Here is a 177309-nt window from a genome sequence, read left to right as displayed (position 1 = left end):
CTGGGATGCCGTCGGGCGCATCATCGACACTTACACGCCCGCAGAATCCTCAAACTACTTCACTGCCGCGGGATACTTGCAACCTGATCGGCTAACGCTCTAAGAGCCGCGAGCTACTCCCTCAGCTTGCGCTTTTCGATGAACATCTGAAGCTGCTGTTCGAGCTGAACTGTCTCGTCGCGATCACCCGTCATCACGGCTTGGTCGAGGAACAGTTTCTTCTGTTCCTTGGGAGAGTGCATCCCAATGCATGACGAGAGCGCTCCCGAGGCGGCGCACAAGGCCTTCATCGGATGGATCATACGTCAGGTGTCGAGCCGAAACTTTGCCCATTGGTTCACCCGTTGAATCCATTCGTCGTCCGAATTCCCTGACGGTACACAAGTATTTTTGTCAGATGGTTCATCCTGCTCACAGCACGAAAATCAAGTACCTGCAGGTCCAAATTGCCGTAAGGCGATAAGAAAAATTCGCGTTCGGCCGGGGTGAGATTATGTTGGACAGCAGCATCCCACTCTTCGAAGTGTTTCTCACTTCTAGGGAGATCGGAATCGTCGTGCATTTGCTTCCAAAGCAAGTACAGGGCTGAGTAGTTGATAGCGTGTGCGCGATCCGCCGGGGTGTTCTTAAACAGTTCATCGTACGTGATCATTACGCCTCCTCATCTCTTCGCCTTCAGCCCTAGTTCGACCAGCCGGCGCACAGCTTGAGCTCGCGTCATCGCTTCGCTCCCCTCGGCGATCCACGCATCGATAGCGGCAAGTTCGGCCTCGTGCCAACGCTCGCCGATCTGGACGCCTTTGCCTGTCGTCGGCGGCCGTCCGCGCTTCTTTTTAGTGGTAACACGAATTGACTTTCCCATAATTACTGTTACCATAAAAATAGGTCGAGGTGAAGGATGCAGCTTCAGCCTTCGGCCTAACCACAACACGAAGGGTACTTATCAAAATGATCGAGGCTGATCCGCGTGTTAGCACGCCACCCACGAACACGTCTGCAAGCAACGTCGTCGAACTGTCCGCGCTGCGAGCAGCACGCGCTCTGCCACCCCAAAACAATAGCCCTGTCGACTTCGCCGTCACCAAGAGCGAGCGCGGCTGGCGGGGGCGCAATCCGCTCAGGCGCCCCTGCAACAGGATTTCAAACGCCGTCACGGTGGCGGGCAAACTTCAACGGGGCGAGCCACTCCGGGTCGAGCGTTACCTCGACCAGCGCGCCATCCTTTGGGAGGGCGTAGAAGCGGCTCGGCTCCTCCTGGCGGAGCTTTTCGAACTTGCTTTGCAGCATGGCCGGAGCGTAGATCGATGAGTAATCCAGCCGATACCTCAAAGCGCGGGCAGGAAGCGGGCTCACGGGGCGTTGCTGCCTTGCCTGAGTCGGAACTCGCTAGCCTGGATCTTGTTTGTAAGGGGCTTAGGGCATGTAGCGTAGTGCCCTAGCATGTGGTGTCTTCGGCTCCGGGGCTAGCCCTGGGGCCGCTTTTTGCTTGCACTTCGTTGACGCGGTTGGCTCGCCGGCTGGGCCGATCGCCATCTTTCGATGCCCTATATGCAAGAAGTTATTCTGGGACCAACCGAAGCGAGATGGAGCGCGCTAAAGCGCACGCGCGTGGCGGTCTCGCTCATTCTGCCAGGAACGACTCTCGGGCTCGAAAGATTTAGATTTCGGTCTGTGGCGCGATCACTGGATTACTTCAGCTTCGCGACATCCACCCGGGACGGTCCATCGTTCGAACGCGCGTTTGGCGATGGGCCGGTTCTCGTGAGCACTCCTTCCTAGGAACCCATCGCGGAGCATGCCAAGGTACTTCTTCCACGTCCACAACGTCGCGCCTAACAAAGAGGAGGAAGGCGAAGACCTTCCAGACGACGAAGCCGCATGGCATGAAGCCACACGCTACGCAGGCGCCTTGCTAAACGATATCGACGGCAAATTCCGGCCCGGCCAGGAATGGACTTTAGAGGTGCAGAACGAGGCTGGGAAGCCGCTCTACTTCGTCAGCATCACATCGAAGCAAATGAGGTAAGGACCCTTCAGCCAGCGGAGTCTTGCTGCCGGTTGATAGGAACTAGCGGCAAGCGACCGGATTGGTCCTGTGCTCCGGCTCCGTAGCCCCCTGCATGTCGGAGCACTCCAAGCGGCCCCAGCCGCCGCCCAAGCTGGGGCCGCTTTCTTGCGACGAACGCTGGAACAGTAATCGCACGAGAGAATCTTAGTTGCAGCCTTCCTCACGCGAGAGGACTGCGATGCGATATGTTGCCTATGCGGTAGATTTAGACGGCGTTGCTCGAGCTTGTTACGAAATCGATTGCCCAACGGACAAAGAAGCTCAGGCCCGAGCCGGGAAGTTTCTAGAGGCTCATCCTGCGATCGAGGTATGGGACGGCCCCCGCAGAGTTGCGCGGTTGGTGCGCGAGCGAGGGCCGGGCGAACAACAATAAATGGGGAGCGGTCGGCGCCTTAGAAGGGTCTCCAGTCCGAGAACGAAAAGCTGCATCCTCTGATGGTCCGGATTCCTCGGCACAACGGGCCCGCTCCGCTTTGAGCAAATTGTCCCCCGGGACTAACGCTCGTTCCGCATATATGAGCTGTTTTCAGATACGTGGAGAACGGACCGGTCTTCCGCCTCGCTGCCGCGGTCAAGCGAAATCTTGGGCATTGCCAGGACACAGACCTCGGCGAGCAGGGCGAGGAGGCTTAAAACGCCGATCACAATCCAACGCTCTCTCTGCATGTGAGCATTCCTGTATCCAAGTGCCGCCCTCTTGCAGTTCGCACCCTTCGGCCAGACCACAAGAAGAACGACCCCAGGCCTGGATCAATGACCCAGGGCTGGGGCCGCTCCGGCTACGGATGAGATAGCCTGGCGCGCATGGGCGCACGGAGATCAAGATTCATCGATTGCAGCAGTTCCTATCGCGGGGACCGTGGACGAGCCACTGCGTGTCGGGGGGGGGGAGCAGGCTGCCGGTTCACGCTGGTGGGCGCTGCCCTTGTGTCACTCGTCGGCGTGCGGCGGGGGTGGGTACTTTCTGGCTAGACGGCCAAGCGTCTCACCAGCCTCAGTTTCGCTGAGCTCCCGCAGGCCGAGGATCTGTGCTGCCGATCGGCTCCGGTAAATGTCAATTTGATCTCGCCAAATCTGAGGCGTCGGACCGCGAGGGCCGCGAAGCCACGCCAAGTACGTCATGTCTCTAATCCGCTGGTACTCTCACCGCCCCGACGGATGCAATCTGCCTTCAGTTGACTGCCGAATACTGCTGCTGCTCACAGGCTTCTACAATTACAGACTGCCTTAAGTCCTTGTATACATCGTCGAAGAACACGGAATATATGAGGCGTGGTCTGTCGAGCGGCGGAGTCACCTCTCGCAAGCAAACAAAATAGCTGCCCGGGCCGTGGTCGACCTTTCGTAACGCGGAGATCTCAATCGGGAGGGTGAGCTTTGCTGTTTGTGCGGCGATATCGACGCCTTTTTGTAGCGCCTCTCTGCTTGGCTCCTGCACCGGCCTGGTCTCCGGCAATGGCGCTGGGGCATCGGCCCAAATCGAAGAGCAGGCGGTCAGGAGCAAGCATAGTAATGGGGTGTAACGCGTCACTGATCATTGCAGGTAGTTGAAGGTCAGACACGATATACGATCAGTTGCGGATCCTGGCTAGTATCCCGGGAGGGGGCTCCGCCGCTCTGGTCAATTCCTCCTAATCGCTCAGTTTCGCAAAGACGACCCTGTCGAGACCAAACGAATCTCGAGAACTTTCATGCTCGAGCACGACTTCGTGCCCCTCGTCAGAGGCGCGCTCTATCGCCTCCGTTGCAAGGCGCACGAAGCGCTGGCGACCGTCGCGACTGTCATCCGAGCACGCGATCTCGAAGCCACCGTCCGATAGCAGTCTCACTTCGTAAAAGCTCCGCCCAGACCTCAAATCGTCGAAGAAAGCGATTTGTCGGTCCTCATTTCTGCGGGTCGCGCCGGCTCTTACTTGCCGTCTCTCTGTTCGAAAGTCACCTTGTCGATGCCGCCAGCTTCGATGATCGCTTGGGCATGCTTCTCCAGGGCTTCACGGCTCTTCGGATTGGACAAGACTCGGGGATGGAGCTTGATGGTCACCTCTTGGGTGGCCGGGTCGTAGTCAGTAAAATGGAAGCCCTCGAGGGGGTCTTTCTTGGGGTCAGTCATCGCTCGTCCTTCTGGCTGTGACGAGGCTCATTTAGGTCTCCGGTCCGCCTTGCGCCAACATAAGTTCCGGAAATTTGCGTGTGACTCTTGACGGGCCTGTGCAGCCGGGAGTCTGATCTGCCGCATGGGGCGAGATCAGCACATGATCGACGAGCTCGAGCATTTCGAGCGGCTCTGCCTGGAGCTGGCCGGCGACAGCACCATGCCCGAGGAGCGCGCTGGCCTGCTTGAGATGGCGGCGAACTATCAGGCCGAGGCGGATCATCGCGCCGCGCGCTTCCCATTTGCTTCCCCGCTGAGAAAATCGGGAAGCAAGATGGCTGTAACTATCTGATTTTCCTAGGTAAAATCTTGGCTTGACCGATCTCCGGCTATCACATGGCGGTCGTCGCCGGTGTCGTGTTCTTCGCGGTGCGCGCCCTGCTGGCCTTGATCCCGGGGCTGGCGGCGGGCTTCGCTATCAAGAAATGGTCAGCGGCCGCCGCGCTGGTGACGGCTGCGTTCTACCTGCTGCTGTCAGGCGCGGAGGTCGCCACGCAACGCTCGTTCTTCATGACGGCAGTGGTGCTGATCGCGGTCATGGTCGATCGCCGCGCCATCACCTTCCGCACGTTGGCGGTGGTGGCACTGATCGTGCTCGCGGTCGCGCCGGAAGCGCTGGTGCATCCGAGCTTTCAAAACTCGAATGAGTCCATGGCGTAGACCGCGCTTCAACCGCTAAGGTCACTGAATTATCTAAGTTTTTTGGTGCGGCCGACCGTGGCCCCAGTGAACAAAAATCGCTCAAAACAGGGCAAAATCCGGGATTGTCGACGCAGAGTCCCGGAAAGAGTCCCGGAATGGCCTTGGGCGTTCCGTATGCGTTCGGGTGGTCGGCGGTGGTCTTGCTTGCTTTTGAGGAGGGTCTAGTCCGGGTCAGGCGCACCTCGACCAGCTCACCACTGCGTTCGGGATTGGCGCCATCAATGACTCGTTAGATCTGCACGGTAAGTCCTTCATGATAGCTCGCGACACGTTTGCGGCCTTACCCGAGGAGCAGGCGGCGTGACCGGGTAGGGGCCATCTCGATCCCTCCCGCGATCCGCCCCGCATACCGGCCGCCCACTCGCGCGCTAAATCCCGCAGATATCGAGGAAAATTTTCACCGGTGACGCGAACTGAAGACCTGCGGCGTCGCGTCCGCAAGTGCACATACCGGTGGGAGGCGTGGTGGGCTGAGAGTGTCAATCCACCCCCGTTCAGCATTCGATCCGGCGGCAACAGCCGGACGAAACCAAGAGCCGATAACGGCCAAGCAATATGCACTGTTACGTCGAGACCTTATGAAACACGCGAACGACAACGCACCGCTTCAGGCCAACGACTTCACCGACCTTGCCGCGCGTCGCGCCTGGCTAGCGACCGCCCCTGCAACGCACGCCGCACACCGTGAGCAGTCCCCGTGCATCACATGGTCCAAGCGTGAGGAAGACCAGCTCACATTCTTCGGCCTCAAGCTCTGGCGCACTTTGAATGCGCCGCCGTGCATGGCTGCAAACGATAACGAGCCAGATGACGAGGACGCAGAGAGCGGTGAGCGGCCCGTGACTCCGAATATGGACCGCGAAATGGTCGACGTCAGCGCCAAGCAGCTGATCTATGCCTACGAGCACGGCATGACACGCTGGGTGGGCAATCGGCTTGTGAAGGTTTGGTCTGGGCACCAGTGGACCGCCGCGGACGCGGAGTTCGGCAAGGTACGCCAACGGAAAAGCGACAAGGCAGATACTGAGAGCTGGGACGCTGAGATGCCCGACGCCCAGACGGAGTTGGCTCGGGCGCAGGATACTGAGAGGTTGCGCAAGGCGTTGGGACCCAAGACGGTACACGTCTTGGACATGACGGCCGACAGCACCTTGGCCGAGATCGGCGAGTATCTGGGATTCAGCGGGCAGTATGCGGCGCGTATGGCCGGCAAGGAGGTTCGGGCGGCGGTCGTCGCGCTGAACGCCGCGATAGCAGAGGGCGAGCGGGCCGCAGCTTGACGGGGCCTTAGTCTGTCGGCGGAAGGGGGGTTGCATTCAGCAGATTGGAAATGGCTGTAACCAACTGCGCCGGCGCGAATGGTTTGGCAATCAAGACACTGTTTGGGACGCCTTGAACTGGCCATTCGTGGGCGGCGGCGCCTGACATGTAGATGATCGGGAAGTTAGGGTCGATAGCTCTGGCACATCGTGCCACTTCCCATCCGTCCACCGTGCCAGCCAGGTTAATATCGGTGACGAGCGCGCGATATTTGCTGTTGGTACCCTGTAGCAGTGTAACTGCTTCCTCGCCCGTAGCGGCGACTTCGGCTTCATATCCGCCGTCAACCAGAGCGCCTTCAACAAGCTCCCAAATTAGTTGTTCGTCTTCGACGACGAGAACCGCAAGCGATAGCTCTGGCACTGATGGTCTCCCCGGCCGGGGTGTGGGTTCCCGAAACTCAAAAGCCCCGTCTTCGGATCTCGTCCTCGATTTCTTTAAGTAGCTTAAGGATTTCGGGAGCATCCATGTCTTCAAGCGCGGTGCGCTTCTTTGCGAAGGCCGATGGCAGAGTAGGATCAATCGGTTGGTGCTCGACGCCAAATGGACTGGCCATGACCGCTCCGCTGTTGGCAGGGGGAGCGACAGCTCTCAGTCACGGGCGCCTGCAGGACGAGCCTTGGCCGGTGATGTGGATCAACGGGCCATACTTTGGAAAGTTCCACCAAAGGGTGACTGCTCCCCTCAATTCGGCAGCTTCGTCCCGCCTTCCGCTTCAATCCCATAACCGGACTAGCACAGTGCTTGGGTGTGTACGCTCACAGGCCCCCAAACTCTTTAGTCTTTAGCGGCAGATTTTCTGCCCCGACGTGTTGTGCAACTCGCGTGGGTTCGATCCCCACGCACCTCTTTTTCGGCCTTGAGCCGCGAAGCCGCGCAGTCGGCTTTTTATTTAGCCCTCTAATCGAAATTCTTAACAATGGAGAATGGCCGCGTGGCCAGCTTGAACAACGCGCTCGACAGCATCGAGCGCCATCTTGATTTTCCGCGAAGTCGGAGCGCCGGCATTGCCAGACGCATGCAAGAATCCGGCATCCTGCCGATCGGCGCACCAGGCGTCGCGCCGGAATTGGACGAGGACAACGTGCTCGACCTCGTCATTGCGTTGGCATCCGACGTCACCTTGCATGAGGCACCGGACGCGGTTCGCGCTTTCCACGCGATGACGCCTGGTGGCGCGAGCTTAGCTGATGCGCCGTCATCGATTCCCAATGCGCCAATTGCGATCTCCCTCCTGATTGAGGATGCCCGTGTTGGCGTTGCTGGTGCGCGATCATCGCAAGTCGAGGTCTCGTGCAATTGGCGGGCAGTGGCGATCCATTCGCCGGCAGGAGGCGTTAAGCGCTTTTGTGAGGCCGGCGAGGCGGCAACGCACTGGCAGTCAAGCGGGCATCATCGATCAACCACGCTCAGTGCGGCAGCGCTTGCTGATGCCCTCGACGAACTCTTTGGAGAATGAAATTGGCACTTTTGAAAAAGACCACGGCAGAGCCGTATCGCATCCCTTCCTTGGCAGAGGCCGATCCGAAGCTCGCCGCGCTGCTGCAGAGGCAGAGTGATCTGTACGCGCTGCAATCGAAACTCAACAGCGAACTGCGCGATCTGCAGAAACAGATCGACGTGGCCGGCGATAAAGGCCCGCGCGTTTCGGCGAGTATCGCAGAATTGCTCGGTGACGAGGCCGATAGCGGACCCGTGCTGAGGAAACAGGCTGCGGACATTCGTGCAAAGCTGGACGACGTTGAAACCGCTATTGAAATCGTCCGTCGCCGGCTTAGCGACGCGAAAGGGCCTGCAAGCCTGGCCGTCTGTCAGATCGTCAAGCCGGAATACGGCCGGCGTGTTGCTGTCGTCGCGAAGGCACTTGAGACGCTTGCGGCCGCACGAGCGGATTACGACGATTTGCGCAATCAATTCGAGGCCGAAGACGTGCAATGGACTCACCTGGTTCCAATCTCGTTGGGCTTCCTCGGCGATCCACGTGACGGCCACATTCCGCGATTTATGCGCGAAGTGAAGGAGGCTGGGTATGTTTGAGAAGGCCGAGAAACGCGAGGCCAAAGCGGCCGTGAAAGTCACGCTTCGGGGCAGGGTGCTAAACGTCGACGATCCCAGTCCAGTCGCGATTGCGCGGGCGCTGCGGAAAAACAAGCAGGAGAGGCTCGATGCGAAGCGGGCACGGGAGGCAAAGCTTGCCGGCCGCTGATGTCGAGTTTCGTGACGCTCCAGCCGAGCAGGCCGGTTCGGTTATCCGAGGTTATGCTGCGCTGTATGACGTGACCACGACGATTGGCGGAGAGTACCTCGAAAAGATCGCGCCAGGCGCATTTACTAAGACCATCGCGAATGGCGATGTGGTGGCCTTGCTAGCCCATGATTGGGGCCGCGTACTCGGAAGGCAGTCGGCCGGATCGCTCCGCCTCAAGGATGGGCCAATCGGACTCAGCTTTGAATTGGACGCGGACATCAGTACACCAAGTGGGGCAGAGGCGATTGGCACGGTGCGTCAACGTGCGGTCAAAGGCTGCAGCTTTGGTTTTCGCGTGCTGTGGTCCGATTGGTCGGACGAGGACGAAATGCCGCTGCGCGTTATCAGAGAAATCGAACTGTACGAAATTTCTCTTTTAGCGAATCCCGCATACGAGGCAACCACCGCTTGGGTTAGTTCGCGTGCCAACACCAACAGTGCTGCCGCCCAACGTCGGATAGCGGCAAGGCGTGAAGCAATGCGCATCAGGGACATGTTGTAGGCGGTACGGTAGTGGGGTGTAGCAACTCCCTGGGCCGTTTGCCCGCGGAGACCGGCGCCCTCCCATTTCACGCGCATCTGCAATTGAAAAGATGGGGTATCAGAGGTTGCATTGGTTAATCATGCAGCCGACCACAAAATCCCAGAACGGAGATCTCAATGCCAATTTTTACGGCTATCGCGACCGCAGTTCTCGCGACTTTCAGCATCACTAGCACCTTCATCGACGAAGCTGAAATCGTGGTGATTGACGAAGGGTCTGATGATGACGAGGGCGTGGACAAATGACTGCGATTTCGGCTTTCAAGTCTTCAGACTCGATTCACGTCTTTTCCGATGGCGCCTGGCACGACCCGATGTCTGCTAAACTTTGCGGCGTGGGAACCAAAGTCCACACGATTCCGGAGCACAACGCAATTTTTGCGGTCACCGGAATGTCGACGGTGCCGCATCTGCTTTCGGGACTTCTGATGGAAAATCACTTCGCCGATTTTCGTTCGCTTGCAGATGCAATGCCGGATCTGGTTAAGGCGTGCTCCACTCGGGCGAAGGCAGTCGGCCTTAACATGACCGGCCGGTGCGACGTCGTCCTGGCGGGTTGGTCCGAAAATGTCGGTCCATCGATCTTCGTCACGGAATGCCATTTTGACCACGGCTTTTTCAAAGGAGCCGCAGTCGAGCTGTACATCAGGCCTAGCGTAGATGGTTCATCGGGAATGCATTTTCCTGATGATGGACTGCGGTTGCTAGAGAAGCAGCATGCCGCAAGATTTAACCGAGCCGCCGAAGGTACATTCGGCAGCGCGACGGTTGGCGGACTTGTCGGCGGCTTCGCGCAGCATACGCAAATCGATGCTGATGGTATCCAAATCAAAGTGCTGAAGTTGCCCCGGAAGATAGCGGTGGCCGGATGAGGTCAAATGATTGCATCAAAGCAGAGACGAGCACTCACCATGTGCGCATTGGCAGATGGACATCAACAACATCTTTCCGTCGATGAAGCCGTCGCGCCGACGCATGACCAACGCCACCACGCCGTTCTACCTCAATGCGCAATCCGTCTTTACCGGTACGGCGCCAACGGCCACTTGGTCGATCCGAGCAAGACGGATGTGCTAGCTAACGAGGCGCTTTCCACTCCTGATCGTCTGGGAATGAACGTGATTGCCGCGCCTTTGCTAGTATTTCGCCAGCGGCCGACTTGACCGTCACCTCATACTGGTAGACGCCGGGATTGCAAGGCGCGAACGTGCGAAGAGCGCCAGCGGGAAGGATGCCATTCTTAGGCAAGGGAACTTCCTGGCCGCCATATTCTCGATCGGCCTGGGAAAAGAGCACAAGGATTGAAGCCGCTCCTTGCGGAACATCTTTAAGCCGGAGTTCTGGATTGTCGAAGAGGCTAATGCAGCGCTCTGATCTGAGAAACGAGAAGCTCATTGTCATTCGTGCAGCAGCCGGCGGTGAGATCACCTCGTGCTGGACCTGTTGTCGCGCGGTTGTTTGGGCTGCGGCCGACGTGGCCCAGATCAGGACCAAACCCGTGACTACAATTGCTCTCATTGGCTTCGATAGCATAAACCGCGAGACGAGTCTGATCTATTCTCGATCGGTCGCTCCCTCAGGGACGGTCAGTGCGGCCGTCTGATCTTCTTTTTGCGCCTAGCAGTCGCCTTCTTAATCTGCTCTCGCAAGCGAAGGATTTCTGCCCATCGAGCCGCGATCTCCGGATCGAATGGTGCCCATGTCGGCTTGCCTTTTTGACGGTTGCGTTTCGCCATGTTTGCAGCCTAGCGACTGCAATCGGTGCTCGCGCGGTCATTCCGTCGTTAAGCTTGATGGGCGCGGCCCGAGTTAATTCTGGAACCGCACGCGCGGGCCTTGCCTCGCGCGATCAAGCGGCGAAAAGCAAGTAATAAAGAAGCGCGGCGGCGACCATGGCCAGCCAGACTAACGACGCTAAGAAATAAGCCTTGTGCCAATCCATGGGCAGGGAACGTAGCACCGGCGCTGCCAACTGGGATACTCTCCCGCTCGCTCAGGGCTTGTGAATCATCGCGTCCAGAGGATTCGCGGCGTTTTCTATGTCCGGCAGATTGCTAAAAGCCGCTTCGGCAAACCAGAGGCGCGTGGCTGACGATCAATCGTTGTCCACGCGCGATTCCCGAAACTCAGCTGGGCCATCTATGAGTCGGCTCTTGCGAGCCTTGGCGTCAGCGTCGCTCGCATCTTTATCGCGCAACCCATTAATCGCGTCTTCGGCCAATTCGTTGGCTCGCTCACCTTGTGACGGATACCCGTCCAGCCAGTCTTGCTCAGTCGCTAAGTCGGACCACGCCCGCGCCATCCGCTTGTAGCGGAGTGCCGCCTGCGCGTTGGTCGTTTCCTCGGCGAGTTGCAGGCAGTTCTCGGCGTTTTCGCGAAATTTATCGGACGTTTTGGCCATTAGAGGTAACGGGCTTCCCGTGAAGTGGTTCCGACTTTTAGACGGAGCGGCCCGGCGGACCTTCAGCGCATCTGCCTGCACTTCGCCTAGGGACGGGGCCTACCCTTTGTCTTTTGGATGGGAGGCATGCTGGGGTTTAGCTTGCTCCAAATGAGGTTCAGGACAGTATTGATAGCCCTATCGGTCTTGCTGGCCATTCGCGTTCGAAAGTCAGTTATTCTCTTCACGCGACTGCGTACACGGTTTTGAAGGCGTCTCATCATGCCGGCGCTCGCAGACCGGGCGACGAAACCCACTGATCGATGTGAATAGCCACCTCGGCCTGACGAACCTTCTGCAGCAAGGCGTCGCGGTCCTTGCCCGGCCGCAGTCTTTCGGCCTGATCGCGCCCGCGTTGCGCAAAATGAGAAAGCCGTTCTGAATGTGTTAGAATCCGAGATTGCATAGCGCTGCTCCCTGTCCGGTTGGGCGGGAGCACAATACTCTCAGTCACCGGTAGAAGCCGTGGGCCGAGCGGTGATGGACCGACTAGACACCCCTTTCGGTAGGGAGTCGACATAATTCGGTTAGCCCACTTCGAACTGTCAATTCGGTATACGAAGTAGATTGAACAGGGCGCCGTTTCCCTCAATCTGGGCCGTTTCACGCGAGGTTTCATGGCCCCTCATCAGCAGCAAGTCGCCTCCTGATCGTCAATATGCCAGTAGTCAATAGCCGCGCGGAGCGCGATCTGACTTGGAAGTGAATCAAGGGTGGCGCGCTAATTACCGCTGATGTCCGAGTCCGATTCCTAAGACGATTGCCTTCTGACGTAGGGCACCTTCGGTTCGCTTCAGTTCCTTCGCGATCTTTGCGACGGGAGTCCGATCCTTCGAATGCTTCTTCAGCGTGCGCAGGTCGGCGAGTGTCCACTCACGGCGAACAGGTTTCTTCGTCTTCTTGGCCAAGGCGGCGCTCCTTTGAGGTTGAGGAGCGCCGTTTAGCACACGACGCGGTGTACGCAATCCTTACATCGGGCCTCTCTGATCATTGCGGCGCACTAGCTAACGTCCTCGCTTTCCAGATGATGCGGGGTGGATGAAGCAATGCAGCACCTCTCGAACAAATCTAACGCAAACGGCGGCCGGCATAGAGACGGCGGAACGAAACCCGCCCCTGGCAAGTTAGTTGCGTTGTCTGCGACTAGGGTAACCACATGGCCGAATTCTCATCACAGCGCGCAGATGCTCGTCCGTCATCCGCGCTCCCGTTGCTCGTCGCTCTCCTCGCTTTGGCCGTCGCTGTTGGTGCGCTCTGGATGAGCTATGGCAACCCGGCAAGCCCAGCTGTCACGCAGGATCAGGCCGTCGTAGCGCCTCCTACAGACCCGTCGATAGATAAGATCAAACAGGACCTGGCGGCTCTTCAACAGGCGGTGCAAGAGATGCAAGCTAACCAGCAGAAGCAAGCTGGTGAGTCTCAACAGAAGATTGCGGCACAGCAGGGCGGACAAAAACTTCTATCTGACCAGCTGGGTTCGCTCAGTGCACGAGTTAACGCGCTGGAGTCGGCAAGGGCCGAAACTAACGCTCCTGCATCGCAGCCCTTTCCAGGCGCGCGTGCCAAACGTACGAAGCAATAGGACTTCAAGAACGCCGACATCTCAGTGTTTCACGTGCGTGTAGGGCCACGAGTTCACGAAAACAGTTGGCCGCTCGGAACGTTTGAGAAGATGGCTGCGTTGAAAATGGCGCGGTGCTTCTGCTCTGCAGAAATGCAATCGCTAATCGTCGCGTCAAGGTGCGTGATGGACAGGACGGCGATATTTGATGAACTCAGGCAGATTGAGCGCGAGGTAGTCGAAGGAGAGCGCCGGTTCGCGGAGCAAGAGGCTCTAATTGTTGATTTGAAGCGCCAACACCAAGATACAGCCAAAGCTGAAGCCGAACTCGCACGCATGCGTCAAGATCAGCGGTGCCGCGATCTTGATCGGCAACGTCTTCTCTCTCGACTGCAACCCTGAAATAATCGGCATCATTGGGCGATACTCTCTTTCTCCCTCTCTCTCAGGTGGCGCCGATGAAGTCGGCCTTGCGCGGGTGCAGGTGCAGCTTGCCCAGCTCAAGGCGGAGTTGTCGGCACGTGTCGTGGAGACTGTGAAGAGGGCTAAGGCTGGGAAAGTGTTGTAGTGGAAGGTGTCGACCCTGTCGCTTCTGGCAGGTGCGGGCCTCCCGAGCTGTGCGCATGATCGCCGCTAAAGAACGAGGGCCGCGGCTATGCAACGTTATTACTTCCCGATCATCCACAACGGACATTTACAGGCGGACGATGAGGGGGAGCTATTTGGCACTGCTGAGCTGGCAATCCAGTACGGCGCCCGGGTCGCTCGGGATATCGCCAGCGATCCCGAATATGACCGTGGTGCGGGCACGGTCGTATTCGTGGTTGAAGCATCCGGCGCTGAGATCGCGCGGTATAGGGTGGACGCGACAGAACCGCTGCGCGTGTTGTCAGGTGGGGGTGGGCTTAGGAGGTGAGGTCGTCAGGTTAACGAAATCTCACCACTTTCTTGTGATTCTATGTGCCTGAAAGGTGCTTTCCCATGGCAGAAACCTCCATCGAATGGACCGACGCGACGTGGAATCCGGTGGCGGGTTGCACCATCCTCTCGCCTGGATGCACCAATTGCTACGCAATGCGTATGGCGGCGCGCTTAGAGGCGATGGGCGTGGCGAAGTATAAAGGGCTGACGCGAAAAAGTGGCGGCCGAGCAAAGTGGACCGGTAAGCTCTATCTGGATCGGAAGGCGCTCGACACACCGAAAGGCTGGAGTAAGCCACGCCAGATTTTCGTGAATTCCATGTCTGATCTCTTCCATGAAGATGTGCCGGAGGATTTCGTCGCCGAAATGTGGTCGACGATGGCAGCGACGTCGCGGCACACCTACCAGATCCTCACAAAGCGACCTGATCGCATGGCTGAGATCACCTCAGGTCTGCCGTTGCTGCGCAACGTCTGGCTCGGCACGAGTGTGGAGAGCGCCGACTACTTGCATCGAATAGACGATTTGCGCCGCGTTCGCGCCGCGGTGCGATTCATCTCGTTTGAGCCGCTGCTGGGGTCCGTTGCCGCCGCCAACCTCAAAAAGATTCATTGGGCGATTGTGGGCGGCGAGAGTGGTCCGAAGGCTCGGCCGATGGATGCTGAGTGGGTTAGCGAAATCGAGGCCGCCTGTCGCCACTACGGGACCGCATTTTTCTTCAAACAGTGGGGCGGCAAGAACAAGAAAGCCGCTGGGCGCATGCTGAACGGCCGCACCTACGACGAAATGCCGGCTTTGAGTATGTGATTGCCGACGTTCCTCGCCAATTTGATCGCTGTCGGATTCTGACTGGAGATGCAGAAGAACAGAGAAAAACGCTGTGGCCCCTCGTGCAGCGGTAGTGGCAAAGGGTCAAGGACAGCTCCAAAGATGGTCTCTAGCCGCTTCTTAGCATAGGCCTCTAGGGCGACCAGATCGGCGTCGCGTCTTCGGGACACAGCGTCATCGCAGTCGAAAAGGTCGGACGTTGTGCTTGCAGAGTAAAGCTCGCGCTCCCATTCGTCCGTTCCGAGCATGCGCGTCAGAGCAGCTCTCTTATCATCATCCAAATCGGCGTGGTCGCGTGTTGCTTGACGGTAGAAGCCTGCTAGCGAAAACAAGTACCACACATCTATTGCTTGGGTCCTCGCAATAGCCACCAACGTCGACCAGTCAACCTCCATCCCATAAGGATCAAGAAACAGAACTGCACGCGTAGATCTCCAGCTGTTTGACGCGAGCAGAGACTTCAGTCCTTCGTTGGCATCATTTTTTACAACCGCGATGCGTCTGTCGGGGTGTCGCGCTCGCAAGTCTTCGAGTGCTCGAACATAAGAAGGCTTGTTCTCGATGAACACCAGAAAATCAAAGCGAGGCGTCACATCGATTGCGATTTTGGCGGAGCCGCGGCGTCGCTCTAGCCGTTCAGGTTCACCAGCGTCAATCAGGTTGGCTGGAACGGCCTCATGTCGGATTGTCCGATAGCCTGTACCTGCGAAGGCGTCGATGTACCAGAGTTGAGGGAACTTGTTGCGTAAAGCGGTGGTAAAGAAGTGCAGATACTTTTCTACGATCGAGAGCTTTAGTTCGGTGTGTTGGTCGCCAAACTCGTGATCCGTCATATGCTATCATTTTCCGCAGCTCTCAATCTTCGTATCTTTGTTCTGCACGCCGCAGCACGACATTTCCCTCTCTCAGCTCCAAGCTCAGAATGTTCATGTCGGGCTGGATTGAGAAGGCTTGCGATTGATCATACCAGCGCCATTGAAACCACAGTGTCTTTCCATCTTCATGCTTTTCCCAAATTGTTTTTTGAGAAGGTGCGCCGTCCCCTAGCCGGGTGAATCCGTTGTGATTTAAGGCCCGTTCAACGTTGCTTATGTTGCGGCCATTGGCTGCGGTCGTCATCGCGGAAGCGATTTCGTCAAATATCGCTTCAATCTTTCCCGACATTGGTCGTACCCCGCATGCGCGATAGGTGAATCTTTTAAACGAAAGTCGGCCCGGCGCGCCCTCTCTCCAATCTCAAGGAAGTTTCTTGCAGGCGAATGCAGCGATCATAGCTTTATAGGTTGCCAAAGCAGCCACGTCGCTACGTTCGGCAGGGTTGTCTTTTAGGTATTTCACCACGATGTCCATAATTTGCTGTTTGGTGCGGTGATTGTCGGGTCCGCAGTCGTAACCATTCGCCAGCAGCATGTCGTAGTGGCCGATAATCGTGCCTAGACAAATGGCATAGGTCCGTGGGTTCTGGCAGAATTCGTACAGCGAGTTACCAGTGTCAAAGTAAGGACGGGCGGGGCTCGTGGAGTACGCGAGCGCAACGACGGCGGTAAACCAACGAAGCATCATCTTCCCCTGGAAGGCGCAGAACCACTTCGCGCTAAGAAGGCGGTAGCTACCGACTTTACCGCAGCAGGCTGGCGACGCCGTAGTTGGGCCTGCAACGTGATCAATCGATATCGTCCCCGTCGTCGTCCTCATCCGCGCCCCGACTTGGGTCCTCGACGTACACTAAGCATCCTTCATAGAACGAGATTGCGTTGCCCCTCAGCGGACAACTGGATACGGACGTCACATTGTGCGCTTCCGCCCACCGATACCCTGCGGCGTGACCCGAACAATCGTCGGAGCATTCGTAACTGCCGAATTCGCGAGCCTGGGTATCGCAAGAGGAGGTCAGAACGCCGAATGCGACAAGAATAATCGCGGCGGATCGGATCGAGGTCATTTACGTACCCGGTGCGATTGTGGATTTAGAAGGGGGCTTTTTTTGCTTCGGCGCAGGCGCGGCAGCCGCCGCCTCTTGCTGTTTCTTCATCTCGGCGACCTTTGCCAATTCTGCACGCTTGGCGTCCGCCTCATCTTCTCTGAGGGAGGAGATAGCCCTTCTCTGCCATGCAACCTTGGCCGACAGTGTCGGCGGCGTTAGTTCGCTCTTGGGCTGCGATAGCTCCCGCCAATCCACCGCCAGCGACAGTGACGCCAGATAGGGCTGCCTTGTTACGCTCGCCAAGACAGGCGGTCCTGTCGACCTCGAACTGCGTTTGTAGAACCGGGTTTTCACGAGAGGACTGACCGTCCACGCGGACCCAGCCCATTTTCGGCGCGGCAGCGCAGCCGCCCAGCGCGGCGCAAAGCGCCGCAGTCGCAAGTATACGCATAGTAAAGCCCCCCGGCTAAAAAAGAGGCACATCCAACCTCAACCGGTGCGCGAGATCAATAGCTTGCGCGCGTGACCACTCTGCGAAAATGCAGGGCGCACTGCCTGGCGAGATCGAACACCGGGAAAAATACGGGTGTCGTGTCGCATCACAGGTGCAATCCGATAAGGAATCGAATGGCGATGTAGGCGCCGGCCCCCACAACGGCCGTCGCAATAAGCGCCAACAGGACCCGCCAAGTTTCGTCCATTGTGCCTCGCGGTGTGTGAGGGCGCAGGCCGGAGGCTTAGAAACGGCCTGCGAGAACGTATCGACAGGCACGTCCCAGAAGGTAGGGAATCAAGCCAGTGATAGCTATTCCGGCTCCCACGTAGGGGCGAGCGTTGATATCGTTCGGATTGCCAGTTTCATCGCTTGCGGCGCGGGATAATCTTGCCGACGTAGTTGCCCGTCATTGCGCCCAAAAGGGCAAAAATCACCACCATGGCCCAAGACGGCAGGCCTGTAGCGCTGCCGCGAACGGCTATTCCGACTCCACCGACGAAGAAGCCAGCAAGAACGCCAATTATAGCTCCGACGAGCCATCCCTTCACAACATCAACCCTTGGTCTTGCTGCGCAGCCCGATTTCCACCAGCCGCCGTATAGCCTCCGGCCTCGTTGGAGTGGCCTCCTGCTTAGCTCTCCAGTCATCAACGGCTGTGAGATCGTCAGGCTGCAGGCGAACGCCGACGAGCGTGCCTTTCCCGGTTGCAGGCGGTCCTCGCTTCTTCTGTGTTATCACGGTTTGACGCTTCATGGAATCTGTGTTAACACAGTTTCGGGGCCGGTCAAATGAGCCGGACGAAGTGGGGTTATAAATGACTAATCTAAATCTTAAGGCTAGCGCTGGTATCGATCCATCCACGTCTTTTTGCGCATACACGTACTATACGGGCCTACGTGCTCAAGGCAGCGATCCCATTGTGTGGAAGGGTGGTCTTTATTGGCATGTCGGGACGTCTTCGATTGGCAACCTCGGCGAATGGGCCGCGCGGCACGACCCTGACGGCAAGCTCCGGATGGAGTACGCGCGGATGATGTGGGCAGCGCGGGCCTCGGATGAGGAGGTCATCCCGCTTGGTGCCGCGCCCGAGATGGCCTGAGCGGTATGGTATAATCAGCCGCGGTGGTGAATCGCCGGCCACTGGATTGCTGAAACCCAGCAGCGAAAATGCCAGCGGTTCACCACCTACCATGTGTGCGTCGGACTTAGCCGGCGAGGTTCGCAGAGCAACTATTCAGACGGCACGCTCTTGCCCATTCCCTCAAACGATAACAACCGCTTGCTCACACCAGAGCAGGCGGCATCTCGGCTTAACATCACCCAGGACCACCTCAGCTCTCTCGTTAGCGAGGGGGCAATCGGATACATCAACGTCGGGCTCGGTAAGAAGCGGCCACGTCGGCGCTTTACTGAGGCAGATCTGAACGAGTTCATTGAGCGTCGGCGGGAGAGGGAAACACCGTGTCAGTCTATAAGGACAAGCGCTCGCCGTACTACTCGTATGACTTCTGGCACGGCGGTAATCGGTTTCATGGAAGCACGAAGTGCACGACGCGACGCGATGCTGAAAGGTTCGAGGCTGCAGAGCTAGAGAGGGCCAAGGCGCTAGTGAAAGCTACGGCGCGCGCCAAAGCGTCGCTGGCGATAAATGACGTCGCCCTGCGCCTCTGGAACGATAGTGCGCAATACGACTCGGAGCCGAAGGCCACCGAGACCAATCTGGCGCGGCTGATCGAATACTTTGGCAAGGAGAAGCCGCTCACAGAGATCGACCACAGGGCGGCCAAGGAACTCGTGGCATGGCGGCGAGGGCAGCGCGTCTCGCGACGCGGCAAGCGGACCAAGGAAGAAGAGCGGGCCCTGCCGTTGGTCTCAAACGCTACCGTCAACCGCTCGACCACTAAGGTGCTGCAGCGTCTCTTCACGTTTGCTAAGGATGAGGGCGCGGTGTTCGACAATGAACCGAAATGGGGTGAACTTTTGCTCCCCGAGCCGGTGGAGCGCGTACGCGAGCTAAAGACCGAGGAAGCTGACGCGCTTGATTCTGCAATGCGCGCCGACTACGAAGCGTTCTTCGACTTCGTGCGCGCCAGCGGTATGCGGTTTAAGGAGTGCGTGACCCTGCGCTGGTCTGAGGTGGATTTCGGCACTCGGCAAATTGTCCGCACCGGCAAGGGCGGTCGGCGAGTGGTGTTCCCGATCACGCCAGCCGTTCGCGAGATCCTATTCCCATTGCAGGGGCAGCACCCGGAATCCGTGTTTACCTACCTTGCAGTCTACGGCAACAAGCGGCTGGGTAGGGTGAGGGGGCAACGCTACCCTCTGACCTACACTGGCGCTAAGACGGCATGGCAGCGGCTCCGCGCTAATTCTGGCGTGGCTGACTTCCGATTCCACGATTTCCGTCACGACTTCGGGACCAAGCTTCTTCGCGACAGCGGTAACCTCAAGCTAGTGCAAAAGGCGCTCAATCATCGGGATATCAAGAGCAGGCTCCGCTACGCGCATGTGCTGGACGAGGATGTGGCTGTTGCCGTCGAGCGGCTCGCGGAGTCCCGGAAAAAGTCCCGGAGTAAGATCAAGAAGGTTAGTTAAGCATTTGACTTACCGAGAGAAATAGGAATTCGCGTCCCACATTTTCAAATGTCGTTCGCCGCAACGCTCGGGCTCGTGGCGCTGGTGCAGATCGGCATGCCGAACCTGTTTGCCTCGCCCGATCATTCCGCGACGGCGCGCATCGCGCTTTGGGGCGGCCGCGAGATCGCGATGCTATTCCTGGCCTCGCTGATCGCAGGACTTGCGACCACGCCCTATGCCGCCTTCCACTTCCATCGCGTCACGCCGTTCGGCGTGCTCGCCAATCTCGGCGCGATGCCGGTGGTCTCGGCACTGGTGATGCCGGCGGGCCTGTTCGGCCTGCTCGCGGCTCCCTTTGGGCTTGACGGTGTGTTCTGGTGGCTGATGGGGATCGGCATCGACTGGATGGTCGCGGTGTCGCGCTGGGTTGCGGCGCTGCCCGGTGCAGTCGGCCGGATCCCTGCGTTCGGCACCGCGCCGTTGATCGCGGCAAGCCTCGGGATCATCGTGATGGGTCTGTTGCGCACGCCCTTGCGCTGGTCCGGTGCCTTGGTGCTGCTGGCTTCCATCGCGTGGGGGCTGTCGGTGCGGCAGCCCGATATCCTGATTGCCGGGGACGGCGCCAGCGTCGCGGTGCGGGGCAGGGACGGGCAGTTGCATGTGATCCGGGCGAGCAAGGATGGCTTTCTGCTCAAACAGTGGTTAGCTGCCGACGCCGATCCGCGCGATGCCGGGAGTAGCTCGCTGGCTGACGGCGTGTCGTGCGATGAGTCCGGCTGTGTGACGCCGCTTGCCGACGGTCGGCTGGTCGCGCTTTCCCTGCGCATCGATGCGCTGGCTGAGGATTGCAGTCGTGCCGCGCTGGTGGTCACGACGCGCCCCGCGCCGCCCGATTGCGCGGCGATGGTGGTCGACCGGCAACGTCTCGCCAGCCAAGGCGCGCTGGCATTGACGCAGCGTGGTGACGGCTTTGCGATTCAGGCGGTGAGAGCAAGAGGCACAAGCCGTCCCTGGCTGCCGGCCGGCGCCGGCGAGGGTGATTTCGACGGCAGCCTTGTGCCGAGGACGGCCGCGGCCCGCAACCGGGATGCAACGCCGGCGGAGACCGACCTGCAGGTCGACGATTAGGCGCCGGACGATTAAAAACAAACGCGAAGAGTAGGTCCGGGTCCGACCGGACGTTCCGCAGCATTAAATCTTACCATCTCGCCGGCCTCGGCCGGCGATGGCAATTTCAATCCTGGCCCGACCCCGCGGGCGGGGACGGCTCAGCCAATCGGCAAGCGCGTGATCGTCGACCGGCTATCGGCGACGATCTGCGGCTTGTGCTCGCGCTCGCTGACCGGCTGCGTCACCGGCAATTGCAGCACGGTTGCGCGCTGGCCTTCGACGAGCTGCGTCACCAGCACGTATTTGCCGTCGGGGAATTCGATCGCGTCATGATGGCGGTCGGGTATGTGCGGATCGATCTTGCCGAACTTGCCGACGCGGGAGTTGATGGTGCGCGTCCAGATCCAGCGATTATCGTAACGGACGTTGTCGGCGAAGGCGAGCTCCGTTCCCGGCAGCAGGCAGACGGCCACGGTCGGATCGGCCGCGGAAGCAAAGCCGCGCGTTGAGGTGCCGCGGAACGTTGTCGACACGATCGTCTCGCCGACTTCGGCGGGGCGAGATGCAACGGCATGCAGGCTGTAGTCACACATCGGGTGCTCCTCATTCGAAGATAGCAACCCGCGCCTCCTTCGGAGGCGCAAGCCTCTATCAGAGTGGAAGCACGTAACGCTCTGCTCCGTTGTAGGCAAATCTGCGGCTGGCGTTGCCGGACGCGATCACATTATCTTTCCCGAAGCCATAGGAACAAAGCTCGCTTCAGTGCATTCGGCGGATGCGAGCGCCCGTGGCCTACGGGCGCCGACCAGGGGAATGTGGCCAGCTTCGCCGTGGCTGTCGGTCGATGGCAGTTCGGGCGTTGCGGAAATGCTCGCTCCCTGCGTGCGCCGACTTGCGTGCGTGGTGCTGCAATTGAGTTGCGAATGCTTGCGCGGCCGATCAAGCGATCAGCACGCTGCGAAGGCGCTTAAGGCGATCCTGCACATCGTAATCTCCTAAGATCTCTTCACAAGCGATGAGTGCTTGGGGCCGCATGCCGAGGATGGAGCGCCGGAGAGAGGGGCCGGATAATCTGCGCAAGACCAAAAGACTATCCAGCTGGAGCGGACCGTCGTCCGCTCCAATCGGAATCATTGGTATCGAATGACCGCTAGCTCGTCTCAGTACTTGCGGTACAGCCCGATCAGCTTGCCCTGAATCTTCACCCGGTTCGGCGGCAGGATGCGCACCTCATAGGCGGCATTGGCGGGCTCGAGCGCGATCGACGCCCCCCGGCGGCGGAAGCGCTTGAGCGTCGCTTCCTCGTCGTCGATCAGGGCCACCACGATGTCGCCGGTATCGGCGCTCTCGTTACGCTGGATCAGCGCCATGTCGCCATCGAGAATGCCAGCTTCGACCATCGAATCGCCGCGCACTTCGAGTGCGTAGTGCTCGCCTGAGCCGAGCATGTCGGGCGGCACGCTGATGGTGTGACTGCGGGTCTGCAACGCTTCGATCGGCGTGCCGGCCGCGATGCGACCCATCACGGGCACCGCAACGGGACGCTCGCCCTCGTCCGCGGAAGAACTGGAGCTCGCGCGCACCTTGCCGAGATTGCCCTCGATGACGCTCGGCGTGAAGCCGCGGCGGCTGCCGGCGGCGGCCTGGAGCTCGGGCAGCTTGATCACCTCGATGGCGCGGGCGCGGTTGGGCAGGCGGCGGATGAAGCCGCGCTCCTCGAGCGCAGTGATCAGGCGATGGATGCCCGATTTCGAGCGCAGGTCGAGCGCATCCTTCATCTCGTCGAAGGAGGGCGGCACGCCGCTTTCCTTCAGACGTTCGCTGATGAACCGCAGAAGCTCGTATTGTTTGCGCGTTAACATCTCGACCAAAGTCCCCCGGTTGATGTCGTTCGATTCCGAGACGCTGAATTGGAGCGGTAGACCGCTACATGCTCGAAACAAATCATGAACGGACACTATATGTTCCATATGTGTTCCGCAACTGCTTAATTTACCGTGAACGCGGCAAAGTTCGCGGAACGCGTGTAGTGGATGCGTTCAGACGGGCAGGCGCAGCACCTCGCAAGGCGAGCCGGCCTCTGCCTTCGGAGCGAACGGTGCGCGGACGAGAAGTGCCTGTGCTGCAGCGAGATTCGCAAGCAGCGAGGAATCCTGGTGATCGACGGGAAGGGCCACCAGCGTGCCGTCGTCGCGCGTCTCCAGATGTGCGCGCAGATAGTCCGCGCGCATATCGTTTGCGTCCACATCGCGGCCGAGCACGGCGCGCTCTTGTCGGTGATGAATCACGGATCGTCCCGACAAGGCGCGAATCAGCGGCACCAGGAACAGGAAGGCGCACACGTAGGATGACACGGGATTACCCGGCAGGCCGATCACGCGCATCGCGCCGAGCCGCCCATGCATCATCGGCTTGCCCGGGCGCATCGCGATCTTCCAGAACGCCATCGCGACGCCTTCGTCCCTCAGCGCCTGCTGGACCAGATCGTGGTCGCCGACCGACGCGCCGCCGCTCGTGACCAGGATCTCGGCGCCGCTCTCGCGGGCGCGGCGGATGCCGGCAGTGGTGGCCTCCAGCGTATCGGCGACAATGCCAAGGTCGATGGTATCGGCCCCCTCGCTGCGGGCGAGCGCGTGCAGGGCGTAGCCGTTGGAATAGACGATCTGGCCGCGACCGGGCGTGGTTCCCGGCATTACCAGTTCGTCGCCGGTGGCGAGGATCGCGACCTTCGGACGGCGGCAGACGGCAAGCTGCGGATGATTCATGGCGGCGGCGAGTGCGAGATCGCGCTCGGTGAGACGGGTTCCCTTGCGCAGGAGCAGGTCGCCTTCGGAGAAGTCGACGCCCGCGGGGCGGATGTGGCGGCCGGCAATGGCGGCTTCCTTGATCGTGATGCGCTTGCCGTCCGCAACCGTGTCCTCCTGGATCACGACTGCGTCGGCACCGTTGGGAATGACGCCGCCGGTGAAGATCCGCACGGCTTCGCCGGGGCCCAGCGTTCCCGCGAATGGACGACCCGCCGCCACCTCGCCAATCAAGGTGAGCGCACTATCGAGCTTTGTTGCATCGCTCGCGCGCACCGCGTAGCCGTCCATCGCCGACATTGCTTCCGGCGGCTGTGTGCGCAGCGCCGCGACATCGCGTGCGAGCACGCGATGATAGGCCTCGTTGAGGGAAACCATCGCTTCAGGCAGCGGCTCCGCACCTGCCAGCACCGCGGCAAGCGCGTCAGAAACCGGCATCAAGGCCAAGGGCGGAAACTCCTGCTGAGCATATCGGCAATGGGCGGCGAAAGTTCTAGCCGAGTGCAGGCGTGAGGCAAAGGCGCCGACAGGATGATTTATCCTGCGTGATCTCCGTCATGAAGAATCGTGCGCAGACCGGTCACGGCATGATCCGGAAGGCGAGACAGACCGGTACGAGGATAGCCATGGCGAGGACGACAAGGATGAGCGCCACGGCCAGCATCGGATCAACTCTGCGTCTGTTCGCCCGAACTGACGCCGGCTGTCACGTCCGGAGCTTTGGGGCTTTGATCCTTGTCCGGCAGCGGATCGGCCTGCGACTTTAGGTCGGCGGCCTTGCTGATCAGCTTGGCGGAGAGGCGCGAATCCGAGGTGGTCTTGGCGAATTCGAGCAGCAAGGAGGCTTGCTTTGTGAGGTAGGCTTTGCCCAGCACGAGAATAAGTCCGATGTAGACGTCCCAACGGACTCATAGAGTCCGGAGGGAGGTATTCCGTTCCCGGAACTCTGTACAAAAATGTACAAAGTGAATTGGTCCCTACCCGAGCGGATTTGGGTGCCCGGAACCCGACCCGATCCGGTCGGCATCGGTGGTCAAATTCCCAACGCTAGCAAGGCCTTGCCGACATCACCGGGCGAGGTGACATGCACCGCCGTCAGTCCACGCGCTCGCGCCCCCTCGATGTTCTCGGCAAGGTCGTCGAAGAAGACGATTCGGCTGGCTGGCAGGCCGATCGCCGCCACGACATGATCGAACGCCTCTGCATCCGGTTTGCGCAGGCCGATGCTGGACGACAGATAGAGCTCGCGGAAATGCCCGAGCACCCCGGCATATTCCTTCGAGAAATAGTCGACATGTGGCCGGTTGGTGTTGGAGAAGGCATATAGCGGCACCTGCTTCGCCGCGCGCGGCAAGAGCTCGGCGATCTCAGGCATCTCGCCGGCGAAGATCGCGTTCCATCCCTCCAGAAATTGCGCGTCGGAAATGCCGATCCCGAGCGATGAACGCAGCGATTGGAAATAATCCTCGTCGCTGATCTTGCCGACCTCGTGCAGCCGGTAGGCCTCGTCACGCACATAGCGTGCGACGATGGCCTCGGGCTGGCAGCCCGCATGCCCCGCCCAGCAGGCGATCGCCTTGGAGAAATCGATATCGAGCACCACGCGGCCGAGATCGAACAGGAGCGCATCGGCGCTACCGGGGGAGAGTGAGGTCATCGCGTTCTTTCACTTTTCAGTATCGGTAGGGCTCGTGGTCGAACAGCGGGAACGCGCTGAACACGCTCGGCGCATTCGTTGCGGTCGCCTGATGCAGGCAGGATTTGTCGACTTCGGCGAACGAGGTGGCACCCAGGAGGCCGAGGCAGCGCAGCACTTCGTCCTCCAGCAGTTCCAGCATTCGCATCACGCCTGCTTCGCCGGCCGCGGCCAGCGCCCAGCATTGCAGCCGGCCGATGCCGACGATGTCGGCGCCGGCCGCGATCGCCTTGACGATGTCGGTGCCGCGGCAGAAGCCGCCATCGACCATGATCTTGGCGCGGCCCTTCACCGCCTCGACGATTTCAGGCAGCACATGCATGGCGCCGCGGCCGTGATCGAGCTGACGGCCGCCATGGTTGGAGACGTAGATCCACTCGACACCGTGATCGATCGCGATCTGAGCGTCCTCGGCGGTGGCGATGCCCTTCAGGATCAGTGGGATCCTGAACTTGTCCTTGATCATCTTCACCGTCCGCCATTCCAGACCCTTCTGGAAATCGCCGCCGGTCGCGCGCAGGCGGCTTTCGCGAACGTAGCGCTTGGCGATGTCACGTTCGCGACGGCTGTAATGGGCGGTGTCGACAGTCAGGCAGAACGCGGCATAGCCGTTCTTCTCGCTCCGGCTGACGACATCGGCGACGAAGGCATCGTCGCCGCGGACATAGAGCTGATAGAGCCGCAGCGCGTCGGGCGCGGCCTCGCCGGTCTTCTCGAGCCCCGGCTCGGACACCGAGCTCAACATGTGCGCCGCACCGAAGGTGCCGGCGGCGCGCGCGACGCTTGCCGCGCCATCGGGATCGAAGATCTCCAGCGCACCGACGGGGGCGAGCACCACCGGCAGCCGCATCCTGCGGCCGAACTGCTCGACGGAGCCGTCGACCTTGCGAACGTCGCGCAGCACGCGCGGGCGGAAGGCGATCTCGTCCAGCGCCATGCGGTTGCGGCGCATCGTGGTCTCGGTCTCGGCAGCGCCGACGATGTAGTCCCAGGCATTCTGGTTGAGGTTGGCGCGCGCCTTCCGGATGAACTCGTGCAGGTTCTGGAACGGCTCGTTGCTGGCGCCGAGTTCGACGTTCCTGTCCGGCCGGATGCGGGGCGCGTCATTCATTGTTGTCCTCCCGAGAATTTGAAGTCTTGTCGCCATCGCCTAGCGTGTCCGGCCCTCCAAAACCATCCTAAAATCGCATAGCTGCGAGGCGTGGGCGGCCGACCGATGCCGCGTTGCGCGAAGCGGTTTCGGAACGTTGCCAAAAGTTTAAGCCGAAGCGAAGGGATTTCGCCGGCGTACCGCCGCCGGCCTTCCAGGCGGCCTTGAAGAAACCAGAATGGTGTTGTGAGAGGTGACCTGGATCGCCATTTGCATGGCGGCTTCCAAGCCCGAGAGATAAGCCCTCAACAGAACCGCTAAGCAAAAGGCCAGCCTATCCATGCGGAAAACCCTGCTGTTCCCCCTGGGCGCGCTCACGGGAGTGTGTCTGACCCTTCTGGTAGCCAGTCCCCACGGCAGCGTGTGGGCGGCACGGGCGGCGGCGAGCGCGGACGATGCCTATTCCCAGCTCAATCTGTTCGGCGCAGTGTTCGAGCGGGTCAAGGCGAACTATGTTGAGAAGCCCGACAATGCCAAGCTGATCGAAGGCGCGATCACGGGCATGGTGACCTCGCTCGATCCGCACTCGCGCTACATGAATGCCAAGGCCTGGACCGAGATGCAGGAGACCACCTCCGGCGAGTTTGGCGGGCTCGGCATCGAGGTCACGATGGAGGATGGCCTCGTCAAGGTCGTCTCGCCGATCGACGACACGCCGGCCTCGAAGGCCGGCATCATGTCCGGCGACCTCATCAGCAAGATCGACGGCGAGGCCGTGCAGGGCATGACGCTCGAGCAGGCCGTCAACAAGATGAAGGGGCCGGTCGCCACCAAGACCAAGCTCACCATCGTGCGCAAGGGTGCCGACGCGCCGCTCGACGTCGCGATCACCCGCGAGATCATCCATGTGCGCCCGGTGCGCTTCCACGTCGAGAATGGCGACATCGGCTATATCCGCATCACCTCGTTCAACGAGCAGACCACCGACGGCCTGAAGAAGGCGATCGCGTCGGTCTCCAAGGAGGTCCCTCCGGAGAAGCTCGCAGGCTATGTTGTGGACCTGCGCAACAATCCCGGCGGCCTGCTCGACCAGGCCGTCTCGGTGTCGAGCGCATTCCTCCAGCGTGGCGAGGTCGTCTCGACCCGCGGGCGCAATCCGGAAGAAACCCAGCGCTTCACCGCGCATGGCGGCGATCTCACCAAGGGCAAGCCGCTGGTGGTTCTGGTCAATGGCGGCTCGGCGTCGGCTTCCGAGATCGTGGCCGGCGCCCTGCACGATCACAAGCGCGCGACGATCATCGGCACGCGCTCGTTTGGCAAGGGCTCGGTGCAGACGATCATTCCGCTCGGCGCCGGCAACGGTGCGCTGGCGCTGACCACGGCGCGCTACTACACGCCGTCGGGCCGCTCGATCCAGGCCCAGGGGGTCGCGCCCGACGTCGAGATCCTCCAGGACGTGCCGCCCGAGCTGAAGGGCCGGATGGATACCATGGCGGAGTCCCAGATGCGCGGGCACCTGTCGGCCGCCGATGGCACTGAGCAGACCGGTTCCCAATCCTACGTCCCGCCGGAGGAGAAGGACGACAAGGCGCTGCATGCGGCCTATGACTTCCTTCACGGCGTCACCGCGAATGCCGTCGCCGCCAAGCGCGCGACGAAGGCTGCGGTGCCGAACTAGACCTGACGGCCTTCAGACATGGATCGCCCGGGAGCGGATGACCGCTTCTGGGCGATTTCGTTTGCGGCGCAGTCTTCGAAGCCTAACCGGCCTCGCGGCGTCGGCTCTCGCTGCCTTCGCGTCGGGCGAGACGGCTGCGATGCAGCGCGAACAGCTCCAGCATCTTGTCGGCCGGTTTTGCGGCGCTGAAAAGATAGCCCTGCATCTCCGAACAACCGAGCGCCCGGAGCAGACGCTGCTGCTCTTCGGTTTCGACGCCCTCGGCCGTGGTGGTCATGCGGCGGGCGCCCGCTAAGTTGACGACGGCCTGGACGATGCTGGCGGAGCCGTCGGGGCCGGCGATGTCTTCGACGAAGCAGCGGTCGATCTTGATCTTGTCGAAGGGGAAGCGGTGCAGATAGCTCAGCGACGAGTAGCCGGTGCCGAAATCGTCCAGCGCGATGCGCACGCCGATGGCGCGAAGCTGGTGCAGGATCGCCAGCGCTGCTTCGTCGTCGCGGATCAGCACGGCCTCGGTGATCTCGAGCTCGAGCCGGCTAGCCGGGAGGTTCGAGGCGGCCAGGGCCGCCATGATCTTGAGCGCCAGCGTGCCGCTCTTGAATTGCACTGGCGAGACGTTGACGGCGAGGCGGATGTCGTCGGGCCAGTTGGCTGCGTCCCGGCAGGCGGTCGCCAGCACCCACTCGCCGATCTCGTTGATCAGGCCGGTGTCTTCGGCAATCGGGATGAACTCGGCTGGCGAGACCATGCCGCGCTCGGGATGGCGCCAGCGCACGAGCGCCTCGCAGCCGGTGATGCGGTCATCCTTCAGGCCGAGGCAGGGCTGGTAATAGACCTCGAGGCCGCCATGGGCGATGGCGTGACGCAGGTCGATCTCGAGCTGCCGCCGCTCGCGAACCTTAGCGTCCATATCCGGCTCGAAGAAGCGATAGGTGCGGCGTCCGGCGGCTTTGGCGGCATACATCGCCATGTCCGCGTTCTTCAGGATCTGATCGAGCACCTCGCCGTGTTCCGGCGCCAGCGCAATGCCGATGCTGGCGTCCGCGGTGAGATGATGGCCCATGCAGTCGAAAGGGGTGCGGATGGCCTGGAAGACCCGTGCGACGAGATCGTTGACCTGGTCCGGCGAGGTCACCGCGCTCTGCACGATGGCGAATTCGTCGCCCCCGAGCCGGGCCACGAAATCCGCCGGGCCGGCACAGCGGCGCAGGCTCTGCGCGATCGACTTGAGCAGCTCGTCGCCGACGAGATGGCCAAGCGCGTCGTTAACGCCCTTGAACTCGTCAATATCGATATAGTGCACCGCGATCTGTTCGCCTTCAGTGATGGCGGCCAGCTCTTGCCGCAGATGCTCGTGGAACATGGTGCGGTTGGGCAGATCGGTCAGCGCGTCGTAATGGGCGAGGTGGGTGATGCGCGCCTCAATCCGGCGGCGCTCGGTGATATCCTCATGCGTCGCCACCCAACCGCCGTCCGCAAGCGGCTCGTTGACGATCTGGATCGAACGGCCGTCGGAGGTGTCGACGACCATGGCGTTGCGCACATGGACGCCGCTCAGTACGCGCGCAACGTAGTCGTCGACATCGCCGGTGAACGAGCCCGTCGCTTTGCGATGGGCGATGATGTCGTGGAAGCTGCAACCGGGCTTCACGGTCGCAGCCGACAGCCCGTACATGTCGATGTAGCGTTGGTTACAGATCACGAGCCGCCGCTCGGAATCGAACAGCAGAAGGCCCTGAGTCATGTTGTTGACGGCGCGGTCGAGACGCTGCATTTCCAGCATCAGCCGTTCCCGCGAGAGGCGGTGCTGCTCCAATAGCTTGCGCACGATCGCGATCAGCACGCCCGCGATGGCGAGCGCAGAAGACGCGGCGACCGAGATCAGGATCCTAATCTGCTCGCGCCAGTCCGTCAGGGCCGCCGCGCGCGTCATGGTGGCCATGATCAGGATCGGGAAGTGGGGCAGGGCACGGGAGGAGATCAGCCGGTCTTCTCCGTCGACGGGGCTCACGAAGCGGCCGGCGAAGTGATCGAGCCCGAAAACCCTCTGTTGCGAGAACGGGCCGGTTTTGAAATTCCGTCCCATCAATTCGCTGGAAAGCGGATAGCGGGCGAGCAGCGTGCCGTCTCGATGCAGCATCGAGATCGTCGCGCCTTCGCCGAGCACGACGGAAGCGAAGAATTTCTCGAAATTAGCGGGCTCGATACCGCGCCCGACGACGCCCAGGAACTCGGCGTTCGGTCCCGGGATCTTGCGCACGATCAGGATGGTCCAGGCACCCGAGATGCGACTGTGCAGCGGCTCGATCAGCACGTCAGGCGAATGCGGATCGTATTTGAAGGTGCGGAAATAGGCGCGATCGGCAACGTTCACTTTCGGGGCCGGCCATGCCGTCGACGAGTTGACCAGATTGCCGTCGGCGTCGATGACGTTGACCCCGCCCATGTAGGGCAACGCCTCGATCTTCGAGCGCAGCATCCGGTGGACGTCCTGCCCCGACAGGCGCCTGCGATAATCCTCCGCGTCACGGATGCCCGTCGCGCGGACGTGGTCGACGAAATCCCGTTGGATGACCGCAAAATCCTGCAATTGCTGGTCGAAATGATGGGCGAGCATCAGCACGGTGTTTTCCAGCTCGCGGCCGGAGTTGCGCAGCGCACGTTCGCGGAAATTCTGCGCCATCAGCGTCGCGCCGACGGCGATCGCCGCGATCAGCAGCGTGCCGCCCACCACCAGCCAGCGGATCGGTCCGCTGCGCACGAAGGCCTGGTCAAAGAGGCGACTGCCGAATCTCCTCATCATGCTGGATCATTGCCGTGCACACGCCAGGATCAATTCCTGACCTCGAAAACATCCGTTGGTTTACGGGAACGGTATGGAGGCGAAGTTAGGAAGCGCGGTTAACGCGATGTGAACGGCCGAGTGCAAAGGCAACCGATGTGCGCGACCCAGAAGGTAGATCGCTGAAGTCCGCGTGTCAGGCGCGGTAATGGCCGGACTTGCCGCCGAGCTTCTCGACGAGATGGATGCCCTCGATGCGTACGCCACGCTCCACCGCCTTGATCATGTCGTAGATCGTGAGGCAGGCGACCGAGACGGCGGTGAGCGCCTCCATCTCGACGCCGGTGGGACCGGTAACCTTCACGCTGGCGCGGACGAGGCAACCCGGCAGTTTCGCATCGGGCCCGATGTCGACCGTGACCTTCGACAACGCGAGCGGATGGCAGAGCGGGATCAGCTCGGAGGTGCGCTTGGCGGCCATGATTCCGGCAATACGCGCAGTCCCGAGCACGTCGCCCTTCTTGGCGTTGCCGGACAAGATCAGCTCGAGCGTCGCCTCGGTCATAATGACGCGGCCTTCCGCCACCGCAAGCCGCTCGGTCGCGGGCTTGTCCGAGACGTCCACCATCCGCGCTTCGCCGGACGCGCCGATATGGGTGAGGGCAGCGCCGGCCTTCGACCTGGCTGGGATTGTCTTGGATGGCTTGCGCGCCATGTCAGCGCGTACCCGTCGCGCGCGGCGCCGTCTCGCGCGCCAGCAGCGTGCGCGTGGCGGCGGTGACGTCGGCCTGCCGCATCAGGCTCTCGCCGACGAGGAAGGTCGACATGCCGACGCGCTCGAGCCGCGCAAGATCCGCGGCTGTGAAGAGGCCGCTCTCGCCGACCATCAGCCGGTCCCCGGGGATCAGCGGCGCCAGAGCCTCGCTGGTCGCAAGGGTGGTTTCGAAGGTACGCAAATTACGGTTGTTAACGCCGATCATCGGCGAACGAAGTTTCAGCGCGCGGTCGAGCTCGGTGCGGTCGTGGATCTCGATCAACACATCCATGCCGTAGGCGAAGGCGGCATCTTCGAGGTCTCTGGCAGCCGCATCGTCGAGCGCGGCCATGATGATCAGGATGCAATCGGCGCCATGCGCGCGAGCCTCCGCCACCTGATAGGTGTCGAACATGAAGTCCTTGCGCAGCACCGGCAGCGAGGTTGCCGCGCGCGCCGCGACCATGAAGTCGAGATGGCCCTGGAACGAAGGCGTGTCGGTCAGCACCGAGAGGCAGGCGGCGCCGCCGGCCTCATAGGCCTTGGCAAGCTGGGGCGGATCGAAATCGGCGCGGATCAGTCCCTTCGACGGCGAGGCCTTCTTGATCTCGGCGATCAGCGCGTAGTCGCCATTGGCGTGCTTCGCCTTGATCGCGCGCACGAAGCCGCGCGGGGCGGCTTGCGCCTTGGCCTTTGCCTCAACAATCGAGAGCGGCTGCGTGCGCTTGGCCGCGGCAATCTCCTCGCGCTTGTAGGCCTCAATCTTGGTCAGGATATCCGACATGTCAGGCTCAGCCGTTCGAGACCGCGATCAGATGTTTCAGCCGCGCGCTCGCGGCGCCGCTATCGAGCGATTTTGCGCCGATCGCCACCCCTTCCTTGAGGTCCTTGGCGCGTCCGGCCACGACGAGCGCGGCGGCGGCGTTGATCAGCGCGACGTCGCGGTACGGGCTCGGTCTGCCGTCGAGCACGCTTTTCAGCGCGATCGCGTTGGCATCGGCGTCGCCGCCTTTGAGTGCGCCCGTCTCGCAGCGCGATAGGTCGGCCTCCTCGGGCGTCACCTCGAAATTCCGGATCTCGCCATTGTGGAGCGCGGAGACGAAAGTCGGGCCGGTGAGGGTGATCTCGTCAAGGCCATCGGAGCCGTGCACCACCCAGGCAGACTCCGAGCCGAGGTTCTTGAGCACCTGCGCCAGCGGCTGCACCCATTGCCGCGAAAACACGCCGACCATCTGCCGCTTCACGCCGGCCGGATTGGAGAGCGGACCGAGCAGATTGAAGATCGTGCGCGTCGCGAGCTCGACCCGGGTCGGGCCGACGTTCTTCATCGCGGGATGGTGCGCGGGGGCGAACATGAAACCGATGCCGCATTCGCGCACGCAGTGTCCGACCTGCTCGGGCCTGAGGTCGATCTTCACGCCGAGCGAGGCCAGCACGTCGGCGGCGCCCGAGCGCGACGACAGCGCGCGGTTGCCATGCTTGGCCACCGGCACGCCGGCGCCGGAGACGATGAAGGAGGCGCATGTCGAGACATTGACGGAGCCGGAGCCGTCGCCGCCGGTGCCGACGATGTCGACCGCATCAGGCGGCGCCGTCACGGTCAGCATCTTGGAGCGCATCGCCGTCACAGCGCCGGTGATCTCGTCCACGGTCTCGCCGCGCACCCTGAGCGCCATCAACAGGCCGCCCATCTGCGAGGGCGTGGCCTCGCCGGACATCATGGCATCGAAGGCGGAGGCGGCTTCGTCACGCGACAGGCTGGCGCCGGTCGCCACTTTTCCTATGATCGATTTCAGGTCGTCCATCGCGTGCTTTCAACTCACTGGTTCGCGCCGGTCACCTGCGCGAAGGCGGCCTGATTAATGGTGGTCCCGATGTCGGTTTCAAGCTTGTTGACGTAGGAAGCGACCTGCTCCTCGGTCTGCGCACGGTCGAGACTGTCCTTCAGCTTCTTCACCGCCTCGGAGGCTGCGTCGACCGTGGGTTCGACGATGTCGGTGACGCGGAAGACGATCACTTCGTTGCCGCCGCTCACGGGCGTCTGCCCGACGCCGTCCTTGGCGGTACGGAAGGCCGCCGACACGACAGTTGCGGGAACGCCGGCAGGCGAATCGTCGCGCTTGAAGCCGGTTGCGGTCTCGACTTTGGCGCCGATCGCAGCGGCCTCATCGGCGAGCTTGCCGCCGGATTCGAGCTTCTGCACCATCTCGCTCGCCTTGGCCTTCAGCTTGGCCGCGACCTGGTCCTGGCGCCAGCGCGCCTCGACCTGGTCGCGGACCTCGTCGAGATTGCGGTCGCGCGAGGGCGTGATGGCGAGGACGTCGTACCAGACATAGCCGCCTTTGAACGAGATGGGGTCGTTGTCGACGCCGACGTCGGTGTTAAAGGCCTGCGACACCACGTCGAGACCCTGCGGAATGTTGGCGACCGGCTGGCCGTTCGGGGCGCGGCCGGAACGGTCGACGGCGTCGATGGTCACGGCCGTGAGCCCGAGCTTCTGCGCCGCGTCGACCACGCTGGAGCCGCCCCCACGCTCGTCCTCCATCTTGTCGCGGAGATCGGCGACCTTGACGCGCGCGCGCTCGGTCGCGATCTCGCGCTTGATATCGCCGGCAACGCTCGCGTAGTCCGCCTCCTTGCCCGGCTCGATCTTGTCGACCTTGACGATCGCGACGCCAAGCCCGCCCTGGATCGGCTGGCTGATCTCGCCGGCAGGAAGCGCGAAGGCGGCTTCGCCAACGGCGGGGTCGAGCGAAGACTTGGTCACGAGCCCGAGGTCGACGTCGGAGGCGCTCAGCCCGCGCTCCTTGCCGAGGTCCTCGAACGACGTCCCGCCGACGAGGCGCTCGCGTGCGGTCTGCGCGTCGGCGATGTTCGGAAACACGATCTGCTGGATCTGGCGCTTCTCCGGCGTGCCGAGCCGGTCCTTGCGCTGGTCGAACACTTTCCTGGCGTCCTCGTCCGAGACCTCGGTCCACTTGCCGATCTCCTCCGGCGAGACCACGACGAAGGCGATCTTGCGATATTCGGGCGCGCGGAACTGGACCTTGTGATCCTCGAAATAGGCGGCGAGCGTCTCGGGCGAGGGCGCATCGATGGCGCCTGCTTGCGCGGCGTCGAGCCTGACGAACTCGATGGCGCGCTGCTCGTTCTGGAAGCGCGTCAGTACGTCGAGCATGGTTTTCGGTGGCTCGAGGCCGGCGCCGATCGTGCCGGTGATCTGCCGGCGCAGCGACACCTTGCGCTGCTCGGCGACGTAGCGCTGCTCGGTGTAGCCGAAATTGCGGATCACGGCCTGGAAGCGGTTCGCATCGAAGTTGCCGCCGACGCCCTTGAAGTTCGGGTCGTTCATGATGACCTGGCGGATCTGCTCGTCGGACTGGCCGAGCCCGAGTCGACGCGCCTCCTCGTCGAGGGCGGCCTCCGCAATGGTCTGCTGCAGCACCTGACGGTCGACCCCGAAGGCGCGCGCCTGATCGGGCGTCAGCGGACGGCCGAACTGGCGACTGATCTGTTGCAGGCGGTCCGTGTAGATCTGGCGGAACTCGTTGAGCGAAATCTCGGTGCTGCCGATCTTGGCCACTGTGGACTGCCCGAAGCCGCGGAAGATGTCGGCGATGCCCCAAATGCCGAAACTGACAATCAACACGCCCATCACGACGGCCATAATGGTCTTGCCGAGCCAGTTTGATGAGGCCTTGCGCATTCCTCGAAGCATTTGGTCCAACTTGTTTGGCAGGAGGGGAACGGGAGCGCGTCTTAATGCAGATTCCGCAAAAGCGCGTCACCAAATTGATAGATCATCATAAAGTGGCGGCTTTCCCCCCGCAACCTCGCCTCAAGCGGCTACTCGAAGCTGCGGTTAAAAGCCCCGAGGTCTGGAACTGGCGCGACAGCTCTGCTAGCGCAGGCACAAACCTCATTTTGCTGGACATTGACATGACCGACGCCATCCGACCGCTGATCGCCGGCAACTGGAAGATGAACGGCCTGAAGGCCCAGGTTGCGGAATTCGACGCCATGCTCAACGGCGCGGCAGATGTGACTGGAAGGGCCGACCTGCTGGTCTGCCCACCGGCAACCCTGATCGCCGCCTTCGCCGACAGGGCGCGCGGCAAGAAAGTGACGGTGGGAGCCCAGGACTGCCATCCCAAGGCCCCCGGGGCCCATACCGGCGATGTCGCCGCCGAAATGCTGGTGGATGCGGGCGCGACCGCCATCATCGTAGGCCATTCCGAGCGCCGCGCCGATCACGGCGAGGGCGATGCCCTGGTCCGGCAGAAGGCCGAGGCAGCCTGGCGCGCCGGGGCGACCGCGATCGTCTGCATCGGCGAGACGCAGGGCCAGCGCGATGCCGGCCAGACCCTGGACATCCTGCGCGGCCAGCTCGACGGCTCGCTGCCGGACGGCTCCAGCGCGGCCAATTTGATCGTGGCCTATGAGCCGGTCTGGGCGATCGGCACCGGCCTCACCCCCACATCCCAGGATGTCGAGCAGATTCATGGCTTTATCCGGGAACTCCTGACGTCCCGGTTCAAAGCCGATGGTGCCAGGATGCGGATCCTTTACGGCGGCTCGGTCAAGCCCGCGAACGCAGCCGAGCTGATGGCGGTGAAGAACGTCAACGGCGCGCTGGTCGGCGGGGCCAGCCTGAAAGCAGCTGATTTCCTTGCGATCGCGAAGGGCTGTCCCTAGCTCATTCAAACGGTGGGTCCGGATCCGATCGGGGGTGGCAATACCCCCTCCGATCGTGTAACACCGCGCAACTTCAGGAAAACCCGCGAAGCGCGATCGGCCGCCGTCAGGCGCCGCCCGCTTATGACGGAAGGATACTATGCAGACCGTTGTCATCGTCATCCACCTCATGATCGTCGCCGTCATGATCGGCGCCGTCCTGCTCCAGAAGTCGGAAGGCGGCGGCCTCGGCATGGGCGGAGGCGCGGGCTTCATGTCGAGCCGCGGCACCGCAAACCTGTTGTCGCGCACGACCGCGATCCTGGCCGCGGGCTTCTTCCTGACCAGCCTGTTCCTGTCCTGGTACGCCGGTTATGACCGCAAGCCGTCGTCGATCATCGGCCAGCCTGGGCAGACTCAGCCGGCCGGCGGATCCCCGATCGCGCCGCCGACCTCGGGCGGTATCCTGGATTCGCTGAAGAAGGCCGACGAGCAGCAGCAGAACCAGGCGCCTGCCGGCCCGCAGGTGCCGCGCTCGCAATAAAGCAGGGGGGCCATGCAGGGCGGCTGCTACCGTCCTGCATCAAAAATCCCCATCAAGGCACTGTCACCACTCTCAGTTCTGGATCACCCACAGGCCCGCAGAATCTTTGGGGCGGAATGCGAATCGCTTTGGCGAATCGAATTTAGGGGATTAGAGGTTAAGTCCCATGGCGCGGTACATATTCATCACCGGCGGCGTGGTTTCTTCGCTCGGCAAGGGTCTGGCTTCAGCGGCACTCGGTGCGCTGTTGCAGGCCCGGGGCTACAAGGTCCGCCTCCGCAAGCTCGACCCCTATCTCAACCTCGATCCCGGAACGATGTCGCCGTATCAGCACGGCGAAGTGTTCGTCACCGATGACGGCGCAGAGACCGATCTCGATCTCGGTCATTATGAGCGCTTCACCGGCAGGCCTGCGACCAAGGCCGACAACATCACCACAGGGCGCATCTACCAGGACATCATTTCCAAGGAGCGCCGCGGCGATTATCTCGGCGCGACCATCCAGGTGGTTCCGCACGTCACCAACGCCATCAAGGAATTCGTCCTCGACGGCAATGACGATTACGATTTCGTGCTGGTCGAGATCGGTGGCACTGTCGGCGACATCGAGGGCCTGCCGTTCTTCGAGGCGATCCGCCAGCTCAAGAACGAGCTGCCGCGCGATCATGCCGTCTACATCCATCTCACGTTGCTGCCCTACATCCCAAGCGCCGGCGAGCTCAAGACCAAGCCGACGCAGCACTCCGTGAAGGAGTTGCGCTCGATCGGCATCCAGCCGGACATCCTGCTCTGCCGCACCGACCGCGAGATCCCGAAGGAGGAGCGGCGCAAGCTCGGACTGTTCTGCAACGTGCGCGAAAGCGCCGTGATCGAGGCGCGCGATGTCGATAACATCTACGCCGTGCCCGAGGCCTATCACAATGCGGGCCTCGATGACGAAGTGCTCGCCGCCTTTGGCATCGCCTCGCGGATTCCGCCCGAGCTGCGCAGCTGGCAAGAAATCAACGAACGCGTGCGCAATCCCGAGGGCAACGTCACCATTGCCATCGTCGGCAAGTACACCGGCATGAAGGATGCGTACAAATCGCTGATCGAGGCGCTCTCGCATGGCGGCATCGCCAACAAGGTGAAGGTCAATCTCGACTGGATCGAGAGTGAAATCTTCGAGAAGGAAGATCCCGCGCCGTTTCTCGAGCACGTCAATGGCATTTTGGTGCCCGGCGGCTTCGGCCAGCGCGGCGCGGAAGGAAAGATCAAGGCGGCGCAATTCGCACGCGAGCGCGACGTGCCGTATTTCGGCATCTGCTTCGGCATGCAGATGGCGGTGATCGAGGCAGCGCGAAATCTCGTCGGCATCGAGGATGCCAACTCCACCGAGTTTGGTCCGACCAAGGAGCCGCTGGTCGGCCTGATGACGGAATGGCTGCGCGGCAACGAGCTCGAGAAGCGCTCGCAGGCCGGCGATCTCGGCGGCACGATGCGGCTAGGGGCCTATCCGGCAACGCTCAATCGCGGCAGCCGCGTCTCAGAGGTCTATGGCGGCGCCACGGAAATCTCCGAGCGTCACCGCCACCGCTACGAGGTGAACACCGCCTACAAGGACCGCCTCGAGCAGCACGGCCTAAAATTCTCCGGCCTGTCGCCCGACGGCGTGCTGCCGGAGATCGTCGAGTACGAGGATCACCCCTGGTTCATCGGCGTCCAGTTCCACCCCGAGCTGAAGTCGCGCCCCTTCGAGCCGCACCCGCTGTTCGCCTCGTTCATTCAGGCGGCGATGGTGCAATCGCGGCTGGTCTAGACACCTCAGCTCGCTTTCTTGACGATCTTACGGAGAGCGGCATCGATCCTCGATTGCCAGCCAGATCAATCCGTCCCGGCAACATCGGCGCCGCAAGCTCGGGCGAAAGCAGTCCCGTGACTATTTTCATCTGCGGCCGCCGCGTCAGCCTGTAGACGGCCGCGGGTGGTACGTTCAGCATTGCCCGATCCACCAGCTTGGCGCGCAGGCCCAGCCGGTCGAGCACCGGGCGCGGCACCGGGCAGCTCATGCCGTAAGTGAACTGATAGAAGGCGCCGCCGGGGCGGATGTAGCTGAATGCGCCGCTGACAATCGAGACGACTTTGCGCATTGACATGTTGAGCAGCGGCAATCCGCTCACCACGGCGCCGACCGGGGCGCCCTCATAAAGGCGATGCGTGGTGAGCCGCGCCGCATCGATCCACAATATGCGCGCCCCGGGAAAGCGCACCTGCAGCAGCTTCATGAAATCGGAGCCGTATTCGACCAGCGTGAGGTCTTCCTGGCGCACGCCGCGTTTCAACAGCTTGTAGGTGAATGCGCCGGTGCCGGGACCGAGCTCGAGGATGGGGCCGGTCGATGCGTCGATCTCGCGCGTGATGAGATCCGCCAGTGCGGCGCTCGATGGCGCGATCGCACCGACCTGACGCGGTGCCGACATCCAGGCGAGGAAGAACGAGAGAAAATCGTTGGGCATGCGCACTCCGGCATTTTGCTTCGCGCCTCGCAAATCAGAGGCGGCTCACAATCTCACGGGAGTGCATTGCGGCAGCATTGCGTAGGTGATGCGGACCAAGATCACTTGCGGATCGGCGGCAATGGGATCCGGAAGCATGCGCCGCCGTTCGCTCCGTCCAGCACCGAGACGTCGCCGCCATGCAGCAGCACGATCTCGCGAACCATGTTGAGGCCGAGGCCGGCGCCGCGATCGAGCGGCGTGAGCCGATAAAACGGCTCGAAGATCATCTCGCGTTGCTCGGGCGGAATGCCCGCGCCCTCGTCGGTGACTTCGATGCATGCGGGCTTGCTGACGCGGACGCCGATCGTGCCGCGGCGCGGGCCGTGCTGGATGGCATTCTGCACCAGGTTGGTCAGGGCGCGTTCGAGCGCGATCGTGTCGCCGAGTGTCTCGATCGGTGTTTCCGGTGCGTCGAGCGCCAGCTCATAGCCCGCGGCGATGGCAAGCGGGGCCAGCTCGGCGGCGACGCCCTGGGCGATTGCGACGAGGTTGACCCGTGCGAAAGGGTGCCCGCAGCGGTCGAGCCGCTGGATATCGAGCAATTGCTCGGCGAGCGTGGCGAGCCGCGCGGCATCCTCGATCAGGCGGGTCTTGTCCGGTCCCGGCGGAAGCGACTCCAGGCGCGTGTTCAGGATCGCGATCGGCGTGCGCAGCTCGTGCGCGGCATCGGCGACGAAGCGCTTGTGCCGGGCATAGCCTTCGTCGAGCCGCGCCAGCGCGTCATTGACAGCGGTCACGAGCGGCACGACCTCGAGCGGAATCTGGTCCACCGACAGTCGCGCGCCGCGCTGATGAATGTCGATGCGGCGCGCCTGATCGGCCGTCGTGTCCAGCCCCCTGAAGGCGCGCCGCACGATCATCGGAGTAGCGATCAACGTCGCCGTTCCCATCAGGAGCAGACCTGGCAGGGCGATGCCGAGAAACATCAGCGAGGTCATGAGCACCGCCTTGGCGCCGGTTAGCGTGCCCTGCGTCGCCGTGATGACCTGCACGTTGCCGGCGTCGGCATCGACGCGCTTCAACCGCGCGGGGGCTTTGCGTGGATCGTCCTCGAAAAGCTGCCAGCCGAGCCGCGCCTGGCTGATGTGGTCGAGCGCCCCGCCGATCGTGGCGAATTCGGCCGGCACGGCGCCTTCGCTGAGCGAATGGCCCTCTCTGTCACGGACCAGGAACCACAGGTCGGGCGTCTCCGCGCGCAGCTGTTTCAGCTCCGGCGTCGCGCGCAGCATCAGGCCGCCCTGTGCGTCGCGGGTCAGCGCATGCTGCACGGCGTCGATGACACGGTCCTCGTCGCGCGCGGCGAGCACGAAACCGGAGGCGCATAGCGCCGTGATGATGACGGCCACCAGCGCGACGAGCAGCGCGGCCTGGAGCGACAGCAGGCGCCAGCTCAGCCGCGAGCGCAGGCAATAGGGATCGGCGTGCCTGCTCACGGCAGCTTCTTCAGGAGATAGCCGACGCCGCGAATGCCGTGGATCTCGACACCCGCATCCGCCTCGGCAAGCTTGCGGCGCAGCCGCGATACGTGGGTATCCAGCGCGTTCGACTGGATTTCGTCGTCGAAATTGTAGACGGCCTCTTCGAGTGCCGAGCGCAGGACGGTCCGGCCCATGCGGCGGATCAGCGCTTCGAGCACCAGCAGTTCGCGGCGCGGCAGCTCGAACGGGTGGCCGTCGATGCTCGCCTCGCGATGGCCGGCATCGAAGGCGAGGCGGCCGGCGCGGATGACATCCGGCGTGAGGCCGGCGGGCCGCCGCAACACCGCGCGCAGGCGCGCGAGCAATTCCTCGACCGCGAAAGGCTTTGCCAGATAGTCGTCCGCGCCGCTGTCGAGCCCGGCGACACGCTCGGCGAGCTCGCCGCGGGCCGTCAGGACGATGATGGGCACGCCGTCGGCGCGCGCCCTTAGCTTCGGGATCAGGGCAAGGCCGTCACCGTCCGGTAGCTGGCGGTCGAGCAGGACTGCGGCGTGGACTTCGGCGGAAAGCGCTTCCTCCGCTTCGCAGAGCGTCGGCACGTGGTCCACTACCATGTCGTAGCGCTTCAAGGCCGATGCCAGCGCGCCCGCCATCTCCGCCTCATCCTCGACGAGCAAAATTCGCATGATCTCGCACCTCAGCCTCAACAAGCCATTCTAGCCGCCGTATCATTGCGGCAGCATTGCGGGAACCGGCTGCGACGCAGTGGCAGTGAAGGGAGCACCAGCCATGCGCGGAACGCCGCCGGGGCGGTCGGGTGAGGCTCAAGACATCATCACGGCCAATCGCTATAACCGCTGCGCTTGATCAGGGAGGAACATGAATGATCTTCGAAATGCGCCAGTATCGCTGCGTGCCTGGCCGTTTGCCGGCGCTCTTGAAGCGGTTCGAGACGGTCACGCTGAAGCTCTGGGAGAAGCACGACATCAAGCAGGCCGGCTTCTTCACGACGCTGATCGGTGAGTCCAACCAGGAGCTGACCTATTTTCTGGCCTGGGAGACCCTCGCCGAGCGCGAGAAGAAGTGGGGCGCGTTCATGACCGATCCGGATTGGCTCGAGGCGCGGGCCAAGTCGGAAGCCGACGGCCAGATCGTCGCCAACATCGTCAGCCAGATACTGACGCCGACCGCTTTCTCGGCGGTGAAGTAGCGAGCTTGGCGCAGCGGGGAACCTTGGCGCAACCCTGATATTCGAACGGTCCCGGCCGAAGAGGGTTGATCCGACCCTCATCGCCGCTATGGTCGCGCCGAAATGAGGGATTTGCCTTGAGCTCTTCGAATTCAGCGGCGCCGGTCGTCACCATCGGCACGGTCAAATTCGGCAATGACCTGCCGATCTCGGTCATTGCCGGGCCGTGCCAGCTCGAGAGCCGCCAGCATGCGCTGGAGGTCGCCTCCGCGCTGAAGGAGATCGCCGCGCGGCTGAACATCGGCCTCGTCTACAAGACCTCGTTCGACAAGGCCAACCGCACCAGCGCGTCGGCTGCGCGCGGGCTGGGCCTCGCGCAATCGCTGCCGATCTTCGCGGAAATCCGCTCCTCGCTCGGCTTGCCGGTGCTAACCGACGTGCACGAAGCCACGCAATGCGCCGAGGTGGCGCAGGCCGTGGACATCCTCCAGATACCCGCCTTCCTGTGCCGGCAGACCGATCTGCTTCTTGCAGCGGCAGCGACCGGGAAGGTCGTGAACGTCAAGAAGGGCCAGTTCCTGGCGCCTTGGGACATGGCGAATGTCGTGACCAAGATCACGGGTGCGAACAATCCCAATGTGCTCGTTACCGAACGCGGCGCCTCGTTCGGCTACAACACGCTGGTTTCCGACATGCGCGCATTGCCGATCCTGGCGCGCACCACCGGCGCGCCTGTGATCTTCGATGCCACCCATTCGGTGCAGCAGCCGGGCGGGAAGGGGACTTCCTCGGGCGGCGAGCGCGAATTCGTGCCGGTGCTGGCACGCGCGGCTGTTGCCGTTGGCGTTGCCGGCGTCTTCATCGAGACCCATCCCGACCCCGACAGCGCGCCTTCCGATGGTCCCAACATGGTGCCGCTGCGCGAGTTCGAAGGGCTGATCGCCAAGCTGATCGCGTTCGACGCACTCGCAAAGAACCAGGGCTAATGCAGCGAGGCGAGGCGCGGCCGCAGGATCACGGCTTGCCGACAGCACTCTACGTCATATCGGGCGCAAGCTTCGCCGCAGCGCTGTCGGCACGCGCGCTTGATCCGGTGCTGCCGCATGTCGCCGAAGATTTTGGCGTCAGCATCGCGACCGCCGCGGGCTTTGCCGCGGTGTTCGCCTTCACCTTCTCGATCATCCAGCCCATCATCGGCGCCGCCGCCGATCTATTCGGCAAGACGCGGCTGATGATCGGCTGCCTCGCGCTGCTCGGCCTTGCCAACATCCTGGGCGCGCTCTCGACCTCGTTCTCGGTTCTGTTTGCGACCCGCATCCTCGCCGGTATCGGCTCGGGCGGCGTGTTTCCGGTGGCGCTGAGCCTGACCAGCGATCTCGTTGGACCGGAGAGACGCCAACTCGCGATCAGCCGCACGCTTGCAGGCGCGATGACCGGCAATCTGCTTGGCGCCTCGGCCTCCGGGCTGATTGGCGATTTCCTCGGTTGGCGCGGCGTGCTGGCGGTGCTCGGCGTGCTGGTGATCGCCGCCTCGATCGCGGTCGGGGCCGGCTTTCACGGCGCCAAGGTCAAGCATCCGCCGAAGACCAGCCTGTCGGCACTGAAGGCCGGCTATCGCACCATTTTCACCAATCCGAACGCCTATGTCTGCTACTCGGCCGTGTTCATCGAAGGCTGCTGCGTGCTCGGCCTGTTTCCCTACATCGCCTCGTTCCTGTTCGAGCTCGGGCAGACCTCGCTCTCGATCGCCGGCATCGTCATCGCGGGCTTTGCGGTCGGCGGCTTGTTCTACACGCTGACGGTGTCGCGCCTGCTGCCGCGGCTAGGGATGAAGGGCATGATGATCGCGGGCATGACGCTGGTTGCCTCTCAGCTCATGGCCGTCGCATTCGGCTCACGCTGGGAAGTGCAGGCACTGAATCTCGTCGTGATGGGATCGGGATTCTACATCGCCCATGGCTGTCTCCAAGTCTTCGCCAGCGAGCTCTCGGTCGAGGCGCGCGCAACCGCGCTGTCGCTGCATTCGTTCTTTTTCTTCATGGGGCAGACGGTCGGACCGCTCGCCTATGGCTTCGGGCTCCAGCATGCTGGCAAAATGCCGACGCTGGTCGCGAGCGCCGGGATCATGGTGGTGCTGGGCTTCGTCTGCGCCCGGCTGCTCAAGCCGCGTGCACCGGCGGATGCGCGGGCCTGAACAAGACGTTCAGGCCGCGCCAAGCTGGACAACAGGACGCTATCCCCGCCCGCGATAAGGCGCGACGCCTTGCTCGGGCACCCACAGGCCCTTGGGCACACGGCCGGTCTGCCAGAAAACATCGATCGGGATGCCGCCGCGCGGATACCAATAACCGCCGATGCGCAGCCATTTCGGCTTGATCTCGCTCGCGATGCGCTTGCCGATCATCACCGTGCAGTCCTCGTGGAAAGCGCCGTGATTGCGGAAGCTCGCAATGTAGAGCTTGAGCGACTTCGACTCCAGCAGCCATGGGCCCGGCGCGTAGTCGATCATCAGATGCGCGAAATCCGGCTGGCCCGTAACCGGGCACAGCGAGGTGAATTCCGGCACGGTGAAGCGCACCAGATAATCGGTCCCCCTCTGCGGATTGGGCACGCGATCGAGCTGGGCTTCGTCCGGTGTGTGCGGCCACTCGACCGCGCGGCCAAGCTGCAGGGATTTCTTCGCCATCGTCGTGACATCCTGTTTCGGATGCCGGGATGGACGCAAATGTCGCTGTCGTCAACCGGCCGCGATGGTGTGGATCATGACGATCCGGTCGTTGCCGGACTCACAGCCCCACAGCTCGCCCGGCCTGCCGTCGAGCTGTCGCACATTGGCATTGGCCTTATTGCTGGCGAAGACGTTGAACCGCTCGGTTGTGGGATCGAAACGGACGATGGCGTTGGCGGAGAAATCGCTCAGCCAGACCTTGTCGTTATCGTCGACATAGACTGCGTAGGGCCGGGGGCGCTCGCCCGGCAGCTTCCAGGTCTTCCAGGAGCCATCCGCGGGATTGTGCACCGAGACATGGCCGCTGTTCCACTCGCTGACCCAGATCCGGCTGTTCGAATCGGACCACACCCGCCGCGAGCCTTGGTTCGGCGTCGGCGGCTCGACCACGCTCGCCTTGCCGCTCGCGCGGTCAATCTTCGCGATGTAGCTCCCAGCGAGCGAGGCGTACCAGATGTCCCCGTCGGGGGTGACCGTGATGCCGTACGGGCCAACGCCCTTGGGGGCCTTGAACACATTCATCTCGCCAGACTTCGGCACGAGCCGGCCGTAATAGCCGGACTGGCCGGTGAACCAGTACGTGCCGTCCTTGTCGAACACGCCGGTGTTGAGATTGGCGGCGGCGAACTTTTCGGGCAGGCGGAACAACGCGACCTTGAGATCGCCGGGGTCGACCCGCGCAATTGCGTTCTGGCCGCCCTCGGTGATCCATGGCGCGCCGTCGGGGCCGATGGTCACCCCGTGCGGGGCAGCACCCTGGCCGAGGCTGACCGTCTTGAAGGTGCCATCCTTGGGGTCGAGCCTGCCGAGCATGCCCTTGCCCTGCGCGGTGAACCACACTGTGCCGTCAGGGGCGGGCGTCAGATCATGCAGGCCGATGCCGGCACTGATCGGGAAATACTTTGTCCGGAACGGGCCTTCCTGCGCGAAACCTGGGCGGATGGCAAGCAGGGCGGCGCTCGAGACAAGAAACTCGCGGCGATTCATGGCGTTACCCCGACTGTTTCAGATTGAGGTTGGACGCGCAGATCAGATGCCGTGGAGCATAATCTGAGGGGCTTCACGCGTCAGTCGAAGCCGGCTGTCCAAGCGTTCACATTTGCTTGCGCTCCGTGTAAGACCCGCGACACCGATCAGCCCTAACGAACGGAAGTGCACATCATGACCGCCATCATCGACATCATCGGCCGCGAAATTCTCGATAGCCGGGGCAATCCCACTGTCGAAGTCGATGTCGTGCTCGAAGACGGCGCACTGGGCCGCGCCGCGGTGCCGTCGGGGGCTTCCACCGGCGCCCATGAAGCGGTGGAACTGCGCGACGGCGACAAGGCCCGCTATCTTGGCAAGGGCGTCTCCAAGGCGGTCGGCGCCGTCAACGGCGAGATCTTCGAGGCCCTCAGCGGCCTCGATGTAGAGCAGCAGGCCCAGATTGACCAGATCATGATCGACCTCGACGGCACGCCGAACAAGAGTCGCCTCGGCGCAAACGCCATTCTCGGGGTGTCGCTGGCCTGTGCCAAGGCGGCCGCGAACTCGCTGGACATGCCGCTCTATCGTTATGTCGGCGGCACCTCGGCGCGCCTCTTGCCGGTGCCGATGATGAACATCATCAATGGCGGCGTGCACGCAGACAACCCGATCGACTTCCAGGAATTCATGATCCTGCCGGTCGGCGCATTGAGCTTTGCCGAGGGCTTGCGCTACGGCGCCGAAGTCTTCCATACGCTGAAGTCGGAGCTGAAGAAGGCCGGCCACAACACCAATGTCGGCGACGAGGGCGGCTTCGCGCCGAACCTGCCGTCGGCCGATGCCGCGCTCGACTTCATCATGAACGCGATCGGCAAGGCTGGCTTCAAGGCCGGCTCCGACATCGTGCTCGGCCTCGATTGCGCCTCGACCGAGTTCTTCAAGGACGGCAAATACGTCTATGAAGGTGAGGGCAAAACCCGCTCGATCTCCGAGCAGGCGAAGTACCTTGCCGACCTCGTCTCGCGCTATCCGATCGTGACCATCGAGGACGGCATGTCGGAAGACGACATGGACGGCTGGAAGGAGCTCACCGACCTCATCGGTAAGAAGTGCCAGCTGGTCGGCGACGATCTCTTCGTCACCAACGTCAAGCGCCTCGCCGAAGGCATCAAGGCGGGCAGGGCCAATTCGATCCTGATCAAAGTCAACCAGATCGGCACGCTGACCGAGACGCTTGCCGCGGTCGAGATGGCGCACAAGGCCGGCTACACCTCGGTGATGTCGCACCGCTCGGGCGAGACCGAGGATTCCACCATCGCCGATCTCGCGGTCGCCACCAATTGCGGTCAGATCAAGACCGGCTCCCTTGCGCGGTCCGACCGCACCGCCAAATACAACCAGCTCCTGCGCATCGAGCAGCAGCTCGGCAAGCAGGCGCTCTACGGCGGCAGGGCGGCACTGAAGGCGCTGGCTTAAAGCCGGCGCTTCGACCTGCAAAACCGAACAGGGGAGGATCGACATGAGCGACGGCAACACCGGACTGCAACTGCGTTCGCTGATCAAGGCGAGCGGCGAGCTGGAAATCTCGCTGGTCGACGTGCCGACCCCCGAGCCTGCCGCGGACGAGGTCGTCGTCCGCGTCGAGGCGGCGCCGATCAATCCGTCCGACCTGGGGCTTCTGATCGGCGCGGCCGACATCAGCACGGCGAAAGCTTCGGGCAGCAAGGACGCTCCCGTCATCACCGCGAAGGTGCCGGAGGGCGCGATGCGGGCGATGGCAGGCCGGCTCGACCAGTCGATGCCGGTCGGCAACGAGGGCGCCGGCGTCGTCGTCAGGACCGGCTCGTCGGATGCCGCCAAGGCGCTGATGGGCAAGACTGTCGCCATGATCGGCGGTGCGATGTATTCGCAATATCGAACGCTGAAGGTGAGGGAGTGCTTGCCGCTGCCTGAGGGCACGACGCCGGCCGAAGGCGCCTCTTGCTTCGTCAATCCGCTCACCGCGCTCGGCATGACCGAGACGATGCGGCGCGAAGGTCACAAGGCGCTGGTGCACACCGCGGCTGCCTCCAATCTCGGGCAGATGCTGAACAAGATCTGCATCAAGGACGGCATCCCGCTGGTCAACATCGTGCGCAGCAAGGAGCAGGCCAACATCCTGCACAAGATTGGCGCCAAATACGTGGTCGATTCCACCGCGCCGAGCTTCCTTGGCGATCTCACCGATGCGCTGGTCGAGACCGGCGCCACCATCGCCTTCGACGCCATCGGCGGGGGCAGGCTGGCCGGCGACATCCTCAACTGCATGGAAGCGGCAATCAACAAGACCGCGAAGGAGTACAGCCGTTACGGCTCCAACGTGCACAAGCAGGTGTACGTCTATGGCGCGCTCGACACGCGACCGATCGAGCTGCCGCGCGGCTTCGGCATGGCCTGGGGCGTCGGCGGCTGGCTGCTGTTTCCGTTCCTGATGAAGATCGGGCAGGCGGACGGCGCCAAGCTGCGCCAGCGCGTCCTCGACGAATTGAAGACCACCTTCGCCAGCCATTACACCAAGGTGGTCTCGCTTGCCGAGGCGCTCGATCCCGCCAACATTGCCGTGTACGCCAAACGCGCCACCGGCGAAAAATTCCTCATCAACCCGAATAAATTATCGTGATGTGCGACGGCACGTCACCGAAAGAAGGACTTGCCTTCTGAGCGAACCGGGGGATTATTCCCGCCGCCGTTGAAAGCGGAAAAACCGCAAGGCGTTCAGAAGGGGACCTCTGCATGACCGACCTCAATCGCCGTCACCTGCTCGCAGGCGCCGCCGCCCTCAATGCGGCTGCCGTTACCGGGCTTGGACCGACCGCCGCCGATGCCTCAGTGCCGCCGGCCGGGACGCAGGCGCCGGGCTTCTACCGCTATAAGGTCGGCAGCTTCGAGTGCACCTCGATCAATGACGGTGCGCGCACCTTCCCGATGCCGGACAAGTTCGTCGTCAACGTGCCGAAGGAGGAGGCACTGGCCGTAGGCGAGGCGGCCTACATGCCGAAGGGCATGGTCACAGTGCCCTTCAACCCGCAGCTCATCAATACCGGCTCCAAGCTGGTGCTGATCGATACCGGCAACGGCATCGCGAATTTCGAGCCGAGCAAGGGCGCCGTCGGTCGCACGCTGCAAAATCTCCAGGCCGCTGGCGTCGATCCCAAGAACATTGACGTCGTGCTGCTCTCGCATCTGCATCCCGACCACACCAACGGCATCCGCCTCGCCGACGGCGCGCTCGCCTTCCCGAATGCGGAGATCATGGTGCCGGGCAAGGACTGGGAGTTCTGGACCAGCGAGGACAACGCCGCCAAGGCCGAGTCCAACGCGATGATGAAGAATTATTTCGCCAACGTGAAGAAGACCTTTGCCGGCCTCGAGTCCAAGGTCACCAAGTACGAGTGGGGCAAGGAGGTCGCACCCGGCATCACCTCCATTGCGACGCCGGGTCACACGCCCGGCCACACCTCGTTCGCGGTCGCATCGGGCGATGCCAAGGTGCTGATCCAGTCCGATGTCACCAACATTCCGTAATTCTTCCTGCGCAATCCGGACTGGCACGTGATGTTCGACACCGATGCCGCGCTGGCGCAGGCGACCCGCCACAAATTCTACGACATGGCGGCGGCCGAGAAGGCGACCGTGGTCGGCTTCCACTTCTCCTTCCCCTCGATCGGCCATGTCGAGAAGGACGGCGCAAAATATCGCCTGATCCCATCGGCGTGGAATCCAACGATCTGATCTGGGCTAGTCTCGTCCAGACGTTCGCGCGAACGATCGGGCCGCCACTTGGCGGCCTGACTGTTTTGGCCAAAAGGTCAAAGGACGCGATTTCCCCAGATGAGCCGAGGCACTTTCACGAAACACAGCGTTTCCAAATCAAACCAGTTCATGCACTTGCATCCATCGGTCCGGATGGCTTAAGTGCCTTCCCGGCACTCTCGCTTAAAATCCCAAGGACACATCATGGCCTACAACATCGTCACGATCGCCGGCAGCCTGCGCAAGGACAGCTTTTCGCTCAAGATCGCCAATGCCCTCGCCAAGCTCGCACCTAGCTCGCTTAAGCTCGAGGTCGTCACGCCGGCGGGCATTTCCTTCTTCAACCAGGACCTCGAGGGCGCGCCGCCCGCCGACTGGCTGGCCTTCCGCGAGAAGCTTCAGAAATCCGACGGCGTCATCTTCGTCACGCCCGAATACAACCGCTCCATTCCCGGCGCGCTGAAGAACGCCATCGACGTCGCCTCGCGGCCCTATGGCAAGAGTTCGTTCAACGGCAAGCCGGTCGGCATCATCTCGAATTCACCGGGGCCGCTCGGCGGGGTCAGCGCGGCCAAGCATTTGCAGACCATCCTGCCTGGTATCAGCGGCCCAATCATGCAGCAGCCGGAGGCCTATCTGAACGCCGTCGGCGACGCCTTCGATGCCGAGGGCAATCTGACAAAGGAGTCGCTGAAGCCGGTGCTCCAGGCCTATCTCGACGCGTTCGCGGCGCACGTGGCGAAGCATCACGGCTAATCCAAGTCGCCGGCGGCCAGACAACAGGTCCTCATCCTGGGAGGAGGCGCGTCAGCGCCATCTCGAAGGATGGCCGCAGGGACAGCGGGGCCTTCATGGTTCGAGACGGCCGCTATGCGGCCTCCTCACCATGAAGGTCAGATCCTCGTCAGCTAGGGCCAATTAGCACTCCCTTAACCAACCTGTCCCATCTTCCCAAGATGGTCTCCCGCGCGCGCCTGAAATCGATCCTGACCGGCCTTGCCCTGTATGCGATGGCGGCGGCCATCGTCGGCTATTTCGGCGTCAACGCCTACACCGGCAAATACGGCCTCAATGCCCGCCAGGAGCTCGATCAGGAGATCATCGCCCTGACCAGCGAACTGGCGCAGCTCAAGCGCGAGCGCGCCCGGAGCGAGCAGCGCGTCTCTTTGCTGCGCACGTCGAGGATTGATCCTGACATGCTGGACGAGCGGGCGCGCTACCAACTCGACTATGTCAATCCGCATGATCTCGTTCGGATGATCCCGGCGAAATAGCGGTCTCGCTGCCGAGCGGCTCGTGACATGATCGGCCATGGTGTCTTGGTCGAAACGGTCGGGCGTCGGGCGTGAGTCCCAAAAGATGATGCTCGATCACGATCAGCAGACCAAGAAGCTCCCGAAGAGGGTCGGCTTCTTCTGATTGGGCGGACGGAGAGGGCGGCGTCATTTCGGCATCGCCCGTTCTGCCCATTTCTTGACGCGGTCACGAATCTGCGCGTGCGGCCGCCTTGCATCGATTTGTTGCCAGATCCGCGCCAAAGATTTTCCAATATTACGATCACGTTGCAGTGCGGCATAATGAAAGTCGTGCCATGTCGCCGCGGTGCTTTCCAATGGCGTTTGACTTGGGTTAGAGAGGGCGAAAGTTTTCTCTGACCCGGAATTCCCATGGCCGCACCCAAGAAAGCCGCCGCAAGCACTCCACAGGACAAGGCCGACGGCGGTTCGCCCCCGGAATTCACCAGGGAGCAGGAGGTCAAGGCGCTCCGCGACATGCTCCTGATTCGGCGCTTCGAGGAAAAGGCTGGCCAGCTCTACGGCATGGGCGCGATCGGCGGCTTCTGCCACCTCTATATCGGCCAGGAGGCCGTGGTGGTCGGCATGCAGATGGCCCTGAAAGAGGGCGATCAGGTCATCACCGGCTATCGCGATCACGGCCACATGCTCGCCACCGGCATGGACGCCAATGGCGTGATGGCCGAGCTCACGGGCCGCCGCGGCGGCTATTCCAAGGGCAAGGGCGGCTCCATGCACATGTTCAGCAAGGAGAAGCACTTTTACGGCGGCCACGGCATCGTCGGCGCGCAGGTCTCGCTGGGCACGGGTCTCGCCTTCGCCAATCACTATCGCGGCAACGACAATGTCAGCGTCACCTATTTCGGTGACGGCGCGGCCAACCAGGGTCAGGTCTATGAGAGCTTCAACATGGCGGAGCTCTGGAAGCTGCCGGTGATCTACGTCATCGAGAACAACCGCTACGCTATGGGCACCTCGGTCTCGCGCGCCTCGGCGCAGCAAGACTTCTCCAAGCGCGGCGCCTCCTTCAACATTCCCGGCAAGCAGGTCGACGGCATGGACGTCCGCGCCGTGAAGGCTGCGGGCGAGGAGGCGGCGGCCTGGTGCCGTGCCGGCAAGGGTCCCTACATCCTCGAGATGCAGACCTACCGCTATCGCGGCCACTCGATGTCCGACCCTGCAAAATATCGCACGCGCGAGGAGGTCGAGAAGATCCGCCACGACCAGGATCCGATCGAGCAGGTACGTAACCGCCTCCTGGCGGCCAAGGTCAGCGAGCAGGACCTGAAGGCGATCGACGCCGAGGTGCGCGATGTCGTCAACGCGTCCGCCGATTTCGCCCAACATGATCCCGAGCCGGATGGCGCCGAGCTCTGGACCGACGTTTACCGCTGAACGCGCGCAAGCTTTCTTTTGGAGTCGATATGCCAATTCAAGTGCTGATGCCCGCGTTGTCGCCCACCATGGAGAAGGGCAACCTCGCCAAATGGCTGAAGAAAGAGGGCGAGACGATCAAGTCCGGCGACGTCATCGCCGAGATCGAGACCGACAAGGCGACGATGGAGGTCGAGGCGACCGATGAGGGCACGCTCGGCAGGATCCTCATTCCCGAGGGCACCGCCGACGTTGCCGTCAATACGCCGATCGCGACCATCCTCGCCGATGGCGAGAGCGCCGCCGATCTCGCGAAGGCCCCAGCGCCGGCCAAGCAGGAGAAGGCTGCGGAGTCCGCGCCGCCCGCCGCCGCCAAGCCCGAGGCCCCCCAGCCCAAGGCGGCACCGTCCGCGCCGCAGCCCGTGGCCGAGCCCGATCCGGAAGTACCCGCCGGCACCGAGATGGTGACGCAGACCATCCGCGAAGCCTTGCGCGATGCCATGGCCGAAGAGATGCGCCGCGACGGCGATGTCTTCGTGATGGGCGAAGAGGTGGCCGAATATCAGGGTGCTTACAAAGTCACGCAAGGATTGCTTCAGGAGTTCGGCGCCAAGCGCGTGATCGACACGCCGATCACCGAGCACGGCTTTGCCGGTGTCGGCGTCGGTGCCGCGATGACGGGCCTCAAGCCGATCGTCGAGTTCATGACCTTCAACTTCGCCATGCAGGCGATCGATCAGATCATCAACTCCGCGGCCAAGACGCTGTACATGTCCGGCGGCCAGATGGGCTGCTCGATCGTATTCCGTGGGCCCAATGGTGCCGCTGCGCGCGTCGCCGCCCAGCACAGCCAGGATTACTCGGCCTGGTATTCGCACATTCCCGGCCTCAAGGTGGTCGCGCCGTATTCGGCCGCCGATGCCAAGGGGCTGCTCAAGGCCGCGATCCGCGATCCCAACCCGGTGATCTTCCTCGAGAACGAGGTGCTCTACGGTCACACCGGCCAAGTGCCCAAGCTCGACGATTTCGTGATTCCGATCGGCAAGGCGCGCATCGTGCGCCCCGGCGGCCACGTCACCATCATCTCCTGGTCGAACGGCATGACCTATGCGCTCAAGGCCGCCGACGAGCTCGCCAAGGATGGCATCGAGGCCGAGGTGATCGACCTACGCACGCTGCGCCCGATGGACACCGAGACCATCATCAACTCGGTCAAGAAGACCGGTCGTGCGGTGACGGTGGAGGAGGGCTGGGCTCAGAGCGGGGTCGGCGCCGAGATCGCCGCGCGCATCATGGAGAACGCCTTCGACTATCTGGACGCGCCGGTTACGCGCGTCTCGGGCAAGGACGTGCCGATGCCCTATGCCGCGAACCTGGAGAAGCTCGCGCTGCCCTCGGCAGCGGAAGTCGTCGAGGCCGCCAAAGCCGTCTGCTACAGGTAGACCATGGCGGGCCCCAAGGAGCAGCCACTGCCGCCCGACGTCATGACCCGCGAGGATGCGGTCGAGATCCTGCGTGTATTCGTGCTGGACGGTGGGCTGTCGATGGCGTTCCAGCGCGCCTTCGAGGAGCCCGACATGTGGGGCCTGCTGCTCGTCGATCTCGCGCGCCATGCCGCGCGCGCCTATGCGCGCGAGAGCGAATACACCGAGGAGGATGCCTTGAACCGGATTCTGGAGATGTTCCAGGCCGAGATCGAGCGTCCGACCGACACCGGCAGCACGACGCCACGCGGCAAAGGGCACTGACGTGGCGATCGAATCCTATCACTACGATTTCATGCTGGAGGCGATCCGCGAGGCGGAAACCTCGATCGCGCAGGGCGGCCTGCCGATCGGCGCGGTGCTGACGCGCGACAACAAGATCATCGCCCGCGGTCACAACAACCGCGTGCAGGAGAACAACGTGATCCTGCACGGCGAGATGAGCTGCCTGCGCGAAGCCGGCGCGATCACGTTTCATGACACCGTCATGTACACCACCCTGTCGCCATGCTCGATGTGCGCCGGCGCGCTGGCGCTGTTCAAGGTCAAGCTGGTGGTGATCGGGGAATCCGTCACCTTCGAGGGATCCAAGGACATCCTCGACAAGTTCGGCATCCCCTGGATCGACCTTGCTGACGACCGCTCTATCACCATGATGAAGAATTGGCGTTCCAATCCCGCCAATGAGCGTCTTTGGCAGGGCGACATCGGCAACTAAACCTGGTCTGTTCGTCTTCGCTTCCGGAGACGACGTTTTGAGAAGCTCTTCGTGAGGTCAGCATGCCCATCAACATCCTGATGCCCGCTCTTTCGCCGACGATGGAGAAGGGCAACCTCGCCAAGTGGCTGAAGAAGGAAGGCGACAAGGTCAAATCCGGCGACGTCATCGCCGAGATCGAGACCGACAAGGCGACCATGGAGGTCGAGGCGATCGACGAAGGCACGATCGCCAAGATCCTGGTGCCCGAGGGCACGCAGGACGTTCCGGTCAACGACGTGATCGCGGTGCTGGCCGGCGAGGGTGAGGATGTGAAAGCCGCGGGCGCCGCGAAGCCGACCGCCTCGGCCGCACCGCCCAAGACCGCTGAGCCACCTGCTGCCGCGCCGGCACCGGCACCTGCACCGGCCGCACCCAAGGCGGCGCCGGCTGCCGCCGCACCGGCTCCGCCGGCTGCAGCTCCCGCCGCGCAGGGCAACGGCCATGGCGGCCGCGTGTTCTCATCGCCGCTCGCGCGCCGTATCGCGAAGGAAGCCGGCATCGATGTGGCGATGGTCACGGGCACTGGCCCGCACGGCCGCGTGGTCGCGCGTGACGTCGAGCAGGCCAAGTCCGGCAAGGGCCTCAAGGCTCCCGCCGCAGCACCGTCTGGGGCGCCCTCGATCGCGCCGACCATGTCTGACAAGCAGATCCTGTCGCTGTTCGAGCCGGGCTCTTACGACATCGTCCCGCATGATGGCATGCGTCGCACCATCGCGCAGCGCCTGACCGCATCGATACAGAACGTCCCGCACTTCTATCTCACCATCGATTGCGACATCGGCAAGCTGCTCGCCGCGCGCGAGGAGATCAATGCGGCTGCTCCGAAGGACAAGGAGAAGAAGCCGCTCTACAAGATCTCGGTCAACGACTTCGTCATCAAGGCAATGGCGGTCGCACTCCAGAAGATCCCGAACTGCAACGTCAGCTGGACCGAAAGCGGAATGGTCAAGCACCACCATTCCGACGTCGGCGTTGCCGTCGCGATGCCAGGCGGCCTGATCACGCCTATCATCCGCAAGGCCGAGGCCAAGACGCTCTCGACCATCTCCAACGAGATGAAGGACTTTGCCGCGCGCGCCCGCTCGCGCAAGCTGAAGCCCGAGGAATACCAGGGCGGCACCACGGCTGTCTCCAACCTCGGCATGTACGGCATCAGTCACTTCACCGCGGTGATCAATCCGCCGCACGCGACTATCCTCGCGGTCGGCACCAGCGAAGAGCGTCCCGTCGTGCGCGGTGGCAAGATCGAGATCGCAAACATGATGAGCGTGACCCTGTCCTGCGATCACCGCGCCATTGACGGCGCGCTCGGCGCCGAGCTGATCGGCGCGTTCAAGCAGCTGATCGAAAATCCCGTCATGATGATGGTCTGACGCGGCGAATTTGCGTCGTCATTGCGAGCGAAGCGAAGCAATCCAGGACGTGACCGGCAGACTGGATTGCTCCGTCGCAAGAGCTCCTCGCAATGACGAGCCCTAACGTTCAAGCCGGTTCAACGATGGAACGAGCGTACAGCATGGCCGATACATCCTTCGACGTCATCATCATCGGCTCCGGGCCCGGCGGCTATGTTACCGCGATCCGCGCTGCTCAGCTCGGCTTCAAGACGGCGATCGTCGAGAAAGCGTATCTGGGCGGCATCTGCCTGAACTGGGGCTGTATTCCGACCAAGGCGCTGCTGCGTTCGGCCGAGATCTACCACTACATGCAGCACGCCAAGGATTACGGCCTGGCGGCGGAGAAAGTGTCTTTCGACCCGAAGGCTGTGGTGCAGCGCTCGCGCGGCGTCTCGAAACGACTCAACGACGGCGTCGGCTTCCTGATGAAGAAGAACAAGGTCAGCGTGATCTGGGGCGCGGCGTCGATCGACGCGGCCGGCAAGGTCACTGTGAGTAAATCGGACGTCGAGGCGCCGAAGGGCACGTTGGGCGAGGGGAGCTATCAGGCCAAGCACATCATCGTTGCCACCGGCGCGCGGCCGCGCGTGCTGCCCGGGCTGGAGCCGGACAAGAAGCTGGTCTGGACCTATTTCGAGGCGATGGTGCCGGAACGGATGCCGAAGTCGCTGCTGGTGGTCGGCTCCGGCGCGATCGGCATCGAGTTCGCCTCGTTCTTCCACACCATGGGCTCCGACGTCACGGTGGTCGAGGTGCTACCCCAGATCCTGCCCGTCGAGGACGCCGAGATCGCGGGCCTGGCGCGCAAGCGCCTGGAGAAGCAGGGCATCAAGATCATGTCCTCGACCAAGGTGACGAAGCTCGAGAAGAAGGCCGACAGCGTCGTCGCCACCATCGACGACGGCAAGGGCAAGCCTGTGACGACCGAGTTCGAGCGGGTGATCTCCGCTGTCGGCGTGGTCGGCAACACCGAGAATCTCGGCCTCGAAAAGCTTGGGGTGAAGACCGACCGCGGCATCATCGTGGTGGACGGCCACGGCAGGACCAACGTTCCTGGCATCTACGCCATCGGCGACGTCGCAGGTCCCCCGATGCTCGCGCACAAGGCCGAGCATGAGGGCGTGATCTGCGTCGAGGCAATCAAGGGCCTCAATCCGCATCCCATGGACAAGAACATGATCCCGGGCTGTACCTATTGCCAGCCGCAGGTCGCCTCTGTCGGCCTGACCGAAGCCAAGGCCAAGGAGAGCGGCCGCGAGATCCGCGTCGGCCGCTTCCCCTTCGTCGGCAACGGCAAGGCGATCGCGCTCGGCGAGGACCAGGGCCTCGTCAAGGTGATCTTCGACAAGAAGACCGGACAGCTTCTCGGCGCTCACATGGTCGGCGCTGAAGTTACCGAGCTGATCCAGGGCTACGTCGTCGCCATGAACCTGGAGACCACGGAAGAAGAGCTGATGCACACAGTGTTCCCGCATCCGACGCTGTCGGAGATGATGAAGGAAGCCGTGCTGGATGCTTATGGACGGGTGCTGAATATTTGAACGCTCGCCATAACGACCAAAGAGCTGTTCTCAGAATAAGAAGGAAACCACCCCATGCACGACAACGACAACCTCACCATCGAACGCCCGACCTTCGTCACGCATCTCGAATGCGCGATGGAAGGCGATCATTACGCGGCCGACCAGGTCCACAATCTCTCCAAGGCCGGCAAGCCGCTGCTGGTCCGCTACGACCTCACTGGGGTGAAGAAGGCGCTGACCAAGGACGCCTTGGCCCAGCGTCCCGCCGACATGTGGCGCTACCGCGAGCTGCTGCCGGTGCGCAAATGCAAGGATATCGTCTCACTCGGCGAAGTCACGACGCCGCTGATCCGGCTGCCGAAGCTCGGCGCCAAACTCGGCGGTGGCGAGATCATCGTGAAGGATGAGGGACGGCTGCCGACCGGCTCGTTCAAGGCGCGCGGCCTCGTGATGGCGGTGTCGATGGGCAAGGCGCTCGGCATCAAGCACATGGCGATGCCGACCAATGGCAACGCCGGCGCGGCGCTGGCGGCCTATGCGACCTCCTGCGGCATCAAGACAACGATCTTCTGCCCGGCCGATACGCCCGAGGTCAATGTCAGCGAAATCGAGCTCCAGGGCGCGACCGTCTATCGCGTCAACGGCTATATCGACGATTGCGGCAAGATCGTCGGCGAGGGGAAAGCAAAAGTCGGCTGGTTCGACACGTCGACACTGAAGGAGCCGTACCGCATCGAGGGCAAGAAGACGATGGGCCTCGAGCTTGCCGAGCAGCTCGGCTGGGACGTGCCGGACGTGATCTTCTATCCGACCGGCGGCGGCACCGGCCTGATCGGCATGTGGAAGGCGTTCGACGAGCTCGAGAAGATCGGCTTCATCGGGTCCAAGCGTCCCCGCATGGTCGCGGTGCAGGCCTCGGGCTGCGCGCCGATGGTGCGGGCCTATGATGCCGGCGCCGAGCATGCGACGCGCTGGGAGGATGCCCACACCATCGCCTCCGGCATTCGCGTGCCGCAGGCGATCGGCGATTTCCTGATCCTGCGCGCGGTGCGGCAGAGCAAGGGTTTTGCCATCGCGGTCGACGACGACAAGATCTCGTCGGCGCTGAGCGAGGTTGCGCGCGAGGAGGGGCTGCTGTTGTGCCCCGAGGGCGCCGCCACCTACGCTGCCTACAAGCAGAGCCTTGCCGATGGCCGGGTCAGCAAGACCGACCGCGTCATGCTGTTCAACTGTGCAACCGGCCTGAAATATCCATTGCCGCCGGTCACCCGCACGCTCGATCGCCACAAGCCGATCGACTACACGCAGTTCTAACGCGGCAATACGCCACGAATGATCCCTCTTCCCGTACGCGGGCAGAGGGTCAAAATGACAAAGACATCGGCTGGGGAGAGGACCATGAAGGCCGCTTGGGCTGCGCTGATTGCCATTCTCGCTGTTGCAGGCGCCGCGCGCGCTGAGGATTATCCCACGCGTCCCATCACCATCATCGTGCCATTCGCGGCCGGCGGGCCGTCGGATGCAATGGCGCGGGTGCTTGCGGAGCGCATGCGCGTATCGCTTGGCCAGCCCGTGGTGATCGAGAACGTCACCGGTGCGGGCGGCTCGATCGGCGTCGGCCGCGCCGTGCAATCACCGCCGGACGGCTACACCATCTCGTTCGGCCATCTCGGCACCCACGTCGCCAACGGTGCCGTCTACAAGCTCAAATACGACCTCGTCGCCGACCTCGAGCCGGTGGTGCTGTTGCCGAGCAATCCGATGATCGTGGTCAGCAAGAACGCGGTGCCGGCGACCTCGCTGAAGGAGCTCATTGAATGGCTGAAGTCGCGGCCATCGCCGCCCACGGCAGGCACGGCCGGCGCGGGCTCCGGCAGCCACATCGCCGGCGTCTATTTCGAGAGCGTCTCCGGCATCAAGCTGCAATACGTGCCGTATCGCGGCACAGCGCCCGCCCTCAACGATCTCATCGCCGGCCAGATCGACCTCATCGTCGACCAGACCTCCAATTCCATCAATCAGGTCCGCGCCGGCACCATCCGCGCCTACGCCATCACCGACGACAAGCGCCTGCCGTCGGCGCCGGAGATTCCGACGGCGGAGGAGGCGGGCCTGAAGGGGTTCAACATGACGCTGTGGTCAGGCATGTGGGTGCCGAAGGGCACGCCGAAGGAGGTCGTGACCAAGCTCAACGCGGCGGCCGTGGAAGCGCTGAACGATCCTGGAGTGAAGAAGCAGCTCGAAAGCCAGGGCCTGGAGATGACGCCCAAGGATCAGCTCACGCCAGAAGCGCTCGGCGCCCGCCAGAAGGCGGAGATCGCAAAATGGTGGCCGATCATCAAGGCGGCGAATATCAAGGTGGATTGAGGTGGGCTGCGCTGGTGTCAGTGTCTCGCATTCGCTGATCGCCGGACAATCGCTTCATGGTTTCGTCACCTGCTGCAGCGCCACCTCCAGGCATTTCATCAGATCCGAGGCGGCAAACGGTTTACCGAGGAAACAACTTGCCCCGGCTTTAAGCGCACGCACACGCACGCTCTCATCCGGGAAAGCGGTGATGAAGATGAACGGCGTTGCCGACCCCTGCGCGCGCATCTGCGTCAGTAGATCGATTCCAGTGACCGACGGCATCTGCACGTCCGCGATCACGCACGAGGTGTCGGTCGAATCGGTCGACCTCAAAAACTCCTCGGCGGAGGCGAATGTGTGGACGATGTATCCGCGGGATTCCAAGAGATTGTTAATCGCGGCCCGCACGTAGGGATCATCGTCAAGCACAGAAATGACCGAAGCCACTGACAATGCGTCCGCTCCTCGCCCGGGAATTACGCTTGCCGTCGTACGGCCTCGCATAAACCCGCAAGGTGGACCCGTCGGTCATCATTGGAAACTCATACTTAGGTTTGTACGTCGGGCTTGCTGGGTCGAATCCCGAGCGCCTCGCTCATCCTCACCAGGTCGGCCAGCGACTTCGCCCCCATTTTCCGCATGATCTGGCCGCGATAGATCTTGACGGTGATTTCCGCCAAACCGAGCTGGGCGGCCACTTGCTTGTTCATCAGGCCCGACGTCACCAGTGACAAGACGTCCCGCTCCCGCGAGGTCAGTGACTCGAAGCGTGATCTGACGTCCGAGACGGTCTTGTAAAGATCGCGGCGCTTGCGGTCTCGCTCGATCGCGGCCTGGACCGCGTCCAGGATTTCCTGGTCGCGAACCGGCTTGGTCAGGAAGTCGATCGCGCCGCTCTTCATGGCCCGAACAGTCATGGGAATATCGCCATGACCGGTAATGAAGATGATGGGCGTATGGATATTTGCCTTGGCAAGATCGGTTTGCAGTTCAAGGCCGCTCGTTCCGGGCAGGCGGATGTCGAGCACCAGGCAACTGGGGACTTCCGGCGGCTTGGTCTGGAGGAGTTGCGGCGCCGAGCCGAATGCTTCGACCCTGAGGCCGACCGACTCGAACAGATTGGTAAGCGCACGACGCATGGACGCGTCGTCGTCGACGATGAAGACGATTGGCTGATCGCCGTCCTCCTTGGGCGAAGGCCCCGCGCGCTCGTTCACGGTGCTTCCTCTCGATGGAGTGGCAGGGTGATCTGAAAAGTCGCGCCGCGCTCCTGGTTCGGTATGGCGGAAAGTCGCCCGCCGTGGGCCTCGATAATGGAGCGGCAGATCGACAGGCCCATGCCCATCCCGCTGGACTTCGTGGTAAAGAACGGCATGAACAGGCGGTCCATTGCCTGTTCGCAGATGCCGACGCCGCAGTCGGAGACGCTCACCAGCACCGCGCCATCGTCGTCAACCGCTGAACGGATCGCCAGCTCGCGCGGGCGGTCATCGATCCCTTCCATGGCCTCGATGCCGTTCTTGATCAGGTTGATGAGGACCTGCTGCAATTGAATTCGATCGCCAAAGATCCTGGGCAGTGCCGACGACAGTTCCATTCGAACCGACACGGCATGGCTCGCCATCTCGCGGTGAACGAGCGCGACAGCCTCGCGCACGACCACGCTGACTTCAAGCGGAGCCATCTCGATATCGGATCGCTTGGCGAGCGCCCGAACGTGACGGATGACGTCGCTGGCACGCTTGCCGTCCTCGATGATCCATTCCACGGAGCGGCGCGCCGCCTTGAGGTCGGGCGGACTGCGCTGCAGCCAGGCCAGGCAGGCGTCGGCGTTTGCGATCACGGCGGCGAGGGGCTGGTTGATTTCGTGGGCAATAGAAGCGGTCAGCTCGCCCAGCATCGTGACGCGCGTCACATGAGCGAGCTCGGCTTGCGCCTTGCGCAGCGCCTCTTCGGCGTGATCGGCCCGGATGGCCGCGGTCACGTCGGTGCAGACGCCCCGATAACCCAGAAAGGTGCCGTTGGCGTCGAAGAACGGCTTGCCGCTCGTCCGCACATAGATCGGCTGTCCGTTGCGGTCCTTGCTGCGGTAAACCAGATCGCGGAACGGGACGTGGGCATCGAGCGCCGCCCGATGTTGTCGCCATTTTTCCGGCTCGAGATCGGCATCGGGCGCAATGTCCCAACGCGTGAGCCCGATCAGGCCTGCGGGGGCGGTGACGGTATCTGAATGTTCCGATATGTGAGTGACGCGATGGTCTGGCCCCGTCTCCCAGAACCAGTCGGAGGCGGTTTCGGCATAGTCGCGAAAGCGCTGCTCGCTGTCACGAAGTCTGCGCTCTGCCTCCTTGGTCGCCGTGATGTCAGTTACTGACCCCACGAACTCCACGTGACCGCTCGCATCTCGCGTCGCCCGGGCGACCGCTCGGACGTACTTGATCGAACCGCCGGGCATCACCAGCCGGTATTCGTGATCGTAATCTTTTCCCTCGCGCGCCGCCCGGCCCGTGGTCCGCTGCACTGCGAGCCGGTCCTCCGGATGGATCCGCTGGAGCATGAAGGGGATCTCTGGCTTAGTCCCCTCGTCGCATTGGAAGATGCGATAGGTCTCCTTGGACCAGGTGATCTCGCCGGTTGCAGCCCTCCAGCCGAAACTGCCGGTGTGGCTCAATTCCTGTGCCTGGGCGAGGTAAGCTTCGCTCTGTCGCAGCGCATTCTCCGCTTCCTTGCGCTCGGTGATGTTCTCGCAGGCGACCAGCACGATCGGCCCGCCATTGGCCCGCAGCATGGTCTTGGCATTCTCGCGCACCCATAGCACCGAGCCGTCCTTGCGAACCTTCCGGATTTCCCAGGTGTGTGACTGATCAACGGTCTCGAGGCATAGCGCGACACACGCGCGTACGAAGTCGCGATCTTCCTCGAAGAACACATCCAGCACCGATCGGCCGATCAACTCCGCGGCGGTATAGCCCAGTTGCGCCGCGCCGAACGTGTTCACGTTGATCACGGTTCCGCTCGGATCGACCATGAAATACATGACCGGGTTGTGCTCGAAGACTTGCTGCCATTGCTTGACCGCCTCCAGCAGACCGGCGTCGCTGGGCTCGCTGCGCGGTTTGGGGGTGACAACTTGCCTGACGCAGCCGACGAGCAATTGCGCGGCTGACTTCCCGAACGTTCCTGCCCGGCCCGGCTTCATCGCAGACGCTCCCGGCGCTCTCTGCGTGAACATAAGTAGAGCACGTTGGCGCCGGAGGAGCAATTCCGGCCAAAGTCGGATGCCGGTTACGACGTTGGGCTTGGAATTGGCTGCTCGCCATCCTGGTCGCCTCAGCGCCGATTTTTCGCGCTCGCCGTGCAACCCGCGCATCGTGCGTGGTCTCGTTGAACGCGAGCCCGCGCGAGAGCCCCCGGGCGAGTACGGGACAAACCTAGGTATAGCTCGTCCATTCCTAGTCATGGCGACCATTTACCTCCGTACAATTGAGCGCCTGATGCCTGGCGGACTAGCCTCATGACCATCGGGAGTGTCGACCAGCCAATCGCATCGGTCGGGCGAGATCGGGTCTCAAGCGTACGGCCGAGGCCTCACGACCAAGGACGAGGCCGCTGCATTTCTCGACGCCCAGCCGCATTGCGGCAATTCATGACCCGCGTGAGGTCGAAGGGAACCAAGCAACAAGGGAGAGAACAATGTGCAATACGTCGCAACTTCCTGAGCCTCGCCTATCCGAGTCCGAACGTTGCTCTTCAATCAAGGGCTGTGCGGTGTGTGGCGGCAAGTTTGGCCTGATCCGCTACTATTCCTGGCGCACAGCGCTCTGCTCCAAGAAGTGCGTAGATCGCTTCCGCACACGCCGCGAACGCGACCGCCGGTGGCTGTTCCGGGCTCAGGTCGCGTGAGGGCTGGACTGGAGAGCTGACTTCTAATCCGGGAGCTCGTGCGTTGAACCGCTCATGCAAGCTCTTGTGCTCGATGGTTCTCCTCGGCTCCGCTGCGACGGCCCAGGCGCAGGAGACAGGAGACGGTGCCGTTCATCGCCAGCATCCGGTCCAGGACCAGGCGCTGCACGAAAAATTCTATTCGACCTGGCACATGCCGGACAATCCGAGCCTCAGTTGCTGCAGCAGCGCCGATTGCTATCCGACTGATATCAAGTACATCGACGGCCGGCTCTATGCACGGCGCAGGGAGGACGGGAGATTCATTCTGATCCCCCCGCAAAAAGTGGAGCGAAACAGGGATAATCCGGACGGCCGAAACCATCTTTGCGCTCCACCGCCCGCACTTTCTCCGTTGGACAGCGTTTACTGCTTCGCTTTGGGAGGTGCCACGTGAGATTCGCGTTCGTATTGGTGAACGGCCGGACTCCGTTCCGGAAGACCTGGTGCATGCAGTGCTGCGAGCCGATCAGCAGCAGCTATCTCCGCGAGATTCGGACAGGTCTGCCTTACTGCGATTATCAGTGCTACGAGATGTTGTGCGAGGCGCTCGCCAAAGATCGCGTGAGGACGGCTTCATGAAATTCGTGGTGGTCAATCACGATCCCCCGTTGCCCGCCGTCACGTGCAGCACATGCTCGCGGTCAATCCGCTCCGGCTATGTCCGGCATGTGCGGACGCAGCGTCGTTACTGTGACTACGATTGCTACCGCCGCGGCGAACTCGTCACGTTGTTCATGCGATGGCCGATGCCCGGGTGGACAGAACCGGCCGCCGAGAACGTCGAGTTCGCTGGAAACATGATCGAGACGTTGGCGGTCCTGAGTGCCGTCTCGTGCTGGAGCTGCACGATACACGCCTGGACCTTCGCAAGAGCCTTGACCGGCGCATATTTGGACGGTCGCGATCTGATCACGATGGAAGGAGGTGACACCTAGCTGCGCGACTGCACGCGCGTGGAAGCCGCAGCACCGGAACCTTGCAGGCGCCGCGTTCAGCCCCGGGCGGCGTTGACTAGGGAGCAGGTGCCGCGGCCGCCACGGGTGCCGTTGCGCCAGCCTCGTGCGTGACGACGCGCTGGTCGCTCTTGCCGGCGATCATGCCGCTGTCTTCGAACCGTGCGCGGTAGACCAGCACGTTCTCGATCACGCGCTGGACGTAGTTGCGCGTCTCCGACAGCGGGATGCGCTCGACCCAGTCGACCGGATCGACCTTGGGGTCTCTGGGATCGCCACGCGCCTGCACCCATTCGCGCACGCGACCGCGGCCGGCATTGTAGCCGGCGAAGGTCATGATCTGGTTGCCGCGATATTCCGAGAACAGCGCGCTGAGCTCGGCCGCGCCCATCTGCGTGTTGTAGACGGGATCGGTGACCATCCTGTTCCAGTCATAGGTCAGGCCGAAGCGTTTGGCGGTGTCGCGGCCCGCTTCCGGCGTCACCTGCATCAGCCCGACTGCATTGGCCGGCGACTTGTCGCGCTGGTCGAACGAGCTTTCGGTGCGCGCCACCGAATAGATCACGCTGGTCTCGATCGCGGGCGCGACTTGCTTGTGCTCGGGAATGCCGATGGTGGGGAAGGCATAGTGGTCGAGCGCAAGCCCGCGTGCCAGCGCCGATTTGCCGATCTCCAGCATCACGCGCGCATCGTTGCGCCGGCCCGCGAGCTCGGCCAGGGCTTCGAGCGCCGCGACGTCGGTGCTCTCCTTGGCAAAATCCTCGGCATAATAGAACACCACGTCGCGCTCGCCGATATCGTAGAGCATGTTGGCGGCGCGCACGCGTTCGTCCGCCAATTGCGTGTCGGCAGCGGGCAGCACCGGGGAGGGCGCACGTAGCTCGATCCGGTCGAGGCCAAGCTTTGCGCGGGCGAGCTGGCCGTAATAGGCGGTCTGATAGCGCGCCGCCGCCTTGTAGCTCATGCGGGCGTCGACGGTGGCGCCCATCGCTTCGGCGGCGCGGCCGCGCCAGTAATGGGCGCGCGACAGCGCAATGGGATTGGCCGAGCCTTCGTCGATCGCGGCGAAGTGCACCATCGCCGTCTTGGGATCGTCGAGATAGCGCAGCGCGATCCAGCCGCACATGAAATGGTAGTCGACGCGGTAGACCTCCTTTTCCGGCACCGCGGCCGTGCGCACCACGTCGTAGGCGGTCTTGAACTTGCCCTGGTCGAGCAGCTTGCGTGCCAGCAGGCGGCGCTCGCGCCACCAGGCATCGGTGTCCTGCGCCGCCATCGTGTCGGGCAGGGCGGCGAGGATCACCTCGGCTGCGTCGTCGATGCGGTCGTTCTGAAGATGCCACTGGGCGCGGCACAGTACATAGCCGAGATCGCGCCGCGCCTCGGTCGAGACGTCCTCGAGATAGTCCTTGGCCTTGCTCGCCTTGCCGGTGACGGCGGCGCAGGCCTTTACGATCGCGAGCGCATCCTCGCCGAGACGTTTGGCTGCGCGTCTTGCGCCTGCGTAGTCCTTGGCGCCGAGACGCTTGTCCATGCGCGCGCGGTGATCGTCGGCGGATAGAAGGTCGTGGAACGCCGCGTAGGAGTCTTCTTCGCTCCGCTCGGACAATTCATCCGTGCGCCAGGCCTCGCGCACGAGACGCGCGGCCCTGTCGGTCTCGCCTTCAGTGAGCAGCACGCGGGCCAGCGCGAACCTGCCCTTGGCACTGGTCGGCCGGTCCATGGTGAATTTGTGCACGATGGCCGCCTCGCTCTTCTCCTGCCACAGCCGCGCCTCGGCGCGCCGGCGCAGCAGAGCGCTGCTGGGCCAGTCCGGATTGGCGGCGAGGAAGGCGGCGTAGCGCTTGAAATTCGCCGTGCTCTCGGAATGGCGCAGCATGAACCAGTCCACAAGCTTCTGTCCGGCGGGGTCAGTGATGCGGTCGCGTGCGGCGCCCGCATCCTCGGTCTTGCCCTTGCGCGCGAAGTCGATTGCATCCCTCAGCGCGGCGAGATCGCCGGTCAGCGGCGGCGGCGCCGGCTTGTCCGAGGGTACCTCGACCGTCTTCTTCGACTTGCGCTTGGCTTCGGCGTGCTTACCGTGCCGCGCTTTGGCGGCCGAGGCATGGCGCTGCTTGCCGGCCTTCGCCTCATTCGTCTTCTTCGGCGCAGATGATTTATGACTGCTCTTCGCCGCCAACGCGGTAGGAAGAAGGGCGATCGCGGCTACGGCAACGACACACGCGAGCGAGCGTAGGCACTGGTTCATTCGATGGCCCCCCTGCGAAACCATTACAAACCAAGGTCCGCGACGACATGCGGTTTGAGAATCAAAAAACAACACCAAAACGATGTCATGACATCGTTTCGCATTTCTCACGCTCCCGCAACAATGCGGCAAAATACGGATGGGAACTCGGGAAGTTCCGAAATGGTGGTGGGACAGCGCCACTAAACCCTTGTTAGTGGGCTCGTGCAAGGGTTGTGCAGGTTCAGGACGGCCGGGCCCGCCAGATTGTGCGTGTCCCTACGACCAATTCCGGTATATTGAGTTCCATCGTTCATCCTTTCAGCCTTTGCCCTGCACCTATGCCGATTTTCAACCAGTCGATCCGGCGCAAGATCGTCGGGGTCGCCCTCGGATTGATCGTTCTCATGTTGATCACCTCGATCCTGTCGATGGTGATGTCGAGCCAGGTCGGCGTGCTCTTGGACGAGCTGACCAACCGTTACATCCCGGCCTATGGGCATCTGGCGCGCGCCAACGTCCGTTCGCTGGAACGGGCGTTGGCACTGCGGCGCATGGTCATGACCAAGATGCAGTCGCCCTCAGACGAGGAGGCCTATGCGGCGCGCCTGCGCGAGTTCGGTCAAACCGACCGCAAGATCGAGGAGGAAGCCGAGAGCGCACGCAAGCTCATCAACGCCATCATCGACGATCCCAGGACGCCGTCCGACTATGCCGCGCTGGCGCGGATCGAGCTCCGCATCGAGACCGCCGTCACTGAGTTGCGCCGCGATCTTGACGAGGACCACGGAAAGCTGGTCAAGCAGGTCGATGCCAGGCAGATGGCGGAGGCCCGCGGTACGCTGGAGCACATCGATGCGCTGCGCGACCAGTTCAACCAGAAGATCGATGCGATCCGCACCGACATGCTGGCGCAGGTTTTCTTCAGCACGTCGCAGGTGATCAGCCGCCAGCGCCAGACGATCATCGTGTCGGGCGTCGTGACGTTACTCGCAGCGATCGTCGGATTTGCCTTTGCGCTGCTCGTGAGTAGCGGCATCACGCGCCCGGTGCGACTGCTGCTCGCTGGCACCCGCGAGGTCGAGGCGGGTCGGTTCGACAAGCCGATCACCGTTTCCACGCAGGACGAGATCGGCGAGCTTGCCGCGGCCTTCAACCGCATGATCGAGCAGTTGCGCCACAACGAACGCATCCGCGAGACCTTCGGGCGCTATATCGACCCCAAGGTGGTGCAGGGCCTGATTGACCGGCCGGAGGTCGCCATCGAGGGCCAGCGTCGGGTCATGACCATCATGTTCTGCGACATGAGCGGCTTCACCTCGATGAGCGAAGGCATGACGCCGCGCGGTCTCGTCAAGGTGATGAACCACTATTTCACGGTGATGTCCGGCCACATCCGCAGCAATCGCGGCATCATCGACAAATATATCGGCGACGCCATCATGTCCTATTGGGGGCCGCCCTTCATCGAGGAAGACGAGCAGGCGATGCTCGCCGGCCTTGCCGCCATCGAGATGGCCGATCAGGTGCCCGCGCTCCAGAAGCAGCTGCCGGATCTGCTCGGCATCCGCGCCATGCCGGCGCCCTGCGATCTGCGCATCGGCATCGCCACCGGCGAGGTCCTGACCGGCAGCATCGGCTCCGAGCTGATGATGAGCTTTACCGTGATGGGCGACGCCGTGAACCTCGCCTCGCGGCTGGAGGCCGCCAACAAGACGTATGGGACCCGTATCCTGATCTCGCAGGCAACGGCAGAGGCGATCGGCGCGCGCCTCGAGCTGCGCGAGATCGATCGCCTCGCGGTGGCGGGCCAGAGCGCACCGCAGGCCGTTTTCGAGGTGATGGGCAGGGCCAACGCACTCACCGATGCGCAAGCGAGCCTGCGCACGCACTATGCCGAAGGTCTCTCCGCCTATCGCGCCCGGCGCTTCGACGACGCCCGCGCCGCCTTCAACGCCGCGCTCGAAGCGGTCCCGGGCGACGGTCCCTCGCGCACGCTGCTCGGCCGCATCGCGCAGTTCGAGGTCAACCCGCCCGACGGCGGGTGGGATGGCGCCTGGCGGCTGGAGCAGAAATAGGCGTGCCTGCCGTCCTTCCACGGACTGGAAAAAACGATTCTAGTTCATAACGATGTTCGCCATGACCTATTTCCCGGGCTTAGGCTTGATGTCCTTGAGGCGTCTGATGGGGACACGCCGATGACACATCTTGAGGACAGGCTCGAACGGTTCGAGACGCTCACCGCCGAATGCGAGCTGATCGCCAAGCTCGCGACCGACAGCGCCAAGCGCGAGTTCTATCTGAATCTCGGAGAACAGTACCGCCAGCTGGCGGTGGATACGCGGCAGGCGATCGCGACCAGGGCCGCGGCCTGAGGGCGGCTGCAATCCGTTCTTAACATTTGGCGCGCATTCTCGCAGCAAGCGGACGTCGCTGATCGGCGACGGCTCGTGTTGGGAAGGCTGGGATCCGTTGCAATGCAGCGCGCCCCGCGAGTGTCACTTGCCATGTTCGACGGGCAATCCCATGCGCCTCGTTGCAGTGATCATAGTCGCGCTCATGATGGCAGCCTGCAATCAGGAGCAGGATATCACCGGCTCGGCCTCGACCTGCCCGATGCGAAACTACAGCAGCTACAATCCCCGCGACATGAACCAGTGCGTCAGCGCCTGCAAAGCGTGCGATCGCGGCACGACGGTGACCTGCACGACCTCCTGCACCCTTAAGGGGGCGCACTGATCCAAAGTCGCTGACCCGCCAAGGCCGGCGGTGCCTAGGCACCGGAACGATTCACATGGATTAATCATTGAGAAGCGGGCAGGACGCGGAGTTCAATGGAATGGGTATGCTCGATCCCGGCCGGTTCCTGGTGTCGTGCTCGCATTGCGACGCTTGGCCGATGGCTGCCAACGTCAAACGTTCAAGCTGGTCGGCGTCCCCGCACGAAGTCCGCTTCGTGTGCCCGCGCTGCCGCCGCGAGGAGACCGCGATCGTCTCCGCCTCCGGCGAACTGACGCCGATCAAGCGCATCGATGTTCCGCCACGCGACGTCGCTGTTGCGTGGGCGCAAGCCCAGCGTCCGCGCGGGCGGACGTAAGTCGCCACGCACTCGCAGCTTGATCTCCGATTTGGAACCGGGGCCACCGCCGGAGCGTTTCTGGGCCAACATCAACCCATCAAGGCCGGGCGAATGATCAGCGAGCACTTCGACACCCGCACACGGATCAACATGAAATTGGCGTTGGACCGGATCTGCCGCGGTCGCCCCGATGGCGAGGACTATGGCTTCCGGAGGTCGGTCGCTGAAAACATCGTCCGGTGCGCGCTTATGGGCCGAACCGGAATCGGCCAGCTCGTCGACGCCGGCGAACGGGCCGTGGTCCGGACCCGCTCCGAGAGAACGCCAGCCTGATCGTGCTGGCTTGCGTAAATCGTAAATCATCGCCAGACGTGGTAAGACGACCGTCTGGAGATCACCATGGCTCTCATCCTGCCATCTCATAACGACCGTTTCCGGCTTCACCCCGTCGCGCCGCGCCTTGCGCGGATGTTCTGTTTTGCGCTGTTGACGGTGTCAGGCGCGCTCGCAAGCTTCGTGCTCGCCTGCGCCACGCCGTTTGCGGCCTTCGCGGTTGTTGCGGCCGCGATGCTGCCGCTGCGGCCGGCACTGCTCGTCGTTACCGGCGTCTGGCTCGTGAACCAGGCCGTCGGCTTCGGCGCGCTGCATTACCCCATCGACGGCAGCACCATCGCTTGGGGTTTTGCGACCGGCGCGGCTGCGCTGCTGGCGACCGCCGTTTCGTCCGCCGTGCTGCGTACGCTGCCGCAGGGCCGCACGCCGCTGGCGCTGGCCGTCACGCTTGTTGCCGCCTATGCGGCCTATGAGCTCGCGCTGCTCGCCGCGACGCCGGCTCTCGGCGGAGAGGGCGCCTTCACCGCTGCCATCGTGACGCGCATTGGGCTCACCAGTGCCGTGTGGCTCGCCGGCCTCGTCGCCGTCTGCGAGATCGTCCGTCTGGTCGATCCGTTAATCCGCCCGCTTCGGAATGCCTGAGCACATCCCGACGGGCAAAACACCTGGCAATTTCGGCCTGCCTGGTGTCAAGCGGCGCGTTCAAAAATATTCCGCTTTACCGAAATTCGGAAATAGCGTATGTACCGCCCGTCCCGGCTCATCCGAGAGGGGCGATCATGTGTCGTGATGATCGCGGAGCCGGGCTTGCGGTGGACGCGGCAGCGTCGGGCGCGAAAGGCCAAGGGCAGGGCGGATTGCTCTCCGTGAGCCCTTAAGCTTCGCGCAGACGGACGGCGCTGTCAGGTTCGTCGCGCCAGCATGTCGATGGCAAGGTGCACAACGCCGTCGAACCCTGTGGCGCAGGCGAGCCGCGCGTACGGCAAAACCGTGTGGTCCTGGCCGTCGTTGCTACGGTCAAGCTCTTGCGGATGCGGCATTGGCGCCAACCGGCGCGGTGTCCGTGACTTCCACGAGGGCGAGGGAGGCCAGAACGAATTCGGCTCCCGGGAGAGCGCGGCATAAGCCGTCAAACCACTGCGCAGGGAAGGCCGTGTGTTGGGCTTCACCTGTATGCCGCTGTGCAGTTTTTCCTGCGTGTGCCTTTCGCACAGCGGACCGTGGGTGCCAGGTCAGCACCCGGCCTTCCCTGCGCCCTTTCGGCTTTGAGGGTGGAGCGACGAAGCAAAGCTCGGGCGAAACGCGCCGCGAGGATGCGAAGGCGTGTGTGCGCGTTGAAATGCACGTCGGAGAGTTACGATATCCCCTCCCAATCATCATTGCGATGCGCCGACGGCGGTGTGACCACATGATCAGGCAAAGCGGGTCCCCGAGTCAGTGCAGCCGCGCTGCCTGTCACCACTAAATCCGGGCGCGGTTCTTCGCTCCCTAAGTTTGAGATTGGGCCTCGCCGCGAGGTATCACTGTAGGCTTATCCGTGTCTTCCGAGCCACGATTGTGCTATCCGCGCAACACTCCTCCGGATTTAACTTTGATCACCGACCGTTCGCCTCGCCGCCGCTTTTTAGCCACACCCGAACATGAATAAAATCACTCTAATGTTTTAAGGTAGCGGGCAGTCTTCGACGGCGACGGGAAATCCCAAGGTCGATTCAAATCTTGGCTCTGATTTTTCGGGTCTGAAAAGGTTGACCGGGGAAACTGGTTTGCAATGCGCGCGAAGATCGACAAGCAGAAGCTGCCGAGCCGTCATGTGACGGAAGGCCCTGCGCGCGCGCCTCATCGCTCCTACTTCTACGCGATGGGTCTGACTACCGAGCAGATCCACCAGCCTTTCGTCGGCGTCGCCTCGTGCTGGAACGAGGCTGCGCCCTGCAATATCGCTTTGATGCGTCAGGCACAGGCGGTGAAGAAAGGGGTCGCATCCGCCGGCGGCACTCCGCGCGAATTCTGCACCATCACCGTCACCGACGGCATCGCCATGGGCCATGACGGCATGCGCTCCTCGCTGCCGTCGCGCGAATGCATCGCCGACTCGGTCGAGCTGACGGTTCGCGGTCACGCCTATGATGCGCTCGTCGGCCTCGCCGGCTGCGACAAGTCGCTGCCGGGCATGATGATGGCCATGGTCCGCCTCAACGTGCCGTCGATTTTCATTTACGGCGGCTCGATCCTGCCCGGCAATTTCCGCGGCCAGCAGGTCACGGTGCAGGACATGTTCGAGGCGGTCGGCAAGCATTCGGTCGGCGCCATGTCGGACGAGGACCTCGACGAGATCGAGCGCGTGGCCTGTCCCTCGGCGGGTGCCTGCGGCGCGCAGTTCACCGCCAACACCATGGCGACCGTCTCCGAGGCGATCGGCCTTGCGCTGCCATATTCGGCCGGTGCGCCGGCACCTTATGAAATCCGCGACGCCTTCTGCATGACCGCGGGCGAGAAGGTGATGGACCTGATCGCGTCCAACATCCGGCCGCGCGACATCGTCACCCGCAAGGCGCTGGAGAATGCGGCCGCCGTGGTCGCCGCGTCCGGCGGCTCGACCAATGCTGCGCTGCACCTACCGGCGATCGCGCACGAGGCAGGCATCAAGTTCGACTTGTTCGACGTCGCCGAAATCTTCAAAAAGACACCATATGTCGCGGATTTGAAGCCGGGCGGCCGTTATGTCGCCAAAGACATGTTTGAAGTTGGTGGCATCCCGCTTCTGATGAAGACGCTGCTCGACAACGGATTTCTTCACGGTGATTGCCTCACCGTCACCGGTCGAACGATCGCCGAAAACCTCAAGAGCGTGAAATGGAATCCGCACCAGGACGTGGTGCACCCGGCAGACAAACCCATCACCGTCACGGGCGGTGTGGTCGGTCTGAAGGGCAATTTGGCGCCAGAAGGTGCGATCGTGAAAGTCGCGGGAATGTCCAACCTCAGGTTCACCGGTCCGGCCAGGTGCTTCGACCGTGAGGAGGATGCTTTCGAAGCGGTCCAGAAGCGCACCTATCGCGAAGGCGAAGTCATCGTGATCCGCTACGAGGGGCCGAAGGGCGGTCCCGGCATGCGGGAAATGCTCCAGACCACCGCAGCGCTGACCGGCCAGGGCATGGGCGGCAAGATCGCGCTCATCACCGACGGCCGCTTCTCCGGCGCGACCCGTGGCTTCTGCATCGGTCACGTCGGGCCCGAGGCCGCGATTGGCGGCCCGATCGGGCTGCTCGAGGACGGCGACATCATCGAGATCGACGCCGTCGCCGGTACCCTTAACGTAAAATTGAGCGACCAGGAACTCGCCCAGCGCAAGACCAAATGGGCACCTCGCGCGACTAACCACACGTCGGGTGCGCTCTGGAAGTATGCTCAGCAGGTTGGACCAGCGCTCGGGGGGGCGGTGACCCATCCGGGCGGCGCGCACGAGAAACAGTGCTATGCGGACATCTAGGCGTGCCATAGTTGCGTTTGTGTTGGGGGCTATAGCGCTGGCCGCGCCGGCGCTCGCCTTCGACGGTGCGCCGGTGAACAAGGACGCGACCATCCCGGTCGTGACCACCTTGCCGGGCGCTGCGAATACGGTTCGCACCCGAATTCCGCCGGCGGTCGTAACCCAGGAAACCTCGCTCAGCGCTCTGCAATATGCCGCCGAGGGCGGCCATCCCATCGCGCAGTGGAAGCTCGGCCGCATGTACGCCAATGGCGACGGCGTCGCCCAGGACGATCTACGCGCCTTCGAATATTTCAGCCGCATCGCCAATGCGCATGCCGAGGACAGCCCGTCGGCGCCTCAGGCGCAGATCGTGGCCAACGCCTTCGTCGCGCTCGGCCGCTACTATCTCAGCGGCATCCCGAACTCGAAGATCAAGTCGGATCCGGAGCGGGCGCGGGAGATGTTCTCCTATGCCGCGTCTTATTTCGGCAACGCGGACGCGCAGTATGATCTGGCCCGCCTGTACCTGAAGACGCCGGACGCCTCGCGCGAGGATTTCCGCTACGGCGCGCGCTGGCTCGGCCTCGCCGCACAAAAGGGCCAGCATCAGGCCCAGGCCCTGCTTGGCCAGATGCTGTTCAACGGCGACCGCCTGCCGCGGCAGGCCGCGCGCGGCCTGATGTGGCTGACGCTGGCGCGTGACAGCGCCGGGGCCGAGGAGACCTGGATCAAGGAAAGCTACAACCGCGCCTTCGCCAAGGCCTCCGACGACGACCGTGCCATGTGCCTGCAAATGCTGGAGCAGTGGGTGCAGGGCCGCCGGGAATGATCTGCAGAGGCGGCCTTAAGCCGCCTCGAGATCGAGATCCGCCCATACCGGCACGTGGTCCGACGGCTTCTCCCAACCGCGCACATAGCTGTCGATGCCGACATTGGTGAGCCGGTCGCTGGCCTGCGGCGACAGCAGGAGATGGTCGATGCGCAGGCCCTGGTTCTTCTGCCAGGCCCCGGCCTGGTAGTCCCAGAAGGTGTAAAGCCCGGGCTCATCCGTGACCGCCCGCAAGGCATCGGTCAGACCGAGCCCGAGCAGGGACTGAAAGCTCTCCCGCGTCTCGGACTTGAACAGGGCATCCTCGGTCCAGGCGGCGGGGTTGTGGACATCGCGGGCATGCGGGATGACGTTGAAGTCGCCCGCGAGGATCAGCGGGACCTCCTCCTTGAGGCGTTCCTTCGAATATTCAAGAAGCCGCGACATCCATTTGAGCTTATAGGGATATTTGTCGGTGCCGACCGGATTGCCGTTGGGCAGATAGAGGCAGGCGATGCGCAAGACCCCCTGCTTGAGCGTTACCACGCCTTCGAGAAAGCGGGCATGCGCATCCTCGTCATCGCCGGCGAGTCCCGATTTGGTCTCGTCGAACCGGAGCTTGGAGAGCAGGGCGACGCCATTGAAGGTCTTCTGCCCATGCGTGACCACGTTGTAGCCGAGCGCCTCGATCTCCAGCCGGGGGAAGGCCTCATCGACGCACTTGATCTCCTGGAGGCAGACGATGTCCGGCTGGCACTCCTTCAGCCAAGTCAGCAGCAGGTCGATCCGCTGCCGGACCGAGTTCACGTTCCAGGTGGCTACTCTGATGGGCATTGGGAGGGGCTCCAGGCGGGGCCACCGTTAGAACAAAATGCAAACGCGCCCGTCAAGGCGGCCGCAGAATCTCCCACAAAATTAACCCGGCTTAAGCGCGCGCCGGGTCATTGATGCCGAAAAGGTGCCTCGGATGGGATCGCCGGACAAATCCATGACGCGAACTGAGCCGCGGGACGGCGTGATCGGCGCGTTGCTGTATTGGCTCGGCGGCTTTGAGATCGAGGATGGTCTGACCGCAGATCTCAGCGAGCGCGAGCTGCGGCGCATCCGCGCCAAGCAGATCGAGGCGGTGACGCGGCTGATCCCGGTGACAATGGCCGTCACCATGCTCAACGTCGCCATCGTGCTGATCCTGTTCTGGGGCAGGGGCTGGAACGACTTCCTCGCGATCTGGGGTATGACGCTCGCCGCCACCGCCTCGCTCGCCGTCCGTTCGTGGCGGCGGTCGCATCGAAATCCGCGGGAGGCCTCGCCGCGTGCCGCGCGGCAGGCGTTCTTCCTCGCCGCGATCTGGGGCATGCTGCCGCTGGCGCTGTTCAGCCGCATCGAGCCAACCAGCCAACTCATCCTGGCCTGCCTGATGGTCGGCATGATGTCGGGCGGCGCGTTCACGCTATCGACCTTCCCCCGTGCCGGCCTCGTCTATCTCGCCACCATGACGATCGCCTGCGCCGGTGCGATGCTGCTGTGCGGTGACGGGCCGTATCTGGTGACGGCGGTGTTCCTGCTGCTGTTCGCATTCTTCATGGCGCGCAACATCGTCTCCCACGGCAACCTCTTCCTCGGCAATCTCAAGGCTCAGCTCGAGCTTGAGCGGCAGACCGAGATCATTTCGCTGCTGCTGAAGGACTTTCAGGAGAACGCCAGCGACTGGCTGTGGCAGACCGATGCGGAAGGGCATCTCGTCGACGTGCCCCAGCGCTTCGTTGACGTGGCGCAGCTGCCGCTTCCGCTCCTGAAGGGATCGCACTTCGCCGACGTGCTCGACATGCTCTGCCCCGAGGACAAGAGCGCGGCCTACAACATCATCGGCCTGATGGAGCAGGCCGAGCCGCTGCATGAGATGAATATCAAGGTCGTCGCCGGCGGCGAGGCGCGGTTGTGGTCGCTGACGGCGAAGCCCGCCCACGATCGCGACGGCCAGTTCCTCGGCTATCGCGGCTTCGGCCGCGACGTGACCGACCGCTGGCGCGCGGAGAAGGCCGAAGCCGAGAGCCGCGCCAAGTCCGACTTCCTGGCGGTGATGAGCCACGAGATCCGCACGCCCATGAACGGCGTGCTCGGGCTTGCCAGCATGCTGCTGGAGACAAAGCTCGATCCGGAGCAGCACGAGGCCGTCACCACGATTCGCGAGTCCGGTGACAATCTCCAGCGCATCCTCAACGACATCCTCGATCTGTCCAAGCTCGAGGCCGGCCGCTTCGCGTTGGAAGCGATCGACTTTGCGCCGCGGGCGCTGGTCGAGACCGCCGCGACCGTGGCGCGCGCGAGCGCCAAGAGCAAGGGGCTTGCAGTCAAGGTCGAACTCGATCCGAACCTGCCGCCGACACTGCGCGGCGACGCCGCGCGCATCCGCCAGGTGCTGCTCAACCTCGTATCCAATGCGGTGAAGTTCACCGACGAAGGCGAGGTGAGGGTTTCGGTCACCTGCCAGGCGCGGCGCGATCTCCTGGCGACGGTCGAATGGGCGGTGACCGATAGCGGCATCGGCATCGCCCCCGATAAGCTCGGGCAGCTCTTCAGCGACTTCGCCCAGGCGGACGCATCGATCAGCCGCCGTTTCGGCGGCACCGGCCTTGGCCTTGCGATTTCCCGGCGCATCATCGAACAGATGGGCGGCACGATCGGCGTCACCTCGATGCCGGGCGAGGGCTCGACTTTCCGCTTCACCCTGGTGTTGCCCTGGAGCCAGGCGGAGACGTCCGACCACGATACCGGCCGCGATGACGCCGACGAGCTCAAGGCTCGCATCGCCGGGCTCGACCGGCCGCTGAAGGTGCTGGTCGCCGAGGACGACGCCGTCAACCGCATGGTCGTGAGCAAAATGCTCGGCGGATTCGATGTTGAGCTACGCGTCGTCACGGACGGCGTCGACGCCGTCGCGGCAGCCGCTGAAGGCGACTACGATGTCGTGCTGATGGACGTGCGCATGCCCGACATGGACGGACTTGCCGCAACCCGCGCGATCCGTGCGCAAGGCGGGCGCTTCGAAGCCCTGCCGATCATCGCGCTCACCGCCAACGCCTTCGCCGAGGACGTCAGAATCTGCCGCGAGGCCGGCATGTCGGACTTTCTGCCCAAGCCGCTGCGCAAGCCTGCGCTGGTCGCGGCCCTGCTACGTGCGCTGGACGGCCACGTCATGTCGGAGGATGCGCCGCTTCAGCCGGAGCTGATGCCGATCGAGGTGGAGTGGACGGACGAGGAAAGGCAGATCACCGGCGCGTAGGCGCTCAGATCGAAAAGCTGGTCCCGCAGCCGCACGAGGCAGTCGCGTTCGGATTGTTGACTCGGAACGAGGCGCCGATCAGATCGTCGACGAAATCGACCTGCGATCCCGCCAGAAACGGCTGCGAGGCCGAATCGACCAGCACCACGGCATTGTCCTGCTCGATCACGAGATCGTCATCGGTGCGGGCACGGTCGATGTCAAACTTGTACTGGAAACCCGAGCAGCCGCCGCCCTCGACGGAGATGCGCAGCATCGCGCCTGACCCTTCGCCCTTGAGGATCTCCCCAATCCGGCGTGCGGCCCGGTCGCTGATGGTCACGGCAGTCGTCATCGTTCGTCTCCAATAGTCCCGCGGTCATACCAAGTTCATTGCCCAATTCATTTGGTATCCCACGTCCGACATAGTTAAGTGCCACCATACGCAGAATCAAATGGATAGGGACTAAATTCGCCGTGTCCGTCGGAATGGCTGCCCCCCGCGCGCCCTTTGCCTGCGACCCCGAGCGCAGCCGCGGCCGGCTGGTCGCGGAGCCCCCGAGCCGGACCCGTAGCCCGTTCCGACGCGATTGCGACCGCGTGATCCATTCCACCGCGTTCCGACGCCTGAAGTACAAGACCCAGGTGTTCGTGTTCCACGAGGGCGACCACTACCGCACCCGGCTGACCCATTCGCTCGAGGTGGCCCAGATCGCCCGTGCGCTGGCCCGGCAGCTCGGGCTGGACGAGGATCTCACCGAAACCTTGGCGCTTGCCCATGATCTTGGCCATCCACCGTTCGGCCATGCCGGCGAGCGGGCACTGGACGCCTGCCTGAAGGAGTTTGGCGGCTTCGACCACAACGCCCAGACCCTCCGCGTCGTCGCCGCGCTGGAGCACCGCTATCCCGAGTTCGATGGGCTGAACCTGACCTGGGAAGCACTGGAGGGCATCGTCAAGCACAACGGCCCGTTGACCGATCGCAGCGGCGCGCCGAGTGGACGCTATCGCGAGCATGGCGTTCCCGTCGGCATCGCCGACTATATCAAGACGCATGATCTCGAATTGTGGAGCTTCGCCTCGCTCGAGGCGCAGGTCGCCGCGATCGCCGACGACATTGCCTATGACGCTCACGACATCGATGACGGTCTGCGCGCCGGCCTGTTCCAGCTCGACGATCTCAAGCTGATGCCGCTGACGGCGGAGATCATCGCCGAGACCTCGGCGCATTATCCCGATCTCGAAGATGTCAGGCGCGGCGCCGAGCTGGTGCGCGAGCTGATCTCGCATCTGATCGGTGCGGTGTTCGCCGAGACACAGAAGAACCTTGCGGCGGTCAAGCCGCAATCGGCGCAGGACGTGCGCCAACAGAGCCGGGCGCTGATCGCGTTCCCCGCCGAGGTCGCCGAGGAGGAGGCCGCCATCAAGACCTTCCTCTACCAGCACATGTACCGCCACAAGCGGGTGATGCGGGTGATGGCGGAGGCGGAGCAGATCCTGTTCGACCTGTTCGCAAAGTACCTGAAGGTGCCGGCCGAGCTGCCGCCGGAATGGCTGCTGGGGGCGGAGGCAGACAATGAGGGCGACCGCGCCCGCCGGATCGGCAATTTCATTGCCGGAATGACCGACCGTTTCGCCCTGACCGAGCACCAACGGCTCTTTGACTCGACCCCGGATTTGCGTTAGGCGGCGGCCATGCCCGACACGTCCTCATCCCTGCACCTGTTCGCCGACGTGCTCGCGCGCGTGCACGCCGCCTGCCGTACGCTGGCCGTGGACGCCAACTGGCCTGAGGGCATCGACTTCTCGCGCGTGGTGGTTGAGCCGCCGCGCGATGCTTCCCATGGCGACATGGCGACCAACGCCGCGATGGTGCTGGCGAAAGAGGCAAAGGCAAAGCCGCGCGATCTTGCCGAGCAGATCGCCGAGCGGCTGCGCACGGATGCGCTGATCGCCAAGGTCGACGTCGCTGGCCCTGGTTTCATCAACCTGACGCTGAAGCCCGCCGCCTGGGCCGAGGCGCTGCGCACGGTGCTGCGCGAGGGCGTCGATTACGGCCGCGTCCGCGGCGGCTCCAAGGTCAACGTCGAATATGTCTCGGCCAATCCGACCGGACCGATGCATGTCGGCCATTGCCGCGGCGCCGTGTTCGGCGACGCCCTGGCGAGCCTGCTACAGTTCGCAGGCCACGACGTCACGCGTGAATATTACATCAACGACGCCGGCGCCCAGGTCGACGTGCTCGCACGCTCCGCGTTCCTGAGATATCGCGAGGCGCTCGGCGAGGACATCGGTGCGATTCCGGAAGGACTCTATCCCGGTGACTATCTGAAGCCGGTCGGCGCGGCGCTGGCGAAGGAGCATGGCGGCAAGCTCCGCGGAATGAGCGAGGCGGAGTGGCTGCCGACGGTGCGTGCCAAGGCGATCGCGATGATGATGGAGGAGATCAAGGACGATCTCGCCGCGCTCAACATCCGCCACGACGTGTTCTTCTCGGAGCGCTCGCTGATCGAGAACGGCAACAACCAGGTTGCCAAAACCATCGATTTCCTGCGCGCCAAGGGCAACATCTACGAGGGACGCCTGCCGCCGCCGAAGGGCGCGCCGGTCGAGGATTGGGAAGACCGCGAGCAGTTGCTGTTCAAGGCGACTGCCTACGGCGACGACGTCGATCGGCCGCTGATCAAGTCGGACAATTCCTACACCTACTTCGCCTCCGACATCGCCTACCACAAGAACAAGTTCGACCGTGGTTTTGCGGAGATGATCGACGTCTGGGGCGCCGACCATGGCGGCTACATCAAACGGATGCAGGCGGCGGTGAAGGCGACGACCTCCGGCAAGGGCGCGCTCGACGTCAAGATCGTGCAGCTCGTGAAGTTGCTGCGCAGCGGCGAGCCGGTGAAAATGTCGAAGCGGAGCGGGGACTTCGTCACCTTGCGTGAGGTGGTAGATGAGGTCGGCCAGGATGCCGTCCGTTTCATGATGCTCTACCGCAAGAACGATGCCGTGCTCGACTTCGATCTCGCCAAGGTCATGGAACAGTCGCGCGACAACCCGGTGTTCTACGTCCAGTACGGTCACGCCCGCGGCCATTCGATCTTCCGCAATGCGCGGGCTGAGGTGTTCCCGGAACTGCCGGAGGATACCGGCGCGCGGATCGCTTGGCTCAGTGAGTCGGCCGTGGAACGGTTGTCGGACCCGGTCGAACTCGATCTTCTCAAGCGCCTCGCAATTTTTCCGCGCATGCTGGAAGCTGCCGCCGCGGCCCACGAACCGCACCGAATTGCCTTTTATCTCTACGATTTAGCCAGCGAATTTCATGCACTTTGGACGAAGGGGCGCGATTTGCCCTATTTACGCTTCATTATCAATAATGATGCAGATCTTACGAAGGCGCGGCTGGCCATGGTCCAGGGCGTCGTCTCAGTCCTGGCATCGGGCCTCGCCATCCTCGGCGTCCATGCCCCGGACGAGATGCGGTAGTTTGGGGCGAACTACTTAAGAGGAATTCGGGGGTAACCGGCAGAAGCCGGATCGCTTAGACTTGGTTGAAAGCCTTGTGGGTCGAAAGCCGTGCCTTGGTCGAGGGGCGCGCGGCTTTCCCGAAGGGACGCATCATCACGATGGCCGAACGATATCAGGACAGACCGTTTCCCTCCGATGACTATGGTCGCGGTAGCGAGCAGCATGGGAAGGCGGAAAATGATCCCTTGGCCGAGCTCGCCCGTCTGATCGGACAGACCGATCCGTTCGCAGCGCAGTCGCCGCCGACCGCACGCCCGACGGCAGCGCCCGCCCAGAGTTATCGAGAAGACGATTATCGCCAGGACGATGATCGCCAGGATTATGCCGAGCAGGCCTCGCCGCCGCCCGGGCCGCCGTCATGGATGCGGCGCGCCAACGTACAGCCGCAGCCGACACCCGCGCCGGAGCCTGACTATTCCGTCTCCGTAAACCCGGTTCATCCGTTGCATCGCTATTCGGCCCAGCCGACTGCAGCTGCGCCTGAGCCGGACTTTCATCAATCGCACGCCTCTCAGGATCACGCTTATCAAGCTCAAGCCTATCAGGATCAGGCCCACCAGCAGCACGCTCAGGCTTATCAGGATCCGACCTATCAGGATCAGGCCTATCAGGAGCCGTACGCGCAGCCCGATCCGTCGCGTTATGATGATGCGCTCTATGGCCGGCTCGAGACAGGCGAGCAGGACTACCAGCGCGATCCGGCCTACCCCGACGATCCTTACGCCTACCAGAGCGACTATCCTGAGGCCGAACTTGACGAGCCGAAGAAGCAGCGCGGCGGCATGATGACAGTCGCGGCGATCCTGGCGCTTGCCGTGGTCGGGACTGGTGCTGCCTTCGCCTACAAGACCTATGCGGGCTCGCCCCGCAGCGGCGAGCCGCCGATCATCAAGGCCGACAACACACCGACCAAGATCGTGCCGGCGCCGACGGACTCCTCCGCCAAGGTGCCGGATCGCATGGTGAGCGGTGACGGCACCGAGAAGATCGTGCCGCGGGAGGAAGCGCCTGTCGACGTCAACGCCAGAGCGGCTGGTCCCCGCGTGGTGTTCCCGCCACTGAACCAGAATGCGAATCCGCCGTCGGTGGCGAGTGTGTCGCCGTCGATGGTGCCGCCGCCGAGCGCGGGGGCGGCGCCGAGCAACGGCACGCTGCCGAACAATTCGCCGCGCCCGATCAGGACGGTAGCTGTGAAGGGTGATCAGACCGATAGCGCTACGCCGCAATCGGCTGCAGCCGCCAAGCCGGCAAGTGCGCCAAAACCTGTTGCCGCGCCGCCTGCGCCAATCGCGCCGCGCAATCCGCCGACGTCGGCCAATGCCAGCGCCAACCAGCCTTTGTCGCTCGCGCCGCAATCGGGACCGACCGCCGAGCCTCCGCAGCGGATGGCAGCGACCAACCCGACGCAAATTGCGCCCGCCAGCAGCGGTGGCGGCTATATCGTGCAGGTCTCCTCGCAGCAGAGCGAGGACAGCGCCGCCGCGTCCTATCGGGTGCTTCAGAGCAAGTACGGCAGTGTGCTCGGGTCCCGTTCGCCGGTGATCAAGCGCGTCGATCTCACCGACAAGGGCAAAGGCATCGTCTACCGCGCCTTCGCCGGTCCCTATGGCTCGGCCGAGGAGGCGACGCAGGCATGCAACAGCCTCAAGTCCGCAGGCCTGTCCGCCTGCTTCGTCCAGAGGAATTAACGGCCGTTTCCTTGACCCCCTCGCGGGGCAGGGTTAATCGGCCGTTATGAGCACGCGGGCCTTCATTACCGGCGTATCCGGAACGGAACTGACCGCCGCCGAGCGGGAGTTTATCCGTGCCGAACGCCCATGGGGCTTCATCCTCTTCAAGCGCAACGTCGCGACACCGGCTCAAGTCGCTGCATTGGTTGCGGAATTGCGCGCAGTGGCGGGTGCTGCCGACGCGCCCGTCCTGATCGATCAGGAGGGCGGACGGGTGCAGCGGCTGGGGCCGCCGCACTGGCCGCTCTATCCCCCGGGAGCCGTATTCGCCAATTTGTACGACACTGATTCGGCGCTCGGGCTCAGTGCGGCGCGCCTGAGCGCCCGCCTGATCGCGGCCGATCTCGCCGATCTCGGCATTACCGTGGATTGCCTGCCGCTCGCTGACGTGCCGGTGCCGGGTGCGGATGCCGTTATCGGCAACCGGGCTTATGGCACGGAGCCGGGCAAGGTTGCCGCGATTGCGCGCGCGGTCACCGAGGGGCTGGAGCAGGGCGGCGTGCTGCCGGTTCTCAAGCACATTCCCGGTCATGGCCGCGCCACTGCCGACACCCATTTCAAGCTGCCGACGGTCGACACGCCGCGGGACGAGCTGGAACGGACCGATTTCGCCGCGTTCAAGCCGCTGTCGGACCTGCCGATGGCCATGACTGCACATGTTGTGTTTAGCGGGATCGACGCCGCCCAACCGGCGACGACATCTGCGACAATGATTGCTGACGTGATTCGCGGCACAATCGGGTTCCAGGGTTTGTTAATGAGTGATGACGTGTCGATGAACGCGCTGTCGGGGAATATCGCCGAGCGGACCCGCGCCATCTTCGCGGCTGGCTGCGACGTGGCCCTGCATTGCAACGGCAACATCGAGGAGATGCGCGACGTCGCCCGCCAGACACCCGAACTGTCCGGCAGAGCACTGGAGCGGGCGAAAGCCGCGCTCGCCGCACGCAAGCCGCCGCAGCCGCTGGACCGGGCGGCCGCACGCGCAGAACTGGACGCACTGATCGCACGGGCAAACACGGCATCCGCATGACCGCAGAAATCCTATCCTTCGAAACCGGGCGGCCCGCAGAGCTTGCCGAGGGTGAGCCGGCGTTGGTCGTGGACGTCGAAGGTTATGAGGGCCCGCTCGACCTGTTGCTCGCACTGGCGCGGCAGCAGAAGGTCGACCTCGCCAAGATTTCGATTCTGGCGCTGGCCGACCAGTACCTCCACTTCATCGAGGCTGCGCGGAAAATCCGGCTGGAGCTCGCTGCTGACTATCTCGTGATGGCGGCCTGGCTCGCCTTCCTAAAGTCGCGCCTGTTGCTGCCGGAGCCGCCGAGTGCGGAAGGCCCGAGCGCGGAGCAGATGGCGACTGCGCTCGCCAACCGCCTGCGCAGGCTGGAAGCCATTCGCGAAGCCGCCAATCGGCTGATGAACAGGCCGCAATTGCAGCGCGACATCTTTCCGCGCGGCGAGCCCGAGCACATCGCCGAGATCAAGCATCCGAAATACACGGCGACGCTGTACGACCTGCTCACCGCGTATGCCGCGCAGCGCCAATCGCGCGTGCTGGCGAGCGTGCATCTGGCCAAGCGTACGGTGTGGTCGCTCGCCGAAGCGCGCGCCACGCTGGAACGGCTGGTCGGCAGCATCAGCGAACAGGATGATTGGGGCGTTCTCGACGACTTCCTGATCCGGCATGTCGCCGATCCGACGCAGCGCGCGACGGTGTTCGCCTCGAGCTTCGCCGCCGCGCTCGAACTGGTGCGCGAAGGTCAGCTCGAGCTGAACCAGAAAGAGGCGTTTGCGCCCATCTATTTCCGGAAGGGGCGTCCTAAACCGGTTTCGGACGCAGCTCCTGCGCCCGATGCGCCGGTCGGTTAAGTGCAAGAAGGAGGATCTGCCATGGCAAGCCTGGCTGAAGCGCGGGTAGAAGAGGCCGAGCCGATGGAGAACGAATCCCAGGCACGGCCGGAGGAATTGCGGCTGCTGGAAGCGCTCCTGTTTGCCTCGAGTGAACCGCTGGATACCGCGACGCTGGCCAAGCGGATGCCAGACGGTGTGGACGTCAAGGCCGCGCTTGAGCAGCTCCAGGCCGACTATGCGTCGCGTGGCGTGAACCTCGTACGCGTCGCCAACAAATGGACCTTCCGCACCGCCGGCGATCTCGCCTGGCTGATGACGCGGGAGAGCACCGAGACCCGGCGTCTGTCGCGTGCGGCGATCGAGGTGCTGGCGATCATCGCCTATCACCAGCCGGTGACGCGCGCCGAGATCGAGGAGATCCGCGGCGTCGTCACCTCGAAGGGCACGTTGGATGTGCTGCTGGAGACCGGCTGGATCAAGCCGCGCGGCCGGCGCAAGACGCCCGGACGCCCGCTGACCTTCGGCACCACCGAGGAGTTCCTGTCGCAGTTCACTTTGGAACAGCTCGGCGACCTGCCGGGCCTCGAAGAGCTCAAGGGCACTGGCCTGCTGGATTCGCGCCTGCCGACCGGATTCAGCGTGCCGACGCCGTCGGACGACCCGACGCTGCGTGAGGACGAGGATCCGTTGGAACCGGGCGAGCACCTCGATCTGGCGCTGGCGCCCGCGGTCGAGCCGGAGACGCCGGAAAGCGGCGATGAGGGTGGCAGCCAAGGTGGCGGCGAGGAGTGATGCCCGTCCGTGTACGGGCCCTGCGACCGGTTAACACTAGCAAATTTACGTAGCGCCGACAGCGAATTGGCGCTGCCTTGGTCCTTGTTTTTGACACCCGCCAAGCCTAGGTTTCGGTAAAGATCGGCCGGGTCCCCGGCCATGCGCGTTGGAGGGTTGCAGGATGGGTTCACTCAGCATTTGGCACTGGATCTTGGTGATCGCAGTGGTCCTGCTGCTGTTCGGCCGCGGTAAGATTTCGGATCTGATGGGCGACGTGGCGCAGGGCATCAAGGCGTTCAAGAAGGGCATGCAGGACGACGACAAGCCCGCCGACAAGCCCGAGCCGGCCAAGTCAATCGAGCACAACAATGCCGCACCGACCGCGGCACGGTCCGACGTCGGCAGCAAGGCCGTCTGAGCCGGAGAGCACGCGAGAACGCGGGTAGCGGCCCCGATCCTGCGCGCAATGGATTGGGCCGGTTGCGGCTGGCGTGAACGGAAGACCTCATGTTCGACATCGGCTGGAGTGAACTGGTCCTCATCGGGGTCGTGGCCCTGATCGCCATCGGCCCGAAGGAGCTGCCGGGCGTGCTGCGCATGGTTGGGCAGTGGATGGGCAAGGCCCGCAAGATGGCCGCCGAATTCCAGGGCCAGTTCCAGGAAGCGATGCGCGAGGCCGAGATGGCCGACCTCAAGAAGAGCTTCGACGAGGTCAAGGAAGCCGCGACCGGCTTCAATCCTCTGACTTCGCTTCAGAAGGATGTCAGCGACGCGCTACGCGTCGATGCGCTCGACAAGCCGGCCGAGACGCCAGCCAGTGGCGCCGTCGAACCGGCGGCGACTTCGAGTGAAGCGCTGGCGACTTCGAGTGAAGCGCCGGTAACGCCAACGACACCGGAAGCGCCGACGCCCGCGACCTTCATGGAAGCCGAGGCGCATGCAGCAGCGAACGAGCCGCTTGCGATCACCCGTGAGGTCAAGCAGGCCCAGGTCGCGCAAGACACCTTGCCATCCGAGGCGATCAAGGACGTCAAAGCGTCATGACCGACGCCGATATCGAGGCCAGCAAAGCCCCTTTGATGGACCATCTGATCGAGCTGCGGTCGCGGCTGATCAAGGCGCTGCTCGGATTCGGCGTTGCCTTCATCTTCTGCTTCTTCTTCGCCAAGCAGATCTACAACGTGCTGGTCTGGCCGTTCGTGTGGGTCGCCGGTCCCGAGAATTCCAAGTTCATCTACACGGCGCTGCTGGAATATTTCATCACTCAGCTCAAGCTCGCGCTGTTCGGCGCCGGCTTCATCTCTTTCCCGATCGTCGCGACGCAGATCTACAAGTTCGTGGCGCCCGGCCTCTACAAGCACGAGAAGCAGGCGTTCCTGCCGTATCTGGTCGCAACCCCGTTCTTCTTCGTGTTGGGTGCTGCGCTGGTCTATTTCGTCGTCCTGCCGATGCTGGTCCGCTTCTCGCTCGGCATGCAGCAGGCCGGCAGCGACGAGACCGCGCAGATCCAGCTTTTGCCCAAGGTCGGCGAATATCTCTCGCTGATGATGTCGCTGATCTTCGCCTTCGGCATCGCCTTCCAGCTTCCGGTGATCCTGACGCTGCTCGGGCGGATCGGGATCGTCACCTCGAAGATGCTGCGCGAGAAGCGCCGCTATTTCATCGTCATCGCCTTCGTCATCGCGGCCGTGCTGACGCCGCCTGACGTGCTAAGTCAGTGCTCGCTGGCGATCCCCTTGCTGGCGCTCTACGAGGGCTCGATCATCGCGGTGGCGATGGTGGAGAAGAAAGCGGCGGCCTCGCAGGCCGCCACGGGCACCGACGTGTCGACGCCGGCCAAGCCGGCGGAGTAGGGCGGCCAAACCCTCCGGGTCATTCCCCGCCACCGGGTCTCGCCTTCGGCGAGCCCGATGACAGGCTGCAGCGGGGAATCCAGTATGCCGCGGCCTATCGAGGAATCACTGAGGTCTCTGGAATACTGGATCATCCGCCTTCGCGGATGATGACAGCCGTGCTAGGAGACGCGCCAACGCAAACTTACAACGTCTGCCGTTGTAGGCTTACGCGCTTCCCCAGGACCACCCCCATGCACGATATCAAATCGATCCGCGACAATCCGCAAGCCTTCGACGCCGGCCTCGCTCGGCGCGGCCTGAAGCCCATGTCGGCCTCGCTGCTCGCGATTGACGAGAAGCGGCGCGCGGCGATCCTGGCGTCGGAGCAGGCGCAGGCACGACGTAACGCGGCCTCGAAAGAAATTGGCGATGCCAAGAAAGCCAAGGACGAGGCGCGCGCTGCCAAGCTGATGGCCGAAGTGGCCGAGCTCAAGATGACGATGCCGCAGCTCGAAACCGCGGCCAAGGCTGCCGACGAGGAGCTGACGAAAGAGCTGTCGGCGATTCCGAACATTCCGTTCGATGACGTGCCCGACGGTGTCGACGAGCGCGGCAACGTGCAGCACCACGTATTCGGCAACAAGCGCAACTACGCATTTGCCCCGAAGCTGCATGACGATCTCGGCACCGCGCTCGGCTACATGGATTTCGAGGCGGCGGCAAAACTCTCCGGGGCGCGCTTCGTCGTGCTGAAGAAGGGGCTGGCGCGGCTCGAACGCGCCATCGGCCAGTTCATGCTCGACCTGCACACCACCGAGCACGGCTACACCGAAATCAATCCGCCGCTTCTGGTGCGCAACGAGGTGATGTTCGGCACCGGGCAGCTGCCGAAATTCGAGGACGATCAGTTCTGGGCGATCAAGGGCGAACTGCTGGCTGCGCCCGACCATGAGCGGCTGAAGACCGAGCGCCTCGGTCTGATCCCGACCGCAGAAGTGTCGCTCACCAACCTCGCGCGCGAATCCATTCTCGACGAAAAGCAATTACCGATGCGCCTCACCGCGCTGACGCCGTGCTTCCGCGCCGAGGCGGGCGCCGCCGGGCGCGACACCCGCGGCATGATCCGCCAGCATCAGTTCACCAAGGTCGAGCTGGTCTCGATCACGACGCCCGAGACCAGCAAGGACGAGCTGGAGCGGATGCTGTCCTGCGCCGAGCAGGTGTTGCAGAAGCTCGACCTGCATTATCGCGTGATGACGCTCTGCGGAGGAGATATGGGATTTTCGTCGCAGAAAACCTATGACATCGAGGTCTGGATGCCCGGGCAGGGCGACGGCGGCATGTTCCGCGAGATCTCGAGCTGCTCGGTCTGCGGCGACTTTCAGGCGCGGCGCATGGATGCGCGCTCGCGCGGGCCGGACGGCAAGCCGCGCTTCGTGCACACGCTGAACGGCTCCGGCACCGCGGTCGGCCGCGCGCTGATCGCGGTGATGGAGACCTATCAGCAGGAGGACGGCTCGATTGCGATTCCCAGCGTGCTCCAGCCCTATATGGGCGGGCTGAAGGTGATCGCGCGCGAGTAGGGTTGCGAAGATCGCCCGGCCGGCTATCCTGCCGACCCCGCAACGCGAAGCTACCCTTCATGGCCTTGCACCGCGACATCTTCTGGGTCGGCCGACAATGGGCGGTGACGGGTGCCGGCATCCAGGCCGTCGATCAGCGCTTGCGCGGCGTGCTCGACATCGAGATCGCGCGGCTCTGGGACGACGATCTCGTGGGTAGCCGGCGGGCCAAGCCTGGGGTCAATACTGCGGATTTCGACAAGGCGCTGGCCGTGGCGCGCGAACGCTTTCCGCAGCCGCCGGCGTCGGACCCGTTCGTCGTGCAGCTGGTGGCGCTCGGCGTCGTCGAAACTCCCGTCGTGAGCCGCCTTGTGCCGGCGATGCAGCTGCGGACCGAGGGCCGGCTGGCACGTTTTCTGCCGCAATGGCGCATCCGCCGGTAGCAGAATGAAGCCGGAACCTGGCCGCCGGGCCCAACCGGCCGGTTTGCCTGATTGGGCATAGCCGGATAAGACGGCTCAGACCCGCTTTCTGGAATCGACCTTTCGCATGCGTATTCTCTGCACCAATGACGACGGCATCCACGCCCCCGGGCTCAAGGTCGTGGAGGAGATCGCGCGCGCCTTGTCGGACGACGTCTGGGTCGTGGCACCGGAGCTCGACCAGTCCGGCGTATCGCATTCCCTGTCGCTGAACGATCCGTTGCGCCTGCGCGAGGTCGGGCCGCGGCACTTCGCCGTGCGCGGCACGCCGACCGACTGCGTCATCATGGGCGCGCGCCACATCCTCGGGCCAAAATTGCCGGACGTCGTGCTCTCGGGCGTCAACAAGGGGCGTAACGTCGCCGAGGACGTGGTCTATTCCGGCACCATTGCCGGCGCGCTGGAGGGCACCATCCTGGGGCTGCCTTCATTCGCGCTGTCGCAGGAATTCAGCGTCGAAACCCGCGAGCGGCCGCCGTGGGACACCGCCCGCAAGTTCGGGCCCGACATCTTGCGCAAGGTGATCGCCGCCGGCATCCCGAAGGACACGGTGATCAACGTCAACTTCCCGTCGTGTGCGCCGGAGGATGTGCTCGGCATCCGCGTCACGCGTCAGGGCAAGCGCAATCTCGGCTTCCTCAGGATCGACGAGCGCAGGGACGGCCGCGGCAATCCCTATTTCTGGATCGGCTTCGAGCGCACGGCGATGATGGACACGCCCGCAGACGGCACCGATCTCGCAGCACTTCGCGAGCGCTACGTCTCGGTCACGCCGCTCAGGCTCGATCGGACCAACGAAGCGTTTTCAGAAGAATTGAGCGCGACGCTGAAGTAGCGCCTAGCCGCCGCGAAGCGCGGCTTCGATGGTCTTGCCAAGCGCGTCGAGCTGGAACGGCTTCTGGAGCGCCGGCCGATCGCGGTACTGTTCGGGCAGGCCGGAGGAGCCGTAGCCTGTGGCGAAGATGAAGGGGCAGCCTTTCGCCTTGATCACGTCGGCGACCGGCGAAATGACCTTGCCGTTGACGTTGACGTCGAGAATGGCGATGTCGAACTCGGTCGCCTGGGCGAGCCGCATGGCCTCGGTGATATCGCCGGCCTCGGCTGCGACCTTGTAGCCGAGCTCTTCGAGCATGTCCGCAACCATCATCCTGATCATCACCTCGTCCTCGACGAGGAATACAGAGCGGCCGGAAAGCCCCGTCGCGGTCATGATTGAGTCCTTGCCCATTGCCAAAAACGTTCGCAGATAACATGAATCGACGCAATGCGCGTTTTGACGAACGGGCGCCTGAAGATGGCGATCACGACTGGTTGTTGCACGCCAATCCGTGATCAATATCCAGCCGAATGGTATCATGAGTTCCCGGCCAAGGAACAAGATTCTCGCGCCCGGGTTGGCCCGAACGGGCCTGACAAACAGCACTGGCAACGATGACCAGCCATCAACCTCCGCCGGAAAAGATGATGTTTCAGCTCACGCTGAGGCGCCGGGGCATCAGCAATCAGGCCGTGCTGCGGACCATGGAGGAGGTGCCGCGCGAGCTGTTCGTCGACGATGCCGACCGCGACGGCGCCTATCGCGACAGTGCGCTGCCGATCGCCTGCGGGCAGACCATCAGCCAGCCCTTCGTCGTCGCCTACATGACCGAGCAGCTCCAGCTCCAGAAGCGGCACCGCGTGCTCGAGATCGGCACCGGCTCCGGTTATCAGGCCGCCGTGCTGTCGCGGCTCGCAGGGCAGGTACTCACGGTCGAGCGCTACCGCAAGCTGGCGGACACCGCACGCACCAGGCTCGAAGAGCTCGGCTGCCACAATGTCGAGGTGATGCTGGGCGACGGCCTCAATTTGCCGGCCAATATCGGCCCGTTCGACCGCATCATCGTCACCGCCGCGATGGAGCAAATTCCAGAGAACCTGATCGAGCGGCTGGATGTCGGGGGCATCCTGATCGCACCGGTCGGACCGCATCAGGGCGTGCAGACGCTGACTCGCCTCAGCCGGACCGAGGCGGGGATCGAGCGCAAGGAACTCGTTGAGGTCCGCTTCGTACCGGCGCTGCCTGGCGTGGCGCGGGAGCTGTAGAACTCCGGATTGGCTGCGCCACCAACATCTTATTGGGAGGGTTAAGCCGTTATTTACTCGGCCCGTGTTTACTTAAAACACCAGTTCTGTTGCGTACGAGTGAGTAACCATGTCCGCTGTCGCCGAGTTGCTTTACTCGCGCCGCGTGCCGCAGGTCGCGGTGCTGGCGCTGATCTCCATCAGTTTTGCGGGGTGCAGCGCCGACATGTCGTCGCGGCTGTCCCAGTCGAATTTCTCCAATCCTTTCGCCTCGGAATCCACTGGCTCGGTGCAGCAGGCGCCACCGCCGCAACGTGAGCTGCCGCAATATGCGCGGCCGCAGACGCAGCCTGGCTCCTATCAGTCCCAACCCCTGCCGCCGCCGGCGGTGTCCGCCCCGCAATCCTATCCTGTCGCCTCTGGCGGCGGAGTGTCCGGCGGCGGGCGCGGCGTCGGCTCCTTTGCGGCGCCGGCGCAGCCGCATCTCGAGACGACGGCGACCGTGCCGCCGCGCTCGGTTGCAGCGGCCCAACCGGCTGGCGGCACCAAGATCATCGTAGGCACCAGCGACACGCTCGACGTGCTCGCCAAGCGCTATCATGTCACCCCGCAGGCGATCCTCGCCGCCAACGGCTACAAGGGACCGCGTACGCTCTCGCCCGGCCAGCAGCTGATCATTCCGCATGCGGGCACGGCCGCCGCGCCCGCGATGGCTCCCGTTGCGGCGGCCCCTGCGGCGAAGCCGGTTGCCGTCGTCGCTGCGCCGCCGAGCACGCACTTCGTCAATCGCGGCGACACGCTCGCCAGCATCGCCCGCAAGAACCACATCTCCGCGGCCGAGCTGGCGCGCGCCAATGGTCTCGAGCCCTCGGCCAAGCTCAAGCTCGGCACCAAGCTGACCGTGCCCGGTGCCAAGACCGCCGCCGTCGCGGCGCCGGCTGCTGCGACTCCACTCGCGGCCGCCCCGGTTGCAGGAGCTCTCCAGCCCGTCGCGGCCGCTCCGGCGCCCGCCACCAAGATGGCCGCTGCCGCCGCGCCCGTGCAGAGCGCGCGCCTCGCCCAAGCCACGGCCAATGTCGAAGAGAAGGCCGCCGAGACGCCGGCGAAGGCTGCGGAGGCCACCGGCGCGCTGCCGACCTTCCGCTGGCCGGTGCGGGGCAAGGTGGTCACGAGCTATGGTGCCAAGACCAATGGCAAGTCCAATGACGGCATCAACCTTGCGGTGCCCGAGGGGACGCCAGTCAAGGCGGCTGAAGACGGCGTCGTCGCCTATTCGGGCAATGAGCTGAAAGGTTACGGCAATCTCGTCCTGGTTCGGCACTCCAACGGCTACGTCACCGCATATGCCCATGCGAGTGAGCTGCTGGTGAAGCGCGGCGATACCATCAAGCGCGGTCAGATCATTGCCAAGTCGGGTCAATCCGGGGAGGTGGCGTCGCCGCAGCTCCACTTCGAGATCCGCAAGGGATCGAGCCCGGTTGATCCGCTTCAATTCCTGAACGGGGCGTGAGGCCTAAATAACCGCCGCAATAAGGGGGGCGTCGCCCGACACCCAGTATGCTGCGGCCTCTCGGTCGATCACAAAGGTCTCTGGAATACTGGATCGCCCGCTTTCGCGGGCGATGACAATGAGAATGTGGCGACGTGCTCAGTTCACGGTCAGCTTCACGCCGAGCCGGCCCGCCAGCTCCTGCACGAACTGCCAGGCGACGCGGCCTGAGCGCGAGCCGCGCGTGGTCGACCATTCGAGCGCCTCGCGCTCCAGCGCCTCGTCGTCGACCTTGATGCCGAAATGGCTGCAATAGCCGCGCACCATGGCGAGATATTCGTCCTGGCTGCAACGGTGGAAGCCCAGCCAGAGGCCGAAGCGATCCGACAGCGAGACCTTCTCCTCGACCGCTTCGCCGGGATTGATCGCGGTCGAACGCTCGTTCTCGATCATCTCGCGCGCCAGCAGATGGCGGCGGTTGGAGGTCGCGTAGAGGATGACGTTCTCGGGCCGGCCTTCGATGCCGCCTTCGAGCACGGCCTTGAGCGATTTGTAGGACGCATCATTGCCATCGAAGGAGAGGTCGTCGCAGAACACGATGAAGCGAAAGGAGGAGGCGCGCAAGCACTCCATCAGCGCGGGCAGGCTTTCGATGTCCTCGCGATGGATCTCGATCAGCTTCAGCTTGTCGGCCGGTTTGCGCTCCGCGTTGATGCTGGCATGCGCCGCCTTCACCAGCGATGACTTGCCCATGCCGCGGGCGCCCCAGAGCAGGGCATTGTTGGCGGGCAGGCCATTGGCGAAGCGCTCGGTGTTCTCCATTAGGATGTCGCGCATCCGGTCGACGCCCTTCAGCAGGAATAATTCGACGCGGCTGACCCGCGGCACTGCTGCAAGGCGACCGTCGGGGTGCCAGACATAGGCATCCGCCCGCTCGAACGACTCGGGTTCGAGGGTCGGGCTGCCCTGGGCCGCGAGGTGCGCCGCAATGGTCTCCAGCGCGCGAACGATGCGCTCCTGCGAGAGGTCTGGGGCAGACTTAAGAGTTGCCTTGAGAGTTGCCTTGGAGGCCGCCTTCGAGGCCGCCTTGGGACGTTTTGCCGCGACGGCGGAAGGCGTCCTGGCAGGGGTACGGGGGCCTTTGCCGGCCGGGCTTTTGCTTGGTTTTTTGGGCATGTCCGAAGTTCCTGAGAACGCAGCCTTATCGGGCCTGAGGACCCGCCGCAAGGTGGCGAAAAGGGCGGTCTGGCAGCGTTGCAATTGGGGCAATGGCCGCTATAGTCCGCGCGAATTTGACCGAACCGGTCGCCGTGAGGGCATGACCGGCTTTCCCCCGTTCTCACGAGGATCGTCCGAATGCTGATTACCCCTGCGTATGCCCAGGCTGCGGGCGCCGGCGACACCAACAGCATGTTGATGTCGCTGCTGCCGTTCGCCCTGATCTTCGTGATCATGTACTTCCTGATTCTGCGTCCGCAGCAGAAGAAGGTCCGCGACCACGCAGATCTCGTGAAGAATATCCGCCGCGGCGACACGGTGGTGACCTCGGGCGGCCTCGTCGGCAAGGTCACCAAGGTCGTCGACGACGACCAGATCGAGTTCGAAATCTCCGACGGCGTGCGCGTGCGGCAGATGCGCCAGATGATCTCAGGCGTGCGCGCCAAGGGCGAGCCGGCCAAAGAATCCGCCAAGGAAAGCGTCAAGGACGACAGCACGGCGAAGTGAGTGCTTCCCGCGAGTCTTTATAGGTCTCCTGCAAGTCTCCTGATCTGACAGGTCTAGTCGATGTTGTATTTCACGCGGTGGAGGGCGCTCGGGATTATCCTGACGGCGCTGATCGTGTGCCTCTGCGCGGTCCCCAACTTTTTTCCTGAGGCGCAGGTCAAGACCTGGCCCGCCTGGGCCCAGCGCCGGCTCGTGCTCGGCCTCGACCTCCAGGGTGGCTCCTATCTGCTGCTCGAGGTCGACTCCGCCTATGTGAAGAAAGAGAGGCTCGATCAGGTCCGCGACGACGTTCGCCGGACGCTGCGCGATGCCAAGATCGGCTTCACGGGCGGCGTGACCGTGCGCAACGACGCCGTCGAGGTTCGTATCACCAAGGAATCCGATGCGCACGCCGCACTCGCCAAGCTGCGGGAGTTGTCCCAGCCGCTGGGCGGCCTCATGGGATCGAGTGGTCAGCGCGACCTTGAGGTCACCGATGCCGGTGGCGGCGTGATCCGCCTGAGCATCCCGCAGGCCGCGATGCTCGATCGCATGCGCAAGACCATCGAGCAGTCGATCCAGATCGTCGAACGCCGCGTCAACGAGCTCGGCACCGTCGAGCCCGTGATCCAGCGCCAGGGCAACGACCGCATCCTGGTGCAGGTCCCCGGCCTCCAGGACCCAACCCGCCTGAAGGAATTGCTGGGCAAGACCGCGAAGATGGAATTCCGCATGGTTGACACCTCCGTGCCGCCGGATCAGGCGCAGCAGGGCAGGCTGCCGCCGGAATCCGAACTGTTGATGAGCGCGTCCCCGCCGCCGACACCTTACGTGGTCAAGAAGCAGGTGCTGGTCGCCGGCGGCGACCTGACCGACGCCCAGGCAAGCTTCGACCAGCGCACGGGTGAGCCGGTCGTCAGCTTCAAGTTCAATACGTCGGGCGCGCGCAAATTCTCTCAGGCGACCCAAGAGAATGTGGGACTGCCGTTCGCGATCGTGCTCGACAACAAGGTGATCTCGGCGCCCGTCATCCGCGAGCCGATCACCGGCGGCCAGGGCCAGATCTCCGGCAATTTCACCGTGCAGTCGGCCAACGATCTCGCGATCCTCTTGCGCGCCGGTGCGCTGCCGGCGCCGCTCACGGTGGTCGAGGAACGCACCGTCGGTCCGGGTCTCGGCCAGGACTCGATCGAGAAGGGTGAGCTTGCGGCCTATGTCGGCTCGATCCTCGTCATCATGTTCATGCTTGTGACCTACCGGCTGTTCGGCGTGTTCGCGAACGTCGCGGTGGCGATCAACGTCGCGATGATCTTCGGCCTGCTGTCGCTGCTCAACGCCACGCTGACGCTGCCCGGCATCGCCGGCATCGTGCTCACCGTCGGCATCGCCGTCGACTCCAACGTGCTGATCTACGAGCGTATCCGCGAGGAGCTGCGCGCCGGCCGCAACGCAATCTCGGCGATCGACGCCGGCTTCAAGCGGGCGCTGGCGACCATCCTCGATTCCAACATCACTACCTTCATTGCTGCCGCCGTGCTGTTCTACATCGGCACCGGGCCGGTGCGCGGCTTTGCCGTGACGCTCGGCATCGGCATCATCACCACGGTGTTCACCGCCTTCACCCTGACCCGGCTGATCGTCGCCTGGTGGGTGCGGTGGAAGCGGCCGCAGAGCGTGCCGATCTAGGAGCCTGATCGTGACTCACACCGTTCTCATCGGGCTCGGCGTCCTCATTGCCATTCTCACCGTGGTCGCGGCCCTCGGCCTCTTGCCGTCGCTGCGCATCGTCCCGGACGATACGCATTTCGACTTCACGCGCTTCCGCCGCATCAGCTTCCCGATCTCGGCGGCGCTGTCGATCGTCGCGATCACGCTGTTCTTCACCCACGGCCTGAATTTCGGCATCGACTTCCGCGGTGGCACCTTGCTCGAGGTGCAGGCCAAGTCCGGTACCGCCGACATCGCGGCGATGCGCACGACGCTCGACGGCCTGCGTCTCGGCGAAGTCCAGCTGCAGCAGTTCGGTGGTCCCGCGGATGTTCTGATCCGCGTTGCGGAGCAGCCCGGCGGCGACGCTGCCCAGCAAGAGGCCGTGCAGAAGGTCCGCACTGCGCTCGGCAATTCCGTCGAATACCGCCGGGTCGAGGTCGTCGGCCCGCGCGTGTCCGGTGAGCTCTTGGCCTACGGCATGCTCGGCCTGATGCTCGCGATCATCGCGATCCTGATCTATCTCTGGTTCCGCTTCGAATGGCAGTTCGCGCTGGGCGCGATGATCGCCAACGTGCACGACATCGTGCTCACCATCGGCTTCATGTCGATCAGCCAGGTCGATTTCGATCTGACCAGTATCGCCGCGCTGCTGACTATTCTCGGCTATTCGCTCAACGACACCGTCGTCATCTACGACCGCATCCGCGAAATGCTGCGGCGCTACAAGAAGATGCCGATGCCGCAGCTGCTCAACGAGTCCATCAACTCGACGCTGTCGCGCTCCATCATCACCCACGTTACGGTGACGCTGGCACTGCTCGCGCTATTGCTGTTCGGCGGTCATGCCATCCACAGCTTCACCGCGGTGATGATGTTCGGCGTGGTGCTGGTCGGCACCTACACCTCGATCTTCATCGCGGCCCCGATTCTGATCTATCTCGGCGTCGGCGAGCATCGCGAGGATGCACCCGATACGGCTACGCCGGCGAAGAAAAACAAGGCATGATCCGAACCGCACACGCTCGCACGCGTTTGCGGGGGTAGTAAGCCAATTCGGGCGGAGCTCATGGCCGGCGACCCCAACGCACCCCACTTCCCGCGCTCGGCGCCAATTGAGGCCTATGGCAAGGGCGGCTTCGCCTTCGCCGGCATGTCACATCGGGGATCGCTGCTGTGCCTGCCGGACGCGATATGGGCCTGGGACGTGACGGATCCCACCAGGATTGACCGCTACTCGCTGGATCGCGTGTTCGCGGCGGCCAACAGCATCGACACGCTTCTGGTCGGCACCGGAACGGGGGTTTGGCTGCCGCCGCCGGAACTGCGGCAGGCCTTGAAGGCGGTGAGGGTGGTGCTGGACACGATGCAGACCGGTCCCGCCGTGCGCACCTACAACATCATGATCGGCGAGCGGCGCCGCGTCGCGGCCGCGCTGATCGCGGTGCCATGAGCAGCACCGCGGCGTCGCCCGACTCGGTTGCCTTCTGCGCCGATCTCGTGCGTAGCCATGACTTTCCGCGTTATGTTGCGACGCTGTTCGTTCCCGCCGCAGAGCGCCGCGCGCTGCTGGCGCTCTATGCGTTCAATGCCGAGATCGTGCGCGTTCGCGACCAGGTGAGCCAACCCTTGCCCGGCGAGATTCGCCTGCAATGGTGGACCGACATGCTGTCAGGCCATGTCCATGGCAGCGCCGAGGGCAACCCGGTGGCGGCGGAGTTGCTCCGCGCGATCCGCGATTACGACCTGCCGGTCGAGCCGCTGTCGCTGCTCGCCGACGAGCACCAGTTCGATCTCTACAACGATCCGATGCCGACCATGGCGGCACTGGAGGGCTATCTGGCGGCGACCTCATCGGCACTGTTTGCTCTCGCAGCCCGGATCATGGCGCCGCCGTCGGAGTCAGTCGAGCACCTCGCCCGTCATGCCGGGCTGGCCCAGGGTATCGTCGATGTCATTGCCAAACTGCCGCGTGATGCGGCACACCGGCGATTGTTCCTGCCACAGCAGATTCTGGCGAGCCACAAGTGCAACATGGAGGATGTGTTCGCCGGCAAGGCGACGCCGGGTCTGCGCGCCGTGCTGGATCAACTCGCAGGCGAGGCGCGGCAGCATCTGACCACGGCCTCGTCGCTGCTGCCGCAGGTACCGCCGTCCGTGCGGCCTGCGTTTCTGCTGCTGAGCCAGGTCCGGGCCGATCTCAAGCTCCTGTCTCTACCTGGGCGCAATCCGTTCGCGCCGCCGCCGGCCTCGCGGCTGCGGACGCTGTGGACGCTGTGGCGGGCTTCGCGCTCCAGGGAATTTACCAAATAGGAGCCGGCTTATCGCCTGAGGCGGCCAAATGCTCTATGCTGTCCTATGGCTGACTTGTCCCAAAGCTTGACCTCCGATCTCGGCGACTTTCCGGTTGCACCAAGCGACATCCATGCGGCCGTCGAGACCATCCGGGGTGCCGTCGTCGAAACGCCCTGTAGCTACAGCCGAACCCTGAGCAACATCTGCGGCTGCGACATCTGGCTCAAATTCGAGAACCTTCAATTCACCTCCTCGTTTAAGGAGCGCGGCGCCCTCAACCGGCTCGCCGCGCTGACGCCGGAGGAGCGTGCGCGCGGCGTCATCGCGATGTCGGCGGGTAACCACGCACAGGGCGTCGCCTATCACGCGAGAAGGCTCAACATTCCCGCCACCATCGTCATGCCGATCGGCACGCCCATGGTGAAGATCGAAAACACGAAGCACAACGGCGCGGAGGTGGTGGTCACCGGCGCGACCCTGGAGGAGGCGGCCGCGTTCGCGCGGAGCCACGGTGAGGCGCGCGGCATGATCTTCGTCCATCCGTATGACGATCCGCTGGTGATCGCCGGGCAGGGCACCGTCGGGCTGGAGATGATGAATGCAGTGCCGGAACTCGATACGATGGTCGTCCCGATCGGCGGCGGCGGGCTGATCAGCGGCATCGCCATTGCCGCAAAGTCCATCAAACCGTCGCTACGAATCCTGGGCGTCGAAGCCTGGCTCTATCCTTCGATGTACAACGCCATCCATGATGGGAATCTGCCGGCGCGCGGCGACACGCTCGCCGAAGGCATCGCGGTCAAATCGCCCGGCAAGATCACCACCGAGATCGTCCGCCGCCTCGTCGACGATATTGCCCTCGTGAACGAAGCGGAGCTCGAGCGCGCTGTGGCGACCCTGATCTCAATCGAGAAGACGGTGGTCGAGGGTGCCGGTGCCGCCGGCCTTGCCGCTCTGATATCCGATCCATCCCGCTTCGCCGGCCAGAAAGTGGGCCTGGTGCTGAGCGGCGGCAACATTGATACGAGGCTAATCGCCTCGGTCCTGACCCGTGAACTGGCGCGCGAGGGGCGATTGACCCAGCTTTCGCTCGATATTCCTGACCGGCCCGGGCAATTGGCCGCGGTGGCCGCGCTGCTCGCCGAAGCCGGTGCCAATATCATCGAGGTCTCGCATCAGCGGACGTTCTCAGACTTGCCGGCCAAGGCGACGCTGCTACAACTGGTCATCGAGACCCGCGACAGCGCCCATCTCGACGAGGTGATGGCAAGGCTCAGCGCGTCCGGGTTGAGCGCGCGCTGCACGTGAGCGACGGGCCCGGCTATCGCGGTGCTAAACCCGCGAGGTGCCCGATCAGTCCGTCGATCTCGGCTTCCGTGTTGTAGTAGTGCGGAGAAGCGCGCACGACCGGCGGCAGCGCGCGGATTTCTGCGTCGATGCGGGTGCTCGACGGATCCGAGGCGCCGATCGTAATCCCGGCCGCAGCAGCGCTGCTGACGATGGCATCCGCTTCATGCCCATCCATCGTGAAGCTGACGATGGCGCCCGGCGCGCGGCCGAGGTCGCGTATTTTGATGCCGCGAATGCAGGCGAGGCCGCTGCGAAGACGGTCTGCAAGCAGGCGGCAGCGCTGTTCGATCGGACCAAGGCCGATCGCGAGGGCATAATCGACGGCAGCTCCCAGGCCGAGCCGGGCCGCGTAGTTGTTTTCCCAGGTTTCGAAACGGCGCGCATCATCGCGGAGTCGATATTCATCGCGCGAGACCCAGGGCGCGGCGAAATGGTCAATCATCGGCGGCTCGAGCCCTTGCAGCATCGCTCGGCGGACATAGAGAAATCCGGTGCCGCGCGGGCCGCGCAGGAATTTGCGCCCCGTGGCCGACAGCATGTCACAGCCGATGGCTTCGACATCGACCTCCATCTGACCGATCGCCTGGCAGGCGTCGAGCAGATAGGGAATGCCGTGTGCCCGCGCGATCCTGCCGACGGCCGCCGCGGGATTGACCAGCCCGCCATTTGTTGGAACCCAGGTGATGGCGATCAGCTTCACACGCTCGTCGAGCATGCGTTCGAGCGCGTGAATATCAAGCTCGTCGCTGGCATCGCTGGGCACGACTTCGATGACCGCGCCTGTACGTTTGGCGACTTGAAGGAACGCAACATAATTGGCGGCATATTCCACCTCTGCGGTCAGGATGCGATCGCCCTTGCGAAACTGAAGAGCATAGAACGCCATCTGCCAGGCAACGGTTGCGTTCTCCACGAGGGCGATCTCATCCGGTGCGGCATTGATCAGCCGCGCCACCGAGCCGTAGACCGCTTCAAGGCGGCGCGCTTCCTGATCGGCGGCGGCATAGCCGCCGATATCGCTCTCCAGATCGATGTGCTGCTTCATCGCCGCGACAACCGCCGCCGGCATAAGCGCTGCGCCGGCGTTGTGGAGATAGGCGAGCCGGGAGGCGGCCGGCGTGTCGGAACGTATCTGGTCGATATCGATCAAGTGAGAGCCTGCCAATTTGGGGCCCTGAAGCTAAGACACAATGACGCACGCGCGCAAGACGGGCAAAGGAAGGTGCGGCTGGAGCACGCTAATCCAGATGCCTATGCTGACAGAGCGTGATGGCGTTTGGGAAACTGAAAGGAAGCGCGATGGCGAAGAACACGATCTGCCTCTGGTACGACAAAGACGCCGAGGCTGCTGCAACCTTTTATGCCAAGACCTTTCCGGACAGCGCCGTGAGTGCCGTTCACCGCGCGCCCAGCGATTACCCATCCGGCAAGGCGGGCGATGTTTTGACTGTCGAATTCACCGTGGCTGGCGTTGCTTGTCTCGGCCTCAATGGCGGTCCCGTGTTCAAGCACAACGAAGCCTTCTCGTTCCAGATCGCCACTGACGATCAGGAGGAGACAGATCGCTACTGGAACGCCATTGTCGGCAATGGCGGGCAGGAGAGTGCGTGTGGTTGGTGCAAGGACAGATGGGGCGTTTCCTGGCAGATCACGCCGCGTGTATTGATCGAAGCGTTGGCGGCCGGCGGCCCTGAGGCCAAGCGCAGCTTTGACGCGATGATGGGGATGACGAAGATCGACGTCGCCGCCATCGAGGCAGCGCGCCGCGGCTGAAATTGCCCCGGCCTCAGATGCAGAGGCTGAGCAGTTTGATGTGGCAGCCGCTGGATTTGGGCTTGCCTGCGGGCGCGGCCTCGCGCTTCACGGCAACCAGCGGCTCCTTGTCTTTCTTTCTCTTGCCCTTCGGTTCGTAATCGCCGGCGATCACCATCGCCCAATAGGTGCGCTTGCCGCTGGCGTTTTTGGCGCTGGCGATGCCGACGCGCGAGGCGTTGTGCAGCAGCAGGTTCTTGCGGTGCCCGGAGGAGTCGATCCACTGTCCCAGGGTTTTCTCGAAATTGTCGTAGCCATAGGCGATGTTCTCGGCGGCGCGGCCCGCACCGGCCGGAGCGACGCGGCGGTTGAACGGACCGAGTGCGTCATGGCTGAGGTCGTCCTTGGCCGCCATCGCGCGGGCCTGGTCCATGGCAATACGATCGAGCGTGGCGTCGCGCACGACGCGGAGCTCTCCGTGCTTGAGGCGGAAGCTCGAGATCAGCTCGGCCGGGGATTCCGCCATTGCGGGCGCGCCTGTGAGCAGCAGAAGGCCCGCGATCGCCCCGCCAACCACACGATGCATCTTCGTCCCCCAAGCACCCATGACCCCACCAAGTCTGCCTTTGTCCGACCGCTTCTCTATCGCCATTGTGGACGCTTCAAGGCGCGCTGGACCTTAGCTCGTCGGCAGGTCCGCCTCGAAATTGAAGCGGTCGCGCAGGTTCTTACGCTGCTCCAGGATGTCCTTGAGGAAGGCCCGGTCCTGGTCGTTCTTCATCATCGGCTCGATCAGGTCGAGCTGGTTCATGGCGACCAGTTGCAGGATCTCGGTGCGCGGCTTGCCGCTGCTGTCGCGGGGCAGGGCGTGCACGACCTGGATGTGTTCCGGCGGCTTGGGGCCCTTGGCGGCCGCAATCTCCTTGCGGAGCTCGCCTTCGAGCGCGGCCTGGTCGGCTTCGACGAAGGCATAGAGCCCGACGCCGGAGCGGCGGTCGGCGAAGGCGACGATGGCGGTGTCGCGCACGGCCGGATTCTTGCGGATCAGCTCCGACAGCACCGGCGCGTCGTTGACGAGGCGGCGGCCACCACCCTCGCGGTCGGTGAAGTTGAATAGGCCGCGTGTGATGGCGCGATAGACCTTCTTGCCGGTGGCGAGCCACAGGCTCGCGGCGAATGACTTCTTCGCAAGGATCTTTCGTTCGCGTGGCGTCAACGCCTCGGGCGCGTAGGAGCGCTTGTGTTTGAGCAGGTGCCGGAGATCTTCATAGGCCAGGATGCGGTAGAACCGGCCGCGCCGCGCAAAGCAGGCGGCGAGCTGGAAGTCGGTGACATAGGCGCGGCCGTCGCGACCGACCAGCCAGTTCTGCTCCTTGGCGAGATCGTTGTGGCAGATGCCGGCGCGGCGAAGCCGCCGCAGCGCGGCCTCGGCCGAGCGGAAATAGGCGAGGTCGCCATGCGGCTTGGCCAGATGCAGCGCGACGCCATCAACGAAGCCGCGCACCAGCGCGCGGCGTCCGGCCCATAGCAGCTCCGGACCGACGTTGAGGCCTTTGGCGCGCGCGAGCGCATGCTTCTCGCGCGCGAACAGGTGGCGTGCCAAGAGGAACGACCACCACGGCACCTCGTCGAGACGGCGCAGCACCGCGTCGACCTCGCCGTTCTCGCTGCGGAAGCGGCCGCGCTCGACGGTCGAGAACACGTCGCGCTTGAGCAGCACGCCCTCGGTCCAGCGCGCCGACAGCTCCGCGGCGTCGTCTTGGGGGAGGCTCATCGAAAACTCACGCGGCGGCGGCAATGCGCAGGTGATCGGTGATCCAGCGATCGAGATCGGCGAGCGCGCGGGCGCTCAGCGCCTGCTTTTTGGCCACCGTCTTCTCGTTGCCGCGCAGCCGCGTGCCGTCTGGCTTTTTGGTCGGCACGGTCGCGAGCGGCGGGAACAGGCCGAAATTGATGTTCATCGGCTGGAACGAGCGCGTGCCGGGCTCGATGCTTTCGATATGGCCGCCGGTGATGTGCCCAAGCAGCGATCCCAGCGCCGTCGTGCTGGGCGGGCTCGCCAGCGTCTCGCCGCGCGCGTCGGCGGCCGCATAGAGACCGGCGATGAGGCCGACGCTGGCGGATTCCACATAGCCCTCGCAGCCCGTCATCTGGCCGGCAAAGCGCAGCCGCGGCTGCGCGCGCAGGCGCAACTGGCCGTCGAGCAGCTTTGGCGAATTGAGGAAGGTGTTGCGATGCAGGCCGCCGAGGCGGGCGAATTCAGCCTTCTCCAGTCCCGGTATGGTGCGGAAGATGCGCTGCTGCTCGCCATATTTCAGCTTCGTCTGGAAGCCGACGATGTTGTAGAGCGTGCCGAGCTTGTTGTCCTGGCGCAGTTGCACGATTGCGTAAGGCTTCGTGCTCGGATCGTTCGGATTGGTCAGGCCAACCGGCTTCATCGGGCCGTGGCGCAGCGTCTCGGGACCGCGCTCCGCCATGACCTCGATCGGCAGGCAGCCGTCGAAATAGGGCGTGTTGGTCTCCCACTCCTTGAACTCGGTCTTCTCGCCGGCGATCAGCGCCGCGACGAAGCCGTCATACTGCTCTTTGGTCATCGGGCAGTTGATGTAATCGGCGCCCTTGCCGCCAGGACCGACCTTGTCGTAGCGCGACTGGAACCAGGCCACCGACATGTCGATGGATTCGCGGTGCACGATCGGCGCGATGGCGTCGAAGAAGGCGAGCGCATTCTCGTCGGTCAGTTCGCGGATGGCATGGGCCAGCGGCGCAGAGGTGAGGGGGCCGGTCGCAACGATGACGTTGCTCCAGTCGGACGGCGGCAGGCCTGCGACCTCGCCGCGGGCGATCTCGATTTTGGGGTGGTCGTTCAGGGCCGCGGTGACCGCCGCAGAGAAGCCGTCGCGGTCCACGGCCAGGGCGCCGCCCGCGGGCACCTGGTTGGCATCGGCCGCGCGCATGATCAGCGAGTCGAGCCGGCGCATCTCCGCATGCAGCAGGCCGACTGCGTTGTTGGCGGCATCATCCGAGCGGAACGAATTGGAGCAGACAAGCTCGGCGAGCCCGTCGGTGCGGTGCGCCTCGGTCATGCGGGTCGGCCGCATTTCGTGCAGCACCACGGGCACACCGGATTTGGCGACTTGCCAGGCGGCTTCGGAACCGGCAAGGCCGGCGCCGATCACGTGCACGATGTTCGATCGGGATCCTGTCATGGGGCGGACAGGTAGCGCTTTTCGGCGGCCAGTGGAATCGCCGAGATCGAGTTTTCTGCCATCAGAAGCGATAACGCCCGCACGAGGCGGGCGCTATCGGTTCGTCCGGTGAACGGCTGAACGATATCAGCCCTGATACTGGCCGGCGGCAACGCGCGGGATGTCCGAGCGATCGAGGCCGATGTCGGCCAGTTCGCGATCGCTGAGCTGAGACAGCTCGGCAACATTGCGCTGATAGTCCCGGAATGCCTGGATCATGCGGATGAGCGAGAGCAGCATTGGTAGTCTCCTGTAGTTCGATTCAGCCCTTGCCCGGGCCTCGTCGTTGAAATGAATATAGGTGAGAGTAGTGCAGTGCAAAAGTTCCGATGTTGCGATGCAGCTAGGCGATGAATGCATAGCAATAGTAACTGGCGATTAACCTGCGGGCTTCCGCGCTCCAATCCTGTCGTGAGGCAGATTCCGGTGAGTGAATGCCCGTTATTCACGAGGTACTATGGAATGCGCAGTTTAATGCATTGCGGAAATATGTTTCCACCCACCGATCCGCTAGCAGGCCTGCAGCATCTAGACTCAAGTTCGGCATGCGCTATTCGCATCCCTTCAGGAGATATAGGAGTGAATAAATATTCACGTTTTCCGACTGCGCTGCGATTCGTCCCGTTGCGGAGAGGGGACTGGACCGGCGGGGTGCATCTGAAAAGGTGATGCACGCCAAGGGGCATCCAGAGAAGGCCAGTCGCCGAGCGATGGGCCTCCTCGTTCCATCGCGGGGCTTACGGAGCGCGCGCGAGCTGGGTGGCGAAATAAGCCACGGTCTTGGAATAGACCTCACTCTTGTTCCACTGCTGGAGCACCGCGAAGTTCGGACTGCCCGGCTGCCAATCCTTGCCGCGCTGCCAGCCATAGCCGGCGAGATAATTGGCGGTGGAGGCGAGCACGTCGGGCACGTTGTGCAAGAGGTCGCGCTTGCCGTTCCCGTCGAAATCAACGGCGTACTTCACCCAGGACGACGGCATAAACTGGGTCTGGCCGAGCTCGCCCGCCCAGGCGCCCTTCATCTCGGCAGGAGCGAGATCGCCGCGCTCGACGATGCGCAGAGCATCCATCAGCTCGGCGCGAAACTGCTCGGAGCGCCGGCAATCATAGGCCAGCGTCGCCAGCGAGCGGATCGTGGCGAACTTGCCGGTGTTGACGCCGAAATCGGTCTCGAGGCCCCAGATCGCGACCAGCACCTCGCCCGGGACGCCGTAAGCCTGCTCGATGCGCGAGAGCACCGAGCCGTATTGCTTCATCATGTTGGAGCCGCGCTGCATGCGGGGCGGCACCATGCGGCCGGAAAACTCCTCAAAGGTCTGGCTGAAGACCTTTTGCGAACGGTCGCGATTGAGGACGCCCTGATCGAGCGTCACGCCCGCGAGTCCCGATGCAATGGCCTGTTGCGAGATGCCCTTGGCCGCAGCATCGGCTTTGAAGTCCGCAAGCCAGGCGTCGAAATTGCCGGAGCCGCAGGCAACAGCGGCGAGCACTGGCTGGGCTGACAGGATTGACGCGAAGAGGGCGAGGGCTGCGAGAGCGAGACGAGAAATCGTCGTGGTCATCAGATGAAATGGATTCCGTGAAGTGATCCGACCGGCGCGCATAATCTCGGTTGCAACCGCGGCCAAAGCAAGGCGTGTGACGGCGTGCGATCCTGCCCGGGCCGGGCAGGATCGCACGTCACGATGTCGTCAGGCGTCCGTCCTATTCCGCCAGGGGAAGAGGTTGGCGGGGAAATCGGCGGCGGGCTTGCGCGGACGATGCGGCGGAGGCGGCACAGGACGAGCGCCTGGATCGGACACGATCACCTTGCGGTAGAGGTGCCAGGTGGCATGGCCGAGCACCGGGATCACCACGGCGAGGCCGAGGAACGCCGGGATCGTTCCGAGCGCCAGCAGCACCGCCACGATTAAGCCCCAGGCTGCCATCGGCACCGGGTTCTTCGCAACGACGAGCAGCGAGGTGCTCATTGCCTCGAATGCTCCGGCATGGCGGTCGAGCATTAAGGGGAACGACACGGCACTGATGCAGAGCGCGGCGAGCGCGAATAGGAAGCCCGTGCCGCAGCCGACCACGATCAGCCACCAGCCCTGCCGCGTCGTCAGAACGCGCGTCAGGAAATCCGAGATACCGGTCACGCCCTCATAGCCGAATGCCGCAACGTAGATCGCCTGCGCGGTCGCGACCCAGGTCACGAACAGAGCGAGCAGCAACGTGCCGAGGCCGAGCATCGCACCGAACGACGGCGAGCGCAGCACCTCCATAGCATCCCAGGCGGTGGCCTCCTCATGGCGTTCGCGCCGGCTGGAGAGCTCGTAGAGACCGAGCGCCGCGAAGGGGCCGATCAATGCGAAACCCGCAGCCAGGGGAAACAGCAGCGGCAGCACCGAGTAGCCCATCACCACACGGGCGAGCACGAGGCCGAGCACCGGATAGATCACGCAGAGGATGATGGCGTGGCTCGGAATGGCCTTGAAATCCTCCCAGCCGCGCTTCAGCGCGTCGTGCAGGTCGGACAATTGGATGGTTCGGATCACCGGTCCAGCCGCTTCCGCGGTCCGGGCCGTGCCGGGGACATTGCCCTGGTAGAGTGTGGCCATGGTCGCTAGCTCCCTTGCCATACGGCCGATCTCGCGCCGGCAACGGCGCACGCGGCCGCTTGCTTGAACGATCGCGATTCCGACCAGACGCGAATTCCGGATGGCATCGCGAGCTGAACGGTAAGCGTACTCCCAATTGCGAGTCCTGTCCCTCACGCTTGGGTGAAATTCGATGACGCAGTGCAAACCTCGCCGATGTCATTCGGCCGTCATTTCGCCGCAGATAAGCTGATGCTGCGTGTTGGTTCGCACAACGTCGCGGGCGCAACGCAGGAACATCGTCTATAAGTGCCACTCAAGGCCCTTCCAACGGATCCTTTTCGGGGAGCAGACATGAGCATTTTCGGGAAAATCATGAGCGCGATCTTCGGCAGCCATCCGGCTGCTGCCGCGCCCGCCGGCAGCGCGCCCGCAGGGGCCGCGCCGGGCACATCGGCGCCGGCTGCCACGCCCATGGCGGCTGTCGACGTCGCCGCGGTCGTCGACAAGGCGGTGGCTGCGCACAAGGGCGAGAAGCTGGAATGGCGCACCTCCATCGTCGACCTCATGAAGGCGCTCGACATCGATTCCAGCCTCGCTGCGCGCAAGGATCTCGCCAAGGAGCTGGGCTACACCGGCGACATGAACGACTCCGCGAGCATGAACGTCTGGCTGCACAAGCAGGTGATGTCCAAGCTCGCCGCCAATGGCGGCAAGCTGCCGCCGGAGATCAAGCACTGACCGATCGCTCCGTCGTACCGCAAGGGCCCGCGATCTCGCGGGGCCCTTTTGGGTTCAGGCGAGGAGATCCGCATCTTCCGGATGCCTGTCGAGATAGTCGACAACGAAGCCGCAGCCGGCGATCACCTTCCTCCCGTCGCGGCGGATCAAGTCCAGCGCGCCCTCGACCAGCTCGGACCCAATACCGCGGCCACGGAGGGCGCGCGGCGTTTCGGTTGGGTGATGATCACGGCCGACGGCGTCAGCCGGTAATTGGCGAAGGCGATGTCGCCGCCGACATCGAGCTCGAAGCGGTTCTTGTCCTTGTTGTCGCGTACCGAAGCCGCCATGTGGGACCCTTCCATAGTGCAGATTGCGTCCCGATTTAGGAGGCTGACCCCGCCCTTGCCAAGGTGAGACCAAGCAGATTGCGGCAGGGGAGATATCTGCAATGCGCGTCCCTGCGGCCGCATTGCAGCATCGATGTCTCGCTCTGCGAGCATGATAAGCGGCCGCAAATAATCCTCGATATTGCTCTTGCAAGGTCCGCGGCGGTTCCCACGTCCCTGAGAGGACATACGCCCGAATGCGGCCGGCAGGTCGCGAGACATTCGGAGTGTCGTGATTGCCAGCCGCAGACGTATGCCTCGTTGTAGGAGGGTACGATGTCGGACTTTGGTTTCTTCAATACTCATCGAACATGGGAAGACTGGTGCGGGATGCTGCTCGGCGCGGTGATCGTGGCTTCGCCGTGGTTTCCGATCCAGGATCAAGCGATCGCCGGACACCAGACGATGATCCTGAATACGGTCGCAATCGGTCTGGTCGTGTTTGGCCTCAGCCAGCTCGAATATGTCGCCTTGCAGCGCTGGCAAGAGGTGATGACGATCCTGGTCGGACTGTGGCTCATCGCCTCGCCTTACGTCATCGGCTATTCCGGTGAAGGCTTTCTCCGCATCTATCACACGAGCCTGGGTGCGGTGGTGGTGCTGCTCGGCATACTCCAGCTGTGGCAGGACTGGGATCTGAATGACCAGGACATGCTCAAGCACGGACAATAGGCCGCAGATATCGGCAGGCCCGCCGGTTACGGACGGCGGGCCTCTGCCTTCAACTCGTGACGATGTCTGAATGATCCGAGCGCCTCTCGACCCATGAGGGCGGTTCGGTTCAATCCGTGGCTTTGGCGAGCCTGGACTCTTCGGGCTGCGGCTGCGAGCGGAGGCAACCTCGGCAGATGACCAGGGAGCGGTTGACCCTGGCGTCCTGCTCGGCGTCGCTGCCCTCCTGCGCCTGCCACCATTCCTTCGAATAGGGCTGAAGTCCGGCATGCGATCGGTCGTGTTGGGATCGGGCTGCGGTGCGCGTCGGTCCGGACGCTGCGTGCGGCCGGTTGGGATCCTCGCCGGCGCCATCCCAGGCATAGCGCGCGGGCTTGAAGGCGGGATCTGAGGTCAGATGCGCTTGCGGGGCCGCGGCACATCCGGCAAGCGCCAGCGTGAGCAGGAGGAAGGCGGGCGCTTTGAACATAATGCGATACTCTTTACGCGAGACCTGAGCGAGGTTGCGCTGATCATGTTTAAAATTCCCTGAACGGCTGCGGCTGCGACTGCGCCGGCGACAACGCGCATGCGTTATCTGATGCTCCTGCTTGCTGAGTTCGCCGCCGCCGCCCGCGCAGACGATGCAAAGCCGCTTGATCCGTCCGATTGTCCGCCGGGCGTGCAGAAGGCGCTGCGCTGCGCCAATGAGGACTGCGACAGCCAGGACGGCGGCGCCGTGACCTTAGTTTGCGTTCAGTGAGCCGTAGGGCAGGCGCGCGGCAGGCGGCCTTGCGGGGGCGCGTTCGATCGCGATAAATGGGCTGCGATGAGCGGGCAGATAACCTGCTGTCCGCACTCGAAGAGGAAGCCCGATGCAGCCCCTGCGCATGTCCCGCCGCGTCATGAATCTCGCTTACATGCTGACCCAGAATGCGCGACGGCATGGATCGCGACCTGGCTTTGTCTGGGGTGACAAGTCCTGGACCTGGCGCCAGATCGATGTGCAGGTCTCGGCGCTGGCGGCGGCGCTCGCCGCGCACGGTATTGCGAAGGGCGACCGCATCCTTGTCCATTCCAAGAATGGCGACGAGATGTTCTTTTCGATGTTCGCCGCGTTCCGGCTGGGTGCAGTCTGGGTCCCGACCAATTTCCGCCTGATGCCGGATGAGGTCAGCTATCTCGCTCAGGCCTCCGGGGCGAAGGCGTTCTTGTGCCATGTCGATTTTCCCGAACACGCGGCGGCAGTGAAGAGCGGCGCGCTGGAATTCACCTGGAGCATCGACGGCAAGGCCGCGTTCGGCGAGCGCTCGGTGGCGGACGCCATCGCCTCGCATACGGGCGCTGCCGTGGACAATGTCGCAGTCGAGCATGACGATCCCTGCTGGTTCTTCTTCACCTCCGGCACCACCGGGCGCTCCAAGGCGGCGGTGCTGACCCACGGCCAGATGGGCTTTGTCGTCACCAACCATCTGGCCGATCTGACACCCGGTGTGACGGAAGAGGATGCCTCGCTGGTGGTGGCGCCATTGTCGCACGGTGCAGGCGTGCATCAGTTGATGCAGACCGCACGCGGCGCGCGTACCGTGCTGCTGCCGACCGAGAAATTCGACATCAACGAGGCGTTTCGCCTCATCGAGGCGCAGCGCGTCAGCAATCTGTTCACGGTGCCGACCATCTTGAAGATGATGGTCGAGCACCCCGCGGCCGACAAATACGACCATTCCTCGCTTCGCCACGTGATCTATGCCGGCGCGCCGATGTATCGCGAGGATCAGAAGGCAGCGCTGAAGAAGCTCGGCAAGGTGATCGTGCAGTATTTTGGCCTTGGCGAGGTCACCGGCAACATTACCGTGCTGCCGGCCGCGTTGCACGAGTCCGAGGACGGCCCGCATGCGAAGATCGGCACCTGTGGCTTCGAGCGCACCGGCATGCAGGTCTCGATCCAGGACGATGAGGGCCGCGAGCTCGGAGCCAACCAGAGCGGCGAGATCTGTGTGATCGGCCCCGCGGTGTTCGCCGGCTACTACGATAATCCCGAAGCCAATGCGAAAGCGTTCCGCAACGGCTGGTTCCGCACCGGCGATCTCGGTCACATGGACGAGGAGGGTTTTGTCTACATCACGGGACGGGCTTCCGACATGTACATCTCCGGCGGCTCCAACATCTATCCACGGGAGATCGAGGAGAAGATTTTGACGCATCCGGCCGTCGGCGAGGTCGCCGTGCTCGGCGTGCCCGATCCGACCTGGGGAGAGGTCGGCGTTGCCGTCTGCGTCGCGCGCGAAGGCGAGAAGCCGGTGAGCGAAGCGGAGATGGCGGCATTTCTCTCGCCGATGGTGCCGCGCTACAAGATGCCGAAGCGGTTCTTTTTCTGGGAAGCGCTGCCGAAATCCGGCTACGGCAAGATTCCAAAACGCATGGTACGCGACGAGCTCGAGGCGCGAGGCCTGCTCGATCTCGACAAAACGAAGGCCAGCTGAGCGGGCGTCATGCGCAGCATCAAGCAGCCGGGCGCACCTCACGCAGAACGCATCCAATGGGTGGAGGCGAGGGGACGCGCCTTCGCCTTCACGCTTCAAGCCGGTCTGCCGCTGCTGGAAGCCGCGCGCCGCGGTTTTGCCGCGGAGGGTTTTGCCGGCGGCGTGCTCAATTTTGGTGCTGGCGCGCTTGGGCCGTTCGGCTATGTGATGCCGGCACTGTCGAAGACGGGCGACAATGCAGCGTTCTACAGCGATGCGTTTCGGCCCAAGGGCGTGACGCGCACGAAGCTCGGCAGCATGACGCTGGGTGTGCGGGAGGGCGCGCCGTTCTTTCATTGCCACGGGCTGTGGACGGAGGCCGATGGCCGCGCCAGCGGCGGCCACATGTTGCCCGACGAGACTGTTGTCGCCGAACCGTTCGCCGTCGAAGCCTTCGGTCTCGATGGTGCGATGTTCACGGCCGAGTCCGATCCAGAAACGAATTTCAAGCTGTTCGGGCCGGTGGCCGCTGAGAGCACCGGTGCGCAGGCCAAGAGCCGCGCCTTCGCGCTGCGGCTGCGGCCTAACCAGGATTTGGCCGGCTGCCTCGAAGCATTCTGTCGCGCGCACGGCATTGTGCGTGCGAAAATTCACGGTGGCGTCGGCTCGACCATCGGCGCGCGCTTCACCCATGGCGGCGTTACCGAGCCGTTTGCCACTGAGATGGCGATAACATGCGGCGCGATCGAGGCCGGTTCGTCCGGCGCGCTCGAAGCCGCCCTCGATGTCGCCCTGATCGACTACACCGGCGGCCTCGCCGAGGGCCGCTTGGTCCGCGGCGACAATCCCGTGCTGATGACCATGGAGCTGGTGCTGGAGCCGACGGGCTAATTGGGCTAAGGCACGACCGTAGCTTGCGACTGTCCGCAGATGCCACTTCCATGCAGTTTGTGTTCCTGATATGTTCCTTGAAGATTTCGGCGGGGACGGAGGGGGAGCATGAGCCGGACACGACGTCGACAGACCACACTGCGTGCGCCCTATCTCAGGCGTGTCTGGCTCGATCGCTCGCGGGTCGAGGACTGGGAGGCTTATCCGTTCTGCCTCCCCATCTTCAGGGATGAGTTCGATCACAGCTTCGAGTCCGCGGTCACGATCATCGTCGGCGAGAACGGCGCCGGAAAATCGACCATTCTTGAGGGCATCGCGGGGTTGGCCGGCTTTGCCAGCACGGGCGGCCGCAAGGGCTTTCAGGAGATAGACGGCGGCGGCATCGAAATCACTGGCGAAGAGCTGTCGTCTGCGTTGCGGGGCGCGTGGGTCCCGAAGGTGACCGACGGCTGGTTCTTCCGTGCCGAGACGTTCTTTTCGATTGCGCGCTACATGGACCGCTCGGCCGTGAGCGCCGCGCAAGCCATGGAGGGCGTGTTTGGTGCAAGCGTTCAGGAGGCGCCGGACTATCTCTCCTTTTCCCATGGCGAGGGCTTTTTGGTCTTCTTCGAGGAGCGCTGCCAGAAGCAGGGCATCTACATCTTCGACGAGCCGGAATCGGCGCTGTCGCCGGCGCGGCAGATGGATTTCCTCAAGCTCCTGCATCGGATGGATCTCTCCGGCAATTGTCAGGTGATCATGGCGACCCACGCACCATTGATGATGGCCTATCCGAATGCGCAGCTGCTGCGGCTGGGTAAATACGGCCTGGAGCCGGTTACGGTGGAGCAGACCGATTACCGGGTGATGCGTGAATTTTGCGCCGATCCGCGCGGCTTCGTGGAGGCCACGCTGGCGGAATGATTGACGGCAATCGTCACACCCACTCTCCCGGTCGTCATTTGCGAGGAAAGCGAAGCAATCCAGAGTCTTTCCAGGGTGACAGTTTGGATTGCCTGCATCCACCTTGGCCTTTTGGTTGCAAGCACAGGTTCACCTTCTCGCGGCACCTCGTGCCCGAGCTTGCGGTGGTCGTCGCCCTCGCAGATGCCGAGGGCGCAGGGAAGACCGGACGCCGGCTGGCGCCCGCGGTCCGCTGTGCGCAAATGCGCTGGAAACACATGCACAGCGGCATACAGGGCAGCCTGGACATCCCGGCCTTCCCTGCGCAATGGTTTGACGGCTTATGTCGTGCTCTCCTCGGGGAGCGATGCACTATTGCCCCCGTCGCCTTGCGGATGGCTGATGCCGCGGACCCGGTCGGGCTGCAGGCATCACCGCAACACTTGGCGCACAGACCCCGGGCGCCAGGACCACACGATTTTGCCGTACGCAGGCTGCACCCGTCGTATGCGCGCGGCATTCGCTCACGGAGTGACCCGCCCTGCAAACCATCTGCGCGCGGCGCTGCCCGCGTCCACCACGTCCCATCCCGCGTTCGTGACGATCGCGATCCGCCCCTCGGCCCGGGTTGGGGTGACCGAAACATGCGATAATTCCGAATTCTAGTAAAGCGAACTATTTTGAATGAACGCATTGACCTTGGCCTCGTGTGGTTGCCCGTCAGGCAACGCAAGGGATGGTGTGGATATTCGACACCACGCCCGCCACAAGCGCGCCACGAACACGTCTCCCCGCGGTCCAAAAATGCGCTACGATGACCTCAGCGCGCTCCAAGTCGCGCAGATTGATGAATGAGGAAACGACATGAGGATGACGATGGGAACGGCGATCGCCGGGGTGGTGGCGGGGATGGCTCTGACGGCGGCTCTTGAGCCGGTCTGGGCCCATGGGCCGACACGGCAGAAGGTGCGGGAATCCATCGAGATCAGCGCGCCGCCGGCCAAGGTCTGGGCGGCGATCGGCAATTTTCAGGACATGAGCTGGCTCCCGCCCGTCACCAAGACTGAGGGCCAGAAGGGCAACGAGATCGGCGCGACGCGGACGCTGACCCTAACCGGCGGCCCGACGGTCGAGGAGGAGCTCTACAAATACGAGCCCGACATGCTGAGCTATTCGTACCGGATCACCAAGGTCGACGTGAAGGTGCTGCCGGTGACCAATTATTCCTCGACCTTGACGGTGTCGCCTGCGCCGGATGGCAAGGCGAAGCTGGAATGGGCCGGCGCGTTCTATCGTGGCTATCCCAACAACGATCCGCCACCGGAGCTGAGCGACGAAGCTGCGGTGAAGGCGGTGAGCGGGCTGTACAGGGCCGGGCTCGAGTCGCTCAAGAAGAAGATCGAGAGCGGTAGCTGATGGTGCGAGCGCTGGTCCTGGCGGCCTTGGCCGCCAGCCTTTGCGGTGCCGGTCTCCCACGTGCGTCCGCCGACGAGGCGTTCGTCACCAACCAGCTCAGCGACGATCTGATGGTCGTGGACCTCGCCACTGCGCGCAGCGTTGCAACCATTCCGATCGGAGGCAAGCCGGCGGGCGTCGCCGTCAGCGCGGACGGACGTTTTGCCTATGTGACGAGCCCCGATGGCAAGGCGGTGACGGTGGTGGACGCGGCCGCGCGCCAGGTTGCGGGGCGGATCGAGGTGGGCGGCGGGCCGCTCGGCATTGCCGTCGCGCCCGATGGCAAGACCGTCTATGTCGCCGACTGGTATGCCGCCGCGGTGCGGGTGATCGATACGGCTTCGCGCAGCGTCACGGCCAGCATCGCGCTCGGTGCCTCGCCATCGGGCCTTGCGGTGACGCCGGACGGCAAGCTGCTGCTCTCGGCAGACCGCGACGACGACAGCGTCTCTGTGGTGGACACGACGACGCGGCAGCGCAAAGCAATGATCAAGGTCAGCACGCGTCCTTTCGGCATCACCATCGACGCCGCGGGCAAGCGCGCCTACACCGCCAATGTCGGATCAGACGACGTCTCCGTGATCGACATCGCCGAAGGCCGCGAAATCGGCCGCGTGCCGGTCGGGATGCGGCCCTACGCGGTGGCGCTGACGCAAGGGCGCGGCTTCGTCACCGACCAGTATGGCGGCACCGTCAGCGTGTTCGATCTGGCGACTCTGAAGCCAATCAAGCGCATCAATGTCGGCGATTATCCCGAAGGCATTGCCGCGACCGCCGACGGCAAGCGCGTCATCGTCGCCTGCTGGGAGAGCAATACGCTCAACATCATCGATGCAACTGATCTGAAGGTGATCGGCGAGGTCAAGACCGGCGACGGCCCGCGGGCGTTCGGGGCGTTTTTGCGCAGGACGGAGTAGGGGATTGCGTAGGGTAGGTTACCCGGACCACGCCCGGGATGTCTCAACGAGTCATAATGGAAGGCGTAACCCGCCAAGCCGCGAGCAACGGAGAATCGGAAGACCACAGCAGTGGGTTACGCTTCGCTAACTACCCTACGAGTCCCGTGGGTCCCGCACAACACACCCACAATCTCGTCCATCTGCTCAAACACGTGGTCCGGCTTCAACGCCCGCAGCGCCGCGGGCGCCGCATAGCCCCAGCACACCGCGCCGCAGGCAATGCCGACGGCCCGTGCCGCCTCGATGTCGCGGACCTCGTCGCCGATGCCGATGACCTGGCTCGGCTCGACGCCCGCGCGCCCGATGACCCGGCGGAATTTCGCCGGCTTGCCGAACAGCGACGCCGAGCAGTCGAAATGCGAAAACAGCGTGGCGGCATCGCCGAGCTTCTCGCGCGCGTTGGCTTCGCTGTCGGACGTGACCAGCGCGAGCTGCACGCCGTTGTCGGCAAGCGTCTGCAGCATCGCCTCGACACCGGCAAACAGCGAAATCTCGCTAGCTGCCTCCGCCTTCAGCCGCCGCGCATGCCGCGCGATCGCCGGCAGCTTCCACAAGGGCACCTCGAGGTGGCTGAGGATCTCGCGGCTCGACGCATGCCGCAGCTTTTCGATGTCCTCATCCTTCACGCGGCGAAAGCCGAAGCGATCGGCGACGTCGTTGATGGTGCGCAGGAACCAGGGGAAGCTGTCGGCGAGCGTGCCGTCGAGATCGAAGATGGCGAGGGAGTAGGGCATTGATCTCGCTGAGCGCTTTGGTTCGCGGAGCCTTTAGTTCGAACGTGACGTTGCGGAAGAGATTTACGTCCATTTCACACAGCGCGGCCGTCACAAAGCGAGGACTTTGATCTTTGGGTTGGCAAGGTCTCGCTGTAGGACGCTAGCTTCGCTCGGGTGTTGGGAACAATTTGGTGGGCCTGGTGGCGTCCGCCGCAATGGCAGGGCGGCGCAAGCGCTCCCCCGCCCATTCTACGAAGGCCGCGCGCGCGGAGGAGTCACCAATGACTCGTGCCGGAATGAAAAACCCCTGTCTCGCACTGTACCAGAATGCGACCATGACTGGGCTATCTTGAATCGTCGCAATCTCGTCCCAAGACATCCGGCTCTCGGTGTTCGGACCTCTGTGGACGATCGAGAAGTCGTCAAAAATAACGTGCCACGTCTTCTGACTGAGACGATCCAACTCAAAGAGTTTCTCGAATATTTGGCGAGAAATCCAGCTCGAGACAAAATACATGTAGAGCTGTCCCACTACTAAGCACAGTGTCGCGGCAAACACGGCGGGCGGCGTCAGCAACTCCTGACGTAAGGCGATATAGCTTGCCACGATCATGAAGGCATAAACGGTCAACGCCAAGGTCATTTGGCTACGCCAATCGATGAGGGCCTTCAGGTTGGCTTTCGCAAGTCTTCTGAAGAATCTATCTTCTTCTCTAGAAATTATGAATTCGAAGCTAAAGCTGGATGAGTCGGTTGCATCGCTCAATCTAACCTCCTGCAGGCGAAATCAAAAAAGTATAGCATCAACCTTCAACTGAACCACAGATTGTTGGCCGAGGCGCCACTTGAGATGCGTGCTAACGAATGCGCGTCCGACTGGTCCGAGTCATTTCCGGGAAATTCGATCACGGCTGCGAGGCGGCGTCACTCCGCCGCCTCGCTCGTCCTCCCGCGCTTCGGCTTGCTTGCCTTCTTCAGCACCGGCTCCAGGAACTTGCCGGTATAGCTCCGCGGTGCCTTGGCGATGTCTTCCGGCGGGCCCCAGGCCACGATCTCGCCGCCGCCATCGCCGCCTTCGGGGCCGAGATCGATGACCCAGTCGGCGGTCTTGATGACCTCGAGATTGTGCTCGATGACGACGACGGTGTTGCCCTGTGCGACCAGCTCGTGCAGCACCTCCAGCAGCTTCTTGACATCATGGAAGTGCAGGCCGGTGGTGGGCTCGTCCAGGATGTAGAGCGTGCGCCCGGTGGCGCGCTTCGATAGCTCTTTTGCCAGCTTGACCCGCTGGGCTTCGCCGCCGGAGAGCGTGGTGGCCTGCTGGCCGACGTGGATGTAGTCTAGGCCGACGCGGTGCAGCGTGTTGAAGGTCTCGCGAACGCGCGGCACCGCCTTGAAGAACTCGGCGGCCTCCTCCACGGTCATGTCGAGCACGTCGGCGATGCTCTTGCCCTTGAACAGCACCTCCAGCGTCTCGCGATTGTAACGCTTGCCCTTGCAGACGTCGCAGGTGACGTAGACGTCGGGCAAAAAGTGCATCTCGATCTTGATGACGCCGTCGCCTTGGCAGGCCTCGCAGCGGCCGCCCTTGACGTTGAAGGAGAAGCGGCCGGGCTCGTAGCCGCGCGCCTTGGCCTCGGGCAGGCCGGCGAACCATTCGCGGATCGGCGTGAAGGCGCCGGTGTAGGTCGCGGGGTTGGAGCGTGGAGTGCGGCCGATCGGCGACTGGTCGATGTCGATGATCTTGTCGATGTGCTCGAGGCCTTCGATGCGATCGTGCGGCGCTGCGCCCTCGCTGGCATTGTTCAGCTTGCGGGCGATGGCGCGATAGAGCGTGTCGATCAGCAGCGTCGACTTGCCGCCGCCGGAGACGCCGGTCACGCAGGTGAACAGGCCGAGCGGAATCTCGGCAGTGACGTTCTTGAGATTATTGCCGCGCGCATTGACCACCTTGATGGTGCGGCGATGGTTCGGTGGGCGCCGCTCCGGCACCTCGACTTCGAGCTCGCCGGTCAGGTACTTGCCAGTCAGCGATTTCGGATTGCGCATGATCTCCGCGGGCGTGCCCTCGGCGACGATGTGGCCGCCGTGCATGCCGGCGCCGGGGCCGATGTCGAGCACGTAATCGGCAAGCCGGATCGCGTCCTCGTCATGCTCGACTACGACCACGGTGTTGCCGAGGTCGCGCAGGCGCTTGAGCGTATCGAGCAGACGGGCGTTGTCGCGCTGGTGCAGGCCGATCGAGGGCTCGTCGAGCACGTAGAGCACGCCGGTCAGGCCCGAGCCGATCTGCGAGGCCAGGCGGATGCGCTGGCTCTCGCCGCCGGACAGCGTGCCGGAGGATCGGGACAACGTGAGATAGTTGAGGCCGACGTCGAGCAGGAAGGTGAGGCGCTCGCGAATTTCTTTCAGGATGCGCCCGGCGATCTCGTTCTGCTGCGCGTTGAGCGCATCGGGCACGGTCTCGAACCATTCGCCGGCGCCCTTTACGGACAGCTCCGAGATCTCGCCGATATGCTTGCCGCCGATCTTGACGCAGAGCGCCTCGGGCTTGAGCCGAAACCCGTGGCACGCCTCGCAGGGGACGTCATGGAAATATTTCGCCAGCTCCTCGCGCGCCCACTCGCTCTCGGTCTCGCGATAGCGGCGGTTGATGTTGGTGATGACGCCCTCGAACGGTTTTTTGGTGTCGTAGGAGCGCACGCCGTCTTCATAGGAGAACTTGATCTCATCCTCGCCGGAGCCGTAGAGAAGCGCGTTTTGCGTCTTCTTGGGCAGATCCTTCCACTTGGTGTCGAGCGTGAACTTGTAGTGCTTGCCGAGCGCGTTCAGTGTCTGCACGTAGTAGGGCGATGATGACTTGGCCCAGGGCGCGATCGCACCCTTGCGCAACGTCAGATCCTTTTCGGGGATGACGAGATCCTCGTCGACATGCTGCTCGACGCCGAGCCCGCCGCAGGCGGGGCAGGCGCCGTAGGGATTGTTGAAGGAAAAGAGTCTCGGCTCGACCTCGGGGATGGTGAAGCCGGAGACCGGGCAGGCGAATTTTTCCGAGAACAGGATGCGCTCGGGCCCGCTCTTGTCGTGGATCTTCGCGGTCTTTTTTTTCTCTTCCGCGGGTGCGGCCGCCGGCGCGTCGGCGAATTCGACGACGGCAAGGCCTTCGGCGAGCTTCAGCGCGGTCTCAAAGCTCTCGGCGAGGCGCTGGCCGATGTCGGCGCGCACCACGATGCGGTCGACCACGACGTCGATGTCGTGCGGGAATTTCTTGTCGAGGGTCGGGGCCTCCGCCAGCTCGTAGAAGGTGCCGTCGATCTTGACGCGCTGAAAGCCCTTCTTGAGCCATTCGGCGAGCTCTTTGCGGTACTCGCCCTTGCGGCCGCGCACGACCGGGGCGAGCAGATAGAGGCGCGTGCCTTCCGGCAACGTCAGCACGCGGTCGACCATCTGCGACACGGTCTGGCTCTCGATCGGCAAGCCGGTGGCCGGCGAATAGGGCACGCCGACCCGCGCCCAGAGCAGGCGCATGTAGTCGTAGATCTCAGTGACGGTGCCGACCGTGGAGCGCGGATTCTTCGAGGTCGTCTTCTGCTCGATCGAGATGGCCGGCGATAGCCCGTCGATCTGATCGACGTCGGGCTTCTGCATCATCTCGAGGAATTGGCGCGCATAGGCCGACAGCGATTCGACGTAGCGGCGCTGGCCTTCGGCGTAGATGGTGTCGAAGGCCAGTGAGGATTTGCCGGAGCCCGACAGCCCCGTGAACACCACCAGCTTGTCGCGGGGAATCTCGACGTCGATGTTCTTGAGGTTGTGCTCGCGCGCGCCACGGATCGTAATCGCGCGCAGGCTTGAGCCCGCGTTCTGTTGTTGGCGCTTGGCCTTGATCACTTCGTCCATCCCGCTGATCCTCAAGGAATCCCAAAGACGCGCGATCACGCCAACGTAAAAGGCGCGCTTCGCCCGGAACCGGGATCGGCGCCGATGGGTATGTCAGCGAACGTAGGAAGAACGCGAGCGGATTTCCAGTGGCACGTGCGAATCGTCAACGGATTGTTGGTGCGCTGGCGGCATCTGGCAGCAGCAGGAGCGAGCGGAACTGCGCGGATCGAGCCGTAAAACAAAAAGGCCGGCGCGAGGCCGGCCTTTCGTGACGATGTGACCTCGGTAGTGATCAGTACTCAGCTCAGTACTTGGCGACCACCGGGCCCCCGAAGTGATAGTTCACGCCGACCTGCACGGTGTGGAAGTTGATCGTGCCGGAGGCCAGCGGAGCGCCAAGGTTAGAGAAGTAGTTCTCGCTGCCGAGGCTACGATAGAGGTACTCGCCCTTGACCGACCACTGCGGAGCGAAGAAAGCTTCGACGCCCGCACCGACGGTCCAGCCGGAATGCCACTTGCTGTCGGAGACGCTCACGCCGAGGGCGCTGACGGTGATCTTGTTGTCGATCCAGGCGTAGCCGCCGGTGCCGTAGAACAGGACGTTGTTGACGGCCCAGCCGATTCGGCCGCGCACAGTGCCGAGCGCATCGGTCTTGGAGGCGACAGTGATGCCAAGTGCGGTTGCCGAAGCGCTCACGTCAGCCCAGGCGCCATCCGCCTCGATACCGAACACGACGTTGCCGGTCTGCCAGTTGTAGCCGGCGGTGCCGCCGACGAAGCCACCCTGCATCCGCGGATCGGACGCGTTTTCCCAAGCGCCGCCGCCGACGACGCCGAGGTAGAAGCCGGTCCAGTTGTAGACGGCGGCCGGAGCGATCGGGGCCTTGGTGTAGGGGCGCGCTGCGAGGTCAGCGGCCGAAGCCGGAGCAGCGAGAGCGAACAAACAGGCCGAAGCCAACAAAACCTTTTTCATTTTTCAACTAATCCCAGTCCCAGTTTCTGTTGTTACCTTCCATGCCGAAGGCAGCGGACTCAACGGCCCAACTAATGCCGTGCTTACACCGCTAAAGCCGCAAGTTGTGTCTCCGAAAAGCCACAACAGCCACAAAACGTCTTGATCACTGACTTATCCGACCGTCTGCTTTGGATAAAACGAAAAAGGCCGGCACGAGGCCGGCCTTTAATCCTTGAACGAAATCAGAGCGATCAGTACCTCGCGACCAGCGGGCCACCAAAGCGGTAATTCAGCCGGACGAGACCGATGTCGACATCCTGGCCAATTCGGTCGCTCCCGAACACAACGCCCGCCGGCGTGGTAAAGCCGATCGTGCGGTGGCCGAGGAAAATGTGGTCGTATTCGACGCCGACCGACCAGTTTGGTGCGAATCCGAATTCCAGACCAGCACCCACCGTACCACCCCAGCGGGTTTCACGTGCCGATGCCAGCAGCGTGCCAGCGCCCGGGGTACCTGCGGCGGCATAGACGTCGTACTTGTCCCCGACCACAGCGGCGCCGCCCTTCACATAGAACAGCACATTGTTCCAGGCATAGCCGACCTGACCAGTGATCAGGCCAAAACTGTCGATGCGAGAGCGGTTACGATCCCCGGTGACCAAAGCGGTGCCAGGGAACAGGGTGCTCACGTTGTCGCCGGAAAAGTCAGCCCAGTTGCCCTGGCCCTCGAAGCCGAACACCCAATTGGTCGACTGCCAGCGATAGCCAATCTGGCCACCGACCGTGCCGCCCGTTGCGTTGTGGCAGCCTTCGCCAACCAGAGTGCCGGTAACAGGCGTCACGAAATCCCAGCACTTGTGGCTCGAACCACCGCCGCCGTTGATACCGATGTAGAAGCCGCTCCAGTCGTAGATTGCGGCAACGGCGGGAGCCGGAGCCTTGGTGTATGGGCGCGCAGCGAGATCTGCCGCGCTTGCGGGAGCCGAGAGGCCCAGCGCCATTGCACCGATTGCACTAAACAGAATCTTATTCATTGCAGTCTCCCCAGTTTCGACCGCTTCTCAAACTCCCCGAAGCGGCTAATGAAGGCGCGACGCCCATATGAACTAATTCCGAGGCAACCCTAGCTTACGAAACCGGCAAAGTCCGTCTCCGAAATGCCACACTCGCTGACCGAATGAGCCAAGCGCAACTTGATGAATGTTAAGCGGTTTCTGCCGTTCGCGGGAACCCAAAAAAGTTCCATCGAGCGACTGCCTTGATCACCACCATCGCGGCTCGAAGAGCCCGATGTCCGCCCCGATCGTCACAAAGAACAAATCTGGAACAAACCCAATGGCGGTGCTATATGTGGGGATAACCCGAGGGGTGATGGGCTGAGCGGCGCCCGCAAGCGTATAGGGTCGCCTCAACGGGCGGCGGAGGAACGCAGAGAGCGGACTCGGCCTTTGAAATTCAGTGGCATTGGAGTGGAGAGCGGCGATGGCGGGAAGCGTCAACAAGGTCATTCTGGTTGGAAATCTCGGCAAGGATCCCGAAATCCGCCGCACCCAGGACGGGCGACCGATCGCCAATTTGAGCATCGCCACCTCTGAGACCTGGCGCGACAAGAACACCGGCGAGCGCAAGGAAAAGACCGAATGGCATCGCGTCGTGATCTTCAATGAAGGGCTGTGCAAGGTCGCCGAGCAGTACCTGAAGAAGGGCGCGAAGGTCTACATCGAGGGCGCGCTCCAGACCCGCAAATGGACCGACCAGAGCGGCGTCGAGAAGTACTCGACCGAGGTCGTGCTCCAGGGCTTCAACTCGACCCTGACGATGCTCGACGGTCGCGGTGGCGGCGGAGGCGGCGGCAGCTTCGGCGACGAACCCAGCGGCGACTTCGGCTCGTCCGGTCCCGTAAGCAGCGCTCCGCGCCGTCCCGTTGCCGCTGGCGGTGGCCGCAACAGCGACATGGACGACGATATCCCGTTCTGAGAACCCGGATCACGCGGCCGAGGCGCATTGCCTGGTCGGGCTCCGCCTGGTGTGCCGTGTCAGCAATTCATGTTCATCGGCGGGGTGGGCTCGGATTTTCCGGGCCCGCTTCATGTTTGACGTGAGCTCGGATTGCGCCATGACAGATATTCTGACAGGGCACTCGCAGCGCGATCTTGAGGCGATGGAGGCCATTGCCGAAGGCCGCTTCCGCACCTGTCGGGAGCGGGGCTCGGAAGGGCTTAAGTTGTTGGAAAAATAGGCGGAAAAATCGCTTGCCCTGACCTTCGCGAGGGTAGTTATCGCGGCCCCGATGCGCTATATGATTCCCAGATAAACCTGACCGGATTTCCCCTTGGCTGACGACGAAAACAAGCCCGGCAACCAGCCGGCGCAACCCTCGGACATTCGCCCCGTCTCCATCCTCGACGAGATGAAGAAGTCCTACCTCGATTACGCCATGAGCGTGATCGTGTCGCGCGCGCTGCCCGACGCGCGCGACGGCCTGAAGCCGGTGCATCGCCGCATCCTGTTCTCGATGAACGAGGAAGGCTATACGCCGGACAAGAAGCACAAGAAGTCGGCCGGTATCGTCGGCGACGTCATGGGCCAATACCATCCGCATGGTGACCAGGCGATCTATGACGCGCTGGTGCGCATGGCGCAGCCTTTTTCGATGCGCGAATTGCTGGTGGACGGGCAGGGCAATTTCGGCTCGGTCGACGGCGATCCGCCGGCGGCGATGCGCTACACCGAGTCGCGCCTAACCAAGATCGCGCTGAAGCTGCTCGACGACATCGACAACGAGACCGTCGACTTTCAGGACAATTACGACGGCTCGAGCAAAGAACCGGTGGTTCTGCCGGCACGGTTCCCTAACCTGCTGGTCAACGGCGCCGGCGGCATCGCCGTCGGCATGGCCACCAACATTCCGCCGCACAATCTCGGCGAGGTCATCGACGCCTGCCTGGCGTTGATCGACAATCCTTCGCTGACCATCGACGAGCTCACCAACATCATCCCGGGCCCGGACTTCCCGACCGGCGGCATCATTCTCGGCCGCCAGGGCATCCGCAGCGCCTACCATCTCGGCCGCGGCTCCATCGTGATGCGTGGCAAGGTCACCTTCGAGACGATCCGGAAGGAGCGCGAGGCGATCGTCATCACCGAGATCCCGTATCAGGTGAATAAGGCGACGATGGTCGAGCGCATCGCCGAGCTCTACAAGGAAAAGAAGATCGAGGGCATCTCCGACCTGCGCGACGAGTCCGACCGTGATGGCTACCGCGTCGTCGTCGAGCTCAAGCGCGATGCCATGCCCGACGTGGTGCTGAATCAGCTCTACAAGTTCACGCCGCTCCAGACCAGCTTCGGCGTCAACGCCGTCGCGCTCGATTCCGGCCGTCCGCAAACGATGAACCTGAAGGACATGCTGACGATCTTCGTCGGCTTCCGGGAGCAGGTCGTCACGCGCCGGACCAAGTACAAGTTGCGCAAGGCGCGCGAGCGCGCGCATGAGCAGGTCGGCCTCGCCATCGCGGTCGCCAACATCGACGAGATCATCAAGGTGATCCGCACCTCGCCCACTCCGGCGGCTGCGCGCGACACCCTGATGACGCGAGACTGGCCGGCGCGCGACGTCGAGGACATCATTACGCTGATCGACGATCCGCGCCACCGCATCAACGAGGACGGCACCATCCGCCTGTCGCTGGATCAGGCCAAGGCCATTCTGGAATTGCGTCTGGCGCGGCTCACTGCGCTTGGCCGCGACGAGATTGGCGACGAGCTGTCAAAACTCGCCGGCGAGATCGGCGACTATCTGGAGATCCTGCGCTCGCGCGCCCGCATCCTCGACATCATCAGGACCGAGCTCGCCGAGGTGAAGGCCGAGTTCGCCACGCCGCGCCGCACCGTGATCATGGAGCAGGAAGGCGAGGTCGAGGATGAGGACCTGATCCAGCGCGAGGACATGGTCGTCACCGTCTCCCACGCCGGCTACGTCAAGCGCGTGCCGCTGTCGGCCTACCGGGCGCAGCGCCGCGGCGGCAAGGGCCGTGCCGGCATGCAGACCCGCGACGAGGATTTCGTCAGCCGCCTGTTCGTCGCCTCTACGCACACGCCGGTGCTGTTCTTCTCCTCACGCGGCCAGGTCTACAAGGAAAAGGTCTGGCGCCTGCCGATGGCTGCGCCGAACGCGCGCGGCAAGGCGCTGATCAACATCCTGCCGTTGGAGCAGGGCGAGCGCATCACCACCATCATGCCGCTGCCCGAGGATGAATCGACCTGGGGCAATCTCGACGTGATGTTCGCCACCACAGGTGGCAACGTCCGGCGCAACAAGCTGTCCGACTTCGTCGATGTCCGCCGCTCCGGCATCATCGCGATGAAGCTCGACGACAACGAGGCGATCGTCGACGTGCAGATCTGCACCGAGCACGACGACGTGCTGCTGACCGCCGCCGGCGGCCAGTGCATCCGCTTCCCCGTTACCGACGTGCGCGTGTTCACCGGGCGCACCTCGATGGGCGTGCGCGGTATTGCGCTTGGCGAGGGCGACAAGGTGATTTCGCTGGCGATCCTGCGCCATGTCGAGACCACATCGGACGAGCGCTCGGCGTACCTGAAGATGCGCCGTGCAGTCGCCGGCGAAGCCGCGACTGAGGAGACCGCCGCGGACGGAGAGGCCGAGGAGACCTCCGGCAGCTTCCAGCTTGCCCAGGAGCGTTACGCCGAGATGTCGGCGCAGGAGCAGGTCGTGCTCACCGTCTCGGTCAATGGCTACGGCAAGCGCACCTCGTCGTACGAGTACCGCACCACGGGACGGGGCGGCAAAGGCATCGTCGCCATGAGCGTCAACAACCGCAACGGCAACTTGGTTGCGTCCTTCCCCGTGGAGGATGCCGATCAGATCATGCTGGTCACCGACAAGGGTCAGCTGATCCGCTGCCCGGTCGAGGGCATCCGCATCGCCGGCCGCTCGACCCAGGGCGTGATAGTGTTCGACACCGCCGAGGACGAGCACGTCGTCTCGGTCGAGCACATCACGGAAGAGGCGGAGAGCAACGGCACGAATGGGGAATGACGGTTCTGAACAGCCGCCAATCGGCGCATTCCGCCTCCGTTCTTTGCGGCATGTCCGGTTCGCCGAGAAGCAGTGAACGCCGTTCAACCCGGAAGTGAGGTCGCCCGCAAGACGTCTCTGAAAACGCCGTACTGCACTTGAAAGGCTCGGGGGCTGTAATCCTGGTAGTATCCCGCTGTCACCGCGACAATCAGATCGAGTTCCTGGACGATACGGATCGACTGCCCACCTCGACCTAACGCGCCGACCCAATGGATGTCACGCCCATTGAGTCGGGAGCGACCGAGCCACCACAAGTATCCATACAACTGGTTGTCGGTGGCCTTAAGGTTCGGTGCCGTCGATGTTTCGATCCATGCCTTCGAAACGATCTGGCGGTCCTTCCAGCGACCGCCCGCGAGAATGAGCTGGCCGATCTTCGCCATGTCGCGCGGTCGTAGACGCAAGCCGCCTCCGGCATCGGTGTCGCCTCTGACCCTCATCCACTCTGCGTTGGTGATGCCCAAGGGTTCGAACAACGCGGCGTGCGCAAATTCGTCGAGGGGGCGTCCTGTCACCTTACGGATAATGGCCGATACCAGCCTGAGCGCGCCGGTGTTGTAGAAGAATTCCTGTCCGGCCGGGGCGGTAATCGGAAGACCGAGCACGTAACGGCACGGATCCCATGCCATATGCATGCGCGCCTCGTCGTTGTTGTAGTCTCCGGTGGCCGGAGTCGCTTCCACCCACTCCAGACCCATCGACATGCCGAGCACGTGCAATAGCTGGATGCGATCCTTTTCCGGGGTACGCAAGTCGGACAATTCGGGGAAGAAGCTGAAGATCGGTTCGTTGACGCCGCGTATGAGCCCCCGATCGATCGCGATCCCGACTGCGAGGGACGCGACGCTCTTCGAAACCGATTTCAAGTTGTGCAGTGTAGCGGCATCGAAAGTGACGTTTTCTACCCGGTGACCGTAAAAGCGTCCGGGAATCTCATCGTCACCTCTGAAGTAGCGCTCGAACACCAGCCTGCCGCCGTGTGCGACCAGAACGGCGTGCACATTGGTGTTGGCCGCGAGTCGATCAGCCATCCGGCAGAGTGCATCGCGGTCGATGAGCTTGTCCTCCGTCACGGAGGCAACTGGCCAGCCGTCGTCTTGCGCGACCGGGATACCGCAGCCGTCGGATAGGCCGCCGTACACACGTCGTGCGGTGAGTGGCGCCAGCGCAGCTCCGCCGAGAAGGGACATAAACTGGCGCCGTCTCATTCCAAATTCTCGCTCGCCTTCTGTCGCCTCGTCGTAGCAGCGGGTCGCTCCTGCACGCTGGGCGCTAAATCTCCAGCTCGGTGCCGAACTCCACTACCTGCTTGGTCGGCACGCCGAAGAACGCGGCCGAGCGTTCGGCATTGCGCTGGAGGAAAGCGAATACGCTTTCGCGCCAGACCCACATGCCCGGCACGTCCTCGCGCGGGATGATGGTCTCGCGGCCGACATAGTAGGTGACGTCGGAGAGATCGATGCCGGGCAGCTTGCCGAGGCGCCCGACGAACCCCAATCCCTCATAGATCGTCGGGTTCTGCATGAAGCCGTAATGCAGGATCACGCGGGTGATGCCGGGAATGATCTCGATCACCTCGGCCCGTTCTGCGTCGGGAATGTGCGGGGATTCCTCGATCAGCACGGTGACGAGCAGCACGCGTTCGTGCAGCACGCGGTTGTGCTTGACGAACTGGGTCAGCGCCAGCGGCACGCCGCGCGGCGCGGAGGCGAGGAACACGGCAATCCCCGGCAGCCTGGCGCGGCATTTGTTGACCGCGGTCTCGATCAGGTCTTCTTCCGGCTGGCGCAGCTTCGCCCGCGCCGCCTCGACCAGCTTCACGCCGGCGCGCCAGGTCAGCATCAGGAAGGCGACGAGGCCGGCGAGCAGCAGCGGAAACCAGCCGCCCTCGAACAGCTTGATCGAATTGGCGGAGAAGAAGATCACGTCGATCACGAAGAAGGTGCCGTTCACGGCCACCACGAGCCAGGGCGAATATCCCCATTGGATCGCCACCAGGGCCGCGAGCAACGTGGTGATTGCCATCAGCAGCGACACCGCGATGCCGTAGGCGCCGGCGAGCGCGTCCGACGTGCCGAAGCTCAGGACCGCTCCCAACGTTGCGGCGGCCAGCAGCCAGTTCACCAGCGGCACGTAGATCTGGCCGATCGCAGCGCTGGTGGTGTGGCGGATCAGCATGCGCGGCAGGAAGCCGAGCTGGATCGACTGCTGGGTCAGCGAGAACACACCGGAGATGATCGCCTGTGAGGCGATCACGGTCGCAACCGCGGAGAAGGCGACGAGCGGATAGTGCAGGGCGTCGGGGCAGAGCTGGAAGAACGGATTCTCGATCATGGCAGGATCGGTGATCAGGAGCGCGGCCTGACCGAAATAGTTCAGCACCAGCGCGGGCAGGCAGACCGCGAACCAGGCGAGCCGGATCGGCAAGCGGCCGAAATGCCCCATGTCGGCATACATGGCTTCGCCCCCGGTCACGGCGAGGAAAGCGGCGCCGAGGATTCCGAAGGAGATACGGAAATCCTGGTGGATCAGGAAGTCGACGGCATAGAGCGGGCTTAGCGCCGCCAGCACCGCGGGCGCCTTGACAATGCCGTGGATGCCAAGCGCGGCAAGCACGACGAACCAGGCCAGCATCACCGGGCCGAAGATGCGGCCGATGAAGCCGGTGCCCTGCTTTTGAATCATGAACAGGCCGATCAGGATCGCGATGGTGACGGGCACGACGACGGGCGCAAGCGAGGGGGCGTCGACCTTGAGGCCCTCGATGGCGCTGAGCACGGAGATCGCGGGGGTGATCGCGCCGTCGCCATAGAGCAGGGCGGCGCCGACGAGGCCGACGACCAGCAGATGCGCCCGCCAGGTGCCAGGCTGGGCATTGCGGGCGTGCAGCAGCGCCAGCAGCGCGACGATGCCGCCTTCGCCGCGATTGTCCGCGCGCAGGATCAACAACGCATATTTGAGCGAGATGATGAGCAGCAGCGCCCAGAGAATCAGCGAGGCAACCCCCAGGACAGCATCGTGGCTTAACGTGCCGCCATGGGCAGCCGCCTTGGCGGCTTCCTTCAGGGCGTAGAGGGGACTGGTGCCGATATCGCCATAGACCACCCCAAGGGCGCCCATGGTCATGGCAAGCGGCAGCGGATCGGGATGATGGCCGGAAGCGACTGCGGGCGTACTAGACAATGGCGACCCCCGATGGGAATCGCGCCCGACGGATCATTCCGGCGAGCGCGAGCATCACGCAGTCTGCGACGAGACGTCGCAAATATCCATGGGGTTTGTATTGGGTCTAGCCGGCTAGCGCATGACCCCGAAAAGTGCCCAGCGGTTTTTCGAAAAGATCATGCTCAAACAACAACCTAAAGCGCGATGACGATTCATCCTGATCTCATCGCGCTGTGGCTGACGTGAAACTGACAGGTCCGACTAAGGGGTCCGATCGGCAGTCACGAGGCGTGCCTCGCGGACATTGGCCTTGGTGCCGGCGCGGCGCAGGCACGAGGCTTCGAAGTTGGGCCAGGCCTGCTGCGAGCAGTCCTTGCCGATGCTGCGGATGTCGAGCCGGTCGCTCTTGGCCAGCGGCTGCGGCACGCTGGCCTCGACGGTCGGGGCGAAGCCGGGCAGCAGGGTGAGGGCGGCAGCAGCACATGCAGAGATGGCGATCGCCGAAAGAGCCTTGATCATTGACAGTCCCCTGTGATGCGGCCGCTGCGCCTTGTGTGCGGCCCGTCATTCGTTGGCTGGATTAGTAACCATGGCCAGTTTCCAGACGTCTTCGCCGGAGCGGGAAATGGTTTCGTGGATGCGCCCTTTGTTTCGTGGCCGCCCCCAGGACGAAACAATTCGAGGGATTCCGACATGGTTTGCGGAAAAAACCGGCAGGGAACCCGCCCGACTTGCCGGCCCGGGCCGGGCGCGGTAGGAGGAGCCATGCCGCGCATCGCCTTCTATCCCGGTTCCTTCGACCCCATCACCAACGGCCATCTGGACGTGGTCCGGCACAGCGTCTCGCTGTGCGACAGGCTGGTTGTCGCAATTGGAGTCCACCCCGGCAAGAAGCCGCTGTTCTCCACCGAGGAGCGGCTGAAGATGCTGCACGACGTCTGCGGGCCGGTGGCGGCCCAGGCCGGCTGCGTGCTCGAAGCCGTCACCTTTGACGATCTGTCGGTTACTTCGGCGCGCAAGCACGGCGCGACCATCATGATCCGGGGCCTGCGCGACGGCAGCGACCTCGATTACGAGATGCAGCTTGCCGGCATGAACGAGGCCATGGCGCCGGAGGTGCATACGGTGTTCCTGCCGGCCTCCCCCATGGTTCGCCCGATCACCGCCACTTTGGTGCGCCAGATCGCCGGCATGGGCGGAGACGTTTCGGCCTTCGTCCCGCCGCTCGTTGCGGCACAGCTCAAGGCAAAATTCGCCTGATAACGGCGCGCTTCTTCCTCATCTGATCCGGAGTTGTCATGATCCGAATTCTCGCAGTTCTTGCCGCGCTCGTGTTCGCGGCGCCGGCGGTGGCGCAGCAATTGCCGGCGAACCTCGACAAGGCCAACGCCATCGTCATCGACAGCACCAAGGGCCGCATCGTCATCAAGCTCAGGACCGACATCGCGCCCCAGCATGCCGAGCGCATCAAGCAGCTCGCACGTGAAGGCTTCTACAACAATGTGCCGTTTCATCGCGTGATGGACGGCTTCATGGCGCAGACCGGCGACGGCCAGAATGGCAACGGCACCGGCGGCTCGAAATATCCGAACCTGAAGCAGGAATTCTCCAAGGTGCATTTTGCGCGCGGGATCGTCGGGATGGCGCGGCGCGGTGACAGCGTCGACAGCGCCAACTCGCAGTTCTTCATCATGTTCGCCGACGGCGGCAGCCTTGATAACCAGTACACGGTGATCGGCGAGGTCGTGCAGGGCATGGAGGTCGTGGACAAGCTGAAGAAGGCACCGCCCGGCTCGGCCGGCGGCACCGTCACCGATCCCGACAAGATGGTGAAGGTGCAGGTCGCATCCGACATCAAATAGGAGAGGCCGATGGCGCGCCGCGGTGGCAAGCTCCTGCTGGTTGCCGCGATGCTGCTGCTCGGCATCCCCGGAGCGGCCGCCGCGGATGCGCAGGTCAACACCATTCAGGACATTTTCCGGCATCTGCGCACCTGCTGGAAGCCGCCGCCGCCGGCCAAGGCGCGCCCACTCGACATCACCGTCGTCGTGAGCTTTAACCGGGCCGGAAACATTCTGGGCCATCCGAGGATTACCTATGAATCCGCGGAGGCCTCCGACGATGACCGGCTGCAATACCGGATCGCGGTAATGGAGGCGTTGCAACGCTGCACGCCGATGCCATTTACCGAGGCAATGGCCGGCGCCGCTGCGGGGCGTCCATTCGCAATTCAGTTCCGCAGCCGGAAGACTTCACCCCCAACGCAAGAGAGACGAGCATGAGCGTCACCGAAAACACCCTGATCCTCGAGACCACGCAGGGCCCCGTCACCATCGAGATGCGGCCTGATCTGGCGCCCGGCCATGTCGCGCGCATCAAGGAGCTGGTCCGCGAGGGCTTTTACGACGGCATCGTGTTCCATCGCGTGATCGACGGCTTCATGGCGCAGACCGGCTGCCCGCAGGGCACCGGCACCGGGGGCTCCGGCAAGAAGCTGAAGGCCGAGTTCAACAAGGAGCCGCATGTGCGCGGCACCGCCTCGATGGCCCGCGCCGCCAATCCCGATTCCGGCGACAGCCAGTTCTTCATCTGCTTCGACGACGCCCGCTTCCTCGATAACCAGTACACGGTGTGGGGCAAAGTCACCGAGGGCATGGAGAACGTCGACAAAATCAAGCGCGGCGAGCCGGTGCAGAACCCCGACAAGATCGTCAAGGCGCGGATGGCTGCGGACAAGGAATAAGTGCTTGATCCTTATCCCGAGGAGCGCGGAACGCGCGTCTCGAAGGATGAAGGCCGCTGCTGCAGTTTGGCCTTCATGGTTCGAGACGGCGCTACGCGCCTCCTCACCATGAGGGTCTGACTGTGCGGCGCTGAACTCGATATGCGCACCGATCTCTTCGATTTCGACCTGCCGCCCGAGCGTATCGCGTTGCGTCCGGCGAGCCCGCGCGACTCCGCGAAGATGCTGGTCGTCGAGAATGGCGCGTTGCGCGACCAGATCATTTCCGACCTGCCGCAATCGCTGAAGCCGGGCGATCAGCTTGTCGTCAACGACACCAAGGTGATCGCGGCGCAGCTCAAGGGCCGCCGCATCGGCCGCGAGACCGAGCCGAAGATCGAGGCGACACTGATCAAGCGTCTCGACGGCTCGCGCTGGCAGGCGCTGGTCAAGCCGGCGAAGAAGCTCACAGCCGGCGACCGCATCCGCTTCGGCAATGAAGGCAAGGTCTGCCTGCTCGGCCATCTCGACGCCGAGGTCGAGGTCAAGGGCAATGAAGGCGAGGTGACGCTGTCGTTCTCGTTTCACGGGCCCACGCTCGACCAGGCCATCGCCGATCTCGGCAGCCCGCCGCTGCCGCCCTATATCGCCTCCAAGCGTACGCCTGATGACCAGGATCTCGCCGACTACCAGACCATGTTCGCGGCGAACGAAGGCGCCGTCGCCGCGCCGACCGCCGGGCTGCATTTCACCCCCGCGCTGGAGCAGGCGCTCCGCGAGCGCGGCGTCGGCATCAACCGCGTGACGCTGCATGTCGGGGCAGGGACGTTCCTTCCGGTCAAGGTGGACGATACCGAGAGCCACAAGATGCATGCCGAGTGGGGGACGATCTCGGCCGAGACGGCGGAGCGGCTCAACACCGCGCGCAAGAACGGTGGCCGCATCATCGCCGTCGGCACCACGTCGTTGCGCCTGCTCGAGAGCGCGGCAAGCGAGGACGGCACCATTCAGCCGTTCGCGGCGGAGACCTCGATCTTCATCACCCCCGGCTATCGCTTCCGCGCGGTCGATATTTTGTTGACCAATTTCCACCTGCCGAAGTCGACGCTGTTCATGCTGGTGGCAGCGTTCTCGGGTCTGGAGACGATGAAGCGAGCCTATGCGCACGCCATCGGGAGCGGCTACCGGTTCTATTCGTATGGCGATGCGTGTTTGCTGTTCCGGGCAGAGCCGTAAGGCGGATGAGCGAAGCGAAATCCGGAATTCCTGCCTTGCGGCTTCCCGCATTTCGCTGCGCTCATGCGGCTACAACACCGCCGTTGGATGGGCAAAGGCGCAGAGCGCCGTGCCCACCCTCCATCTGCATAGTTGAGGTCGATTGGTGGGCACGCTTCGCTTTGCCCGCCCTACGAGACCGCTACGCCATCGCCCGCTGCGGCAAGAGCTCCGCGATCTGTACCGCATTCAATGCCGCGCCCTTGAGCAGCTGATCGGCCGCGACGAACACCGAGATCGAATGTCCTGTGGGGTCGCTGAGGTCCTTGCGGATGCGGCCGACCAGGACGTCGTCCTGGCCCGAGGCGTCGATCGGCATCGGGAAGTAGTTCTTGGCGCGGTCGTCGACCACTTTGACGCCGGGCGCCTGCGCCATGATAGCGCGGACCTGGTCCTCGGTGATCGGCTTCTCGCATTCGAAGGTGATGGCTTCGCAATGGGCGCGCAGCACCGGCACGCGCACGCAGGTAACGCCGACGGCAATGGTCTCATCCTCGAAGATCTTGCGGGTCTCCTTGATGACCTTGGTCTCTTCATCATTGTAGCCGGTCTCAGGATCGACCGCGGTGTTGTGGTTGAAGAGATTGAAGGCGTAGGTGTGCGGCATCACCTTTGGCGTATAGGCCTGGCCGTTGAGATTGGCGCGGGTGGATTCGACGAGCTCCTCCATCGCCGCGGCGCCGGCGCCGGAAGCCGCCTGATAGGTCGATATGATCACGCGCTTGATGCGGTTCTTCTGGTGGATCGGCCAGAGCGGCACCAGCGCTGTGATCGCGGCGCAGTTCGGGTTGGCAATGATGCCCTTGTGATCACGAATGCGGCTTGCGTTGATCTCGGGGATCACCAGCGGCACGTTCGGGTCCATGCGGAAGGCGGAGGAATTGTCGACCACGACCGCGCCGGCCTTGACCGCGATCGGCGCGAACTTCTTGGAGATGCTGCCGCCGGCGGAAAACAGGGCGATGTCGACGCCGTCAAAAGCGCGCTCGGTCAATTCCTCGATGACGACCTGTTGTCCGCGGAACGACACTGTCTTGCCGGCCGAGCGGGCGCTCGCCAGCGCCTTGAGCTTGCCGACGCGAAAGCCGCGCTTGTCCATGGTGGCGATGAATTCGGCGCCCACCGCACCGGTGACGCCGACAATCGCGACGACGGGATCGTTACTCACTTTGTCCTCCATTGCGTTTGAGAATTTAGGCAACAAAAAAGCCCCGGACCATCGAGGTTGGGGCTTTGGTAGAGCTGATGCGTTTAAGTCGACGACCTACGCGCGCACGCCTCCCCGGGCCCCTGGGGCCGTGGTGGTTTTGGTCGTGCGTTTGGTGGTCGCGAACATGGCGGCGACTTATGCGGGAGAGTCTTGCAGCCGTCAATGGCTTTCCGCCCCGGTCGATGCCGGGGCCGGGCCCGCCGCTATTTGGCCCGCGCGCCCGGCGGCTCCAGGATGACCTCCTTGAGGTCGTCGCCGCTAATCACGACAATCGCAAAATTGAGACGGCCGCGTTCGCGCACCAGCCCGCCGCTGATTGCCCTGCCTGAGGCCGCGCGTTCGGCGACGCGCACGGCATCGGCGAGGCGGTGCCTGATCGCGCCGAGCGCTGCGAGGTTGTCGCGGTCCTCATGGTCGAGCTCGGCGAGGGGCAGGGCGGCTTCCCCGCCGACGAGCTCTCCGGTCGACGCATTAATGGTGTGGCGCCAGATCCGGTCATTGTGCAGGGTCTTCACCCGGTAGACCGGGGCGCCGGAGCCTCCGTCGAAACTCACATCCGCCGTTGTGGCGCCGGCGTGTCGGCCTTCTGCGATCGCCATGGCCTGGCTGATCGAGATCGACGAGCTGCGGAAGCGCTCGATCTCGCGGCTGACCGCCTGGCGGTCCGCTTCGGCAGCACCATCTGTGTCGCTGTGAAGCGCGGTCGGCGTGCCTGCGGTCATGATCGCCTGTGCCGGTGCGGCGAGGAGCAGCGCGGGCAAGGCGATCGCAAGCAGTTGCGAAGTCCATCGTTTGGCTGTCGTCATGCTCGAAACCCTCGGCCAGCGAGTGTGCCGGATGATCGTAAAGAATTCGCGGCCGACCTTGGGCACCGGTCGGCCGCGGAGCGCCGCATCGGGCTGTACCCGGCGCGACGATCGAAGCGGTACGGACCTCCTTAGGGCTGGTGAAAAAGCGGTCCGTCTCGCCTTATAACAAAACCATACCGTATCGTTTCATTTGGTCAACGGCCGCGCCGCGGGTTTCCGGGGATTTGATCGCGAGCTCACGGAATTGTCAGCGGGACGGGCGCCGCTGCGTGCTCTTTGCGGCGCTCTGGACGCGGTCGGCGGGTCCCAGCGCGCCGGCCAGGAACAGCTTGATCGCCGCACGCATGCGCTTCTCCGCAGGTTTTAGCTCCAGCGCCGTTCCGAACGTCGCCATGCGGTGGGTGTGCCCGACGACCACGTCGAGAAACACCTCGGCTGCAATGGTGGTGTCTTCGACATCGAGTGCGCCTTGCGCCACCAGGTGATCGAAGAAGCGCGCCGTGGTGTCGACGGCCTTGAGCCAGCCTTCCTCCTTGCCGAGCTTGGCGACGCCAGGGAAGTTGATGGCCTGTGACGTCATCATGCGGCTGAAGGCGACAGCGTCGGGACCGCAGGTGAATGTGAGCATCTCGCGCCCGATCTCGACCAGCCGCTGCTCGACCGAGATATTCGCGGCGCTAGAGAGTCGCGTCTCCGCGGCTGCCGACAGCGGTGCAAGCCATCGTGCGATCTCGCGCCTCAGCACGGCCGCAAACAGCCCTCGTTTGTCGCCGTAGCGGGAATAGACCGTGGGCTTGCTGACCCGGGCCGCTTCCGCGACCGCGTCGAGCGAGGTCGCGTCGAAGCCGCGATCGAGGAACAGGCGGGTGGCGACCTCGATCAGCCGCTGATCGCGCTCGATCGCGGCGGTCTTCGTCGGCCGGCCGCCGCGCGATTTCGGCACCTCGCGCCGTGGCGCAGCCGGTCTGGTCTTGGTCGCAGTCAATCCCATGCCCAATGATTCCTGCGCGGTCGCAATATCAGTCATTCGCTCTATATCGCGCAGCAGCGGGGGCGTCATCGCGAATCTGGCCGATTTGACCGTATCATCAACGGTTTCCCTGTGGCCTCGTTCCGTCATGAGGGATCACGGAAGCGTCGAAGTCCAGGCCTGGCCGGAAGCCGCCTTGTCATATCCGTACTGATACAGCGCCCGCATATAGGCGGTATCGAACCCTTCCGAGGGCGCCGCCGGATAGTCGCGCGCGATGTAGGAGAGATGGAAGCCGAGCCGGTTGCGCTTGGCGAAATCATAGGTGGAGAAGATGATCGAGCGCGTCTGCGACTGGGTGATCGACGACAGGCTGCGCGAGGCGACGTCGATGGTGCTGTTGGAGACGAGCTCGAAATTGCGCTCGATCTTCTTGTTGACGAGGATGTAGATGTCCATCTTCGCGTTGCCCGGCAGGCGGCTGCCTTGGAACAGCAGGGCTTCCGGCAACGTCAGCACCGGCGCCGTCACCCCGCCGTCGACATGCATCTCCTGGAAACGCCGGCCCTGGCCTTCGGCATCGATCATGATCGGCGGAAAAACCAGCGGAATGCTGGCGGAGGCCGCCATCACGTCGCGAAACAGTTTTAGCGCCTCGGCTGTCCCGACCGCGGCGATCTTGCCCATGTCCCAGATCGCGGTCCGCTGGGTGTCGAGATCCGTCGTCACCACCAATAGCTTTCGGCCCTTGGCATTCTCGCGCGCGACTTGCGTCATGATCTCGGGTCCGACATAGCGGGCGACGAGCTCGCGCAGCCGCGTGTTGCCGAACAGGCCGGATCCGAATAGCACCCGCATGATGCTGGGATCGTTCAGGAGGCTCTCGGCGATGCCGCTGGTGTAGACCTCCTTCAGCGTGTCGTCATATTGCGAGCCAAGGAATGCAAACGGCGCGATCAGGCCGCCGGTGCTCACACCCGAGACGACTGAGAACGTGGGACGGGTTCTGGACGCGGTCCAGCCGTTCAGCACGCCGACGCCATAGGCGCCGTCGGCACCGCCTCCGGATAGCGCCAGGTAGGTCTTGGTCGCGGTGCTGTTGTCTTTCTCGAAACTGAATTTCGTAACGGGCTCGTCGGCGTAGCGCCGGAGCCCATCGATGTCGAGCACGCGCGATGTGCTGGCTTCAGCGGCCGTGTAGGGCGTGCGGGGTAGGGACGTGCACGCACCGAGCACCAGGCTGCACGTCAAGACCAGGACTCCGCCCAGGCGGGCGCCTCTCGGCCTTATCCAGCCCTGCGATGGGGCGGACATGTTTGTCAAACTTGAGGGGTAGGGCATCGTCGGTGGCGGGCGATCACACTCATGCGGCCGCCGGCAAATCTGCCGCGGCATTCTCGTCCAGCCTCCACAGTAAAACTATACTGTATCGTTTTGTTTAACAAGAGCAGCGGACCCTCGATATGGCTCCAATGGTGTCTCAGTTGAGCCATCGGCCGGCCGTGGCATGGTTCGGGCGGGTTGATCGATGTCCTCCGACACGCAATAAGCACCGCCATGAATCCCGACAATGATCTTCCCAATCACTTTGAATTGCTCGCTACCGATGGCGCCGCGCGCAGCGGGCGCCTGACCACGCCGCACGGCGTGGTGCGGACGCCGGCCTTCATGCCGGTCGGCACCGCGGGTGCCATGAAGGGCATGCACTGGCGCGAGGTGCGCGACGCCGGCGCCGACATCGTGCTCGGCAACACTTATCATCTGATGCTGCGCCCCGGCGCCGAGCGGATCGCGGCGCTTGGCGGCTTGCAGACCTTCACCGGCTGGAACGGGCCGATGCTGACGGATTCCGGCGGCTTCCAGGTGATGTCGCTGGCGGATCTGCGCAAGGTCAGCGAGCACGCCGTCACCTTCCGCTCGCATATCGACGGTGCCAAGGTCGAGCTGTCGCCGGAGCGCTCGATCGAGGTGCAGCGCTTGCTGGGCTCCGACATCGCCATGCAGATGGACGAATGTGTGCGGCTACCGGCCGAGCGTGATGACATCGAGCGCGCGATGCGCCTGTCGCTCCGTTGGGCCGAGCGCAGCAAGCGGGCCTTCGAGAGCGCGCCCGCCGGTTACATGCTGTTCGGCATCGTGCAGGGCGGCGACGTGCCGCAGCTTCGCCATGCGAGCGCGCAAGGCCTGGTCGAGATCGGCTTCCACGGCTATGCGATCGGCGGCCTTGCCGTCGGCGAGCCGCAGGCGGTGATGCTGGCGATGATTGACGAGACCGCCCCGCTGCTGCCGCAAGAGCGCCCGCGTTACCTCATGGGCGTCGGCACGCCCGACGACATCCTCGAGGCGGTCAAGCGCGGTGTCGACATGTTCGATTGCGTGATGCCGACGCGCAATGGCCGTCACGGCGTCGCCTTCACGCGCTTCGGCCAGGTCAATTTGCGCAACGCGCGCCACGCCGAAGATCCGCGTCCGCTCGATGAGGAGAGCACATGGCCGTCAACGCGCAGCTGCGCCCGCGCCTATCTGCATCATCTCGTCAAGGCAGGCGAGACGCTGGGGGCGATGCTGCTGTCCGAGATCAATGTCGCTTACTATCAAACCCTGATGCAGGGCATCAGGGACGCGGTCGCACACGGCAAGTTCGAGGAGTTCTATCAGCTTACGCGTGAGGACTGGGCGAGGGGCGACATCGCCCCGCGCTAGAGCAACTCCACGATCAGTTGCAAACGAACCGCTGCTTGACGGCGTGCTTGGTGACGAAGCCGTAGCCGCAATTATCGCAGGTCCAGAGATAGCTGATCACGTGGTCCGAGACGTAGGCGGATGCTTCGGCGGCGACCATGGAGTCGGCGCAGACCGGACAGGTGGGCAACTCGCTGCAACGCGGATCGCGGTTGAGCGCGACGGTCGACAACACTTCAGCAATTGCTGACATCGTGGTGACCTCTCCCTGCTTTGAGACTTAAGTCTAACATAAGCAGATGCGCTTGACGAGGTCGCAACACAAATGCGTTGGTTTTCTGATATTGGCAGCTCACGTGATTTTGCGATGCAGCGTATTTAACATGTGCTGCATTGTCGCTTGCGTGTCGCCGCAAGCTGTCCGTAACTGGGCAAGAGCCGCGACAGAAACGCAGATCGTCGCCACAGGGAGTTCATCATGGACGCATCGTCCAACACGGGTGCATCGCACCAGCCCGGTCGCGGCCGGATCTATGACTCGATCGTCGAGGCTTTTGGCGACACGCCGATCGTGCGGTTGCAGCGACTGCCCGGCATGCACGGCGTGAATGCGACCATTTTGGCAAAACTTGAATATTTCAGTCCGGCCGCGAGCGTGAAGGACCGCATCGGTGCGGCCATGATCATCGCCATGGAGAAGGCGGGCATCATCACGCCCGACACCGTGTTGATCGAGCCGACCTCCGGCAATACCGGAATCGCGCTTGCCTTCGTCGCGGCCTCGCGCGGCTACCGGCTCAAGCTGGTGATGCCGGAGTCGATGTCGATCGAGCGGCGCAAGATGCTGGCCTTTCTCGGCGCCGAACTGGTGCTGACTCCGGCAGCCCAGGGCATGAAGGGCGCCATTGCCGCCGCGGAAGAACTGTTGAAGACGACGCCGAACTCGGCGATGCCGCAGCAGTTCAAGAACCTCGCCAATCCCGAGGTGCACCGCCGCACCACGGCGGAGGAGATCTGGCATGACACGGCCGGCCGCATCGATATCTTCGTCGCCGGGGTCGGCACCGGAGGCACCATCACGGGCGTCGGCCAGGTGCTGAAGCCGCGCAAACCATCCTTGCGGGTGGTGGCGGTCGAGCCGGAGGAGAGCCCGGTGCTCTCAGGCGGCCAGCACACCCCGCACAAGATCCAAGGCATCGGCGCCGGCTTCGTCCCCGACATCCTCGATCGCTCCGTAATCGACGAAATCGTCAAGATCAACTCGACGATGGCAATCGAGACCTCCCGCGCGCTGGCGCGGCATGAGGGCATTCCAGGCGGCATCTCCTCGGGCGCCGCGATCGCGGCGGCGCTCCAGATCGGCAAGCGCCCTGAAGCTGCGGGAAAAACCATCCTGGCGGTGGTGCCGTCCTTCTCCGAGCGGTATCTTTCGACGGCTCTGTTTGAGGGAATCTAGAATATGCCGGATCAACCAAGGCGGCCGCGTACGCTTGGCGATGCCAGGACCGAAGCTGAGGCGGCGTTCAAGAAGGTGACGGCCAAGGCCGCCGTGGCGCCGCCCAAGCAAATCGCCGTTCCCGGCATCAAGGAGCAGGTCACGCTGCGTATCGACCAGGACGTGCTGGAATTCTTCCAGGAGGGCGGGCCGGGCTGGCAGGACCGCATCAACGACGCGCTGCGGAAGGCCGCGGGGAAGTAGGCACCGCAGCCCAGCAGCGGACCCTCATCCTGAGGAGCTTGCGCGGCAAGCGTCTCGACGGATGAAGGCCCCGCTGCTGCATCCGGGCCTTGATCCTTCGAGACGCGCTCCATGGCGCGCTCCTCGGGATGAGGAACTCGCAACGAAAAAGCCCGGCCTGAGCCGGGCTTTTGCTTTGATTGGCTTCGCGCCTCAGCGGCGGAACATGCCGCCCATCATGCCGCCGACGACGCCACCCACGAAAGCCGCGCCGGCAGCGTCGCCTGGGTTGCTGCGCTGGGGAGCGGGTGCCGGCGCACTGCTGGGTGCCGGGGCGCTGGCGCGCCGAGCCGCCTTCTGGCTGTTATCGCCGGCGGTCGGCGGTGCAGCCACGATCTCCGAGAGCAGGGCCTTGTGCTGGTGCTTATTGAGGTAGCCGGAGGAAGGATAACCGCGCGCGGCCTGCCAGCGCTTGAGCACGGCGCGGGTCTCATCGCTGAACACGCCGGTCTGCTTGGTGTCGAAGCCGAGGCCGGTGAGGCGACGCTGCACGTCGCGGCGCTGGTTCTTGTCGAGGCCGATCTGGTCCTCGGTGAGCTGAGTGGCCTCGTCGGTAAAGGTCGCGGGATCGACGCCAGCAGTGAGCGTGCGGGTCGCGGTCGAGGGGCCGCTCTTGATCGCAGCAAGGCGTGCCAGCGCCAGCGCCTTGAACTGACCGTTCGGATAGGCGGCAAGATAAGCGTTGAGCTCTTCCGGCTTGTTGGATTCCTTTACCGAGCGCCAATATTCGAGCTCGACGCCGTCCGAGCCGCCGCCGGTCGCCATTGGCACGCTGCCAGCCGCGGTCGGAGCCGCGTTGGCGACCTGGGTCGTCGGGGCCTGGTTGAGATAGACGGAGCCGGTCAGGTTGGTGTGGCCCCAGGGCAGCTGGCCTTTGCGGGTCTCTTCATTGACCTGGGCGCGCACCGACGTCATCGCCTGCTGGATCTCGACGCCGGGCTTGGTGATGTTGTCGATCAGCGCGCGGGTGAACGGGCTGTTGTTGCCCTCTTGACCGTCGAGGGCGGTCTGGCCAGGACCGGTGGCGAACGCGATCAGCGTGCCTTCGCCGGACTTCATCTCGGCGAGACCGCTCTGGACGTTGACGCTGCGGGTCGCCGAGTTCGACTTGATCTTGGCGGCGAACGGATTGTCGCGGCAGGCATCGAGGAAGACGAGCTTGACCTTGGCATCGCCCATGGTCTGCTCGAGCGTGAGGTCGATGTTGATTGCCGCCCCCAGCTTGACGTCCATCTCCGACTTGATGTCGGCGTCGACAGGCAGGAGATAGTTGGTGCCGCTGACGGCGATGCCGTGGCCGGCATAATAGAACAGCGCGATGTCGGAGCCTTGCGCCTTGCGGCCGAAGTCGAGCAGCTTCTCCGTCATCTGGTCGCGGCTGAGATTGGATCCTTCGATCACCTCGAAGCCGACATTGCGCAGCGTCGCCGCCATCGCCTTGGCGTCGATCGGCGGGTTCGGTAATTGCGCGACGTTCTTGTAGTTGCCGTTGCCGACGACGAAGGCGACGCGGCGGTCGGCCTTCGCGGCACTGATCGACAGGGCCATGCACATCAGCGAAGCGAGGAGGGTGAAATAGCGCATCTGAGATCCCCAACAGAATCGAATTGCAGGCAGCAACAAATTGGCAACGAACCTACACGAAGTGCCCGACTCCGCGCCACCAAAACGGCAGTAAGTCGCGTCCAAACCGCTGCTGTGTGGCCGAATGTGCACGATGGGAATGCTTCCCAAACGTGATCCAAATCACACGGCCACTTCGTTTTGTCGCGCAAGGCAGCGCGAGGTTCACTGCGCGCGGGCGGGAACGGGCGGAGCCGGCTTCAAATTCAGGAGATTGCCGCACAGGATCAGCGCGGCGCCGAGGACCGTCCAGGCATCGAGCCGCTCGGAATATAGCAGCCAGCCAGCCGTCGCGGTCAGTGGAACCCGAAGGAAGTCCATGGGGACCACGATCGTCGCGTCCGCATAGCGCATCGCGCTGGCGAGGCAATAGTGTGAAAACGTGCCGCAGACGGCGATCACGCCGACCCAGGCCCAGACATGGGCCGATGGCCAAGTCCAGACAAACAGCGTCGGAGCGAAGCCTGCGACCGACTGCACCACCAGCATCCAGAACAGGATCGACAGCGCGCTGTCGGTGCGCGTCAGGGATTTAACCAGCGCCATTGACACGCCAAATCCGACGGCAGCGCCGAGCGCGATCAGCTGCCCCGGGTTGATCTCGCCAGCGGCGGGACGGACGATGACGATCACACCGGCAAGGCCGAGCACGATGGCCGCAATCCTCCACGGCGTCATGCGTTCGGACAGGAAGCTCGCCGCCAGGATCGCCGTCCAGATCGGCATGGTGAACTCGATCGCGACCACCTGGCCGATCGGGATCAGCGTCAGTGCAAAGAACCAGCCAAGCTGAGCGACATAGTGCACCAGGTTGCGACCGATATGTTGCGGCAGGCGTGACGTCTTGAGCACCTTGAAGCCGCCCGCGCGGTAGATGATCGGCGCGAGCAGCACGAAGCCGAGCAGCGACCTCACTTCCATGATTTGAAAAACGTTCAGCTCGCGCGTGGCTTCGCGCCCGGCAACCGCCATCACCAACATTAGCGACAGCCAGCCGGCCATCCACAGTGCGGCCATCGTTTTTGACGGTGTCGTGCTCATTGGGGCAGATGCTGGAGAATGGAATGTTGAAAGGACGGCCGGTATCAGCGACATCGCCGCCGTTTGCAACGGCCAAATCTGCGGATGCAGCGATGCAGGTCGGCGTGCTAAGGCGTCAGCGAACAACGAGAAAATCGGGAGGTCTTTGCTCATGCGTATCTTGCAGCCGGCCGAGTGGAAAAAACCGCGCGGCTTTTCCCATGGCGTCCTGGTCGACGGGCCGGGGCGTTGGGTGGTGCTGGCCGGGCAGACCGGCGGCGATGAGAGCGGCAACTACGCGCCCGACATGGCGGCGCAGGTTGCGACAGCGCTGAAGCGGATCATCAAGCTCCTGGGCGAAGCCGGCGCGGGCCCCGAGCACATCGTCCGCCTGACGTGGTACCTGACCAGCCGCAGCGAGTATGAGGCCGCCGGAGCCGGCATTGGCGCGGCCTGGAAGGAAACGCTTGGACGCAACTTCCCACCCTCGACGCTGCTTTACATCGGCGGTCTCGTGGACGAGCGGGCCAAGGTCGAGATCGAGGTCACGGCGTTCGTGCCGCAGGCATAAAAAAAATCGACCCGGCGAGGTCGCCGGGTCGACTGTCTTAACGTGCTATCTCAGCGCGACATCGAGATGTTGGCGCCGCGGAACTGGCTGTCGGCGCGCATCGTGACGGTCTGCTTGTTGCCGTTCGTCTTCAGCGCGATATTGGCGTTGAAGCCGGCGGCAGAGGCGACCACTTCGAAGTTTCCGCCGCCGCCGCGGCCCTGGAGCGAGCCGCTGATATTGCGGCTGGCCTCGGACCAGCTGCCGGTGATGGCGCTGCCCTCTGACTTGACGCTGGCCCCGAGATTGAACTTATAAGCGTCGCTGGCGCAGGTCAGCGACATTTCCATGGTCGGGCCGATCGGGGTGTACTTGGCCCGGCAGCGGATCCGCTCGGTCGAGCCATCATCGAGGATGACGGTACCGCCGCCGCTCCAGGTGCCTGCCATCGGGGCAAACGGGCCGGCCTGGGCTTGGCTTTCAGTGTGGGCGATGCTCGCCGCAAACAAAATGGCGGCCGCGATCAGCAGCCGCCGGACTCTGGCGCGAGCCTCAATTGGTTTACTGTCGCGATGCTTCCCACCGCCCGCTGCATGGTATGCCTGCAGATGCTCCATTCCACTTCCCCGATCCGGCGTTGCCGTTGAGTTGACCGTTGGCATATGCACCATTGATCGAAACTTTCACAAGTCCCTCACGACCGATGGTGCCGGAAACGTTAGCGCCGGGCGCGGTGATCTTGCCGTCGGCAACCGTTAGCATGGAGCTCGCGGTCGGTTCGCAGGAGCCGCTCTTGGTCACGATCGTGACCTGCCAGTTGCCGTCATAAGGGCTCTGGGCAAAGGCGGGAGCGGCGAGGGTGCCGGCGAAAACTGAAGCGGCACAGAACACCGCAATGCGACCAAAACGCATGAATTCCGTCCTTGAATTTGTCTGATATGCTGACGCTTATTCGGACCAAATGTGACGGAAGTTTGGTGCAATGCCAAACCGAAAATTGTTCCTGTGGAAACAATGGTTTATTTGAGTCTTGGTGCTCCGATTTCCGCTGCAAAATCAAAGCGGACCCGCGTTAAGGGTAAATGTCAGGAGAGACTCGGCGCCGAGGTCGCGAACTGCTCGTCCTGAACTTTGGCCGGCAGCGCCTTGTGGACCTTGGCATAATCGATCACATCGGCCAGCAGCTTGAGGCCGAGGGGCGCAAGCGCGCGTTCCCAGAGCTCCCGCGCCGTCTCGCCCTTCTTGACGAAGCACCAGTCCTGGGCGGCGATGGCGCCCGCGTCCATGCGGTCGGCGAGGTGGTAGATCGTGCCGCCGGCGATCGGATCGCCTTCCTTGATGGTCCATTCCACGGCGGCCTTGCCGCGGTGGCGCGGCAATAGCGAAGGGTGATAGCCGATCCCGCCCAGCTTGGCGGCGGCAAGCGCGTCCCTGCCGATGCGGGCGTGGCTGTGCGCCGTGATGATCAGATCGGTATCGGAGGCAATCTCGGAGGCCACCACCAGCTTAGGATTGGCCTGGACCACCACCTCGATGCCGGCCGCCTTGGCGGTCGCGGCGAGGCGATCCTCGGCATCGGCCACCACGACCCGCGCGATCGAGACGCCGTGCTCCCGGAGCATGTTCAGGGTGGTCACGCCGAAATGGCGGGAGCCGACGAGGGTAATGCGCATGGGTATCCGATCCGTCTCGCAGCTGCGTTATCCCCCGATAACACGTCCGGACATCCTGTCACCACCCAGGCCGCGTTTGCGCGGGTTATCAACAATGCACCGGGTGAGGGCGCGATGAACTCAGCGATTGTGCAGCCACCAGCGTTGCCGTGGTGCCACGGTCGGATGGGAAATGTGGGCAAGCCGGCTCTTGTGTTTCGCTGTAGACAGAAGAGATCTTCGGTCTGCCGTAAGAGCATGCACAAACCGGGGCTGGCGACATTTCAACCCGCATCCGTTTTCAACCCGGCTTGGCCGCTGGCGTGATCGCCAGCGGCTTTTTCATACCGCGCGTCGCGAAATCATCTGATGGTAATACGTTATCAACCAGCTTGGCGTATCGACGAATCCGTCGCGGATTTGTATTGCGTACCGCGACCGAGAATGTCCCGCCGGCGCAGGTGCGCCGCGCCGGCCTTTTCGCCGGGACCGATCTCATGCCGAGCGCGATTGAGCAGATCGTCGACATCTATGTCCGACTGAAGAACCGACGCGGCCTTGACGAGCTGATGATGCACAGGCAGCGGCTCGCGGTCGATCTGAAGAGCAGGTCGGGCTATGATTTCAGCCTGCCCATCGGTCAGATCGACGAGGAGATCGCAATGATCGAAGCGGGCCTCAGCCGGCTTAAGGCGGGCGATTCCAACACGGCCGGCACGAGCCAACCGACCTGATCCGTTCAGTCGCGCCGGCCGCCGTCGATCACCGTGAACAGCGGCCGCGCCGGAGTCGGCTCGACCAGGAGCTCTTCCACCAGTGCGGTTGCCGCATCGACATATTTGCGCGTCGGCTTGTCGAGCGGGCGCTTGGCCTCGTCGTCGAGTGCGACTTTTGCGGCCTCGACCAGCTTGCGCATGCGCGCCGCATGATCATCGCCCGCCGTCAGCGTCGCGCGTGCCAGCGAACGCAGCACGAACAGCTCGCCCTCGAGGCGGAGCAGACGGTCGTTGAGCCTGGTGAGGACGGCGTTGAGGTCGGCCATGGCGGATGTTCGGCGCGGAGGATCTGTCCTGATCTAGCGGCGATCGGTGAACGGAGTCCAAACACCCTTGGCGCAATTCAGTCGATCCTCGGCTACGAATTTCGCTGCCGCTGCGTCCAGACACGATCGTTCGATCGGTCAGGGAATGCGGCGGCTCAGCCGATCATCCAGCTCCGGACCAGCGCCGTCCGAACACCGGGGGCTTTGATTTCACCGCTTCCCAGCCGAAGAAATGATGCTTGCCCGACCAGCTATGCACCACGCTGCTACAGATGCTGCATTTGAAGCTGCCGGCATGCGCTTCGTCATGTCGCTCCCTTGTCGCGGCGTAGGTCATGCTGCAACCCCGGCAGGTGAATTCTTCGATCGTCCAGATGCTATTGGCCATTGCACAGAATGTCTTTGGGGACCTCAACCCATGGTAGCCCACGGGCTTTTGCAGCGGCGTAAACTGGCCCAGGGAAATCCGGTTAATGGATGTTAGCCACGCTTGCCCGCAAGTCCCGATCAATGCGCATCTGCACGCGCCTGATGGCGAGCAGCGGCAGCTTGCCTTGCACGCGCCCGGAGCGGACCCTGTCGCCGATCGCATAGGCATAGCGCCAGTAGCCCGGCGCGGCATTCCGCTTCAGCGAATAGTGGACGCCGCGGTGAATCCCCGCATGTGCATCAGGCTCTCTGGGACCGGCCGTCATCGTCCTCAAAATGCCGGTAGGTCCGATGCGTTCCTAGTCAGCGGATGTTCCGGGAACCGGTCGCCTTGACGCCCGGCTTGTTGCTGGCAATAACGGCTAGGGCGCCGCAAGTTGCGTTCATGTCGCAAGGAAAGCATTAGCCGTGAAAAGTCTCCGTCAGCTCCTGACGGGTGAGGATATCATCCAGCTCGTGATCCGGCTCGGCCTGCTCGCCCTGCTGATCATCTGGACCTTCCTGATCATCCGCCCGTTCGTGCCGATCCTGGCCTGGAGCGGCGTGCTCGCGGTCGCGTTCTATCCGGCCTTCAGCTTGGTCGCGAAGATCCTCGGCGGCAGGCCGAAAACCGCGGCAGCGATCCTGACGCTGATCACGCTCGGCATCGTCATCGGCCCTGCGACCTGGCTCGGCCTCAGCGCCGTGGACGGTGTGCGGGAGCTGGCGCACCAGCTCGGCACCGGCGATCTGGCGCTCCAATCGGCGCCGGAGCAGCTCAAATCGTGGCCGCTGGTCGGTCCGTGGCTCTATGACCTCTGGGACCAGGCCTACACCAACATCCGCGCAGTGCTGCGCGAGGTGGCGCCTTATCTCCAGCCGCTGGCGGGACCGCTGTTGTCGCTCGCGGGCGATGCGGGCCTCGGCACGGCCCAATTCCTGCTGTCGGTGTTCGTTGCCGGCTTCCTGTTTCCGCACGGCCCGCGGCTAGTTGCAGCCGGCCGCAGCTTCCTGTTTCGAATCGTGCCCGAGCAGAGCGAGCATTTCCTGGAGCTTGCGGGCGCGACCATCCGCGCCGTGGCGCAAGGCGTGATCGGCGTCGCAGTGGTGCAGGCGCTGCTCGCCGGCTTCGGCTTCAAGCTCGCGGCAGTGCCCAGCGCCGGCCTTCTCGCCTTCATTGTGCTGCTGCTCTCGATCGTGCAGATCGGCGCCTTCCTCGTGCTGCTGCCGGTGATCATCTGGATCTGGACCGCCAAGGACGTCACCACGGCGCTGCTGCTCACCGTGTTTCTCGTCCTGGTCGGCTTCATCGACACCATGCTGAAGCCGCTCGTCATGGGGCGCGGCCTGACCACGCCGACTATCGTGATTTTCGTCGGCGTGATCGGCGGCACGCTCGCCCATGGCATCGTCGGCCTGTTCATCGGTCCGATCATCCTGTCGGTGGCGTGGGAGATGATGATGGCCTGGATCCGGACCGAGGACCGGACGGAGGCGGGCAAGGGCTGACCTGGCGCCCGCCGGCGCGATCGCCCCGCCGCGACTCACTAGGAGCCAACGGCTCCGCGGCCTCTGATCAAGATGCGTCCCGAACTTGTCTATCCGACTAGACAAGTTACGATCTGGACGATTCTGGGTCTCGATCTACGGCAGTGATGGCGAAGTCTTCCAAGCTGGTTGCCGCCAGGCGCGGCAAGGTATTGTTGGTCAGGCGCCGGTCGGACGGCCTCTGGATGTTCCCGGGCGGGCGCAAGCGCGCGCGCGAATCCGAGAAGGACTGCTTGCGGCGGGAGATCAAGGAGGAGCTGCCCAAGCTGAAGCTCGGCCGGATCAGTCTCTGGAAGGAAGTGAAGGCCAGGAACAAGCGCTCCGGCCGCAAGATGAGCGATGCGATCTTCATCGCCAAGGACGCCAAGGGCAGGCTGGCGATCGGCGACAAGAAGGAGATCGACCGCGCGGCCTGGCAGAAGCCCCGCGGCATCCGCCTGACGCCGACCTCACGTTACATCCGCGACCGCCTGTTTCCGAGAAAGTCGCGGCGGTAAGCTAATCCTCTCGCCCCGCAGGTCGTGTCCGCGCGGCGGATGACCTCGAGCGGGCTGCTCGCGACTCCGGCGCAGCGAGCCTGATCACCTCGGCCTCGCGCTGCTCCTTGCGGGCCTTGCGCGCATTGCGCATCGCGCGCTTGATGAAGGGGTGTTGGGAGTCCTCCGCGAAGAACAGCACCACCTCGCAGCTCGGACATTGCCTGGAATAGCCGTCCTGCAACCGGCCGGCGCGATCGCGAAACACATCCTTGCAGCGTGTGCACTGAATCTGGACGAAACTCATGCGCGATCATCTATTGAAAGTGAATGTTCAGGTGATCTCAAATATCTGAAGAAAGCTTGAAGGGCCTTCGCGAGTTGGCCGACGCGCTTTGTCACAGCCGATGCGGGTAAGGGGGCCGGTGCTCGCAGAATGCGCGCAGCCGTCATCGCGCCGCCGCAGCGGCCCGACCGATCAAGTGGCTCGATCAGCGCTATTGCTTGGCCGCCATGGTGTCCAGACAACGGTTGAGATAGGCGGTGCGATCCCTCGGCAGCACCTTCTCGAGATCCGCGTTCATTGCGCATTCGCGCTGCCGCAGCTGCTCGGCCCGGCGCTTCTCGGCCGCCTCCCGATACTCGGGGGCAACCTTGCTTGGGTCGACCAGCGCCTGTGAGCGTGCAGGAGCCGTCGCAAGCAGTGCGATGGCCGCAATGAAAATGAATGGTTTCAAAATGCGCCTCCGTAAAAGCGGGCGTCCTAGCTCGCGTTGTGCGCGCGCTCAAATCGGAAGATGCGGTACTCCGATCCGGAGCAATTGGGCGTTGAATGCACCGGTCCGCGCCGATCGATATCTTGCCCGCCGCTTTGGAACGACTCCGCCTGCTGAGCGTAGAATCCAGGCTCTCGGCCCATCCCCAACCCCAAAAGCCCCCGGGCCTGAGAGAAAACCTTCCCCACAAAGGTTGGCGACCTCGGTTTCCCCGAGGTCGTTTGATTTGGATGCCGCAAGGGGTGTGAACCAGTTCACAAACGCCCGGCGGAATCGCTGCTATGAGGACGTCATTGCTTAACCGATTCATTTTGAACGAAACGCCCCAGCGTGGCTCCAAGCGCTGGGGTTTTTTCGTGCCTGCTGGATCCGTAGGCGTTCTACATCGCATTGACTTTCGCATCGAGAGCAGGGCCGCATTCACGCGTCGGAACGGAGCCAGTTCCGATCTGCCGGGGCCGATCAGCGGCCAAATTGCCGGGATCACGATGACGCCCCCGACGTTGCCCATCAGCGTGCGTTCGCAGGGCAAATCCCATATGCATAGCGGCAAGCAGCCGAATCGAGATGCGAGCGGCTCGCGTGCAGTTGCCGGCGGTTGACGACCAGAGACGGATTCAAGTGAGGCTTTCCAGAAACGCGCGGGCGACCAAAAAGTCGCCGAAGAAGAGCAAGCGGGCGCAGCGCGCAACGATCTCGTCTTCCTCGCCCCTCGGTATGATGGCTCTGCATCTGCTGGCACAATGGAAGCAGTCCGGACGCAGCGGTCTGGTTTTTCTTGCCGAGAGTGAGAACCGGGCGGAGCGGCTGGGCAGCGTCATCCACGCGCTCGACCCTTCCTGCGAGGTCCTGGTGTTTCCGCGATTGAACACCTTGCCGTTCGATCAGTTGGAGCCGTCCCACGAACTCGCGGGGCGCAGAGCCTCGGTCCTGAGGCGCCTCGCAAGATCCAAGAAGCCGCTCTTTCTGGTTTCAACGGCGGAAGCCGTGATGGAGCGCCTGCCGCCGCCCGCCAACCTGTCGCGCTTGAGCGTGAGCTTGAAGGTGGGCGGCGCGTTTTCCGAGCAGGACCTTGAGGCGCGCCTCCAAGCCCTGGGATACGATCTCGAGGACGAGCCCGACTATCCGGGCGGGGCGCTGTTTCACGGCCAGACCTTCGAGATATTTCCCGCCGGCGCGCTGGGACCATTCCGGATCGAGCATTCGGATCGCGCGATCAGGCGGATCGTGGCGTTCGATCCGAAAGAGCACGACATCATCTTCGAGACCAGCGAGCTTCTGGTCGATCCCATGTCGGAGCGGCTTGGCTTTGCCGGCAAGCGCGGCAAGCGCGCGAGCCTGCTCGACTATTGCGGACGTGCCAAATGGATCGCCGATGCAGGGGTCCCATTGCACGCCAGCGCGTGGCTGAGCACGATCGAGGAAGCCGCGCCCCGTGCGGAGCGGGAGCGCGAATATCTGGGCCGAGGTGACTGGAAACGGCTCGCCAAGGGCATGAAAGTGCTGCCGCGGACGGCGCCTTTCCAAACTACGCCGGAGTTTTCGAAACTGACATCCGCAAGGAAAGCACTTCGGGCCTTCGTCGAGGAGACGCGGCGAGCCGGTTCGCGCCTGATCCTCGTCGCCGCGCAGGAGGACGATCTGCGCGTGATGGAGCGGATGAGCGGCGTCAAGGCGCAGCGCTGTGAGGACTGGGACGAGGCGACGAGTGGGCGCAACGGCGAGACGGCGCTGCTGGCTGATCTGGATGCCGGCTTCGTCCTGCCGGGGAAAAAGCCTCTTGCCGTGGTCACGGCCTCCGACGTGCTCGGCAGCCGGGCGCATCATCCGCAGCCGATGGCGCGCGCCTGGAGCGCGGCCTTCGATCATCCGGACGTGCCGGAGCAGGGCACGGTGGTCGTCCATCTCCAGCGCGGCCTTGCCGTGCTCGATGGCTTGCAGACGGTGAACACGGGCGGTGGCGCAATGCGCGAGATGATCCGCCTCAAGTTCGCGGGCGACAATGCGGTGCTCGTGCCGCCGCCCGATCTCGCTTTGATCTGGCCTTACGCAACCGAACTCGGCAAGCTGGCGCTCGACAAGGCGGACGGCAGCACGTGGTGGGCGCGCCGCACTGAGGCGGAGCGCGAAATCCAGATCGCGGGCAAGGTGCTGGCCAAGCACATCAGCCAGCGCCGCCGGCGGCGTGCCGAAAAGCTGGTTCCGCCGGGATCGGCCTACGAGAAATTCGTGGCCCGTTTCCCGTATTTCACCACGAGCGACCAGGCCAAGGCGATCGCCGACGTGCTGGACGATCTCGCGTCCGGTCACCCGATGGACCGTGTGATCTGCGGCGACGTCGGCTTTGGCAAGACCGAGGTGGCGCTGCGCGCGGCGGCCGCCGTGGTGCTGTCGGGCAAGCAGGTGGCGATCGCGGTGCCGACGACCGTGCTGGCCCGGCAGCATGTCGCGACGTTCCGGAAGCGCTTTGCGCCGTTCGGCATCGAGGTGGGCAACCTGTCGCGCGCGACGTCAGGCGCGGAGCTGCGCGAGACCAAGGAGGGACTGCGCAGCGGCCGGATCAAGGTCGTGATCGGCACGCAGGCGCTCATTGGCAAGGACGTGAAGTTCGATGATCTCGGCCTCGTCATCATCGACGAGGAGCAGCATTTCGGTGCCGCCGAAAAGGCAAAGCTCTCCGGCCTTGCCAAGAATGTACATGTGCTCATGATGAGCGCGACGCCGATCCCGCGGACGCTGGCCGCCGGTCTTGCCGGTTTCCGCGATCTCAGCGTGATCGCTTCGCCACCGGTTCACCGGCTGCCGGTCGCAACCAGAATCGCACCGCTGTCGGATGCTGCCATTGCCAACGCATTGCTGCGCGAGCAGCGGCGCCACGGCCAGAGCTTTCTGATCTGTCCGCGCATTCAGGATCTCGATCCGATGCTGGCGCGGGTGCAAGCGGTGGCGCCGGATCTCCGCATCGTGTGTCTGCACGGCAGGCTGGCGGCCGACGAGATCGACGACCGCATGATGAGCTTCGTCGAGGGCAGGGCTGACGTCCTGCTCGCGACCAATATCGTCGAGAGCGGCCTCGACATTCCCCGTGCGAACACCATCGTGGTGTGCTGGCCGGAGAAGTTCGGCCTTGCGCAGCTGCACCAGCTGCGCGGGCGGGTCGGCCGCAGCGGCATCCGCGCCTTCGCCCATTTGCTGACGGAGACGGAGTCCGGGCAATCCGAGAAGCGCCTGGCAGTGCTCGAGGAGTTCAGTCGGCCCGGCGCCGGCTTTGCCATCAGCGAGCGCGACCTCGATCTGCGAGGCGCGGGGGACCTGTTCTCGGAGCAGCAATCCGGCCACGTGCAGGTGTTCGGGCCCGTGCTCTACAGTCACCTGCTGAAAATGGCCTCGGAGAAAGTCGATGAGGGGCGGGCCCCGGTGTGGGTGCCCGACCTCAATTTGCCGGTCGGGGACATGCTTCCTGACAGCTACGTGCAGTCCGAGCCGGTGCGCCTCGAGCTCTATGCACGTGCAGCACGATGCAATGACGAAGACGACCTCGACGACCTCGAGGAGGAAACCTCGCGCCGGTTCGGCCCCTTGCCGAACGTCGCGCGCGACTTCTTCGGCGCAGCTCGGCTCAGGATCGAATGCAAGCGCAGAGGCATCATCCGCCTCGACGTCGGCCCCGGGGCTGTCGCCGCGACATTCCTGCCCGGGCGCTTGCGGAAGTCGCGGGGAAAGTCGCTGCAGCGCGACGGCGATCGCGTCGTCTATCACAGCCCGATGCGCGATGCGCCATTCGAGCGGCTTGAGGAGTTGTTCGAGGTGCTGGACGAGGGGTAAGGGGCGCTTGCGCCTTCGTCAGCACGTGCACCGGAAGCAGGGCAGGCAGGCACGCGGTCTGTCGGCATCGTCCTTCGACCGCAGCTTGACGTCATCTTCAGCGGGTATCCGAGCAGAGTTGCTGGATGAAGGTTGAGGCGCTGCCAAATCTGCGAAAACAACCCCATGCACAGTAGCTAAGTGCTGCCGGCACAACGTTTTCTGTATTCGACGCAAAGGTCGTTTGACGCGTCGGGCAAAACAATGGCATTCTGCCATCTTCGGAAAATCCGCCGCGAGGCATTTGGGTCATTCCTCGATACACCCCGTATTCAGCCGGACTGGCTGAGCATGTCAGCCGCCCAAGCCGCTAACGTGGAATTAATCCGAAACGCCCACAATCTTAGGCACTTGTGTATGGGTGCTGCGTAAAGGAGGCGTCGCGAGGACGTTCCGGGAGCGGCTTCCTTTTGCTCGCTCATTGGGGTCAATGCACGTGACCATGATTTTCGAAACGCAAGGCTTCGTCGAAGAGCTCGACCCTGCAGCACTTGCAGCGGCAGTCACCGCACCCGCAGGGCCAGAAGCTCCAGCGCCGGTCAAGCGGTCCAGCCGCAAGTCGGTCCTGGCACTGTCGGTGTGTGCCTTGGCCATCAACGGCTCGGCGGCCATCTATACGTTGCCGTTTGAGTTTTCGTCGCTGAATGTCGGCAGCTTGGCTGAACTGCTTCCGCGCCAGGAAGCTTCGGCGCCAAAAACCGATTCGGTTGTCGCTGCTCTGAAGGACATTCAGTCCGCCCAACAGCAACAGGCTGCCTTGCTGAAGGAGAACAATGATTCCGTGCAGCAAAATGCAGCTTTGCTGCAGCAGGATTCGATGGTGCTGCTTTCTCTGCGACAGAGCATCACGGACGAACGGGTCGATGTGAGAAAGATATCTTCGCAGCTTTCCACGCTGATCGCGAAGGTCGACTCGCTGCAAAGTGCAATGATGTCGGACATAACCTCCTCCATTCCACGAGGGCACGCCCGCAATCGGCTGGCGATGCGCAAACGGATGGTTCGGGAAGCGAAGCCTGTCGGGCCTGTTTCGGTTGGTGGAGCTCCGCTGAGTACGCCGGCTACGACGCCGGCTCCGGAAAGCTGAAGCATCTTATTCAGCAGCCTAACCGGCGAACGCAGGGTGCTGTAGGTCTTGGGTGGCTCACCCTCTGACTTCTTCTGAAATTGGATGTTGCCCTTCTTTGCGATTGGAAGGCGAGCGGTGGCTAGCGCAACGGCCATCAGTTGCTGGACCTCGACCTCCAGCCGTATTCCTGATGCGGGATCGTGGCGGTGATGTCGGCCTCTTTGTCCGCTGAGAGGCGCCAGGCCGCCACCCCGAAGCACAGGGTCAGGATCAGGGCTGTCGCAAGCAGAAGCATAGAAACGAAATGGCTCACGCGCGTTCACCACAGTTTGAAACTACAGAGAGCGAACACGAGACACCGATTCGGAAAATACAGACGCGCTGACCTAAAGCCTGGTTTCCACAGCTAGTCATACCGGGCCAAAGGCGCTCACGATCCCGATCGTGATCGGGACCAACGCGACGATTGTCCATAAGGCGGGCGAGCTGGAGGATAGGCCGGCGAAAAAGATCAAGAGACCGAAGCCAACGAGGGCCGCCGAGATAGCATAGGCGAGTGCTTTTTCCACCGTTCGATCCACAAGGAATACGGGCTGGATTGCGCCTCTAGGACTCGTTAGCGGTCGAAACGTTCCTATGCCCGAATATCTGGATCAGCGGTGCATCAGCATCTTTGATCCGTTGACGGGAGGCATTGGCAAAGGCGCTGGTCGACTTGCTGCTCTACATGGAAGAACTTCAGCACGCAGCCGCAGGAGGTGGTGGGTCGAGCGCTCGCACTCGAGCTGATCCAGACCGTGCGGCTGTCGCTGAGGATGATCGCCAAATACAGGAAGAGCAAATGAAGCGCCGGCGGCCGAACCCACGGGAGGCGCGACCGGCAGCGGCTGATGACGCACCACCGACGGCTAAAAGGGTGAAACAATCAGGGCGCGGGACTTCGGTCCCGCGCTTTCAATTTGGAGGTCAGAGGTGGACGAGGCTCACGAAGACGATGTTGAGCAGAAACTGGTGCAGCACGAAATCGTCGAGCCCACGCTTTTTGTGACCGATGAAGAAATGATCCGCCGGCTCGGCGTGCCGCGGAAGGCAGCGCGCGCAGCGATCTTCATGCTCGACAACGACTTATCGAAGGGCTTCCCCCAAGGGTCACCGTGTGGGGCAAGCGTCGCTATTGGCCGGCGGTGAAGGCGTGGTTTGATCGGCAGTACGGCGGGCGTTCCTGCGAAGTCCCCTTGGCCTCGGCGAGCGGGCCGGTCGCTGACAGGGGCCCGCCGGTTCACGCTCGGCGGGCTTCCTAATAATAGCGATAGTAGCGGCGTCGGGGGCGGCGATCGTAGTAGTCGTCCTCGCCGTAGTAGCCCTGTCGGCCCTGCTGAAACTGCGGGGGTACCGTTCCGTTTGGGTAGCATTGCCCATCTCGGATATCGACGTCGGCGCCGTGGCCGCAGGGCACCGGATATCTGCGATAGCCGTAGCCACCCCCGCGATTATAGTAGTGCCTCGCAGCCTGTTCCTGAGGAGGAAGGTACCCGTTCGGGTAGCACATGCCGTCACGGGCGCTCACGTCCCAGCCGTGGCCGCACGGCGGGGGATGCACCGGGACCCCATATTGCACTTGATGAACCTGCGGCGGCGCTCCTCTATCTATCGGGCGCTACTTGGCTCAATTGGAGAGCCACAATTGCAATCGCGGTAATCATCAGATTTCCTCTCAGTCAGCAGTATATATGCTTCTGAGCCGGCTGAATGATCACTGAACGATCCACACTGCGGCTATCCGCCTACAATGCACCGCTGAACCTTTGACCGCCGGCCGGTCACCGGAGTCTGATCGCGCACATGGGGCATCAACCCATCGACGAGCTCGCGCGCATGGAGTGCATCTGCCAAGAGTTGGCAGGTCAGGCGACCAAGCTGATCATGGCAAACAATTATCGCGCCGAGATCTTCGGCCGCGAGCGGAGCAATCGATTTGCCAACACGGTGCCCACAAAAAGCTTTTTCGGTTGGCTGATATGTCGGGCTAAGTCATTGATCTTACTTGGTGAGCGCGCTGGGGCTCGAACCCAGGACCCCGTGATTAAAAGTCACGTGCTCTACCGGCTGAGCTACGCGCTCCCATGGCCGCTGATGGCATTGACGAGATCGCCATCACGTTCGGACATTTAGAAAAGCATGTCTTGCCGCACCGCCGAAGTTCGCGTTGCGGGGAAAACCGGCTGTTTCCGGATCATGCTTTCGGCCCGCGCTGTGTAGGGGGAGTGGCTGCGGAGGTCAATAGTGGGGATGGGTGCCGAAAGTCTTGGCAGGAGCGGGGATTTGCTCGGGCAATCCGCAGCTTGAGCGGGATTTTCGACGCAATTGGCGGGCCGCCGTCCACGCTGAACTGCGGGAGATCGCCTGTGGAGTTCGGCCTGCATGGTTCGAGACGCCCGCTTTTGGCGGGCTCCTCACTCTGAGGGTCTAGTTTCTCGCCAGGGTCTGATATCGCGCGGGGGTCTACAATCTTGCTGCAAGAGCTGGCCTCATCCTGAGGGCCCGCCGCAGGCGGGCGTCTCGAAGGATGCGCCGCGGGCGACGGCGCCGTCAGTTCGTCTCTCTCCGCACCTCGCTCGGCACGGCCTGCGGCGCGCCCACTGGCGGCAATGCCACGGGCCGCAGGCCGATCAGCTCGGCGGTGCGGATGGCGCTGTCGCGCCAGAACTGGAACGAGTTGATGCGGCTGAGCTCGAGGATGGCAATCGCGACCGCGGCCAGGAACGGCAGGCTTTGGAGCACGAGGACGCCGGCGAAGATGTAGATCTCGGTGATCTGCCTAAAACTGTTGGAGGCGATCAGGACGCCGGCGCCGATCACCAGCAGAGTACCGATCACGGCCTCCCAGAACGCCTGGAACTCGATCGACATCCGCGACAGGCCACCTTTCGAGGTGCGGGCGAACGCGATGTGCTCGGTGATGAGGCCCTGCGCGACCGCGCGCGACACCGTCCATTGCACGCTCATCGCCGCGATCATGGCGCCCAGCATCTGGCCGGGCCTGATCGCGACACGGGCGCGGTACATCGACAAGAAGTGCGCCAGCGAGACGATGAAGGCGCCGATGATCGGCAGCGTCAGGATCTTGTCGGGGATAGCGATGTCGGCAAAGGCGACGATCGGCACCCAGACGAGGTTGAGCAGCGCCACGACCACGCCGAGGCTTTCGGCGCCAAGCCAGTTCAGCCAGCCGAGGCCATATTCGCGCTTCTGGTCGGGCGTAAGCCGGCTCCTGCCGGGCAGGAAGAAGCGCCAGTGCTTCTTGACGATCTGGAGGCCGCCATAGGCCCAGCGGTGACGCTGCTTCTTGAAGGCCTCGTAGGTGTCAGGAAGCAGGCCCTGGCCGTAGCGATGGTTGGTGTAGTGGGTGGTCCAGCCGAGCTCCTGGATCGCCAGGCCGAGATCGGAATCCTCGCAGATCGTATCTGACGACCAGCCCCCGGCCATGTCCATCGCGGCGCGGCGGATCAGGCACATCGTGCCGTGCACGATGATGGCGTTGGCCTCGTTGCGCTGGACCATGCCGATGTCGAAGAAGCCGGCATATTCGCCGTTCATGATGTAGTGCATGATCGACAGGTTGCCATCGCGATGCTCCTGCGGCGCCTGCACGAGGCCGACGCGCGGATCGGCGAAAGCCGGCACGAGGTCCTTCAGCCAGTCGGGATCGACGACATAATCGGCATCGAGGATGCCGATGATCTCGGCATCCGCCGCGGTGCGGTCCATCGCGATGCGCAGCGCGCCGGCCTTGAAGCCCTGCACCTTCTCGGCGTTGATGAACTTGAAGCGTTCACCGAGCGCGCGGCAATGATCCTGGATCGGCTGCCAGAAGGCGGGATCCGGCGTGTTGTTGATGATGACCACGCATTCGTAGTTCGGATAATTCAGCCGCGACAGCGCATCCAGGGTCTGCTTGAGCATCTCGACCGGCTCGAAATAAGCGGGGATATGGATCGAGACCTTCGGGTAGTAATTCTCGGGCACGTTCTCGATCGGCTTGCTCTTGGTGAGCAGCCGCTGGGGCCGCCGGCCGAAGGCGACGGCCGCGATCTCGTCGATTCGCGCCATCGCGATGAGGACGAGCGGAACGAGCAGGATCATGCCCAGCGTCAGCGCGAAGGCCGAGCCGAAAATGAAATAATGGCTGTTCCAGAACGCGAACACGGTGGCGGCCCAGGCGCCGACGCCGTTGGCGGCTGCCGACAGCAGGAAGGCCTGTTTCGCGGTCGGCTTTTCAAGCCGCAGGATCGGCAGTGACAGCAGGATGCCGACCAGCAGTGCGATGCCCATCAGCTTCCAATAATCGGGATTCTCCACCGGGCCGGTCCAGGCGAATTTCGGCTCGCGGCTGGCGTTGAGAATGCCCCAGTACGGACCGACGCCGCCTTCGAAGAATTTCCAGGGCTGATCGATGGCTTCGACGATGTTGTATTCCATGCCGATGGCTTCGGCGCGGGTGACGAAGTTGCGCAGGATCAGCGCTTGCTGGAACGGGCCCGGATCGGCGTTGCGCAAATTGTAGCCCTGGCTCGGCCAGCCGAACTCGGCGATCACGATGCGCTTGCCGGGGAACAGGTTGCGCAACAGGTTGTAGCGGTCGGCCGCCTGGTCGACTGCTTGATCCGAGCGGAAGTTTTCCCAATAGGGCAGCACGTGGGCGGCGATGAAATCGACGTTGGAGCCGAGGTCGGGATTGTCGCGCCAGATGTTCCAGATCTCGCCGGTGGTGACCGGCACGCGGACCGAGCCCTTGACCTTCTTGATCATGTTGATGAGGTCTTCGACCTTTTGCTCGCCGCGGTAGATCACCTCGTTTCCGACCACGACGCCGACGACGTTGCTGTTCTTGCGGGCGAGCTCGATCGCAGCCTTGATCTCGCGCTCGTTGCGATCCTTGTCCTTGTCGATCCAGGCACCGACGGTGACCTTGAGGCCGAATTCGGCGGCGATCGGTGGCACCAGCTCCACGCCGCCTGTGGACGAATAGAGCCGGATCGCGCGCGTCATGGTCGACAGCGTCTTCAGGTCGGCGCGGATTTTCTCCACGGTCGGGATGTTGTCGATGTCGGGGTGAGCCGAGCCCTCGAAAGGCGCGTAGGAGACGCTGGGCAGCAGGCCCTTGAAGTCAGGCGCCGGCTCCTTGTCGCGCATGACTCCCCAGATGCCCGCATGGAGCGCAGACACAAGCAACAGAACGGCGGCGACAACGCGCATCGCGGCTAAACCAAAAGGGGCTGAGGTGGCAGGGAAGCGGATCCGACCCCGAGATCCGACCGAGTCCGCGGCAAAGGGAACATACCTCTGCTGCGCGGTTTCACAACTGTCATGGCCTCATTTCCTTATGAGGGCATGGCCTTTTCGAACGACGCGCGGCAGTGCCAACCGTGTCTATGGCCGATCGTTCCTGAACGACAGCTGAAACGACCCTTGGCTATTTCTGGGGCGCGGGCGTCGGGCTTGCCGCAGGCGAGGGACTTGCGGCTGGCTGGGCGGCCTGCGCATTGCCCGGCGTCGGCGCTGGGGTTTGCGCGGCGCTCGCCGCCGCCTGCTGCGGCTGGGACGCCGGGTTGATCCAGCAAGCGTGCACGCGGCTGTCCAGGGTCTCGGCGACCTTGGGGTCGATCTGCCCGCCGAAGCGGGTCAGGCAGCGGAACGCAGCCTGGATGTGGCCGCCGGGGCAGCCGAAACGGTCGTAGAGGTCGAGATGGCGGAATGCGGTATCGAGATCATCCCGCCACATCAGCCGCACCACGCGCCGGCCGAGCCAGACGCATTCGGGATTGCCGGCGGGGCCGTTGATGACCTGGGCCGCTTCCGCGAATTCGTCGGTGCGGCGCTGGTTCTGGGCGGCGTCCTTGGCCGCGTCCGCGGGCTGGGCCGCGGCCTTCTGGTCGGGGGCGGGCGTGCCGCTCTGGGCGGAGGCGCCACCGAGGCCGGCGAGAACGAGAAGGGAGGAGACTGCCAAGGTGGCGGCGAACTGCCGCAGGACCGCATTTCGTAACTCGAACACCCGCTGCCGCATGAATTCCCCAATGTATCTGCTGGTCGTCCGCGTCAGGATCCCGCAGACGCGTCGGTGATGGCGTCCAAATGGGTCTCCAATGCGGCGGAAAAGTCTTTCCGAGTCCATGACCTGTATTTGGAATTTTGTCCAGCAAAGTCACAATCCTAGGCCCCGGTCGAACGGCCGCAGCCAGATTCCTTTGGGAGCAGCGGATCCACACCTGGGCGCACCCCCTTGGCAGACGGCGTGCAAGCAGGTAATCGACGGACCCTTCGCGGAGGACGGAACCGATTTCTCTTCGTACGCCACTGGCGCTTCTGCTCGTTTCACTGGGTGCGATTGCTGCCGTGTGGTGGTGGTTGGCGACGCCAATCACGCTCGCGCGCGCGCCGATCGATCCCGCCGAGAAGGTCCAATGCGTCTCCTACGCGCCGTTCCGCGGCGAGCAGTCGCCGCTGGAGACGTGGACCCATATCGAGGCGGACCAGATCGAGCAGGACCTGCGCCAGCTCAAGGAGATCACCGACTGCGTCCGCACCTATTCGATGGAGAACGGGCTCGACCAGGTGCCGGCGATCGCCGCCAAGGTCGGCGGCCTGAAAGTGCTCCAGGGCATCTGGCTCTCCAGCAACCGCACCAAGAATTTCGAGCAGGCCGCGCTCGCGGTTCGCCTCACCAAGGAATTTCCTTCCATCATCACCGCGCTCATCGTCGGCAACGAGGTGCTGCTTCGCGGCGAGATGACGACGGCGGACCTCGTCTCCATCATCCGCTCGGTCAAGGCGCAGGTCAGCGTGCCCGTCACCTATGCGGACGTCTGGGAGTACTGGCTGAAGAATCGCGAGGTCTATGACGCCGTCGACTTCGTCACGATCCACATCCTGCCCTATTGGGAGGATTTCCCGGTCAAGGCGAAATTCGCCAGCGCCCATGTCGAGTCGATCCGCGAACGCATGGCGGTGGCGTTTCCGGGCAAGGAGATCCTGATCGGCGAAACCGGCTGGCCGAGCGAGGGGCGTATGCGTGACGGCGCGCTGCCGTCGCGCACCAACCAGGCGCGGGTGGTTTCCGAGATCCTGAGCCTTGCGAAGGCACAGAAGTTCCGTGTCAACCTGATCGAGTCCTACGACCAGCCGTGGAAGCGTAAGCTGGAAGGCACCGTCGGCGGCTATTGGGGCTTGTATGATTCGGTGCGCCGCAGCCTGAAGTATCCGCCGGGCGAGCCGATCAGCAATTTCCCGTACTGGAAATGGTACATGGGCGCGGGCATGGGCCTCAGCGTGCTGGTGTTCGCGGTTGCCGGTCTCACGCTGCGCCGGCGGCCGTGGACGCCGCGCTTCTCGGCCTGGCTCGGCGTGGCCATCTCGGCGACGACGGCGGGGAGCCTGCTCGGGATCGGCGCCGATAAGATGTATTACGAGAGCTACGGCATCGGCGGCTGGCTGCTCTGGGGCGCGCTGCTCCTCGCCGGCATCCTGTCGCCGATCTTCTGCGCGCAGGCGATGGTGATCGGCCGCAGCCTTCCCACCTTCCTCGACCTGCTCGGCCCGCGCGAGGGCCGGAAATGGTCCAAGCTCACCGCCGTGCTCGGCCTGACGCTGGCCGTGGCCGCGGTGATCGCGGCGCAGACCGCGCTCGGCTTCGTGTTCGACCCGCGCTACAAGGATTTTCCCTACGCCGCGCTGACGATGGCCGTGGTGCCGTTTGCGCTGCTGATGCTGAACCGGCCGCAGATCGGCCAGCGTCCGATCGCGGAGGCGGTGTTCGCAGGCCTGCTGGCGCTGTCGGCCGTCTATGTGCTGTTCAACGAGGGCCGCGACAATTGGCAGTCGCTGTGGACCTGCGCGATCTACCTCTTGTTCGCGCTCACGCTGTGGCGGGCGCGGGCCGAGCAAATCCAAGAATGAACAGGCCGATCGCAAGGCCCGACAGCACGACATTGTAGAGCACGATGCCGAGGCCGGCGGCGATGACGCCGACTGTGAGCAGCACGATCGACGGCCGCATCAGGTTCAGCGTCGCAACCACCAGCGCGACGATCCCGAACACCGAATTCTTGAACAGCACGGTCGAGACCGAGCGCGCCTTGCAGAGCAGCGTCTGAAGGCCGGCATCGCAGGCGAGCGCGACTTGCGACAATTCGATCGCGAGGTAGCGCAGATAAAGCGCATAGCCGACGGAGGCGAAGCCGACGACGATCAGGAACTGCACCTGGTAGGGCGTGAGGCGGAAGGGCTTTTTTGTCATGGCGGCAATATGGTCGGGATGGCGCGGGCAGGCAACAGGGCAGGCGAAGTTTCTGCTGACCGCATCCAGAAGGAACACAAGAGCGGCGGGCTGGTTCTGATGTTGTGACGCCTAACGCATGATGTCTTCGAGGAGTGAGCATGGACAAGCCAACCCAGGAGCAGCTGAAAGAGCTCAAGAGGCTGAGCAAGGAAGCGCGGGTCGACGATTGGTCCGAGATCGTACAGTCCAAGGATGAAGCGGAGATGCGTATTCGGGATCTGAAGGAAAAGGCGCGCATCGAATAGTGATTGCCTGCGCGGAGATCCTTTCGGCTCTGTTCTGAGAGACGGCGCTCGTATTTCTCAGCCAATGCGAGCAACCGCTTAACGCGGAGCCGAGGGCCACCAGCGCCACAGTCCGCATTTCCACCGGCGTGTCGTTCATATCGCGGTCAATGCCGATCAGCAAACTTGTTCCCGCCGCGACGAGAAGCCTCAGCACGTCATCCAGTTCGTTCATCAAAGCACGCGAGGTTTCGGATGGGCGACTCTTGAGGCGGCGTTGGACGAGCGCGAACTTGCTGCGAAAGAGCGGCTCAGGTCCAAGCGTCCGATGGCCGCATGCGCTCGCAACGCGCATCTCATCGCTGACCTTGCGGCGAGTCCGCGCGCCGTCTTCGACAAGGCACCCGCGAATGTTTGGGCGCCTATCGCCTGAAGAACGAGGACAGCGTCGATCCTGTAGACGTTGACGCCGCCTCCGGCTTCGCCTGCGGCGCGGGCTGCGCCGCAGGTGGGGGTGCAGGCGGCGGCTCCTCGCGCTTCGAGCGTTTCGAGGAATAGTTGCGCCGGCGCTTGTCCGGCTTTGCAATTGGCCCGGGCGCCGAAGCGCTCTCGGCCTGCGGCACCGCCTCCTGGCTCTTCTCGGCGTTCTTGTCTTGAACCCTGTCTTGAGTCTTCTCCGGTCCCTTTTCTTGAGCCCTCTCTTGACCGCCGCGCATCGACAGGCGCTGGCCGTCGAACACGGTGGTCTCGCAGTGGCGGTCGTTCTCGGTCAGGCCGGCGCACAGTTTTGCGGCGGCGGCGGCGTTGATCAGGGGCCCGGCACCCAAACGGAGCTGCATGCCGAGGCCCGCGGCGCCCTCCTTGATCATGATGATCGGCCGCAACGCTCCAACTTCCGGATGGGATTTGGTCACGCCGCGCCAGAGTGCGCGCAGGCCATCGATCGAGTTGGCGCCGCCGAGGTCGATGGCAAAGCGCGTCTGCTGGACTGCGATCGCGGGCGCTTCGATCTCGGCTGCTTCCGGCGGCTTCGTTGCTGTCGCGACGACCTCGGTTGCAGTAGGAGCCGGTTCGGCCTTCTTCTCGGCTGCCTCGGGTTGAACCAGTTTCGTAGCGGCGGCATCCGGCGGCGCCATGATCGACTTGGACGGCACCAGCGGAATCGTCGGCAGCGCCGAAGTCATGGCCGGTGACTGCTGAACGAGCGAAGCGGCGGCCGCGGTCTGCGGCGGCGGGCTCGACGGCTCCTTCGCAGTCTCCTTCGGCGTATCCTTCTGAGTATCCTTGGCGGCTTCGGTGCGCGGCTTCTCGCTGGCCGGAGCTGGCGTCGAGACGACCGGCGCGACGCTGGGAGCTGCGGTCGCTGGCGCGACATCCTGCGGCCTGACGGCTTGCGACGGCGTGGCGTTCTGCTTGGCGATGGCACCGGTGACGGAATCGAGACCCTGCTCGAGCACCGTGACGCGTGAATAGAGCCGGTCGCGGTCGCTGTTCAGCGTCTCGATGGCGGCTGCGAGGCGGCGCGCCTCGTTCTGGCTGTCCTTGGTCAGCATTTGGAGCCGGTCGGCCTGGCGCGCGAGGTCAGCGGAGGCAATTTGGTCACGGCGCCAACCAATATGGGCCTGGTTGGCCACCACCGCGATGACGACGGCCCCGACGGCCGCGACGCCCCACGAGCCCAGCCGCCACATCATGCGGCGGTCGAACGCGCTTTCCTCGGCCAAAAGTCCGGAGAACAGCCCGCCGGTCTCCTTGGTGTCGAAGGCATCCGCCAGTGGGTCGGAATTCTTTGCCATGAACGTTAAGTGCCCAGCCCCGTCTGGCTTCCCCGAATCAATCAGGGAACATTAACAGGAAAAGCGTGCCGCACTTGAATTCCGGGCGTTTGCGGGGGTAGCAAGGCGAGAGCATCTGGGCGGCCTGCCGTCCGCCGCACCATTGATCCGGCCGTATCTGACAGGATTCCGATGACCGCCCGTTCCAGTCTTACGATCGTGCTCGCCGCCGGCGAAGGCACGCGCATGCAATCGAGCCTGCCGAAGGTGCTGCATCCCGTCGCCCATCAGACGCTGCTCGCCCATGTGCTCGCCGCCGCACCAAAGGGAACCGGCACATCGCTCGCCGTCGTGATCGGTCCCGATCACCAGGCCGTCGCGGAGGAGGCGAGGCGCAGCCGCCCCGACGCACTCACCTTCGTGCAAGCCGAGCGGCTCGGCACCGCGCATGCCGTGCTGGCGGCGCGCGAGGCGATCGCGCGGGGGGTGGACGATCTCTTGATCGCGTTCGGCGACACGCCGCTGATCTCGGCCGAAACCTTCGCGCGGCTGCGCGAACCGCTCGCCAGGGGTGCCGCCATCGCCGCGCTCGGTTTTCGCGCCGCCGATCCCACCGGCTATGGCCGCTTCATCGTCGAGGGCGACCGCCTGGTCGCGATCCGCGAACAGGCCGACGCCAGCGAAGCGGAGCGCAAGATCGATCTCTGCAACGCCGGCGTGATGGCGATCGACGGTCGCCGCGCGCTCGAAATCCTCGGGCAGATCGGCAATGCCAACTCCAAGAGCGAATATTATCTGACGGACGCAATCGGCATCGTCCGCGACAAGGGATGGGAGTCCGTGGTGATCGAGACCAGTGAAGACGAGGTGCGCGGCATCAACACCAAGGCGCAGCTCGCCGAAGCGGAAGGCGTGATGCAGGCGCGCTTGCGCAAAGCGGCGATGGAGGCCGGCGTCACGCTGATCGCGCCGGAGACGGTGTACCTGTCCGCCGACACCGTATTCGGCAAGGACGTCACCATCGAGCCGTTCGTGGTGATCGGCCCGGGCATCTCGATTGCCGACGGCGCGGTGATCCATTCCTTCTCGCACATCGTGCAGAGTTCGATTGGCAAGAACGCGTCTGTCGGTCCGTTCGCGCGCATGAGGCCGGGCAGCTCGCTCGGCGAAGGCGCCAAAATCGGCAACTTCGTGGAGACCAAGGCCGCGACCCTCGAGGCGGGAGCGAAAGCCAATCATCTTGCCTACATTGGTGATGCGGTCGTCGGCGCCAAGTCCAATATCGGCGCCGGCACCATCACCTGCAACTATGACGGCTTTGGGAAGCACAAGACGGTGATCGGGCAGGGCGCCTTCGTCGGCACCAACTCTTCGCTGGTCGCGCCCGTGAAAATCGGCAACGGCGCCTATATCGGCTCCGGCTCGGTGATCACCCGCGATGTACCCGACGATGCGATGGCGCTGGAGCGCAACCAGCAGACCATCCGGGAAGGCGGCGCGGCGCGTTATCGCGAGATGAAGACCGGCGGCAAGACTCCCGAAAAGAAGCCGGAGACGTGAGCGAGGCTATTCGTCGTCGGCGAATTCGGAGAAGATGGCGCGGGTCAGGCGCCAGCCGCGCGGCTTGGCGCGCTTGGCCGGCTCGCCTTCGGGATGCTTGATGAAAAGCGGCTTGTTCTCCTTGCCGCGCAGGGGCGGCGGCCAATGCGCAAGGTGCGTGCCCGAGGTCTCGCTGGCGCGCAGATACATCGACGACCGGCCTTTGCGGTCGGATGAGCTTCTCATGGCCGTCTCTCCTGGGCGGGAATCGTTGGCCAAACATGTTGACAGTGAGTTAACGTGCGAGGTTAAAGGCCGGCCAAATCGACGCAGGCGGGGCTCGGTGTGATCGGTGCTGTCTCAATCAGCAATAATTATTGAGTACCTGGTTCCGTAGGAGTTTCGCTAAAACGAACCGCGTCGTTTAGGCGATTTTTCGGCGATTTGGGGGATAGTGATCCGCATGTGCGGGATTGTCGGCATTCTCGGGCGCGAACCGGTTGCAGAGCAATTGGTGGATTCGCTCAAACGTCTCGAATATCGCGGCTATGATTCCGCGGGCGTCGCCACACTCGAAGGCAAGCACCTGGAGCGCCGCCGCGCCGAGGGCAAGCTGAAGAACCTGGAGAAGCGGCTCGAGGCGGAGCCGCTCAAGGGTACCACCGGCATCGGTCACACCCGCTGGGCCACCCATGGCAAGCCGACCGTCAACAACGCGCATCCGCACGCGACCGAACGCGTCGCCGTGGTTCACAACGGCATCATCGAGAATTTCCGCGAGCTGCGCGAGGAGCTCGAGACGAAGGGCACGGTATTCCACACCGAGACCGACACCGAGATCGTGGTGCACCTCGTCGACGATCTGCTCGCGCGCGGCAACAAGCCGGTCGAGGCGGTCAAGCTGACGCTGGCGCGCTTACGCGGCGCCTTCGCCCTCGGCTTCATCTTCGCTGGCGACGACGACCTCATGATGGGCGCCCGCAACGGCCCGCCGCTTGCGATCGGCTATGGTGACGGCGAGATGTATCTCGGCTCCGACGCCATCGCGCTCGGCCCCTTCACCGACACGATCAGCTATCTCGAAGACGGTGACTGGGTCGTGCTCACGCGCAAGAGCGCTGATATCTTCGACAAGGACGGTCACCCCGTCCAGCGCGACAAGATCAGGCACGCGGCCTCGACCTCGCTGGTCGACAAGGCCAATTACCGCCACTTCATGGCGAAGGAGATCCACGAGCAGCCCGAAGTGGTTGGCCACACCCTCGCGCGCTATGTCGACATGGCAACCGAGCACGTCGCGCTGCCGGTCAAGCTGCCGTTCGACTTCAAATCGATCCAGCGCATCAACATCACGGCCTGCGGCACCGCGAGCTATGCCGGCTACGTTGCAAAGTACTGGTTTGAGCGTTTTGCGCGCGTGCCGGTCGAGGTCGATGTCGCCTCCGAATTCCGCTACCGCGAAGCGCCCCTGCGCAAGGGTGATCTCGCCATCTTCATCTCGCAATCCGGCGAGACTGCCGACACGCTGGCGGCGCTGCGCTATGCCAAGGCCGCGGGCGTGCACACGGTCGCCGTCGTCAACGTGGCGACCTCGACGATCGCGCGCGAGAGCGAGACCGTGCTGCAAACGCTTGCCGGTCCCGAGATTGGCGTCGCCTCGACCAAAGCCTTCACCTGCCAGTTGATGGTACTGGCAAACCTTGCCATTGCGGCCGGCAAGGCTCGCGGCGAATTGTCCGACGAGGACGAGACCAAGCTCGTCCATGGCCTCGTCGAGATCCCGCGCTTGATGTCGGATGCGCTCACCACCGAGGTGGAGATCGAGCGTCTGGCCCGCGAGATCGCAAAGTCGCGCGACGTGCTCTATCTCGGCCGCGGTACCAGTTTTCCCCTGGCGCTCGAAGGCGCGCTGAAGCTGAAGGAAATATCCTACATCCACGCCGAAGGCTACGCTGCCGGCGAGCTGAAGCACGGACCCATCGCGCTGATCGACGAAGCCATGCCCGTCGTCGTCATCGCGCCGTATGACCAGGTGTTCGAAAAGACCGTCTCGAACATGCAGGAGGTCGCCGCCCGCGGCGGCAAAATCATTCTGATGACCGACGCCAAGGGCGCGGCGGAGGCGACCGTCGATTCGCTCGTCACCATCGTCATGCCTGACATGGCGGCGGCGTTCACGCCGATGGTCTATGCCGTTCCGGTGCAGCTGCTCGCCTATCACACGGCCGTGGTGATGGGCACCGACGTGGACCAGCCGCGCAACCTCGCAAAATCGGTGACCGTGGAATAGGCACAAGGGATATCGATTGGTCGCAGTCTTCCCAAACCTGCTAGAAGACCCTAGCTTGTGTGCTGCGACCTACCTGGAACCCGAATGACCCCCCGCGACGACGCGCCTGCGCCACTTGATCCCGTCCCGGAACCGCATACCGGCCTGATCGGCCGTTTCCGCAATTATTTTCTAACCGGCCTCGTCGTGACGGGGCCTATCGCGATCACGCTCTATCTGGTCTGGTGGTTCGTGACCTGGGTCGACGGCGTGGTGCGGCCGTTCGTGCCGCTGGCCTATCGGCCTGAAACATATCTGCCTTACGTCATTCCGGGCTGGGGACTGGTTGTCGCGTTTTTCACGCTGACGCTGGTCGGTTTCCTCGCGGCCAACCTGATCGGCCGGACGCTGGTCGATGTCGGCGAGACCTTTCTCGGCCGGATCCCGGCCGTGCGCGCCATCTACCGCGGCCTCAAGCAGGTGTTCGAGACATTGTTCTCGGGCAAGGGCTCGAGCTTCCGGAAAGTGGGCCTGGTCGAGTTTCCTTCGCCCGGCATGTGGTCGATCGTGCTGATCTCGCAATCGCCGAACGAAGACATTGCGCGCAGCCTGCCCGGACAGGAGGAACACGTCTCGGTATTCCTGCCGTGCTCGCCGAATCCGACCACCGGCTTCTTCTTCTATGTCCCCAAAAGCAAAATCATCGAGGTCGATCTCACCGCTGAGGACGCGGCCACGCTGATCATGTCGGCCGGCGTGGTTCAGCCGGGCTCGGCGCCAGATCCGAAGAAGGCCGCCGCGCTCGCGGGCGTCGCCAACGCCGCACGCATCGCGAATGCGTCTGCGCTCCAGCCTGCGAAAGTGGAGTAGGGCCATTCCCGCGCGGGATGGCCAGGTTCACGCAGGCGTTCGCGTCCTCTGCTAGTGTCCGGTCGACTGAGCGTATCGTTCGGAATTCGGCCTGGAGTGCATAATGTCCAAAACCATTGCGATCCTCGCGCCGGGTGCCATGGGCAGTGCCGTGGCTCGCCGCCTCAGCGACAATGGCGCACGCGTGCTGACGTCCCTGAAAGGGCGAAGTGAAGCCACCCTGAAGCGCGCGGCGGACGCTGGCATGGTCGGCGCCGAGGACGACGCGCTTGCTGAAGCCGACATCGTCCTCTCGATTGTGCCTCCGGGCGAAGCAGTGGCGCTGGCTGAACGGCTGGCCGCGCTGATCGTCCGGCGCGAGAAGAAACCGGTTGTGGTCGACTGCAACGCCGTCAATGTCGACACCGTGCAAAGGATCGCGGAGATCATCGGCTCTGCGGGGGCGCCATTCGTCGATGCCGGGATCATCGGCTTTCCGCCGCAGCCGGGGGGCAAGAGCCCGGCGTTCTACATGTCCGGCGAGCACGCCAAGGACGTCACCGTTCTGAACGACCTTGGTCTCGACGTGCGGATCGTTGAAGGCCCAGTCGGCGCAGCCTCTGCGCTCAAGATGTCCTACGCCGGAATCGTCAAGGGTCTCGCCGGCATCGGCGCGGCCATGGTAATCGCGGCAACGAAAGCGGGCGCGGCCGAGGCGCTGCGCGACGAACTCGCGCTCAGCCAGCCCGCGATCCTGGCGCGGCTCGAGGTCGCGCTGCCCGACATGATCCCGAAAGCCTATCGCTGGGTCGCGGAAATGCGGGAGATTTCCGGATTCCTCGGCCCCGATCATCCGGCCAGCCAGATCTACGAGGGCTTTGCGCGGTGGTTCGAGCATCTCGCGGAGGACGCGAAGGGCGAGGCGGCCGATGCGGAGCTGTTGAAGTCGTTCGCTGCGCGCATCGCGCAGAAGAAATCCTGATCGCCTGATCTCACGTCACCACAATCATTCACTCGCCGTGCGCTGAAATGGATTCCAGAAAACCCTGGATGTCCCGGTCGCGTCTCAGGCGCACGACCGGGACATCAGCGCCATATTGGATGCGCTCGGCCTCGATGGCGGGCACGCGCTCCGTGTTGTAGCGCCACGCCTCTGTCATCAGTTTCCAGTCGAACTGTTCCGGACATCCTTCGGGCAAATCGGGCCGTGCGGTAGCGCGGTCGAAAGCCGAGCGCCAGAGAATGCGCCATTGGCAAAGCCAGCGCGGACGGTTGATAACGACCAGCGTATCGGCGCGCGCGAGCGTGAGATCGAAAGCCAGCCCCGAGAAGCTGCCGTCGACGACCCACGCATCGCCCGCGATTGCCTCAGCGACGCGCGAGCGAAAGCTTGCCTTGTCGGATGGCTTCCAGCCCGGCCGCCAGTAGAGCACGTCGAGATGGACCACCGGCAGATCGAGCTTTCGCCCGAGCTTCAGGGCGAGGCTCGTCTTTCCGCTTCCCTGGGAGCCAACGACGATGATCCGACGCATGGCCGAAGGGTTTCACGAAATCGCCCGCAACGAAAGATAGCACCCTTGGTCGACAGACCGAGGCTGCCGCATGCTTCGTCCTCGCGAGACGATTGGTCGAGATGCGCAGGTCTGTATCCACGCCGTCATTGCGAGCGCAGCGAAGCAATTCCAGAGTCCCTCCGCGGTGAGATTCTGGATTGCTTCGCTGCGCTCGCAATGACGGGTACTCAGCCCGCCCCGATCAGCGGAATCGCCTCGTCCCGCTCATACAGATACAGCAGGCACCGCAACGCTTCGCCGCGCTCGCCCTTCAGCTTCGGATCGTCCTTCAGGATGCGCAGCGCCTCGTCGCGCGCCTGGGTGATGAGCTGGCCATGGACTTCCGAACGCGCAATGCGATAGCCGGGCAGGCCGCTCTGGCGCACGCCCAGCACGTCGCCTTCGCCGCGCAGCTTTAAATCTTCCTCGGCAATGCGGAATCCGTCGGTGGTTTCGCGGATCACTTTCAGCCGCGCCTTCGACATCTCGCCGAGCGGCTCCGAATAGAGCAGCAGGCAGGTCGAGGCTTCCGAGCCGCGTCCGATCCGGCCGCGCAGCTGATGCAATTGGGCAAGACCAAATCGTTCGGCGTTCTCGATCACCATGATGGTCGCGGCCGGCACGTCGACGCCGACTTCGACCACAGTGGTCGCGACCAGAAGCCCGATCTCGTGGGCGGCGAACTGGCCCATCACGCGGTCCTTCTCGGTGCCCTTCATCTGGCCGTGGACGAGGCCGACGCGCTCACCGAAGCGTTTTTGCAGGCTTTCGAAACGCTTCGTCGCATTGGTCAGGTGCTCGGTGCCCTCGGCCTCGGATTCCTCGACCAGCGGGCAGATCCAGTACACCAGCTTGCCGGATTGGAGCGCGCGGCCGATGCCGTCCATGACCTCCTCGATTCGGCTCATCGGCACTGCGCGGGTGTCGATCGGCTGGCGGCCGGCCGGCTTTTCGCGCAGCTCGGAGATGTCCATGTCGCCGAAATAGGTCAGCACCAGCGTGCGCGGGATCGGCGTTGCACTCAGCACCAGCACATCGACGGATTCGCCCTTCGAGGTCAGCGCGAGGCGTTCGCGCACCCCAAAGCGGTGCTGCTCGTCGACAATAGCGAGCGCGAGGTCCTTGAAGATGACATCGTCCTGAATCAGCGCATGCGTGCCGACGAGGAGGTCGATCTCGCCGGCTTCAAGCTGCGCCAACAGCTCCCGACGCTCCTTGCCCTTTTCGCGGCCGGTGAGGATCGCAACCCGCATGCCGGCGCGCTCGGCGAGCGGGGCGATGGTCTTGATGTGCTGGCGCGCCAGGATTTCGGTCGGGGCCATCAGCGCGGCCTGTTTGCCGACCTCGGCGACCGCGGCGGCAGCTAACAGCGCCACCACGGTCTTGCCAGACCCGACGTCGCCCTGGAGCAGGCGCAGCATGCGCACGGGCTGTTTCAGGTCCTCGGCGATGGCCGCGGCGGCGCTGCGCTGCGAGGGCGTGAGCGCGTAGGGCAAGGCGTCGATGACGTTGTTGCGCAGGTGCCCGTCGCCGGCATTGCGCACGCCGGCGGGGCGGCGCAATTGCGCGCGGATTAGGCCGAGTGCGAGCTGGCCGGCGAGCAGTTCGTCGAAGGCGAGACGCGACCAGAACGGCTGGTCCGGCAGAACGTCCGTAAGCTCGACCGGCTGGTGCACGCGCGTGAGCGCCTCGGTGACCGGCGGAAAATTGCAGCGACGCATCACCTCCGGACTGATCCACTCCGGCAGGGCTGGCAGCTTTTGAAGGGCCTGCGCGATCGCGCGGCGCAGCGAGCCGAGCGCGAGGCCCTCGGTCAGCGGATACACCGGATCGATGCCAGAGAGCTTTGCAATCGCCTCTTCGTCGAGCACGCGATCGGGATGCACGATCTGCGGGATACCGTCATACATCTGCAGCGTGCCGGAGACGTAGCGCTTCTCGCCTACCGGCAGCAGCTTTTCGACATAGCCGGGCTTGGCGCGGAAGAAGGTCAGGACGATGTCGCCGGTGTCGTCGCTGGCGTAGACGAGATAGGGCGCGCGCGTGTTGCGCGGCGGGGGCGGGCGATGGCGGTCGACGGTGACCTCCAGCGTCACCATGGTTCCCTGGACGGCGTCGCGGATTTTTGGCCGGGCCCGGCGGTCGATGACGTGGCTCGGCAGGTGCAGCAGCAGATCGACCAGCCGCGGCGTCTCGTTGCGGCTGAGCAGGTACTGCAGCAGCTTGTCTTGCTTCGGACCGACGCCGGGCAGGCTGGTCACGGGAGCAAACAGCGGATTGAGCAGGCTGGGGCGCATTCTCGCAACAATCGTCACGCGCGGGCTCAACCCGCGCATCCATCTATTCAAGAGGATGGATTGCCTGGTCAAGCCCGGCAATCACGACCACAAACAATTGCAACAACAAAGGGCTGACACGGCCGGTCCGAGTGGCTATACCCACCCCGCCCGGCACGTCCGGGCTTTCTGCGTTTGACTGGATTTGAGACATGACGGGAACGACACGATCGAGCAGCGGGCTGGATGACCGCCGCAAGCGGCTTCTGTTCCGCTGTTGGCACCGCGGCACGCGCGAGATGGACCTGATCCTCGGCCGCTTTGCGGATGCCGAGATCGGCAATTTGTCCGAGCCTGAATTGATCGAGCTTGAGCGCTTGCTCGAGGTCAACGATCCCGATCTCTATGCCGCGGTCACCGGCGACAAGGTGCTTCCCGCCGATGTCCCCGGCGCGCTGTTTGCCCGCATCAAGGCATTCCCGATCGCGGACCGCGACGCATGAAGCAGGGCATGAAATCACCGGCCGAGCTGCTGACGCCCGGCCGCGCGCTGACGCTTGCCAATGTCGCCGAGGGCGCCGAAGGCCTCGTCGTCTCCGATCTCGCCCGTGCCATCGCGGCGCAACCGAAGAAGCCGGCGGTCAGCCTTGCGGTGGTCTGCCGCGACGGTCCGCGCATGCAGCAGCTTGAACGCGCACTGCAATTCTTCGCGCCCGATCTGCCGGTGCTGACCTTCCCGGCCTGGGACTGCCAGCCCTATGACCGCGTCTCGCCGCATGGCGGCATTTTGGCGCAACGCCTGACGACGCTGGCGCGGCTGGCTTCGCTCACCGGCAGCGACAAGCCGCTGATCGTGCTGACCACGGTGAACGCCGTGGTGCAGCGCGTGCCCGCGCGCGACCTCGTCGCGGCGCAGGCGCTGTCGGTTGCGCCAGGTAACGTGGTGCCGATGGACACCATCGTCGCCTGGCTCGAGCACAACGGCTACAACCGCTCCTCGACCGTGCGCGAGCCCGGTGAATACGCTGTGCGCGGCGGCATCCTGGACCTGTTTCCGGCCGGCCTCGATCAGCCCGTGCGCTTCGACTTCTTCGGCGACAGCCTGGAGTCGATCCGCTCGTTCGACGCCGAGACCCAGCGCACGCTGCTCGACATGCGCGCGCTCGACCTCGTGCCGATCTCGGAGTTTCAGCTCGTCACCGATACCATCCGCCGTTTTCGCATGGGCTATGTCGCCGAGTTCGGCGCGCCCGAGCGCGACGACGCGCTGTACGAGGCGGTCAGTGAAGGCCGCCGTCATCCCGGCATGGAGCACTGGCTGCCGCTGTTCCAGGATCGGATGGACACGCTGTTCGACTATCTGCAAGGCGCGGCCGTCGCGATCGAGCCGCAGGCCGAGGATGCCGTCCGCGAGCGCTTCAAGCAGATCCTCGACTATTACGAGGCCAGACGCGAGGCGCTGGAGCATCCCGGTGGCGGCGCCATCTACAAGCCGCTGCCGCCCGACCGGCTCTATCTGACCGAAGAGGAGTGGGGCAAACGCCTTGGCGACGTCCCGTTGGCGCGGCTGACGCCGTTCTCAGTGCCGACCGACGGCACGAGTGTCGTCGATGCCGGCGCGCGCAAGGGCCGCGACTTCGCGCCGGAACGCAATGACACCACCGTGAATGTGTTCGAGTCCGTCGTCGCGCATGTGATGGCCTTGCAGGCCCAGCGCAAGAAGGTCGTGATCGCGCTGTGGACCGAAGGCTCGCGCGACCGCATGACCTCGATGCTGCGCGACCACAAGCTGGCCCACACAACCAGCGTCAACAGCTGGCGGACGGTGCAGGCGACGCCGCGAAACGAGACCATGCTCGCCGTGCTCGGCCTCGAAAGCGGCTTCGAGACCGACGAGATCGCACTGATCAGCGAGCAGGACATCCTCGGCGACCGTCTGGTGCGGCCGCGCAAGGCGAGCCGCAAGCTCGATAATTTCATCTCGGAAGTGACGAGCCTCGCCGCCGGCGACATCGTCGTCCACGTCGATCACGGCATCGGCCGCTTCATCGGCCTGCAGACCCTCGACGTCGCGGGCGCGCCGCACGACTGCCTCGAGCTGCATTATGCCGCCGAGACCAAGCTGTTCCTCCCCGTCGAGAACATCGAGCTGTTGTCGCGCTACGGCTCCGACCAGACCAGTGTCGAGCTCGATCGCCTCGGCGGTTCGGGCTGGCAGACTCGCAAGGCCAAGCTGAAGAACCGCATCCGCGAGATCGCTGGCGAGCTGATCAAGATCGCGGCCGAACGCATGCTGCACGAGGCGCCGAGGCTGCCGGTGCAGCAGGGCCTCTACGACGAGTTCTGCGCCCGCTTTCCCTATGACGAGACCGAGGACCAGCTGGGCGCGATCGAGTCCACCCTGAAGGACCTCGAAAAGGGCCGCCCGATGGACCGCCTGATCTGCGGCGATGTCGGCTTCGGCAAGACCGAGGTGGCGCTGCGCGCGGCCTTCGCCGTGGCACTCGACGGCAAGCAGGTCGCGGTCGTGGTGCCGACCACGCTGCTCGCCCGTCAGCACCACAAGACTTTCTCCGAGCGGTTCAAGGGTTTTCCGGTCAACGTGGCGCAGGCCTCACGCCTCGTCCCGACCAAACAGCTTAACCAGGTCAAGAAGGGCCTCGCCGACGGCTCCATCGACATCGTCGTCGGCACCCATGCGCTGCTCGGCAAGGCGATCAAGTTTCGCGACCTCGGCCTGCTCATCGTCGACGAGGAGCAGCATTTCGGTGTCAGCCACAAGGAGCGGCTGAAGGCGCTTCGCGCCGAGGTACACGTGCTGACGTTATCGGCGACGCCGATCCCGCGCACCCTGCAATTGGCGCTCACCGGCGTACGCGAGCTCTCGATCATCGCCTCGCCCCCGGTCGACCGGCTCGCGGTCCGCACCTTCGTCGCCCCGCACGATCCCTTGATGATCCGCGAGGCGCTGCTGCGCGAGCGTTATCGCGGCGGCCAGGCGTTCTACGTGGTGCCGCGCATCGACGACCTCGCCGAGGTCAAGGATTTCCTCGACAAGAACGTGCCGG

The 177309-nt window shown here is 63.6% G+C and carries 177 protein-coding genes, 1 tRNA gene and 5 pseudogenes (1 of these 183 running past the window's edge); 102 read left to right on the top strand and 81 right to left on the bottom strand.

The genetic code is table 11. From position 1 onward, the window contains the following. Positions 1-113: 113 nt before the first annotated feature. From IVA98_RS05780 to IVA98_RS05765, 4 genes are all read right to left on the bottom strand, one after another. Positions 114-302, bottom strand: a complete 189-nt coding sequence (locus IVA98_RS05780; RefSeq protein WP_247354438.1) for a hypothetical protein — start codon at positions 300-302, stop codon at positions 114-116. Positions 303-337: 35 nt separating this feature from the next. After that, on the bottom strand, positions 338-652 hold the full coding sequence (locus tag IVA98_RS05775) for a hypothetical protein (RefSeq protein ID WP_247354437.1): 315 nt from the start codon (positions 650-652) through the stop codon (positions 338-340). Positions 653-661: 9 nt separating this feature from the next. Next, on the bottom strand, positions 662-862 hold the full coding sequence (locus IVA98_RS05770) for a hypothetical protein (protein ID WP_247354436.1): 201 nt from the start codon (positions 860-862) through the stop codon (positions 662-664). Positions 863-1140: 278 nt separating this feature from the next. Continuing rightward, a complete protein-coding gene (locus tag IVA98_RS05765) occupies positions 1141-1287 on the bottom strand; it encodes a hypothetical protein (protein ID WP_247354435.1) in 147 nt (48 codons plus the stop codon). Between the two features lie 508 nt (positions 1288-1795). Here IVA98_RS05765 and IVA98_RS05760 point away from each other — a divergent pair. Further along, complete coding sequence (locus IVA98_RS05760; protein WP_247354434.1) at positions 1796-2026, top strand: DUF6894 family protein; 231 nt, start codon at positions 1796-1798, stop codon at positions 2024-2026. Between the two features lie 1213 nt (positions 2027-3239). On the opposite strand, the gene IVA98_RS05755 is transcribed toward IVA98_RS05760, so the two are convergent. Next, positions 3240-3506 carry a hypothetical protein gene (locus IVA98_RS05755; protein ID WP_247354433.1) on the bottom strand — a complete coding sequence of 89 codons (267 nt, stop codon included), beginning with the start codon at positions 3504-3506 and terminating at the stop codon, positions 3240-3242. A 471-nt stretch (positions 3507-3977) separates the two neighbouring features. Continuing rightward, positions 3978-4178 (bottom strand): hypothetical protein, encoded by a 201-nt coding sequence (locus IVA98_RS05750; RefSeq protein WP_247354432.1) that lies wholly within the window; start codon positions 4176-4178, stop codon positions 3978-3980. Positions 4179-4320: 142 nt separating this feature from the next. Between IVA98_RS05750 and IVA98_RS05745 the strand changes: the two genes are divergently transcribed. The 3 genes and pseudogenes from IVA98_RS05745 (at position 4321) to IVA98_RS05735 (ending at position 6202) form a co-directional block, all read left to right on the top strand. Then, positions 4321-4512, top strand: coding sequence for a hypothetical protein (locus IVA98_RS05745; RefSeq protein WP_247354431.1), 192 nt, complete (start codon positions 4321-4323; stop codon positions 4510-4512). A 29-nt stretch (positions 4513-4541) separates the two neighbouring features. Then, a pseudogene (locus tag IVA98_RS05740) lies at positions 4542-4862 on the top strand (ComEC/Rec2 family competence protein); the annotation flags it as partial. Positions 4863-5500: 638 nt separating this feature from the next. Continuing rightward, positions 5501-6202, top strand: a complete 702-nt coding sequence (locus IVA98_RS05735) for a hypothetical protein (RefSeq protein WP_247354430.1) — start codon at positions 5501-5503, stop codon at positions 6200-6202. 7 nt (positions 6203-6209) lie between these two features. Here the strand turns inward: IVA98_RS05735 and IVA98_RS05730 are convergent, their stop codons facing one another. Further along, a complete protein-coding gene (locus tag IVA98_RS05730) occupies positions 6210-6605 on the bottom strand; it encodes a response regulator (protein WP_247301147.1) in 396 nt (131 codons plus the stop codon). Between the two features lie 37 nt (positions 6606-6642). Beyond that, positions 6643-6798, bottom strand: a complete 156-nt coding sequence (locus tag IVA98_RS05725; RefSeq protein ID WP_247301148.1) for a hypothetical protein — start codon at positions 6796-6798, stop codon at positions 6643-6645. A gap of 378 nt (positions 6799-7176) precedes the next feature. Between IVA98_RS05725 and IVA98_RS05720 the strand changes: the two genes are divergently transcribed. From IVA98_RS05720 to IVA98_RS05695, 7 genes are all read left to right on the top strand, one after another. Further along, complete coding sequence (locus IVA98_RS05720; RefSeq protein ID WP_247301149.1) at positions 7177-7701, top strand: hypothetical protein; 525 nt, start codon at positions 7177-7179, stop codon at positions 7699-7701. Between the two features lie 2 nt (positions 7702-7703). Next, positions 7704-8279 carry a coiled-coil domain-containing protein gene (locus tag IVA98_RS05715; RefSeq protein WP_247354429.1) on the top strand — a complete coding sequence of 192 codons (576 nt, stop codon included), beginning with the start codon at positions 7704-7706 and terminating at the stop codon, positions 8277-8279. Next, positions 8272-8448, top strand: coding sequence for a hypothetical protein (locus IVA98_RS05710; protein ID WP_247301151.1), 177 nt, complete (start codon positions 8272-8274; stop codon positions 8446-8448). The genes IVA98_RS05715 and IVA98_RS05710 overlap by 8 nt, the downstream gene beginning before the upstream one ends. Next, positions 8435-8992, top strand: coding sequence for an HK97 family phage prohead protease (locus tag IVA98_RS05705; RefSeq protein ID WP_247301152.1), 558 nt, complete (start codon positions 8435-8437; stop codon positions 8990-8992). Before IVA98_RS05710 ends, IVA98_RS05705 begins: the two co-directional genes overlap by 14 nt. Before the next feature lie 158 nt (positions 8993-9150). Continuing rightward, on the top strand, positions 9151-9279 hold the full coding sequence (locus IVA98_RS36915; protein ID WP_256464556.1) for a hypothetical protein: 129 nt from the start codon (positions 9151-9153) through the stop codon (positions 9277-9279). Then, the gene (locus tag IVA98_RS05700; protein WP_247301153.1) at positions 9276-9905 is read left to right on the top strand and encodes a hypothetical protein; all 630 of its coding nucleotides are present in this window, start codon (positions 9276-9278) and stop codon (positions 9903-9905) included. The genes IVA98_RS36915 and IVA98_RS05700 overlap by 4 nt, the downstream gene beginning before the upstream one ends. A 6-nt stretch (positions 9906-9911) precedes the next feature. After that, complete coding sequence (locus IVA98_RS05695; RefSeq protein ID WP_247277144.1) at positions 9912-10196, top strand: hypothetical protein; 285 nt, start codon at positions 9912-9914, stop codon at positions 10194-10196. 932 nt (positions 10197-11128) lie between these two features. On the opposite strand, the gene IVA98_RS05690 is transcribed toward IVA98_RS05695, so the two are convergent. Both IVA98_RS05690 and IVA98_RS05680 read right to left on the bottom strand, forming a co-directional pair. Beyond that, positions 11129-11434, bottom strand: coding sequence for a hypothetical protein (locus IVA98_RS05690; RefSeq protein ID WP_247301163.1), 306 nt, complete (start codon positions 11432-11434; stop codon positions 11129-11131). A gap of 764 nt (positions 11435-12198) precedes the next feature. Next, entirely contained in the window at positions 12199-12381 is a 183-nt protein-coding gene (locus tag IVA98_RS05680; protein ID WP_247301155.1) for a hypothetical protein, read from the bottom strand. Positions 12382-12629: 248 nt separating this feature from the next. Between IVA98_RS05680 and IVA98_RS05675 the strand changes: the two genes are divergently transcribed. Beyond that, entirely contained in the window at positions 12630-13055 is a 426-nt protein-coding gene (locus tag IVA98_RS05675; RefSeq protein ID WP_247301156.1) for a hypothetical protein, read from the top strand. A gap of 252 nt (positions 13056-13307) precedes the next feature. On the opposite strand, the gene IVA98_RS05670 is transcribed toward IVA98_RS05675, so the two are convergent. Continuing rightward, the gene (locus IVA98_RS05670) at positions 13308-13451 is read right to left on the bottom strand and encodes a hypothetical protein (RefSeq protein WP_247354428.1); all 144 of its coding nucleotides are present in this window, start codon (positions 13449-13451) and stop codon (positions 13308-13310) included. Between the two features lie 238 nt (positions 13452-13689). Between IVA98_RS05670 and IVA98_RS05665 the strand changes: the two genes are divergently transcribed. Beyond that, positions 13690-13950: a DUF6894 family protein gene (locus tag IVA98_RS05665; RefSeq protein ID WP_247301158.1), complete on the top strand. Its 261-nt coding sequence runs from the start codon at positions 13690-13692 to the stop codon at positions 13948-13950. A 65-nt stretch (positions 13951-14015) separates the two neighbouring features. Next, positions 14016-14762 carry a DUF5131 family protein gene (locus IVA98_RS05660; protein WP_247301159.1) on the top strand — a complete coding sequence of 249 codons (747 nt, stop codon included), beginning with the start codon at positions 14016-14018 and terminating at the stop codon, positions 14760-14762. Here the strand turns inward: IVA98_RS05660 and tcmP are convergent. From tcmP to IVA98_RS05640, 4 genes are all read right to left on the bottom strand, one after another. Next, the gene (tcmP, locus tag IVA98_RS05655; protein ID WP_247354427.1) at positions 14732-15616 is read right to left on the bottom strand and encodes a three-Cys-motif partner protein TcmP; all 885 of its coding nucleotides are present in this window, start codon (positions 15614-15616) and stop codon (positions 14732-14734) included. The genes IVA98_RS05660 and tcmP overlap by 31 nt on opposite strands. Before the next feature lie 22 nt (positions 15617-15638). Then, positions 15639-15947, bottom strand: a complete 309-nt coding sequence (locus tag IVA98_RS05650; RefSeq protein WP_247301160.1) for a hypothetical protein — start codon at positions 15945-15947, stop codon at positions 15639-15641. Between the two features lie 72 nt (positions 15948-16019). Further along, positions 16020-16343, bottom strand: coding sequence for a Rap1a/Tai family immunity protein (locus IVA98_RS05645; protein WP_247354426.1), 324 nt, complete (start codon positions 16341-16343; stop codon positions 16020-16022). Positions 16344-16725: 382 nt separating this feature from the next. Next, complete coding sequence (locus IVA98_RS05640; RefSeq protein WP_247354425.1) at positions 16726-17010, bottom strand: hypothetical protein; 285 nt, start codon at positions 17008-17010, stop codon at positions 16726-16728. Between the two features lie 1385 nt (positions 17011-18395). Between IVA98_RS05640 and IVA98_RS37465 the strand changes: the two are divergent. The 3 genes and pseudogenes from IVA98_RS37465 to IVA98_RS05630 all read left to right on the top strand — a co-directional run. Continuing rightward, positions 18396-18638 (top strand): annotated as a pseudogene (locus IVA98_RS37465) (excisionase family DNA-binding protein); the annotation flags it as partial. Positions 18639-18664: 26 nt separating this feature from the next. Continuing rightward, positions 18665-19798: a tyrosine-type recombinase/integrase gene (locus tag IVA98_RS37150; RefSeq protein ID WP_247354424.1), complete on the top strand. Its 1134-nt coding sequence runs from the start codon at positions 18665-18667 to the stop codon at positions 19796-19798. Between the two features lie 36 nt (positions 19799-19834). Continuing rightward, positions 19835-20908 (top strand): annotated as a pseudogene (locus IVA98_RS05630) (ComEC/Rec2 family competence protein); the annotation flags it as partial. A 140-nt stretch (positions 20909-21048) separates the two neighbouring features. Here the strand turns inward: IVA98_RS05630 and IVA98_RS05625 are convergent. From IVA98_RS05625 to IVA98_RS05600, 6 genes are all read right to left on the bottom strand, one after another. Next, positions 21049-21483, bottom strand: coding sequence for a hypothetical protein (locus IVA98_RS05625; protein WP_247275957.1), 435 nt, complete (start codon positions 21481-21483; stop codon positions 21049-21051). A gap of 567 nt (positions 21484-22050) precedes the next feature. Further along, complete coding sequence (gene lexA / locus IVA98_RS05620) at positions 22051-22752, bottom strand: transcriptional repressor LexA (protein ID WP_247275958.1); 702 nt, start codon at positions 22750-22752, stop codon at positions 22051-22053. Between the two features lie 177 nt (positions 22753-22929). Next, positions 22930-24141 carry a molybdopterin molybdotransferase MoeA gene (locus IVA98_RS05615; protein ID WP_247335694.1) on the bottom strand — a complete coding sequence of 404 codons (1212 nt, stop codon included), beginning with the start codon at positions 24139-24141 and terminating at the stop codon, positions 22930-22932. A 221-nt stretch (positions 24142-24362) separates the two neighbouring features. After that, a complete protein-coding gene (locus IVA98_RS05610; RefSeq protein ID WP_247295402.1) occupies positions 24363-24569 on the bottom strand; it encodes a hypothetical protein in 207 nt (68 codons plus the stop codon). Between the two features lie 158 nt (positions 24570-24727). Further along, positions 24728-25351: an HAD family hydrolase gene (locus tag IVA98_RS05605; RefSeq protein ID WP_247295400.1), complete on the bottom strand. Its 624-nt coding sequence runs from the start codon at positions 25349-25351 to the stop codon at positions 24728-24730. A 16-nt stretch (positions 25352-25367) separates the two neighbouring features. Next, entirely contained in the window at positions 25368-26501 is a 1134-nt protein-coding gene (locus IVA98_RS05600) for an alpha-hydroxy acid oxidase (RefSeq protein WP_247295398.1), read from the bottom strand. A 319-nt stretch (positions 26502-26820) separates the two neighbouring features. On the opposite strand from IVA98_RS05600, the gene IVA98_RS05595 reads away from it, so the two are divergent. Continuing rightward, the gene (locus IVA98_RS05595) at positions 26821-28158 is read left to right on the top strand and encodes a S41 family peptidase (RefSeq protein ID WP_247295395.1); all 1338 of its coding nucleotides are present in this window, start codon (positions 26821-26823) and stop codon (positions 28156-28158) included. 82 nt (positions 28159-28240) lie between these two features. On the opposite strand, the gene IVA98_RS05590 is transcribed toward IVA98_RS05595, so the two are convergent. The 5 genes from IVA98_RS05590 to IVA98_RS05570 all read right to left on the bottom strand — a co-directional run bounded on the left by IVA98_RS05590 (position 28241) and on the right by IVA98_RS05570 (position 35412). Next, positions 28241-30961: a bifunctional diguanylate cyclase/phosphodiesterase gene (locus IVA98_RS05590; RefSeq protein ID WP_247354423.1), complete on the bottom strand. Its 2721-nt coding sequence runs from the start codon at positions 30959-30961 to the stop codon at positions 28241-28243. A 175-nt stretch (positions 30962-31136) separates the two neighbouring features. Then, on the bottom strand, positions 31137-31655 hold the full coding sequence (gene moaC / locus IVA98_RS05585; protein ID WP_247354422.1) for a cyclic pyranopterin monophosphate synthase MoaC: 519 nt from the start codon (positions 31653-31655) through the stop codon (positions 31137-31139). 1 nt (position 31656) lies between these two features. After that, positions 31657-32478, bottom strand: coding sequence for an indole-3-glycerol phosphate synthase TrpC (gene trpC / locus IVA98_RS05580; protein WP_247354420.1), 822 nt, complete (start codon positions 32476-32478; stop codon positions 31657-31659). 7 nt (positions 32479-32485) lie between these two features. Next, complete coding sequence (gene trpD / locus IVA98_RS05575) at positions 32486-33499, bottom strand: anthranilate phosphoribosyltransferase (RefSeq protein ID WP_247354419.1); 1014 nt, start codon at positions 33497-33499, stop codon at positions 32486-32488. Positions 33500-33513: 14 nt separating this feature from the next. Beyond that, positions 33514-35412, bottom strand: coding sequence for a SurA N-terminal domain-containing protein (locus tag IVA98_RS05570; protein WP_247354418.1), 1899 nt, complete (start codon positions 35410-35412; stop codon positions 33514-33516). A 221-nt stretch (positions 35413-35633) separates the two neighbouring features. Between IVA98_RS05570 and tpiA the strand changes: the two genes are divergently transcribed. From tpiA to pyrG, 3 genes are all read left to right on the top strand, one after another. Continuing rightward, complete coding sequence (gene tpiA, locus IVA98_RS05565; RefSeq protein ID WP_247354445.1) at positions 35634-36389, top strand: triose-phosphate isomerase; 756 nt, start codon at positions 35634-35636, stop codon at positions 36387-36389. Positions 36390-36528: 139 nt separating this feature from the next. Further along, positions 36529-36912, top strand: a complete 384-nt coding sequence (gene secG / locus IVA98_RS05560; RefSeq protein WP_247295379.1) for a preprotein translocase subunit SecG — start codon at positions 36529-36531, stop codon at positions 36910-36912. 166 nt (positions 36913-37078) lie between these two features. Continuing rightward, positions 37079-38710 (top strand): CTP synthase, encoded by a 1632-nt coding sequence (gene pyrG, locus IVA98_RS05555; RefSeq protein ID WP_247295377.1) that lies wholly within the window; start codon positions 37079-37081, stop codon positions 38708-38710. On the opposite strand, the gene IVA98_RS05550 is transcribed toward pyrG, so the two are convergent. From IVA98_RS05550 to IVA98_RS05540, 3 genes are all read right to left on the bottom strand, one after another. Beyond that, a complete protein-coding gene (locus tag IVA98_RS05550) occupies positions 38673-39407 on the bottom strand; it encodes a class I SAM-dependent methyltransferase (protein ID WP_247354417.1) in 735 nt (244 codons plus the stop codon). The two genes, pyrG and IVA98_RS05550, sit on opposite strands and share 38 nt — an antisense overlap. 101 nt (positions 39408-39508) lie before the next feature. Then, entirely contained in the window at positions 39509-40882 is a 1374-nt protein-coding gene (locus tag IVA98_RS05545) for a sensor histidine kinase (RefSeq protein ID WP_247354415.1), read from the bottom strand. Continuing rightward, on the bottom strand, positions 40879-41553 hold the full coding sequence (locus tag IVA98_RS05540; protein ID WP_247354413.1) for a response regulator transcription factor: 675 nt from the start codon (positions 41551-41553) through the stop codon (positions 40879-40881). Before IVA98_RS05540 ends, IVA98_RS05545 begins: the two co-directional genes overlap by 4 nt. A 197-nt stretch (positions 41554-41750) precedes the next feature. On the opposite strand from IVA98_RS05540, the gene IVA98_RS05535 reads away from it, so the two are divergent. The 3 genes from IVA98_RS05535 to IVA98_RS05525 all read left to right on the top strand — a co-directional run bounded on the left by IVA98_RS05535 (position 41751) and on the right by IVA98_RS05525 (position 44250). Beyond that, positions 41751-42077: an NIPSNAP family protein gene (locus tag IVA98_RS05535; RefSeq protein ID WP_247354411.1), complete on the top strand. Its 327-nt coding sequence runs from the start codon at positions 41751-41753 to the stop codon at positions 42075-42077. A gap of 116 nt (positions 42078-42193) precedes the next feature. Then, positions 42194-43042: a 3-deoxy-8-phosphooctulonate synthase gene (kdsA, locus tag IVA98_RS05530; RefSeq protein WP_247354410.1), complete on the top strand. Its 849-nt coding sequence runs from the start codon at positions 42194-42196 to the stop codon at positions 43040-43042. Continuing rightward, on the top strand, positions 43042-44250 hold the full coding sequence (locus IVA98_RS05525; RefSeq protein ID WP_247354409.1) for an MFS transporter: 1209 nt from the start codon (positions 43042-43044) through the stop codon (positions 44248-44250). Before kdsA ends, IVA98_RS05525 begins: the two co-directional genes overlap by 1 nt. Before the next feature lie 39 nt (positions 44251-44289). On the opposite strand, the gene queF is transcribed toward IVA98_RS05525, so the two are convergent. Further along, entirely contained in the window at positions 44290-44742 is a 453-nt protein-coding gene (gene queF, locus IVA98_RS05520; RefSeq protein WP_247354408.1) for a preQ(1) synthase, read from the bottom strand. Between the two features lie 51 nt (positions 44743-44793). Then, a complete protein-coding gene (locus IVA98_RS05515; protein WP_247354407.1) occupies positions 44794-45771 on the bottom strand; it encodes a Vgb family protein in 978 nt (325 codons plus the stop codon). Between the two features lie 174 nt (positions 45772-45945). Between IVA98_RS05515 and eno the strand changes: the two genes are divergently transcribed. From eno to IVA98_RS05450, 13 genes and pseudogenes are all read left to right on the top strand, one after another. Beyond that, positions 45946-47229, top strand: a complete 1284-nt coding sequence (gene eno / locus IVA98_RS05510) for a phosphopyruvate hydratase (RefSeq protein ID WP_247354406.1) — start codon at positions 45946-45948, stop codon at positions 47227-47229. A 43-nt stretch (positions 47230-47272) separates the two neighbouring features. Then, positions 47273-48412 (top strand): zinc-binding dehydrogenase, encoded by a 1140-nt coding sequence (locus IVA98_RS05505; protein WP_247354404.1) that lies wholly within the window; start codon positions 47273-47275, stop codon positions 48410-48412. 113 nt (positions 48413-48525) lie between these two features. After that, positions 48526-49524, top strand: a pseudogene (locus tag IVA98_RS05500) (MBL fold metallo-hydrolase). Between the two features lie 225 nt (positions 49525-49749). Next, complete coding sequence (locus tag IVA98_RS05495; protein WP_247275982.1) at positions 49750-50301, top strand: NADPH-dependent FMN reductase; 552 nt, start codon at positions 49750-49752, stop codon at positions 50299-50301. Positions 50302-50501: 200 nt separating this feature from the next. Next, positions 50502-50819: an FtsB family cell division protein gene (locus IVA98_RS05490; protein ID WP_008567889.1), complete on the top strand. Its 318-nt coding sequence runs from the start codon at positions 50502-50504 to the stop codon at positions 50817-50819. Between the two features lie 393 nt (positions 50820-51212). Continuing rightward, on the top strand, positions 51213-52235 hold the full coding sequence (gene pdhA / locus IVA98_RS05485; RefSeq protein ID WP_247354402.1) for a pyruvate dehydrogenase (acetyl-transferring) E1 component subunit alpha: 1023 nt from the start codon (positions 51213-51215) through the stop codon (positions 52233-52235). A gap of 29 nt (positions 52236-52264) precedes the next feature. Continuing rightward, positions 52265-53656 (top strand): pyruvate dehydrogenase complex E1 component subunit beta, encoded by a 1392-nt coding sequence (locus IVA98_RS05480; RefSeq protein ID WP_247354401.1) that lies wholly within the window; start codon positions 52265-52267, stop codon positions 53654-53656. A 3-nt stretch (positions 53657-53659) separates the two neighbouring features. Further along, positions 53660-53962: a DUF5076 domain-containing protein gene (locus IVA98_RS05475; protein ID WP_247275986.1), complete on the top strand. Its 303-nt coding sequence runs from the start codon at positions 53660-53662 to the stop codon at positions 53960-53962. A gap of 1 nt (position 53963) precedes the next feature. Beyond that, on the top strand, positions 53964-54416 hold the full coding sequence (locus IVA98_RS05470; protein WP_247295346.1) for a nucleoside deaminase: 453 nt from the start codon (positions 53964-53966) through the stop codon (positions 54414-54416). Positions 54417-54478: 62 nt separating this feature from the next. Next, on the top strand, positions 54479-55831 hold the full coding sequence (locus tag IVA98_RS05465) for a pyruvate dehydrogenase complex dihydrolipoamide acetyltransferase (protein ID WP_247354399.1): 1353 nt from the start codon (positions 54479-54481) through the stop codon (positions 55829-55831). A 143-nt stretch (positions 55832-55974) separates the two neighbouring features. Then, a complete protein-coding gene (gene lpdA / locus IVA98_RS05460; RefSeq protein WP_247354398.1) occupies positions 55975-57396 on the top strand; it encodes a dihydrolipoyl dehydrogenase in 1422 nt (473 codons plus the stop codon). Between the two features lie 54 nt (positions 57397-57450). Beyond that, positions 57451-58692, top strand: a complete 1242-nt coding sequence (locus tag IVA98_RS05455) for a threonine synthase (RefSeq protein WP_247354397.1) — start codon at positions 57451-57453, stop codon at positions 58690-58692. Positions 58693-58776: 84 nt separating this feature from the next. After that, positions 58777-59745 (top strand): tripartite tricarboxylate transporter substrate binding protein BugD, encoded by a 969-nt coding sequence (locus IVA98_RS05450; protein WP_247354396.1) that lies wholly within the window; start codon positions 58777-58779, stop codon positions 59743-59745. A 54-nt stretch (positions 59746-59799) separates the two neighbouring features. Here the strand turns inward: IVA98_RS05450 and IVA98_RS05445 are convergent, their stop codons facing one another. The 3 genes from IVA98_RS05445 to IVA98_RS05435 form a co-directional block, all read right to left on the bottom strand. Continuing rightward, positions 59800-60180: a response regulator transcription factor gene (locus IVA98_RS05445; protein ID WP_247295335.1), complete on the bottom strand. Its 381-nt coding sequence runs from the start codon at positions 60178-60180 to the stop codon at positions 59800-59802. A gap of 95 nt (positions 60181-60275) precedes the next feature. Further along, a complete protein-coding gene (locus tag IVA98_RS05440; protein ID WP_247295333.1) occupies positions 60276-60944 on the bottom strand; it encodes a response regulator transcription factor in 669 nt (222 codons plus the stop codon). After that, positions 60941-62926 carry a PAS domain S-box protein gene (locus IVA98_RS05435; RefSeq protein ID WP_247354395.1) on the bottom strand — a complete coding sequence of 662 codons (1986 nt, stop codon included), beginning with the start codon at positions 62924-62926 and terminating at the stop codon, positions 60941-60943. The genes IVA98_RS05440 and IVA98_RS05435 overlap by 4 nt, the downstream gene beginning before the upstream one ends. A 1321-nt stretch (positions 62927-64247) precedes the next feature. Here IVA98_RS05435 and IVA98_RS05430 point away from each other — a divergent pair. After that, positions 64248-64607, top strand: coding sequence for a hypothetical protein (locus IVA98_RS05430; protein WP_247354394.1), 360 nt, complete (start codon positions 64248-64250; stop codon positions 64605-64607). Between the two features lie 76 nt (positions 64608-64683). On the opposite strand, the gene IVA98_RS05425 is transcribed toward IVA98_RS05430, so the two are convergent. Continuing rightward, positions 64684-66873 (bottom strand): lytic transglycosylase domain-containing protein, encoded by a 2190-nt coding sequence (locus IVA98_RS05425; RefSeq protein WP_247354393.1) that lies wholly within the window; start codon positions 66871-66873, stop codon positions 64684-64686. 320 nt (positions 66874-67193) lie between these two features. Here IVA98_RS05425 and IVA98_RS05420 point away from each other — a divergent pair, with 320 nt between their 5' ends. The 8 genes from IVA98_RS05420 to IVA98_RS05385 all read left to right on the top strand — a co-directional run bounded on the left by IVA98_RS05420 (position 67194) and on the right by IVA98_RS05385 (position 74568). Then, the gene (locus IVA98_RS05420) at positions 67194-68930 is read left to right on the top strand and encodes an adenylate/guanylate cyclase domain-containing protein (RefSeq protein WP_247354392.1); all 1737 of its coding nucleotides are present in this window, start codon (positions 67194-67196) and stop codon (positions 68928-68930) included. Between the two features lie 120 nt (positions 68931-69050). Next, positions 69051-69227, top strand: a complete 177-nt coding sequence (locus IVA98_RS05415; RefSeq protein ID WP_247295318.1) for a hypothetical protein — start codon at positions 69051-69053, stop codon at positions 69225-69227. A gap of 151 nt (positions 69228-69378) precedes the next feature. Continuing rightward, complete coding sequence (locus IVA98_RS05410) at positions 69379-69591, top strand: hypothetical protein (RefSeq protein ID WP_247295314.1); 213 nt, start codon at positions 69379-69381, stop codon at positions 69589-69591. Positions 69592-69691: 100 nt separating this feature from the next. Then, positions 69692-69949, top strand: coding sequence for a hypothetical protein (locus IVA98_RS05405; protein ID WP_247276001.1), 258 nt, complete (start codon positions 69692-69694; stop codon positions 69947-69949). Between the two features lie 93 nt (positions 69950-70042). Then, positions 70043-70264 carry a hypothetical protein gene (locus IVA98_RS05400; protein WP_247354391.1) on the top strand — a complete coding sequence of 74 codons (222 nt, stop codon included), beginning with the start codon at positions 70043-70045 and terminating at the stop codon, positions 70262-70264. A 66-nt stretch (positions 70265-70330) separates the two neighbouring features. After that, positions 70331-70906: a hypothetical protein gene (locus IVA98_RS05395; RefSeq protein WP_247354390.1), complete on the top strand. Its 576-nt coding sequence runs from the start codon at positions 70331-70333 to the stop codon at positions 70904-70906. Positions 70907-72035: 1129 nt separating this feature from the next. Further along, positions 72036-73757: a dihydroxy-acid dehydratase gene (gene ilvD, locus IVA98_RS05390; protein ID WP_247295303.1), complete on the top strand. Its 1722-nt coding sequence runs from the start codon at positions 72036-72038 to the stop codon at positions 73755-73757. After that, entirely contained in the window at positions 73744-74568 is an 825-nt protein-coding gene (locus tag IVA98_RS05385; RefSeq protein WP_247295301.1) for a tetratricopeptide repeat protein, read from the top strand. The genes ilvD and IVA98_RS05385 overlap by 14 nt, the downstream gene beginning before the upstream one ends. 15 nt (positions 74569-74583) lie before the next feature. On the opposite strand, the gene xth is transcribed toward IVA98_RS05385, so the two are convergent. Then, positions 74584-75381 carry an exodeoxyribonuclease III gene (gene xth, locus IVA98_RS05380; RefSeq protein WP_247354389.1) on the bottom strand — a complete coding sequence of 266 codons (798 nt, stop codon included), beginning with the start codon at positions 75379-75381 and terminating at the stop codon, positions 74584-74586. A 133-nt stretch (positions 75382-75514) separates the two neighbouring features. Here xth and IVA98_RS05375 point away from each other — a divergent pair, with 133 nt between their 5' ends. Next, on the top strand, positions 75515-77830 hold the full coding sequence (locus IVA98_RS05375) for a hybrid sensor histidine kinase/response regulator (protein WP_247354388.1): 2316 nt from the start codon (positions 75515-75517) through the stop codon (positions 77828-77830). A gap of 4 nt (positions 77831-77834) precedes the next feature. Here IVA98_RS05375 and erpA read toward each other — a convergent pair whose 3' ends face one another. Continuing rightward, positions 77835-78164 carry an iron-sulfur cluster insertion protein ErpA gene (gene erpA / locus IVA98_RS05370; RefSeq protein WP_025036472.1) on the bottom strand — a complete coding sequence of 110 codons (330 nt, stop codon included), beginning with the start codon at positions 78162-78164 and terminating at the stop codon, positions 77835-77837. Between the two features lie 122 nt (positions 78165-78286). Between erpA and IVA98_RS05365 the strand changes: the two genes are divergently transcribed. The 12 genes from IVA98_RS05365 to surE all read left to right on the top strand — a co-directional run bounded on the left by IVA98_RS05365 (position 78287) and on the right by surE (position 90406). Then, positions 78287-79495, top strand: a complete 1209-nt coding sequence (locus tag IVA98_RS05365; protein WP_247354387.1) for a deoxyguanosinetriphosphate triphosphohydrolase — start codon at positions 78287-78289, stop codon at positions 79493-79495. A gap of 9 nt (positions 79496-79504) precedes the next feature. Further along, positions 79505-81295 carry an arginine--tRNA ligase gene (argS, locus tag IVA98_RS05360; RefSeq protein WP_247354386.1) on the top strand — a complete coding sequence of 597 codons (1791 nt, stop codon included), beginning with the start codon at positions 79505-79507 and terminating at the stop codon, positions 81293-81295. Between the two features lie 140 nt (positions 81296-81435). After that, on the top strand, positions 81436-83025 hold the full coding sequence (locus IVA98_RS05355) for an SPOR domain-containing protein (RefSeq protein WP_247354444.1): 1590 nt from the start codon (positions 81436-81438) through the stop codon (positions 83023-83025). A 46-nt stretch (positions 83026-83071) separates the two neighbouring features. Beyond that, positions 83072-84100: a beta-N-acetylhexosaminidase gene (nagZ, locus tag IVA98_RS05350; protein ID WP_247354385.1), complete on the top strand. Its 1029-nt coding sequence runs from the start codon at positions 83072-83074 to the stop codon at positions 84098-84100. Further along, complete coding sequence (locus IVA98_RS05345; RefSeq protein WP_247354384.1) at positions 84097-84936, top strand: segregation and condensation protein A; 840 nt, start codon at positions 84097-84099, stop codon at positions 84934-84936. The genes nagZ and IVA98_RS05345 overlap by 4 nt, the downstream gene beginning before the upstream one ends. Before the next feature lie 21 nt (positions 84937-84957). Continuing rightward, positions 84958-85710: an SMC-Scp complex subunit ScpB gene (gene scpB / locus IVA98_RS05340; RefSeq protein ID WP_247354383.1), complete on the top strand. Its 753-nt coding sequence runs from the start codon at positions 84958-84960 to the stop codon at positions 85708-85710. Positions 85711-85873: 163 nt separating this feature from the next. Further along, on the top strand, positions 85874-86110 hold the full coding sequence (locus IVA98_RS05335; RefSeq protein WP_247276014.1) for a twin-arginine translocase TatA/TatE family subunit: 237 nt from the start codon (positions 85874-85876) through the stop codon (positions 86108-86110). Positions 86111-86199: 89 nt separating this feature from the next. Continuing rightward, a complete protein-coding gene (tatB, locus tag IVA98_RS05330; RefSeq protein WP_247354382.1) occupies positions 86200-86736 on the top strand; it encodes a Sec-independent protein translocase protein TatB in 537 nt (178 codons plus the stop codon). Further along, a complete protein-coding gene (tatC, locus tag IVA98_RS05325) occupies positions 86733-87545 on the top strand; it encodes a twin-arginine translocase subunit TatC (protein WP_247295280.1) in 813 nt (270 codons plus the stop codon). The genes tatB and tatC overlap by 4 nt, the downstream gene beginning before the upstream one ends. Before the next feature lie 233 nt (positions 87546-87778). Further along, on the top strand, positions 87779-89110 hold the full coding sequence (serS, locus tag IVA98_RS05320) for a serine--tRNA ligase (RefSeq protein WP_247354381.1): 1332 nt from the start codon (positions 87779-87781) through the stop codon (positions 89108-89110). A 59-nt stretch (positions 89111-89169) separates the two neighbouring features. After that, the gene (locus IVA98_RS05315; protein WP_247354380.1) at positions 89170-89532 is read left to right on the top strand and encodes a hypothetical protein; all 363 of its coding nucleotides are present in this window, start codon (positions 89170-89172) and stop codon (positions 89530-89532) included. 106 nt (positions 89533-89638) lie between these two features. Continuing rightward, positions 89639-90406, top strand: coding sequence for a 5'/3'-nucleotidase SurE (gene surE / locus IVA98_RS05310; RefSeq protein ID WP_247276019.1), 768 nt, complete (start codon positions 89639-89641; stop codon positions 90404-90406). A gap of 3 nt (positions 90407-90409) precedes the next feature. Here the strand turns inward: surE and IVA98_RS05305 are convergent, their stop codons facing one another. Continuing rightward, on the bottom strand, positions 90410-90781 hold the full coding sequence (locus IVA98_RS05305) for a response regulator (RefSeq protein WP_008547195.1): 372 nt from the start codon (positions 90779-90781) through the stop codon (positions 90410-90412). A 221-nt stretch (positions 90782-91002) separates the two neighbouring features. On the opposite strand from IVA98_RS05305, the gene IVA98_RS05300 reads away from it, so the two are divergent. Together IVA98_RS05300 and IVA98_RS05295 are read left to right on the top strand one after the other, a co-directional pair. Further along, entirely contained in the window at positions 91003-91653 is a 651-nt protein-coding gene (locus tag IVA98_RS05300) for a protein-L-isoaspartate(D-aspartate) O-methyltransferase (protein WP_247335715.1), read from the top strand. 109 nt (positions 91654-91762) lie between these two features. Beyond that, entirely contained in the window at positions 91763-93142 is a 1380-nt protein-coding gene (locus IVA98_RS05295) for a LysM peptidoglycan-binding domain-containing M23 family metallopeptidase (RefSeq protein WP_247354379.1), read from the top strand. Between the two features lie 138 nt (positions 93143-93280). On the opposite strand, the gene IVA98_RS05290 is transcribed toward IVA98_RS05295, so the two are convergent. Next, a complete protein-coding gene (locus tag IVA98_RS05290) occupies positions 93281-94297 on the bottom strand; it encodes an ATP-binding protein (protein ID WP_247354378.1) in 1017 nt (338 codons plus the stop codon). A 180-nt stretch (positions 94298-94477) separates the two neighbouring features. On the opposite strand from IVA98_RS05290, the gene yajC reads away from it, so the two are divergent. The 6 genes from yajC to IVA98_RS05260 are packed head-to-tail and all read left to right on the top strand — an operon-like array spanning position 94478 to position 100135. Continuing rightward, on the top strand, positions 94478-94846 hold the full coding sequence (yajC, locus tag IVA98_RS05285) for a preprotein translocase subunit YajC (protein WP_247295263.1): 369 nt from the start codon (positions 94478-94480) through the stop codon (positions 94844-94846). 60 nt (positions 94847-94906) lie between these two features. After that, on the top strand, positions 94907-96511 hold the full coding sequence (gene secD / locus IVA98_RS05280; RefSeq protein WP_247354377.1) for a protein translocase subunit SecD: 1605 nt from the start codon (positions 94907-94909) through the stop codon (positions 96509-96511). A gap of 10 nt (positions 96512-96521) precedes the next feature. After that, a complete protein-coding gene (gene secF / locus IVA98_RS05275; RefSeq protein WP_247354376.1) occupies positions 96522-97541 on the top strand; it encodes a protein translocase subunit SecF in 1020 nt (339 codons plus the stop codon). Positions 97542-97601: 60 nt separating this feature from the next. Continuing rightward, positions 97602-97985 (top strand): Mth938-like domain-containing protein, encoded by a 384-nt coding sequence (locus IVA98_RS05270; RefSeq protein ID WP_148777937.1) that lies wholly within the window; start codon positions 97602-97604, stop codon positions 97983-97985. Further along, positions 97982-98845 (top strand): phytoene/squalene synthase family protein, encoded by an 864-nt coding sequence (locus IVA98_RS05265; protein WP_247354375.1) that lies wholly within the window; start codon positions 97982-97984, stop codon positions 98843-98845. The genes IVA98_RS05270 and IVA98_RS05265 overlap by 4 nt, the downstream gene beginning before the upstream one ends. Before the next feature lie 45 nt (positions 98846-98890). After that, a complete protein-coding gene (locus tag IVA98_RS05260) occupies positions 98891-100135 on the top strand; it encodes a threonine ammonia-lyase (RefSeq protein WP_247354374.1) in 1245 nt (414 codons plus the stop codon). A gap of 13 nt (positions 100136-100148) precedes the next feature. On the opposite strand, the gene IVA98_RS05255 is transcribed toward IVA98_RS05260, so the two are convergent. Beyond that, entirely contained in the window at positions 100149-101327 is a 1179-nt protein-coding gene (locus tag IVA98_RS05255; RefSeq protein ID WP_247354373.1) for an aminotransferase class V-fold PLP-dependent enzyme, read from the bottom strand. 149 nt (positions 101328-101476) lie between these two features. On the opposite strand from IVA98_RS05255, the gene IVA98_RS05250 reads away from it, so the two are divergent. Beyond that, a complete protein-coding gene (locus IVA98_RS05250; protein WP_247354372.1) occupies positions 101477-101950 on the top strand; it encodes a VOC family protein in 474 nt (157 codons plus the stop codon). A gap of 13 nt (positions 101951-101963) precedes the next feature. Here IVA98_RS05250 and IVA98_RS05245 read toward each other — a convergent pair whose 3' ends face one another. The 6 genes from IVA98_RS05245 to IVA98_RS05220 all read right to left on the bottom strand — a co-directional run bounded on the left by IVA98_RS05245 (position 101964) and on the right by IVA98_RS05220 (position 107777). Next, positions 101964-102515: a CAP domain-containing protein gene (locus IVA98_RS05245; RefSeq protein ID WP_247354371.1), complete on the bottom strand. Its 552-nt coding sequence runs from the start codon at positions 102513-102515 to the stop codon at positions 101964-101966. 93 nt (positions 102516-102608) lie between these two features. Then, positions 102609-103703 (bottom strand): AMP-binding enzyme, encoded by a 1095-nt coding sequence (locus IVA98_RS05240; protein ID WP_247354370.1) that lies wholly within the window; start codon positions 103701-103703, stop codon positions 102609-102611. A 7-nt stretch (positions 103704-103710) separates the two neighbouring features. Continuing rightward, the gene (gene trmFO / locus IVA98_RS05235) at positions 103711-105138 is read right to left on the bottom strand and encodes a methylenetetrahydrofolate--tRNA-(uracil(54)-C(5))-methyltransferase (FADH(2)-oxidizing) TrmFO (protein ID WP_247354369.1); all 1428 of its coding nucleotides are present in this window, start codon (positions 105136-105138) and stop codon (positions 103711-103713) included. A 126-nt stretch (positions 105139-105264) separates the two neighbouring features. After that, entirely contained in the window at positions 105265-105417 is a 153-nt protein-coding gene (locus IVA98_RS05230) for a DUF1127 domain-containing protein (protein ID WP_007590701.1), read from the bottom strand. A gap of 497 nt (positions 105418-105914) precedes the next feature. Then, positions 105915-106739, bottom strand: a complete 825-nt coding sequence (locus IVA98_RS05225) for a lytic murein transglycosylase (protein WP_247354368.1) — start codon at positions 106737-106739, stop codon at positions 105915-105917. A gap of 129 nt (positions 106740-106868) precedes the next feature. Then, the gene (locus tag IVA98_RS05220; protein WP_247295242.1) at positions 106869-107777 is read right to left on the bottom strand and encodes a DUF2189 domain-containing protein; all 909 of its coding nucleotides are present in this window, start codon (positions 107775-107777) and stop codon (positions 106869-106871) included. A gap of 333 nt (positions 107778-108110) precedes the next feature. Here IVA98_RS05220 and IVA98_RS05215 point away from each other — a divergent pair, with 333 nt between their 5' ends. Then, positions 108111-108497: a DUF3597 domain-containing protein gene (locus tag IVA98_RS05215; RefSeq protein ID WP_247295238.1), complete on the top strand. Its 387-nt coding sequence runs from the start codon at positions 108111-108113 to the stop codon at positions 108495-108497. Positions 108498-108551: 54 nt separating this feature from the next. On the opposite strand, the pseudogene IVA98_RS05210 reads toward IVA98_RS05215, so the two are convergent. Continuing rightward, a pseudogene (locus IVA98_RS05210) lies at positions 108552-108826 on the bottom strand (GNAT family N-acetyltransferase). 315 nt (positions 108827-109141) lie between these two features. Here IVA98_RS05210 and IVA98_RS05205 point away from each other — a divergent pair. Further along, positions 109142-109537, top strand: a complete 396-nt coding sequence (locus IVA98_RS05205) for an SPW repeat protein (RefSeq protein ID WP_247276036.1) — start codon at positions 109142-109144, stop codon at positions 109535-109537. Between the two features lie 109 nt (positions 109538-109646). Here IVA98_RS05205 and IVA98_RS05200 read toward each other — a convergent pair whose 3' ends face one another. Then, a complete protein-coding gene (locus IVA98_RS05200; protein WP_247354367.1) occupies positions 109647-110006 on the bottom strand; it encodes a hypothetical protein in 360 nt (119 codons plus the stop codon). A 99-nt stretch (positions 110007-110105) separates the two neighbouring features. On the opposite strand from IVA98_RS05200, the gene IVA98_RS05195 reads away from it, so the two are divergent. The 6 genes from IVA98_RS05195 to IVA98_RS05170 all read left to right on the top strand — a co-directional run bounded on the left by IVA98_RS05195 (position 110106) and on the right by IVA98_RS05170 (position 116123). Beyond that, positions 110106-110279 (top strand): hypothetical protein, encoded by a 174-nt coding sequence (locus tag IVA98_RS05195; protein ID WP_247354366.1) that lies wholly within the window; start codon positions 110106-110108, stop codon positions 110277-110279. A 112-nt stretch (positions 110280-110391) separates the two neighbouring features. Further along, a complete protein-coding gene (locus IVA98_RS05190; protein WP_247354365.1) occupies positions 110392-111999 on the top strand; it encodes an acyl-CoA synthetase in 1608 nt (535 codons plus the stop codon). A gap of 9 nt (positions 112000-112008) precedes the next feature. Further along, a complete protein-coding gene (locus IVA98_RS05185) occupies positions 112009-112869 on the top strand; it encodes a PCC domain-containing protein (protein ID WP_247354364.1) in 861 nt (286 codons plus the stop codon). Between the two features lie 108 nt (positions 112870-112977). Continuing rightward, complete coding sequence (locus IVA98_RS05180) at positions 112978-113772, top strand: AAA family ATPase (protein ID WP_247354363.1); 795 nt, start codon at positions 112978-112980, stop codon at positions 113770-113772. 843 nt (positions 113773-114615) lie between these two features. Next, positions 114616-115167, top strand: coding sequence for an SRPBCC family protein (locus IVA98_RS05175; protein ID WP_247354362.1), 552 nt, complete (start codon positions 114616-114618; stop codon positions 115165-115167). Positions 115168-115169: 2 nt separating this feature from the next. Continuing rightward, a complete protein-coding gene (locus IVA98_RS05170; protein ID WP_247354443.1) occupies positions 115170-116123 on the top strand; it encodes a YVTN family beta-propeller repeat protein in 954 nt (317 codons plus the stop codon). A 116-nt stretch (positions 116124-116239) separates the two neighbouring features. On the opposite strand, the gene IVA98_RS05165 is transcribed toward IVA98_RS05170, so the two are convergent. From IVA98_RS05165 to IVA98_RS05145, 5 genes are all read right to left on the bottom strand, one after another. Beyond that, on the bottom strand, positions 116240-116899 hold the full coding sequence (locus IVA98_RS05165; RefSeq protein ID WP_247354361.1) for an HAD family hydrolase: 660 nt from the start codon (positions 116897-116899) through the stop codon (positions 116240-116242). Between the two features lie 142 nt (positions 116900-117041). After that, positions 117042-117647: a hypothetical protein gene (locus IVA98_RS05160; RefSeq protein WP_247354360.1), complete on the bottom strand. Its 606-nt coding sequence runs from the start codon at positions 117645-117647 to the stop codon at positions 117042-117044. Between the two features lie 158 nt (positions 117648-117805). Then, the gene (gene uvrA, locus IVA98_RS05155; RefSeq protein WP_247354359.1) at positions 117806-120781 is read right to left on the bottom strand and encodes an excinuclease ABC subunit UvrA; all 2976 of its coding nucleotides are present in this window, start codon (positions 120779-120781) and stop codon (positions 117806-117808) included. Positions 120782-121067: 286 nt separating this feature from the next. Further along, entirely contained in the window at positions 121068-121736 is a 669-nt protein-coding gene (locus tag IVA98_RS05150) for an outer membrane protein (protein ID WP_247279901.1), read from the bottom strand. A gap of 233 nt (positions 121737-121969) precedes the next feature. Beyond that, positions 121970-122752 (bottom strand): outer membrane protein, encoded by a 783-nt coding sequence (locus IVA98_RS05145; RefSeq protein ID WP_247279900.1) that lies wholly within the window; start codon positions 122750-122752, stop codon positions 121970-121972. A 448-nt stretch (positions 122753-123200) separates the two neighbouring features. On the opposite strand from IVA98_RS05145, the gene IVA98_RS05140 reads away from it, so the two are divergent. From IVA98_RS05140 to gyrA, 3 genes are all read left to right on the top strand, one after another. Beyond that, positions 123201-123695, top strand: a complete 495-nt coding sequence (locus IVA98_RS05140; protein WP_247295213.1) for a single-stranded DNA-binding protein — start codon at positions 123201-123203, stop codon at positions 123693-123695. A 139-nt stretch (positions 123696-123834) separates the two neighbouring features. Beyond that, entirely contained in the window at positions 123835-123957 is a 123-nt protein-coding gene (locus IVA98_RS36910) for a hypothetical protein (protein WP_256466510.1), read from the top strand. A 93-nt stretch (positions 123958-124050) separates the two neighbouring features. Beyond that, complete coding sequence (gyrA, locus tag IVA98_RS05135) at positions 124051-126780, top strand: DNA gyrase subunit A (protein ID WP_247354358.1); 2730 nt, start codon at positions 124051-124053, stop codon at positions 126778-126780. 83 nt (positions 126781-126863) lie between these two features. Here the strand turns inward: gyrA and IVA98_RS05130 are convergent, their stop codons facing one another. The 3 genes from IVA98_RS05130 to IVA98_RS05120 form a co-directional block, all read right to left on the bottom strand. Further along, entirely contained in the window at positions 126864-128012 is a 1149-nt protein-coding gene (locus IVA98_RS05130) for a serine hydrolase domain-containing protein (protein WP_247354357.1), read from the bottom strand. An 82-nt stretch (positions 128013-128094) separates the two neighbouring features. Then, positions 128095-129948 (bottom strand): potassium transporter Kup, encoded by a 1854-nt coding sequence (locus tag IVA98_RS05125; protein ID WP_247354442.1) that lies wholly within the window; start codon positions 129946-129948, stop codon positions 128095-128097. A 300-nt stretch (positions 129949-130248) separates the two neighbouring features. Continuing rightward, positions 130249-130506: a hypothetical protein gene (locus IVA98_RS05120; protein WP_247354356.1), complete on the bottom strand. Its 258-nt coding sequence runs from the start codon at positions 130504-130506 to the stop codon at positions 130249-130251. 246 nt (positions 130507-130752) lie between these two features. Here IVA98_RS05120 and coaD point away from each other — a divergent pair, with 246 nt between their 5' ends. From coaD to queA, 5 genes are all read left to right on the top strand, one after another. Next, a complete protein-coding gene (coaD, locus tag IVA98_RS05115; RefSeq protein ID WP_247295205.1) occupies positions 130753-131247 on the top strand; it encodes a pantetheine-phosphate adenylyltransferase in 495 nt (164 codons plus the stop codon). 38 nt (positions 131248-131285) lie between these two features. After that, a complete protein-coding gene (locus IVA98_RS05110) occupies positions 131286-131849 on the top strand; it encodes a peptidylprolyl isomerase (protein ID WP_247354355.1) in 564 nt (187 codons plus the stop codon). 9 nt (positions 131850-131858) lie between these two features. Then, positions 131859-132269, top strand: coding sequence for a UCP034077 family protein (locus IVA98_RS05105; RefSeq protein ID WP_247354354.1), 411 nt, complete (start codon positions 131859-131861; stop codon positions 132267-132269). After that, the gene (locus IVA98_RS05100) at positions 132266-132730 is read left to right on the top strand and encodes a peptidylprolyl isomerase (protein ID WP_008563933.1); all 465 of its coding nucleotides are present in this window, start codon (positions 132266-132268) and stop codon (positions 132728-132730) included. The genes IVA98_RS05105 and IVA98_RS05100 overlap by 4 nt, the downstream gene beginning before the upstream one ends. 141 nt (positions 132731-132871) lie before the next feature. Beyond that, positions 132872-133945, top strand: a complete 1074-nt coding sequence (queA, locus tag IVA98_RS05095; protein WP_247354353.1) for a tRNA preQ1(34) S-adenosylmethionine ribosyltransferase-isomerase QueA — start codon at positions 132872-132874, stop codon at positions 133943-133945. A gap of 181 nt (positions 133946-134126) precedes the next feature. Here the strand turns inward: queA and IVA98_RS05090 are convergent, their stop codons facing one another. From IVA98_RS05090 to IVA98_RS05075, 4 genes are all read right to left on the bottom strand, one after another. Further along, complete coding sequence (locus IVA98_RS05090; protein ID WP_247354352.1) at positions 134127-135164, bottom strand: aspartate-semialdehyde dehydrogenase; 1038 nt, start codon at positions 135162-135164, stop codon at positions 134127-134129. Between the two features lie 233 nt (positions 135165-135397). Then, positions 135398-136000, bottom strand: coding sequence for a PepSY domain-containing protein (locus IVA98_RS05085; RefSeq protein ID WP_247354351.1), 603 nt, complete (start codon positions 135998-136000; stop codon positions 135398-135400). Positions 136001-136250: 250 nt separating this feature from the next. Next, complete coding sequence (locus tag IVA98_RS05080; protein ID WP_247354441.1) at positions 136251-136994, bottom strand: TetR/AcrR family transcriptional regulator; 744 nt, start codon at positions 136992-136994, stop codon at positions 136251-136253. A 135-nt stretch (positions 136995-137129) separates the two neighbouring features. After that, on the bottom strand, positions 137130-138287 hold the full coding sequence (locus tag IVA98_RS05075) for a patatin-like phospholipase family protein (protein ID WP_247354350.1): 1158 nt from the start codon (positions 138285-138287) through the stop codon (positions 137130-137132). A 243-nt stretch (positions 138288-138530) separates the two neighbouring features. Here IVA98_RS05075 and tgt point away from each other — a divergent pair, with 243 nt between their 5' ends. Further along, positions 138531-139676, top strand: coding sequence for a tRNA guanosine(34) transglycosylase Tgt (gene tgt, locus IVA98_RS05070; protein ID WP_247354349.1), 1146 nt, complete (start codon positions 138531-138533; stop codon positions 139674-139676). A gap of 13 nt (positions 139677-139689) precedes the next feature. On the opposite strand, the gene IVA98_RS05065 is transcribed toward tgt, so the two are convergent. After that, positions 139690-139908 (bottom strand): hypothetical protein, encoded by a 219-nt coding sequence (locus IVA98_RS05065; RefSeq protein WP_247295185.1) that lies wholly within the window; start codon positions 139906-139908, stop codon positions 139690-139692. A 225-nt stretch (positions 139909-140133) separates the two neighbouring features. Between IVA98_RS05065 and cysK the strand changes: the two genes are divergently transcribed. Together cysK and IVA98_RS05055 are read left to right on the top strand one after the other, a co-directional pair. Further along, positions 140134-141111, top strand: coding sequence for a cysteine synthase A (cysK, locus tag IVA98_RS05060; RefSeq protein WP_247354348.1), 978 nt, complete (start codon positions 140134-140136; stop codon positions 141109-141111). A gap of 3 nt (positions 141112-141114) precedes the next feature. Then, the gene (locus IVA98_RS05055) at positions 141115-141354 is read left to right on the top strand and encodes a BrnA antitoxin family protein (protein ID WP_247295180.1); all 240 of its coding nucleotides are present in this window, start codon (positions 141115-141117) and stop codon (positions 141352-141354) included. Positions 141355-141546: 192 nt separating this feature from the next. Here IVA98_RS05055 and IVA98_RS05050 read toward each other — a convergent pair whose 3' ends face one another. Then, complete coding sequence (locus tag IVA98_RS05050; protein ID WP_247295178.1) at positions 141547-142977, bottom strand: caspase family protein; 1431 nt, start codon at positions 142975-142977, stop codon at positions 141547-141549. Positions 142978-143181: 204 nt separating this feature from the next. Then, positions 143182-144057, bottom strand: coding sequence for a DMT family transporter (locus tag IVA98_RS05045; RefSeq protein ID WP_247295176.1), 876 nt, complete (start codon positions 144055-144057; stop codon positions 143182-143184). Positions 144058-144208: 151 nt separating this feature from the next. Between IVA98_RS05045 and IVA98_RS05040 the strand changes: the two genes are divergently transcribed. After that, the gene (locus IVA98_RS05040; protein ID WP_247295174.1) at positions 144209-144607 is read left to right on the top strand and encodes a RidA family protein; all 399 of its coding nucleotides are present in this window, start codon (positions 144209-144211) and stop codon (positions 144605-144607) included. Positions 144608-144657: 50 nt separating this feature from the next. Here IVA98_RS05040 and IVA98_RS05035 read toward each other — a convergent pair whose 3' ends face one another. From IVA98_RS05035 to IVA98_RS05025, 3 genes are all read right to left on the bottom strand, one after another. After that, positions 144658-145203, bottom strand: coding sequence for a hypothetical protein (locus IVA98_RS05035; RefSeq protein WP_247295172.1), 546 nt, complete (start codon positions 145201-145203; stop codon positions 144658-144660). Then, the gene (locus IVA98_RS05030) at positions 145148-145498 is read right to left on the bottom strand and encodes a hypothetical protein (protein ID WP_212432599.1); all 351 of its coding nucleotides are present in this window, start codon (positions 145496-145498) and stop codon (positions 145148-145150) included. Before IVA98_RS05030 ends, IVA98_RS05035 begins: the two co-directional genes overlap by 56 nt. Positions 145499-145671: 173 nt before the next feature. Beyond that, on the bottom strand, positions 145672-146259 hold the full coding sequence (locus IVA98_RS05025; RefSeq protein ID WP_247295169.1) for a formyltransferase family protein: 588 nt from the start codon (positions 146257-146259) through the stop codon (positions 145672-145674). Between the two features lie 476 nt (positions 146260-146735). Here IVA98_RS05025 and IVA98_RS05020 point away from each other — a divergent pair, with 476 nt between their 5' ends. Then, positions 146736-146972 carry a hypothetical protein gene (locus IVA98_RS05020; protein WP_247295414.1) on the top strand — a complete coding sequence of 79 codons (237 nt, stop codon included), beginning with the start codon at positions 146736-146738 and terminating at the stop codon, positions 146970-146972. Positions 146973-146977: 5 nt separating this feature from the next. On the opposite strand, the gene IVA98_RS05015 is transcribed toward IVA98_RS05020, so the two are convergent. The 3 genes from IVA98_RS05015 to IVA98_RS05005 all read right to left on the bottom strand — a co-directional run bounded on the left by IVA98_RS05015 (position 146978) and on the right by IVA98_RS05005 (position 147975). Next, entirely contained in the window at positions 146978-147280 is a 303-nt protein-coding gene (locus IVA98_RS05015; protein WP_027575377.1) for a hypothetical protein, read from the bottom strand. A gap of 163 nt (positions 147281-147443) precedes the next feature. Next, positions 147444-147668, bottom strand: coding sequence for a hypothetical protein (locus IVA98_RS05010; protein ID WP_247295166.1), 225 nt, complete (start codon positions 147666-147668; stop codon positions 147444-147446). An 82-nt stretch (positions 147669-147750) separates the two neighbouring features. Then, complete coding sequence (locus tag IVA98_RS05005; RefSeq protein WP_247295163.1) at positions 147751-147975, bottom strand: hypothetical protein; 225 nt, start codon at positions 147973-147975, stop codon at positions 147751-147753. Positions 147976-148117: 142 nt separating this feature from the next. Here IVA98_RS05005 and IVA98_RS05000 point away from each other — a divergent pair, with 142 nt between their 5' ends. Beyond that, on the top strand, positions 148118-149197 hold the full coding sequence (locus tag IVA98_RS05000) for an AI-2E family transporter (RefSeq protein ID WP_247295162.1): 1080 nt from the start codon (positions 148118-148120) through the stop codon (positions 149195-149197). A 146-nt stretch (positions 149198-149343) separates the two neighbouring features. Beyond that, entirely contained in the window at positions 149344-149733 is a 390-nt protein-coding gene (locus tag IVA98_RS04995; protein ID WP_247279874.1) for an NUDIX hydrolase, read from the top strand. A 1-nt stretch (position 149734) separates the two neighbouring features. On the opposite strand, the gene IVA98_RS04990 is transcribed toward IVA98_RS04995, so the two are convergent. Beyond that, positions 149735-150019, bottom strand: a complete 285-nt coding sequence (locus IVA98_RS04990) for a Zn-ribbon domain-containing protein (protein ID WP_247295161.1) — start codon at positions 150017-150019, stop codon at positions 149735-149737. A gap of 190 nt (positions 150020-150209) precedes the next feature. Beyond that, positions 150210-150449, bottom strand: coding sequence for a hypothetical protein (locus IVA98_RS04985; RefSeq protein WP_247295160.1), 240 nt, complete (start codon positions 150447-150449; stop codon positions 150210-150212). A 756-nt stretch (positions 150450-151205) separates the two neighbouring features. On the opposite strand from IVA98_RS04985, the gene IVA98_RS04980 reads away from it, so the two are divergent. Further along, positions 151206-154313 (top strand): DEAD/DEAH box helicase, encoded by a 3108-nt coding sequence (locus IVA98_RS04980; RefSeq protein ID WP_346657686.1) that lies wholly within the window; start codon positions 151206-151208, stop codon positions 154311-154313. 469 nt (positions 154314-154782) lie between these two features. Then, positions 154783-155439: a hypothetical protein gene (locus IVA98_RS04975; RefSeq protein ID WP_247295158.1), complete on the top strand. Its 657-nt coding sequence runs from the start codon at positions 154783-154785 to the stop codon at positions 155437-155439. A gap of 136 nt (positions 155440-155575) precedes the next feature. On the opposite strand, the gene IVA98_RS04970 is transcribed toward IVA98_RS04975, so the two are convergent. After that, positions 155576-155734, bottom strand: coding sequence for a hypothetical protein (locus IVA98_RS04970; RefSeq protein WP_247354347.1), 159 nt, complete (start codon positions 155732-155734; stop codon positions 155576-155578). Between the two features lie 659 nt (positions 155735-156393). Here IVA98_RS04970 and IVA98_RS04965 point away from each other — a divergent pair. Beyond that, positions 156394-156609: a hypothetical protein gene (locus IVA98_RS04965; RefSeq protein WP_247295157.1), complete on the top strand. Its 216-nt coding sequence runs from the start codon at positions 156394-156396 to the stop codon at positions 156607-156609. Between the two features lie 109 nt (positions 156610-156718). Here IVA98_RS04965 and IVA98_RS04960 read toward each other — a convergent pair whose 3' ends face one another. From IVA98_RS04960 to IVA98_RS04945, 4 genes are all read right to left on the bottom strand, one after another. After that, complete coding sequence (locus IVA98_RS04960) at positions 156719-157039, bottom strand: hypothetical protein (RefSeq protein ID WP_247295156.1); 321 nt, start codon at positions 157037-157039, stop codon at positions 156719-156721. 427 nt (positions 157040-157466) lie between these two features. Next, a tRNA-Lys gene (locus IVA98_RS04955) sits at positions 157467-157542 on the bottom strand. A gap of 468 nt (positions 157543-158010) precedes the next feature. Continuing rightward, positions 158011-160677, bottom strand: coding sequence for a glycosyltransferase (locus IVA98_RS04950; protein WP_247354346.1), 2667 nt, complete (start codon positions 160675-160677; stop codon positions 158011-158013). Positions 160678-160894: 217 nt separating this feature from the next. After that, entirely contained in the window at positions 160895-161485 is a 591-nt protein-coding gene (locus IVA98_RS04945; protein ID WP_247295153.1) for a beta-1-3, beta-1-6-glucan biosynthesis protein, read from the bottom strand. 329 nt (positions 161486-161814) lie between these two features. On the opposite strand from IVA98_RS04945, the gene IVA98_RS04940 reads away from it, so the two are divergent. Continuing rightward, positions 161815-163374 (top strand): glycoside hydrolase family 17 protein, encoded by a 1560-nt coding sequence (locus IVA98_RS04940; protein WP_247295151.1) that lies wholly within the window; start codon positions 161815-161817, stop codon positions 163372-163374. Here the strand turns inward: IVA98_RS04940 and IVA98_RS04935 are convergent. Next, entirely contained in the window at positions 163334-163714 is a 381-nt protein-coding gene (locus IVA98_RS04935) for a hypothetical protein (protein WP_247275669.1), read from the bottom strand. The two genes, IVA98_RS04940 and IVA98_RS04935, sit on opposite strands and share 41 nt — an antisense overlap. A gap of 140 nt (positions 163715-163854) precedes the next feature. Here IVA98_RS04935 and IVA98_RS04930 point away from each other — a divergent pair, with 140 nt between their 5' ends. Next, a complete protein-coding gene (locus IVA98_RS04930) occupies positions 163855-164001 on the top strand; it encodes a hypothetical protein (protein ID WP_247295148.1) in 147 nt (48 codons plus the stop codon). A gap of 401 nt (positions 164002-164402) precedes the next feature. Here the strand turns inward: IVA98_RS04930 and IVA98_RS04925 are convergent, their stop codons facing one another. Beyond that, on the bottom strand, positions 164403-165776 hold the full coding sequence (locus IVA98_RS04925) for a hypothetical protein (protein WP_247295146.1): 1374 nt from the start codon (positions 165774-165776) through the stop codon (positions 164403-164405). A 171-nt stretch (positions 165777-165947) separates the two neighbouring features. Between IVA98_RS04925 and glmU the strand changes: the two genes are divergently transcribed. After that, a complete protein-coding gene (glmU, locus tag IVA98_RS04920; RefSeq protein ID WP_247295144.1) occupies positions 165948-167315 on the top strand; it encodes a bifunctional UDP-N-acetylglucosamine diphosphorylase/glucosamine-1-phosphate N-acetyltransferase GlmU in 1368 nt (455 codons plus the stop codon). Between the two features lie 6 nt (positions 167316-167321). Here glmU and IVA98_RS04915 read toward each other — a convergent pair whose 3' ends face one another. After that, positions 167322-167540, bottom strand: coding sequence for a hypothetical protein (locus tag IVA98_RS04915; RefSeq protein ID WP_247275664.1), 219 nt, complete (start codon positions 167538-167540; stop codon positions 167322-167324). 217 nt (positions 167541-167757) lie between these two features. Between IVA98_RS04915 and glmS the strand changes: the two genes are divergently transcribed. From glmS to IVA98_RS04900, 3 genes are all read left to right on the top strand, one after another. Then, complete coding sequence (gene glmS / locus IVA98_RS04910; RefSeq protein ID WP_247295142.1) at positions 167758-169584, top strand: glutamine--fructose-6-phosphate transaminase (isomerizing); 1827 nt, start codon at positions 167758-167760, stop codon at positions 169582-169584. Between the two features lie 84 nt (positions 169585-169668). Beyond that, positions 169669-170433 carry a DUF502 domain-containing protein gene (locus IVA98_RS04905; protein WP_247295140.1) on the top strand — a complete coding sequence of 255 codons (765 nt, stop codon included), beginning with the start codon at positions 169669-169671 and terminating at the stop codon, positions 170431-170433. Between the two features lie 103 nt (positions 170434-170536). Next, the gene (locus tag IVA98_RS04900) at positions 170537-171394 is read left to right on the top strand and encodes an NAD(P)-dependent oxidoreductase (RefSeq protein WP_247295138.1); all 858 of its coding nucleotides are present in this window, start codon (positions 170537-170539) and stop codon (positions 171392-171394) included. A gap of 28 nt (positions 171395-171422) precedes the next feature. Here the strand turns inward: IVA98_RS04900 and IVA98_RS04895 are convergent, their stop codons facing one another. Both IVA98_RS04895 and recG read right to left on the bottom strand, forming a co-directional pair. Continuing rightward, positions 171423-171944, bottom strand: coding sequence for a P-loop NTPase family protein (locus tag IVA98_RS04895; RefSeq protein ID WP_247295136.1), 522 nt, complete (start codon positions 171942-171944; stop codon positions 171423-171425). 209 nt (positions 171945-172153) lie between these two features. Continuing rightward, positions 172154-174262, bottom strand: a complete 2109-nt coding sequence (recG, locus tag IVA98_RS04890) for an ATP-dependent DNA helicase RecG (protein ID WP_247295134.1) — start codon at positions 174260-174262, stop codon at positions 172154-172156. A gap of 191 nt (positions 174263-174453) precedes the next feature. Here recG and IVA98_RS04885 point away from each other — a divergent pair, with 191 nt between their 5' ends. Beyond that, positions 174454-174744 (top strand): FAD assembly factor SdhE, encoded by a 291-nt coding sequence (locus tag IVA98_RS04885; RefSeq protein WP_247295132.1) that lies wholly within the window; start codon positions 174454-174456, stop codon positions 174742-174744. Then, positions 174741-177309: the 5' portion of a transcription-repair coupling factor gene (gene mfd, locus IVA98_RS04880; protein ID WP_247295129.1), read on the top strand. 950 nt of this gene lie beyond the right edge of the window; only the first 2569 of its 3519 coding nucleotides appear in the window; its start codon is at positions 174741-174743; its stop codon lies off the right edge, out of view. The genes IVA98_RS04885 and mfd overlap by 4 nt, the downstream gene beginning before the upstream one ends.

Source organism: Bradyrhizobium sp. 160 (assembly GCF_023073735.1).
In the GTDB taxonomy this organism is placed as follows: domain Bacteria; phylum Pseudomonadota; class Alphaproteobacteria; order Rhizobiales; family Xanthobacteraceae; genus Bradyrhizobium.
The sequence above is the reverse complement of the archived record's forward strand: the minus strand, read 5'-3'. Positions and strand labels throughout refer to the sequence as shown.

Excerpts from the sequence above, each read along its gene's own strand:
- IVA98_RS05045 (WP_247295176.1), bottom strand. The coding sequence starts at position 144,057 with ATGAGCACGACACCGTCAAAAACGATGGCCGCACTGTGGATGGCCGGC.
- IVA98_RS05020 (WP_247295414.1), top strand. The coding sequence starts at position 146,736 with ATGCCGAGCGCGATTGAGCAGATCGTCGACATCTATGTCCGACTGAAG.
- IVA98_RS05490 (WP_008567889.1), top strand. The coding sequence starts at position 50,502 with ATGGTCTCCCGCGCGCGCCTGAAATCGATCCTGACCGGCCTTGCCCTG.
- eno (WP_247354406.1), top strand. The coding sequence starts at position 45,946 with ATGACCGCCATCATCGACATCATCGGCCGCGAAATTCTCGATAGCCGG.
- IVA98_RS05090 (WP_247354352.1), bottom strand. The coding sequence starts at position 135,164 with ATGGAGGACAAAGTGAGTAACGATCCCGTCGTCGCGATTGTCGGCGTC.
- queF (WP_247354408.1), bottom strand. The coding sequence starts at position 44,742 with ATGGCGAAGAAATCCCTGCAGCTTGGCCGCGCGGTCGAGTGGCCGCAC.
- tatC (WP_247295280.1), top strand. The coding sequence starts at position 86,733 with ATGACCGACGCCGATATCGAGGCCAGCAAAGCCCCTTTGATGGACCAT.
- IVA98_RS05590 (WP_247354423.1), bottom strand. The coding sequence starts at position 30,961 with ATGATGAGGAGATTCGGCAGTCGCCTCTTTGACCAGGCCTTCGTGCGC.
- IVA98_RS05420 (WP_247354392.1), top strand. The coding sequence starts at position 67,194 with ATGCCGATTTTCAACCAGTCGATCCGGCGCAAGATCGTCGGGGTCGCC.
- IVA98_RS05750 (WP_247354432.1), bottom strand. The coding sequence starts at position 4,178 with ATGACTGACCCCAAGAAAGACCCCCTCGAGGGCTTCCATTTTACTGAC.
- IVA98_RS04900 (WP_247295138.1), top strand. The coding sequence starts at position 170,537 with ATGTCCAAAACCATTGCGATCCTCGCGCCGGGTGCCATGGGCAGTGCC.
- IVA98_RS04925 (WP_247295146.1), bottom strand. The coding sequence starts at position 165,776 with ATGGCAAAGAATTCCGACCCACTGGCGGATGCCTTCGACACCAAGGAG.
- surE (WP_247276019.1), top strand. The coding sequence starts at position 89,639 with ATGCGTATTCTCTGCACCAATGACGACGGCATCCACGCCCCCGGGCTC.
- IVA98_RS05085 (WP_247354351.1), bottom strand. The coding sequence starts at position 136,000 with ATGACGACAGCCAAACGATGGACTTCGCAACTGCTTGCGATCGCCTTG.
- tpiA (WP_247354445.1), top strand. The coding sequence starts at position 35,634 with ATGACCGACGCCATCCGACCGCTGATCGCCGGCAACTGGAAGATGAAC.
- tatB (WP_247354382.1), top strand. The coding sequence starts at position 86,200 with ATGTTCGACATCGGCTGGAGTGAACTGGTCCTCATCGGGGTCGTGGCC.
- IVA98_RS05305 (WP_008547195.1), bottom strand. The coding sequence starts at position 90,781 with ATGACCGCGACGGGGCTTTCCGGCCGCTCTGTATTCCTCGTCGAGGAC.
- IVA98_RS05540 (WP_247354413.1), bottom strand. The coding sequence starts at position 41,553 with ATGCGAATTTTGCTCGTCGAGGATGAGGCGGAGATGGCGGGCGCGCTG.
- IVA98_RS05245 (WP_247354371.1), bottom strand. The coding sequence starts at position 102,515 with ATGCATCGTGTGGTTGGCGGGGCGATCGCGGGCCTTCTGCTGCTCACA.
- scpB (WP_247354383.1), top strand. The coding sequence starts at position 84,958 with ATGGCAAGCCTGGCTGAAGCGCGGGTAGAAGAGGCCGAGCCGATGGAG.
- IVA98_RS05670 (WP_247354428.1), bottom strand. The coding sequence starts at position 13,451 with ATGATGCCGATTATTTCAGGGTTGCAGTCGAGAGAGAAGACGTTGCCG.
- IVA98_RS05745 (WP_247354431.1), top strand. The coding sequence starts at position 4,321 with ATGATCGACGAGCTCGAGCATTTCGAGCGGCTCTGCCTGGAGCTGGCC.
- lpdA (WP_247354398.1), top strand. The coding sequence starts at position 55,975 with ATGGCCGATACATCCTTCGACGTCATCATCATCGGCTCCGGGCCCGGC.
- IVA98_RS05535 (WP_247354411.1), top strand. The coding sequence starts at position 41,751 with ATGATCTTCGAAATGCGCCAGTATCGCTGCGTGCCTGGCCGTTTGCCG.
- IVA98_RS05145 (WP_247279900.1), bottom strand. The coding sequence starts at position 122,752 with ATGAATAAGATTCTGTTTAGTGCAATCGGTGCAATGGCGCTGGGCCTC.
- IVA98_RS04980 (WP_346657686.1), top strand. The coding sequence starts at position 151,206 with ATGATGGCTCTGCATCTGCTGGCACAATGGAAGCAGTCCGGACGCAGC.
- IVA98_RS05185 (WP_247354364.1), top strand. The coding sequence starts at position 112,009 with ATGCGCAGCATCAAGCAGCCGGGCGCACCTCACGCAGAACGCATCCAA.
- IVA98_RS05400 (WP_247354391.1), top strand. The coding sequence starts at position 70,043 with ATGATCAGCGAGCACTTCGACACCCGCACACGGATCAACATGAAATTG.
- trpD (WP_247354419.1), bottom strand. The coding sequence starts at position 33,499 with ATGGACGACCTGAAATCGATCATAGGAAAAGTGGCGACCGGCGCCAGC.
- IVA98_RS05205 (WP_247276036.1), top strand. The coding sequence starts at position 109,142 with ATGTCGGACTTTGGTTTCTTCAATACTCATCGAACATGGGAAGACTGG.
- IVA98_RS05110 (WP_247354355.1), top strand. The coding sequence starts at position 131,286 with ATGATCCGAATTCTCGCAGTTCTTGCCGCGCTCGTGTTCGCGGCGCCG.
- IVA98_RS05435 (WP_247354395.1), bottom strand. The coding sequence starts at position 62,926 with ATGAAGCCGGGCCGGGCAGGAACGTTCGGGAAGTCAGCCGCGCAATTG.
- recG (WP_247295134.1), bottom strand. The coding sequence starts at position 174,262 with ATGCGCCCCAGCCTGCTCAATCCGCTGTTTGCTCCCGTGACCAGCCTG.
- IVA98_RS05100 (WP_008563933.1), top strand. The coding sequence starts at position 132,266 with ATGAGCGTCACCGAAAACACCCTGATCCTCGAGACCACGCAGGGCCCC.
- moaC (WP_247354422.1), bottom strand. The coding sequence starts at position 31,655 with ATGGCGCGCAAGCCATCCAAGACAATCCCAGCCAGGTCGAAGGCCGGC.
- IVA98_RS05225 (WP_247354368.1), bottom strand. The coding sequence starts at position 106,739 with ATGACCACGACGATTTCTCGTCTCGCTCTCGCAGCCCTCGCCCTCTTC.
- IVA98_RS05125 (WP_247354442.1), bottom strand. The coding sequence starts at position 129,948 with ATGACCATGGGCGCCCTTGGGGTGGTCTATGGCGATATCGGCACCAGT.
- IVA98_RS05010 (WP_247295166.1), bottom strand. The coding sequence starts at position 147,668 with ATGGCCAATAGCATCTGGACGATCGAAGAATTCACCTGCCGGGGTTGC.
- IVA98_RS05030 (WP_212432599.1), bottom strand. The coding sequence starts at position 145,498 with ATGCGTTTTGGTCGCATTGCGGTGTTCTGTGCCGCTTCAGTTTTCGCC.
- yajC (WP_247295263.1), top strand. The coding sequence starts at position 94,478 with ATGCTGATTACCCCTGCGTATGCCCAGGCTGCGGGCGCCGGCGACACC.
- IVA98_RS05525 (WP_247354409.1), top strand. The coding sequence starts at position 43,042 with ATGCAGCGAGGCGAGGCGCGGCCGCAGGATCACGGCTTGCCGACAGCA.
- IVA98_RS05710 (WP_247301151.1), top strand. The coding sequence starts at position 8,272 with ATGTTTGAGAAGGCCGAGAAACGCGAGGCCAAAGCGGCCGTGAAAGTC.
- glmU (WP_247295144.1), top strand. The coding sequence starts at position 165,948 with ATGACCGCCCGTTCCAGTCTTACGATCGTGCTCGCCGCCGGCGAAGGC.
- queA (WP_247354353.1), top strand. The coding sequence starts at position 132,872 with ATGCGCACCGATCTCTTCGATTTCGACCTGCCGCCCGAGCGTATCGCG.
- IVA98_RS05480 (WP_247354401.1), top strand. The coding sequence starts at position 52,265 with ATGCCAATTCAAGTGCTGATGCCCGCGTTGTCGCCCACCATGGAGAAG.
- xth (WP_247354389.1), bottom strand. The coding sequence starts at position 75,381 with ATGCCCATCAGAGTAGCCACCTGGAACGTGAACTCGGTCCGGCAGCGG.
- IVA98_RS05425 (WP_247354393.1), bottom strand. The coding sequence starts at position 66,873 with ATGAACCAGTGCCTACGCTCGCTCGCGTGTGTCGTTGCCGTAGCCGCG.
- IVA98_RS05345 (WP_247354384.1), top strand. The coding sequence starts at position 84,097 with ATGACCGCAGAAATCCTATCCTTCGAAACCGGGCGGCCCGCAGAGCTT.
- IVA98_RS05645 (WP_247354426.1), bottom strand. The coding sequence starts at position 16,343 with ATGCTTCGTTGGTTTACCGCCGTCGTTGCGCTCGCGTACTCCACGAGC.
- IVA98_RS05295 (WP_247354379.1), top strand. The coding sequence starts at position 91,763 with ATGTCCGCTGTCGCCGAGTTGCTTTACTCGCGCCGCGTGCCGCAGGTC.
- IVA98_RS05230 (WP_007590701.1), bottom strand. The coding sequence starts at position 105,417 with ATGCTGCTCTCGCTCATCCGCATGATCCAGGCATTCCGGGACTATCAG.
- IVA98_RS05065 (WP_247295185.1), bottom strand. The coding sequence starts at position 139,908 with ATGTCAGCAATTGCTGAAGTGTTGTCGACCGTCGCGCTCAACCGCGAT.
- IVA98_RS05195 (WP_247354366.1), top strand. The coding sequence starts at position 110,106 with ATGCGTTATCTGATGCTCCTGCTTGCTGAGTTCGCCGCCGCCGCCCGC.
- IVA98_RS05315 (WP_247354380.1), top strand. The coding sequence starts at position 89,170 with ATGGCCTTGCACCGCGACATCTTCTGGGTCGGCCGACAATGGGCGGTG.
- IVA98_RS05475 (WP_247275986.1), top strand. The coding sequence starts at position 53,660 with ATGGCGGGCCCCAAGGAGCAGCCACTGCCGCCCGACGTCATGACCCGC.
- IVA98_RS05570 (WP_247354418.1), bottom strand. The coding sequence starts at position 35,412 with ATGCTTCGAGGAATGCGCAAGGCCTCATCAAACTGGCTCGGCAAGACC.
- IVA98_RS05355 (WP_247354444.1), top strand. The coding sequence starts at position 81,436 with ATGGCCGAACGATATCAGGACAGACCGTTTCCCTCCGATGACTATGGT.
- IVA98_RS05775 (WP_247354437.1), bottom strand. The coding sequence starts at position 652 with ATGATCACGTACGATGAACTGTTTAAGAACACCCCGGCGGATCGCGCA.
- secG (WP_247295379.1), top strand. The coding sequence starts at position 36,529 with ATGCAGACCGTTGTCATCGTCATCCACCTCATGATCGTCGCCGTCATG.
- IVA98_RS05650 (WP_247301160.1), bottom strand. The coding sequence starts at position 15,947 with ATGTCGGGAAAGATTGAAGCGATATTTGACGAAATCGCTTCCGCGATG.
- IVA98_RS05150 (WP_247279901.1), bottom strand. The coding sequence starts at position 121,736 with ATGAAAAAGGTTTTGTTGGCTTCGGCCTGTTTGTTCGCTCTCGCTGCT.
- IVA98_RS05240 (WP_247354370.1), bottom strand. The coding sequence starts at position 103,703 with ATGAGCCTCCCCCAAGACGACGCCGCGGAGCTGTCGGCGCGCTGGACC.
- IVA98_RS05410 (WP_247295314.1), top strand. The coding sequence starts at position 69,379 with ATGCGCCTCGTTGCAGTGATCATAGTCGCGCTCATGATGGCAGCCTGC.
- IVA98_RS04895 (WP_247295136.1), bottom strand. The coding sequence starts at position 171,944 with ATGCGTCGGATCATCGTCGTTGGCTCCCAGGGAAGCGGAAAGACGAGC.
- IVA98_RS05260 (WP_247354374.1), top strand. The coding sequence starts at position 98,891 with ATGGCTGACTTGTCCCAAAGCTTGACCTCCGATCTCGGCGACTTTCCG.
- IVA98_RS04995 (WP_247279874.1), top strand. The coding sequence starts at position 149,344 with ATGGCGAAGTCTTCCAAGCTGGTTGCCGCCAGGCGCGGCAAGGTATTG.
- IVA98_RS05050 (WP_247295178.1), bottom strand. The coding sequence starts at position 142,977 with ATGCGCTATTTCACCCTCCTCGCTTCGCTGATGTGCATGGCCCTGTCG.
- IVA98_RS05495 (WP_247275982.1), top strand. The coding sequence starts at position 49,750 with ATGGCCTACAACATCGTCACGATCGCCGGCAGCCTGCGCAAGGACAGC.
- IVA98_RS04945 (WP_247295153.1), bottom strand. The coding sequence starts at position 161,485 with ATGCGGCAGCGGGTGTTCGAGTTACGAAATGCGGTCCTGCGGCAGTTC.
- IVA98_RS05625 (WP_247275957.1), bottom strand. The coding sequence starts at position 21,483 with ATGTGTGACTACAGCCTGCATGCCGTTGCATCTCGCCCCGCCGAAGTC.
- IVA98_RS05190 (WP_247354365.1), top strand. The coding sequence starts at position 110,392 with ATGCAGCCCCTGCGCATGTCCCGCCGCGTCATGAATCTCGCTTACATG.
- glmS (WP_247295142.1), top strand. The coding sequence starts at position 167,758 with ATGTGCGGGATTGTCGGCATTCTCGGGCGCGAACCGGTTGCAGAGCAA.
- trmFO (WP_247354369.1), bottom strand. The coding sequence starts at position 105,138 with ATGACAGGATCCCGATCGAACATCGTGCACGTGATCGGCGCCGGCCTT.
- IVA98_RS05465 (WP_247354399.1), top strand. The coding sequence starts at position 54,479 with ATGCCCATCAACATCCTGATGCCCGCTCTTTCGCCGACGATGGAGAAG.
- IVA98_RS05770 (WP_247354436.1), bottom strand. The coding sequence starts at position 862 with ATGGGAAAGTCAATTCGTGTTACCACTAAAAAGAAGCGCGGACGGCCG.
- IVA98_RS05765 (WP_247354435.1), bottom strand. The coding sequence starts at position 1,287 with ATGCTGCAAAGCAAGTTCGAAAAGCTCCGCCAGGAGGAGCCGAGCCGC.
- secD (WP_247354377.1), top strand. The coding sequence starts at position 94,907 with ATGTTGTATTTCACGCGGTGGAGGGCGCTCGGGATTATCCTGACGGCG.
- cysK (WP_247354348.1), top strand. The coding sequence starts at position 140,134 with ATGGACGCATCGTCCAACACGGGTGCATCGCACCAGCCCGGTCGCGGC.
- IVA98_RS05735 (WP_247354430.1), top strand. The coding sequence starts at position 5,501 with ATGAAACACGCGAACGACAACGCACCGCTTCAGGCCAACGACTTCACC.
- IVA98_RS36910 (WP_256466510.1), top strand. The coding sequence starts at position 123,835 with ATGACAGATATTCTGACAGGGCACTCGCAGCGCGATCTTGAGGCGATG.
- IVA98_RS04885 (WP_247295132.1), top strand. The coding sequence starts at position 174,454 with ATGACGGGAACGACACGATCGAGCAGCGGGCTGGATGACCGCCGCAAG.
- IVA98_RS05215 (WP_247295238.1), top strand. The coding sequence starts at position 108,111 with ATGAGCATTTTCGGGAAAATCATGAGCGCGATCTTCGGCAGCCATCCG.
- IVA98_RS05035 (WP_247295172.1), bottom strand. The coding sequence starts at position 145,203 with ATGGAGCATCTGCAGGCATACCATGCAGCGGGCGGTGGGAAGCATCGC.
- IVA98_RS05725 (WP_247301148.1), bottom strand. The coding sequence starts at position 6,798 with ATGGCCAGTCCATTTGGCGTCGAGCACCAACCGATTGATCCTACTCTG.
- IVA98_RS05300 (WP_247335715.1), top strand. The coding sequence starts at position 91,003 with ATGACCAGCCATCAACCTCCGCCGGAAAAGATGATGTTTCAGCTCACG.
- IVA98_RS05200 (WP_247354367.1), bottom strand. The coding sequence starts at position 110,006 with ATGTTCAAAGCGCCCGCCTTCCTCCTGCTCACGCTGGCGCTTGCCGGA.
- IVA98_RS05595 (WP_247295395.1), top strand. The coding sequence starts at position 26,821 with ATGCGGAAAACCCTGCTGTTCCCCCTGGGCGCGCTCACGGGAGTGTGT.
- IVA98_RS04930 (WP_247295148.1), top strand. The coding sequence starts at position 163,855 with ATGGACAAGCCAACCCAGGAGCAGCTGAAAGAGCTCAAGAGGCTGAGC.
- pyrG (WP_247295377.1), top strand. The coding sequence starts at position 37,079 with ATGGCGCGGTACATATTCATCACCGGCGGCGTGGTTTCTTCGCTCGGC.
- argS (WP_247354386.1), top strand. The coding sequence starts at position 79,505 with ATGCCCGACACGTCCTCATCCCTGCACCTGTTCGCCGACGTGCTCGCG.
- IVA98_RS05505 (WP_247354404.1), top strand. The coding sequence starts at position 47,273 with ATGAGCGACGGCAACACCGGACTGCAACTGCGTTCGCTGATCAAGGCG.
- uvrA (WP_247354359.1), bottom strand. The coding sequence starts at position 120,781 with ATGGACGAAGTGATCAAGGCCAAGCGCCAACAACAGAACGCGGGCTCA.
- lexA (WP_247275958.1), bottom strand. The coding sequence starts at position 22,752 with ATGTTAACGCGCAAACAATACGAGCTTCTGCGGTTCATCAGCGAACGT.
- IVA98_RS05450 (WP_247354396.1), top strand. The coding sequence starts at position 58,777 with ATGAAGGCCGCTTGGGCTGCGCTGATTGCCATTCTCGCTGTTGCAGGC.
- serS (WP_247354381.1), top strand. The coding sequence starts at position 87,779 with ATGCACGATATCAAATCGATCCGCGACAATCCGCAAGCCTTCGACGCC.
- tcmP (WP_247354427.1), bottom strand. The coding sequence starts at position 15,616 with ATGACGGATCACGAGTTTGGCGACCAACACACCGAACTAAAGCTCTCG.
- IVA98_RS05025 (WP_247295169.1), bottom strand. The coding sequence starts at position 146,259 with ATGCGCATTACCCTCGTCGGCTCCCGCCATTTCGGCGTGACCACCCTG.
- IVA98_RS04935 (WP_247275669.1), bottom strand. The coding sequence starts at position 163,714 with ATGACAAAAAAGCCCTTCCGCCTCACGCCCTACCAGGTGCAGTTCCTG.
- IVA98_RS05660 (WP_247301159.1), top strand. The coding sequence starts at position 14,016 with ATGGCAGAAACCTCCATCGAATGGACCGACGCGACGTGGAATCCGGTG.
- nagZ (WP_247354385.1), top strand. The coding sequence starts at position 83,072 with ATGAGCACGCGGGCCTTCATTACCGGCGTATCCGGAACGGAACTGACC.
- IVA98_RS05430 (WP_247354394.1), top strand. The coding sequence starts at position 64,248 with ATGAAATTCGTGGTGGTCAATCACGATCCCCCGTTGCCCGCCGTCACG.
- IVA98_RS05385 (WP_247295301.1), top strand. The coding sequence starts at position 73,744 with ATGCGGACATCTAGGCGTGCCATAGTTGCGTTTGTGTTGGGGGCTATA.
- IVA98_RS04990 (WP_247295161.1), bottom strand. The coding sequence starts at position 150,019 with ATGAGTTTCGTCCAGATTCAGTGCACACGCTGCAAGGATGTGTTTCGC.
- IVA98_RS04975 (WP_247295158.1), top strand. The coding sequence starts at position 154,783 with ATGCACGTGACCATGATTTTCGAAACGCAAGGCTTCGTCGAAGAGCTC.
- IVA98_RS05140 (WP_247295213.1), top strand. The coding sequence starts at position 123,201 with ATGGCGGGAAGCGTCAACAAGGTCATTCTGGTTGGAAATCTCGGCAAG.
- IVA98_RS05175 (WP_247354362.1), top strand. The coding sequence starts at position 114,616 with ATGAGGATGACGATGGGAACGGCGATCGCCGGGGTGGTGGCGGGGATG.
- trpC (WP_247354420.1), bottom strand. The coding sequence starts at position 32,478 with ATGTCGGATATCCTGACCAAGATTGAGGCCTACAAGCGCGAGGAGATT.
- IVA98_RS05265 (WP_247354375.1), top strand. The coding sequence starts at position 97,982 with ATGAGCAGCACCGCGGCGTCGCCCGACTCGGTTGCCTTCTGCGCCGAT.
- IVA98_RS05415 (WP_247295318.1), top strand. The coding sequence starts at position 69,051 with ATGACACATCTTGAGGACAGGCTCGAACGGTTCGAGACGCTCACCGCC.
- IVA98_RS05760 (WP_247354434.1), top strand. The coding sequence starts at position 1,796 with ATGCCAAGGTACTTCTTCCACGTCCACAACGTCGCGCCTAACAAAGAG.
- IVA98_RS04915 (WP_247275664.1), bottom strand. The coding sequence starts at position 167,540 with ATGAGAAGCTCATCCGACCGCAAAGGCCGGTCGTCGATGTATCTGCGC.
- erpA (WP_025036472.1), bottom strand. The coding sequence starts at position 78,164 with ATGACGACTGCCGTGACCATCAGCGACCGGGCCGCACGCCGGATTGGG.
- IVA98_RS05600 (WP_247295398.1), bottom strand. The coding sequence starts at position 26,501 with ATGAATGACGCGCCCCGCATCCGGCCGGACAGGAACGTCGAACTCGGC.
- IVA98_RS05515 (WP_247354407.1), bottom strand. The coding sequence starts at position 45,771 with ATGAATCGCCGCGAGTTTCTTGTCTCGAGCGCCGCCCTGCTTGCCATC.
- IVA98_RS05220 (WP_247295242.1), bottom strand. The coding sequence starts at position 107,777 with ATGGCCACACTCTACCAGGGCAATGTCCCCGGCACGGCCCGGACCGCG.
- IVA98_RS05055 (WP_247295180.1), top strand. The coding sequence starts at position 141,115 with ATGCCGGATCAACCAAGGCGGCCGCGTACGCTTGGCGATGCCAGGACC.
- IVA98_RS05690 (WP_247301163.1), bottom strand. The coding sequence starts at position 11,434 with ATGGCCAAAACGTCCGATAAATTTCGCGAAAACGCCGAGAACTGCCTG.
- IVA98_RS05395 (WP_247354390.1), top strand. The coding sequence starts at position 70,331 with ATGGCTCTCATCCTGCCATCTCATAACGACCGTTTCCGGCTTCACCCC.
- IVA98_RS05180 (WP_247354363.1), top strand. The coding sequence starts at position 112,978 with ATGAGCCGGACACGACGTCGACAGACCACACTGCGTGCGCCCTATCTC.
- IVA98_RS05455 (WP_247354397.1), top strand. The coding sequence starts at position 57,451 with ATGCACGACAACGACAACCTCACCATCGAACGCCCGACCTTCGTCACG.
- IVA98_RS05405 (WP_247276001.1), top strand. The coding sequence starts at position 69,692 with ATGGGTATGCTCGATCCCGGCCGGTTCCTGGTGTCGTGCTCGCATTGC.
- IVA98_RS05605 (WP_247295400.1), bottom strand. The coding sequence starts at position 25,351 with ATGACCTCACTCTCCCCCGGTAGCGCCGATGCGCTCCTGTTCGATCTC.
- IVA98_RS05695 (WP_247277144.1), top strand. The coding sequence starts at position 9,912 with ATGATTGCATCAAAGCAGAGACGAGCACTCACCATGTGCGCATTGGCA.
- IVA98_RS05075 (WP_247354350.1), bottom strand. The coding sequence starts at position 138,287 with ATGTCCGCCCCATCGCAGGGCTGGATAAGGCCGAGAGGCGCCCGCCTG.
- IVA98_RS05015 (WP_027575377.1), bottom strand. The coding sequence starts at position 147,280 with ATGGCCGACCTCAACGCCGTCCTCACCAGGCTCAACGACCGTCTGCTC.
- IVA98_RS05335 (WP_247276014.1), top strand. The coding sequence starts at position 85,874 with ATGGGTTCACTCAGCATTTGGCACTGGATCTTGGTGATCGCAGTGGTC.
- IVA98_RS05105 (WP_247354354.1), top strand. The coding sequence starts at position 131,859 with ATGGCGCGCCGCGGTGGCAAGCTCCTGCTGGTTGCCGCGATGCTGCTG.
- IVA98_RS05700 (WP_247301153.1), top strand. The coding sequence starts at position 9,276 with ATGACTGCGATTTCGGCTTTCAAGTCTTCAGACTCGATTCACGTCTTT.
- pdhA (WP_247354402.1), top strand. The coding sequence starts at position 51,213 with ATGGCCGCACCCAAGAAAGCCGCCGCAAGCACTCCACAGGACAAGGCC.
- IVA98_RS05250 (WP_247354372.1), top strand. The coding sequence starts at position 101,477 with ATGGCGAAGAACACGATCTGCCTCTGGTACGACAAAGACGCCGAGGCT.
- ilvD (WP_247295303.1), top strand. The coding sequence starts at position 72,036 with ATGCGCGCGAAGATCGACAAGCAGAAGCTGCCGAGCCGTCATGTGACG.
- IVA98_RS05120 (WP_247354356.1), bottom strand. The coding sequence starts at position 130,506 with ATGATCAAGGCTCTTTCGGCGATCGCCATCTCTGCATGTGCTGCTGCC.
- IVA98_RS04950 (WP_247354346.1), bottom strand. The coding sequence starts at position 160,677 with ATGCGCGTTGTCGCCGCCGTTCTGTTGCTTGTGTCTGCGCTCCATGCG.
- IVA98_RS05130 (WP_247354357.1), bottom strand. The coding sequence starts at position 128,012 with ATGTCCCTTCTCGGCGGAGCTGCGCTGGCGCCACTCACCGCACGACGT.
- IVA98_RS05675 (WP_247301156.1), top strand. The coding sequence starts at position 12,630 with ATGGCCGAATTCTCATCACAGCGCGCAGATGCTCGTCCGTCATCCGCG.
- IVA98_RS05270 (WP_148777937.1), top strand. The coding sequence starts at position 97,602 with ATGGCCGGCGACCCCAACGCACCCCACTTCCCGCGCTCGGCGCCAATT.
- IVA98_RS05550 (WP_247354417.1), bottom strand. The coding sequence starts at position 39,407 with ATGCCCAACGATTTTCTCTCGTTCTTCCTCGCCTGGATGTCGGCACCG.
- IVA98_RS05290 (WP_247354378.1), bottom strand. The coding sequence starts at position 94,297 with ATGCCCAAAAAACCAAGCAAAAGCCCGGCCGGCAAAGGCCCCCGTACC.
- IVA98_RS05040 (WP_247295174.1), top strand. The coding sequence starts at position 144,209 with ATGCGTATCTTGCAGCCGGCCGAGTGGAAAAAACCGCGCGGCTTTTCC.
- IVA98_RS05165 (WP_247354361.1), bottom strand. The coding sequence starts at position 116,899 with ATGCCCTACTCCCTCGCCATCTTCGATCTCGACGGCACGCTCGCCGAC.
- IVA98_RS04905 (WP_247295140.1), top strand. The coding sequence starts at position 169,669 with ATGACCCCCCGCGACGACGCGCCTGCGCCACTTGATCCCGTCCCGGAA.
- IVA98_RS05665 (WP_247301158.1), top strand. The coding sequence starts at position 13,690 with ATGCAACGTTATTACTTCCCGATCATCCACAACGGACATTTACAGGCG.
- IVA98_RS05780 (WP_247354438.1), bottom strand. The coding sequence starts at position 302 with ATGATCCATCCGATGAAGGCCTTGTGCGCCGCCTCGGGAGCGCTCTCG.
- IVA98_RS05375 (WP_247354388.1), top strand. The coding sequence starts at position 75,515 with ATGGGATCGCCGGACAAATCCATGACGCGAACTGAGCCGCGGGACGGC.
- IVA98_RS05080 (WP_247354441.1), bottom strand. The coding sequence starts at position 136,994 with ATGGGATTGACTGCGACCAAGACCAGACCGGCTGCGCCACGGCGCGAG.
- tgt (WP_247354349.1), top strand. The coding sequence starts at position 138,531 with ATGAATCCCGACAATGATCTTCCCAATCACTTTGAATTGCTCGCTACC.
- IVA98_RS05005 (WP_247295163.1), bottom strand. The coding sequence starts at position 147,975 with ATGACGGCCGGTCCCAGAGAGCCTGATGCACATGCGGGGATTCACCGC.
- coaD (WP_247295205.1), top strand. The coding sequence starts at position 130,753 with ATGCCGCGCATCGCCTTCTATCCCGGTTCCTTCGACCCCATCACCAAC.
- IVA98_RS36915 (WP_256464556.1), top strand. The coding sequence starts at position 9,151 with ATGCCAATTTTTACGGCTATCGCGACCGCAGTTCTCGCGACTTTCAGC.